This window comes from Parasegetibacter sp. NRK P23 (assembly GCF_023721715.1).
In the GTDB taxonomy this organism is placed as follows: domain Bacteria; phylum Bacteroidota; class Bacteroidia; order Chitinophagales; family Chitinophagaceae; genus Parasegetibacter.
This window is the reverse complement of the sequence record NZ_JAMDLG010000001.1, coordinates 1289783-1520468: the sequence shown is the minus strand read 5'-3', so window position 1 is coordinate 1520468 and position 230686 is coordinate 1289783. Positions and strand designations below refer to the sequence as shown.

Below are 230686 nucleotides of genomic sequence, written 5' to 3'. Positions count from 1 at the left end.
ACCGGAAGGGGAATGGGTGAATTTCTGGACAGGCTCCCGGCACAAAGGAAAGCAATACCTGCATGTGGTAACACCAATCGATGAAATGCCCATGTTTGTGAAAGCAGGCGCCATACTCCCCATGCAGCCCGCTATGCTTTATCACGGCGAAAGCGCCGTGGACACGCTTACATTGCAGGTGTATGATGGCAGTTCCGGTACCTGTAAAATGTACCAGGATGATGGGAAAAGCCTGGATTACCAAAAAGGCGGATTCGCCTTTACCAGTGTTCAACTGCTGAAGGAAAAGAACACAACAAAGATAACGGTGAACAAACCATCAGGGGATTTTGAAGTGCCGCCAACACAATATGCACTCCGTTTTTATACAACGGTAAAGCCGGTGAAAATCACGATCAACGGCAAGGCACTTACAGATACTGAATGGCGTTATGATACCACAAAGCAATTGCTTACTGTAGAAAACGCCGGCGATAATAGCAGGGAAATAAATATCTTGGTGCAGTAAAAACCAACCATGAACACTTCCTCTTTGAATTGGAACGCCTCGCTCTATGATACGAAGCATGATTTTGTTTCTAAATACGGGGAGGCCCTGCTCGATATCCTGGATGCCAGGCCCGGCGAAACCATTCTGGACGTGGGCTGCGGCACCGGCGACCTTGCCGGGCAGATAGCTGCTTCCGGTGCTCAGGTAACAGGCTTCGACTTCTCCCCGGACATGATCGATGCCGCAAAAACCAAGTTCCCCGATATCGAATTCCATGTCGCTTCCGCCAGTAACTTCCAGTTTCCGGGCACCTTCGATGCTGTGTTCTCCAATGCAACCCTTCACTGGGTTTTGGATTACAAAGGCGCGGCGCAGTGTATGTACAGGGCGCTCCGCAAAGGCGGCAGGCTGGTACTGGAAATGGGCGGAAAAGGAAACGTAGGCTCCATCGTTTCCACCCTGCGCGCTGAATTGCGCGACAAAGGATTTGAAAAGAATGCAACCGCGCAATGCTGGTATTTTCCCTCACTGGCGGAATACGCCACCGTACTGGAGAATGCCGGGTTCAGGGTCCGGTTCGCCACGCATTTCGACCGTCCCACCCCATTAAAGGAGGAAGGTATCGTGAACTGGCTGCGCATGTTTGGATCCGCATTCTTCCATGGAATGACCGAAAATGACATTACTGAAGTGCTGCAACAGGTTCAGGAAAAACTCAAGCCCACCAACTTCATCGACGGTGTATGGACAGCCGATTATAAACGTTTGCGCGTGGTGGCCGTGAAAGAATAAGCTTATTGCGGCTTGTAAGTCACGATATCAATACCGATACCGTTCGGGTCCAGGATCGCGAAATGCCGGTCGCCCCAGGGTTCATCGCGTAAAGAGATGGCTATGGGAATATGCTTTGCGCTAATCTCTTTGTACACCTCATCCACGTTGTCCACTTCTATCGTCAGGAACATCCCTTTTCCCGGAAAAGCCGGTTGAAAAATCGGTTGCTGACTGGGGTGATCCGGCAGCAGAAAAGCAAGTTCAGCCTGCTTTCCAGGCGTGTGCATCAACAAGTAGAATTCATTTTCAAAGGTGACCCCGAAATGCAATACTTCCTGGTAAAAAGCTTTCGTTGCTTCGAGTTTACTGGTAACTATGCCGGCGTTCATTTTCATGGTGGTCGTTTTAATATTGGCATGCCCTGCCGGGGTAAACCAACAAACCAGGGCAAGCATTGCGGTGAAAAAATTGATGCGCATTGCGTTAAATTGATGACACAAAGTTGCGCGTCAAAACACCGGGAACATAGTAAAAAACGGACATAATCAGAACGCTTGGGAAGGAGTGGTCCCGAACATGGTTTTGAAGTCTTTGATGAAATGCGCCTGGTCGTAATAACCCAGGTCGAAAAAGAGTTTTTCCTTTTTGAGACTAATCACGGAAGGTTTCGCCGCAAGTAACTGCTGGAACCTCACCACCTTCCCGAAAGTTTTTGGTGATTCGCCAATATAATGTCCGAACAACCGGCGCAACTGTCTGGAGCTGATACCTGTTTCCCGGTTGTGTTCCAGGGGAATATTGCCGGCGTTTCCGATCAGTAACGCAAGTGCATTCAAAACCCTTGGATCGGCAGCGAGTAAGGCGTGATGCGCCTTGGGGAGGAAAAACGCGTCGGCTTTTTGTTTGAATATTGCAGCATCCTGAAACGCGTCGGCCATCGTTTCCAGGAAAATGCAACATGCTTTATTGACCATATCCAACTGAACGGACCGGTTGGCAAGGTCGGCTGCGTTCACCGGGAAAAAAAGCGGGAATGCACCCGGTAAAAAACGTATGCCTGCATAGTGAAAAAAACGGGGCAATGGGAACTCGGTATAGCCCGAACAAAAGCCCATCACAAAATTTTCTTGCGGTTGCAATACATCAGCAAATACATCCACACAACCATCAGCCACTACCCTATAGTTGAAGGGATTTTGCAGTGGACTTTCCGTTTTCAGTTCCCAATAACAATGTATAAATCCCGATAACGCAGGATGGGGACGCAACTCTGTGTAGGATACATGCTCCTCCTTCCCTGATACTGTGGGCTGTACAGGACCGAAATTCCTGAACACCTCCCGTAATGCTTCGCCGGAAATCCCCGTTCTACTATCAAGATAATAATTGGCCATAAATCCTTACTAAAAAACACCTGTGTTCATCCTAAAGAAAACGCAAAGAAACAACGCCTTGCCTCTGCGAGGCACGAAGCAGTGCTTCTTTGCGCTGCGAACTGCGAGGTATAAAGCAGGAAGCAGTTGCGTGAAATATTCCTCAAATCTTGTCTATCCGATAAAACTCACATCGAGCGAAATAGGCACAGCCGACAGTGCTTTAGACACCGGGCAACCCGCTTTTGCACCATTGGCGAATTCGGTGAATTTCTCCGCGTCTATACCAGGCACCTTACCCGTAAGTTTCAGCGCAATTGCTGTGATCGCGAATCCTCCATCCACCTGGTCGAGTGTAACGGTTGCTTCTGTAGTAAGTTCCTCAGCCACAAAACCGGCTTGTGTAAGCGCGAAACTCAGGGCCATGTTAAAGCAACCTGAGTGTGCGGCTGCGATCAGTTCTTCCGGGTTAGTGCCGGCTTTGCCGTCTTCGTTCTGGAAACGGGTTTTCGCGGAATAAGGTGTGTCGTTGAAAAAACCGCTTGGCGCATTCAGGCTGCCGGAACCATCGGGACCGTTCCCTTTCCATACTGCGGTTGCTCTTCTTTTCATCATTGGTATTCTTTTTTAAGTTATAGATGAAGGTGATTGAAATGAATCAAGGGTATATTTTTTCATGAAGGTTACGGAGAGCTATGGAAGGTAAGAAAAAAGTCCGGACCAAAGTCCGGACTTTAAAAGATGTTTTTGTTACGCTAACCCCGTTTTTTCACCGTGATCATAGCTCCTCAATCACGGATACGCCCCTGGTTTTATCACCACTGGTCCATTCCCATACTTCGTGAAGGCGTATCTTTCCATTGGGAAGTATTTCCGGCGTCGAACTGCACCTGCCTGTCATCAGTTTACCTTCATCGTTTACCTGGTGATAACACATTTCGATGCGGCCCTCTTCATCAACAATCCCAAGAAGGTGGCCCTTGCGGATTTTTCCCCCTGCGTACGCCGCGCTGAGTACTTCTCCATCCTGTTTGTAGTGGAAAATCGTCTCTGCCGAGGTTTCTCCATTTTCCGTATTGGACACAGGCCTGAATTTCTTTCCGTTGTACGATATCATTTCGGAAAGATAGGAAACAAACGCATGCTGCTCGTTTATCCAGGCAGAGGTTTTGCCGGCGATGGTCCGTAAAAATAATTCCCAGGAAAGTTGCATGATCGTGGATGAGATAGGTAATGCGTATTCGATTGATCAGAACGACATATCATCCGCGCTCGGGCCATAACTTCCGGGGATGGGAATGTCCAGCAAACGCAGGAACACACCCAGTTGTGCACGGTGGTGTATGGTCTGGCTCAGGCTGACCCTCATCATGCCTGCCTTCGTTGTGTTCACGTAAATATCATTACCGCTGCGCAGTACCCATTTTTCGTCCAGTTTTTCTTCATTGGATTTGGAAAGAAGTTCCAGTCCGCTTTCCAGGTTTTTCTCAAAATAGGCCAGCAACTCCTCGTTGTTATGAATCTGCACGGGGGTGTAAGGCGATGTGGCGAAATCCAACTCGTCCGTAGTAACGGCCATGGATACCCAGGAAGGAAGTTCCGCGATATGCGTGGCGAGTTGTCGCATACTCATGCTTTTGGGATGCGGCTTCCAATCGTATTTATCTTCAGGAACAATAGACAGCATTTTCCTGGTGGTAACCGCTTCGTCCTGCATTTCTTTTAATAGTGTGTTGATGGTCTTTGACATTGTTGTAGGTTTTTATTGTTTGATAACACAAAGAAAGCCACACCCACTGACAGCCCTATGGCAGTGGTGTTTTGAAAAATGAAAAAAGATTTGATCGGTGAAAAAACGGTGAATGAGGATAGAAAAACACCAATTGGTTTTTATAGCCGGAAAATCAGTATAAATTTGTGTTGCATTATTCCGGAACGCCCCACCTCCACCACCTGGCGTTCTTATTTCAAAAACAAAAGAATGAAAAAAGATCAAACCATCTGGTTATCCTATGACCTTGGATTGAAAGGGGATTATCCAGGCCTATATGCTTTTCTTGATGCACAGGAGGCCCGTGAATGTGGAGAAGGGCTCGCTTTCTTCAAAAGAAAAGCTGAGGAGGATATGGCAGAATCCATCCGACAGGAATTGAATAAATATATGAAAGCCGCAGCCACTGACAGGGTGTACATTGTTTTTCTTGATGAGAAAAACGGGAAGCTGAAAGGAAAATTTCTTTTTGGAAAAAGAAAGCGTGCATTGTGGGAAGGATATGCGCTGAAAGAAGGATTGAATGAAGAAGATTTTTAGCATGAGAAATGTAATACTGACTGATACAGGATTTTGGCTGGGATTATTAGACCCGGGAGATTAGTTCCATGAGCATAGTCTTGCCATTATGGAACTAATCTCCGCCGGAAAAATCGTGATGCCCTGGCCTTGCGTATATGAAACCATGTCGACAAGATTAGTGCGGCGTAAAAGACAGTTGATCTTATTAAAAGAGCAGATGAGAATCAATGAAGTAATGGTGATTGATGATTCAGGTTATCGTGAAGGGGCATTGAAAGAGGTCTTTTCTGATCAGTTCGGCAAAACAAAATCCCTGAGTCTTGCCGATATAGTTATCCGGAAAATGATGGAAGATGTTTCGCTCCGGATCAATTTTCTGGCAACATTCAATCAGCCGGATTTCGAAGATGTGTGCAGAAAGCGAATGGTGGAAATATTGTGTTAGTATAGCTAATACTTTACGGGCAACTGCTTCATGTATTCGCCTACTTCTATATGGTCCTTTTTACGGAACGGAAGCTCCGTATACCTGATGTGCTGTATTCTGGAAACACGAAAGTCGCGGTATTCAACGCGTTTATGGCACCAGCCGATAAGGTGCCAGCTGAAGGCGTAAAAAATCAGGCCAATAGGTTCCACCTCACGGAGACTCGTTTCCTGGTTGTTGTTCCTGTACCCTATCTCGATGATATGGGAATTGGAAATAGCATTCTGTATAACTGACAGGTGCTCGTAGTTGTTGCTGACGGAGTCCGGGAACTGGTGACGAATATTGTTGGTAAGGAGTTCGAGTTTTTCCTTCTGGCTACCCCTTAGTACGTTCTTTACTTTGCTCAGGGCGCTGGAATAATTTCTTTGAATGGAGCGATCGGCTACACCGTTAACAAGTCCTTCCATCAGGAGTAGCGCGTTTGCTTCCTCATTGCTGAAGGAGATGGGCGGCAGGAAATAACCCTGCACCACGAAGTAGCCGCGGTGCTGTTCAAAGCTGACGGGAATACCCTGTTCGCAAAGCGCCTTGATATCGCGGTATACGGTACGGATACTGATGTTGAATTTTTCGGCGATCTTTTCCGCAGGTACAAATTTCTTCGACTGCAGGAAGGTGAGTATCCCGAAAAGCCTGTCTATGCGGTTCATGTTAAGATGTGGTCTGTCAAAGATAGGGTTTTCCATGACGGTAAATTTCAGGCGATGCGCGCTCTCAGGATGGTGCGGAGTTTCTCCGGAGCGGTCCGGCGGAAATCCGAAAGGTATATTTCATGGTGGGTACCAATCAACTGAAGTTGTTTGCTTTGTATGAAAGCTTCCAGTGTGCGGAGTGTTGTATGTTCCTCCTCAAAAGGGCCTGTATGAAGGATTTGAACAAAGCTGCCGCCTTCCTGCTCGAAGAAGCGGATGTTGCGTGCCTCTGGCAGTTGCTTGCGGAAATGAACGATTTCAATGGCAGTCATCATTTCATCCTCGGTAACAAATGGAGGCATCCGCAGCAGTAAGCGGTATGCCCACTCACTGCGTGGTATGAGCAAGGGTGCTTCAGCCATAGAAGTGATCCTGAACTTTTTTTGATCGAACCACCAGAGACATTCAAGTTTGGGAACCTTAAAATCCCGGCCCCTCGCCTTGAAAATATACTTGATGGCATACGCGGTGCTGTGAAGGGCCTGTATCTTTTCAGCAAATGTATTCTCGGAAGGATCGCCTTCTCCCGGGAGTGAAATGTATTGCGCATCGTCCTGGAAAACAATTTCGGGACGACGGGATGCTTTATAATAGGCCTGTTCCTGATTGCGGGGAGATAATGTTGTCATAGCTTTTAAGGTGTTGGTAAAACAAAATAAAAGCACGGCAGTGTCAACCCTATGGCAGTCTGAAAAGGGGGAAATAAAAAATCCCGCCGGAGCGGGATTGGGAGTAACATTCTTTACATAGATGGTTCTTTTTTCTTCGTTTCCTCTTCGTTCATGGCCAGCTTCAGTTCCTGCTTCAGGTTCTTGTCCCAGCTCAGGCTCTGGATCTGCCACCTGGTTCCTGGATTGTACAACACAAAATTGAAGCGTACCGGCTGGCGCTCATATTTCACCAGGAAACTTTTCATCACATAACTGGTACCGATACTTTTTTCAGAAAGTAATTCATACCCCATGTATTTTCCCAGGCCCTGCGTGAGTTCGCGCAGGTGAATCTTATTCTGGTTCATTACTTCCTGGTGCCCCTTCATCCAGCGGTTATGCTGGAAAAGCTGCGTGTAAGCTTTTGTGGGGTATTGCTCATAGAGGTAAAAGAATTCTTCGGTGATGCGTTCCCGTGGTTGTTGCTGTGAGAAGGCGGATGTACAGAAAAGCGTACCTACGAACAATGGCAATAACATTCGTTTCATGTGTATTCAGTTTAGAAAATGAAGGAATGAAAAACGGCGTAGAAGAGTTTGCAATCAACTTAAAGTTATCACAATCCCCGCTTTTTTTCAAGGAACGGGCGGAATAATTTTAACGGTTGTTTCGTTTGCGGCTCCCTAACTTTGCGCCATGAAACCGAGGTTATATTATTGTTACGATGCCTATTGCGGCTGGTGTTACGGATTCAGTCCGGTGATCAAAAAGCTCGCGGCCGAACATGCCGCACAACTGGATTTCGAAGTGCTTTCAGGAGGAATGATTCTTTCCGATAAACCTGCGCATATCGGGGGAATGGCTGAATACATCAAGGGCGCGTACAAAACAGTGGAAGAATACAGTGGCATCCGTTTTGGAGACGATTACCTGTGGCATATCCTCAATCCTGATCAGAGCGACTGGTTCCCGGATTCACTTAAACCGGCCATTGCGCTCTGTATTTTCAAGGAGTATTTTCCTTCCATGCAAATAGTGTTTGCTTCTGATCTTCAATATGCATTACATTTTGAAGGAAGAGACCTTTGTGATGATGAGGCTTACCGGCATTTATTAGAGAAATATTTGATCAACGCGGAAGATTTTTACAAAAAACTCCACGATCCCATATATGAAGAAAAAGCACGTTATGAATTCGCGCTGGTAAAACAACTACAGGTGACGGGGTATCCAACGGTACTTATTCAAACGGCACCATCAAAGTTTTACCTGGTAAGCCGTGGTTTCACGGATTATGAAACCCTAAGCGCCAGGGTGGAAGCCGTGCTGAAAGAGTTGGAAACTCAGGCTACTTCGTAAAATTCGAGGTCCTTCAGAAAACGTGGATCAACGGTTGCCCCGAGCCCCGGTGTTTCAGGCAGGTGAATTTCATGTCCTTTGTATACCATTCCTCCTTCCACAGGATCCGCTTTCATGGTAAAAACCATGTCGAGATCACAATAAAAGATATTGGTCCGGGCCGCCGCGAAATGGGCGCTGGCCGTAAGGCCAAGCCTCGACTCGCACATACTGCCCATCATACAGCGGATGCCGGCCGCTTCCGCGATTCCGTTGATCTTATCGGCAATCCATAGCCCGCCGCTTTTGGCCAATTTGATATTGATATAGTCGCAGGCGCCCATTGCGGTGATCCGTTGCGCATCGTGGTGGTCGAATACGGATTCATCGGCCATAATCGGGATCGGGGAGGCGTCGCAGACGGCTTTTAAGCCTGTATTGTTCCAACGCGGAACAGGTTCTTCGCAATATTCCACGTAATAAGGCGCAATGTTTTGCAGGATCGCTACCGCGGAAACCACATCCCAGCCCTGGTTTGCGTCTACCCGGAGCGGGGTTTCCGGTCCGATCGCCTCCCGGATCATACGGATGCGTTTCGTATCATCCGCAACATTGGTTCCCAGTTTAACCTTGATGGCCGGCGCGTTTTTTCCTTGGAGTTGCAACGCTTTTTTCACCATGTTCTCAGGAGTGGAAAGGCCGATCGTTTCATCGGTGAGCATCACCCTTCCGGTGCCGCCCAGGTACTGGTAAAGCGGAAGTCCCGCCATCTGGGCCCGCAGGTCATACAAAGCCATGTCGAAAGCGCTTTTCAGGGTAGGATGAAAAGCCATATACCTGTTCAGTTCCTGCATTCTGCGTTCATGTTCCAGCGGATTTTTGCCCAGCCATAGCGTGGCGAAATCGCGCGCAAGTGTATACCCCGTGTTTTGTGTTTCGCCTACCAGCATCGGGAACGGAGAACCTTCGCCCCAGCCGGAAAGTCCGTTATCAAGACCGATCTCTATTAATATATTGTGTGCGGCATGAATGGTGCCTAAAGAAATGGTGAATGGCTCCATCGGGATATCGTACTTATAAACGCGGACAAACCGGATACGTGGCATTTTAACTGATTGATTCGTTGAAAAGGGAAATTACAAAATCTCCCGGCTTACGGTGTTTTTACAATCGATTGATCCGTGTTATTCCGTAGTTGTCGGATTTTTGAAAGAATTCCCCCTAAATTTGCCCCCTAATCTTTAAGAACTGACCATGAAATCAACACCGTTCACAGAAAAACACATCGCGCTGGGTGCGAAAATGGCCCCTTTCGCAGGTTATAACATGCCAATTTCCTACTCAGGGATCAACGACGAGCACCATACCGTACGGACCAACGCCGGTGTATTCGATGTGAGCCACATGGGAGAGTTCATCCTGAAAGGACCCGATGCACTCGACCTTATCCAGCGCATCACGACCAACGACGCCTCCAAACTAACTGCCGGAAAAGCACAGTATTCCTGCCTTCCGAACGAAAACGGCGGCATCATCGACGATCTGATTGTCTATTGTATAGAAGAGAACAAGGTTTATATGATCGTGGTGAACGCCTCCAATATTGAAAAAGACTGGAACTGGTTCGTGCAACACAATACGAAAAATGTGGAGATGCACAATGTTTCAGAAAAGACCTGTCTGCTGGCCATCCAAGGACCCAACGCCACCAAGATATTGCAGCCGCTCACCGAAATGGATATTCTCAACCTGAAGTATTACACGTTTGTAAAAGGCACCTTCGCCGGAGTTAAAAATGTCCTGGTCAGCGCTACAGGATATACTGGCGCCGGGGGAGTGGAGATTTATTTTGAAGACGAAGGCGACAACGCCTCCAGGATCTGGGATGCCATATTTGCGGCCGGAACACCACAGGGACTGAAACCCATTGGTTTGGGTGCCCGTGATACCCTTCGCCTCGAAATGGGTTATTGCCTTTATGGCAACGATATTGACGATACTACCTCGCCGCTGGAAGCAGGCCTGGGATGGATCACCAAGTTCACCAAAGATTTCACCGCCCGACCAATACTTGAAAAGCAAAAGGCTGAAGGGATTACCCGAAAACTGGTGGGCTTTCAAATGGTGGACAAAGGCATTCCCCGCCATGGTTATGAGATTGTGGACGAAGCGGGTGATAATATTGGTGTGGTTACTTCCGGCACCCAATCGCCAAGCCTGGGCAAAGCCATTGGGATAGGATATGTAGCCCTCTCACATGCTTCCGGAGAAAACCCCGTTTTTATTAAAGTACGTGATAAACAACTGGCCGCTAAGGTGACCAAGATGCCTTTCGCCTAACTGATTTGAAAAAAATGGAATTGAATAAACCGACTTTATATACCTGCTTCTCACCCGCACTGCTGGACCTGTATACCGTAAACGATGCGGTGGTCGTGATTATTGATGTGCTGCGGGCAACGTCCACGATTACCACGGCGCTTTACAACGGGGCTAAGTGCGTTATTCCTGTGGACAGTGTGGCCCGTTGTATAGAACTGGGCAAACAGATTGATGGCATAACCGCGGGGGAGAGAGATGGGAAGATTGCTGAAGGACTATCTTACGGAAATTCACCCTTTGAATATCCAAGGGAATTCGTGCAGGGAAAAACGCTGGTGCTTACCACCACCAACGGCACAAAACTCCTGCACATGGCGCTCGAAAGGGGAGCGAAGGAAATCATAACAGGATCCTTTCCTAACCTCTCCGCCGTATGCGATTACCTGGTGGAAAAAAAGTTGCCGGTAATATTGGGTTGCGCCGCCTGGAAAGACCGCGTGAACATGGAGGATATGCTGTTCGCGGGCGCGGTGATCAACAGGATCAAGGAAAATTTCTCCATCAACTGCGATTCTTCCCAGGTTGCTGAAACGATGTACCAGACTGCCATAGACGATCTCTTCGGATTCATGCAACAAAAAGGAGCATCACATTACCATCGCCTGATGGGCTTTGGACTGGAAAAAGATATACGGTATTGCCTGGAAGCGGATGGTGCTAATGTGCTCCCGCTCTACCAGGAGGGGAAGCTGATTGTTTACTGATCCGGTTTTCGTGGAACCGTGAGCGGTAGTTAAAAAATATTTGTAGGATTGATTGCATACAATCTGAAAATCTTCCTATCTTTATGGTGTCAATCCGCCGGTGGACAGCATGTGTGGTGGCTGGTGTCTCGCCAGTGCGGATTGACCTTTTTCTAAGAGGTTGTTCTCATGTGTGCGTATAGCTGTGGCGATCAGGGAAATGAAATTTTTATGAATGGATGATCCCTGAACAACGCCGGAAAAGGGGCAGCGATCGATGCCCTTGCTTCCGGTAATGGTGCAGGTTTTCTGTAACTTCAAAATAAAAAATGAGTGAAGCGAAAACCAAACCAACACAAGCGTCAGCAAAAGAGTTTCTTGCGCTGATCCAGGAGGAAGACAAAAGAAAAGACTGTTTGAAGATTTGTGCATGGATGGAAGAATGGACAGGCTTACCCCCGGTGATGTGGGGCGATGCCATGGTGGGTTTTGGAAAATACCATTATAAATATGCCAGCGGTCATGAAGGTGATTGTTTCAGGTGCGGCTTTTCGCCACGGAAACAGAACATCTCGTTATATGTGACAATGGGCTTTGAGCATATCCAGGACCTTTTGAAGCAACTAGGGAAAGTTAAAACCGGTAAGGCCTGTATTTATATAAAGAAACTGGAAGACATTAACGGTGAGGTATTGAAAGCCATCATTGCGAGGAACTTTGAGCGGATGAAACAATACGATTGGGTTACGGAACTGGAGTAGACCGCTGTCAGCGGGCATCCGGGCGTTCAAAAGAGAACAGGAAGGCGGGCTCTACCTCCAGCGCTCCTGCCAACGCCAGCAACATCGTGAAGCTGGGATTGCTTTCTCCCTTCTCAATACGGTGGATCTGGCTGAAATCAACATCAGCTTTATCGGCCAGTTTCCGAAGACTCATCTCCCGGCTTTCCCTGATTTTTTTGAGGTGGCTGCCAAGTGCCTGCAACAAGGCTTCGTTCCTGGTACTGTTCATGAGGTAAAAGTGTGAATATTAAACGCCCCCGTAAATATAGGCAATTACTCTTTTTGATGTAGGTTTGCCACATGCCTTCATTGCTCCCATATTACCAGGACCGGCTGCTGGAAGCCGGATGCGACGAAGCGGGAAGAGGCTGCTTTGCCGGACCGGTGTGCGCAGCTGCCGTGGTGCTGCCACGAGACTTCCACCACCCTTTATTGAACGACTCCAAACAGCTGAAAGCCGCACAACGTGACCTGCTGAGGACTGTAATCGAAAAAGAGGCGATCTCCTTTGGCGTGGCTATGGTGAGCAACGAGGAAATCGACAGGATCAATATTCTGAAAGCGTCTTTCCTGGCCATGCACAACGCCATCGCAAAACTGGCCGTCATCCCTGAGTTATTGCTGATAGACGGAAACAGGTTCACGCCCTATACCGGTATTCCGCATGTATGTCATGTAAAAGGAGATGGTAAGTTCACTTCCATCGCAGCGGCAAGTATTCTCGCCAAAACTTATCGTGACGAGTGGATGGAAAAAGCCCACTTCGAATACCCTTCCTACGGTTGGAACCAGAACAAGGGGTATGGAACGGTGGTACACAGGAAAGCGATTGCGGAGGTGGGGTTGAGCCCCTATCACCGGCTCAGTTTCCGTTTGCTGCAGGAAACACCCGAGCTTTTCGCGGAAGAAACCGAATAACCTACTCCTCTTCCCACGGACCGAGGCCCTGCCGGGTTACAACGGGCTCAGGGCCTGTGCAATCCACAATTGTAGAAGGCGTCATTCCCCCGGGACCAGCATCAATTACAATGTCTACCCGGTCCTTGAAGTTTCGGTAAATAAGTTCCGGATCACAATAATCTTCCACCATCTCTCCGGGAAGTGAGGCGCTGAGGATGGGATGCTGTAATTCGCGCAGCAATGTGCGGACGATTTCATGGTCAGGCACCCGTAACCCGATCGTGTCTTTCCGGCTCTTAAGGATACGCGGCACCTCTTTGCTGGCGGGGAGGATGAAGGTATAAGGACCCGGAAGGTAATGCTTCAACATCCGGTACAAGGGGGTGGAAATGCTTTTCGTGTACTTACTGAGATCGCTGAGGTCGGAGCATACAAAGGAAAGTTGCGCCTTCGCGGGATCCACCTGTTTCAGCCGGGCCACTTTTTCAATGGCTTTCTGTTGGAAAATATCGCAACCCAAACCGTAAATCGTATCTGTTGGGTAAACGATCACGCCTCCGTCCAGCAAACATTCCACCACAGTTTTTATCTGCCGGGCAGGTGGGTTATCGGGATGTATGTGTAGCAACATATTGATGTAAGTTAATCATTTAAGTACTAATTTTAAGTTTGTGTAAACTGCATTGCATGGATTTGAAGCCAGTAGATACGTTTGATCAGATCAGCCCATCCGACTTCCGGAACAACTACTACCTGCCAGGGAAACCTGTCGTGATAAAACAACTTGCCCAGCAATGGCCCGCCTACCATAAATGGAACTGGGACTATTTTAAGCAAATGGTGGGCGACAAACGAGTAGGCCTTTACAACAACGTCAAAAGTGATGCCTATACCCCGATTAATACGGCGGACGACTATAAAACATTCGGAGAATACATTGATATGATCCGGAGAGGTCCGGCGGGCTGGCGCATCTTCCTTTTCAACATATTCGATCACGCACCGGAACTGGTAAAAGATTTCACGTGGCCAGAGGAGTACATGAAGGGATTCGTGAAAAAATACCCCATGCTTTTTACGGGTGGCGCATCCTCTATTACCCACATGCACTTCGATATTGACCTCTCTCATATCCTCCATACGCAGTTCGCGGGTAAAAAACGTGTTTTACTTTTTCCCTTCGAAGAGCAACATAAGTTATACAGAAAACCTTTCGAAGTGCTTAGTCTTGCCGATTTCTCCAACTACTACAAGGGAAACGGCACGCCCGATTATGAAAAATTTCCTGCCCTTAAACTGGCGAAAGGGTACGAAGTAATACTGGATCATGGCGATACTTTGTTCATGCCTGCCGGATACTGGCACCACATGGAGTACCTGGAGAGCGGTTTCGCGATGAGCCTGCGCGCCCTGCAACCATCCATCTCCGGAAAGCTGAAAGGCATCTGGAACCTGTTTGGAATGCGTACAATCGATACCGTTATGAAAAAGACGGCCCCGGTCTGGTGGTACAAACAAAAAGAAAGGCGCCTGCTGGACAATGCCGCAAGGGTAATGGGCTGAGCCGTTAAAAAAAATCAAAAAAAATAGCGGTCGCCTATTGCAGATCACAGAAACACTTACTACCTTTAAACCCGCTTACTGATTCATCCCATAAAGGTAAGCTGAACCCATCATCCCTAAGAACCATCCAATTTCCAGCTTACCGAACCATCCAATTTCCGCCCGTATTTCCAATTCCATCCTACTATTTTTTAGAATTTTTATTGCTGCAGCATTGCTGTGAATATATACAGGACCTACCGGGGTTCTTAAAGCTTACCTATTGGCAGGCCACATCCGGTATGAAAGTATGACCACAAAAGAACCGAATTTTTAATGATCTGCTGTTAAACAGCATACTGCTTTCTTTTTGTGGTTTCAGAGGTAAGCACAGGCCGGCGATTTCAATCGCTGGCTCTATTTTTATAGGATGGTCCTGATTTCCAGATTTGTCAATCAGGCAGATAGCGTGTTTCATAAAAAGAAGAAAGCCCAATCATAGGGTACGATTGAGCTTCTTTTTGTCCAAACCATCGATCTACGTCCAAGTCAGGTATTGATAATCTTCGATTGCTGCAAATAGTTCTTGCTGGGGTGATAGATAAAAAGACAGCTGCCACCCTTTATGGTATTGATCACATTTTTGTGGTCCTTAAAAGAGACGGCGGGGCATCCGAAACTTCTCCCCATGAATTTGTTGGCCCTGATGAATTGTTCATTCACATAATCAGACCCATGGATCACGATGGCCCGGTTCCAGGCATTGTCGTTAAATCCTTTTTCCAAACCGCGTATTTTCAGTGCAAGACCATGTTCACCACTGTATGTTCTGTCGGTAACATAAAAACCAAGGCTGCTTTTGTGGGACTCAGGTTTGTTAGAGAAGGAATTCGCGAATTCACTACCGGAATTCCTGCCGTGCGCCACATAAGTATTGATCAGCACTTCTTTGGTTTCCAGGTTGATCACGTAAAGCCGCTTTTTCCTGGACGACTGGCTGAAGTCACATATTGAAAGTATTTCATCGTTGCGCACCAACCCTTTCTCCACTAACTTTCTGTGCCCGTTAAAGGCATATTCAAAAACCTCTTCATTCATCCCCCTTTCTTCCAGCTTAAGACTGTCAAAAAGGACTGCCGCAGCTGAAACATTGGCATCAGCGGGCATCATCAATTCAGCGGGATTCCGACGGATACTGTCGGTATAAGAAGTTTTATCTGAAGAGAAAGACCGGTGAACCGAGGAGAATACAGGCCCGAAGATACCTGCCACCATAATGGTTCCGGTAAGAAGGGCTGGATTTAAAAAGGATCGGATCATCAAATTTCGGTTTTTCATTTTCATCACATTTTCCTAAACGGCAACCTTACCGAAAATAGTATGCCGAAATCGGATTCCAGCCTTTTTTTAACGACTTTTCAACACTACTAAGTGTTTTCACTGATGTTTTTCTGCGGACCTGATTTCCATTTCACATGAAATTCTTTTAAATATATTCTGACCAGCAGGATAAAGAGTGATATGAGCAGGGGGCCGAAAATTAACCCTATAAAGCCGAACAGGTCAATCCCTATGATCACACCAAAGATGGTGATAAGCGGGTGGATATCCCCTATCTTCTTGGCGAGGGTAAATCTGAATACATTGTCCACGGTTCCTATTACGCCAAATCCATACGCTACCATGAAAACGCCTTTCCATGTTTCACCCTGCGCAAAGAAAATAATGGCGAGGGGAACATAAGCGATCGCGGCGCCTACCACAGGCAGCATGGCGGTTATACAGGTAATGGTGAACCAGAGCATGGGTTCTTTTACCCCGATGATCAGGTACCCGATCAGGCCAACAATACCTTGCAGGATAGCAATAAGCGGAATACCCACCGCATTGGAAACCACAATGTTATTCATCTCCTTGTTTACCCGGTCCATATCGTCGTCCTCTATGGGCGTAAGCTGGTATACAATGGATTGCATTTTTTTTCCGCTTGTAAGCATGAAAAAAAGCATGAAATACATCATGATAAGCGTGGTCAGCGTATTAAACGTGGCGCCAACAACAGAAGGCAACATCCCGGCTACCTGCCCGCCCACTTTCTGGATGTTGTCCCCGCTCACGAGGTCCATGCCCACCTGCTGCTCGATTTTTTTCAGGAATACTTTCACGGCCTCCATTACTTCTCCGGAATGTTCTACCGCGAATCCAACTTTCGAAGAAAGCAGGTTAATCACCAACATAATCGGGATAAGAATGATCAGGAAAGACAGCAGCATGAGAATGCCCGCGGCGGCCGCGGGCTTCCATTTTCGTTTTTGTACCAGGCTTACCTGGTACTTCTGCATCAGTACATACAGTGTAAAAGCACCCAGGAACGCAGGGATAAAAACCTGCAGTTCCCGGAAAAGAATGTACCCCAATGCGAGGATAATACCTATGAATGCTGATTGACGTACCTTATCGGTATCGAAGTAACTCATCGGTTAAGATTATTAGGGTAAGATACAGGTTATACTTTAGAAAGTATAACGTACGCCAAGACCACCCCAGCTTCCTACGAAGCCACGTCCGTCGCCGAACTCAAAAGAGGGTTGCCAGTCGATCGACATGTTGATGGGCGCCCTGTTGAATTTGAAATCCAAACCAAGTACGCCATCAAGTCCCGCATAAGAACCGCCGCCATACTTATTGTTGTAAAATCCGATGTGCGCACCTGGTCCGATGTACCACTTCAATCCTGGCGCTCCTGAGATATCCCCATGTATTTCATACAAACCGGTGATCCTTGCGCCGCGGTTCCAGAAATAACCGATAAACTCCACCGCGTTTTCACTCACGAAATGTTTGAGGGAAATACCGCCCCCGTCCCACACTTTCACACCCAGCGCGGTTTTGTAATCTGTACCCATCGCCTGAGCATTTACTTTTTCTGTTGCGGCGAGCGCGATCAGCAGGCCCGCCATCATCATCATCTTTTTCATGTTGATTCTTTTTTGGTTCATGGTACACTTTCAAAAAATGATGCCAGCCAATGGGGAAATGCGCAGATTACTCCCCATCATATCCACGATGCTACACAGCATTTTGCAGATACCGCACAGATTTCAGCGGAACGGATTTTTTATGAATGAGGAAAACAGATTTTAAAACCACAAAAACTTGTTACAATGAAAAACGATAACCTGATCGAAGTACTGAACGACCTTATCCGCATCAACAATGACCGGATTGAAGGCTACGACAAAGCAATGAGTAACGCGGAAAACATTGACGTGGACCTGAAGGCGATCTTCTCCCGCATGGCCGACCAAAGTCGCAACAACGTAAACGAACTTACCCAGGAAGTAATGCGCCAGGGCGGAGAACCCGCCACCGGTACTACCGCTTCAGGCGCCATCTACCGCACATGGATGGATGTGAAAAATGTGTTTACAGGAAAAGACCGCACTTCACTCCTTGAATCCTGCGAATTCGGAGAAGATGCCGCCCAGAAAGCTTACGAGTCAGCTTTGGCATCCGATGCTGAAATGACCGCTGAAGTAAGGCAACTGATCACTGATCAGAAAAGCAGTCTCCGTACTTCACATGACATGATCAAAAAATACAGAGACATGCACAAAGCAGTGAATTCATAACTGTTCTTAATTTTTAAAACGATTCCCAGATGAAAAAGATATTCATAAAAGCAGGGCTCTTAATGGCGATTGTATTTTCACTCGCGGCCTGCAACAATACGGAAACAGATAGCAAGGAGTTGGCGGAAGACAGCAATGAGGCCAAATTCGATACAAAGGCTGGGGAAAACCAGGCTGAATTTGTGGTGGATGCGGTGGCTTCCAACAGCGCTGAAGTAAACCTCGCTCAACTTGCCATACAACGCAGTGGCAACGCGGAAGTAAAGGAGTTCGCAGCTATGTTGGAAAAGGAGCACACCACACTAACCAACGAGTTGAAAACACTCGCGGAATCGAAAGCGATCACAGTGCCGGTGGAGCTATCCGAAGATGCAAAAGAAGATTATAAAGCGCTTTCTGATACCAAGCCCGAGAACTTCGATAAGAAATGGGCAAAAGAAATGGTGGATAAACACGAGAGCACCATTGATAAGTATGAAAAAGAATGGAAGCAAACAACCGATCCTGAATTAAAGCAATGGATCGAAACCACGCTTCCTAAAATAAAGGCGCATCATGAAAAGGCGAAAGCCTTGCACGATAAGCTGAAATAAGGGGTGTTCCGGGGTACATCACACTACCCCGGCCCCATTTTTCTGAAAGTTGCGGAAAACTTTCCACACAAGAATCCGGTTCCGCCTTAAAAGATTCCGGCATGAAATTTACACTTCACTAAGTATAAAACGCTCCCTATCAAGTAAAATCAGCAGTCATGGAAAGCAATATTAACACCGCTTACGAAGCGCCGTATATGAAAAGCCTTGCAGCATGTCTGAACAAAATGGTGCAGGATGGATATGTGGAAGATTTTAAAGCAACTGATCGCGGATTAACTTCCGTTCATACATCAAAGCATTACTTCCCCGAAGAGATTCACGTGGTGAACTTCTTCAGGTTTGAAGGAAATTCAGATCCTGAAGACAACGCCATCATGTATGTGATAGAAACTGACGACGGCGCCAAAGGAACTATTGTAGACGCTTATGGCGCGTATGCTGATGAAAACATCAGCAAGATCATCAAGCAGGTGGAAGACATCAAGAAAAAAGCACACACAGACTAAACATATTAAAAGGACGGGTTTAAGGGTAAAACGGCCAGCCTCTTCAGGGGCGGCCTTTTTTTATTCCCGCCAATTGTCAATCTTCAATAATCTAAAGAATTCCTCCTCTGCGTATTCTTTTACGCCCCCCGGAGGAAGGGTTCCTAATTCAAGGTCTTCAATAGAAGTGCGGATCAGCCGCAGGCAACGGTGCCGCAAACAGTCTACCATCTTTCTTACCTGGTGGAACTTCCCTTCGGTAAGCGTCATTTCAATCCAGGAATGCGGCATCGCCTCCCACTCATTGTAACGGGGCCTCGGTGCAATATGCGCTGGCCTCTCCGTTAAAATAACCTTACAGGGCAGTGTTTTGTACCAGGTTCCGTGACTCGCGGAAATGAGCACACCATTCCGGAGTTGTTCCAGCGATTCCTCCGTAATCACATTTTTAACCTTAACAAGGTATGTCCGTTCATGTGGTTTTTCCCCCTGGAACAATAAACGCGTCACCCGTTTGTTCGTTGTAAGGAGCAGTAAGCCTTCCGAATGATTGTCCAGTCTTCCGATCGCATGTGTGCCTTCGGGAAAGGGGAAATCGATTTCCCCGAGCAGGTGCACATTGTCCGGACTGATAAACTGCGAAACCATATTAAAGGGCTTGTGCAGCACAAAATACCTGTGAGGGGATGTTTCCATTGATCAGTGTTCGTATTGCAAAGTGATATTTGTCAGGGCATACCCGGTGCAGGTGAGCCGCAATCCGTTTCGAATATCTTTGTCCGTTAGTACCTCATTGTTGTTCATGATGAGCGTTCCTTCAATACACCTGGCCACGCAGGAGGAACACCTTCCGTTCCTGCAACTGTAGGGAAGGGAGATGCCCTGTTGAAGCGCGGATTCCAATATGGTAGACGGGTATTGGGTCTGGAAGGTGAACCGGTTGCCGTTGGTGAGGATGGTCACATTTTTGGGCGTGGTATCTTTTACCAATGGCGGTGGCGGTAATGCTTCCGTGGTAAAAAACTCCCGTTTCACCTGTTCGGAACTGAAGCCTATGGTGAGGATACAAAAGCGGCACATATTCATGAACAGCGGCGGGCCGCAGGTGTAGAAACGGGCATCCGCCTTGTTATAACGCAACTCCCGTTCAACCAACTTTTCCAGGACTTCATTGTTCAGGTGTTCAGGTCGTACAATATCTATCCATGTAAATCGGTCCCCGTGCTTTTGTTGTAATATTTCCAATTCATTGCGAAAGATCGTATCCCTTACTGAGTGGTTCTGGTACACCAGTACAATATGGATTTTCTTATCCAGGTGAAGCAGGTATTTTAACAGGGAGAAGAGGGGTACGATCCCACTTCCTGCCGCCAGTAAAAAAACGTCTCTGCGTGCGGTGTTTTCATCATCATATACAAACATGCCCGCAGGTGGCAGGGCTTCTACCATATCTCCCTTTTTCAGGTGATCCAGCAGGTACCTGGAAACTTCTCCATTTTCCACGCGCTTTACCGTAATGCGGAGCGCATGATCGGTACCGGGAGAAGAGGAAAGAGAATAGGACCGCCGCACGGCTCTCCCATGCACGGTGAGCAACAGCGTGAGGAACTGACCCGCTTTATAAGGAATGTGTTCACCGTTTACAGGGGAAAGCTGGAAACTCGCTGCATCCGGCGTTTCAGGAATAATATCAGTTATGACAAAAGAAAGTGGCACCCGGCAAAGTAAAGGGAAGAAAACCAAAAAGCAGGACCTTCGCCCTGCTTTTATCATTCGGTTAACCGGCAATGGTTAATCGGTTAGATCTTTTCGGAAAGCTCTTTACCGGGTTTGAAGCGGGCAACTTTTTTGGCTTTGATCTTCAGGGTTTCACCTGTTTGCGGGTTGCGGCCGGTGCGGGCGGCTCTCTTTGAAACAGAGAAAGTACCGAAGCCAACCAGGGTTACTTTATCTCCTTTTTTCAGCGCTTTGGTCACTGTATCGGTAAAAGAATCCAGTACCGCGGCGGCTTCTTTTTTGGAAAGGTCTGCGTCGGCAGCAAGCTTTTCGATTAATTCTGCTTTGTTCATAGAAGTGTTGTTTTACGGCGGCTAAAGTAAGGAATCCTGTTAGAATGAAACGCACATTTTATACCCGTTTTTCTATCCGTGAAAATACGGGTCAAAGAAATTTTTGTGTGCTAAAAAAATTAGTAATTTTACAGGAGTTCCATTCCCCACCATGGAAAACAGGCACGATACAACAGTCAGGAAAATCATTCATATTGATATGGATGCTTATTACGCGTCCATTGAGCAACGTGATTTTCCTGAATACCGCGGTAAGCCTATAGCGGTGGGCGGATCACCTGACGGTCGGGGCGGCGTAGTGGCAACGGCGAGTTATGAAGCGCGGAAATTCGGGGTAAAATCGGCCATGCCCTCGAAGATGGCGCTTCAATTGTGTCCGCAACTGGTTTTTGTGAAGCCGCGGTTTGATGTGTACAAATCAGTATCGCAGCACATCAGGAGTATTTTTCACCGGTACACGGATCTGGTGGAACCCTTGTCGTTGGATGAGGCCTACCTTGATGTAACGGAAGATAAATTAGGCGTAGGCTCCGCCATTACGATCGCAGAAGCCATCAGGAAGGCGATCTGGGAGGAACTGGGGCTCACGGCTTCGGCAGGGGTTTCCGTGAACAAATTCGTGGCGAAGGTTGCTTCGGACCTGAATAAACCCAATGGTATGTCCTTTATTGGCCCCTCTAAGATAGAGGCGTTTATGGAGGGATTGAAAGTGGAGAAGTTTTTCGGAGTGGGAAAAGTGACCGCCGCCCGGATGAACAAGATGGGGATTTTTACGGGGGCCGACCTGAAGAAAATGGAGGAACAGGCGCTGCTGAAAAGTTTTGGGAAAGCAGGCGCTTTTTATTACCGCATCGTAAGGGGGATTGATGACCGTCCCGTTCAGCCACACCGGGAAACCAAATCGGTGGGGGCCGAAGATACTTTTCCGTATGACCTTACTTTGCCTGAAGAAATGTATGATGAACTGGGGAGAATCGCGCGAATCGTAAAGGACCGGTTGATGAAACACGGATTAAAGGGAAGAACACTTACGCTGAAAATTAAATACGGTGATTTCACCCAAATCACAAGGAGCCGTTCTCTGCCTTTTGCTTTAACAGAACTGGAAACCATCCGGGAAACCGCGATCCGTCTGTTACAAGCGATCACACCGGGAGAAAAAGGCATTCGCCTGCTGGGCATATCCGTATCAAACTTTGAGGGACGGAATGAACAGGAGACCCTGCGGTCCATGGCTGGGAGCGGGCAGTTGAGCTTGTCGTTTTGAACGGAAAGAAAACGGCAAACAAGCTACCTTTGCCACATGAATGATCTTCCTGCGTTCTTGCTCCGGAAAGCAGACGAATACAACGCGCCCTCGTTTATACCCGCTGACCCGATCTGTGTGCCGCACAGCTTCTCCAAAAAACAGGACATCGAAATCGCGGGCTTCTTCGCCGCTATCTTCGCCTGGGGAAACCGTACCACGATCATCGGGAAAACAAAGGAGTTGATGGCCTTGATGGGGAACAGCCCGCACAACTTCATCCTCCACCATAAAGAAAAGGAAAGGGAAAGGCTGCTTGGATTTAAACACCGTACCTTTACAGCCACGGATTTGCTTTGGTTCGTGCAGGTTTTACAACAGCATTACCAGCGATACGATTCCCTGGAAACAGCTTTTTTCCCCACCCCCGTGAAAGCACAGGAGCATGCGGTGAAACACGGCCTGATCCGTTTGCAGCAAACATTTTTCAGTACTCCCGGGGCGCCCATGCGTACGAGGAAACATTTGTCGAGCCCTGAAAGAAATTCAGGCTGCAAAAGATTAAATATGTTCCTCAGGTGGATGGTAAGGCACGATAATAGCGGGGTTGATTTCGGACTCTGGAAGAACATCGCACCAGCCGACTTGATTATGCCCATCGACCTTCATGTAGCAAGGGTTGCAAAAAGATTCGGACTAATGGAAAGAAAGCTACCCGACTGGCAGGCCGCCGAAGAACTGACCGCCTATTTCCGCACCATTGATCCGGAAGATCCGGTGCGGTTCGATTTTGCCCTGTTCGGGCTTGGCGTATTGGAAAAATTCTGATTCCTCACCATAAAAACCGCGGTTATGGAAGCAATGATCACAACCACCATCTGGCAGGAGGCCGCCAACGGCGTTAGGCTGCACCTGGAACTGGAGATCGCCAGCTACAGGCACTACGATCAGTTCATGGAAGCGCTCCGCCACTACGTGAACAAACTCGTAAACGAAGATTTTACGAAACTGGTACGCATACTCTACCGGATGGACATCAGCGAAAACAAACTCCGCAGCCTGCTCGCAGATCATCCCAACGCAGATGCCTCGGTCATCATTTCTGAAATGATGATGGAAAGGGAAATCAAAAAAGTGGAAACGCGCCAGCGGTATAAATCCTCAGGAGACAGTGAAGAAGAAAAATGGTAAGGCTCAGAACATGAGTTCTTTCACCTTCTCTTTGTCTTCCTTCTCTTTCTTCAGATCGAACATGGTGCCGAAAACATGGTCCCAGATCGTGGTGCTCACCCCGAATCCGTTGTGTTCGTTCTTGTAATGGTGCAGGTGGTGGTTCCTCCACAACGGTTTCATCCATTTGAAAGGCGGGTTCCACGCGTGAATGGCATAGTGCATGGTGCCATACATCAGGTAACCCAGCATAAAGCCCGGGAAAAAGATATAGGTGTATTCGCGGAGCATCAGGTACTGCAGCCCGAAAATCGCTGATGCCAGGATCAGGCTTGGAATTGGTGGCATGAACAGGCGCTGCCGGTCGCGGGGAAAATGGTGGTGGTTGCCGTGCAAAATGTAGGCGAACTTTTGCATTCTTGGGTTCTCACTCACAAGGTGGAAAACAAAACGATGCGCCACGTATTCGAAAAGCGTCCAGGAGAATCCCCCAACAAGGAAAATGCCCGCGATGAACAGTACACTGAAGCCCAGGTGCGTATTGGCATGGTACAGCATGTACCCTATGATGGGAATATACATCCCCCAGATCACCAGGGGGTGCGTTTTGGTAAGCATTTCCAGGTACTCACTTTCAAACAACCTTGCCTGACCTTTATTATGAATCTTATCAAACTTCATCGAACAGGTTTTTTACAAATTTACTGGTTCGTCTAACAACTTTGACCAGCTGCCGGAAACCTCCGCGCAGGAAAAAGTTACTCAAATGATGCGGTTATAAGGGGGGTTGGTATATTCGTGCTGAATATTCTGCTGCAAATTTATAGTTTTAATGATTGTTTGAATAGTAATTAGTTACAAACGGAAATTTTACTCAATAAAAAACCGGTTTTATACAATGGGCTTCGTTCCGGAACCCGCCTGCCGGTAAAACAAAGAACTGATGAAACTTGTCACTTTCCTGAAAGACGGCCACGAGCAACTGGGCATCGTACACAACAACCTTATTTTCGACCTGGAGGCCCTCCATTCGGACCTGCCCAATTCCATGAGCATGCTGCTCGGTTTCTGGGATTCTTATTTCCCGATGGTCCTCACTTTCGATAAAATGCTGAAAGAAGGGAAGATCGCGCCTGAAAAGGGCTTTCCTTATTCCGAAGAAAAATTACTGGCCCCCGTGCCGCACCCTACTTCCTGCCGCGATGGTTATGCTTTCCGGCAACACGTGGCCGCCGCAAGGCGGAACCGGAAAGTGGAGATGATCCCCGAATTCGACCAGTACCCGATTTTCTATTTTACCAACCACAATGCAATTCAGGGACCCGGTCCCATTCAGTGTATGCCCGATCATTTCGAAAAGCTGGATTTTGAACTGGAAGTGGCCATCGTAATATGTAAGCAGGGGAAGAACATCCGGGCGGAAGATGCGGATGACTACATCGGCGGCTATATGATTATGAACGATATGAGCGCCAGGCGCCTGCAAATGGAAGAAATGCTCCTGAACCTGGGTCCCGCCAAAGGAAAGGATTTCACCACCGTGATCGGGCCGATGCTGGTTACGCCCGATGAACTGGAACACCTGAAAGTGCCTGCTAAAGAAGGGCATACGGGCAACAGCTACAACCTGGCCATGAAATGCAGGGTGAACGGCATCCAGGTAAGCGAAGGAAATATGGCCGATATGGACTGGACCTTCGCGGAAATCATTGAACGCTGCGCCTACGGCGTGAACATCTACCCCGGTGATGTGATCGGAAGTGGAACCGTTGGAACCGGTTGCTTCCTGGAACTGAACGGCACTGGAAAGCTGAACGACCCCAACTACCAGGAACAATGGCTGCAACCGGGCGACGTGGTGGAAATGGAAATTGATGGACTGGGCATTCTGACCAATACCATTGTAAAAGAAGAAACTGACTTTTCCATACTGGCCCTGAAAAAAAACCAATAACCATTGGCCGCTCCATCCATACCAAAAACTGAAAAAACCTGGATCACCGCACTGGGCGGCATTTCCATCCTTTTCATCCTGGGAAGGCTTTTCCTATCTGGTGATGGCACCCTTGATATCCAGATGATGGATACATATTTTGTAATAGAAGGGGGGAAATGGGTGTTTTTATTGTTGCTTTGGGGATTGTATTTTTTCCACCTCGGGCTCCAAACCATGTCCGGATGGGGCAGCGGGTGGAAAAAAGCCGTGATCGCCATGATCATCCTTTCGATGATCGTGAATGTTTTGGCATATAAATATTTCTACAATACCTACATGCTTCCCGGCGCATTCGACTGGCCTTTAAATGATGAGGAAGCCCGGAAAATCCTGTTGAAGCAACAGGAAGTATTAAAGCAGGCATTCTTGCCAATCGCGGTGCCCATCGTTCTTTTTTTCCTGATGCAGTGCGTCAGACTCGTTCAATTGATCATTTCAAAAACTGCTCATGCCGATCCTGGACAGCCAACAACTTAAGCCCGCGGAACTTCAGCATTACCTGCAACACTGCATTGCGCCCCGCCCCATCTGCTTTGCCAGTACCATTAGCAAAAGCGGACAGGTAAACCTGAGCCCATTCAGTTTCTTCAATCTTTTTTCCAGTAATCCCCCGGTGGTGGTATTCAGTCCCGCCCGGAGGGTACGCGATAATACCACCAAGCATACTTTACAGAATGTGGAAGAAGTGCCCGAAGTGGTAATAAATATTGTAACCTACGACATGGTGCAGCAAACAAGCCTCGCCAGTTGTGAGTTCCCAAAGGACGTGAACGAATTCACCAAGGCCGGTTTCACCATGGAACCAGCCACGCTAGTCGCCCCCCCGATGGTGAGGGAAAGTAAAGTGAAACTGGAATGCAGGGTCACTGAAATTAAAGCATTGGGTACGGAAGGCGGCGCGGGCAATCTCGTATTCGCGGAAATATTGCGCCTCCACATTAGCGATGATATCCTTGATGCCGAAGGAAAGATCGATCAGCGGAAACTGGACCTGGTTGCAAGACTCGGCGGAGACTGGTATTGCCGGGTTACGCCGGAAAGTCTATTTAAGGTACCCAAGCCCAACACCCAACTGGGCATCGGGATCGATGCCCTGCCAGACGCAATCCGGAACAGTAAAATACTGACCGGCAACGACCTGGGCATGCTGGCTAACGTCAATGTGATCCCCAACGTGGATCCCGCTTTCACCGACGATCGGCTGAAACAGATTTTTCAATACTATAGTGTAAGTCCCGATGAGATGGAAAGAGAACTGCACCGTTACGCCCATGAACTCCTGGAACAACGCAACGAAGCATCGGCCTGGCAGGTGCTGCTCTCATTAAATACCTGATATTCACATTCATTGAAGTGTAAATTGTGTATCTTGGGTACAATCATTGCACTGTTCACCTGTATTGCTAAAATAAAATGATCCTTCGATGTTATTAGAATTGCTCAGGGTTAAAGTACAGGAACTGATCGTTACCGAAAGCGTGGAAAGTTACCCCGGCAGCATTGGGCTGCCCCAGGAAATTATTGACGCGGCCGGATTGAAAAAGTTTGAGTTGGTGCATGTGAACAATAAAACAAATGGAAGCCGCATACTCACTTATGTGGTACCTTCCAAAGATAGGGGGCTGGTTACCGTGAACGGTGCCGCTTCCAAACACTTCAACGCGGGCGACCACATTCATGTGCTTTCCTTCGCTTATGTAAAAAGAAAAGAGGCGGATACCCACGTGCCGCGCATCGTGTACACCGATGAACAGAATTTTGTAAAGGAAGTAAAGGATTACATCTTCTGACTACATCCAGTCGCTCCCCGAAATTTCACCTTTAAATAAAGCGTAGTTCATGAGTTGAACCGCTTCCTGCTTTTTAATATAGGGTAGCGTTACCACGCCTCCTGCGGTATGCAGTACCAGGGTGGCAAGGTGCTTTTTCTGCTGGTACATGCTTTCCCGGAGCGATACTTTCTGTATTTTATCCCATCTCAACAAGGCATTGTGTGTACCCCATACCCCTTTGCGGAGTTGAATGGCTTCTGCTTCGAGGAAAAAACGGAATCTGCTGGTGAAAACACGGGTATGCGCATAGACCACCGGAACCAACAGCAACCACCAGATCGCATGTAAACCCCACCAGTAAACAGATGCGCCACACAATACAATGGCGGGAAGCAGCCCGGTAAAAAGGGTTCTTCTGATGGCGTACAACCGTGATATTCCATTCCCGTTCACCGTGTTCTGATCCAGTTCAGGATGGTATTTTTCGAGGAGCGCGGGAAGAAAAGAATCTTGCGTTACGGGTGTTTTCACCTGCTGGTTTTCTTTCACGGCATCACTGCCAATGGAATGAAACTGGAGCATCCAGATACCGATCTTTCGGCGCACGAAGTTCGCTTTCCAGGAGATGTACTGGATTTTACGGTAAGGCACCAGTTTTTCCCTTACCTGTATTAGTCCGCCATAAATCCGGAACCCTTTCTCCCGTGAACTGATGAAAAAATTGAAGTAGGTGAGAAAAGTGCGCAGCACGGAAAAAACGATGGACACAATAAGCGTGAGCAGGAAAAGGAATACGAACAGGGAAACTGAGCCTGCCACCAGGTAACCGGAAGCCTCCGTTGCCAACGCTTCAATCTGGTCCTCCACCACATCACGCGCCTGCTGCAACAGCGAAAAAAGAAAGCCCAGGAGGATAAAGAACGCCTCTATGTGATTGGCCGAGAAACTGAGTTTCAGCAAATCGGCAAACCCGAGTTGGATGATCTTTTTCTCATCATATTCGTAGGGGGCCGCAATGTTTCCGGAAGCTGTTTGTTCTTCCTCCGTGGCGGCCCGTTCCAGTATAAATGCTTTTAAAGCGGCAGCTTTTTCCAGCCCGATCGCGTCAATTTTTACCTCTGTTTTTTCAGTTCCGGCACTGTCAAACCCCATTCTGGTAATACCCAGCGCTTTGTGGTAGATATTCTGTTCCAACTGCACCCCCTGGATTTTTTCCAGTGGAAGAGATACGGTTTGCTTCCGAAGTATACCGCTTTTGATCACCAGTTCACCATCAGCGATATGGAACCGGTAAAAAAGAAATTCCAGGATGGCCCTTATCAGTACAAAAACACCCAGACCCGCAAAGGCCCATTCATAGGCATCGGAGGCTCTTCCTTTTTTAAAGAAATAGACCACGATAAGTGGCAGGAAAACATTAAAGAAGCCTTTCAGCACCTTAAAGAACATCAACCCCAATCCTGCGGGCGACTGCCGCTGGGGCTTCGACCAGTCATACGTTTGCGGGCTCATCGGCATTGATTTTTCCGGTGATGTACGCTTTCATCGAAAAGGCATCGGCTTCTTTTAAGCCGGGTATCGCGATGTCACCATCGCTACCGGCCGTGTACACACGTAAAGTGGCCAGTCCGAATTTCCTGTCTATGAGGCCGGAAGAAACGGAGCAGTGTTGTACGCGGCTGAAAGGACAAACGGAAACACTTTGCACCAGCCAGCCTGAGCGGTATAGAATATCTCTTTCCCGCAACGCGTAAGCCTTTCTCCTGAACGAAAGCATGGCAAGGTACCAGCCAATAAAATGCGCCAACGATATAATAGAAAAAGAAATGATCAGGTAAAGATCGGAACGGATTTTTTTGACACCGATGTATAAGCCAGCGGCCACGGCGATAAACAACAAAGCTGAAAGCAGCCACTGCCAGGAAAGGGAGCGGGCATAAGGTTTTTCAAGAGGGGTGAACGGTACGCCTGAAGCATCGGGCAACTGCGACGGGTCCACGGAAGCATTACTGAATTCCATGGTACTAATATAGTGATCCTAATTGAAATTCAATTCCGGTGCCCAATCCGCCAAAGGAACGGCACCAAAAGGATAGGTATGGAACACCTGTTCCACCACGGAAGCCGTGCGCATCGAATAGTCTACGCTTGCAGTTTGTTTGGTTTGAAGCCATTGTTGAATGATACCCGGGAACTTTTCATCTAATTTCATAACAACGGGAATGCCAATTTTTTCGAGCGCCGCGCCATTGCAATATTGTTCATACTGACCGCGGATGGGAACGGTAAGCAATTTCTTGCCGAGGAAAAGGGCTTCCGCCGGCGTTTCAAACCCTGCTCCGGTAATTACGCCGTTACAGGTAGCGAGGCTCTTGTCGAAACCTTCTTTCTGAACGGGGAACAGGGTCACATTCTGTTTCCGGGTGGTTTGCCTTACATCTTTGGAGAAGAGATGAAAATGCGCTTCAGGTACCAGGTTCAGGAGCGGAACCAATGATGCCGAAGGGAAGGCGGAGAGATAAACGGTGATATGTCCGTGATTTTCCGGTTCGGTATCCCGTATTTCTCTTTTGATGACCGGGGTGAAAATCTGTTCATCGTAACGGTCAAAATGCAGACCGATATAATGACTGGCGCGGGCATAGTTTTTCAGTATCCATTCTCCGAAAACATCTTTCTTTTGTGGCCGAGGGGTATTAACCGACTGAAAGCTGGCCTGGTGGCCGAATTGAACGGAAGGTGCTTTTTTGAGGGCACAGGCCAGGGCGGTGATGGCTTCGAAATCGTTGATCACCATATCGTATTTTTCCACGGGCAGGTCGCGGGCCTCCCGGAAACAGCGGGTAAAACTGGTTTGGCGGAGCATTTTGAGGTAATCAAGACCGCCGCCATTGTTGTAATACAGGCTCAGCCCCTTGCTGCGGTAAGCGATGGGTGCATTCAGTTCCAGGGAGCAGTTGTCACCGCTTAGGAAAAGGTCCACTTTCCCGTAATTTTCCAGGTAAGGCAGCAGTTCCATGGCCCTGCTGATGTGTCCGTTCCCGGTAGCCTGCACCGCATATAATATTTTCATAATCAGATGGCGAGGGATTTAATGAACAGGTTGATCTCGTCTGTTACCACGGTAAGCGTTTGCTGAGGCTTTTCTTCAGGCTTATGGGCGAACTGCGTGGCATCGTAGTGGTACACGTGCCAGTCGTTCTGATAGTATTCCAGCGAAGTGAGGTTCTCCACCCAATCTCCGGAGTTCAGGTACATGACCGAGCCATTCTTGTTGGAGATCACTCGTTTTTCGGGTTGATGGATATGTCCGCAGATCACGTAGTCGTACTTCTTCTCAATCGCCAGTTCGGCGGCGGTCATTTCGAATTTGTTGATCTTTACCACGGCCTTGTTCACACCGTCCATGACCGCTTTGGAAAGAGAAATCCGTTCCTTGCCGATCAGCTTCATGAAACCATTGATGAACCGGTTCAGCAAAATCAGGAACCCATACCCGCTGCTGCCCAGTTTGGCCCAGAACCTGGCCGCGCCTTTGGTGGTATTATCGAACACATCTCCGTGAAAAACCCAGGTCATCTTACCGTTAATTTCTATCACCAGTTTGTCGGTAAGCTGGAAGTTGCCCAGTTCTATATCAGAATATTTGCGCAGCATCTCATCGTGGTTCCCGGTAATGTAAATTACCCGCGTTCCGTTCGACATCATACTCACCACTTCTTTCAGCACCTGTAAATGCGCCTGGGGGAAATATCTTCTACTGAACTGCCAGCCGTCGATAATGTCTCCGTTCAGGATGAGAATCTGGGGAGCAATGCTGCGGAGGTATTGTACCACTTCTTTCGCTCTGGAACCGTAGGTTCCCAGGTGAACATCCGAAATCACAGCTACATCCATGAGACGTTTTTCCATATCTGGCGTTTTTCAAAATTCATCATTCTGTATTACCGGGATATGAATGAACGGTTAACTTAATATGAAGCTATCGGTGAGGCATCAGAAGATAGCGTCGCCGCCTCCGCTATTGAAGCCGTACCCCCAAGCAGTTACCGTTAAAACACGGTACCCGGTGGCACCGCTATAGCGGTGCCACCGGGTACCCGTAAAAACACCTAAAGTAGGGTAGTTAACCGGGGGAGCTACACCTAACAAGCTATTCTGGTAACAACGCATTCTAACATCGCTCATTCTTGAGTTAGAGGAAAACCGTGCTGGAAAATTATGGGTGTATAATCTACCCGCCTTCGCTTTAGCTTCGAATTCAGTCTCAGAAAAACACCTAAAAATCAGCGGATGGAACCCCTTAACTCCCCCAGGAAAACAACGTCGGTGGCACCGGTTCTTCCTTCCCCCCCACGCTTCACCTTCTCTCCAAACCCTTCCCAGCCGTGGAACACAGCTAGTTTTCCCTACAAAAAGCTGCTGTAAAAGATTTTAACGGTAACCCCGGTGTTCAAAACACCAGCTAACCTCCTGTATTAACCTATCCCAGGCTAACAATGGAAATGCCATCACTTCAACGCCAAAACCGTAACTTTGCTGCCCGTTTAAAGGCGTTTTATGCAATTATCAGAACAGGAAATCATCAGAAGGGACAAGCTGAACGAATTACAGCAACTGGGCATCGATCCCTATCCCGCAGCGTTATACCCCCTTAGTCATTATTCCGAAGCCATCAAAACCGGCTTCTCCGAAGAGAAGAAGGAGGAGTTCGCAAATGTTACCGTGGCCGGCAGAATCATGACCATCAACGATAAGGGAAAGGTGTTCTTCATCAAAATCCAGGATATGCAGGGCATCATCCAGGTGTATGTGAGAAAGGACGATATCTGCCCCGGAGAAGACAAAACACTGTTCGACCAGGTGGTGAAAAGACTGATTGACCTCGGTGATTTTATCGGTGTACAGGGATTTGTTTTCCTCACCCGTACCGGAGAGGTGACCGTTCACGCGCAAAATCTTACCTTACTCGCCAAATCGCTGAAACCCCTGCCGGTGGTTAAGCGCGACGAGGAAGGCAATGTTTTTGATGAAGTGACCGACCCCGAATTCAAATACCGCCAGCGGTATGCCGACCTCGTGGTAAATCCCGATGTGAAGGATGTATTCGTAAAAAGAACCAAACTGGTAAATACCATCCGCGAATTCCTCAACGAAAAAGGAGCACTGGAAGTAGATACACCCGTGCTCCAGGTGATCCCCGGCGGCGCGGCCGCACGCCCGTTCGAAACACACCACAATGCGCTGGACGTGCCCATGTACATGCGGATCGCCAACGAATTGTACCTGAAACGACTGATTGTTGGCGGTTTCGACTGGGTATATGAATTCAGCCGGAACTTCCGGAACGAAGGCATGGACAGGACCCATAACCCCGAGTTCACCGTACTCGAATGGTACACCGCTTACAAAGACTATTTCTGGATGATGGACATTACCGAACAACTCTTCGAAAAAATAGCCATCGCCCTGCATGGCACCACCGAAGTGAAACTCGGCGACAAAATCATCAACTACAAAGCGCCATTCAAGCGCATCAGCATTTTCGACGCGATCAAAGAAAATACGGGTATTGATATCAGTGAGATGGACGAAGCCGGTCTGCGCGATGTTTGCAAACAACTAGACATCTCCGTTGCCCCAAGCATCGGCAAAGGAAAGCTGATCGACGAAATATTCGGCGCCACCAGCGAACACACCTACATTCAACCCACCTTCATCATCGATTATCCGGTGGAAATGAGTCCGCTCACCAAGAAACACCGCAGCAAACCCGGACTGGTAGAGCGTTTCGAGTTGATGGTGAATGGAAAGGAACTGGCCAACGCCTACAGCGAACTGAATGATCCCATCGACCAGCGCGAACGCTTCGAGGACCAGATCAAACTGATGGAACGCGGCGACGACGAAGCCATGTTCATCGACCACGATTTCCTCCGTGCCCTGGAATACGGGATGCCCCCCACTTCCGGCATCGGCATCGGGATCGATCGCCTCTGTATGTTCATGATGAACCAGCCCAGCATCCAGGATGTGCTGCTGTTCCCCATGATGCGCCCGGAAAAATTATAGGAAAAGATCGGGCATCAGTTGCTGATCCCGGTTTACCGCATATTTTTCAAAATCTGTTACGCCCTCTTCTGAAAGTACCTGTTCATCAATAAAAAAGTTGCCGGTACACTCAGTAGAAGGGCGTTTCAGTATGTAATAAGCCGCATCGGCCACGATTTCCGGGGTGCGGCTGCGCTGGATGAGAAAATCGCCGCCCAGCAGGTTTTGTACGGCCGCCGTGGCAATAGTGGTTTTCGGCCACAGTGCATTCGCCGCGATCCGGTCGGAGCGCAGTTCTTCCGCCAATCCCAGCGCTACCATACTCATTCCATATTTGCTCATCGTATAGGCAAGGTGTTTACCGAACCATTTGGGATCCATATTAAGCGGGGGAGAAAGGTTGAGGATATGCGGATTGTCCGCTTTTTTCAGGTAAGGAATGCATGCACGGCTCATAAGAAAGGTGCCGCGTACATTGATATCGTGCATCAGGTCGTAACGTTTCGGCTCAGTTTCCAATGTGGAACTCAGGTTAATGGCGCTCGCGTTGTTCACCAGGACATCAATCCCTCCCAGTTCTGAAGCGATTTTATCCACTACTTCAGCGATGTTTTTTTCATCGCGGATATCGAGTTGAACGGGCAGCACCTTGCCTGCTCCCTGTGCCTTTATTTCTTCCGCGGCGCTGAAAATGGTGCCTTCCAGTTTTGGGTGCGGCTCAACGGTTTTGGCGGCTATCACAATATTCGCGTGCTCTTTGGCCAGCCGTAAAGCAATGGCTTTCCCGATACCCCTGCTGCCTCCGGTGATCAATACAGTTTTGTTGGCGAAGCTCATAATGGTGAAATTTATCGTGTGTCTGTACAATTTACTTATTTCCCAACACATTGTAAAGGAATCATTTCCGGCACCTGGACCGTTTTTTAACCGATGCCATTTATCAAAAAATACCGGGAGGAAGGGGAGAAAATACTATTTTTCAGGTTCTATTCTTCATAACCTATATGTATTCAACCATGCAACAATTGAACAGGAGAAACACCCTGTGGATGGGAATGGCGCTGGCGGGAATGAGCATCGCTTTTTCCGCTGCCGCGCAACAAAAAGAACTCACGCGCCAGCAGATGCTGCTTTACGGACTTCCGGAAACCATTTCCAAACCCTTGCCAAGAATCAGCCAATGGACCGACGACACACATTATGTGGTGAACAAAGGAAACCCGCAACGCCCCGACCTTTATGAAGTGGATGCCAAAACAGGCAAAGAAACACCGTATACATTCCAACGCCCCGCTTCAGACGGCATGGTTCGGGTGAAAAACAATGACCTCTATTATACAGGTCCGGACAAAGTTGAAAAAAGACTCACCAACGACCCTGCACTGGAAGTGAATCCTGAAATGTCGCCCGACAACAGGTTCGTGGCTTTCACCAAAGAAAATAATCTTTACACGATAGACCTTCAATCCGGAAAAGAAACAAAACTCACTTCTGATGGAAGTGATGTAATCCTGAACGGTTATTCCAGCTGGGTATATATGGAAGAGATTCTCGGTCGCCCTACGCGGCACCGCGCCTTCTGGTGGAGCCCTGATAGTAAGTCCCTCGCTTTTTTTCGTTCCGATGATACCAAAGTTCCCGTATTCACTATGACGGATGGTAATGGCACCCGCGGCTACGTGGAAACGCTGCGTTATCCCAAACCGGGAGACGCCAACCCCGAAGTGAAAGTAGGAATTGTTGCCGCCACCGGTGGTGCTGTTACCTGGGCCGATTTTAACGCCGCCGAGGACCAGTATTTCGGTATGCCCATCTGGATGAACGATTCTAAAACCCTCTGGCAGTCGTGGATGAACCGCGGCCAGGATCAATTAAAAATTTATGCGGTTTCAACAGAGAACGGCTCCAAAAAGCTGATCTACGAAGAAACTCAAAAAACCTGGATCGACCTGGATAACGCTAACCGCTTCACTTTCCTGGAAAGCGGAAAAGGTTTTATCCTTCAGAGCGATAAATCGGGCTGGAACATGATGTACCTCCACGATATGACCGGCAAACAACTGAACCCCATCACCAACGGGGAGTTCACGGTAACCGATATCCTTCTCGTGGACGAAAAGAAAAGCACCGTTTTTTTCACCGCCCGGAAAGAGAACACCGCACGGGTAGACCTGTACAGTGTTAAGCTCAATGGAAAGGACCTGAAAAGACTGACTTTCGGCGACTACAACCACCAGGTATCGCTTTCGCCCAATGCCTCTTATTTTGTAACTACTTACCAGAACGCCGCCACTGCTCCTAAAATAGCGCTCGTGGATGGCAAAGGAAAGCTCATTCGTGAAATCGCCGACAGCAAAGGCACGGAAGCCGATCAGTACCGTTTGGCCAAAACCGAGCTCATCCGCGTGAAAAGTGATGATGGTCTCTATGAACTTCCCGCCCTGGTAACCTGGCCGCTGGATTATGATCCGGCCAAAAAATATCCCGTACTCATCTCTATTTACGGGGGCCCTAACGCCGGTACAGTAATGGACAGGTTCTCGCTGGGCGCACAACAACAATGGTACGCGAAAGAAGGGATGATCCAGGTAGCGATGGACCACCGTGCCTCAGGTCATTTTGGAAAGAAAGGACAGAATTTCATCCATCGTAACCTGGGTTACTGGGAAACAAAAGATTACAGCACCATCGTAAAACACCTCATCTCCAAAGGCGCCGATCCCGCGCGTATCTGCATCACCGGTTTCAGCTACGGCGGTTACATGAGTTGCTACGCGCTCACCTATGGCGCCGATGTGTTCACCCATGGCATGGCCGGTGGCAGCGTAACCGACTGGCGCCTGTACGATACGCATTATACGGAACGCTTTATGGATACGCCTGAAGAGAATCCTGAAGGCTATAAATCCAGTTCTGTACTTACCCACGCAGACAAATACAAAGGTAAATTGCAGATCGTGCACGGCATCATTGATGAGAACGTGCACATGCAGAATTCCATTCAACTTATCTCCAGACTTCAGGACCTGAAGAAAGACTTCGAAATGATGATTTATTCCGGCGGAAGGCATGGATGGGGCGGGAATAAGGGCCTGCATTTCCAGAATCTGAAAACGGAGTTCGTGTATAAGAATTTGTTGCAGAAAGAGATGCCGGCGGAGTTGAGGCGTTAGTAGTTTCAAGTGCTACGTTCCAGCTTCGTGCATCGCAGTTCGTACCACGCAGGCGCGGAAACGAAATGCTGGTATTAAATAAGAAGAGGGTGTATCAAAGTTGAAATGATACACCCTTTTCTTATTATAGTCTCCGGATGGAGAGGGAATTCCTTTTATGTAATCCTCAAACGCTTTGATTTATACTTCAGGTCATCTTCTATCATGCGCTATCATACTGGTGTTACTGTGCAGTTACGAAAAATAAGCTATTTGCTTCACGAACTTATTTATATTTCATAAAAACTGCAGGCTGAAATTATTTCAGCACATCTTTAAAGAAGGTCCTCATATCCTGCCAGGAAGCGCTATCCGCCTTTGCGTTGTAGGCGATGGGCAATTTGAATTGTTTCCCTTTCTCTGTAGCCGCAGGATTGGTAAAAGCATGCGTGGCGCTATCATACACTTTGAATGTATACGGAATACTCAAAGAATCGAGTTGCTTTTTGAAAGTAACCACTTCTGCTTCCGGCACAAAGGGATCAGCGCCGCCGTGGCAAACCAGGATGGCTGCTTTTGTAAGTTCCTTTGAAGGCGCTGGTCCTGCCAGGCCGCCATGGAAGCTCACTACTCCGTTCACGGGTAATCCAAGCTTAGCGCTGTTCAGTACCATAGCGCCGCCGAAGCAATAACCGATGGCGGCGGTACGTGTGGTATCGGCCTGCGGATATGTTTTTGCTTTAGCGAGTGCGGCTTCCAGTCTGGCTTTCGCCATCTGCGGATTGGCATAAAACGGACCAGCCATGGCACCAGCGGCGGCAGGATCAGCGGCGGTTTTTCCTTCACCGTACATATCCACCCCTACGGCGAAATAGCCGAGTTCTGCCAATTGTTTGGCGCGTCCTTTCACGTATTCGTCCAGTCCCCACCATTCAGGTACAATGAGTACGATGGGCTTTTTAACGGAAGAATCACTTCCATAAGCAACTATACTGTTCATAGTTACCGAATCGGCCTGGATGGCAACGGACGCTTCAAGTATGGTTTCCTGTTGGGTGGAGTCGGCGCTTGCTTCTTCCGGGTTCGCCTGATTGTTACAGGCGGCGAGAATTAGCGTGGCGAAAACGGCGATGCCGGTAAGGCAATGTTTCATGGTCGTATTTTTATAGATTGGTTTGTAGAACGTAATAACAACAATGGTGGCAAAAAGATCAGAACAGCGCTGCTTTTTATTTGAGGCTTAACCTTCCCATTCCGAAGTGTTGGTTATACCCAGCTCTTTCGGTTTGAACACCGGATCTTTGCCTGCTCTTTTTTGCGTTGCATAATCTTTCAGGGCTTTCAATGCGGGTTTCTGCAACAGGAATATCGCTATGATGTTGAGCCATGCCATTACCCCAACGCCGATATCACCAAGCGTCCAGGCCGTGGCGGCTGTTTTAACGGAACCATAAAATGTGGCGGCGAGAATAAGCAGGCGAAGCGCGTTTGTTTTCCAGGCCGCGGAGCCTTTTTTATTCAGGTAACTGAGGTTGGTTTCCGCGATGTAATAATAGGCCATAATGGTGGTGAAAGCGAAGAAGAGCAATGCGAACGCCACGAATCCGCCGCCGATGGCGGGAAAATGTTTGGCAATGGCGTATTGCGTAAATGCGGGACCCGTTTCCACGCCAGGCATGTTTTCTACCAGAAAACCTCCTTCGGGATTCACCACATTGTACTGCCCGGTAAATAAGATCATCAATGCCGTGGCCGTACATACAAAAAGTGTATCCACGTACACGGAGAAGCCTTGTACCAGTCCCTGCTTTACCGGGTGACTCACTTCCGCCGCCGCGGCGGCGTGGGGCGCGGTTCCCTGCCCGGCTTCGTTAGAGTAAATTCCCCTTTTGATTCCCCAGGCGATCGCGGAACCGAATACACCGGAGAAAGCCGATTCAAGGTTGAACGCCGACTTTACGATAAGAGAAAATACCGCGGGAACTTCTCCGATATTGAGCCCTATCACGATAAGCGCCATTAAAATATAGGCGCCCGCCATAAAGGGGACCACAAACTCCGCTACTTTTCCGATCCGTTTCACCCCGCCAAAAATGATCAGCGCCAGCAGCAATGTAACCGCACCTCCCGTAACCGCGACCGGAGTGCCGAACGCGTTGTTCATGCTTTGCGCGATACTATTGCTTTGCACGCCAGGGAGAAATACCGCACAACTCAATACCGTTGCGATGGCGAAAACAAGCGCGTACCACTTAATTCCCAATCCCTTCTCTATATAAAAAGCCGGCCCTCCTCGGTACTGACCATCCTTAACTTCTTTATAAATCTGTCCCAGTGTCGCTTCTATGAAGGCGGAAGCCGCACCCAGAAAAGCGATGACCCACATCCAGAAAACAGCGCCGGGACCTCCCATCGCTATGGCGGTAGCAACGCCTGAAATATTCCCCGTACCTACTCTTCCCGCAATGGCCATGGCAAAAGCCTGAAAGGAAGAAACCCCTTTGTCGGATGATCCGCCGCCAAAAAGCAGTCTGACCATATCTTTCAGGTAACGCACCTGCAAAAACCGCGTAACAATAGAGAAATAAATACCGGCACCCAGACAAAGAATAATGAGCGCGTTGCTCCAGATGATGTCGTTGATAAACGCTAAAACTTTTTCCAAAATTTAATGCTTTGCGAAAGTGATCGTAAAAAATGAAATATAAGAGGCCTCAAGTTAACTTTTCCTGCTCTTAGTTCTCTCTATTATGTACAAACCTTGCCTTTTTTCATATAATTAGCATTTCTTTTTATATGTTCCATCCTGAACCGGGGCTAAGGGAAATATGTAAAAAGCCCATGTTCAAATGCAGAATACGCAAATGGGTGTAAAAGTCTCAGGCTGCTTTTCAGATCGCCCTACTTTAGAACTCTAAAGCAGTGTAAGATGAAAAAACAAAAAAGCAATCTGCTGAAATTTGAGAATAAGGTGTTGTTTGTATTCAGAGAAAAGAAGTCCCGGCAACTAAATTACACTGGTGACATTATGGATACCACCACCACGGTTACCACTACCCACCCAACCACCAGCCTCGCAGGAGGACGTCCTTTTTAAGACTTTTAAGCTACTTCATATACTTATCCGTTAGATCTTATCCACCACTTCTAACCTTATCGCGCCAGTAAACGGGGCACCTGTGGTTTCATAGTTCTCAACCGGCGGCGGAAAATGAAACCGGAAAAGCAGGAAGTCTCAATTGGCACAGGCATATACAACACGTTGCCGGCTTGTTGTTCAAACAATAACTTGTGAGTTGTATATGCCATTTTAACTTTAGTTTCATTAGCCGGCCATATATCTTTTTGAGAATTTGCCGCATTGTCCTTAATTTAAATAAGTGTTGTACAGAAACTTAGCTTACTTTAAGTCTGTTCAACACTTATTTTTCATTTAAGCGGAAGGATATATGGCGGTTCAGCGTCTGGAGAAGGATATTCTGAAAAAGGCAAGAGGAAAGCTACTCCTTTACCATGCCGTTGCATGGTCGGTATTCATTGCGTATGAGGTGGGGATGGTTTATGTGCAGGGCGGCTATCATTTAAACTATAATATCACCTGGGGATTTATTATTCCATATATCATTAATATTTCCTTTTTCTACATCAACGCGGCGCTTTTGGGTTGGTCCGTTAAGAAAGGTAAATGGTGGGCCGCCTTTTATCTCATCACCCTACTGCTGCAATGGGTGGTCTATTCCGGTTTTATGACTGCAAACAACTGGTTTTTTCTTTCAAAAAAAGGAGAAAGCTACGTCACGTATTTAAGAGGGGCTGACCCAACTATTATAATAAGGCACTCCTGGCGGTTCATTTACTTCACGCTTTTCAGCTGTGCCTTCTGGTATACCCGACGTTTCTTTCAAAACCTCCAACGGCTCCGGGAAACAGAAGCAAGGGCTTTCCTGCAGGAGCAGGCGAAAGCCGAAATGGAGGTGCAACTGGTAAAAACACAGAATGCCTTCCTTCAATCGCAGGTAAACCCGCACCTCATTTTCAACGCACTCAACTTTATTCAGAATGAAGTTCGGGAGGCCTCTCCAGAAGCGGCGGAATCGGTGATCACCCTGGCCGATATCATGCGCTATTCGCTCAACGGAACAAAAGAGGACGGCAGCGTGTTACTGGAAGAGGAACTGGAGCAAATCGGAAACCTGATCCGCATCAACCAGGCCAGGTTCAGCAACCGGCTGCACCTTCAGCTGAAAATAACAGGGGATATCACCGGGGTACATATCATGCCGCTCATACTCATTCCATTGGTTGAAAATATGTTCAAATACGCGGAGTTGATGGATGCGGATGACCCGGCACGAATCCTGATTAAAATGGAGCACGGAAAGATTATTTTTGAAACCAGGAACCGGAAGAAAACCACGATTCAGTACAAAACACCCGGGATTGGCATCAGCAATCTCAGGGAACGACTGGAAGCCCGCTACTCCGGAAAGTTTACGCTTGAAAGCATGGATATGGACGATCATTTCCAGGTAAAACTGGAAATCACACTTTAAACGAACAAAATGGCCACCACCTGCTATATTATTGACGATGAACTACACGCCATTGAAACTTTAAAAGCTTATATCGAGAAAACACCGGGCCTGGAGCTCATCGGATCCAGTACCAACCCCCTCGAAGCGCTGGCGCTCTTCAGGGATAGCGGCAAATACGCAGATATTACTTTTCTTGATGTGGATATGCCCCAACTACAGGGAACGGAAGTGGCCGTGCTATTGGGCAACAATACGCAGATTATCTTTACCACAGCTTATCAGGATTACGCGATAAACGGATTTGAACTTGGCGTGAGCGATTTTTTACTGAAGCCGTTTCCTTATGAACGTTTTTTGAAAAGCCTGCACAAAGTGCAGGGATCACTGAAATTGAAACAACCTGAAGTACCACGCAACAGCACACTTTTCATTCAGACGGAAGGCAAGGGAAAGATCGTAAAGCTATTCCATGACCATATCCTTTACATGGAGAGCAAAAAAAACTACCTCTCCGTTGTAACGCAGGAGAAGGCGTACCTGACTTACCTGAGTCTCTCTGAAATGGAATCAGAACTACCAGGTCATTTTTTTCGCATACACAAGTCGTTTATACTGAATACGGACTTCATCAGTCACATTGAAGGCAATGATGTATTCCTGGAAGGTATCCCGGAACCATTGCCCATCGGCGCGAGCTACCGGGATCACTTTTTCAGTTTTGTAAAAGAACGGCTGGTAAAAACGAAACGCAATTCATGATGGCCGCTGCCTGAAAGCCCTTACGGTGAGGTGCCGGTACAGCATAAAGTAAACCAGCATTTCATAATAACGCTGGTTGCTGCTGAACAACCTGTTGATGTGCATGTGGACAATATCCGCCGCAAGGCTGTTGATATCAGGCCCCCCGGGTGGAGAGAAGCTCAGCTTAACCAGAAGAAAATGTACATTCTGCCCCACACGGTCAAAATCACGCATGGTCTCGTTCAGTACCAGGGCTTCTTCCAGCGCGGGCTGCATGGTCCGGTAGAGTTTTTCCGCTTCCGTCCTGAATCCTTTAACACCACCATGTTCCTGGTAAAAAGCCTCAAAGTTCTTTTTACAGAAATCTGTTTCTTTTTCCGTAGAGAAGCCGAAATAACCCAATAACCGGTTGGCAAAACTGACGCCTTCCACTACCGTCTCTTCTTCCCTGTATCCCGCGACGGCAGCTTTCTGAAGATACCTTACCACAATGTTGCTGCTACAATGGAACAGCGCTTCCACATATACGATCAGCGCTGCTGAATAGCGCTCCAGTTCCCGCTTGTACACATCCGTTTGGAAACGGTGCACCAGCTTGGAAAGGTAAAGCTTGTGCAAACAATGATTGAACAATTCAAATACCTTTCCCTGGTTCCGTCTTTCTGTTTTAAGACGGATGCGCAGGTGGTGCTCAGGATCATTGTAACGCAACCAGAACCACTGCTGAACGAGTCCGGTCCTTATACTTTTCTCTACGATCGGCAGCAGGTGCTGCAGCAAAATACCATCAGCGGAAAGCGGGTGGCAGTAGACTTTAAAATAGAGCCAGTTGCCCGTATCTTTTGGGGTAACGGGCTGCTTTCTGTTTTCGGTTAACGGAATCTCCTTGTAGGAAGGTTCATCCAGGATAAGTGTGGCGATATACTGCCCGATCAGTTCGGTTCCGTCCTCCGTTTTGATCAGCGATTCCTGTGGGTAGATGAATTCCTTTAACGCAACTTTCCGCATGGGTTTTATTTCAATTAACAAAGCGCTGACTTCCGCATCAAGGTTCAAATCATACACAATAAAATTATCATGGATGGTAAGCGCGACATACCTTGGAAGATGAATTTCGGCACAGAGCTGACGGAACAATCGAATCCTGTTTGATGGATCAGCATTGGCAAGGGGTGCCAGCTCTTCTTCGTACAGGTGCCACTCCGCAAGGTGGATGATGCATGACCTGTAACGCACACGCGGGTAGAACTTCAAACCCGGAACAGCCGATGAAAGGGACAAACTGAAGCTGGTGGTCAACTGTTGCGATTGAACATCGCAGAGAAACCGGAAGATAGGAAGTGAGTTTTTCGTATAATTATATGCTGATGCAAGTCTTGGTATTACGGGCTTCCCCAGTTTCCTGGAACGCAGTACAACAGTGTTGTCCACTACGGAAATCATAAGGTCAGCAAGCGGTATTTGCCGGTTACCCGGAAGGGTGGAATTGGTAAGCACCGGTATTTCATACCTGCGCAGGTGTTGCCGCCTGTTGATGTTGGCGGCATGTACGTTACAGAAATGCGCGATCTCCGCGAATACCACCCCCGGGTTCATCTCCTGTTCATGGCGGGCCACTTCTTGCGCAAATGCTTCTATGGAAGGAATACAGGAAAATCTTCCGGTCATTTGCAAGGCTGATGCACCTCCGGCGCTTTCGATGATAACCTGACCATCTACTACGCGGAACATGACGGCAATACTGGGTGGCAAGGGATGTGAATTATTTTCGGAGGAAATCTCTTTAAGATGGTCATTCGTTATTGCTACTTCTCCCAGGCCGGTCAGCTTTCTTTGCTGCATCCACTCATTCATCAGCAACGCCGCCAGGTTCTTTGGCTGGTTCTTCTTCGCTGTACGTGCGGCGGCAATATCCAATCCGAGGGAAGAAATAAGGACCTGGTTGCCCATTTCTCCAAAACTGCCATAACCTATGCCCAACTGCGGATCAAGCGCTTCCAGCAACGGTACTTCTTCCCGCTCGTATTGCGCGAGGAAAGCCTTGCGGAACTGCTCCAGGTCAGGTGAGGGCGTGTAGGATGAAAGCAGTTGCAGGCAATGCAATCCTTCCTTGATCTGCTGCTGGTACTTCATTGGGAGCCCGCCGGCAATTGCCTTCCGTTCAGCCACGCAATAAAAACTGGATTTTGGCTTTTGACCGGTATACGCTGAAAGTTTCGCGGCCGTCGCGCTCAGGAAAGCCAGTGAAGGGTGCCGGTTTTCCGTCAGCTCCCGCAATATTTTTTTTAACACAGGCTGTTGTTGCTCCAAAAGCGGTAATAGTTCCTGCGTATAATCATTACCAGTAATATTAGGGGCGGAAGCGCTTACCAGCAATTGCTCCGCTTCCAACTCCTTTATATAGTCGCTCACTTCTTCAGCGGAAGCACCGGTTTCAGACCTGATGGCAGCAGCCAGTGCAAGCCTTGAAATACCACGCTTCGCCAAACGCATAAGGGTTCGAAGCAAGCTGTTCCTGGGGGCGGCAACCAGCGCGAAACGCGCATCCAGCTCCGAAAACTCGCGCCGGATAAACCGGATATCGTTCCTGCCTGTAAATGCGCTCTGATTGATACGCAATTCCATAGCCTTGTTGGTATACCCCAGGGACGCCGCAATACCAGGTAATATCGAAAAATCAGGTTTCACATATAGAGAAGGGGAACGCGCTACAACAATTGAAGCAGTTGAAGCCGGTTGCCAGGAGGTAAGCGATACGGCCGCGAACATACCGAAGGGCGTGGAGCGGAACGATGCCCTGTTCGCATACTTCTGTACGGTGTGCCGCTCTTTTTCGGATAGTGTATCATACGCAAAACCTTTCTTGTGCAGCGCTTCAAAAAGAAGCTCGCTCGAAAGAAAAATCGCCTTCCTGAAAACCTCCGTATGCAGTAATGCGGCATAATCCATGTTTCCACGCTCCTTAAAACCATACAATGGCGTCCGGAGCACTAGCGACGGTAAAAATCTGTAGCTCATAACGGTTCTATTTAAAGGGAAACACCTTTAAAGTTAAAGCTGATACGGGAGTAGGTTCCAACTATTGATGCTGATCATGGTAAGCTTTCACAAACTATTTTCTGTTATCTGAAAAAAAATTCTACTCCCTATTTAACTACATTTGTTTCCTGACACCAATGAAAAGAAGTTTAAACATCCGCCTCCTCCCGGCAATTATTATTATCCTATGTATTTATTCCAAAGCATTCACGCAGGATACGGCAAAGTCAGGCAGGTGGCTGCAACGCCTTATTCAACGCTCCATTGCAGATACCACGCCTCCTGGTAAAGCCAGCATCCGCTTCTACCCAACCCTGGCTTACGCGCCCGAAACAAGTTTTGAATTCGGTATTTCTTCTTTGCTGTTGTACCAGGCAAAAAATGATACCCTGAACCGTTTGAGTGAAGTGAACGCCTTCGCGTTTTTTACATTGGAAAATCAATATGGGCTTTGGATAGACAACGCTTTGTACGGCGATAAGGACAACTGGTTCTTTCTGGGCAGAACACGTTTGCAGAAGTTCCCGCTTTTGTATTATGGTACCGGTCCGGAAACAGCAGGCGCACATCCCGCAATTGTGGATGGCAATTATATTTTACTGCGGCAGCGTGTATTGCGCAAGTTGCGCCGGAATTTATTTTTTGGTCCCGAAGTGGATTTTCAGCGCCTGAGCCGCTCGCGGTTTCGTCAGCCTGAAGCCGGACCACCGTATCCACTGCCGCAAGGCGCAGGCGGAAGCGCCAATCTGGGTCTCGGGCTTGCGTTGGTGTACGACAACAGACACAATGTGCTGAATGTACGCGAAGGTCTTTTTACTGAACTTTCGTTCCTGGAATACAATTCCGGATTCGGTAGCGATTTCGATTTCAGAAGCGTGAACCTCGACCTGCGTTCTTTTCACCCCATGGGCAACCAACAGGTGCTGGCCTGGCAGGTGAACGGTAATTTTATTACGGGAGATGCGCCGTTCAATCAGTTGGCGCTCCTGGGCGGAGATATGATGATGCGCGGCTACTACCAGGGCAGGTACCGTGACAAGAACCTGCTGGCCGCGCAGGCGGAATACCGCTGGTTGCCATTTCCATTCAGCAGGAAGTTCGGTGGTGTCGTATTTGGCGGATTGGCATCCGTTGCGCCCTATATTGATCAGTTTCGTTTCAGCCAGATCAGGCCCTCGGGCGGCGCAGGCATCCGTTACCTTCTTTTTCCGAAGAAAGATATTTTCCTGCGGCTCGATGTGGGTTTCACCAAAGAAGGACCCGGTTTTTACCTGTACACCGGCGAGGCCTTTTAAGCACCTCTGGCACTCCTGCAGCGGCCACGTGTCCGGTTCAGCCCCTGGTTTGGCCGTTTTATAGGAGCGCACTTCTTTCAACTGGAGATTCCTCCTAATTTGGGCGGATAAATCTCTTCCGATGAAGCATTTCCTTTTGTCCCTATTTATATTATTGAGCGCCCTTTTCAGTGTGGGTCAATCCGGTCCCGAGCAGAAACGCCTTTCCATCAACGGTACTGAACGCAGTTACCTGGTCAGGAAGCCCGTTGCGTTCACGGCCGGGAAACGTTATCCCCTAGTGCTCACCCTGCACGGCGGGGGTGGCAGCGCGCAACAGTTCGACAATAGCTACGGCTTTAACCAGGCGGCCGCCGAAGCGGGCTTTTTAGTGGCCTGCGCCGATGGCGTACCGGGAGAAGGACGACTTGCCGTGCGCACCTGGAACGCGGGAGGATGTTGCGCGGGCGCCATGGAAAAAAATGTAGATGATGTGGCTTTTCTCTCCGCCCTCATCGATAGTATGGTGAAAAACTTTAGTGCCGATCCCGGAAATGTATTCGTTACCGGGATGTCGAACGGGGCAATGATGAGCTATCGGCTGGCGGCGGATTTACCGGGAAAGATCAGCGCCATCGCGCCCGTTGCCGGGAGCATGTATTATAACGAAGCGAAGGATCCGGGGAACAGCGTACCAGTACTGCATTTTCATTCTGAACTGGATACCCGTGTGCCTTATAAAGGAGGAACGGGTATTGGGAAAAACTGGTTCCCTCCGGTGGAAGATGGATTGAAACGATGGGCTGGCTGGAACGAAGCCACTCAATCGAACGTGGAAACAGGAAAGAATTACACCTGCACCACGTGGACCGATGCCAAAGGAAAAACAATGGTGCAGCTCTACCTCACCAAAGATGGCGGCCACAGCTGGCCAGGCGCGAAAAAAACAAGGATACTGGGCGATGCTTCCTCCATGTCGCTGAACGCGAATGAGTTGATTATCGCTTTCTTCCGATCTAATCTGAAATAATACCGCAAACAATCTCTTATTGATAACAACACGTTTACGTCGGCAGACCAGGACGTTTTCAAAAACAAAAACCATGAAAAAAATCCTCACGGCACTGTTTATTCTAATTTCCGCAGCAGCCTTTTCTCAGGGCAAAATGAATGAACAGCAAAAAGAAGAATTGAAAGCAAAAATGCAGGAATACCGCACCTCGCTGAACCTTACGGAGGAGCAAACGCCTAAAGTGGAGGCCATCAACAAAAAATATTTTGAGGGGCTTGCCGCACTCCGCGATTCCGATGCGGGCAAACTGGCCAAATACCGCAAACTAAAAGAGCTGGGCAAAGAAAAGGACAAGGAGATGAAAGCGGTATTGAACGCGGACCAATACAAAAAGTACCTTGCTTTCCAGCAGGAAATGAAAGAAGAGATGAAGGAAAAACGAAAGGGCTGATTTATTGCGCCGCCTTTACTGCAGGCGCCACTTCTTTGGCGAACAGTTCTATCGAGCGCAGTTGTTTTTCGTGCGGCACCGCGCCGGAAATGGTTTGCGCGAGGAACCGCGTATTGTTGAACATTTTATACTGCACAATCAGTTTAGAGGCGATCTCTTCCGGGCTGCCCACCAGTAACGGTCCATCCGGTGACCGCAGGTATTCGAATTGCTGGCGGCTCATGGGCTGCCAGCCTCTTTCCCTTCCGATCCTGTTCATCAGTTGCTGGTAAGTGGGCCAGAATTCATTGGCCGCCTGTTCGGAAGAATCGGCCAGGTGCATGTGCGCGTTCAGACAAAGCGGAAGCGCAGCCACATCGTGACCGGCTTTCTCCGCCGACTTACGGTATAGGTTTACCAATGGCAGAAATTGTTGCGGCATACCACCCAACATCGCGATGGTGATGGGAATATTGAGCGTACCGGCCCTTACTACCGAAGCGGGCGTTCCACCCACGGCGATCCATATGGGCAGTTTGGGTTGCAGGGGCCTCGGGTAAATGCCCTGCTGCCGCAGGCCGCTGCGGTGTTTCCCGCTCCAGTTTACGGTTTCGTTGTTGTTGATGGCCAGCAGCAGTTCCAGTTTCTCCGTAAAAAGTTCATCGTAATCTTCCAGCGAATACCCGAACAAAGGAAACGATTCTATGAAAGAACCTCTTCCGGCCATGATCTCGGCCCTTCCGCCCGACAACAGATCGAGGGTAGCGAAATTCTGGTAAGTACGAACGGGATCAGCGGAACTCAGCACGGTAACGGCACTGGACAACCGTATATTTTTCGTAACGGTGGCCACGCCCGCCAGCGCCACTTCAGGTGCGGAAATCATATAATCCGGGCGGTGGTGCTCGCCGAGGGCGAATACATCCAGCCCCAGCTCATCGGCCAGCTTTGCCTCGGCCAGGAGTTCCTGCATCCGAAGATGTGCGTTACGGGCCGAACCTGTTCCCTGATCTCCTGGTGTTTCACCGAAAGTGCTGATGCCGAATTCCATGCGCTGTAGCTTATACGATTGATAGAAAATGAACTAAACCGGACATTTTTCGTGGTAGTTGATGATTTCGATGGGGGTGCGTTCGAAAACGAATCCATCGTAGGCTACGATGATCTCGTCCAGCACGGCATCTATCTCTTCCGCAGTATTCAGCACCACCAACCTGGCCCTGAACTCCTTGATATTGGGAAGTCCTTTCAGGTAGTTCGCGTAGTGGCGGCGCATTTCGAAGATTCCGGTGTGCGGCCCCTTCCATTCCACCGATTTGTGCAGGTGCTTGCGGCAGAGTTCCACCCTTTCTTTTAAAGTGGGGGAGGGCAGCAGTTCACCGGTAGCAAAATAGTGTTTGATCTCCCGGAATATCCAGGGGTAGCCGATGGCGGCCCTGCCGATCATCATGCCATCGAGGCCGTAAGTATTTTTATAATGAAGGGCTTTTTCGGGACTGTCGATGTCGCCGTTGCCGAAGATGGGCATCGTAATCCGTGGATTGTCCTTTATTTTGGCGATCCAGCTCCAGTCGGAATGCCCTTTGTACAACTGGCAGCGGGTACGGCCATGTACGGTGAGGGCCTGTACACCAATATCCTGGAGTCTTTCGGCCACTTCGAGAATATTAATGGAATCGTGGTCCCAACCCAGTCTTGTTTTCACCGTAACGGGCAGGGAGGTGGATTTGATGACGGCGGTGGTGAGCCTTACCATCAGGTCGATGTCTTTCAGTACGCCGGCGCCGGCGCCTTTGGTCACCACTTTTTTCACGGGGCAGCCGAAATTAATATCCAGCAGATCGGGCTGAACGGTTTCCACGATTTTGGCGCTCAGGGCCATTGCTTCTTCGTCGCCCCCGAATATCTGGATGCCCACGGGGCGTTCGTAGTCGAAAATATCCAGTTTTTTACGGCTTTTGATGGCGTCGCGGATCAGTCCTTCTGAAGAAATAAATTCCGAATACATCAAATCTGCGCCATTGTCTTTGCATACCGCACGGAAAGGCGGATCGCTCACATCTTCCATGGGCGCCAGCAGCAAAGGAAAATCAGGCAGGGAAAGTGGTCCAATATTCACCATAACAACTCATTACACAGCTTAAAGCGGGTACAAATAACCGGGTTAGCGTATATTGCACCGGTACCGACCCGGGAACTGCGTGCAAAGATACGGCATCCCCGTGGCAGCAAACACAGATTCATGCGATACCTCCGATTTTATACCCCCATGTTCCAGTTCTCGGCGTTCATGGGCATTTTCCTGGGGCTTTACCTGATATTCATGGCCGGACTGATGCTGTTTGGCGGGGATATCAGCCAGATCACGGAACTGAAGCCCGAAACCGCCACGCCGGCACTGGTGCAGAAGTTCAAGATCATCCAGTTCGCCAGCGCGGTATGTACTTTTATTGTACCGGCTTTTCTTTTCAACTACCTCTCCGACGCACGTCCTTTTCAGTATGCGGGATTCCGTAAGAATACCCATCCCGCGCTTCTGTTGTTCACGGTGCTGATCCTGGTGGCCTCCCTTCCCATGGTAGGACTGATCGGCGAATGGAACAGCCAGTTCACCTGGGGGATGGCGCAGAAAGAAATTGAGGCCATTGAAGAACGCTACAACAACTCCATGGCCATCATCCTGAAAATGAACGGTATCGGCGACCTGGTGGTGAACCTCCTGCTCACCGCCGCACTGCCCGCGCTTGCGGAAGAATTCTTTTTCAGGGGTACCCTTCAGCAATGTTTGTTCCGGTGGTGGAAAAGCCCGGTAGGAGCGGTGCTGGGTTCCAGTATCTTCTTCGCCCTCATGCACGCCACTTTCTATAAATTAATTCCCATCCTGTGCATGGGCATTGTGCTGGGCACACTGTTCATGGTTACGCGGAATATCTGGTGCAGCATCCTGTTCCATTTCCTTTTTAACGGCATGCAGATCGTGGTATTGTACCTCGCGCAACACAATAAGATCAAAGGATTTGACCCTGAAAAGCAGGAAATATCCTTCCCGGTATGGGCGGGTATTACCGGACTGGCGGCGGTAGTATTGCTTTTCGCCTATCTTCAGAAAGAAAAACGGAGATGGATACCCGCATCCGTTTTCAGAGAACAGCAAACGCCCGCTGAATAACCAAAGCATTCCACATGGCGCTCAACCTTCAGACATTTAAAACGCGTACTTTATCGGCCATCATCTTCGCGGTGATCATGCTGGCCGGACTGCTCCTGAATTACTGGAGTTTTTTCCTGCTGTTCTCGGTGGTGCATTTCGGCTGCTGGTTCGAATACCACAAGCTAATGGAGAGGATTCATCCCGCTTACAAACAAATTTCTTCTTTTCACCGGTACATCGTGCCCCTGATCGGCTTCGCGCTGATGCTTTTTTCCGCGGGGGAAACACTCGCCATCGGCACATTCAGCCTGCATTCACTGGGTTGGTGGCTGCTGTTGTTACTGGTATTGATGCTGCCGCTGGGTGAACTGCTTTTTGCAAAGCAAACTTCATTGAAATGCTACGGGATTTCGTTGCTGGGACTGGTTTATATTTCCATGAGTTGGTCCATGCTGGTGTTGCTGCGCGATCAGTTCACGGTACAGTTCCCCGGTTTTGAAACGCTGGACTACGGCAAATGGGTGGTATGCATCCTGGTGTTTTCCATCTGGATCAACGACACGATGGCTTATATAGTAGGATCACTGATCGGGAAAACGCCTTTCTCGCCCATTTCTCCCAAAAAAACCTGGGAGGGCACTATTGGCGGGGCCGTGCTGGCCATTGTGGTGATTACGACCGTCGCTTATTTCATCGGCCTCAACTACATGGAATGTGGCATTATCGCGGCCATTGCGGCTGTATTCGGCACCCTGGGCGATCTGCTCGAAAGCAAGCTGAAACGCATGGCGGGCATCAAAGACAGCGGTAACATACTTCCCGGCCACGGCGGTTTCCTCGACCGGTTCGACTCCCTATTGATCGCCACGCCCGTGGTATGGCTGTATTTCTTCCTGTTCCAATAATTCCGCTTCCATAATATTTGCGCTAACTTCGCCCCACAATTTCCGTATATGACCATACACAAAGAAGGGTACGCTTCCATTGCCATTGCGGCCCTCGTATTAGGACTCCTTAACCTGGTCCTTTTTTATTCTATTCCCGAATCATTCTCCTGGATCACCTGGCTGATCCTGGTGCTGAGCATAGGTTTCTGGCTTTTCATCGTCTCATTTTTCCGCATTCCAAACCGTCCGCTCACCATTCACAACGATCAGATTATTTGTCCGGCCGATGGAAAAGTAGTGGTGATAGAAGAGGTTTTTGATGAAGAATATTTTAAAGCGAAGCGTTTGCAGGTCTCTATTTTTATGAGTCCCGCCAACGTACACGTGAACCGTCACCCGGTTACGGGAAAAGTAGTGTACAGCCAGTACCACAAAGGCAAATACCTGGTGGCCTGGGACCCGAAATCCTCCACCGACAACGAGCGCCACTCCATTGTAATTGATAAGAACGGCAAAGAAGTGCTGGTGAAACAAATTGCCGGAGCCGTTGCCCGCCGCATCGTGAACTACTGTAAAGCCGGAGATCCCGCAGAGCAGGGGCAGGAACTGGGCTTCATCAAATTCGGCAGCCGGGTTGACCTGTTGCTCCCGCTGGGAACCAAAGTTTCCGTGGGCCTGAACCAGCACGTGAAAGGCGGGGTTACGGTATTGGGTGAATGGTAGAAAACGCTTCGCGCTTAGGAAAGTAGCACGGATTTCGCTATCTTCTGTGCATGAACTTCCTCGCACATGCTTACCTTTCTTTCAACGATCCCGGTATCCTCGCCGGGAACATGATCAGCGATTTTGTAAAAGGAAAAAAGAAATTCGATTACCCGGACCCAATACGCCAGGGCATTGAGTTGCACCGTGAAATAGACGCGTTCACCGATGCGCATCCCGCCACCAGGGCCGCTGCCACGTTTTTCAGGAAAGATTACCGGCTCTACGCGCCCGCGTTCATCGATATCGTATACGATCATTTCCTCGCGAACGACGCGGCCGTGTTCCATACGGAACAACACCTTCACCGATTTTCAGGCGATACCTACCAACTGCTGGAACCGGCATCCCCTTATTTCCCCCAACATTTCCAGCGCATGTTTCCCTATATGAAAGCCCAGAACTGGTTGTACAACTACCGCTTTGAAGAAGGCATCCGCAACAGTTTTGAAGGACTGGTGCGCCGGGCCGCCCACCTCGAAGATGCGCGCCCCGCATTTGAAGTACTGATGCGCCATTATGAAGCGCTGTCCGCCTGTTACCAGGAATTCTTTCCCCAACTTCAACAATATGTGCAGCAGCGGTTTGAACTGATGAATAAGCGCTTTTAACGCTTATCTTTGTTGCAAACCACATTTCATGAAGCGCCTTCTTATTGTTGCGTTGGCCGGTTTTCTTACAGTAACGGCATCAGCTCAAAATGGCAAAGGTCCGTCAGTTGACAAATCCACGATGGACATGAGTTATTACCCTTTCAACTATCCGGTATTAAAAATACAGGGAAAGGCGACTGAACCATTGGTGGCGCGCGTCATCTACAGCCGCCCGCAGCGCAATGGACGCAAGGTATTCGGTGAACTGGTAGAATTCAATAAAGTATGGCGGCTGGGCGCGAACGAAGCTACCGAAGTGGAATTCTACAAAGATGTGAGCTTTAACGGAAAGCCCGTGAAAAAAGGCAGGTACACCCTGTATGCCATTCCGCTGGCCGACAAATGGACGCTGATCCTGAACAAAGACCTCGACACCTGGGGCGCATTCAAATACGATCCTTCCAAAGATGTGCTGCGCACCGATGTGAAGCCCGAGAAGCTCAACGACCCCTCTGAAACATTCACCATCTTTTTCGATAAAATGAACAGGACCACCGCCGCCATGTACATTTCATGGGACGACACCCGGGTGACCGTTCCCATTGGTTACTGATTCCAAACCCCATGAATATTACCATGAAGGCATCCTACAGCTTACTTTACACCGCCATATTGTTCCTTGCGGCCTGCAACAGCAGCACACCAACACCCGCCACCGATTCCAGCGCGGCCAGGAAAACAAACGGCGGTTCCGCATCTCAGATTATCGTGAACCCCAAACCGGTTTCGGGCATATTCGACCAGTCGCCGATGGACATGATTTATTTCCCCACCGAATTTCCCAAACTCAAGAGCCAGCGGCAGGCCTCCGGCGATCCCAAAGTAAGGGTCATCTACAGCAGACCCCAACGCCACAACAGAGCCATATTCGGCGGATTACAGAAATACGGGCAACCCTGGAGAATGGGCGCCAACGAAGCCACCGAAATCCAGTTGTTTGCCCCGGCTTCCGTAAACGGCAAAAAGATCGCCAAAGGAACTTATATCCTCTATTGTATCCCGGAAGAAAAAGAATGGACTATAGTTTTCAATAGCGCCAGCTACACCTGGGGACTTCAATTCGATCCAGCCAACGATGTGCTGCGCACCACGATTCCCGTAGAAGCCGTGGAAGAACCAGTGGAAGCGCTCACCATGTTCTTCACGGAAGAAAACGGGAAGGCGATGCTGCATATTGAATGGGATCATGTAAAGGCGAAGTTGCCCTTCAGCTTCTAACATAGCAACCTATGTGTGGCATAGCAGGCATCATTCACAAAGAAGCCGGACAAATCTCCCTTCAGACGCTTCAGGCCATGGGAAACGCACTGCGACACCGGGGCCCCGACGATAGCGGCACCTGGATAGACCCTACAGGAAAAGTCGGTTTCGCACATCAAAGACTTAGTATCATCGACATCTCCGGTGCCGGAGCGCAACCTTTCCATTATATGGGCAGGTATTCTATCGTCTTCAACGGAGAAATTTATAATTACAGGGAGCTAAAACAGACTCTCCTGAAAAAAGGGTACACTTTCCACTCTGAAACTGATACGGAAGTCATCCCCGCCGCACTGGATCATTACGGCAGAGATTTTCTCGACCAACTCAACGGCATGTTCGCTTTCGTACTATTGGATCACGTGGAACAGGTGCTTTGGCTTGCCAGAGACAGATTCGGCGAAAAGCCGCTGTACCTCCTGCGCGAAGAACGGGCCTTATATTTTGGCAGTGAGCCTGCAGCCATTGCCGCCGCGAAGCCGCTTGAACCCGACATGGAAATGTGGAGCTACTTCCTGGGTACCGGGTTGCCAAAATCATCAGGACAATCAAACAGAACATTTTACAGAAACCTGGTACAGGTTCCGCCTGCAACATGGATCAGCATAAAGCTCAACGACTTCACCGAAACTTCAGGCGTATACTGGACACCTCCTCAGGCAGATGAGCAGCTTCAATTGACCGACGATGAAGCGGTTGAAACATTCGCCGCTTTACTGAGCCAATCCGTTAAGCAGGCGCTAATCAGCGACGTTCCTTCAGGCAACAGCCTGAGCGGAGGAACCGACAGCAGTTCAATATGCGCCGTACAAAATGACCTCAAAGCAACAACGGACAGAAAAGTATTTTCAGCCGTTTTTCCCGGCTTCGCGAAAGATGAATCAAAAGCGATACTTGAGGTGTCGGAACGGTTCGGGCTAAATACCTGTCTGGTATATCCCGGAAAAGATGGAGCGGAAGATATATACAACTATCTTCAGCAGTTGCAGGAACCCGTTGCCCACTCCAGTTGCTACGCGCAGTACAAAGTATTTGAAGCCGCACAGCAACATGGCATTAAGGTGCTGCTCGACGGGCAGGGCGCGGATGAAATGTTGGGTGGCTACAACAGGTACCGGACATGGTACCTGCAGGAGTTATGGAAGCAAGGCAAAAAACAATTTAGGACAGAATGCAGTGAAATGGGTTACTCCTGGGGATTTAAGGACCAACTTACGGCGATGTTCCCGCATACGGCGACCTGGTTCCTGCGCAAAAAAACGCAACGCCTCGTTACCCACAACCGCTATTTACATCCTGAATTTGTCCGTTCCTTTTTTCAACCATCACTCATCAGAAAGCCCGTCATTACTTCCTTACGGCAAGCAATGGATTATGATGCAAGAAGTTTCGGTCTTGAAGAACTATTGTATTACGCCGACAGAAACGCAATGGCACATGGCGTAGAAGTAAGGCTGCCCTTTCTGAACCGGCCACTCGTTGATTGGTTATACAAGATAACTTCCAACCTTAAAATCAGGCATGGATACGGTAAATGGCTGTTAAGAAAGGCCATGGATAAAAAACTTCCCGCGAATGTATGCTGGAACAGGATCAAAACCGGCTTCGAAACGCCCCATAACGAGTGGATGAATACAGTGTTCATGAAGGAAAGAACCGCTGAAGCCATTGCACATCTGAAGAAAGAAAGAATACTTTCCCCTGGAACGCCAGGTAATACAAACGACACCATATTCAACTGGCGGGTCATCCAGATGGCCATGCACCTCTAAGCCAATACTTCAGAAAATAAAAGAGGATGCTCCTTTCAGATACATCCTCTTACAAACACTATACGCGACCAAACTAACTTAGCTCATCTCTGTTCCGCGGCTCTTTTGTATTTCTCCGTGATGCCCATTGTGCCCGCGGCGGAAACTTTTACGGTGTACCAGTTCTTTTCATCGGTCATCTTCACATGGTATTCCATGTCTTCCCCTTCAGCCAGTTCGGTTACCCCGAATATTTCTTTCCCGGGATATTTCTTTTTTAATTTATTCAGGATAAAAATCGGCAGGTGCTCCTCTTTGTAGTAACGTGTGCTGCCTACAAACTTTCCGCCCTTATCGTACCGTGCCTTCACGAGTATGTCTTCCTGCTTGAATACCGCGATAAAGTGATCGGTGGATTCGAACCATTTCAATTCGGAAACCGCCTTGTAATCCGATTCAAAACTGCGGGTTACTTTTTCATTGGCTTTGTCAACGGGATCGTTGGGATCATTGGCGAGGGCTGCGCCTGTTGCGGTGAACAGGGCGATCATCAGGAATAATGTTATCTTTTTCATGGCTTTTGTTTTATGGTTCAAATGTAGCGCCGGATAAGCTCGGGGATAAGTGGTTACACATAACCGGTATATTTATTTTTCTTCTTGATAAGAACAATTGGAAGAGTACTATTATTCTTATCAAGAAAGAAAGCTGAAACCCTTAACTGTAAAGCATTTCAGCTATGTTACACTTCAAGTTGTCAGGTCAGGTTAATCCATTGTTAAAAGTTATTTCCGGCTATGCATGGTAAGTTTGATTCATGAAGCGGGAGCGGCTTTTTTACCACGAACCGCAAACGCAAAAAAAGAGGCGCATCTATTGGATGCGCCTCAACCCATTGGGTTAAACACTCGGAATAAGTAAGCTTATAGCTTATTGTATTTTTCTACCAGTTCATTTTCACCGGCGGGAGTTACTTTTACAGTGTACCAATGTTTTGCGTCCTGCATTTTCACGAAGTACGCGGTTGATTCTCCCACAGTAACTTCAGTAACGCCGAATACTTCTTTTCCTTTGTAGCTCCTGCTTAGTCCTTTGCGCAGGTTGGTGGGCAATCCGTCTTCTTTGTAGTACCGGATAGAATGTTTGAATTCGCCTTCAGCGGTAAAACTTGCTACAACTTTTACGTCCCTGTTGTAAAATACAGCGGTGAAGTTCCCTTTGTCTTCGCTCCATTGTACATTATGTACGGCTCCGAAAAGTTCTTTGAAACTTGTTTTTACTTCGTCTGTAATGGGGAGATCAGCGGCTTTGGCTGTGGCGAAGGAGATCACTACGGCGAGTGACAGGATGAGCTTTTTCATGATAATTTGTTTTTTGTTTTAAATGGCTTTGTAATACGATGTAAAAGTAGCATCCTGTTGCACGGGTGTTTTTGCAATTGGGAGGAACGGAAAGAAAAAGATTTATTCCTAAGGAAAGTATGCTGACATTTAACGTGAACACTGCCGTTCATCACAACGAAACCCTTGCAGATCGTGCATTTACACCGCCCGTGGATTGTTACACCTTCCAAGGTTAAGTGATCGTTAAAATAGAGCGATGCGTTCACTAGATAATTTTATCAGGCCGGAGGAAATCTCCATATTTGTGGAACATTAAAACGAACGGTATGCAACAGGCCACAAAGTTCATTCATGCGGGTGTGGAACCCGATCCATCCACCGGAGCAATTATGACGCCCATCTTCCAGACTTCTACTTATGTGCAGGAAGCCCCGGGCAAACACAAGGGATATGAATATGCCAGAACACAGAACCCAACGCGTGATCAGTTGCAGAAAGCATTGGCGGCGGCGGAGAACGGGGCCTACGGTATTTCCTTCGGCAGCGGACTCGCGGCGATCGATACGCTGTTGAAATTGTTTAATCCCGGAGATGAAATTATCTGCACCAACGATCTTTATGGCGGCACTTACCGCCTTATGACCAAAGTGTGGGAAAGGTATGGCCTGAAGTTCCACTTCGTTGACCTTACGGAACCATCCAATATTGAACCGTTCCTCAATGAAAGGACCCGCATGATCTGGCTCGAAACACCTACCAACCCGCTGCTGCGTATTCTCGACATCAAAGAGATCTGCCATATCAGCAAGGAAAGAAACGTACTGATCGCGGTAGACAACACTTTCGCTTCCCCCTATCTCCAGAACCCGCTTGATCTTGGCGCCGATATCGTGATGCACAGCGCCACGAAATACCTGGGCGGTCATAGCGACGTGGTGCACGGCTGCCTTATCGTAAACAAGGAAGAACTGGCGCAGCAATTGTATTTCCTCCAGAACAGCTGCGGGGCGGTGCCCGGTCCGCAAGACTGTTTCCTGATCCTCCGCGGTTTAAAAACACTGCATGTAAGAATGCAGCGCCATTGCGAGAACGGTGCCGTAATTGCCAAATACCTGCGGGAACATCCGAAAGTGGAAACCGTCCACTGGTGTGGTTTTGAGGACCATCCCAATTATGAAGTGGCCAAGGCGCAGATGCGCGGCTTCGGGGGCATGATGAGTTTTACTTTAAAGAATGACAGTCTGGAAGCCGCATATGCCGTGCTCTCTTCCACGAAACTGTTTTCCCTGGCGGAGAGCCTCGGCGGTGTGGAATCATTGATCGGGCATCCCGCTTCCATGACGCACGCTTCCATCCCCCGGGAGGAGCGGCTCCGCAACGGGCTGGCCGATTCCCTCATAAGACTGAGTGTAGGCATCGAAGATGCCAACGACCTGGTGCGGGATCTGGAAAAAGCACTGGCGTAGGTGTAAACACTGTACCCGGTGGCACCGCTATAGCGGTGCCACCGGGTACAGTGTTTTAACGGAGAGGTTACTGCGCTTTCGGGAAGTCGGCGCCAACACTTACGGCTTCCCAGGCATCATAATCTTTTTTCAGTTCATCGAGTTTGCGGCGGGCGCCTTTCACGGCGGCGGCGCCGAGCAATAAGCGCAGCGGAGGATGTTCCGTTTCTGTGACCTGTATCATAGCTTTCGCGGCCCTTACCGGGTCGCCGGGCTGGTTGCCGCTGTAGCCGCGGATCGTGTTGCGGTTGGTGCCGGCGGTGGAGGCATAATCGTCAATGGTGTTCACCGCTTCGTTGGCGGAACGTCCCGCCCAGTCGGTGCGGAAACCGCTGGGGCAGATGATGGTCACCTTAATACCGAGTGGCGCCACTTCTTTCGATAACGATTCCGACATACCATCCACCGCAAATTTAGTGGCGTGGTAAAAACTGAGCGCCGGGTAAGCGGTTAGTCCGCCGATGGAGGAGATATTCAGTATATGACCGCTTCGTTGCGCGCGCATCACCGGGAGTACGGCTTTCGTCATGTTCGCGAGGCCGAATACGTTTATCTCGAACATCCTCCTGATCTCGGCTTCATCGCTTTCTTCCAGTGCGCCGAAGTAACCGATACCGGCGTTGTTCACCAGCACATCTATCCTTCCCCAGGTGTCCATAACCGTTTGAACGGCGGCGTCAATTTCTTCCTGTTTGGTAACATCCAGTTGAATGGTGAGCGCCCTGTCTTCTTTGCCATAAACAATATCCGCCACCTGCGCCGTGTTGCGCGCGGTAACCACCACCCTGTAGCCCTGTTCCAGTAATTCGGTAGCCAGCGCACGGCCAAAGCCTGTGGAGCAGCCCGTAACGAACCATATTTTGCTCATAACATCAATTTTTGAGGAATGAATAACAGTGCAAAAGAAGGGAAAGTTCAGCAGAAATATCCGCCACACGGTATTGAAGCGGCGCTCCCGCACAAATACCTTTACCCCGTTCAAACCCAACAAAAAAATGAAAAAAAATCTTGTACTTCCTCTTTTCCTGGCCATGGCAATGAGCGCCGTGGCTCAACCAGACCCTGATGCCCTTAAAGTACAGGGCGGTGGTTCGATGGGTAAGAAGACCATCGTACCCAAACTTGAAAAGCTGGCCGTTGCACAAAGCACCATCATCTTTAAAACCGCCACCACCCGCGAAATGCTGAAGAATGAAAAAGGCGCCTTTGGCGGAAGAAAATCATTGGGAGGAAGTGTAACCGGAAGAGTTACCGCTTACCTCGAAACCACCGATGGAGATCTTACCAAAGAAGATTTCCAGGGCCTGGCCGATCATTTCTACACCTACCTGAACCAGCAACTGGAAGCGGCGGGCATTGGTACCGTAGACTGGGGAACCGTTACCAAAGCGGATTTCTATACCGCCGAAAATGAGGCGGGAGACGAAAAGAAAGTAAAGGAAGAAACCCAACGCAAGGGCCAGGTTTATGAGGTGGTTAACGCCAACAATGGCAATACCCTGATTTCTTATGACCCTACCAAAACCATGAACATCGGCTTTGCGTTCGGCAAAATGAAGAGGGCCGGTAAATTCAGTGATGAACTTGGTGCTCCGGTCGCGTACATGCACACCGTAGTGGATTTCGCCGACATCATGATGGATGGCGATGCTAAAACCGGCACCGCCGTTAGTTACGAAGTGGGCGGCATCACTAAAATCACCAAAACAAAAGCGTTCAATTTTAACTCATCGGTAGGCGCGAACCTTAAAGTAGCCGGCGGCACTACATGGGACGGAAAGCCGGTGGGCGGAAGGATCATGTTCTACAACCAGAAAATGGCCACCGATATGATCCAGTTTGAAAAAGACATTTCTTCCGGCATGAAGTTCGCGAACGAGGTAACCCAGGATCCGAACAGGAAAGTCCTCAACAAAAAGGAGAACATCTTCGCCAAAGATTTCAACGCGGTTCCCGTAGTGGTCTCCACCACGAAGGCGCAATACATTGCCGCTGCGAAAAAGGCACTGGAAAATTATGCGGTTTCGCTGGCCACGAAGCTGAAGGAAAAGTAGTAAGATGGGAAGGGAATAAAAAGAAAAGCCGCCCGTAAAGGCGGCTTTATCTTTATAAGAGGTCTATCTCTTAAAGCTTCAATTAGTAACGGCTGAAGCTCTTGTTCCTGTTGAAACCACCACCACCGTTGCGGTTGCCACCACCACCGGCGGGACGATCTTCGCGGGGACGGGCTTCGGAAACGCGGATCGCTCTTCCTTCTACCATTCCACCATCCAGCTCAGCGATTGCTTTGCGGGCTTGTTCGTCATCAGACATTTCCACGAATCCGAATCCACGGCTCTGGCCTGTGAATTTGTCCATGATTACTTTAGCGGAAGAAATTTCACCGTACTCAGCAAAAAAATCGTTCAGGTCTTCATCAGTTACGTTGAAGCTCAGGTTTGAAACAAAAATGTTCATACTAAAAATTAAAAAAAGAATAAATACTGAGAAAAGCTGGGGTAATAAAGACTTATACTGACCTATTAGCAGAAAAGACTATTAGCAGAAAATCATCAACTTACTTGGCTGTTGCTCAATTAACGATGCGAAGATACGCCTTTTATTGTTACCGCAAGCTAATTTAATGTTAAGCAATAAGATATATTCATCAACCCTTGAATGGTTCAAATATTACTTCAAAATCTGCTCATTTTTCCTTTACTTTTGCAAATTGGCCTTTCCGGTACCGGACCGGAAGCGGGGTGAGGGCCATCATTAAACCTAATTCACTTACATGGCTTTACCGCACCTTATTAAATACGTTTACAACAGCGGCACGGATGAGGTTATAAGAAGAGGAAAGAAAATCCACGCCATTGGGTACGTGGAACTGATGGAATACGATGAACTGATGGGTTCAGCGCTTTTCCGCGTAAAAGATGACAGCTACGCCACTTACTACAAGGTGCAGGTGCAAAAGTTCCGTGACCCGAAAACCCTTTCCGTGCGTTGCAGTTGTCCCTATAACCTGGGAGACATCTGCCGCCACGAATCCGCCGCGCTTTTCCAACTCCAGGAATTGCTGGACCGGAATATGCTCGGTAACCGGGAAATCGCTTACAATCAGAAGCATACGGTGGTGAAGATGAAGCAGATCGATCTGAAAACGATCAAGATGCTCTCCGCCCCGGTCGATTTTGAGGAAGCCGAAAAACTGCTTCGTACCCAGAAGGTGAACATTCTTTCGGCCAAAGAAGAGAAAGTGACCGCCTCCCTGGATATTGACGGAGAAACGTTTCCCGTAGTGATTCAGAAGAACGAAGAAAGAAACTTTGATACCAGTTGCACCTGTAATGAAACCGCGCACCCGTTGTGTTTTCACAAAACAATGCTATTGCTGCAACTGCTGCACGCTTATGGGGCACACTATTTTGATACCATCCGGAACTGGGATAAAGAAAAAAACAAGCTACTGGAAGCCTACGGCTACTCTTTGAGTGATGACCTGAAAGGGAAATTTGAATTCACTTATAAAGATGGCAAGCCCTTCCTCCGTGTACTGGATACTTCTATAAAAAGACTGGCACCCGCCGCCAACGCGCGTTTACCCAAACCCGAACCGGAGCCCGTGGTGGTGGAGCAGGTCGTGGAACAGGAGACGGAAATGCCGGAGCAGGAAACCGCGAAAGCCAGTTCCGCCCTGGGCGTGGTCATTAATCTGCAGCAGAAATCTTACCCTTATTTCCTGGTGGAAGCCGTGAAAGGAGAGTCGGGAGAGAACGGCAACCTGTTCGCGGGAAAAGCTGAAAAGCTGGACCTCAGCAAATTTGTGGACGGCCAGGAACTGAATGACGCCGACAAACAGCTTTTACCCCAACTCCGTCGCTTCCAGGAAACGGAAATCACCAAATACCTCAACAGGAACTCTCCTTTTTCGGGGTTCTGGGAGAACATCGTACACCATGAAGACGATGACCTTCCCGAAGAAACGAAGTCGCTGATGGTGGAATACCTCCATCCTAAACTGAGTAAGTTGCTGAATGAAGTGGCGGGCAGCGAAAAGCTTTTCCTTCTTCCCAAAGGCAAACCTTACCTCACCAAAAATCTCGAAAACATCGAGGTGGCGGAAGAACCGATCCTTCCGGAATTCTCCATCGAAAAGAACGGGAACGGTTTTGAAATGAATGCTTTCGCCAGGCTCAACGGGCAACGGATTCCACTCACGGAGAACGAGACCAGCAGCAGCCTGATCTTTTTATACAATGGGGTGCTGTACACCTGGAAACGTCCGGAAGATGTGATGCAGGCCGAAGGATTTCTACAGCAGAAAAAGAAAGGCATCAGCAAGGCCGACTGGCCCGCGTACCTGCGCAATACCATTCTGCCGCTCACCCGCGAATACCACGTACAATTCGATTCCTCCCTCGTGGAGGAGGTGAAAGACGGGGAACCCGAAGTACGCCTGTTGTTGCAGGAAAAAGGCGATTACCTTGTGTTTCAGCCTGTATTCAATTACAAAGGATACGATACCCGCGCCGGCGACAAAGAAGAGATCGTGGTGCCCACCGGCGAGAAAGTGTGGATCATCCACCGCAACAGAGCGGCGGAAAATAAATTCATGCAGAAACTGGAGAACCTGCATTCGCAGTTCATCCGGCCGGAAGGTGGTCAGCAACTGGTGCTGAAAGGTGCCGACGTGCTGAAGAACAACTGGTTCTTTCTTTTCGTAGATGCCATGCGCGACATGAAAGTGCCCGTTCTCGGCTTCGACGCGCTCAAAAATTTCCGCTTCAATACAGCCAAGCCCTCCACCCGCATCCATATTTCCAGCAATACTGATTGGTTCGATGCCCGCGTGGAAATCGAATTCGGTGACCTCAAAGTAACCATCGCCGAGGTGAAACGCGCTTTGGCCAACAAGCAACAATTTGTGCATCTTTCAGACGGAACACTCGGTGTGCTGCCCGAAGAATGGATCAAAAAATATTCGCTGCTCTTCCGGGTAGGCGAAGGAAAAACCAACCAGCTCCGCCTTTCCAAATACCACCTCAGCGTGATCGACGAGTTGTACGACAACCGCGATGAAGAAGAGTTGATGATACAATTGGAAGAAAAATACGAGCGGCTCCGCGATTCCGATCACCGTATAGCGGAAGTGCCTCCGCCCGCGCACCTGGCGCCGATATTAAGGCCCTACCAGACTTCAGGTTTCCAATGGCTCAATTACCTGAACGAAGTAGGCTGGGGCGGGATACTGGCCGATGATATGGGTCTGGGTAAAACCATTCAGGCGCTTTCGTTCCTGCACCATATCCAGGCTACGCAGGGAAAAATGCAGGCGCTGGTGGTATGCCCTACCACCCTGATGTACAACTGGGAGAACGAGATTAAAAAGTTCACGCCCAACCTCACCTATATCATCCACCATTCGAGTATGCGTACCCGTTCCTCCGATATACTGGGAGGATACGATGTGATCATCACCACTTATGGCACGTTGAGAAGTGACATCAAAGTATTGTCTGAAATAGCCTTCGATTACGTGGTACTGGATGAATCGCAGGCCATCAAGAACCCGGCGAGCAAAGTGACCAAAGCGGCATCCGTATTGAAAGCGAAGAACCGTCTTTGTCTTAGTGGTACCCCATTGCAGAACAATACCTTCGACATCTTCGCCCAGATGAACTTCCTTAACCCGGGCATGTTGGGCAGCATCGAGTTTTTCCGCCAGGAATTCGCCATTCCCATTGATAAATTCGGGGAGCAGGAACGCAAGGAACACCTCCGGAAAATATTGTACCCTTTCATCCTGAGAAGAACGAAGGAACAGGTGGCGCGTGACCTGCCGGAGAAAATGGAAACCATTCTTTATTGTGAAATGGAGGATGAACAAAGGAAAATTTACGACGCCTACCGCAACGATTTCCGTGACCGCATCCTCGGTATCATCGATGAACAGGGCATTCAGAAATCGCAGCTCACCATCCTGCAGGGGTTGATGAAACTCCGCCAGATCTGTGATTCTCCGGCCATCCTGAATGAACAGGAAAAGTTCCCCAACCACTCCATCAAACTTGATGAAATCGCGCGGGAGATTACCGAGAACATCAGCAACCACAAAGCGCTCATTTTCTCGCAGTTCCTGGGTATGCTGGGACTGATCCGCGAAAAAATGAAGGAACTGGGCGTGGAATTCGAATACTTTGACGGAAGCACCACCGCCACCGAAAGGGAACGGGCCATCCAGCATTTCCAGAACGACGACAAATGCCGTGTATTCCTTATATCCCTTAAAGCGGGTGGTGTGGGTCTGAACCTGACCGCCGCCGATTACGTGTACATCGTGGACCCATGGTGGAACCCCGCCGTAGAGCAACAGGCCATTGACCGGACCCACCGTATCGGGCAAACCAAGAATATTTTCGCTTACCGCATGATCTGTAAGGATACCATAGAAGATAAAATTCTGCAACTGCAGGAGAAGAAGCGCCTACTCGCGAAAGACCTTATTTCCGATGATACGGGTTTTGTGAAGAGCCTGAGCAAGGCGGATGTGGAGTATCTTTTCTCATAGCGCGCAGGTATATGATTCACGCGATAGCTTCCTGTTTCGTAGATCGCAGGAAGCTATCACGTGAACCTACTGCTTCTTCAGCTTATACACGTCCACCCACCCGTTTCCATAGCTTTTCGTAAAAACAAGACTATCTCCTTCGGCCCGTTCAATATAAGTTCCGTCCAGGATCAATGTCCAGTCGAAGTCCGCTGTCCAGGCGGCGGTGTTGGTGAAGCGGATCACTTCTCCATCAGAAGAGAACCTTCCTTGTGCCAGGGCCGGATACTTATCGATATCGCTGGTGCCGCTCCAGTTGGGGGAATTGAAATTAATGCTCACATTGGCTTCTTCCGCCCCGGGTTCGTTGTAGCGTTTAAAGGTGCCTTTGTAAGTTCCTTTCAGGTAGCTTCCGTAATGATTCTTTTTGCAGGACACGAATCCCAGCCCCGCAAGCGCTGCGAGTAAAAATAATTTCTTCATGGCTATACTTTGGCGGGATTGACAACGCCAATGCATGAACCATTGCAGGAATGGCTGTTAATTTTTTTACAAGGAAGGTTTAGTTTGCCGCAAAACCCTATACCAATGGAAAATACCTTTCGCGCACTATACGTACATGATGTTCCTGGTGCCCGGCCAGCACAAAGCCCAATGCGAGTACACTCATTTCTTTTCCAAAACAAATTCCCTTCCGTAAAAGCATTTCTTCCGTAAAACTGCTGAACAATAAAATGTTGGAGCGGCGGGTTACTTCAAATTCTTCCAGCAATTCTTCCAGGCTCCTTCTTTCGGCACGCGCCTCTTTTGCATACGGTTCCTCATCATAACCGGGCAACAGCGAAGCATCGTTGCGCGCAAAACGTAATGCCCTGTACGCCTGTATGCGTTCGTTGTCGATGATGTGCTGCACCACATCTTTAATGGTCCATTTGCCGGGTGCGTACACTTTATCGCCCAGCGCATAAATCTTTGGCATATCGGCAACCGGGAATACCTGGGCGCTTGCTGTTAACGCCTCAACAACAGGAACATCTTCCACGAGATTGATGTACCGGTCAAAAAATTCCGGCATCGGAACGATAGCACTTCTTTTCATTGCGGTCTTTTGCTAAAGCTACACGATTCCTGGTAACAGTCCATGTTGTTGGGCGAACACCTCTGCTTCGGGCGTGTCCCTGAAAATGCAATAGGGAATATTGAGATCCTTTACCACTTTGAGTTGTGCTTCAGTTACCCGTTTTTTTCCCGGCAATACCATACGGATAAAAACGGCCTTCACCCGCTGGGGAAAATACGCCGCTACCGCCGCGTAAATCTCAGGGTCCTGCTGGGTGTTATCACCGATGAGCAGGAAGGATTGTTTGGGAAAAGCTTCCATAATACGGATGATGCGGACGAATTTTCCGCTGTGTTTGGTTTGTCCTGAAGCCAGGAGGTTATACCAGCGCTTCAACTGGTTGAGCAGGAAAACACCTCTCGGAAATTTGTGTACATCGAAGAACACCTGCAGGTAGGGGTATAGGTTCCATTCGCTGCTGGACACATAAAAGAAGGGATTGGGATTCTCCTTATCGGTATCTGTGTATTGAAGTTTGCGGTAGAAATCAGCCACGCCTTCAAATGCCCTGCGCGAGCCCGCGTGGTGCCTGAAAAGCGTGAGCAGTCTTTTAATGATGGTGGAAGAATGAGAGATCAGTAGCGTATCATCGATATCGGAGATAATGCCCAATTGCGTAACGTGCGGTACAATTACCGAGCCTTCCCCTGAAAGGACCTGTTTACCGTTCTTATACCTCACCTGCACCTTGTGTTCGCCCGCAGGCACGGATTCCTCAGACTCCCATTCCAACCGGAAAAAACCATCTTCCTCTGTTAATGTGCTCACCTGTTTCCCTTCCCATTCCAATACCACTTCTGCTTTAGAGACTGGTTTCACGAAAAAAAGGTCCAGCAGGGCCTTCATGTTTCCGAGCAACCTTTTCTTCTTTCTTTTGCGCTCTTTGCGGGAAAACAACACATGGCCGAACACCTGCATCCGGTTCTTATGACCGAATCCCCGGTACACTCTTACAACGAGTCCCCTTTTTATAAACCCTTTCCGGTTGGTGTTGTTTTGCATACTAGTGTTGCTGGTACGATCTTTTCTTTTAAAAAATCATACCTGATTCAGTAAAACCGATATATGCGCCTATTGTTCATTATAAATCCCGCTTCCGGAGCCAACAATAAGAATTGGGAATCCATTGTTCGGGACTGGTTCGGGGGGAAGGAGCATGTGCTCGCCTTCCACACCATTGATACTTCAACGGACAATGAGCCTGCTATCCTACAGCAAATAAAGGATTTCGCACCTGAACGGATTGTGGCCGCCGGAGGCGATGGTACCATCAAAATGATGGCGGGATTGCTGAAACAGGAACATATTACAACCCCGCTGGCCATTCTTCCCACTGGATCGGCTAACGGAATGGCCACTGAACTGGGTATTCCTTCCAATATTAACGATGCACTGGAACTGGTTGTTTCCGGCGATGCCCGTCCGCTGGACCTGGTTTGTGTAAACGGCGAATGGTGCATTCACCTCAGCGATATGGGTTGGAATGCCACAATACTCCGGCATTTTGAGCAGATACCACAACGGGGCATGCTCGGGTATGCAAGGGCGTTGTTCAAAATGATCGGTACGCGTATTTACATGCCGCTCACCATTCGTGCAGACGGCCGTTTATTGCAACGGAAAGCACTGATGATTGTAGTGGCAAATGCAGCACGCTATGGAACGGGAGCCGTTATAAATCCCCAGGGCAAACCGGATGATGGGCTATTTGAACTGGTGATTGTAAGAAGAATGGCTTTCCGGGAACTGATATCGATGATGATCACCCGCAAACCCTTTGACCCCTCGGCCATCGAAATCATCTCTTGCAGGAACGCGAAGATTGAGGCGAAGAAAGCCTATCCTTTCCAGGTGGACGGAGAATACCTGGGAAAACAGAAGCGCATTTCAGCGGAAATACATCCCGCTTCAGTGATGGTGGTGCGGCCTTAGTTGTTGAGCATGGGCGGGAAACGCGTGTCTTTGTTGCGAAGATCAATGCCGCCTTCATAAACAGATTTCAGGTTCACCAGGTAAAAACTCCAGCCATCGTGGCAACCCAGGCGGATGTTCTTTTTGGAAGCATCATCGGTAGGAATGTTGGATTGCGTGAGCGTTACCACGGTGTATTCGTATTCTTCCCGCAGGGCAATCTCCACAATACAGGGGCCGGCAAAAGAAAATTTCAGGTTGTTTACACCATTCGCTTCCAGGAAATGTCCTTTCTCCACTTCATCATAAACGAACCAGGTCCATTGATAAGTATCTCCTGCCCTGGCTGGTAGCGATGCATCAAGTAGTATTCCTTCTGCGGATGTATTGCTGGCTGTTTCCAGAAACCATTTTGTGATTGCTGAAGGTTGGGCCCACGCATTGTACAATTGCTGCATGGGCGCCTTGATAGCGATGCGAAGCGTGAAACTGGTCCAGTTGAAATTTTCCATACTTAAAAAAATGGCAGACAATAAAGGTATAGATTTTTATTGCCTGCCGGGGAGCATGGATAGGAAAGAAAGGGTTAACTTATCATGTAGGTCAGTTGGAAACAACGAATCTCCTCCGGGCATTCAGAATATCATTCATGAAGCCATTGGGAAACGCCGGAGATGTGAGTTCAATGCCATTATAAATTCCGGTTGGAAACTGATCGGGTATCTTCACGGTTATTTTTCCTTCTTCCACCAATACCAGTTCCAGTTCATGGAGCGTACTATCGGTAGCGGAACGAAGCCGTACTTTTTCTATTTTGGTAGGGCCTTCAGCATACATACCAATTTTAGTGTTAAAGGTTACCGTGGCACGTGTTTTCAATTCGGTTGTATAGGGCCAGCTTATCCCTGGTTCGTGGTAATAGATGTAAAGTTTTTCTTCCGGCTCGAATGCAACTTTACCGGAAACCACCCTGATATTGTACAAGCCGGTATCAACTGAAGTCGGGATGTTAAATGTCAAACGAATCTGAGCAAGACTTGTAATAAACGGAGTCATATTGATTTCCCCAACTTTTGAATTAGAGATATATACCTTTGTTTTTGTGGTATCAGGAATGATATAGTAGCCTCTGATATATGGGAAATCTTGTTCGTACCGAATAGTATAAACCCCGTTTGTAGCCGGGTTGTTAAAGTAGAAACCAGGATCAGGAACATTGGCCGATATTTTCAATGTAAAAGACTGAACGCTACCGTTCTGAGCGGTAACATGGTAAGTAAATCCATCAGTAAAAGGAATTTTTTCTCCACTTGCGGGACTGATTTTCGCACGGTCAGAAACGCTTATTTCCGGTGCAATCGAATCCGGCTCAGCTTGGAACGGCGGCCAGTATAAAATTATTTCGTTCCCTTCCAACGCGGCCTTCAGCGCATTATCCTCGTCTATTTTAACTTCGAAGGATGTGATTTCGTTGTAAGGATAATCAGGATTCTCTTTCTTGCAGGAAGAAAGAAAAAAGTAAGTGATTATTACAGGCAATACTATTCCTGCTTTCAAAAATGTATTTTGTATGTTCATCTCAGTGCTGTTCAGGTTCAATAGATAATCATGGCTTCACCAACCGTTGGGTTAATGAAAGCTCTTCGGTTTAAATTTCGTTGATCGTGAATGTTAACAGGCCCTGGAACTGACCGATGCTGCAACTACCAGCCTGGTAGCCGATGTTGTCCAGTTTCAGGACATATACTTCTGATGCTGAACTGATACCGGAAGCGGAACTGGCATCGGTAATCACGACCACTCTGTTAGGCGTTGGCGTGGGGGACATTAAGGAGTAATTGTACCATCCTGTTCCTGTGTTGTTGTATCCAACCAGCCCGCTGGATACCAAAATGGCTCCTGATACGATCGTTGATCTTGTTAATGAACAGGCATCTACATCTGCCTCATCATATATATAAGCGTAATAGCCACTGGTAACCTGGATCGTTGCGTTGAAACGATCCACAAATTGGATCTGTCCAGCGCCTCTTCCCGGCGAACTCAAATCAAAATCTATAGCACCCCAACTGCCTCCGGAAGGTGTGGCGCAATTTCCGATAATACTGTCTGATGCACAGGTTACAGCCAATGCGGTAACGCTTTCAGATTGAATGGAAGGCTCTTTTTCCAGACCGGCTCCGGAAAGCTGGTCTTTCTTTGAACAGGATATGGCGAACACCGCGCAAAGCGCCAGTGTGGAAAAGGTTCTTGCTAAGTTTTTCATTTTTGTAATTTTTGGAATGTATGTGGTGGCCGGTTAAGCCATGATTATTGCTATTTGGCGTGCACGGTAATCGTATTGTAAGCGATCACTATTTCAGGGGAATCTTCAAAACGCAAGCGGGTTTCCGTATAATTTCCCGGTGGGAAATCATCGGGTAATTTCACTTGCGCTTCATATACTGTGTAAGATTGTATTGGCAGGTTCACATATTCGCCGTTCACCTTAATTTCAAACGATTTCAGGTTTCTGAAAATACTGGTGGCGGCAGCCGTGATCGTGAAAACCTCGCCCTGTGTGAATGTTTTATTGTATAGAAACAACATGCCATTCGGCGGATAATTGATCCGGATCGGATATTGTGTTTCGGCGGTTTTGTTGAATATCTTCACTTTCAATTTAAAAAGTCCGGTATCCATCGTGGCGGGGATCGTTGCATTGCTGATGACATATTTCGCTTCCCCTGTTTCAGTATTCTGTATTTCTTCTCTTACAGTAAGTGCCTCTACCGGAATAGGGAATTCTTTGCCAGTTGAAATGGAAACGAGTGAAGGTTTTATAACAGAAAGATCTTTGGTGTTGAAGTTCCCGGCAATTGACATTCCTCCACGCACATTATAAGCTGTTACAGTTGTTTCTGTTGAATGTTCGTTCACCACGAAATCCGGTTGCTGAATAACGATCGTCAGTTTATAAGTAGCGGTTGATCCATCGGCGCCAATCACGGTATAAGTGGTGGTAGAATCATCAAAGGGAACCGGGAGCACCTCGTCCTGTAACTTCGCTCCTTCGGAAACGGTGATCGCCGGATCAATTACGCCGAGGTTATAATAGAAAGGAATGTATACGGTGATGGATTTTTCAATATCGTTCACCACACCTGAAATAGAACCGTTGTAAACGTTGGTTACTTTATAGGAAAGAATCCTGTTCATAGGTTGTGCGGGCAGGTCCATGGTTTTGGTACAGGAAGCCAGTGCTGCGGAGAGGAATAGTAGTACAAATATTGCGGAGCGCATGAGAATGATTTATTTGATCTGGAAATTTTTGTTGCCGTCTTTCATGAGTACATATTGAAAACTGAAGTAGGGGTGCGGGGTGTTCCTTCTCCACTTCGTTGGGTCCAGTTCATCTTTGTACAGACTCAGCATTTTTATTTTGGCGTAATTACCGCGGGCGGTACGCACAATGATGGTGCGTGGCTGAATAGGATATACCACGTGTTGCAGGTCGTAGCTTCCATCGCCTTTGATGGTGCCGCCGAAATCGTAGAGGTACCAGCCAAAGCCCGCGCCGAAATCACCGGAATCATCGGTGCCGTAAACGCCTTTTCCGGTGTGGAACTTTGTATCATCAGGCGCGGTTAGCACATTTTCAAAGGGTTCTTCCACCATGTAAATTCCTCCTTTCCCCGGGCCGCCGCTTCCAAGATTGGCCGTGTTTCCGCCATTGTTTCCGCCCAGGAAACTATTGTAGATTTCTGTGAAGGAAATATCCCAGCGGGCGGTTTTCACATAAGCCGCGGGCACCGCTTTGTTTTCTTCCAAACTAAAATACATCGGCGGCCGGTTGGTAGAAGTGGGGTCGTTGTCGTCTGTTACTTCCGGCGCGAGGTTGGAAACCGTGATGAGTTTTCCATAAATGGTATCGCTCACGGGAGGAGTTTCCGGATCGCCTCCATTATCATCTTTATTACAGGAGACCATTGCCAGCAGCAGGAATACCGGTAGTGTTCTTAACAGCAGTTGCATACTTGTTTTGCGCATCATTGTTGAGATTTCTTTAACAGCCGCAAAACTCAGCACAACGGATATTCATTCCGGGAGAAAAACTTATTCGTGGGGGAAAACACGGTACCCGGTGGCACCGCTATAGCGGCGCCACCGGGTACCGTGTTTTTCTTTCTTCGCGAACGGTGTTTTTCTCATGATAAGTTTATGCGCGTTTCCGCAGAGCGGGAAGAAAAGCGGTGCCACCGACGTTGTTTTCCCCTGCGCCACTCCGTTATTTCCTTCCTGGATAACTGTTATTCCCCCGGGGATACCTGACACTCCGGTGACAATTCTATTTTTGACCCTCAATTAAATCATCAGCAAATGAAAAAGAATTTCGTAGCCATTAACTACATCGATTGCACCGAAGCATACCGCCCTCGTTTCGAAGAACTGTTCGGCTCCCGCGCCAAAGCCATAGACACGATGCCCGGATTCATCAACATGCACGTGTTGCGCCCTGCAAAGGAAGGAGACTCCTATCTCATCGTAAGTTATTGGGAAACAGAAAACGCATTCAAAGACTGGACAAAATCCGAAGCCTTCATTAAAGGCCACCAACGCGGGTTTGAGGACCTCGCCAAAGCAAAGGCAGAAGGAAGGCCCGCGCCCATGAGCAGTTCTTTCAGAACGTATGAGGTGATTGCGGAGTAAGGTTTGGAAATTTCTCGCAAAGGTGCACTGCTTCCTGCTTCGTTCCTCGCAGTTCGCAGACGCGAGGCGCTAATTGGTTGGCGGAGCTTCTTTTTGGATGAAGTTTTTTCATTTCACGCAACGACGCCACGACGCAACGTGAATGGCAGGCTTGGCCCTGCTAAAAATGAACGAGCTGCGCTCGCTGCATCAAAATTCTCTCAACAAGATCCACACGTTGCGTCGTGGCGTCGTTGCGAGAAAAAAACAAAAGCCATCCCGAACTCAAACAACGCTTCGCGCCCTTGCGCCTTTGCGAGAAAAAGCAAAAAATATTTCAGACAAAAAAACGCCTTGTGTCTGCGAGGCACGAAGCAGTGCGTGAAAAGTATACCCCATTGTTCCGGAAAAAACCAGCCCTGTGCCCCAAGATCAAAATCACCTAATCTAAAGCAACCCACCCTGCAACACCACGCGAAAAAAATCTTAACTTGTAACTACTGAAACATGAACACCACCAACACATCCCGCAAAGCAAAAATCATCCGCTGGGTAAAAAAACTCGGCTTCTGGGGATTTCTTTTTTTCCTCGTGAAGGGCCTGATATGGCTCGCACTCGGTTATTGGGTATTTAAATAATCACTCACCCTTTTAACCGGGTGGGGGCCACGCCGAAATATTTTTTAAAAGCCTTTGTAAAATTGGGAATGTACTTGTAGCCTGTTATGTACGCCACTTCGGACACATTTTTTCCGTTCAGCAGCAGTTCCCGCGCCTGTTCCATTTTAAGCTGGTGCACAAAACCGAATACCGTAGTGCCGAATAGCTTTTTAAAATGACTTTTCAGGTAAGCCTCATTCGTGCCTACCTGGTGTGCGAGGTCAATGAGTGAGCACGGACTGTTGAGGTTGGTCAATATGATCTCCCGCGCGAGGTACATGCGCTCCACTTCTTCTTTTTTCAGCTCTTTCGTTTGCGAAGATGCGGCTTCACTGAAGTTTTCGTATTGCTCCAATTGGAAAAGCAACAACTCCGTGGCTTTGGAACGAACATACAATTGTTTGTACCGGTTCTCCAACGGACAATTCAGCATATCATACAGAATAGCGCTGAACCGGGGAAGCAAAGGGAGGTTCGTCTGACTGATAGATGCAGGAATCATGTTTTTCATGCTACCCATATATCCTTCGTACAACGGATGATTTTCAGGCAACATGCGCGAGAACACTTCAGGGCTCATGCCCAGTTCGAATAGTTCTACCTGCTCGTTGGAGGGCCAATTCAGTTGGAAGGCATCCTGAGGGAGAAAAAGATAATTGTATTGTTGTTGTGCCATGCGTGCGAGCAAGGTATTATTACTGCCGGTGCCGTAGGTCTTACTGCCGCGCACCACGTAACTGATCTGGAAGAAGGGATGCCGGTTCTCTATCTGTACCTTACCGGATTCCTTTGAAAACACATTGTAATAACCAAAGTTGATGCCATCGGGCGTACCCAGTTCATAAGAGAATCCTTTGTGCATCGGCCCATCCATCACTTTCTTCCGTTCACGGATCTCTTCGCTACCGTTGCCGTAAATATCAAAGGAACAAGAAATAGTATCGCCGGAATAAGGTTTCAATAGCTGTTCGTTTTGTCATGGAATTGTAATAAGCCAGCAACAATATTAGTCCATTCGTGTACCTGTTGCTTCCGTGTTTGGGAATTTGATTTTCGAGATCGGGAAAATCACCGTTCTATCAAGGTTTCATGAAAATGAATTTCCGTTTAGGATAAGTTATTCTCCCCGGCGCATCTGGAACAGGGGACAATTTTGCTGGTTAAAATGAGGATGTGAAGTATATACACCCACATATAAGCCCCGTGTTTTTCCTGTTGCTTTTTGCGCTGAAAGGCATGGCGCAGGAAAAAGAGCAGTCGCTGGATTCTGTGACCGTTTTTGCAAAAACCTGGCGCCCAACCGAAAACCTGGTAGATACCAGGAAGATACCCATGCCCGTTACCGTGATCGGGAAAGAAAAGATCAGGCTGATGGGCAGCAGGCGCCTCGATGAGGTGCTGCGTGAACAGGCGGGATTGGCCATTGTGAGTGATCTCGGGGCCGGAAACCGTGCAACGGGTTTACAAATGCAGGGTTTTTCTTCCGAATACATCAGTGTTTTACTCAACGGTGTTCCGTTGGCGGGAAGGAACAACGGGAACCTCGATCTGTCACGGATCAGTGTGGCTGATATTGAACGGATAGAAATCATTAAGGGCGCTTCATCCAGTTTATTTGGAAGCGAAGCGTTGGGTGGCGTCATCAATATCATCACAAGGCAAAGTGCCGTTGATCCCTACATTTCCACTACGGTATTACACGGTACTTACAATACATGGGATGCCACAGTGGAAAGCGCAACGGGTTTTCTGCAGCAAAAAGGAAACATCCACGCCTCCGGGAATTTTTACCGCACCAATGGCTTCAATGTGAACCCCTATCTCGAAAAAGGAAGCCAAACTGCGCCACCTTACAACAATGCGTCTTTCCAATTGCGTGCAGGGTATCATTTTTCTGAAAGAACAGAACTGATCTTCTCCGGAAGATATGCGGGAAGACAATCGGAAATGACCCGTAATTATGGGCTTTCACCTTACCGGGATAGGTTGGATGAACAGGACTGGAACGCTTTGCTGGCGCTGAACCATACTTTCAATAAGCAAACCAGGATGGCCGTAAAATATTATGCTACAACTTATCAATCAAAACAGGACATCACGTTGCTTCAACAGGGGCATTCCGTTTCCAACACCAGATTTAACGAGCAAGTGCATCGGCTGGAACTGCAATCGGCGTGGAGAAGCAGTAACCATGCGCTGGAAGGAGTGGCGGGGGCAGGTGGGGAATACAATGCCACCAGGACGAACACCGCCGGAACAGATGGGAACATGTACAACTATTTTGTATATGCGCAGTTGAATGGGCGATTGAAACCGAACCTGTCGTGGATAGCGGGTGCACGTTACGATGGGAATAACCTGTTCGGCGGAAGTATGAACCCCAGCGCAGCGATAAAGTATGAACCTCTTGCGTGGATGAGCATCCGTCCATCCGTGGGTTGGGGATACCGGTCCCCGGTTTACAGACAGATGTACCAGGTTTTTACCAACATCATCCGAGGGTATACCGTTGTGGGCGCTCATGTTTTTGAAGAAGGAATACATACATTAAAAGATGCCGGGATGGTACAACAGGTATGGCCCCTTGCTGGAAAAGTAGCGCCACTGAAACCCGAGACTTCCGTTTCCTGGAACCTTGGTATTGAACTGCGTCCTTTGGCCACACTGGAACTGAACATAAACGGGTTTTACAATAATATACGCAACCTCATCAGCGAACAGCAGGTGGGGGTGAAAACCAACGGCGCACAACTATTTTCTTACCTGAACATCGCCAGGGCATATACAGCGGGAACAGAAATGGGGTTTACCTGGAAGCCACATTCCAACCTCCAGGTTTCAGGAGGATACCAATTGTTGTACGCGAAGGACAGAACCATATTACGCGACTCTATAAAAAACGGCAACGCTACGGTACGCGATGTGCCACCAAGAAAAGCGGTGCCCTCCGATTATATTGGGCTTCCAAACCGCAGCAGGCACACCGCGAGCCTTCAGTTTTTCTACACCTTCCAACCATGGAAAATCACCGCTTCGCTGCGTGGCATGTACCGTAGTCGTGCCGGGTTTCTCGACAGGGACGTGAATGGCTTCATCGATCCCTATGACGTATTCATCAACGGATATGCTTTATTCAACGCCTCTTTTCAAAAAGAACTCGGTAAAAAACTGACCCTGAAACTGGTGGTGGACAACATCACCGACCACACGGATTATTTAATGCCCGCTCAACCCGGAAGAATGATACTAGCGGGATTTTCACTGAACCTTTCAAAAGAAAAACACCCATGAACAAACTTATTTTCCCCTTGCTATGCTGTTCTTTTACACTGTTCTCCTGCAAAAAAGAAACGGTAACCAACCAGGATGACCTGCACAGTGTTTTTATAAAAGACCTTGCAGGGGATACGTCCGCTTCCATGCAAAATGGTGCCGCATCCTTCAGAAACCTGTATTTCAGTTTTCAAACCAATACAGCAGTTTCTATTGCGGATGGCGAAAAAAAATCGGTGAAATGGGATATCGCCTTCACGGGCCCGTACAATTCAGAAGTATATGTAAACAATGGATCAAACCCCAATAATCCCGGCTTTGAAGGACCCGGCCTCGGTGCCGTTATAGCGATAGAACAACCCTACAATGATGTACATGAGGCTCCGGATGATGCCGCCTTCCAGGCTGCCAATCTCTCTAAAATAGGATGGGATGCGGGGAACGGCCGAGGTTGGTTCTATTATTCGCTGGACAACCATATTATGGTACCCATCAAGAACAGGACTTTTGTATTGCGCACGGCAACGGGTAAATACGCCAAACTGGAGCTGATCAACGCCTACAAAGGAAATCCTCCCGTGGTAACCGATATGTTCTGGCCCGCACCCTATTTTACTTTCAGGTATTTTGTGCAGGAAGATGGGGGAAGGGATTTACGGACGGGGAGTTGAGTTCACGCTGCGGAATGTTTTCACGCCAAGACGCAAGGGAGCAAGGACGCAAGGAGCGGTTGAGGTGGTGAAGGCTGCGTGAAAAAATCACTTCACCGCCACCAACGCATACTTCTTCCCTTTCTCCGCCTTAAAACGCACCACATAATAATCTTTCTCCTTCTTACTTTTAAGCATCGTTCCTTTCACCTGCACCGGAACACTGGTTTTCACCACGCAGTTCCCGTTTTGCGAAGCAATGATCACAGCGTTTGCCAACTGCTTATCTTTCCATTGCAACGCCACCTCGTACCCTCCCCTGGCTTTCAGCCCTTTTATCTCTCCTTCAGACCAGGCCTCGGGCAGCGCTGGCAAAAGGTGCAGTTCTCCCAGGTGACTTTGCAGCAGCATTTCAGCCATACCAGCCGTTCCCGCGAAGTTGCCATCGATCTGGAAGGGGGGGTGCGCATCAAAGAAGTTGGGGTATGTTCCGCCTCCGCCTTTCCCGTCGGGACCGGAATAGTTGAGCAGGTTACGGATCAGCTTGTAGGCATGGTCGCCATCCAGGAGCCTGGCCCACCAGTTGATTTTCCAGCCCCGGGCCCATCCGGTGCCTTCATCACCCCGTAGTTCCAGGGATCTTTTGGCGGCATTAAAAAATTCGGGATTGTTGTTCAGGGAAAGTTGTCTGCCGGGGTGCAGGCCGAACAAATGCGAAGCGTGACGGTGTTCGGGTTCAGTTTCTTCAAAATCTTTGTACCATTCCAACAATTGCCCTTTACTGCCGATTTGCAGCGGGAACAGTTTTTTCCTGGCGGCGGTAATTTTATTCCTGAATTCAACGTCCGTTCCCAAAGCTTCGGATGCTTCGATCACATTGGTGAAGAGGTCCCAGATAATGGACATATCCATTGTTGTGGCCACAGAAACGGATTGTCCCTTCCCGTTCTTATCCCTGAAGTTATTTTCCGGCGAAGTGGAGGGCGCGGTTACCAGGTAGCCGTTCTTGTCTTCCACGAGCCAGTCGAGGGTGAACACCGCCGCTTGTTTCATGATGGGATAGGCATGTTGCGCAAGAAATTTTTTATCCCTGGTAAACGCGTAGCGCTCCCAAAGGTGCTGGCTGAGCCAGTTGCCGCCCATGTACCAATTGGCCCAAACGGGATCTCCGTCGCCTACATCGCCCACAGCGGTTGAGTGTCCCCATATATCCGAGTTGTGGTGCGCCACCCATCCGTTGGCCCGGTAAAATTCTTTTGCGGTAACGGCGCCTGTTTTGGAAAGATCTTTCAGCCAGTCCAGCAGTGGCTGGTGCATTTCAGATAAATTGGTGACCTCCGCGGGCCAGTAGTTCATCTGTGTGTTGATGTTGATGGTGTAATTGGAACTCCAGGGCGCACGGAGTTCTTTGTTCCAAAGTCCTTGCAGGTTTGCGGGCGGACCTCCCGGGCGACTGGAAGAAATGAGCAGGTAGCGGCCATACTGAAAATAGAGCATTTCCACACCGGGGTCGTATGCTCCTTTGGAATAACGTTCCAGCCGTTGATCGGAAGGAATAGTGCTTTGTGTGGTATTTCCGCTGGTATCTTTCAGGTTGAAATGAACACGATCGAAATATTTTTTGTAATCTGCCCGATGGGCTTGCAACAACTGCGTATAAGGCTTCAGCATTGCTTTCTGCAATGCGGCATTGGCCAGGGCTTTTTCATCCTTTCCTTCTTTGTCGGGGCATTTATCGAACCCGTTGAAACTGGTGGCCGCGGATACCAGCAATACAATTTCAGTGGCGTTTTTAATATGAATACCGGAGGTGTCTGTTGAAACGGAACCATCTTTCGTTAAAGCGTTCACCTGGCAATGGAAGCGCATGCCGTTGCAACCCGTCGTGTCTTCATAGATGACGTGCTCCCTGCCCTTTGGATTATAATAATTAGGGTCAACATGCGCGGGTGCCTTTCCGGATAGGGCAAGTCCGTTGGTGCCAACCGGAGCCAGTTTAAAACGAAGCAAACTTTTAGCGGAAACATCTATCGTTAACGCAGCTTTCTTATTGGCGCGGAGACGCACCACCAGCACCTTATCCGGAGCCGAGGCGAACACTTCACGGGTATATTCCGTTCCATCCACCGTGAACTTTGTGGTGGCCACAGCGCTGGTAAGATCAAGGTCCCTGTAATAAGAAGAAGGCTTTGCACCATCCAGTTGCTGCCGGAGCACCAGGTCGCCAAGGGGCATGTAAGATTGCGTATAATACCCCTGCATCTTCTTGGTGAGCTGCGCCGCTTTGCCATAATCCTCCTCTTCCAGCAATGCCTTTCTTATCTGTGCAAGATAGGTGTGCGCCTGCGGGTTCACATTCGTTTTAACGGGGCCGCCGCTGTACAACGTGCTTTCGTTCAGTTGCAGCAACTCTTCTTCCACACCACCGAATACCATTCCACCCATACGGCCGTTTCCTACGGGGAGCGCTTCCACCCACTTGTTCGCGGGTTTATCGTACCATAGCGTGAGTGTATTTCGTTGCTGCGCAACCAGGGAAGTTGCAAATAGAAATGAAATATTTGCTAAAATAAAACAATGTTTCAGCGGTGATTTTTTGCTCATTTTTTCAGAATTAATATGGTCAAACTGGCAATCTCTGGCAATGGGCACTGTGTTTTCGCTTGTTTTAGGGCGATAAGTGCCATTGGTGCATTTTAAATATACGTTTGAATAAGAACAATTCATGCTGTAGGGAATTGGGGTTTTCACGCGATTGCTTCCTGCTTCGTTCCTCGCAGCCTCGCAGCCTCGCAACTCGCAAAGGAGCAAGGACGCAAGGCGTTGGTTTGGGCAGGTTTTGTATAATGGAATTTTTGTCTCTCGCACTGCTTCGTTCCTCGCAGGCGCGGAGGCGCAACGTTAGCGCTTGGTTTGCATTCTTCTTTTTTAATTGCAGTCAGCGGCCCTGCATTTTGGCAGCGCAAATAAACATTTTAGAGGAGAAGAATTAATTAGCCGCAACCTTTAAAAAAAGTTTTACAACGCCTACCAGCTATTTCAGAATACAATAGTCCTTCGCTCCTGCGAGGAACGAAGCAGTGCGAGAGCGAAATATCTTTTTCTTAACTTCTACAAGAAAAGCGGGCCTATAAAATAAGCCTCCCGCCCATAAACAGCCACGTTGCGCCTTTGCGCCGTCGCGAGAAAATATTCCCCAGCGAGCTACATCTACAACCGCTCTGCGAGGCTGCGAGGCTGCGAGGAACGAAGCAGGAAGCAGGAAGCAATCGCGTGAAACCATCTTCCACAGAAAATACCACTAAATGTACCACCCCCACCTCTTTTTTCTATCCATAAAACGTCTACCTTCATCCTCCCCAAACGAAAATTCTCTGAACCGTGCAGGTTAATTTTTCTGATGTGCCATTGAAAGCCCGGAATCCTCTTCCGGTGCCGTGTTCCAGGTGTAGCATTTAAAAACCTTATTCCCTCACAGGCAATAAGAACGTGTTGGAAACAACCTTCCATCGCGCAGTAAACCCGTATGCTCATTAAAACATCAACGTGCTATGACACAGGACCAACTCACACGGTTACTCGAGAACATCACCCTGCAGATCGCACCCGGAAAACCGGGGCAGGAGGAGCTGCTGCAAAAGGCGCAACGGGCCATCGCCGCCTCCGTCGTAAAAGGGGATATCCCCTATTCGGGTGAGCGGTTTCTTTTCTCAGGCTCCGATATGTATGCCAGAAAACAGGCTGGAACGGAGACCCTGAAACAGATTTCTTCCATTTCAAAAAAAATCCTGGAAGAAAACAAGGATCCCGAAACCCGCTTCTTCATCCGAAGCGTTCCGGTAAGGCAATATGAAGTGGCCGGCAGTATTCCCGACTGGGCCGTGGGCGCCAAACCCACGGAAACATTGGGGCCATTCCTGAACCAGGAAGGAAGAGAAATATGGATAGATGTGTACCGGATCGAAAAGCTGGTAACACTGTATATGAGCGGTATTCCCGTGCTGCTCTTCAAAACCACTGTACGGGGAAGACTGGTGCCGATAGGTGGAGGAACCCCACCATTGCTGAATGAATATGTATTGAATCCCGGCAGTTTGTGGATCAACGCGCGGTTACTTTCTCCTTCAGCACCCACAGACAAATTCGTTGGACTGAAAATAAAATCGGGCAGCATCAAAACCTCTATACTGCCCGTATTACAAAATAACCAGGCAACCCTGAACCCCGCTTCGGTACTCACGTTCACCCTTACCATCGACCATACGCAGGAATCCTTTCCAGGAGATGGTTCCCCTTACGGAGAAGATGCCAGGAACGCGACCTACCAGCTTCCCGCAACACTCAGTTTCGTTTACCAGAACGCGAAGGTGGACATTACCGGCCTGGGGGCGGCAAAATGCACCCTCTACGGACAAGCCATCTCTTTTACCAATACCACACAAGCCGCGATAACACTGGAATACAACGCAGGCATCAGCAAAATACTGGTGCCCTGGAAAGCGGATGTCTCCACCTTTGAAGTGAAGTCCTGTAAAAGTAATTTCGCGCAAATTTCAGGTTCGGCGCCCATTGAAAAAACGTACTGGGGACTTCCCGTAGCCACCTTGGAAGTGGCCAATCCCGTTGCGGCAGAGAGTGGCGGTTCGGTGATCCTGCAGTTGGGAAAAGGGTTGCGCGCAAAATGGAATGGATTGCAATACGAAGAGCTCCGTTTACAGCAACCGCTCCTCAATGCGGAGCCTTCTATGATCTCCCTGCTCGACCTGAAAGCCGAAGCACAGGGCGCCAGGCACGAACTTGTTTTGTGGCAGGAAAAAGAAAAGCCCGCTTCCACGGCAGAACTTTCTTTCCTCAACGCATCACCGTTCATGCTCGCGGTCTCCGCGGAACAAAACCAGGAAATGCTCACCGTTTTCTGCGACGCAGACATCCAGGCCGACCGGCCATTGAAGGTAGATAGTACACCTTTCCCCGTGCGTTCCCGCGCTTCCGCGCTGGTGCTGGGCGCCAACAAAACAAGAAGACTGTTTTACCTCTTCGATGATAATTTACTCTGGGACAACAAAAAACCGGAAGACAAAGAACCCAAAATTACCTGGCACGCCATTGCGCTTGAAAACGCCGTTTTTACCGTTTCACCCGTTACCGGTTTCATGCTCTTCGGCGAACTGGATAATACATATAAAAAAGTGCAGCGTGCCAACTTCTTCCTGCTCTTCGGCCTGCAAAGTTATCTCCCCATTCTACCGGATCCTTACGTGGGCGACCTGCTGCGCTGGCGCAGACTCTTCGCTGGAAGAACAGCCGGTACGGCCGCTGGCGCCACGATGATGCAAAGCATGTCGCAGGTGCATACCACACTCATCTGTACCGTTCGCTACGCGGCCGGATCCGAAGGTGATGTGGTGGATACCGATTTTTATTTCGGTACACCACCCGCGCACGGCTGGCTGGAATTGCCAGCCGCTGAAACGGATACCCCAACGCCGGTGCCGGAGCCCGTTCAGCCCGCACCGCCTGTGCAACCTGCACAACCGGATCGCCCCTTCCGGCCCGTATTCACGGGAAGGCCTGTACGCATTAATCCAGCGGTGCTCCGTCCCGCCGCGGTTACCGTGAACCCGTTGCTGAAAACGGTAAAACTGAATACCGGTGGAAGACTGGCGCAGTTTAAAAATGTTTCCAAACTGAACGTGGCCGATCTCATCAAGGATAAGATCACGGAACATCCCATCGGAGATGTTTTCAAACCGCTGGACCCGGAAATAATCAATAAACCCAAAGAAAACATCACACTGCAAACCGCCACCTCCGGCGATGTGTTTAATGGTGCCCGGTTGCGCACGCAAAAGGACAATTCCTACGAATCGTTCTGGGACGACCATGTAATTGGGAACCGGCTCGAAGCAGATGCATTCTCCTTACTTGACGTGAGTAGTAATGCCCACCAGATGGGCATCAGTCTGAACGCCAATTTGCTTTTCGTGAAAACGGGCAACATCCGTGGCGTGGCCGAAGGAGAACAGGCCGTTACCAACGTCAACCCCTCTTTCCCGTTTGTAGTGGAAGGTATGCAGGTGAAATCGCCGGGCACACTTGTGAAATCGTTCACCCTTCCGCAAATGGCCTGGGAGCCCGTTATTAATTTAACACCCCCGGACAGAGACGATCCCAACAACCCCAATTCCCCCAAACTGGCCATGGATCCCGAAGCCGGTGCCCTGTACTTCCCTGACGATGGCGGCGCTACCCGCATCTGGAACAACAGCACCGACCTCGTTGCGCTGGCTCCCATCCCCGTTATCGATGCGCTGATAAAGGATTTTAAAGAGAATCCGAAGAACTTTACCGTGGCCGCCATTACGCTTCCATTCGGCTTAAAAGCCATCAGTTTCATTTCTAAAAATTTTGTTGAACCCGTTAAACCGGATATCGAAAACCTGCGCCCGCTCTTCCGCAGCAACGGCGATGGCACATACAAACTGGAAGGCGGTATCCAGCTCAAAATGAAAGCGGGCGATTTCGGGAAACCCGTGCCCACGCCACAAGAGAAGGACGAACCCATGTTCCCCGGTTATACCATTCAACTCAATAACCTGCTTACACCACTGGGGCAACCTTCCGGCGCCAGCAACCTCGGGCACAGGGTGTCGGAAATTTTCAACAACGAATTCCTCATCGCACCAATTGGTGTGCCCGGACTTGAAAACTCCCGCGGCGTACCGGTAAGCAGGATGGACCTCACCGGCTACGGCGCCAGTATCTTCAGTAAATGGATCAGTCCTACCGCTGCCATGGCACAAACCAGTCAGGCCCGGTTCGATGTGATGCTCGGCAGAACGGGCCACGAAGTGATCCAGGTGAAAAGTATTCTCTACCCCTGGGGCATCCGTGTGGTACGCACCATTACCGTTTTCAGAACAAGTACCGGTTATGTGTACCGGACCGACAGCGGCTGGAAAGCCGAAAGCGACGGGCTCTTCGATTTCTCTTACCGCTACCTCAAACTGGGTGTTGATCCTTATTCACCTCCACCGCAACCCGGCGATTTTAAAACGGAGAACGAACCCTTCGAGTTCCACCCCGGCGTCATCAAAGGATTGTTCAACATCCGCAACATCAAAGACGCGCCTTCCGTAGCCGAATACATCGCGGTGAACAATATTCAGGGTGGCACCACTTATGTGAATGGTGTGAAAGGCATGGAAATGACCGCCCCGGCCGCGGGTATTGAAGAACCCGTAAAATGCGGCGCGGTATATTTTGATGCCGATGTTGAAATTGAAAACGTGGTGCAGGGACACGTGAACAAACGTGTGGTGTCTAAAAAAATTCTCGGTTACGTGCAGGTGGCTCCGGCAGGTAAACCACTTACCGCAAATCAACTCCGGGACCTGATGAACCTGCACGGTGGCGTGATTGGCGGTGATATCGACTGTGTGATCGACATCAACAACAGCGACCAGCAGATGAAAGCCACCCGCTTCGATGCCAACGTTTCCATCAACGAAAATGGCGATCCCGCCTTTGTGCTGGCGGTGCGCGGCCAGGTATTACTCCCCAAAGACGGCAGTTGGGCGATGGTGCAACACAACACGGGTACCGGCGATGTAACCCCACTTCCTTCCAATACTTCCGTTCCGCTGATCCGCAAAGGCAAATGGAAAAAGAATGTGGTGATCGATCCCGCCGTGGTTACGGGACAACTCCTCCGCATCGCGCATCCATTGGAAATCATCCGCGAAGCCACCAACAACACCATCAACTTCGGCTACCTCCAAACTACCGGAACGCAAAAAGCGCTGTTTCTCACACCGGCGTATGGCCTGGGTAAAAAAATGCTCCTCAGCAAAACGCCGCCCATCTTTGCCGACGCTTACCGCCTGATGACGGGCAACGGCATCTTCCCCAATATCGGCAATGCCATCAGCAATTTCGGAAAGGCCATGCCTTTGTTCCATGGAAAGAACCCGGATAAAAGTCTGTTCGAAGCCTTCACTACCAGCAATCTCCAGGATGGCGCCACCAATGTACTGGAGCTCATGAAAGTGGAAGCCGTAAAAGCAGGAGAAGCCGTGATAGAACAGGGCATGAGCCTGTTGCAGAAAGGCGCCAACGGCGTGCTGGACAAAGCCATGAAGTTTGATGTGCCCTCCTTTGAAGTACCACTGGTGGATACCGAAGCGCTCCGGATTTACATTGAATACAAAACAGGAGGCAAGGACGTACCGCCCGCAGACTATGTGGACAGCCGCCTGAACTTCGATGTGGAATCTTTCGCCTCTGATATGGGGAACCAATGGAAAAGCCGACTCAACAACCTCGCCATGGTAGTGGACCTCGGCGATATGGATCGCCTCATGACCATCAAAGGAAATTTCGATTCCAAAAAAGGAAAAGAAACCGGTTATGAAGGTGGTCCCGGAGACATCACCGAAGGACTACCCACGCCCGAAATTGAATTCAGCGACGCGCTCCAACCCGTGATCGATATCCTGCAAGTACTCGCCAGCCTAAGTTCCGGCAACTATGCCGATGCCATGAAAAAAGGACTGAAAATAGCCATGGGCAACAGCGGCGAAATATGGGAATACAAATTTGAAGCGACCAAAGAAATCCCGCTGGTGCGTTTCCCGCCAACAGATGAATTGTACAACAGCGCCCAAACGCCGCTGAAGCTGGAAGCCTCGCTGGCGCTGGGTGTGTACTTCAATGCCGCACTCAAAGTAACCACCGATCCCACGCAGTTACTACCCACCGCTGGCGCTTTCCTCCAGTTCAAAGGCGGACTGAAAGTGATGTGCGTTTCGGTTGGCGTCGGCTCCATCTTCGCCATCGGAAATGTAGGTGTGAAGATCGCCTGCGATACCAAAGTAGGCCCCAGCCTCACCCTCGATTTCGGCTTCGGCATCGAGATCGTGGTGAGCCTCCCCGTGGTTGGAAACGCCAGCGTGAGCTACATGGTGGGCGTGCAGATGTATGCCGATAAAGATAAAGTGGTGGTGGCCGCCATGATGCGCTTCAGGGGCCACGCCTCACTGCTCGGCGGCATCGTGGCCGTAACCATCACCATCGAAGCCAAAGGCATCATCGTAAGGCAAAACGATGTGACCGATTGTTCGGCACAGGTCACTTTCGCCATCGACATCAGCATCTTCCTCATCATCGACATCAGTTTCTCCAAAACATGGGGGGAAGACAGGCAAATAGCTTAGTAATGAACAAATTTTTGCGTAATACCGGCTTTTGTATTGCATGGCGGCTTCGTTGCGTCGCAAGCACTTCATCGCCTGTGCCAATGGCAGCAGCAATCGTTTTCAAAAGCAGTATCCACCATACCCTTCAATCATACATTTAAAAAACAAATCGCATGGAAGCGAAAAGAAGATATTCAACAATGGTGTTCCCCCAGGGATTCGACGGGAACATACTCTCCCTCAACATCGTACTGATCCCGCGCAACCAGGACCCGTTCGTTCCTTACAATACCGGGCTGGCGGCACATCCCACGGCAACCGCTTTCGCCAACCTGGTACCGCAGTTTGAAATAGCCGTGGCCAACGGTCTTGATGAATGGCCCATCGGCAACGCCACCGCTGCCGGACAGGTGCCCGTTAAAATACCGGTGACCGTTACCGATGCCACCAACAAGTTCCAGTTGTTGCAAGGCATCGCAACTGAACTCGGCGCCAAAATAAATATGGACGGCAGCTCCGCCGACAAAACAGACAAAGCGCCCGATACACCCCTGCCGGAAAACCAGAGCGTACAAAAATACCTGCCGGAAACCTACAGGAACGCCTTCAACTTCACTTCCCCACGGCATCCCAATGCAAAGCTGGACGACAGCTACCATTGCGCGTTAAAAAAAGATACCTCCAAAGATCCCACCTGGAAAAACAACGATGACCTGAGTTGGGGACAGGTGTTCGCCCACATCCTTCGCCAGCCCATGCTGGCCCGCGCCTGCGGGATGATCTATTCCGTTTCTATAGATATCAGTCAGCAACCGGGTTTACTCTCCAAAGGCGGCTTCGTTTACGTGAACATCATTAACGATGAATACCTCCAGATACAAAACCAGTTATTAAACGACCCGCAGGGGCCCTTCATCAAGAGATATGCAGCCAGGATACCAGCGCTCACTACAGGTGAGCCGCGCCCTGTTTTTGCTCCTCTACTCTTCCCCGTGCTGCACCGCATGGAGGGCTCCCTGGTTGACCCGGAACCCCCGAAAGCGGAATGGGACAAGATCTTCGCCGAACTGAACGAATACAACGACGGGTTCGCGAAGATCGTCCATGCCGGCCAGCAGGTAAGCAACAACATCCTCAGCGAAACACAGGACGGTCCCGCACCACAGTCCGACACCGGCATCCGCCTCGCCTGGGACGATGAACAGATCATGATATGGTACCTCCGCCAGCTCAGCGCTAACCCCCTCGATCCCGGAAAGCGCCTCGATGTGCCCATGGGTGTTTACGGCTACCGGATAGATGTAGCCGAAGATGAAGAAGGTGCCGGATGGGGAAGCCTGAACCTGGTGCAAAGCAACCAACCACTCGCCATTGGAGGAGCAAACCTGGGCAACGATGCCAACCAGCCCATCGAACTGCCCTACCAGGTGTTTCCTTCCCAACTCGACAACAACACCAACGCACCCTACTGGCTGCCCATGTACTTCACCAACTGGATCGGCAAAAGCCTGGTATTGAAAGATGTGGATGCCGTGCGCATCAACCGCCACGCCGAAGCAATGAAGTCGCTGAAAGAGCAAACTCCTAAAAGCGTGGACGAGGCTACGCCTTACACGGAAATTCCTGCGGGTATCGACCTCCGCTACGGCAACCGCTACCGCTTCCGGGTAAGGATGATGGACATCAGTGGTGGCGGCCCTTCTATCGGAGAAGATGTATTCAACAATGCGCCTGCTCCTTCCGCGAAGCACCATTTCAAAAGATTTCTCGAACCCGATCTCTGCCGGATCGAACAACCGGAGCCGCTGCGCACCGCGCTTTCTTCCTACTTCAACAAAACCGGTATGGAAGAAGATGCGCCTTCTATACCCAACCCTGTGCTTCGCATCCGCCGACCCCTGCTCAATTACCCCGCTGTATTGTTCACCGGTAAATACCAGGCCGCGGGACTCAACCCCGTTGACCTGTTGATCGCTTCCACACAAACCGCCGACGAAAGCAAAGTACCCGGCATAGCCGATCCCGATGTTACCAAAGTGGAAATAAAAGTGGAGATTGAAACGCTGAAACTCGACAACCTGCTCAGCGAATCGGGACGGGAAAACTACATCACCCTGTATACCACCACCCGAAATTTCCCCGAAGGCTTCGACGACCAGCTGGAACTGCCCGTGGTGTTCCACGATACACCCGTTCTGCTCGCGGGAAATCCGGATGATCCCTTCAACCGGCCCGATCTCGATAAAGCGGCCATCGATGCCATGACCGACATTCCGCTGCCCACCGCCAGAAGGATACGCGTTACCGTTAGAGGCGTTTGTGAAGGCGATGGCAACTATTTCGGCTTCATCCATCCCGGTGATCCGGAACGGGATACACGCTTCGGTAAAACTGCACAATTCTGGTTCCACCAGGCATCCACCAACGAAGAAGACCTGCTGTTGCCCCAGCCCAACGTACCTGAACTGCAGGGCATCTATCTTCAGCCCGATCCGCCCTACCTCAATACGGGCAAGTTCTCCAGCTTCTTCCTCCTCCGCGAGGTGGACGGCGGCATGCCCGATATTGTACAGCGTTTCGCCCAGAAACTGGGCCTGCGCTCCAACGGACTCACCCTGATGGGTAAAAAAGGACAGCGCGTGGTATTCGGGTGCAGTCCCAGAATCAGGCACCATCTCTCTCCCGATCACGGCAGCATCACCTTCTCTTCCAAAGGTGATCTTTGCAACCACTGGCTCGGCTGTGTGGTGCACCGCCTCAACCGGGACTGGACCTGGAACGGCCTGGAAGACGTGGCCTTCACGATCAGCCGCCGGAAAAAATTCGCCCGTGACGCGGATGGCGAAGCTGAAAACCTCGCCGTACTGGGTGATATTGAAATGAAAAGATCGGCTTCGTTCGAAAGCCTTCAAACAGATGAATTCGGAGACATCAACCGGGAACATACTTTGCTGGTGTTCATTGATGCGATTGAACCGAAATCCTCCTTGCAACGTACCGGAGGCGGCTTGCGTTACCCTGATGAAATAGAAGTTCAATATACGCTTACCCCGAGGTTCCGTCCGCTGCATGGCGCACCGCAGGAACATCCTTCCGAAGCGCTGCGTTTACCCACCACCATCGCACCATCCCAGGTGCCGGAGATCGCCAGCGTGGGCATCGCCTTCTCACCCTATCGTGCCAACGAAAAATACAGCACCACCGAGCCGCGGCAGAAATACCTTTGGGTGGAACTGAAGGAACCCGTGAAAGATCCGCACGATACCTTGTTCTGCCGCGTATTGGCGTATGCGCCTGACCAACTCATCAGCAACAACCAGGGCGGCATTATAACGGAAGTGCCGGAAGAACCGCCATTGCCCATCGATCCCGAATACATCCGCGCCATTACACCCGGCCAAACCGATGATATGGCCGGCCTCAGCGCCATGCAACCCATGGAAAAGGCCGCTGACGACGATGATATCCATTACCTGCTGCCACTCCCTCCCGGACTACATGCTGAAAGTCCTGAGCTGTTCGGCTTCTTTACCTACGAGTTCCGCATCGGCCACGGCCACTGGAGCGCGCAGGAAGATGAGCAGGGTCACCTGTGGAGCACCGCCCAGGGCCGTTTCGGACGACCACTCCGCGTTACGGGCATGCAACATCCGGCACCGAACCTGTTGTGCAACGTGAACCGCGATAAAGACAGGCTCTACCTTACCGCGCCTTATGCCAAAGCCGTATGGAAAGGCCGTAATGTAACCGCCAACCCGCCGCGCACACAATTACACGGTCTGCTGTACGCACAGGTAAGGCAAGCCGATGGAAACGGCTACCGGAATATTCTCCTCGATGAAAAAATGATGGTCCTCAACAAACCCGTTATTGACCCGATAAGGCCGGGCAGAACCGGCGGACTCTCCGCCGCCAACCTCACCATGGCGGCCTGGACCGTAGACCAGGTGGATACCGCCGAAAAAGCGAACGTACTGGTAAGTAACCTCTCCCTTATGGACGATGATGCCATCGCCTCCCTGCAACTGGATGCCGAGGTTACTAAAAAAGTGTCGCATATTCTCAGTGCCCGTCGCCAGGGCCGCATCAACCGGCTCGACGCCGCCACATCCGCGAAATTGGTGAACGCATTCAACCAACTGAAAGATAAGATTGACCTGGCACCGGTGGTGGAAGCCAACGTGGTGAATGCCGGACAAAAGTTCACCCAGGCATCCCTCGCCGCAGGCGCGAAGATCGCCGCTTACAAGGATATTCCGAAAACAGCCACAGTGGTATGGGACAACAAAGAAATCTCGATGTTACTCGCGCAACTTGGTTTACCGCAGGATTCACCACTCAGTGTATTGGCAGTGGAAGTGTTCGGGAACATTACGAGTATTTTTGAACACCTCGGTATGCCCATGAACCAGGTGGAACAACTCACCCAAAAGCAACCACAGGTGTATCAAACACTGGTGCAACGTGCGCAGCGTCAGCAACAGGCGCTGGGGAACGAATTGGGGAACTACAGGATTCTGCGGACATCGCCGCTGACGGAAGTGCCGTTTGTGTGTTGCACGACTTGCGGATGAGGTGATTTTTTTCACGCGATTGCTCCTTTGCGTTGCGAACTGCGAGGAACGAAGCAGGAAGCAATCGCGTGAAAATCAACGAAACATCCTCAAAACCAACTATCCCATACTCCGAAACGTCAGGTTCACCCGGGCCTCCGCCACCTTCTTCGTTTTCGGTACGCAATGCAGCCAGTGGGTTTGCGTGGTGCCTTTCATTTCCAGCAAGCTACCGGGAGCCAGCATCAGCGAAACCTGTTCGTTGGTGCGGCGGTGCTTCATGCTGAACTTCCTTTCCGCCCCCAGGCTCAGTGAAGCGATGCTGGAACCCGCTACCAGCGTTTTTTCATCATCGCTGTGCCAGGCCATGCCCTCGTCTCCGGAATGGTAGAGGTTGAGCAGGCAGGAGTTGAACCTGTTGCCCGAAACGGTTTCCACCCGTTGTTTCAGCTCCAGGAGCTCCTTCGTCCAGGGAAGGGCTTCTTTGGTGGTGTTGGAATAAGTATAGGAAAAACGTTCATCGCCATACCAGGCCACTTTGCGTTTGGTCACAATGTGTTTGCCGAATATGACCGCCTCATCATTTCGCCATTCAATATCGTGGAGCATTTTGCGGAGGAAGAAATTACATTGCTCCGGGGTTAGGATGATGCCGTGGTAAACGGTCTCGCCATCGTAGGGCAGGAGGTTGGGAATGGTATGTTGGGTGAAAAGATTCATTGGTGTCCGGTATTTGTGCTGACTTTATAGTTGCTATGTCTTCGCATTAAAATATCAGTTAATATACATTGCATGTGTAGGTGTTTATCTTTTTGGGCAGAATTTCCTGTTTTTAGGTGGAAAATCGGTTGTAAGCTGCGAGCCTGTTGTATTGCAGCGGTTCGGTGCGGAGGAACCAGCGGTGCCACCGACGTTGTTTTCCCCGGGTGCCTTTGGTGTTTTGCACTTGTCGTGTTCCGTGTTTTTCTTCTTTAATTTATTTGCGAACCAACTTATGGCGTTTCCTCTTCTTCCCGCGCATGCTGTGCGGCCTCCCAGCCAATCATACTGGCTTTGCGCACGCTGCCCCAATGGTATTGCCCGATAATACCAGAAGACTGGATCACCCGGTGGCAGGGGATAATATAAGCAACCGGGTTATCACCGACCGCGGATCCCACCGCGCGGGATGCTTTGTGGTGGGCGATCTGCTGCGCCAGCAAATTGTAGCTGGATAATTGCCCCGGTGGGATTTTCAGGAGCGCTTCCCATACTTTCAGTTGAAAGGGTGTTCCTTTCAGGTGGAGTTTCACTTGTGCGGGAGCGCCGGAAAAAACTTTCAATGCTTCCTGCTGGTGCACGTCTGTTGCTTTAGAGAGTGCGGCTCCGGGGAATTTCCGTTTCAGTTCTTCCAACGCGGCCGCTTCTTCAACATAAAAAGCCATGTAGCAAACGCCCCTGTGCGTGGAGGCAATGATCACCGGACCGAACTGTGTTTCAGCGAAGGAATACTGCATGGAAAGCGCTGCACCCCCGTTCTTGTATTCCCCGGGCGTCATGCCTTCGATGTGGATGAACAGGTCGTGTAAACGTCCCGTGCCGGAAAGGCCCGTTTCGAAAGCAGTATCCATCAGCGTGGCACGTTCCCGGAGCATAGCTTTAGCGTGTTCCAGACTAAGGTATTGCAGGAATTTTTTCGGACTCACGCCGGCCCATTCGGAGAACATCCGCTGAAAATGGAAGGAACTGAGGTGCATTTTAGAAGCCAGCTCCTCCAGGTCGGGTTGGGAACGGAAATTTTCCCCCAAATAATGGATGGCTTCAGCGATGCGGTTATAGTGATGCGATTGGTCTTGTGGCATGAAATGGAATTACCCTGCAAAGATGGGGTAAGAAGGGGAGATGGAATACCCGGAACTTGCGGAATAAGGCAAAAACATGCTTCAATGGAAGTTCATGTTGCCGCAAACGGCGAAGCCGATCAGGAGTTCAATACCCAGCAGAATGGCCGCGATGAGAAATATCCTTTTGACGCTTTTCCGCTTCTGAGGCGAAAAAATAAGCACCAACCCGCTAATAATGGTGACTATCGGGGGAAGAAACAATATCAGCAGAAGAATAGCTATTTCATTCATGGTCAGCTATTAATCAGTTTTTTCAAATATACTTCCTTTTCATCCCTGTAAAACAGGTTCATCGTTTCAAAGGGGATAATGCGCCCGTCTTTATGAACGATGTGCACGCAGCTTTTTTTGATGGCGCGCACATCGAAATCGTAGGCGTCGATGAAGCGCATGATAATGATACGAAACAGGTTGTCGTAACTCAACCCCGGCGCCTGTATCTGCGGAAGGCAACACAGGAGCGACTGCATATCTTCTGTTACGGCATCCACGCTTACACCGGTGCTGAAAATGCGGATCACCTGCTCATGCAGGTTTTCGTCCTGTTCATACACGATCGTGTTCCTGGCGCTGTTGAGCAGGATACTCGGATCAATGTAACGGGTGAGGGGGAATACTTCACCACCGAGTTTTAAGGCATAACCCATTGCCAGGGCATCGGGGTTACAGGGAACGGGCACAATATCGTTGGGTTGAAAAACGGGGCTTTGTTCCAGTATTTTTCTCCGCACATCGGTGAGGGTAATACGGTGTTTGGCCGGGTCAAAATCTTCATTTCTTCCCGCTACCTGCACGGGTTGAAACGTGACACCACGCACACATTTCTGTTTTAACGCGAAATCAATGATCTCGCCCACTTCATCGTCGTTCAGCCCTTGTTGCAGGGTCACCACCAGTGTGGTGGAGAGGTTGAGGGCGTTGAGTTTTTCCAGTGCTTTCTTCCGGGTATCCGTAAGGTCTTTGCCACGGAGCTGGATAAGCGCTTCGGATTTGAAAGAATCAAATTGCAGGTACAGTTCAAAATCGGGCATGTAGGTGGCTAGTCGCTCTGCGAAGCCTTCATCGTTGGCGATGCGGATGCCGTTGGTATTCACCATCAGGTGCCGGATGGGTTTTGTTTTGGCGATGTCGAGAATGCGGAAGAAGTCTGGATGCAAAGTGGGTTCACCGCCACTCAGTTGCACCACATCCGGGGTGCCTTCATTGGCCACAATGGTGTCCAGCATGGCTTCCACTTCTTCCACAGTACGGTGCCTTCCGTAATGTGGACTGCTCATGGCGTAGCAGGTGGGGCAGGTGAGGTTGCAACGGTCGGTGATCTCTATTACGGTAAGGCAACTGTGCTGTTCGTGGTCCTGGCACAACCCGCAATCGTAGGGGCATCCATAATGGGTGTTGGTATTCGTTTTCAGCGGCGCTTCGCTCGGTTTGTTGTAGTTGCGGGTGTTTTTATAATACTGGATATCCGTGGCGATCAATACTTTTTCCATGCCATGTTCAGGACATCTTTTCACCATAAACACCTGTTCGTTTTCGAAGATGATCTTGGCGTCCACTCTCTTCAGGCACTTCGTACAAAGCGATATCGTGAAATCGTAGTAGGTATAATCTTTTTCAGGCATAAGGGACCCGGTGTTTTCGGAAGAAGGAAAATAGGTGTTTTTCTGTGAAGAACAGCGTGGTATAATAAATTATTCCCGCGAGTGATGCCCATTGAATGGTCGACAATCCCGCCCAACTGTAATGTGGTTTGATGAAGTCCAGCAGGAAACGGAAAATACAGTAGCTGATGAGGAAGATTTTGAAAAGAAGTCCTTCTGCAAGTACATAATGTTTGGACCATCTTGCCAACAGTACCCATAAACAGATGAGGAACACAATCTCGTACAAGGTAACCGGGTGCCGGAGGAGGCCGTCACCCAGGTACATACCGGTAAAAAAACGGGTAGGGATTCCGTAGGTTTCCTCGTGGATGCCCATGGAAAAACACCCGATCCTGCCGATGATCAACCCGAGCAGGATCGGGAATACGAAAAGATCGCCGCTGCTTCTTTTTTCACCAATCGCTTTTTTGATGGCTTCCGTTCCCAGCAATCCACCTAGAAATCCGCCCAGCACGGTTTTGTTCTGGTAGAAATACAGGAGTTTGTTGGGAGCGGCCAGCATGGCGGGAACATTTTCCAGTCCGCCAATGATCCTGCTGCCCAACACTGCGCCGAAAGTGGCGCCCACCAGTATCCAGAGCCGGTGTTCACTTTCAATGGCATCGCCTTTTTTCTTTTTGAGGTAGAGATAATACCTGAACGCGATAAAAAAAGCGAGCGGTTCCAGCACCACATGCCAGGGGATGGTCTTGTTAAAAAGGTGGATGGAAAAAGGGAACTGCATGAAGCGGGTAGATTTTAATAAAGGTATGTGATGGAGCAATAAAAAATTTGCGCAACCGAAAAGTTGCGTATATTCGCAACCGAATGGTTTCCTAAATAAATTCCGATATGAGAAGAGATGTTTTCCAGGCCATTGCCGACCCCACCCGCCGCGCCATCATTGTGCTGATCGCCACACAGGCCATGACGCCGAACGCGTTGGCCCAACATTTTGATATCACCAGGCAGGCCGTCTCCAAACACCTGGGCATCCTGGCTGAATGTGAACTGGTAAAGCAGGAAACCCGGGGCCGCGAAATTTATTACCAGCTGGAACTGCGTAAAATGAAGGAGGTAGACAAATGGCTGGAGCAATTCAGAAAACTATGGGAAACAAAGTTCAACCAGCTCGACGATGTATTAAAAACCATCAAAAACAATAAAAAATGAACAGCAATCTTTTATTCGATTTCACCGTTGACAAAGCCACCAACACCATCAACGTAAGAAGGGAGTTTGACGCGGATACCGACCTGGTCTGGAAAGCGTGGACCACCTCGGAACTGCTTGATCAGTGGTGGGCGCCAAAACCATATCGCTCCCTTACCAAAAGAATGGACTTCCGCGAAGGTGGTCACTGGCTGTACGCGATGGTGAGCCCGGAAGATGAAAAACACTGGTGCCGTGCGGACTACAAAACCATCGAGCCTTTAAGAAGTTTTTCCTGCCTCGATGCGTTCTGCGATGAAAACGGCAACCTCAACACATCCTTCCCGCAAACCGAATGGCTCAACACTTTCATCGACAATACCGGAACCACCACCGTTGACATCCTGTTGAAATACGCTTCCCTCGAAGACCTGGAAAAGATCGTGTCCATGGGCTTCAAAGAAGGCTTCACCATGGGACTCTCCAACCTCGACCAATTGCTGATTCAACTGAAAAAATAAACGCAGGCGTTACCTTTGCGCCATGGATTATTTCAAACAGCTTCAGGAATTATTACAGATCGAAAAAAACGAGGACAGGAAACAATACGAATTCATCTCCGCCCAAACATCCGTTGCACAACGGAGAGCGAACGGCATCGCCTGGTACCCCATCGCCATCCGTGGATCAGAGATGGGGCGGGGCGACTACCTGGTGCTGGAACTGGAAAGGACCACGCATACCGATGTGGCGCACCAGTTCCGCTTTGGCGTGCCGGCCGTACTGTTTTCCCAGCACGATCCCAAAAACTGCAGGCTGGAAGGCGTGGTGAATTACCAGAGCGGCAATAAAATGAAGCTGTCGCTCCGAACCGATGAACTCCCCGATTGGGCCGATGATGGGAAACTGGGTGTAGATATCCTGTTCGATAACAATAGTTACGAAGAAATGGAAGCCGCGCTGAAGAGGGCTGCTTCCCTGGCAGGTGAACCTAAAGAAGGACGGCTGGTGCAGGTGCTTACGGGTGCCGCAAAGCCTGTTTTTCACGAAATGCCTTTCCAGTCCTTTCCTTCACTCAATACTTTCCAGAACAACGCTGTTCAGAAGATCCTTTCCGCCGCGGACCTTGCCATCGTACATGGCCCGCCGGGAACAGGTAAAACAACCACGCTGGTACGGGCCATCAAAGCGTTAACGGAACAGGGGAACAAAAAGATACTGGTAGTGGCGCCCAGCAATACCGCCGTGGACCTGTTGAGTGAAAAGCTGTCCGATGAAGGATTAAATGTATTGCGCGTGGGCAACCCCGCCCGGGTTTCTGAAAAATTGATTTCGCTTACACTGGACAGTAAGGTGGCGCAGCACCAATCGGTGAAAGAGATTAAAAAACTCCGCAAACAGGCCAACGAATTCCGCGATATGGCCCATAAGTACAAACGCAGTTTCGGCAGGGCCGAAAGGGAACAACGGAAATTACTGTTCGCCGAAGCGCGCAACATTATGAAACAGGTGGAGCAAACCGAACAGTATATTGTAGATGATCTCCTGAACCGGGCGCAGGTAATTACCGCAACACCAGTCGGCGCCAATCATTATACCGTGCGCCATTTACAATATGATGTAGCCGTTATCGATGAAGCGGGTCAGGCGCTGGAACCCTCCTGCTGGATTCCTGTATTAAAGGCACGTAAACTGGTGATGGCCGGAGACCATTGTCAATTGCCGCCCACCATTATTTCGGAGGAGGCCGCGAAAAAAGGATTGAGCAAAACTTTGATGGAGAAGAATGTTGAGTTGCATCCCGAAGCGGTGGTATTGCTGGAAGAACAATACCGGATGCACGAAAGTATCATGGAGTACGCATCCGCTATTTTCTACGATAATAAGTTAAAAGCAAACAGTGCTGTTGCCGGGCATTTATTGTTTGACGAGGATGAGCCCCTGCTTTTTATTGATACAGCGGGTTGCGGTTTTGAAGAAAAGCTGGAAGGCACCAGCACAAGTAATCCGGAAGAAGCGGCCTTTTTATTAAGGCATCTTTCCGGGATGGTGGAAACTTTGAAAGAAAAGAAGGGAAAAGAAAAATTTCCTTCCGTGGCGGTGATTTCACCTTACCGCGAACAGGTTCGCATATTGAAGGACTTGTTGCAACACAATGCTTTGTTAATGCAGGTGAAAGAACACATTTCCGTTAATACTATTGATGGGTTCCAGGGACAGGAAAGAGATATCGTATACATCTCCTTAACGCGCAGTAATCCTGATAACAGGATCGGATTTCTTTCTGATATCAGAAGGATGAATGTAGCGATGACGCGTGCGCGTAAGAAACTGGTAGTGGTGGGCGATAGCGGAACATTGTCCCAGTTTCCTTTCTACGCGGGCTTCATTGCCCACGCAGAAAGGAAAGACGGCTACAAAAGCGCCTGGGAATTTATGGAGGTGTGATTGTTTTCGTCACGCTCTCCGGATCACGCCCAGCAACAGGCTTACGATGGCGAGAACGATCAGGAGGTGGATCAGGCCGGTGGCGCTGTATACAAACACGCCCAGTAACCAACCTATAATCAGTACCACTGCTATCAGATAAAGTATGCTTCTCATAAAAATTTATTTATTGGTGAATTAAAAAGGGTCTCGTAGCAGTATTTAAAAATACCTTGCCATCGTGCCGTGCATCGTGTGCGCTATGGCAAGACCGTAGAAATCATCTTTTCCTGGGGTGGATTTTCCCCAACAAAGGGTGGAGCGTATTTTTTACAGTAGTGGAAAACGTTCTATGGACCTTCGTTCAGCATACCCCTACTGGCTGTTGCGGCACGGCATCGTCAACAGCTACCCTTCTCTTCAGAAAAACAGCACGGCCGACGTGGCCATTATTGGCGCCGGCATTACAGGCGCTTTGGTGGGCTGGCATTTGGCAAAGGCCGGTAAAAAAGTGATCGTTGTTGATAAGCGGCACGTGGGCATGGGCAGTACCGCGGCTTCTACGGCATTGTTGCAATACGAAATAGATACACCGTTGCGTGAATTGATGGAGAAGGTGGGAAAGAAGAATGCTGAAAGAAGTTACCTCCTGTGCAGAAAATCTATTTACGACTTGCAACAGATCTGCAAAGGGTTGCCAGAGGAATGTGGTTTTGAACTGCGCCCCAGTTTCCAGTTCGCTTCTTATAAAAAGGATGTGAAAGAACAGGAAGAAGAATACGCTTTGCGGAAACAGATCGGCATACCGTTGAAAAAACTGAATGGGGAGCAGGTGAAAAAAACTTTCGGCATGAATGCGCCTTCCGGATTGCTGTCGGCGGATGGCGCTGTGGTAGATGCGTACCGGCTCACCCATGCATTGCTGGAGCAGTCCGCAAAAAAAGGACTGAAGGTATTTGATGGCACCGCCGTTACGGACATCAGGCACAAAAGAAACGGGGTGGAACTTGAAACCGATACCGGTGCTATTATAAAGGCGAAGCACCTTGTGATCGCCTGCGGATACGAATCACAACAATACCTTGAGCAGCAGGTGGAGTTGCTTCATTCCACCTATGCCATCGTGAGCGAACCTTTCCGGGAGAAAAAATTATGGTATAAAGATGCCCTGATCTGGGAAACCGCAGACCCATATATCTACTTGCGCACCACACCCGACAACCGGATTCTCATCGGCGGTATGGACGATGATTTTTCCGATCCACAGAAAAGAGATGAACGGCTGCCGCAGAAAGCCAAAGCCCTGGAAGCAAAATTCAAATCTCTTTTTCCACACCTTCCTTTTAAAACCGATTTTAAATGGGCGGGCACCTTCGCAGGTACCAAAGACGGGTTACCGTATATCGGGAAGCATAAAAGCCGCCCACACACCTACTTCGCCCTGGGATTCGGGGGGAACGGCATCACCTTCAGCATCATCGCCGCGCAATTAATCAGGGATGAACTGATGGGAAAAGAAAATCCTGACCTCGGCATATTCTCTTTCAACCGTTAATGGCACGGATTTTTTAAAACGTAAGCCACAAATCACTACAAACTCATTTTCAGATGAAAACGAATACAGGTATTACAGAACAAAGCGCGAAAAGTATTGCAGCGGTCCTCAACACCCTGCTTTCCGATGAATATGTATTGCTCACCAAAACCAGGAATTACCACTGGCACGTAACGGGCGTCAGTTTCATGGAAATGCACCGGCTGTACGAAGGGCAATACGATACCATCCGCGAAGTAATTGATGAGATTGCAGAAAGGGTTACCCAACTGGGGCAAAAAGCCACGGCCACCATGAAGGAATTCCTGGGACGAACCCGTTTGAAAGAAGGGCCTTACCATACCGAACAGGATAAGCAGGTGAAACAGTTGCTTGCCGACCACGAGGCCATTTCCCGCCATCTTAGGGAAGACATCAGCAAAATTGAAGAAGAACACGACGATCCTGTAACAGTGGATATGCTCACCAATTTCCTGGGCACCCACGAAAAGACCGCCTGGATGCTTAGATCCTATCTGGCATAACAATTGAATATAAGCAATTCACAATCAGCACTTATAAATTAAAGATTGATCATTTAAAAATCCGCAACATGAAAAAGTTAGTAGCAGTATTATCCGTAGCGTTTTTAGGAACAGCCGCAATGGCACAGGAGCAGCAAACTTCATCCGAGTCTTCACTTTCCCCCAAATTCGGGTTGAAACTTGGGGCCAACCTCTCCAATTTATATGTGGACGAAGTGGACGACAACAACATGAAACTGGGGCCAAACGTAGGTTTCTTCGCAAAACTACCCATCGCCAGGGGCTTCTCCATCCAGCCTGAACTTACTTATTCCAACAAAGGAGCAAAACTCCGTTATGATAACTTTTTTCAGGGATCAGGAGAATACCGTTTTAACCTGCACTACGTTGAATTGCCCGTAATGGCGGTGATCAACCTGGGCAGCAACTTCAACATCCATGGTGGTCCGTACATCAGCTACCTGGCTGCGGCAAACATTAAAGATATGGATGACAATGGCACCATTAACGGCGCCACCGAACTGAATGCGGAAAACTTCAACCGGTTTGATGCTGGTCTGGCCGCAGGTATCGGCGTGGATATTTCTAACGTAACCATCGGTGCCCGTTACAGTTATGGTATGAGCGAGATCGGAAAATCCGGCAGCCTTTCAGGAAACCTCACCGGCGATTCCAAGAACAGCGTGGTGGGTATTTACATCGGCATCGGGTTCTAACCACGGCATCAGCATTTATAAATAGTAAGAGGCGGTCACAGGCGCTCCCGATACGGGAGCGCTTTTTTTAGCAGTTAGCAATCGTAATGCAACACGGTATCACCTTGAAGGGAAACACCCATAGGTTCCCGTTATTTCGACGCGTTTTCGGGTGGAAAGTACCAGCGGTGGCACCGGGTACCCCGTATTTTCACCGAACATGTCTGTTTCCACAAAACTGGCATACCCCGTGTAAACACTTTACCTCCGTATGTTTTTTCACCGTATTTGACCCCTTGGCTCCACTGCACTAACTTGCAAGGGTTAAAGCGCTGGTTTGACTGCTCCCTCTTTTCATACCGATCCCGACCTGTTGCGGAAGATCGCCGCAGGCGATTCCGCCGCGTTTGAAGTGTTCTTCCTTCAGGCATGGGACTATGTATATGGTATCGCGATCCGGCTCACCAAATCCCCTGAAATAGCGGATGACCTTGCGCAAGAGATATTTATCCGTTTATGGAACAACCGCGCCCGGCTGGTTGATCTCGATAATTTCCCTGCCTTTCTCTACACGGTTTCCCGAAACCTGGTGTACGACCATCTCCGGAACAAAGTGTTCCGCGAGGAGAACATGGAAGAACTGCGCCGCTACTTTTCTACGGATGCGGAGGCGCCCGATTTCATGGAACGCAAAGAGCAAAGGGAACAATTGAATGACGCGATTGGCCGCCTTTCTCCCCAACTTAAGGCCGTTTTTACCCTGAGTTACCTGGAAGGGTTGAACCATACACAGATCGCTGAAAGACTGGGCATTACACCGGTTTCGTCCCGGGTTTTTCTGGCCAGGGCAGTATCCAGACTCCGGAAAATGCTGCTGCCGCTCTGGTGGCTTTTCACCGCCCTGAAATTTTTTTTCACGGCCATGTTAACGTTTTGATTCTACAGCCGTCATCCAGGTAACCACTTTGTACCAACTACGTTATGGAAAAACAATCCTTCCAGGAACTGGCGGATCGTTACCTGAACGATCGTATTACGCCGGAGGAACTCGATAAACTTCACGAGGCCATGCGCTCCGGAGAGATGCCCACCGATGCATGGGACCCCGCGATGTTGAAGGCATTCGCTGAAACTGAACCAGCGTTTCCTGCCGGAGAGAGCCATAAGCAGCAGGTACTGAACAATGTAAAGCAACATATTGCGGAAGAAAGCAGGCCGAAGGTGATAGGCTTCCGCCGAAGCTGGGTCAGGACCACTGTCGCTGCCGCCGCGGTGGCCGCATTTGTGATTACAGGATTCTATCTTTTCTCTCCCGATAAAAATACTTTTCAGCAAGCTGATGCCGCACCAGGCGGCAACCATGCCACGCTGGTGCTGGCTGATGGGAAGGTGATCGTACTGGACCAGCAAGGCGTAGGCGCATTGGCGGAACAACCGGGGATGAAACCCGTTAAGTCCGGTGATGATCTCCTTGTTTACGCGGGAGAAAACAACGGCGAGGTACCTGTTGAAAACACCCTGCAAACACCTGAAGGCGGACAATACAGCGTGGTGCTTCCGGATGGCACACGGGTATGGTTAAACGCTGCCAGCGCATTAAAATACCCCAGCGCTTTTACAGGAAAAGAACGCCGGGTGGAGCTTTCGGGGGAAGCATATTTCGAAGTGAAAAAGAATACGGAAATGCCTTTCCGCGTATATGCCCGTGGTATGGAACTGGAAGTGCTTGGAACGCACTTTAATGTAATGGCGTATGCGAACGAACAGGATATTCGGACAACACTCACGGAAGGGGCCGTAAAACTCAAACACGGCAACGCTTCCATTCAATTAGAGCCGGGATCCGTAGCCAGTATCTCACCCGGAGATGCAGATTTTGAAAAGCATGCCGCCAACGAAGCACATGAACTGGCGTGGAAAAACGGGTTGTTCAGTTTTCACAAAGCGGATATCCCCACGATTATGCGGCAGATGGAAAGATGGTACAAGGTAAAAGTGGTGTACACGGGCGATGTTCCTGAAAAGCACCTCGTGGGAGAGATCAGCCGCAACAGCTCATTGTCGAAAGTTTTGCGCGTACTGGAGTTGTCTGGCGTGCACTGTAAACTGGAAGGAAATATACTAACTGTATCACCATAAAAAGGAGTGAACAAGAACCAGGAGCGATTAGGCCCGCCCCTGGTGAAATTGTTCGTTCCCCGATAAAAATCGTCTCACGGATCTAGATCAGAAAACCAAAACAATGTTTCGTATGAAGTTACAACTTTGTGGCAACTTCCTGCAAAACAGGGCGTTGCTGCGGCAAACACTCCTGTTTATGAGGATGCTTATCGTGTTCATGACCATCACCTGTTTGCAGGTTTCCGCAACAGGCTTCTCGCAAAAGATCAATCTCAATGGGAGGTTCAATTCCATGGAGAAAGTTTTTTCTTCCCTTAAACAACAGACCGGGTACAATTTCTGGTACGATTACGATCTGTTGAAAAACACCGGTCCTTTTAATGTGCGTGCTAAAGACGCTTCGCTGGAAACGGTCCTGCGTGAACTTCTTGATGAACGTGGCCTCACTTTCACGATAGAAGACAAGATCGTGGTGATCCGCCGGAAGGAAGACGCGGCCAATAAAGATTTGCCCGTTCCGCCCCGCGAAATCCGCGGACATGTGTACAACGATATGGGCGATCCGCTCAGTGGCGCGGTGATCCTGTTGAAGGGAACGAAAAAAGCTTCAGTCACCAACGAAAGGGGAGAATTTACCATGCAACTCAACGCTGAGGAGGCCGTTGGTGGTACGCTGGTATTCACGTATGTGGGTTACCACAAAAAGGAATACAGGGTAAGTGGGCATAGCAGTATAGATATTACGCTTGAGAAAAACGTACAGGAACTTTCCGCCTTCGTCGTTACAAATGGATACAGCAAGCCAAAACGTAAAGAAGAAGTGGTGGGAAGTGTGGCCACTGTTTCCGCGCAGCAACTGCAAACCACGCGCCCTATTGAAAGTTTCGATAAAATGCTGGAAGGGCTGGTACCCGGTATGCAGGTCGTGACCAATACTGAACTGGGTACACCCGTAAAGATCAATATCCGCGGGCAGAATTCCCTTTCAGGGTTGAATGGTGCAAACTCCACCGACCTCACCACATCGGCGCAGCCTTTGTTCGTGGTGGACGGTGTGCCTATTACGGAGCAACGGAAAAAGGATGAACCTGTTGCTTTTCTCAACAATGAGGAACTCCTGAACGCGATGGCCGGTATTAACCCGGATGATATCGAAAGCATATCCGTGTTGAAAGATGCCGCGGCGGCCGCCATCTATGGCGCGAATGCCAGCAACGGGGTGATCATCATCACCACCAAAAAAGGCAGGGCCGGAAGAGCAAGGCTGAACATCAATTACAGCAACGGCTGGAGCCAGTCCATCAACAGGTTAAAATGGCTCTCGGGACCGGAGTACCACCAATTGTTGAAAGAAACTTACCTCAATGATGGCCGTACCGAATTTGATGCCGACCAACTGGCAGGCTCACCCGATATTAATACGAACTGGTTTGAATTACTGAACAGGTTCGGCACTTTCAGGAACCTGGACATCGATCTTTCCGGTGGCACGGAGTCTACACAATTCAGGATATCCGGCTCCTACCTTGACCAGCAATCCATTCAGAAAGGAAACGATTTCCAGAAGCTGTACATCAGGATGCGCATCGATCACCGCATCAACAAAAAGCTGGGTTTCAGCATGTCGCTGGCACCGAGCATCACCAACAAAACAGCGCAAAACGCTTATGCGATAGTACCCATTGCGCCGAATATCCCGGTTTACAACGCTGATGGTTCCTTCTATAAATTGTCAAGCCTGGGTGTGCCGAACCCGCTCGCGGTGCTGGCGCAGAACAGGAACAAACACTCCGGTGGTACCATGAACGGTGTTTTCAGGATGGAATATGAGCCTTTGAAGAACCTGCGTTTGTCCTCCAGCTTTGGTGTGGATGGACTGATCAATAAACTGGATCTTTTCAAAAGTCCGAAGAATGCCACCGGTGAGAACCTGAATGGCTTCGCCGAAATTTATGACCGTACCGATTTCAGCTGGATCAGTTCTTCCCAGGTGAACTGGTCGGGCAAACTGGCTGCCCGCCACAAACTCGATGTTACGGCTGGCTTCGAAGCCCGCGGCGAGCAAACCAAATTGCTGCGCGGATCGGGAAGTGGCTTCACCTACTCGGGCATAACAGAACTGAGTGTGGCGCAAAACCGCCAGTCGGCCTCTTCAAGACAAACCGCATCTACAGTATCGGGCTATGGGCAGGCGATCTATAATTTTTCTGAGAAATATTTTCTTTCCCTCAGTGGTCGTTATGATGCGTCATCGATCTTCGGCACCGATGTGAACGCCACCGTGAACTCCGCTGCCGGTCTGGGCTGGCTCATCAACAGGGAGAACTTCCTGCGGGAACAAAACTGGATAGACATGCTCCGGTTAAGAGTGAGTTACGGAACAACCGGCAACTCGCGTATCGGCAGCTACCAGGCCCGTGGCATCTATACTTTCAGCAGTACAGGGTACAACGACCAGACTTCTTCCTATATCTCTACCGCACCCAATCCCGGTCTTGGCTGGGAGAAAGGGTACAAAACGAATATCGGTCTTGACTTCAGTTTCCTGAAACGCTTTAACATCAGCGCTGATGTATACAATAATATCACCGATGATGCTATTTCCACCATCACCACGCCCATCGAAAACGGGTTCAGCTCAGTATTGGCCAACGTAGCCAAAATGCGGAACCGGGGTTTTGACGCAGGTATCACCGCCCAGATTTTCACCGGAGATTTCAGGTGGACCTCTACGCTGAACGTAGGTTACAACGAAAACAAAGTGCTGGAAGTGAAAAACGATTATACGCGTTACGCTTCCCAGAATTATCTGGCGGCTCTGCTGAAATCATCCGTGAGCACCACTGCGATATGGGGCTTTGAATTCGCGGGTGTGGACCCGGCCACAGGAAGAGAAATGTATTACGACAACACCGGCAAGATCGTTAACGCCACTGACCTTGACCGAAACCTGCAGAACGCCTATTACCTCGGTGATCGTTTGCCGAAGGCTCAAGGTGGTTTCATCAACGCGTTCGGTTACAAAGGCATCTCGCTTACCGTGAATATACTGTACTCCTTTGGGGCGAAAACACTGATCGATTACATCAACGAGAACAATGGCCGGAACCTGCCGGAGCGCAACATGAGTGTGAACCTGCTCGACCGCTGGCAAAAGCCGGGTGATATCACGAATATCCCGAAACTGTCTACGGGTGTGAGCGGCCAGGGTAACCCGATTGTGAGCAACTCCTCAAAATATGTTTACGACGATACGTTCATTAAACTGAGCAATGTGGGTATCTCTTATCAGCTGCCTAAAAAAGTGACCGAGAAACTGAAAGGTGTTTCCGTAACGGTTTATGGAAACGGCACCAACCTGCTGTACTGGTACAAACAGGATTCACCCAGGGGCCGCAACGGCGTTCGTGAATACAAATACAGTTTCCCGGAGGCGCAGAGCTTCACCTGGGGTGTTCGCCTCGGTTTATAAACGTTCCAAAATTTAATTGCAATGCGTAAAAATAGCATCATATTATTACTGGCGGTTACAACGCTTTTCACCGTCACATCCTGCAAAAAGTTCCTGGAGCAGGAATCGCCCAACAACGTGCCCGTTTCAGAAATCTTCACCAATTTTGAAGGTGCACGCACCACGCTCGTGGGCTGCTACGAAAACCTGAAGGCGAATGATTATTACCTGAAGTTCTTTTATGCTTTCCCTGAAGTTACGGGTGGCAACATTAAATATACACGTGCCGCGAACCAGTCGCTGGGACTGAGTTTCAACTTCACCAACAACAATATCGACAACGACATGCGCGGTTTCTACAATACCGCTTACCGCATCATTTTCAATGCCAACAATATTCTTGCTTATATCGGAAATGTAAAGGATGCGAGCCTGATCCAGAAGAACAGGATGCTGGCCGATGCTTACACTATTCGTGCGCTGGTACATTTTGATCTCGTGCGTGTGTTTGCGCAGTCGTATGCTTATACGCCTGATGCTTCCCACCCGGGCATCATCCTGAAAACGGTGAATGGCCCGGTAATAGAACCCGCGGGCAACCGTGCTTCCGTGAAAGAAGTGTACGACCAGGTGGTGAAGGACCTGGATTCCGCTATCGCTTTGTATGCCAACAGCACCGCTATTTACGCCGGTGGTAACGATAAAACCTGGCTCTCCGGGGATGCCGCGAAAGCATTATTGAGCAGGGTGCATTTGTACAAGGGCGATTGGGAAGAAGTGATCGCGCTGGCAACGGATATCATCACACCGAATAATTACCGTCTGCTTACCAGGGCGCAATACGTGAACTCCTGGAGCAGGAAGAATATTTCGAATGAAAGTATTTTTGAACTGGCCTATGGAACCAGGACAGGCGGTAGTCTTGGGGAAAACTACAACCCGCTTGTCACCAGTCAGGTGCAGTGGGCGGCAACCAATGATGTGCTGAATCTCTACCTGCCCGCTGATATCCGTTCTTCGGCCACCATGTTCGTGAAAGCTACCATCTCCGGGACGGAGTATTTCTTCCCTAAAAAATACCAGGGCACATCAGACAGCGCCAACAACATTAAACTGATCCGCACTTCGGAACTGATCCTCAACCGTGCTGAGGCTTATGCCGAAAGCAATATGCTGACCGAAGCGCTGGCCGACCTGAATACCATCCGCAAACGCGCCAATACTTCAGCTACCAACTTTTCTTCCACCGACCAGCAGGAAATCATCAACGAGATTTTAACGGAGCGGAGAAGGGAACTTTGCTTTGAAGGACACACATTTTTTGACGTAAGCAGGAAACGGAAAAACCTCGTTCGCATCGATTGTGTGAGCGCCAACGCCAACATCAGTTACCCCGATGACAAATTCGCCTGCCCCATTCCTATTTCACAATAAAACTGCAAACAATGAAACTTCAGATATTAACCACCGCACTCATCGTTCTCCTGTCTGCCGGCTGTAAGCGAGAATACGACGCACAACCCACTTACGCGAAACCCGCATTGGCCGCCACCTGGGCAAAGCCGGAACAGTACTATTCTCCAGGCCCCCAGATATACCAGGAGGCGACGGGGACATGGAGGAATTTTTCGAGTTTCTCTGTAACTACGGAAGGAGAGCCCGATAAACTCGGTTTTGCGAACCCTTATGTTCCGGGAAAAGGAACGAATGTATTATACATGAATAACCTTTATGGAACTAATCCTGGCTATACAGGTGATTCCGGCTACTACAATTTCACTGCCATTAAATTATTCCAGTTCATCCCAAAAAGTCCTGATTCCATTGAAACGGGAACAGTGATTGTGCTGCCGCAGAAAATTACCATCTATACGAAAGCGAAGGAGAAGCTTCACATTGGCGTTGGTCCTTCAGACCAGCCCGGCACTTACGATACCCGTTCCGGTGTATTTGAAATTGAAGTGAAATTCGATGATACCGAAATCGGAGGTCCTTCGGAAATAAAAAGAAGATACAGGTTCAACGCAAATTAAATTCCATGAAGAAAATACATATAGCATTGTTACTGGCGGTAACGTCCGGGGCCGCGGTTTGTCTTTCCTTTAAAGGTGTGCATGAAGATCCCGATATCGCCCTGCTCCGGAAACTGTACAGCAGCGGCGATCCTGCTCAATGGCCGAAGGCCATCGTGGACCCCAATGTGAAAAACTTTAAAGACATCGGCGCTTTACCCGAAGTAGTGCATCCGAAAGACAACCCGTTTAATGCGGCTAAAAAGGAATTGGGCAAAACACTTTTCTTTGACCCCCGGCTTTCCGTTTCAGGACAGATCGCCTGCGCCTCCTGCCACGATCCCCAACTCGGTTGGGGTGATGGAAAAAGAGTATCCTTCGGCCACGACAGGCAACTCGGGAAACGAAATGCCATGTCCCTGTTCAATACCGCCTACTTCGAAAAACTTTTCTGGGACGGCCGGGCAAACAGTTTGGAGGACCAGGCCCGATTCCCCATCGCCGATCATGTGGAAATGAACATGAACGTGAACGATATGGAAAAGAAAGTAAAAACTTTCAGCGGCTACAAACCCATGTTCAAAGCAGCCTTCGGCAGCGATAGCATCAGTATGGACAAAATCTTCAAAGCGATCGCCTGTTTTGAAAGAACCATCGTGAGTCCCGAAAGCAGGTTCGATCTGTTCATCAAAGGACGGAGCCAGGCGCTGAAAGATGAAGAAGTACTGGGCCTTCACCTCTTCCGAACCAAAGCTGGTTGCGTGAACTGCCACAACAGCGGCGTATTCAGCGACGATCAGTTCCACAACGACGGACAAACGCTTTTCGCCAGCGCCAGCGAAGACCTCGGACTGTATAATGTTACCAAAAACAGAAGCGATGTGGGTAAGTTCAGGACACCGTCCTTGCGTGAAACCGCTAACACCGGCCCCTGGTTCCACCATGGCAACTTCCCGACGCTAAAAGATGTCGTTTTCTTTTATAACCTCGGCAATCCGTCTCCTATCCAGCGTGTATACAAAGGCGACCGCGATTCGCTGCTCCCGAAAACTTCACCCATCCTGAAGAAACTCTCGCTCAACGACCGGGAAATCGACGCCCTGATCGCATTCCTGCATTCCATCACCACCACGCCACAGCGGCTGAAGCCTATAACAGATTTTCCTAAGTAGAACCGTTAAAGTTTTAATACGTGTCCGCATCGGTGTAAAACACCGATGCGGACACGTCCATTTCAACAGGTGCATCGGCAGAAAACAACGTCGGTGGCACCGGGTAACCCGTATTTTCACCGAACGCGAACTTCTACCGAAAAACCGGCACACCCCGTTTAAAAACGCTCATCTCCGGCTTTTTTCACCGTAACCTTTTAGGGAAGTCACCTATACCTTTGTGAAGTAGCCCATACCTTCGTAAAGCCTCCTACTCCTTAGTGAAGTCTTCCATACACTTTTCGTGAAGTCACCCATTCTCTTCAATCGTTAGAATCCTCTTCCGATTTCCTGCTATGCGCGAATCGCCTATTTTTGTTCCAAACGATTCACTTGCGCATGAGAACTACTGCTTTTTTGCTGACGGCGCTCTTCTTCTTTACACTCCGTGCCGGTGCGCAGAATACCATCGGTATTCCCAATATCACCAACTACCTGAAACAGGATTACAATGCCGGCAGGCAGAACTGGGCCATCGCACAGGACAAACACGGCATCATGTATTTCGGCAACAACAATGGCCTGCTCTCTTTCGACGGGGCTTTCTGGAGAACTTATCCCCTGCCCAACGCCACCATAGTGCGCTCAATAGCCATTGACGCGGATGAAAGAATTTATGTGGGCGGACAGGGTGAATTCGGTTATTTCTTCCCGGGAAAAAACGGGGAACTCGAATATACTTCCCTCAAAAAAATGTTGCCGCCCGCGGAATTTGATTTCGCGGATGTATGGAACGTATGCCTTTTCAATAAAGAAGTCTTTTTCCGCGCCAACAGGAAAATCATTCGCTTCGCGAAGGACAAACTCACTACCTGGAACGGGGTGAATTTTAACTTCATGGGCAATAGCACCAGGCACCTCCTCGCATACGACAATGAGCAAGGATTGCTTTCTTACATAAATGGTAAATGGACGGGAAAGATCAGTACCGGCGCTCTTCCCGCAGGCATTCAATTCAAAAATGCCATCGACTTCGGAAAGGACAGTACACTGGTTACTTCCATCTCCCACGGGCTTTTCATCATCCACAACGATTCCCTCCACCGCTACGAAACGCCCGATATCAAAACAATAGCGGCCATGAACATATTCGGCGCGGTATGGCTCTCTCCCGATAAACTCGCGCTGCCCACCAATCTCGGCGGCTGCGTGGTGATCACCAAGTCCGGCAATTTTATCCAGCGGTTCACCAAAAAAGAAGGGATACAGAACAACAATGTGCTCAGTATTTTCCTCGACAAGGACGAAAACCTATGGCTGGGGCTTGACAACGGCATTGATCTCCTGACCTACAGCAACTCCATCAAAAACATCTTCCCAGAAACCGACGACCGGAATTCAGGCTATACTTCGTATATACATAACGGGTACCTCTACCTGGGTCTGGCCTCGGGACTTTTTTCCGTTCCCCTCTCCAACCAGGGCGAGGACCTCAGTTACACGAAGGGGGCTTTTTCACTGGTGGATAAAACAAAGGGCCAGGTGTGGAATCTTTCCGAAGTGAATGGGCAACTTTTGATGGGGCACAACAAAGGGGCTTTTCATATCCTCAACAATACCGCTTCCGTAATTGACAGCAAAAGCGGTTTCTGGTTGTTCAAACCCGTTTACGACAGCGTCCCCTCTGCCCTGATCATGGCGGGATCGTATAATGGGATCAGCTTTTACGACTACCGGAACGGCCAATTTTCAAACCCCGGGAAAAGCGTGCATTTCGAATCGGCACGCCTTATCGAAAAACACGGGGATCATGTATGGGCCATCCACCCCTACAAAGGCTTGTACAAAATCACTATCGGGAAAGATGGCGCCGCTTCCGTAACCGATTATGTAAACAGGAAGAAACTGCTTTCGGAAAACCACAACCATATCTATAGTATAGGTGGCAAGTTGATCCTTACCAGCGATAACGGCATTTTTGAATACGATGATAGAGAAGGTGATTTTGTAGCATCTGCCCGGTTCAGGAGCCTGTTCGGCAATACAGTGGTCGATTACCTGAAGGAGGACCGCTATGGCAATATCTGGTTTTGTGCCAACCGGAAACTGGGTGTGGTGGACCGCTCTGCGGGAAAACCTTCGCTGATGTATATCCCGGAAATGGATGATAAGATTTTGGCGAACGGGTTTGAACACATCAATGTCGTGGACAGCAACAACGTGTTTATCGCGGCGGAAAAAGGGTTCTTTCACCTCAACTATGCCCGGTATAAAAAGAGTAAGTACCCGTTGAAAACACTGATCCGGAAAGTAAGCGCGGGCGGCAATGCCGACACCGTGATTTTTGGCGGATACCAGCCTGAAGCCGGAGCGGATGCACCCGCTGTGAAGTATGACAATAATTCCATTCGCTTCGAGTGCACCTCCATTCTGTATGGCCAGAAACACAACACAGAATACAGCTATTTCCTGGAGGGCTTCGACCGGAACTGGGGGGAATGGACCAAAAGAACGGAAAAAGAATACACCAACCTTCCCGCAGGATACTACACGTTCAAAGTGAAAAGCAGGAACAATTTCGACAACGAGTCGCCGATCGCTTCCTACCAGTTCACGATTTTGCCACCCTGGTACCAGACCTGGTGGGCATGGCTGCTTTACAGTGCGGCCTTCTTCGGAGTGCTGTACATTTTCTATAAACGCCAGCAGGAAAAATACAAGCGCCGGGAAAGAAAAAAACTGGAAGAGCAACAACGGCGCTACGCAGAAGAACAGCAACAACTGCGCATCCTCCACGAACTGGAAATCGGGAAAAGCGAAAAACAGATCATTGAACTGAAAAATGAAAAGCTTCAGGCTGAACTGGAACACAAAAACGCGGAACTGGCCTCGTCCGCGATGAACCTCGTGCGGAAAAAGGAGTTCCTCACTAAAGTGAAGACCGATCTTTCTGATTACAGGAGCAATGCCGATCCTCAGAAGGCTGGTAAAGAATTCCAGAAAATCGTGAAAATGATCGAAAACGAACTGGACCACGACCAGGAATGGGAGCAGTTCGCCCGCCATTTCGACAGCGTGCATACCAACTACCTGGGTCGCCTGAAGGAGTATTGCCCCGACCTCACCTCTTCCGAACTGAAACTCGCCGCTTATTTACGCCTTAATCTTTCTACCAAAGAGATCGCCCAACTCATGAACATCTCCATCCGCGGCGTGGAAACCAGCCGTTACCGCCTCCGGAAAAAGCTCAACCTCACCACGAACGATACCAGCTTGTTTGACTTTCTCATCAATATCACCAAACCGAACGAGCATTCTGGACAATAATGCTGTGGTGGAATATAAAATAATGATTGCGCCGCGTAAGCATTCCGGGGCAACAACCATAGGGTGGGAAACAACTCATTTCATACATGCATGAGTACCTCAATTTCTTTTGAAGTAACAATAAGTATTTGATTTTCAATTAAAAATATAAATCATGTAGAGGTTTTGACGTAGTGGAATATTTGGTTTTAGCGGCATCCGAATGCAACTTTGTTCCATCACCAAAATGCTGCTATAATGATAAAACGATTGCAAAGCAGCCTGGGATTATTGTTGGTTTCAGGCCTCTCCATGGCTCAGTCACCGGTGGATACCTCCACCCTGGAGAACCCGCCCGGCACCGTTCAACTACTCTACCAGGCCGTGCCAAAGAAGAAAACCACCGCCGCCGTTTCGGAAATCTACGGGCAGGAACTCCGCAAAACGGTCTCCACCACTTTCGGGGGATGGCTCACCGGAAGAATGGCGGGATTGTTCACCACCCAAACCATCGGCGAACCCGGCTTTGATGATGTGAATGTCTTTCTCCGCGGTCAGCAGCCGCTGGTGTTGATTGACGGAACACCGCAGAGCTTTCCTTCCCTGAACCCGGAACAGATCGAATCCATCACACTACTTAAAGATGCCGTGGCCACCGCCATGCTGGGATTGAGGGGTTCTAACGGCGCTATCCTGATCACCACTAAAAAAGGCTCCAGTGTTCCTGGTCAGCATATTGAGTTTACCGCAAGGCACGGGGTGCAACGGCCCACACAACTTCCGAAGTTCGTGGATGCCGCCACTTATGCCACTTTATACAACGAGGCGCTCGCGAATGAAGGGCAGGCGCCCGTCTACTCCGCCGAAGCGATCGCCGCTTACAGGGACGGAACCGATCCCATCGCCCGCCCAAATGTGGATTGGCAACGTGAAATACTCGAAAATCAGGCCCCGCTCAGCCGCTACGATCTCTCCGTTTCCGGTGGAAACAAGACCACAAGGTATTTCGTGAACCTGGATTACCTCCACCAGGCAGGACTCCTGAAAACAGAAGACTTCAATACTTACAATACCAATTCAGATTACAAAAGGTATATCATCCGCTCCAATATCGAGATAGACCTCAGTAACTCGGTGACCACTTCGGTTAACCTCATAGGCAGGATACAAAACTCCAACCAGCCAGGGGCCACCACCGGCACCATCTTCGACAATATCGCCAACACGCCGAACAACGCGTATCCCCTTCGAAACTCCGACAGCTCCCTGGGCGGCAACCTGGATTACCGCCAGAACCTGTACGGGCAAACGGTGCTCTCAGGATACCGCCCTGTATATGAGCGCGACTTTAAAGCCGATGTGAGCCTGAAAGGAAAACTGGACGTGATCGTCAAAGGATTGTGGGTGAAAGGGCTCGCCGCCATCAACGGCTACCAGCGGGAAACCATCAACCGGAGTAAAAACTTCGCGGTGTTCCGTGAAAATACCGACGCGGGCGGCGGGAAATCCTACGATGTGTACGGTGTTACAACGGATCAGTCTAACTCCATTGCCGTGAACAGTCAGAACAGGTTATTTTACACCGAACTCTCGCTCGGTTACTCCAAACAACTTTCTTCCAATGATAACCTGGACATCATCGCCCTGTACAACAACGACAACAGGATGGTGAACTCCGAACTGCCTTTCAACTATTCAGGCGCCGCCGCTAAAATCTCTTACGACAGGAACGATAAATACTTCATTGACCTGGCCATGAGCTACAACGGAACGGAGCGACTGCCCAAAGAAAACAGGTATGGTTTCTTTCCCGCCATCGGCCTGGGCTGGAACCTCACCAAAGAAAATTTTCTTCAAAACAAGGCTGGCTGGCTCAACGACCTGAAACTCCGTGCATCTTTCGGCAGAACAGGCAATGCCAATGTGGGTTACTATGATTATTACCAGTACTACACTACTGGCTCCGGATACGGATTCGGCAACACGGTTCCTTCCTCCACCACTACCTTGCAACAGGGCACACTCGCCAACCCTTTCATCAGTTTTGAAAAAGCGGATAAGCTGAATGTGGGTGTGGATGCGGTTTTGCTGAAAAACAAGTTGAACATCACCGTGGATTATTTCCGCGATAAATACTTCGACCTCGTACAATCTCGCCAGAATGGTTCGGATATGCTGGGAACAGAATATGTACGGGAGAACTTCGGTTCCAACCGGTATTCCGGACTTGAAGTAACAGCGGGCTGGCAGGAAAAGAAAGGCGCTTTCAGTTATTTCATCGCCCCAAACCTTACCCTCCTGCAAACGGAAGTTTTGAAGCTGGCTGAACCCAACCGGATGTATGCCTACATGCTGCAAACAGGCAAACCTGTTGGCGCGGCCTATGGTTATGTGGCCGATGGACTGTTCGCTTCCCAGGCTGAAATTGACGCGCATGCCTTCCAGGGCGCAGGCATTTTGCCCGGCGATATCCGTTACCGTGACCTGAATGAAGATGGTTTGATAGATGCCGCCGACCGGCAGGTGATCGGCAATACCGCACCGCAAATCTATTATGGACTGAACACCGGTGTAGAAGTAAAGGGCTTCGACCTTCATGTGCTTTTCCAGGGCGCGGCCAATATCAATAAGCAACTTGGTGGTTTTATGGCGTTCCAAAACAATGGACGGGCCCAGGTATATGAATACCAGACCAACCGGTGGACACCGCAAAATACAACGGATGCCGCTTACCCGCGCCTTTGGCTGGGCAACAATATAAACAACCAGCTCACGTCTTCCTATTGGCTACATAAAGGAGATTATGCCCGGATACGCAGTGTGGAACTGGGTTATACGCTGCCATCAGCGATGGCCGGAAAGGCCCGGTTACAACTGGTACGTGTATTCGTAAACGCCACCAATCCCGTTACGTTCTCTTCCCTCAACAAATGGAACATAGACCCCGAAGGGCTTGCGGGCGCATATCCCATTATGAAAACGTTCAACGCGGGCCTTACCATCAAACTTTAATTATGAGAACATTTTATTGTATAGCGCTGCTGGCCGCATTGTCGGTGGCCGGGTGCAAAAAATATGAGAACGGTCCCCTCGAGAATTTTACCGAAGAGATCATCTTCGATCCGCTGGATCAGAACGGATTGAACGCGCAACAGTTTCTCGCTAATATTTACGCGGAAATGCCCACGGGTTTTAATCGTATTGGCGGCGACCTGCTGGATGCGGCTACCGATGATGCTATGCCTTCCCGTTTCGGAACGTCAATACAGTCTATCATCCAGGGCAATCTTACCAACGCGTCCCATCCGGATGGCGCGTGGAGCAAATACTATGGCGGTATCCGGAAAGTGAATCTTTTCCTTTCCAAAATAGATATCGTGCCGAAGCCGGATGAAGTGAAGCGCTGGAAAGCCGAAGCGCGTTTCCTGCGGGCCTTCTTCTACTTTGAACTGCTGAAACGTTACGGTGGCGTGCCTTTGGTAGGCGACCGGGTTTTCTCTCCGGAAGATGATATCCAGTTGCCGCGCAACAGCTTCGCGGAATGCGTGGATTACATCGTATCCGAATGTGATGCCGTTAAAACCCAGGTGTTCATTGAACCCGTGCCCGCACCCGATTTCGGGAAGGCTTCAAGGGGTTCCGCCATCGCTTTGAAAGCCCGTGTACTGTTGTATGCCGCCAGTCCATTGTACAATGGTGGTGTTCCCGCCGCGGCTTCCGCTGCGCAAAAAGCCGTGATGGGTTATCCCGGATACGATCTGAACCGCTGGGACCTGGCCGCGAAAGCAGCGAACGAACTGCTGACGCTGAATGTGTATACCCTGGAAGGTACCTACAATAACGTTTTCCTGAACAGGCGCAACAATGAAGTGATCCTTTCTTTCTTACGTGGCACCACCACCGATGTGGAAACCAACAATGGCCCCGTAGGATATACGCTGAATGGGGTAAGCAACGGCGCTACAAGTCCTACCCAACAACTGGTGGATGCGTTTCCCATGGCCAACGGCAAAGCCATTACCGATCCCGCTTCCGGTTACGATGCCGCCAATCCGTACAACAGCCGTGATCCGCGTTTGGCGAATACGGTACTCCGCAATGGAAGCCAGTGGCTGAACCGTGGTGTGCAGACTTTTGAAGGTGGCCTGGATAAACCCAACAGAGGAGGCGTACAGACCCAAACGGGTTACTATATGCGAAAATTCATGGGCAACTTCGCTACTTCCGCGCAGTATTCCGGGCAGAACCACAATTTCGTATTGTTCCGTATCGCAGAGGTAATGCTGAACTATGCCGAAGCCCTCAACGAATTTTCCGGTCCTTCTACAGCAGCGGTTTCCACCCAACTCATCAATATCCGGAAGAGAGCGGGTATCGCCGCCGGATCCGATAACAGGTATGGTGTTCCCACAGGACTAACCCAGGAACAAATGCGGGCTTTCATCCGCAACGAACGCAGGATAGAAATGGCTTTTGAAGAACAGCGCTACTGGGACCTCCGCCGCTGGAAGACCGCTGAAACGGAACTCAACAAACCACTGGAAGGAATGAAAACCACGCTGGACAATGCGGGTAATCCGCTGTATGAAAGAGTGGTGGCCGGTAAAATCACCTTCCTTCCCCGGATGTATTACTACGCGATCCCCTTCGGTGAAATATCCAACAACAGAATGCTCATCCAGAACCATGGCTGGTAAACCAAAATGAATGCTGTATGAAAAAACTATTTTTATTATTGACGATATGCCTGGGCGCGCTGGCCACTTATGCGCAGCAAACCGTTTCAGGTACCGTGAAGAACGCCGCCGGGCCGGTGGAAGGCGCTTCCGTTTTTGAAAAAGATGTACCCAACAACGGTACGGTAACCGATGCGGCCGGGAATTTCTCCCTTACCCTGCGGGGAAAAGGAACCCTTGTGGTGCAAAGTATTGGTTACCTCAGTAAAGAACTAAACGTTTCGGGCAGGAACAATGTCCAGATCACCCTGGAGATAGACGCCAAGGGTCTTGAAGATGTAGTGGTGATCGGCTATGGAAAAACCACCAAAGTGGCCAATACCGCGGCCGTAAGCTCCATCAGCGGCGATGAGATCAGGCAAACACCTACGGCCAGTTTCCAGAACGCGCTCGTAGGTCGTGTACCAGGTATCGTTTCCCAGCAACGGTCCGGAAGGCCGGGAGGCGACGGCAGCCGCATCCTGATCCGAGGACTCAGTTCCATGGGCTCTGGCGACAATGCCGGCGCGCCGTTGATTATCCTGGACGACCTCGAATACCAGGGTAACCTCAGCGATATTGATGCCGACCAGATCGAAAATTTCACCATCCTCAAAGATGCCGCTTCCACCGCGGTATTCGGTATCAAAGGCGCCAACGGCGTAATTGTGATCACTACAAGAAGAGGAAAGACCGGTCGTGCAAGGGTGACCTTCCGTTCCGAAAACGCGGCCCAGCAACCAACTTACCTGCCCAAATACCTTGACTCGTATAACGTGGCACTCATCAGGAACAGAGCGCTGGAAAGCGATGGCCTGCCCCCGTTCTACACCGAACAGGACCTCGAACATTTTAAAAACGGTACTGCACCTTATACCCACCCGAATATCGACTGGGCCGATCTGCTGCTGCGCGACTTCTCCGTTCAATCCTATAACAACATGAACATCTCCGGCGGTACTGAAAAAGCGAAGTATTTCGTTTCAGCGGGCTATCTCTGGCAGAACGGGATGATCAAAGATTTCACTACGGATAAAGACCTCAACAGCAATTACTATTACAAACGGTACAACTTCCGCTCCAACCTGGATTTTACGGCCACAAAAACCTTAACGCTGAATATGGACCTTTCCGGAACTTTTTCTGAAAGGAACGAGCCCAATATCGGCGGAAGGAACAACCGGAACAACATCTTTTTCGAAATAAGCGATTACAACCAGTTGCCGCCTTTTGCCTACAATCCGTACAACCCGGATGGCTCTTACGGTTCCAATCCCGCGGTGGGCAACTATTCCAACAACGTCATCGGAAGGATAGCGCTGGGTGGTTACAACCGTTCTTACGACAACAACATTACGGTGAACGCGCGCGCCATCCAGAAACTGGATATGGTTACAAAAGGCCTTTCCGCGCGTTTTGTAACGGGCTACAACGCGCAGTTCCGCTTCTGGCGCAGCCTTACGCGCACCGAGTTTCCTTCTTTCGGGTATGATCCGGCAACTGAAACCTACGCCGCCTGGAACCCCAATATTTACCGGGTGGAAAAACTGAACCTCGGTTATTACGCCGATGGTCCCAACTCCCTTAAAATCCTCAACCTGCAGGGCGCGTTGAACTACGACCGCAATTTCGGCGGACAAAGAGTGTACGCGCTGGCCCTCTTCAATCAAACCTCCAGGATCGCCGGAACGGCGCTTCCTTATTACCTCCGCGGGTATTCCTTCCGCGCGGGATACGATTATGAAAAGAAATACCTCCTGGAACTGAATGCCGGTTACAACGGCAGCAGCCGCTTCTCCGAACAGAAGCGCTACTCCTGGTTCCCGGCGGTATCCGTGGGCTGGAACGTTGCTGAAGAAGGATTCTTCAAAAACAACATCAGCTTCGTGGACCTGTTTAAAATCCGTGGTTCCATCGGGGTTACCGGTACGGATGAACTGGCCATTTCAGGCGCGCAATCCGTGTACCTGCCGCGTTACATCAATTCGGGGTCGTATTCTATCGGGGAAATCAGCAACAATATCGGCGGTATCGTGGAAGACATCCTCGGCAATGATGTGACCTGGGAAAAAGAAAGGCAATGGAACATTGGTGTTGACCTGAAAATGTTCCAGGGTAAACTCGGCATCACCGCGGATTATTTCGATAAGTACCGTTACGATATCCTCATCCAGCGCAACAGTGTATCCACTTTGCTGGGGGTTAACCTGCCACCCGTGAACCTGGGAGAAGTGCAGAACCGCGGGTTTGAAATTGAACTCTCTTATGCTGATCAGATCAACAACAACCTGCAGTACTCCATCCGTACCAATATTTCAGTCGCGAAGAACAAAGTGTTGTACATGGATGAGGCGCAACCCGCTTTCCCCTGGCTGAACAGAACGGGTAACCCGCTGGGCACCATCCCCGGCTACACTTTCATCGGCTTCTACCAGGATGCAGACGATATCGCGAAAAGTCCCGTGTTCTCGGGCCCGGTCGCAAAACCAGGTGACCTCAAATACGCGGACCTGAACGGCGACAATATCATTGATGTGAACGACCAGCGTATTCTGAAATATCCCAACCTTCCCAATACCATCCTCGGGTTCACAGGTAATATCGGGTACAAGAGTCTGAGCTTCTCTTTCACCATGCAGAGCGCGCTCAACTTCGCGAACCGGAAAGTGGCAGAATCCATCAACCCGTTCTCCAATAACCTGCGCGAAATTCATGCCCAGGCCTGGACACCGGAAAATTCGGCCAACCCCGCGTTCCCGCGCATCTCCACCGTGGGCACCATCAGCAACGCCACCGCTTATCCCTCCGATTACTGGTTCCGGAGAACCGATTACCTCCGCGTGAAAACCATGCAGCTTTCTTATGATCTTCCTAAAAAGCTCATGAACAAACTCACGTTGCAGGGTACACGCATTTATGTAAGCGGCTATAATCTGCTGACCTGGATGCTGAAGGAAAAGAATATTTATGAAGTGGACCCCGAAACACCTTCCGGTACCGAAGGGGGCGATTATCCCGTGCAGAAAGTGATCAACCTCGGATTGCAGATCACGTTCTAAACCACTTCATTCACCAGACTTCAAAATGATTCCGATATGAAAAAATTACTTTCCATCACCATTGTCGCGGCACTCGTGGTATTGAGCGCCTGCGAGAAGAAGGACCTGCTGGATGTGAAGCCGAATACCGACCTGAACGCCGCCACTACCTTCAACGACAGTGCGCGTACCATCCAGTTCCTGATCGGCACCTACAGCGATATCGCTTTCTCTTTCGGCTACCGCCGCTATACCTATGCAAGCAACATCAGCGCGGGTACCGCGGAAGGATGCGACGAGGCCGTGCACCGGTTAAGTGGGGCCACACAGCCTTTTGTGTTCCTGTTCAACGGTACCATGAACGCCGCCCAGACACAACCATACGAATACATGTGGTGGCGGCCCTGGACCAATATCCGGCGCGCGAATGTATTCCTCGCCAACGTGGAAAATTCCCCGCTTTCACCTGGGTTAAAAACACAGGTGAAAGCCGAGGCCCGTTTCCTCCGCGCCTGGTACTATTCTATCCTGCTCAAAAATTTCGCCGGCATACCGCTGATTGGCGACAGGGTATTTGATGCTTCTGACCAGATCGATATGCCACGGAATACCTACGAAGAATGCGTGGATTATATCACCGGAGAAATGGATGCCATCGCCAACGATCTTCCGCTGGAACACGATGCGCTTAATTATGGAAGGATTACCCGCGGCGCCTGTCTGGCCCTGAAGGCAAGGGTGTTGTTGTACGCCGCGAGTCCGCTTTTTAACGGAGGCAGCGTGGCTGAAAATGAGGAACTGAAAAAAATCACCGCATACCCAGCCTTCGACCAGCAACGCTGGAAGAAAGCCGCGGATGCCGCCAAAGCAGTGATTGACCTGAACCACTACGCATTGTACGAAGACAATACCACCGCCCCGGGCTATGGATTCTCACGGGTTTTCCTGCTGCGGAAAAACACGGAATACATTCTTCCCGGCATGCAAACACCCAATAAAACCATGGAAGGATTTGCGTTGCCCAGGTCCAGAACGAACGGCACCACGCAAACCGCGCCTTCTCAGAACCTGGCCGAAGCATTCGGTATGAAAAACGGAAAACCCATTACCGACCCCACTTCGGGATATAACCCCAACAATCCTTTCGTGGACCGCGATCCCAGGTTCAATTACACTTTTATCTATAACGGCACACTCTGGTATTCTTCCGGCACGGGCAACAAAGCGCCGCTCTACACCTACGATGGCGCACCCAACGACGGGTACAGAACCGTGGCCTGGTCTACCGGTTACTGGTGGCGGAAAATGATGGACGACAATACCGCAGGCAACGCCGGCCCCAATACAGAACGGTGTTTGCCGCTGATCCGCTTCGCGGAAATACTGCTCAACTACGCCGAAGCGAGCAATGAAATGGACAATACCGCCGAAGCGTATGAACAACTGAAGCTGATCCGCAAACGCGCGGGTATTATACCTGGCGCTGACGGACTTTACGGGCTGAAACCCAACATGACAAAAGCTGAAATGCGCACTGTGCTCCAGAACGAACGTATGGTGGAACTGGCGTATGAGGACCACCGTTACTGGGACGTGCGCCGCTGGAAAATTGCCCATGAAACACAAAACGTGACCATGAAGGCCATGAAAGTGACAAGGGTAAACGCTACCACATATACTTATGAAGTAGTGCCCATCAATGTGAACGCGCAACACGTTTTCAAAGACGCCAATTACCTGTTCCCGATTATGCAGACTGAACTGGGTAAGAACAAGAACCTTGTACAAAACCCAGGTTATTGAGTGTTCATGAAGAAAAGTACCCTACAGTACCAGCTTTCTTTTGCCCTGGTATTGCTCGTTTCCGGCCTTCGCGGCCAACCGGGAATTACAAAAGGATTGAATGAAGGCTGGCTGTTCTCCAATGATACCCTTGCAGCACCCATTCCGTCCAACGCCACGATGAAATGGGCAACCATTAACCTGCCGCACACCTGGAACACAACAGACGTGCTGGATGATGCGGCAGGTTACCATCGTGGTACCGGATGGTATAAAAAATACATTCCAGTAGATCCTTCCTGGCGCGATAAAGCAGTCTTCCTTTTTTTTGAAGGTGCCAACCAGGTAACGGACGTATATATTAACCGTCAGTATGCGGGAAAACACACCGGGGGATATACCCGTTTTTTCATGCCCGTATCCCGGTTTTTGGACGGAAAAAAAGCGGAACTGCTGGTGAAGGTGAACAATGCCCATGATGAGACGGTTCCGCCTTTATCTGCAGACTTCACATTTTACGGCGGACTCTACCGTGATGTTTGGTTGCTGGCACTGAACAAAGTTCATTTTACCGTGGATACGCTGCTGGGGTCCAGGACGTTTTTTGTGGAAACACCCGAAGTGGACAGCAATCGCGCGACTTTGCGCATCCGTTCGGCCATTTCCAATACAACTGCACGGGCGCAGCAACTGCGCCTTGTAACAACACTTTTTGATGCGCAGGGGAAAAAAGTATCCTCCTATGCGAAGCGTATACAACTCCCGCCTGGAAAGCAAATTGGATTAGTAACCGATCTTCCTGCCTTGAAGGAACCGCACCTCTGGAGTACAGATGATCCTTACTTGTACAGGGTAGAATCCGTTGTACAAACGGAGCAGGGGGAAATCCTGGATAGGTTATCCGCGCCGGTTGGTTTCCGGTGGTTCCGTTTCGATGCGGCGCAAGGGTTCTTCCTGAACGGGAAGCCTTTAAAGCTCATCGGTACCAGCAGGCACCAGGACTATGCCGGAATGGGCAATGCGGTTCCGGCAGCGCTCGCCCGTAAAGATGTGGCCTTGCTCAAAGCAATGGGGGGCAACTTTTTGCGCGTGGCGCATTACCCGCAACATGCAGCGGTGCTGGAAACCTGCGACCGCCTGGGCATTCTGGCTTCAGTGGAAATCCCCATCGTGAACGAAATCAGTGAAACCGAAGCGTTCAGCAAAAATTCGATACACATGCTGAAGGAAATGATGGCGCAAAACACCAACCATCCCAGCGTGATCATCTGGGCCTCTATGAATGAGGTTTTGCTGAAGCCACGCTTCAATAACGATACCGCCAGAAAAAGGATTTATGTCTCCCATATTACACAGCTCGCCAAAAAACTGGACAGCACGCTCCGGAAAAATGATCCCTATCGTTACACCATGCTGGCCCACCACGGTGATTTTGAGGGATACAAACGTGCAGGATTAACCGAAATTCCGATGTTGGTGGGCTGGAACCTTTATTCCGGCTGGTATGGTGGTAACCTCACCGCTTTCCCGGCCTTCCTGGAGAGGCACAGGAAGGAACTGCCCGACAAACCCTTGCTGGTAACCGAATATGGAGCTGATGCTGACCCCCGCATCAGGAGCCTGGAGCCTGTCCGTTTCGACAAAAGCGTGGAATATACCACCGCATTCCACCAGTATTACCTGCGCGAAATGATGAATCGTCCCTATGTGGCCGCGGCCATGATATGGAATCTGGCCGATTTTAATTCTGAAACACGCGGGGAAACGATGCCGCACATCAACAACAAAGGATTGCTGCAAACGGACCGTACACCAAAAGATCCTTATTTCTTTTACAAAGCGGCGCTGGAAAAAACGCCTTACCTGAAAATCATGTCCGGTACCTGGAAATACCGTACGGGCATAACCGATAGCGCCACAGCAATAAGTATGCAGCCGCTGGAAGTGGCGAGCAACCTCGATTCCCTGGAGCTCGTCTGGAATGGGAAAAAAATGGGCAAAAAGAAAGTGACGGATTTCACCTGCTCCTGGAACCTGCCCTTCCGGAACGGAATAAATGAAGCACTGGTGTACGGAGAAAAGAACGGCACACGCTTCAGCGACCAGGAGCGTATCGTTTTCAACGCGGTCCCGTTCAATTTAGATCATGCTGACCTTCCTTTTAGCGAAGTAAACCTCTTATTGGGTGGTAATCGTTATTACATTGACGAAACCAATAAAACCAATTGGATTCCGGCAAAACCTTATGCTAAAGGCAGCTTCGGTTACATTGGCGGAACACCTTATAAGATGCCCGGGAACAATCGTCTGCCTTATGGAACAGATAAAAACATATCAGGTACCGAAGATGATCCCGTTTACCAGACCCAGTTAACGGGCATTCAATCGTTCCGGCTCGATGTGCCGCCGGGGAAATATGAGGTCGCGCTTCATTTTGCGGACTTCACCGGTGTTCAAACGCTTGATCTTGTTTACAACCTGCAATATTCACCCGTTGCGGAGCAACGATCCCCCCGTATTTTTGATGTATTGGTCAATAACGTGCTTTTTCTTCCTTCCCTCGATATAGTGGCGGAAGTGGGAATTGGCGCGGCCCTTGTTAAAACGACCACTTGCGAGGTGAGCGGGAATGAAGGCATACATATTGTCTTCCGCGCCATAAAAGGCGATCCCATACTCAATGCCCTCCGGGTCACAAAATTATATTGATGAAGAGATTGCTTTGCCTGCTGTTCCTTTTACCCGTTTTCTTTTTCACTGAAGCACAGGTTTCCACCCGTTTGAATTCCGGATGGGAATTCCTCCGCCAGGACCTGGGCGGCATTTGGGAAGCCGTTCGCCCGGTGGCGAAAGGTAGTCCCGAAAGTGTACCGTTGTGGAAAAATGTCGGGTTGCCACATTGTTCTTCCGAAGGAAATGAAGTGGACCCAGACAACAATTATTACCAGGGTCCGGCATGGTACAGAACACAACTTGCTATCAGTAATCCCTATTCGAAAGGAAGGACCTTACTGCATTTTGAAGGCGCCGGACAAAAAACCGAAGTATATGTGTACACCACAAAAGTGGGTGCGCATGTGGGGGGATACGATGAGTTCACAGTCGATATTACCGATGCGGTGCAGGCATTTTCTTCCACTGAAATATGCAGGAAACAATTTGGGGGCAAGATACCCGTGAGCATCCGCACGGACAATTCCAGAGACCTGGAAATGATTCCTTCCTCTATGTCGGATTTTATGGTGTACGGCGGTATTTACCGGTACCTGAACCTGGTTTATGTACCGGAAGTTTCAATAGAAAGAATTTTCGCGAAACCCGTATTGGATGCGAAGTTGAATAAAGCAACAGTACAGTTGGAGGGTCGGTTTTATGCTCCCGGCATTTCAGGGAATGCAAAAGTGGAGGTGCTGCTGCGTTCCCCGGAAGGAAAGGTTCTGCAACAGCAAGCACTTGAGGTGCCTGTAAAAGAAGGGAGCGTAGCGCTCACGGGGTTTACCGTTTCAAAACCTTTGCTTTGGAGCACCGATGCGCCGGCTTTGTATGAAGTGGAAGTTTCGGTGAGTTATAACGGATCGAAACATGCGCTGAAAGAGAAGATCGGTTTCCGGAAAGCGGAATTTGTTCCGAAAGGTCCGTTCCTCCTGAATGGGAAAAGATTGTTGCTGCGTGGAACACACCGCCATGAAGATGGCGCGGGTGTTGGCGCGGCGCTTACTGAATCTATGATAAGGCAGGAAATGCTGCTGATGAAAGCAATGGGCGTGAACTTCATCCGCCTGGGGCATTACCAGCAATCCAGGATCGTACTGGACCTTTGTGATAGCCTGGGCATATTGGTCTGGGAAGAAATTCCCTGGTGCCGTGGCGGGCTGGGCGGCGAAGTGTACCAAACGCAGGCGAAACGTATGCTTACCAATATGGTGGAACAACATTTCAACCACCCGGCCATCATCATCTGGGGTATGGGCAATGAGAACGACTGGCCCGGCGATTTTCCCGAATTCAGCGAATCTAAAATCCGTGCTTTCATGAAGGAACTGCACGATCTTGCTCACCAACTGGATCCTTCACGACTAACGGCCATCCGCAGGTGTGATTTCTGCAAAGATATCGTGGATGTATATTCTCCTTCGATATGGGCGGGATGGTACCGTGGTATTTATACTGAATATAAAGCCACTTCCGAAAAAGAGTTCAACCGCGTGAACCGCTTTCTGCACGTGGAATGGGGCGGTGATAGTCACCAGGGCAGGCACGCGGAAAACCCCGACAATGCTTTGCAACAGATCAAACCGGGTCAGGGTAACGATGAAAGAACAGGAGACGCTTCGCTGTATGGCGGCGGGGCCCGCGTTTCAAAAGATGGGGACTGGAGCGAAAGTTATATCGCCAACCTTTTCGACTGGCACCTGAAGGAACAGGAAACCATGCCCTGGCTCACGGGCACCGCGCAGTGGGTGTTCAAAGATTTCGCCACGCCGCTCCGACCCGAGAACCCGGTACCATACGTAAACCAGAAAGGCGTATTGGGAAGGGATATGTCGAAGAAAGAAAGTTATTATATCTTTCAATCGTATTGGACCGAAAAACCCATGGCGCATATTTACGGTCATTCGTGGCCGGTACGCTGGGGAAACGAAGAAGAACTGAAAATGCTGAAAGTTTACTCCAATTGCGAGGCCGCGGAATTGTTCCTGAATGGAAAGAGTCTGGGAAAAAAGAAAAGAAACAGCAGTGACTTTCCCGCAGCCGGTTTGCGTTGGTCCGCACAGTTTCAGCCCGGAAAAAATGAAGTGAAAGTAATTGCTGTCAAAGGAAAAGAAACCGTAACGGATAGCATCAGTTTCATTTACCAAACGGAAACCTGGGGCAAGCCCGCGCACCTGCAACTGACAAAAATTGCAGAAACGGAAGACAGCGCCACCGTAGAGGTAAAACTGCTGGACGCCAACGGGATACTTTGTCTGGATGCCGCTGATTACATACGGTTTTCCCTGGCGGGCAACGGAAAGCTGGCCGATAACCTTGGTACGGCCACCGGCGCACGATTGGTACAGGCGTATAACGGGCGGGCAGTCATCTCTATTCAGAAAAACAAAGGGAAGAACGTAGTAGCCGCCCACAACACACAATTGGGGACCGTGTTTCTTTCCCTGTAAATCGGATCGTACATGAAAACGTTTTGCGCTATACTATTGCTCCTTTTTTGCTGCAACCAGGCTTTCCCGCAATCCTGGAGCAGCAAACATGTTTACTTCAATAAAGAAGGATACTTAAAATACACGCCCGATCAATATGGGAATACGATTCCTGTTTTTAGTGCCGTCGGTTATTCGGGCAATAGAAAAGATATTCCCGTTGTGCCAACGGTAAAAACAATTACACCGGTAAAAGGAGACAATACCGCGCATATTCAGCGGGCCCTGAATGAAATAGCCTCTATGCCACTGGATACACATGGGTTTCGTGGAGCGCTTTTGCTGAAGAAAGGAACTTATCCCATTGCCGGAACGGTCCGCATTGCCGCAAGCGGTGTAGTGTTGCGGGGGGAAGGGGAAGAAACGATCCTGCTGGCCACGGGAAAGGAGCAACGCAACCTCGTTTCCATCAACGGTTCGGGTGCGCGCAAAGAAATTAATGGTTCGCGGAGGCGCATCCTGGACAAATACCTGCCAACGGGCACATTTACTTTCCGGGTTTCATCAACGGAAGGCTGGAAGGTGAACGATAAGATCGTCGTGTTCCGTCCGGGAACAAAAGCATGGATATCTGCTTTGAAGATGGACCAGATCGCGGTACGGGACAGCACCTCCAAACAATGGGCACCCGCGGAATATGACCTCCATTTTGAAAGAACGATCACGGCCATCGAAGGAGACAGGATCACCATTGATGCACCATTGATGATGCCGTTGGAAGAAAAATTCGGCGGCGGCGAAGTATACCAATACAGTTTTGAAGGGAGGATCAGCCAGGTTGGGGTGGAGCATTTGTCATGTGTATCTGAATTTGCCCATGCTACCGATGAGGAACATGCGCGCACTGCTGTGTATGTGAACCGTGCTGAACAGGGCTGGGTGCAATATGTAACCGCGAAACATTTTGTGTTTTCGTGTGTGGACCTCGGTCATCTCTCCAAAAACTTCACGGTACAATACTGTCGCTCACTGGAGCCGAAATCACCAATCACAGGGGGCAGAAGGTATTCCTTCAACAACGACGGACAGTACCACCTTGTGCAACATTGTTACGCCTCCGAAGGACGTCATGATTTTGTGACCGGTGCCCGTGTTTGCGGTCCCAACGTGTTTTTCCATTGCAAGGCGGAAAACACCCATGCCGATATTGGTCCTCACCACCGCTGGGCCGTGGGTACTTTGTACGACAACATTGTTACCGATGGCGAAATAAATATCCAGGACCGGGGCAACTGGGGAACGGGGCACGGATGGGCCGGAGTTACGCAGGTATTGTGGCATTGCACGGCCCCCAAAGCAGCGGTGCAGAACCCCTGGGTGTCGGGGTACAATTACAGCATCGGGTTAAAAGGTACACGGTATGAAGGAAGATTAAAGGGCCGCCTGAACGGCGAATGGGAAGGATTGAATAAAACCGGACTTACACCAGCCTCCTTATACAGGGCGCAGCTGGAAGAGGAAGAAAGAAGGGAAGATTCTGTTTATAAAGCGGCGCGCGAAACACTGCAAAAGCAGGTCTTAAAAGATGCGGCGGCGGCCCTGCAACTGGAGCCCGTTACCATTACGGCCCACAGCTCCGTGCGAAGCGCCGGTGGCCCCCATGATTTTTTCTCCGAAGGGGATTACTGGTGGCCGGATCCGGCTTCGCCTGATAGCCCGTACATTCAGAAGGATGGTCTTTCCAACCCGGATAATTTTACAAAGCACCGGGAAGTAATGATCCGCTTCAGCAAGGTACTGGGATCGCTGGCTTCGGCGTACAGAATTGCGCCGCGAACGGAATATGTGGTCCATGCCGTGAAACACGCGCGGGCCTGGTTCTCCGATTCGGCAACATACATGTATCCTTCGTTACTGTATGCCCAGGCCATCAAAGGACGGGTTACAGGAAGGGGCATAGGCATCATTGATGCCATTCAGCTCATGGAAGTGGCGCAGGCGCTGTACGTGATGCGCGATGATCCCGCAATGGATGAAGAGACTTACTACGGTTTTCAGCAATGGTTCTCCCGGTACCTTCAGTGGCTCCGCACACACCCTTACGGGATCGATGAAATGAATGCGAAGAACAACCATGGCACCTGCTGGGTGATGCAGGCGGCCGTATTCGCGAAATTCACGGGCAACAACGAAGTGATGCGTTTCTGCATGGACCGGTACAAAAATGTATTGCTGCCCGCTCAAATGGAGCAGGATGGCAGCTTTCCGCTGGAACTGAAAAGAACCAAACCTTACGGCTATTCTATTTTTAACCTGGATGCCATGGCCACCATCTGCCAGGTGCTTTCGACGCCGGAGGATGAGCTCTGGAACCATCATACAGCGGACGGAAAGAACATCAGGAAAGGCATCAGTTTTCTGTATCCCTTTATGGCCGATAAAAGCAAATGGCCCTATCCGCAGGATGTGATGTATTGGAACCAATGGCCGGTGGCGCAGCCCTTCCTGCTTTTTGGCGCCAACGCTTTCGGTGAAAAAAACTGGCTGAACACCTGGAAAAAACTGGAACATAATCCGTCTGAAAAAGAAGTGATCAGAAATTTACCTGTTCGTCACCCGCTGATATGGCTTTAATCATTCATACCATTCAAATGAAAAAAATACTTACGGTAGCCTCAGTTGTACTAACATTTTCCGCTGCCGCGCAAAAGATCAATACAAAGCAAATCATCCGCGAAGCGGAACAACAAACATTGTTATTGCTGAAAGAAACGGAAGCGATACGTGTCGCAAAGCCCAATCTCGTCGCGCCCCGCACCTACGAACACGGCGAATTGAAACTGGTGCCTTCCCGCGACTGGACCAGCGGCTTCTTCGCCGGGGAACTCTGGATGTTGTACGCGTTCACCAAAAATAAAATTTGGCAACAACAGGCTGAAAAATACACAGCGCTCCTGGAGCAGGAAAAATGGAACGCGGGCACCCACGATATGGGGTTCAAAATGTATTGCAGTTACGGTACCGGGTATGCGCTTACAAAGGATACCGCTTATAAAAATGTGCTCATCCGGTCCGCGAAAACACTCGCATCCCGCTTCCATCCGAAGGTGGGCGCCATCCGCTCCTGGGATCATCACAAGGAAGTATGGCAGTTTCCCGTGATCATCGACAACATGATGAACCTTGAACTGCTTTTCGCCGCCACCCGCTTAACCGGGGATTCTTCTTTCTATAACATCGCGGTAAGCCACGCGAACACCACGCTTAAAAATCATTTCCGTTCCGATAACAGTTCCTTCCACGTCATAGATTACGATACCCTTACCGGCGCCGTTCTCCAGAAGAATACCCACCAGGGCCACGCGCATACTTCCGCCTGGGCCCGCGGACAGGCCTGGGGATTGTACGGCTATACCATGTGTTACCGTGAAACAAAGGATCCAACGTATTTACAGCAGGCTGAAAAAATAGCGGCTTTCTTCTTTTCGCATCCCAACCTGCCCGAAGATGCCGTTCCTTACTGGGACTTTAACGCGCCCGATATTCCCAATGCCCCAAGAGATGCTTCCGCCGCCGCCGTAATGGCTTCCGGTTTATATGAACTTTCCGGGTACAGCAAAAATGGAAAGCAGTACAGGAAGTACGCGGATAAAATAATGAGCAGTCTTATGAAATATTACCGTTCACCAATAGGCGAAAACAAAGGATTTATTTTGGTGCACAGCACGGGCAATCTTCCTTCTAACGGAGAAATAGATGTGCCGATCAATTATGCTGATTATTATTTTTTGGAAGCGTTGGGGCGCCGGGAGAAGTAAACAGCCCCGCGAAAAACACCCAGCGATTATGCCAAATCTATATTGCTAACTTGACATGGTCTAAATTGGAAAATAATCTTTCGAAGATATTTTGGTACATTGACTATAATTTATATTTTAACGTATTACTTTGATGCACTTTCTGCACCGATCAGCTGAAGGTCTTAAGGTAACTTGTTTCATTTAGCCCTTACCATATAAACCTTATTTATGAAGCAAAACATACCCGTTTTTGTCTTTTTTTCTAGTTTATTTTTATTTCTAGCTTGCAAAAAAATAGCCGATCCAGGTAATTCAATTAAAATTCAAAATCATAATCTTTCAATTGAGGAAGCTAAAAAGCATTTCGAGTCCGTTATTTCTTCATCAAATCAGAATTCATCCGCGCTTTATACCGCACGTTTTTCAAGTCACAAAATACCACGTTGGAATTCAGCCAGGAAAAAAATTATGCATCAAGGCAGCGTTGCGGTCATTGTTCCATTACAAAAGAGCGGAAGCTATATCCAGGTGAGCAATAAGAAAATGATGCATTTCGGTTTTCTAAATTACATGTTGATGTATAAGGACACTTTGAATGCTATTGTTACGGAATGGGTTCAGTTGAAACCATCCGAAAACTGGATATTCTCAAGAAAGTCTAGAAAATATGATGGTAACATACTTGTTAAAAATTGGGATGGGAAACTAAAAAAAGTATATAGCTACGATGATGGGCAACTATTGGCAACTAATAAAAGAAAATCGCCAATTCTGAATGCACCATTAACTAGGATGAATAATGAAGATGATCCTTGGGAAGAGGACGATGATCCTGAAGAGAACGAAGACGACCTTTGTTTCGTTACACAAACGATAACTGTTGTCAAAACACCTAAAAAGTGTCCTTGTATGGAGCATACTTATGAGCAATATGATGCATGTAATTGCTATCAAAAACCTGAGCCAGGAGAAAACATCTCATATACTTTAACGTACGAAATCGACTGTCCTGAAATTCCAGAAGATCCGCCATCTGGAGGAGGAGGTGGAAATAATGGCGGGGGAGAAACACCTGCCCCAGGCGAAACAGGTGGTGGTGGTGGCGCCGGAGGGGAAGATTATCCACCGCTTAGTTGCAACCCTGATCCAAACTATGAAGTGCCCACGGATCCGCCACCACCGGGAACCGAGTATATTCTTCCTTGTAGTGAACTTGAACTTCCGGTTGACGATCTTCCGCAAGATTGGGGAGTAGATTTTTCAACTGATGCCGATAGGTTAATCGCCTTTTATAATCAGGATTCCGATCCTTCGATGCATCTAGGTACAGAAGAATCAAATTGGATTTATGAACATCCAGCAGAAGTAGCCCAACTACTGCAATACATGAGTACAGAAGATGAAAGTGTGAAAGAATTTGGTCGTTGGGCTATATTGTTCCTGACGCAAAATGAAGAACTAAATTTTGAGATTTTTAGAAATAAATACCTGACGCCATTTGTTGTGGGCTTCGACGGGGCCGGGGAATATCTTGATAACGAATTCTGGAATGATCCCACTTTAAGCTTTCCTCCTCAGCAACTACCAACTCTTGCACAATTTGATGCAGCTTATCCAAGGAGTAACGGGGGACCAATGTTAAGTACAGATGTCTATATCCAGATTGGAGGGCAGGTTCTTGCTAATCATCAAGCAGACCCCATAAGCTTTAGTAACGCTTGCGCGCTGCGAGTTTCACGGGCTTTAAACAATTCCGGAATAACAATACCCGCAATCAGTAACAAGACCCTAACTGGAGCCGATGGTAAAAATTACTTTTATCGTGCGCATGATTTAGCTGCATGGATGAGGAAAACCTTTACTACATACCTAACAGTAACAGGTACTCAGGGCGGGGAATTTGGTCAGAATTTTGATTCATACCTTGCCGGCAAAAAAGGAATTTATATCATGATCCCAAATTATCCTGCAAAATTTGGTGCAAGCGGTCACGCTGATTTCTGGGATGGAATAAAGTGTGTAAATGGATGTTACTTTAACCTAAGTAAATATGGAGGCGTATATAGGGTTTATTTTTGGGAACTAAATTAATTTAGTATGCGATATATATTATTAGCATTGTCTTTTACAATAATTGGCTGTTCGGTTCAGAAAAAGCAGCCGCTAAAGGACTATTGGATTTCAACGTACAAAAATATAGCATTCATCGCTGCCATAAAAATGGCACATCCAAACTTAGAAAAAAGCGACATTTCTCCAGGTGTAAATTTCAGTCTGATTGGAAGTGACGCTTTTGCAAGCGAGGCAGACAGCTTGGGCAAAGCATTTTATAATTCCATCATTCCACCCATGTTGTATAAAGAGCAAAATCTGAAGGCGGCTCTGAATGAGTCTTTAGCTTTTTATAAGAGTAAACGTCTTGACAAACTGGCAAGATCTGCCTTCAAAAGGTTTAAGGATAAGGAGAAAGCGTTTCGTTAAAGTAGGAGCGCTTGGATGGAACCAATAACAGAACAGAAATGCAGCGTGTTACCCTTATCGCATAAGCTATTTCTTTCGTGGTTCCACAGCGCTGGGGTGGTTGTACGAGCTACTCCATCCCACTCACCCAAACCTCCCCGAAAGCCTCCTTCACCGGTTCCTCTGAAACCGTGATCTCCAGTTCTCCGCCCTTTAAAATCTCTTCATGCAAAAGATAATTTCGCTTCAGCCGTTTTCCATTCAGTACTACTGAAGCGATATACTTATTGGATGCGGAAAAATTCTTTACCTTAATATGGAAGGGTTTTTTCCCGCCCCAGGTAAAACGTACCGAAGGAAACAACGGCGCATGCAGGTAATATACCGGTTCTCCCACGCAGGCCGGTGAAATGCCCGATGCGGCGAAGATGAACCAGGCCGATAGGGCGCCGGCATCATCGTCCATAGTGCGGATATAGGCTTTGGGTTCATTCTTATAAATTCGGTCTACAAAGGGATCAATGCCGCGGCTGTTGTCGTTAAAATAGTACTGCACCACGGTATCAATGGCATAGGCGTGTACCAGTGCCTGCGATTTCCAGGGTTGTGTGGTGGCGTTGTAAAGGAACGGCACCTGGATATCGGGTTCGTTCGCATGGTTGTAGAGGTCGCGTTCAAAGAAGGTGTCTAGTTGTTGGATGAATGTTGTTTCGCCGCCCGCCAGTTCTATCAGCCCTTTCACATCGAAAGGAACGAACCAGCGGTATTGCCAGATGGTGCCCTGGTAGAGCCCGCGGGCCTGCATGCGGTCCACGTCGGGTTTCGAAATGTCTTTAAAATCCTTCTCCCAATAAGTTTTGTACGTCCACGCCTTGTCGCGGAACAGCAGGGCTTCTTCTTTTCTGCCTAGTGTATCCAGTATTTTGGAAAGCGCCCAAGCGTCATAGCAGGATTCCAGCGCTTTATCGGGACGGGAATAATCGAGGTTGGACACTTCTTTCACAATAGAGTCCACGATAGCGTTGAAGGGAAGTGAAACCCCTTTGCGCAAAGCATCCAGCAATACTACTACGGCGTGTTCGGTGCGTACCGTATTGGAAGGTTCATGTTGCGTGGCGTAGTCTTTTTTCCCGAAGCGGTACAGGTTGGCGATGGAGTTGGCCATGCCCCGGAACTGTTGTGGCCACGCGATGGAGACCAGGGGCAGTTGTGTGCGGTAATTGTCCCAGATGGCCCATCCGTTGTACATGGTGTCTTTTGAGTTTTGCAGCGTGCCATCGTTGCCCCGGAAGCTGCCGTCTTTTTCTGAAATAATGTAGGGCGATTGAATGGTGCGGTACAACAATGAATAGAACAATTTCTTCCTTTCAGGATCACCTTCCACTTTTATGGCACCCAGCATATTGTTCCACGCAGTAAACGCAGCGGAGCGGAGTTGGGAGAAGGTTTGTGCGGGCAACGCCTGTTTCGCGTGTTCAACATCCACGGAAGAGAAAGCTACTTTTACATACACTTCTTTGCTGTCGGTTTTCGGCAATACGGTATACCGGTGTTCCGATACTTTGTTCCAGGCTACCGCTTCTGAAAATGACATGGCGAAATACACCCTGTATTTACCCGCGTTACATGTAGTGGTGGATTCTATCCATCCGTTGATAGAATTGCCATCAATATTATGTTCCTCGGCTACGAACCGGTTGGAAAGGGTATGGTCGAGGTTCAGTTCAAATCCTTTGTGGTGGTCGGGAAAAGTATAGTGGTGCATGCCTGATTTTTCCACTACCGTCATTTCGGCGGAGATGCCATTGGTGAACTGCACATTGTAGTAACCTGGCGCTGCTTTTTCTGTTTGCTTCCACAGGATATGCTCTTTGTTTGGAATGAATGGTTTGATCAGCATATTGCCGCCACTTCCCGTGCAGCCCACGCCTTCAAATCGGTTGTGCGTAAAGCCGAGGAACTTTTTAGCGTTGTATTCATAACCCGTATGGGTATTCGGATAAGTTTGTGGTCCTATACTCATCATGCTGAAGGGATAGGATGCGGCAGGAGAAAGCTGTCCGTGGTCGCCGGAGGTGCCGAGGAACACATTCACGAACTGGGCTACATTATCAGAAGCCATGTTTTGAGCCGTTGAACAAATGGCGGAACAAAGGCATAGAAAGAAAAGAATGCGTTTCATTGTTGATAGGTGTGGCTGTAAAGAAAGCATGAATACTATTTCCGATCGGATGGATTTAGGATGTATTAACAATGTTAAAGCTATGCAAAATGGATGACCGGCTATGTTATCTATATTTGAATTTTTTTTGTTAAAGCCTTGTTACCAAAGGGTTTTATTTAAAGCGTACCCCTTCGTTCACCGGGATATTAGGCCCAACTACCGATACTGTATTCCCGCTTTTTCTGAATGGTTGTTCTTTCGTACAAACAACACGCTTTACCATGAACAAACGAACAACCATACTTTGCGCGGTTCTCCTGCAGGCAGGATTGCTGTTCAGTTCCTGCAATAAGGATGATTCGCAAGAAAACGAAGAAACAACCGTTACCCTTCCGGGAAGTAACGTGGAAGAAGATGATGATTATACGCTGAATACATCCGGTGCCACAGTGATTACATTGAATCAGACATCCATTTCCATTTCAGGAACGGGGGCCACCGCCAGTGGTACCACGGCCACCATTACGGAAGCGGGTACCTACCGGGTGGTGGGCACATTGTTGTCGGGGCAACTGGTCGTGAACGCGGACACATCCGATAAGGTGAAGATTATGTTGGATGGCGCGTCTGTTACCGGATCCGGCGACGCGCCAATCAGGGTGAAAAGCGCTTCGAAAACCATCCTCTACCTGATGCCGGGAACCATATCTTCGCTTACAGATGCCAGTGGGAACGCTTCGGAGGCCGTCGTTTACAGTGCCTCCAACCTGTCGGTATTCGGAACGGGAACACTTTCGGTGAACGCGAAGGAGGATGCTGGCATCGACGCGGAAGGCGGCATTATTCTGAAAGAAGGAACGTTCTCCATTACCTCAGCGGGTTCAGCCATTAAAAGCAGCGACAATGTTACTGTTGATGGCGGCACCTATACCCTTGCCGCAGGCAACGATGGACTGCATGCGGATGCCGCGCTGAACATTAATGGCGGGAATATAACCATCACGAAAAGTGAGGAAGGACTGGAAGGCGAAGTGATCACCATCACGGGCGGCGAGGCGCGCCTTGTTTCCACAGACGATGGACTGAACGGTTCGTCCGACACCGATGCCACCTGCTACCTCTACATGAAAGGCGGGTACCTTTATATCAATGCGGGTGGCGATGGCGTGGATGTGAACGGTTCCATCGAAATGAGCGGGGGAACCATTATCGTGGATGGCCCTACTTCCAATGCGGATGGCCCGATTGACTATGACAATTCATTCAAGATGACTGGCGGCTACCTGTTGGCGGTGGGTAGTTCGGGTATGGCGCAACTGCCTGGCGCTACTTCCACACAACCATCGGTGCTGGTTACATTCGGCAGCAGTTTGCAAGCGGGCACATTGGTAAACATCAGCAATGCGGCGGGTACTAACATTCTTACTTATGCGCCCGCCAAAGCATACCAGTCTGTGGTGTTGTCTTCTCCCGCGCTGGTTGCCGGAACTTCTTATTCGGTGTATACAGGAGGAACGGCAACAGGTTCCCTGCTGGATGGATTGTACAGCAGCGCCATTTATACCGGGGGCACGTTGAGAACAGGTTTTACAATAAGCAGTGTGGTAACGAAGATTGGTGCGAATTGAGTGAGGGTTTGAAGAAGAAAGCGGCCGCCTGATGGTGGCCGTTTTTCTTTGGTACATTTGGGTGTTAACAATCTGTTTAAGGTTGATTAACAATTGAGCATAGATTTCGGCAATACATTTATGGTTCAACTTAAACCTTATGCCGCATTCAGTATCTTTCAACAGGGCCTCCTTACTTTTATCCATTGTTTTACTGTTTTGTTTCCATCTGATCTGTGGGTGTACCGATAACTCCTGTGAAACTACAGAAGCGCGTGGAGAAGCCGCCCGCGCTTCCATCCTCAAATACGATTCGCTGGCACCCAACACATTTATCGTTGTACCGGATTCGCTCCTGTTGTCCAGTACCAGGGCCGTGGAATCGGAGCTAAACGAATTAAAAAACGAGGGATGGCTCACCTACGCGCTGGTGGATAGCGGAATAGAACGGCGGGTGCTCTCCCGGCCAGACCTTAAGCAGCTGCCGGATTCATTGGTATTCTACCATTACCTCCTTCATTGGAACAAGCAGCTGGACGCTTTCCATATACCAACAGCAAAGCCCGTACAGGTGTGGGATTTGAGTCTATTCGGGAAACAGTACAACACGGAGTTTCGTTTTACGGCCCGCCACCTTCGTGCGGGCGTGATGACTTTTCCAGATGTAAGCAAGTTGTACTTCAGGCAAACCTGCGACAGTATGTTTTTTGAATATGCCTACGAAATTCACCAGGTGCATCCGTTGGCGCGTATGGTGGGAATGCCCGCGTTTATAAAGGGGGAAAGAAGAGCGGGTATGCCTTTTAAACAATAGTGTTTCGTGATTAATTGGCGGTGGTCAGGGTTGCTTTTTTTCCCACCATAAAATCTTCCTTTTTCGTAAAATATTCCACCCACAACACCAGAATCATAGAGCAGATGAGCGATACTTTCTGCATAATAGCCAGCATGATCCAATCGCCGGAACCATATAGAAACAGGGTGTAATAAAACATCAACATGAAAAGTATACAGGCGACTTTCAACAGGTGCAGCTTCGTTCTTAAAATGAATACGGTAATGTAAAACAGGCCCAGCAGCGAAAGCGTGCTGGAGATCGTTACCATACTATCGTGCCATGGCGTGACAATCAGGAAGCTGAACAGCATATTGGTGTAACCCACAATCTTCAGGACCAAAGCCGCGTGGCGGGAAGGCATTTTCTGCGCCGTATGCAGAAAAAAGATGCCATTACCTATGGCGTGAAACGCCATCCCGATGATGGCCCATATCCTCGAAGCATTATCCGCTCCGTTCAGCGCTTTCTCTCCGAAGAGATTGCTGATGAAGTTCCTGTTCCAGATAAATCCAATGGAGTTTTTATCCTGGATGGAACCGCCGGGGTAAAGATAGGCCGCAATGAAGAGCAGTGCCATAGAGATGATGGTGCACAGTAGTACAATGTATTTTTTTGCCATGTTGCCTGGTGTTGGGTGGACGAGGAACAAAATAGCAAATATCCTGTAAAGATGAAATGGTCTCGCCCCCTGAAACTCCTTCCCCGTTTACCCATCCCTCCTTTTGATTTCCCTTTTCCCGAACTTCCTGGGGAAATAAGAGAACGTAACCAGGAAGTATTGCTGTAACCCGTTTGTAACGCTGGTGGTGGTGCCAAACTGGTTGGCGTAGTTTGAAATGTTCCGGTATTGTTTCAGCAGGTCCATGCCCGATAGTTTCAATTCGCCCTGCTGGTTCAGGAAACGGTAGGAAGCGAAGGCGTTCCAGAGTACGGTTGCTTTTTCAAGACTGGAGTTCTCTATGTTGTCTACCGTGCTGCTGAACGTGAAATTTTTGGGATGGTTCAGGGTAAGGCTCACCCGGGTGGTGTGGTTGCTGTTCTTGAACGGGGTGAGGCCCGCGGCCGTTTGTTTGGTTTGGTTCTGCTGCATGTTCCGGGACAGGTTCAGTACCAGCAACGAACGATAGGTATATTGCAGGGTAACGCGGTTGTTCAGGCTGTTGTTCTGGCTGATGGTGTAAAGCCCGTCTACATAACTGGGGTTCCTGCTCTGGTTAACTGAGCCGTTGTACGAGAGTTGTATGGAACTCTTCTGTATCCTCCTCGTGATGTTGAAATTATAGTTTGTATAAAATTGAGTACTATGGCCCGCATTGGTATAGTAGTAGATTCTTTTTCCGGAAGCATCATTGATCACGCTGTCGATGACCGGGTTCCGCGACTGCAGGTACATGGCGTTGAGAAAACTGTTTATACTGTATTTTGATTTTGGCGACTGGGTATTGAAGTTGGCGTTTAAATTCAACCGGTCGTTTACCGTATTTTTCAGGCCGGGGTTACCTACCCTGATCTGGTAAGCGTTGATGTCGTCTACAATAGTGTACAACTGGTCGATGGAAGCGTAGCTGAAATCCCTGCTGAAATTCAGGGAAGAATAATACAGGAATCGCTGCATTTTATAATACTGGTAGTTCACGGTGCCTTCATACCGAAAGAACTGAAAGTTCCGGTCGAGGTTTCTTTTGGCGATGGATGAAGTATTTCTGTCTGCATTAAAATCCTGGTACACGTGGGCGTTCAGGGAGATGGAGCGGTTGAATTTGTCCGACCATTTGTTGAAGCCTTTGGATGCCCATATGGAGGGCGTATACTTCAATACTTCGTTCCGGTTGAAGTTGGAGAGCGCTCCGTTTGCGATATAGTCGCCGCTTGTACTGTCGAAATCACTTACCCTTGTGTTGCCGGCTGAACGGCTAAAGTTGAAATACTGGGATAAGTCGAGGCTGATGCCCCAAAGGTCGAACCTGCCGAACAGCAATCGTTTCAATCCGGGGTAAGTCAGCGATCCGCCCAGGTTCAGGGTCTGGTGGTCCGTATTGTACCGGCGCACAAAAGAGGTGTCGGTACTATTATCGGTGAAGGAGTTGAATACGCTCTGTGTCTCGGTCTGGCCCCGGGCGTTGCCCTGTTGGAGATTCAACTGTAGATTGATCGCTTTCAGCGGATCATACTCGTCCGATTTGGAGAAGGAAAATTCCATTCCGCTGTTGTCTGTTCTGCTGTTCCGGAAGGACCGGTTGGTATTGGTGCTTTGCAGTGCGCCGCCCGCGTCCATCACGGTGGTGGTTCTGTTGGTGTTGCCCGCTCCTTTGTTAAAAGCCGCGGTGCCGGTCAGTTTCAGGTTGTTGTCGTAACCGGTGGTTTTTTCATAGTTCAGGGAGAGGTCGTGCCGGTCTGTGTTAAGAAATTGCACGCCTTCTTCCCGTATCATTTGGGGGTTGGCCGCGGTGGTCCTGTTCTGCAGCAAAAGATCCGTGGTATAGTTGTCCGTTCCTGATTTGTTGTAGGTGAACACGGCGCTGTTGCGTTCCCGGCTGTTTTGGGATTCGATGAAATTATGGGTGAGCAAACCGCCAATGGAGTGGTTTTTGTTGATGCCCTGCCCGCCAAAATAGCTGACGTTGTAGAGGTTTGGATTGAAATTCCTGTAGGTATTGGTCATCAGCATGTCCATCAGGTTGCCGATGCCTTTGTTGGTATTGTTGTATCCGCCACCCAGCGCCAGGCTGCTCCTTTTATTGTACACCTGGAAGCTGAGGTCCGATTCGAACCGGTCGCTGGTGCCATAACCCGCGCCCATTTTTCCGAAGTAGCCTTTCTTGCTGCTCTCCTTGAGTTTCACGTTCATGTTGAGTATGGAGTCCTGCGGTTGCTTCTGCCTGCCGATATTCGCCCTGTCGTATTCCTGGTACACCTGAATCTTTTCGATGGCGTTCTTGGGGAGGTTCTGCGTGGCGAAGCGGGGATCAGAAACGCCCAGGAAGGGTTTTCCATCCACATAAAAGTTCTGCACTTTTCTTCCGTTCACCGTAATGGTACCGTCGGACCAGATGGTAATGCCCGGCACTTCATTCAGCAATTCTTCCACAACGGCATCGGGCCTCATTTTAAACGCAGCGGGGTTGATCTCGAGCGTATCGCCGTTCATGCGGATAGGCGCCGCGGCCGTAACAATTACGGCGTTGGAGTCATCTACGTTAATGCTGAGGAAGATATTCAGCGTATCGCCGGATGGTTTTTCCAGTGTTACCGTAGTGAAGAATTCTTTGTAACCCGCATAGGAAACAGTGAGCTTCATCGGTTTGTTCAAAGGAAGTTTATCGAAAGAGAAAACGCCATCTTTATCGGAAAGTTTGTATCCGATGAGTGTGGAGTCATTTTGGAACAGACTTACCGTAGCCAGTTCCATAGATGTTTTGGTGAGTGAGTCGAGTACGGAGCCCGTCAGTTTTCCCGTTTGGGCTAATGTCGTTGCGACCCAGAACAACAGGAGCAGCGCGATGTGTATGCGTTTCATAGGATCAGCTTTTCAGTTTAAAGGATACGACAACAGGGCTTTCCGGGGAAGGATTGCTTTGGAGGTACGCTTTCAGTTCAGGTGGCGGTACCGCTTCTTTGTGTTTTTCAAAGAAAGCCTGTAAATCGCCTGCTTTGATCAGGTTGAAAAATGCGCCATCGCGCAGGGCACTGCCGTATCCGCCCATCAGATTCAGGTTATAATGGGTGCTGTCTCCTTTGATGTTCGCGGTTTTGTACGTGGTGTTGTTGGCTTTGTTGTAGATATAGGTCCCGAAGTTAGAGAGGTACCTGATGCCGAAGAAGATCAGCCTGGGTGTTTCATAAAAACTGAAGGGCTGGTGGAGCAGCATGGCGTTGTTCTGGTTGAAGTTGGTCCGTTCTGAATTATTTTTGAAGGTCCTGGAATAAAAATCGGGGGGCAGTTTGTTTTCCAGGGGCAGCACCAGTTGATATATGGGGGCAAGGCTATCCCGCACCAGTTTATAAATCGTATCACAGAATGGCCGGGTTACGTAGCGGACGTAAGGCGTATCGGTTTCAGAGAAATAAGCGCTTTCTTCCGTAAACGAGAACCTGGGTTCATTGATGTGGTTGTACGGGAAAAAGCTTTTGATCACCTTATCGTGACGGATGAGCTGCACTTCGTAACTCAGGCTGTCTTTGTAAAGGTTGCTGGTGGTGATTTTTCCTTTCAGGAAGTGGTCGTCGTAAAAATGAACCGTTCTGGCCACTTCGTGGAGTTCCGGCAACATCTTTTTCAGGGTGAAGGTAGTGTCGTTCAGATCGATGACATACTTTCTATAGTATTTACGGTTCCTGGGGTTGTTCCAGTTTATTTCGATGCTGATGGCATCTTTAGGCGTGAGGTTGAAATTCTTGTTGCCGCCGAAGAAAACGACCTGGTTGGTTTCTTCCCTGTATTGCGGGTAGAAGTTATTGCCCAGCCGCTTGAACTGAATGGTGCTCACCAGTTTTCCCTGCTTGTTGTAAACGAAGATGTTCTTTTTGGGATAATCGGTGAGCAGGAAATAATCAGGGGTTACCTGGATGTTCATGTTCAATCCCATGGCAACTTTCGACAAAGGCTCCAGCGGAACGAACTTCACGGAATCGATAAAGTTCGATTGCTTCTCGTTGCCCACCGCTTTGGGGTTAATGTAAAGTTTTTGCAGCTGGGGCCATACCGTAGAGGATAACAACAACAGACATGCTGATAAGGACAGGTTTAACAGGTTCTTGCGCATAAAAGGGGTTAACGGGCCGAAAATAAGGAGAAAAACTTCATAAGATGCGATGGGGATTGAAATTTCCGATGATTGAAATGAGTTTATTCCATTTTTATAATGACATATCTTCCGCGATGCTTTTAAGGTATGATTCTGTAAGTGAGACGTTTGACTTATCCGGAAAGTGAACATCTTGAATAGTACGGCTACGCGGATCATAAATGAAAAAATAGGAGTGATGCTGCGTTTCAGGATAAATGTTTATCGCATGTAAAGAATGATACACTTTTTTAAGTTCCGGAAAATTTTCCCGCCATACCACCACATCTTTTAGGGTGGGGTAATTTGAAAGGACAAAAACTTTATTAAGGAGACCATTGTCTTTGAATTTTGTAACCAACAAATGGTATACACTATCTGTACACATTTCACATCCATAGTAATTATGTCTGAATATCAGCATCGGGTACCTGGATTCATGCAACGTAAATGTATTAACCTTGCTTGTGGGCAGCGCCTCCTCGCATGTGATGTTGATGTCTTTGTAAGATAAAGGAAGGCTGGGTGTTTCTTTATTATTTGCAGTATTTGTATTTGAAATGGGGGTGTTCCTGTTGTTGGAGGAGCATTTCAAAAAAACAAAAGACAGGATGATAAGCGGTAAAATCTTCACGGCAATGAAGGTTATTTCTTTAGAATTGTAAGGGAGTCGCCCTGCAGCATTAGCGTGTATTGGGTTTGGTTGTCGCAATCAACCACCTGGCAGGTTATTTGTTTCGACCCATTCACACGCTCACAGAGGTAGGCATAGTTCCCGTTGTTTTGAAATGACAAACTAAATTCAATATTTGTACTGTCTCCCTTCTTTTTGAGTAACTTGTAGTTTTTTGTTTCTTCAAATGTACATCTTACCTGTGTTCTCTTTAGTCCGGCATGAATTTCTCCTTCTTTTACAGGGCCTTTATCAACGCGTTTCTGTGCGCAGCAAACTGCGGAAAAAGTGACGAGACCCAAGGCGATTAGTTTAATAAAATCTTGCATAAAATTGGATTACTTAAGCTGTTGATATTTGAAAATACAGGAGAGATTTTTTCTAGAGCATTTCTGTAGGAGCTGTCGGTTATCAGCCGGTTAGTATTAAGATAACTGATGACTGTATTGTCGTCGTTATTGTCGTAAAACCAGTCGTAAGGCAGTTGGAAGGAAGCTTTTTCAAGAACAAATGCACGAGTGTTGTAAATTACTTTACTTTTTGCCCTGTCGTACAAAACAAAGAAATCGTCAGCCCCTTCATTGATATAACTAAAGAATAAATATTTTTTGTTTGCATATAGAATATCCGCTTTAGCAGATTCTTTTTTGTTTTGTAGGTACTCTATTCCATTGGAAAGGAAGTGTCGATCGCTGAACCTGTTGCCGGAAGGTTCCCGCTGGTATTTTATTTTATAGCGAATTACATTAGCGCCGTTTGGCTTGTCAAACACATTGATTTCGTCATTGGCAAATTCGTTCACCAGCACTTCGCTCCCGTTGTCTGTGAAAATATTTGAGGGAAGAATGGGTACGTAATCTTCAATCATAGATTCATTGTAAGGCATTTCGGTGTGGCACCTTATAAGTTTATCTGAATCTATTCTATAGAAGCATGTTCTGCCAAAATTTCCCGTCCGATCTCCAGCGTAATTGTTGTATCCGATAATTGTATTGTTGGAGACGAAAGCGATTGCCCTGGGAAAGATATCCGGGAATTGGTATGTTTTCTCAAGGGTTCCGTCTAAGGAGAATTTTTGTAGCGCACCATTTGCATTTGAGAGCAGGTAAATCCTTTTTTCGTGGTATAATACATCATCGATCTGTCCGGTTCTGATTCTCTTTCTGAATTCACCCTTGTCGTCAAATATGAAAACTGACCGGGCTATTCGTTTATCAAGAATAATAAAGGTTGAATCTTTGTGTATTATTTTATCTATGTGTGAAATTAGGAAATCAGAATTCGTTTCCAGTGGAACAAATTCGATTTTTTTCACAATAGAGTCGGCGTATTCAAAAGTCTTGTTGCTGAACGGTACATAAATCTGTTGATCACTTCTTTCCGTCTTGCAGGAAAGAAGTAATATCGGTGCGTATAAGAAAAAAAATGTCAGCGCGCTGTTTCTTTTGTTCTTCATCTGATAGAATGCCGGCAGGATGAACTGCCGGCATTTTTTGTTTTAAGGAAGTGTATTAAGAAGTGTCATCATTGTCTGTCCCTGACAGTTTATCAATTGACAGGTTACGTTACTGCCGCCAAGAGCACATTCAGTTCTGCTCTGCGTACCCCCTCCGAATGATATGGTAAATGCTCCAACTTGTGTACCTCCTCCGTTTTGGTGTGATATACCGGAAACGGATATTGTACGCACTTCGTCCGTACACTTATATTGTGCTTTCTTGAAGTGCGTTTCGTATGAAGTCGAAATTAAAGTAGTATTAGGCGGTACAGGATTTTGAGCCATAACAGATAGTGAAACGGCTATGACGGGAAGCGCAATTAAACTTCCTACAAGAATTTTTTCTCTTTTCATATTTGTGTTTTTTGGTTAAATGGTTGTTGTACAAGATATAGGGTACGCAATTCACTGATTTGTTTGCCTTAGTCAGGAATGCACATCAGTATAAATAATACATCACCATTGCAATCAATTACTTCACACCGGTTTTGATTACCGCCTACTGCGCATTCATAATGGTAGCTTGTCTCGAATGTTGTAATTATATGAGATGCATTAGCGGCCAATGATGTACATCTGTACCTTGCATGTTTCCATTGGCAGGGCGCTGGCGGTGTGGGTGGTTGAGCAAGGCAAAAAACAGAGAGGTGTACAAAAAGTACAAAAAGAAAAAACTTACTTGCCAAATGAAAATAGCTGTAATTTGAAGAAGTGCCGGCTGAGACGCAGGACAACATAGAATAAGATTTAAGGTTTCTAAACGAAGTCAAGTTAATTAAAAGGTGAGAAATATAAATACCCATGCAAAAAATGTAAAACCATGGATAAAATATTGCCACAACCTACCCCGTTTAATGGGTTGATCTAAAACTTTAGGTAGTGCCAATGCTTAGGTTCATAAAATTGCCTTCCAGGCACAATCCAGAACTTATAATAAGACTCAGGCATTCCTGGCTTTCTCCTTCATAACAGCTCCGGTCTTTGCTCACCTTGGGCACCAAACCTGCCTCAAAGTAGAATTCCGCATGTTTAAAAATCCTTTATACGAAAGCGTTAGTTCAAACGCGTTCTTAATCCTGGAAGCTACCGCAAGCTGACTGATATTCGCATCATAGCTAAAGCCCATAACAAGGTTATAATACTCCAGTTTAATCACCGGCACCACAGCATCGGCCCATCGGTGGATAATACCGACTGTAATGCCTGTTTTAAGGTCCTGGTCCAGGTCGTGCTGATAAAAATCGTGGGTAAACAAGGCACCTATCTGGAACAACGAATTGCCGGTTTGCTTAAAATAGTCGGCGTAAAAAGTGAACCTGTCTTCCGCGCTGGTGGGTATAACGGACCCGGCATTCGCGCTGATTTTTTTATTGTATTTCATGCTGATGGTATCCTGGAAATAGGGCACCGCTTCTTTTTGAGCAATATTAAAAATGGCTGCTCCTATATAGTATCGGCTGTCTGTAGCATCCAGCCCGCCATAATTGTACGAAAGGCCCAACGATACGCCGTTAAAATAACTGCGGTTGCTGAAATTGAATTTCTGGCCGGAACTGCCCGTAACCGTACCGTTAACAAACTGGTCATCGAAAGTAAGGCCCGATCTGTCGAAGCTATGGTGTACCGCTGAACCCGCGAACGCGACCGATACATACGAGTTCGCATCGTGTTGAATGGGCAGGTGAAGATTTACAACAGGCATGAGCTGCGTTTTACTGAGTTTTGAATCTCCGGCCACATCCCGGTCTACCTGTAGTCCTGTACTTAAACGTACCGCTCTGTTTTCATCGGAAGGCAACTTGAATTCCGCGCCTACCGATACTGTTTTGTAAGGCGTGGTGATGCCGTTCCATTGTGTTCTGAAAGCGGTAGCTACTTTGATATCGCCCAGGAACATGCCCGTGAGGGCGGGGTTGCGCAACATGGGCATTTCATAAAACTGGGAATAGTGGAAGTCCTGGGCGAAGCCCGCGTTGCTGCCGGAGCAGCAGATGATCACCAGTAATAACCGTAAAAATATTTTCATGTTCCTTGTTTTAGCGTAACAGTGTGACGTTGCCATGATAAGCATACGTAGTGCCGTTTTCACAAACCACCTCAGCCGTATACACGTATACCGCCGGTATGCCTCTTTGCCCTTTAATGGTGCCGTTCCATCCAAAAGCTGGGTTGTTGGGCGTGAAATTGTATTTCTCAAAAACGACTTCTCCATACCGGTTGAAGATGCGGAACGATTTCACGGAGGCGATGCCGGTGGCCCTTACCATGAAAATATCATTCTGCCCGTCGCCATCCGGTGTAAACGCGTTGGGTATGAACACCTGGGCATTCTGGCAGAACGCTTTGATACAGATGCTGGCGGTATCGCTGCAACCATAAATGTTGGTGGCTTTTACCTGGTAGCAAACGTCTCTTTTCACCGTAGCCACGGCACTGTCGCAACCATTGCCGTAGCAGGTAAGATCGGTGGCGGGCGTCCATGAATAGGACTGCATGGGCAATACATTCGGCGCGCTGCTGTTGAGTATGATAGGCTTGAGGGGCATTAACGTGCCTGTTTGCGCGGTAACCAGTCCGGGACGTAATACGATCTCAGGGTAATTTCCGATACGAATTAAAGTGTCTGTTTGTGCGCTGCAGCCTGTTACCGGTGAAGTGGCTGTAATGGTATACAGGCCGCCATCATTTACGGTAACGCTGCTGATGCCTGTGTTCTGCACATTTATCGGCGTGCTGAAACCCGGTCCTGTCCAGGTATAGTTAAGCTGCGGGCTGTTCCCCGGCATACTGCTGTTGGCGCGGAGCGGCAACTCATCTCCTACGCAGAGTGGGGTCCTAGTGACAACAACAGGTTTGGAAGGCGCCTGCTTTACGGTAACGATGAAAGATGTTTCAACGGACCGGCAATTCCCTTGCAAGGCATACACCACATAGAAGCCGGCTTTTTGCTCCAAAGGCGGCGCCAGCGCGATCGTACTGCCTGAAGTTGTATGGTTGCTGTTGCCAAATGCAGGACCGGCCCAAACATAGCTAACGGGAACACTGCCATTGGGATCGCCGCTGCCTAAAACACCGGGTACCGACAAAGCCGTTAGCCTGAGCGTATCATTACTGCACAGGTTGGTATTATATCCCGCGGCTGGTATCCCCGGTGGAGTGGGATCCTTTAACACATAGGGGCCTGCGAGTGTATTGGAAATGCAGCCGTTCAGCACCACCCTTATATTGCTGTAAGTACCCGCGGTGAGGGCTATGCGCAGTTCGCCCGCGGCATTGGTGCTGCCGGTAACCGGGCCTGTTGTGTTGCCGGAGTAGTCTTTGTTGTAATAAATTTCGAAAGCCGCATTGGCAATGGGTATCGTACTATTCAAACTGGTAACGGTAAGTATAACCGCTCCTGATGGAATGCCGCAATCCGTAGGATCTTTAAGGGCGTTAAAGCTGATCACCGGGGTTGGCTTCACCACTACCACTACCTTCTTTTTAGGGCTTTCACAATTGTATGCGTTCACCTGACTCACGAAATAAATGAATTGGGCGGGTATTGCCGTTGACGGTGTGGGTGCGGCAGGCAGTAATTGCCCGTTGTCATCATACCATATCAGCCAGTGGCCCGGCGCGGTACCTGCGGTAAGCGGTACTACGGGAGCAGCCTGGCAATATTTAATTGTATCATCAACAACCGGTAACGGCGATATCGGATTCACCGTAAGCTGCATCACCACGGGTGGTCCTGCACAGGGATTCTGTGCGGGATTAACAGGAACGACTTGTATACTTAAGGTCTGACTGGTGCTGCCTGTGTTGGTAAAACGCAGGGATACAGCCGTGGCCGGCGCCGCAATATTTCCCGACGAAATGCCCGCTACGCCCGGGGGTAATGCCCCTGTTACCGACCAGTTTACACTGATATTGGCCAAAGAAGGCGTGATCCCGAAAACCGCTGTTTCCCCTGAACAAATAGTTTGCGCGGGATTAACCACGCTTATGGCAGGAGCTTCCGTGATGGTCACGCTGGTTGAAGTCCTAAGCACAAAGCAAGGAGGAGCAGGGGTGATTGTATAAGTTACAGTATAAGTGCCGGGCATGCTTAAAGAAGGATTGATGGCGCCTGTAACACGATCTAAAGACAATCCGGGGCCTGCGGTGTACACGCCTCCCGTATTGCCTGTTCGGGTAACGGGTTGTACCTGTGTAATGCCATTGCAGTAAGGAGAACCCGGATAGCTAATACTAGCCGTGGGGGAACTGTTCACCACCACGGTGGCCGAAGTGGTAAACGCGGGGCATCCTCCCGCGCCGGTAATGGTGTAGGTAATGGTATAGGTGCCTGCCGTGGCGTTTGAAGGCGTTATCGTGCCGGTATTGGCATCAATACTTAACCCCGAAGCTGGTTGTATGGAATACGTGCCACCAGTGGTGCCCGTTTGTACAACGGCAACAGGATTATTGGGTGTAGCGGATGTGTTGGCCACATTACACAGTACAGCCGGATAAGTGATGTTGGCTGAAGGCGCCTGCGTGATTTGAACAGTAGTCTTAGTCTCAAAGCCGGGACATGGTGCCGAAGGCGCAATGGTGTAAGTAACCTCATACGTGCCGGGTGTACTTTGCAGGGTGTTGATGGCGCCGGTAGCAGCATCAATCACTAAGCCCGTGGGTGTGGCTGTATACGTACCCCCGGCATTGCCTGTTCTGGTGACCGCGGCAATACCGGCGGAAGAACATAACGGAGAGGTGTACCATATGGTAGCTGTAGGCGTACCATTCACATTTACGGTGGCCGACGTGGTAAAGGTGTTGCATCCGCCCGCCGCCGCAACGGTGTAAGTAATAATGTAGGTGCCGGGCGCAGCGCCCGAGGGGTCCAGCGTTCCTGTAACGGCATCAATTTTTAAACCCGTGGCAGGCGCTATTGAATATATTCCTCCTGTAGTACCGGTGTGCGTTACCGGCACGGGTAAGTTGGGCGTGGAAGGAGTGTTGGCTACATTACACAACGTGGCCGGGTAATTTATACTGGCGGAAGGCGGCCGCGTAATTATAATATTGGCGGTGGCTGAAGTGCCGGGGCATGCAGCCGAAGGCGCAACGGTATAGGTTATGGTATAAGTGCCTGGCGTACTTAAAGAAGGGTTGATGGTGCCCGTGGTGGCATTGATGGCTAGGCCCGCGGCGGCGCTATAGGTGCCGCCCGTAGTGCCGGAAAGCGATACGGGTACTGCGGTCACGGATGCGCATACCGGACCTGCATAGCTGATTTGCGCAGTAGGCGCGGGCTGTATGGTTACATTGGCGGTAACTTTATAATCAGCACATCCGGCGGTGTTCGCGATGGTATAGGTAATGGTATAAGTACCAGGCGTTGCGCCCGCAGGGTTGATGGTGCCCGAAGCGGCATCAATGGTCAGACCAGTAACCGGTGCAATAGAATAGGTGCCTCCGGGTGTGCCGGTGCGTACAACGGCAACAGGCGGATTGGGCGTAGCGGCGGTGTTGGCTACATTACAAAGTTCCGCCGGGTAACTGATGCCTGCGGAAGCCGCGTTCCCCTGGTTGATGGTAACCGTGGTGGTGGTGCTGAACGCAACGCAGGGAGGCGATGCAGCAACCGCGTAGGTTACCGTGTACGTGCCGGGTGTACTTGCCGTGGGCGAAATAGTGCCTGTAACGGCATCTATTACGAGCCCGCCAGGGCTGGCCGTAAAAGTTCCTCCCGTTGTACCGGTGAGTTTAACCGGTGATGTAGCGAGGGTGTTGCAAATAGGGGATCCTTCATATTTTATTTCCGCGTTGGCCGAAGGCGTAACAGCAACAACATATTGTTTGGCAGGACCCGTGCAGCCATTCACCGTAGCAGCCATGGTATAGGTGATGGAACCGGGGGAAGCGCCGGTCACCTCATAAATACGTGAAGGAATATTGGTGGTCCCTGATGCAGGACCGATAGGCGTTACACCTGAATATACGGCCTGCCAGCTGAAGCTGGCGCCCGGCATGTTCGATGTTAAGTTAATGGCGGGAGCTGTTCCTTTTGAACAGATGGTAGCAGATAGCGGCGTTGTGGTAATCTCCGGAGATTGTTTGAAGCAGAGCTGCAGCGTCTTTGAATTGGGGGGATTACAATTCCCGTTCACAGTAACGGTTATATTATAGCACCGGAATGTTTTGAACCTTATGCTGGGATAATCAATATTGCTCGCGGTTATAAATTCATAATCAGCGGCGGGCCCGTCTACCGTCCACGACCAGGAGGTGATGGCGGGCGTGGCGGAGGAGGTGCTGTAAGTGGGTTTAAAAGGCGCCTGTGAAAAATCAATGGTCTCATTAAGTGGTCCGGTTCTACACAGGCTGGTGTTGGCCGGTGAAAAACTTACGAACGGAGCGCCATTCACGGTTACCGTGCGCGCAGCGGAAGAATATGTTCCGCAACTGTTGGTGATGTTTTGTACAATCGTGTAAACGCCCGCGTCAATAAATGTAATGGTTGGATTGGGCGTATTTGGTCCGTTGATGGTGAAGCCTGTGGAGGGAGAAATGGTCCAGGAATAGACCGGGCGCTGACAGCCGCCCGCATTGGCATTCGACTGGTCGGTAACCGACACGCTTTGATTGCTGCAAATGGTGGTGGCACTAACGTTGAATGCCGCCGTTAGCGGTATTTCCACGCCTACCGTTTTCTCCTTCGTTGAAACAGTGGGACAGCCTTCAGGGTTTTGTACCTGTAATCTTAACGACCAGCAGCCGCGTTCGGTTACAACATTGGCCGGTATAGATAAATTTCCGGTTACACTATTAACCCAGGCGGCAGGCGCGTTTTGGTAAGTAGACGAAGAGGGCTTTTTGTACTGCCAGGTACTCACAAATGATCTTACGCAAACAGCACCGCTTCCGTAATACCCGCCAATGGAAGTGTTCGTGGCGTTGATGCCCGAACTGTTACATACGGCCTGCGGCACAATAAAATCAGCTTCCGGAGGTGTGCTCGCGTTCACAAAAGATTTCTTCTGCGAATTGGTGGTGTAATCCGCGCAATTATTCGCAAGCCCTTTGTTGAATAATTGCAGGTCCACCGCGAATGCCCTGTTGTTATTGTTGTTGGGGTCAGGTATGGAAAACGAAGAGTTACAGGTGGGACTGGTAAAAATATGCGACAACAAAGGATTGACCATCAGCGAATCTTGCGTGTAGGTTTCAGTCGCGCTTCCATCACCATAAGCGATCGTGTATTTGGAACCCGGGTAGTTGTCGTTGATGCCATCGATCCTGAACTGTACCGGAGAGCCGGTACATACCTGCTCGGAAGACAGGTTGGTGAGTCCGGTACCATTCCGCGCAACCAATACCACATAGGAAAATACCGACGTGACACCGTTCTGGGTTTTAACCAGTTCCACCATGTAGTAACCAATAGGCAGGCTGCCAATCTCCACGTTCCCCGCATTAACGGGCAATACCGACCTTACGGTTCCTGTACTGTTAATGAGGTTCACGGTCCAGGAAACAGCGGGATCATAATCCTTGATGTCAAAACTCATGACAAGGGAACTGGCGCCGCTTTGCATGTTCAGGTAACCGAAAAAATTGCTGTTGCCGAGGCATTTCACGGGCATCGTTACCGGGGCCACGGCTTCTATGGAAGGCCTGGCAAGTTGTGGCCCCGCTATGATCCTGAATGGACTGGTGGGAGCGGAAATTATATTTCCTGCGCTTCCAACAATCCTCAACCTGTAATTATTGCCCGCCGGTGTACCCGCAGGTATTACACCGTTGATGACGGGTACAAAAAAATCTGCCACCGTGCCTATGTCTACAGGAGCCGCGAAACTGCCTGCCGCATTGGACAATTGCAGCGTAAACGTATTACCAATCTTGAACAGGTTAGGAATAAAATGTAACGACACCCCTGAACCTGGCGCGTAAGATGGTGTATTGTCAAATCTGACGAGTTGAATGGTTTGTCCGGAAGAAACAGCAAAAAGAAAGATAAGGGGAATTAAAGTATAAATCCTTTTCAACATTACTCATAAGTATTTAGGGTGGTACTTAATAAGTATTGGAGTTTAAAGGGAGTAGTAAATTAGTGCGAATACTGCCGTTGCGCCTAAACTAAGCATAGTTTCCGGGAAGTACAAGTGATATATGGTGTTTTTTTGTTTGTATTGATTTTATCTTATCCTGCTATTTTGTTTTTCTTACCCACGAGCCATTTACTTTCATATATTTTTCTATTCCATCTTCTTTTGTTCCGGAATCCGTACCGTATCCGTTTACACCCACTTCCCGCAGGATATCGATTTCTTCGTTGCTGATCCATGTAGCGTTGGCGGGCCCCCAGGATTTTTCCGGGAACATTTTATCGGCGGTATTCAGCGCCAATGTTAACTTCCAGCTATTGCCCCGGTTCTCCCATATTTCAAACCGGTTGGCGTCCATTAATGTGGCCTGGTCGCTGGAGAAACTCGCGAAACTTTTTTTATCGGGGGAGAAAATAAGCGGCATATTGGTGACCTCATACCGCTCACCATTTTCCCTTTCAATCAGGAGATAGTTTTCCCATTCCCATCCTGATTTCCTTACAACATAAAGGCCGCCTTCTTCATAATACCCCGCGAAAGTGTAAATTATCGTTTGGGTTTCATCTATTTTCGATTGCAGCGCCACTTCTTTTCCCTGAGCGGTTTTAATAACGAGGTTCAGGCTGTCTTTCCTGATTACTTCACCCCGCCCACAACTTGCGATCAGCAAGGCTTCCTTTTCGGCCGGTAACATGTCACGGTTATTCAGCAGGCTGTCCATGAGGGGCCTGCAACCATTTCCATTGGAATTGCAGGATTGGAGCGCCGCGATAAAAAGGGACAGGTAAATGATACGGAGGAAGCATGTTTTTTTCATCTGAACGATTGTTTTAACAGGACTTGATTATTGCAGGGAAGGCTTTTTCATTTCGTCCCACTTCATTTCTTTGGCGAGTTTATTGTAGGCTTCGATGTTGCTGTTCAGACCATAATATCCGTTTGATACTAAACTCTGCAGGTTTTCCAGCGTAGACTTTACTCTATAGCCTTCGTAATAATCATTTTTTGAATACTCCTGTACCATTGGTCCGGTTTTCTGTATGAAGGCGTTAAGTGATTTAAGCAGTCCGGAGGCTTGGTCCAAGCCGGTGGGCTGCGTTTCGATCATGCTTTTCCTTAAATCTGCCAACTCCTTTATCTGCGCGTTGTCCGGCGATTTTTTCTGAATGAATGCTATTATGGATGAAACACCATCGGTTACGGACTTGTGAAAGCGTGATAGTTCTGATGTGAGTTCTTTTTCAATTGCTTTTTTCTTCAAATCGTACACTTCCTCTTTATTATCATAATCATACTTTCTGAAGATCACAGTATCGTGGCCGTTCATGAAACTGAAATCCGTCACGATCTCCATCTTATCGTTATCCAGGGAGACGATTTTCATGGAACCGCCGGCTCTTCCACCTTCCTGTACAACAACGGATTTGCCGTCGGAGGCCAGCGTATATTCAGCGCTGCCTTTGATAACGTCATCCCTGTAAACATTGAATTTGCCACCTTCCAGAAACTCTATGGCTTCTTTTCTATCGTATGCCATGATGGTGAACGCGGTTTTTTCTTCTTCAGAGCCGTACTTGTCCACGGGCTTCCATTTGCCGAGGATGGCTTTGTCGGGGTCGCTACCACAGGAGCTAAGCGTAGCTATGGCGGCGAATAAAAAAAATCTTTTCATATCTCATGAATTTTAAAACTTATGAAGGGTAAAGGGCCGATAACATGGATGCACCTCGGAGCGGCTGCAAACGGCCCCGTTCCGCCTTAAAGCCTATCTGCCGCATGATCGTTGTTGGCTGTAGATTTTCTTGTTGTGGGTGCAACAAGGTGAGAAGGCTTTGATGTCGGTGGAAATCAGCCTTCACTCAGTATACAGGAGCAGGCTTCTTTGTATTTTTCCTGTTGCTTTTCCGTAAAAACATCATGGTATTCCGCGCTTTTTTCTCCATATACCCGTATGGCGGTCGGCGCTTTTGTAGTCAGTATTTGCCTTTCTTCCGCCGTGGTGATCAGGCCGAATTTTACGTTGATCAAATCCGGTTTCAAAGCCACTTTATTGTTGTCGACGGTACCTGAACCCACCGCTTTGAACACATGTTTTGAGCCGTCGTTGAAACCTATCAGCACGCTGTCGATATTCAGATAGACAACATTTGTGTTACTATTGTCCAGCAACGCCATTACGCTTTTCCGGGCGTAAGATACCACAAGGCTGTCTCCATCTTTTGCCAGAAAGAAATTGCCTATCCGGCCCGGGGCCGCCACCATTTGTAACACCTTTCCGGTTTGCTTATCGGTGGATTTTTGGAATTTGCAATTTTTCTTTTGGGCGGAAGTAAAGAGGGGGAGGAGGAGCAGACAAAAATAAACAAGGGATTTCATGTTGATTCGGGGTTTAATTGAAAAATGGTTTTATAATGACGGTTGAGAGATTTACATGTATGTTAAGGTTCGCTTGAGGATGTTGAATACGTGAAGCTGTGGACTAAATCAATTCATCTATTTTGGATATCAACGCCTTAGCGGTTTGTTCAGTAAGGTGCCTGGCGAGCACAACTTCGCGTTCACCATACTGAATGCATACTTTAAAACTCCGATTGCGTATATTGCCGCGAATGGCTTTATGGGCGGCGCCACTTACTGCCGACATTCCCTGTCCTAAATTATGCATGGTACCTGCTACGCCAAATCCGTGTACCGTAGTATGCACACGAATGCTTTCCCTTTCTCCCTTTGGTGTTTTAATGTAAAGCCCTTTGATGTCTTTCACATCATAGTTGATTCCGTTCAACTCAAACCCCTCTTTTGTGAAGCTGAATTGTCCACCTTTCCTGATTACGCGGTTTTGCAGCAGCATAAAACCAACAATCAGCGCGGCCGTCCAGAGTATAAAACTCGAAAGGAAAGAAGATAAATTGTTTTCGCTGGTAAAATTGGCGATGAGCAAACCGAGTGCCATAGTGGGGACCAGGAGCGGGAAGATGATGATGAGCGTTAATCTTGCCGCTTTCCAGTTAATGGTATACTTTCCGTTGTCCTGGATAACGTTAAAGCTGTAGTTGGGGTTGGCGGTTGGCATGTCTTTTGAATTTTCGTACGTTATTATTGCATGATTGCAGGCAAATATATTGTTGTGAAATGCCAGGGGTTGTACCCCCATCGTGTACAAATAATAGATTTTTCTCTTCTGTCCTTTTTCAGCCAGGCCGCTGATTTTACTGATGAGATGTACGCAAAAAGGCCGTTTCCCATGTTGTTCGCCTTTGTTCTGAAGCTACGCGGTTTCAAAAAAATGGGAGCGTCTCAAATTTTCCTTAGCGTTTTTCTGAAGTTGACCTAAAAACGAAGCCCCCGGTAGACACCGGGGGCTTGAATGACTTTGGGTCATTAAACCATTAAACCTTATCCTATGAGCTTGCAAGATACTACCTGTTTGAAAAAAGTCCAAGTTAAGCGGTGGTTAATGTGGCAGGATGCGTTTTGCGGCTCCTTGTAATTTTTAATAGTGAGCCCAAAATGAGAAGTTTTTCCAAAGAGTAAAAATTTGTATGCGCTATCTCGAAGTCCTGGCATATGATAGTGGATTTGAACTGCCTGGTAGAATTTGGGGAGCTTCAATATGCTGCCGGATCGGTCAGGACATAAGCGGAAACATGGGTATCAACATGTGCGGATATCTTTGCTGCGGGGGAAGAAATGCGGTAATACGCTGCCGGGGAAAGCCCCGAACGATGAAGGGAGTGACACAACGAAAGCCGAAGCTTGCCCCAAAGTTCGCTGACCAAAAATACTAACCAGAAAGCCGGTTTTGATATTTCAGAAAATCTTTATATTTTTCTAATCTACTTCAACCCGCCTTATCCTTGCCGCTCATCGTGTAGGACTGAGGTGGCGAAGCATCACAAAAAACATCAATAAGGCGCTGAACTTTAATCAACATCGTTAACGTACGAGGGGGAAATATTTTCGTTGTTGTGAGTTGAAGGTCAGCATATTGATGAATCTACTATTCCAGCATTCGATCGTATGAAAGCAATGGAATTTCCAACACTAATGACTGACAGGCTTTTGCTTAGGCAATTTGTTGACTGCGATTTACATAAAGTATTCGAGGGACTTTCTGATCCTGAGGTCATCGAATATTATGGGGTTAGTTATAAAACCCTGGAAAGTGCAAAAGAGCAAATGAAGTTCTTTTCAAAATTGGAAACAGATGGCAGTGGTATTTGGTGGGCCATTTGCTCGCTGGACAACAAAGCTTTTTATGGTGGTGTAGGATTTAATAACCTAAGCAAAGAACATAGAAAGGCTGAAATCGGATGTTGGTTGTTGAAAGACTTTTGGCGGAGAGGAGTAATGACAGAGGTCATGCCCATCGTTTGTGGCTATGGGTTTGAAATATTGAGATTGCACAGAATTGAGGGGTTTGTAGAGACAGGCAACATAAGTTGCAAAAATGCAATGAAAAAGCTTGATTTTAACTATGAGGGCACTATGAGGGATTGTGAAATTAAAAATGGAAAATTTATTAGCATAGACATCTATGCGAAGCTTAGTACAACGGACCTGGCATGAGGGTAATCGTGATGTTCATTTTTATAAGGGAATTCATTTACGGAAAGAAATTCCTGCCATCGCAAAGCCCTACCGTTGTACTGGATGCTATCTAAAAAAAATCATTATGCCTAAGAAGTTTATTGACAGATTTACAAGAATTGACCAGCTGATTGCCAGAAAAGCAACCGGAACGCCACAGGAGCTTGCAGAAAGATTAGACATTTCGGAGAGCACATTATATGAATACTTTGCAGTTATGAAAGATTTAGGTGCCCCCATTAAGTACGACAAAATAAAATGCACTTATTACTATGAAATAAACGGAAGGTTCAAAATAAAGTTTTTCGAAGAAAATTTTTGACTCCAATATTATCGGAGTGACAGTTTCTATTTTTGTTTTCCTAAAAAACAGAAACTATGAAAAATTTTTTAATTGCCGTTCTAGCTATTTCATTGGTCTCCTGTAAGAAAGAACAAAAGGGGATCGCCACCTTCGACAATGAAAAAGATGCTCAATTAATTAGCTCATTGAAGGTGGCTTATGGATTATCCGCCTTCGATGTTGCCCCAAGCCAATCGCAAAGTGATGTAATATTTTCTTCTCTTTCGGGTTATACCGGGGTCTACAGTAGAATTGCTTCCAAAATTCAAAAAAAATCTATCAGGCTTTTTGAAAATAAAAATGAAGGAATAACAGTTGCCATGATGCGTTTCGAAGAAACCCCTGAAAAATATTATGCTGTAAAAGGCTATTTTTCAAAAGGAGCTTTTCAGATAACGAATGAATTCCTTTTTGGACGAAAAATTACTGATCAGAACAGCGGACAAATCGTAATCACCAATAATAGCGATGCGATTTTAATTGATGTTGAAAATGGTATTCAATTCTTTACACAACTTGGTTATAATGACGCTGAATATAGAATCATCCAGGTGAAGGACTGCCAGGGAAATCATGGCGGAACTGGCTTTTGCCAAAGAGAACCTGGTGAAAGTTTTTCGAATTGTTACAAAGCGGAAAAAGATGAATTTTGCGATGGCTTTTGGTCTTGCTTAGCTGTTGATACACAACCACAAGTGATGCTTCTCATAGCAGCTGCTTGCGGTTGTAATGCAACTCAATGTTCTAAGTGAAATACTTAAAAAAAGAACAATGAAAAATATAAAGTCTATTTATATAGCCCTGACTTGGCTGATAGTTTCAGTTGTTGCTACAGTTTTAAAATTCACACACAGTGTAAATTGGTTGACGGAAATTTTATTTGCAATTGTATTTGTGTTATCGATAATTCTTTTGGTGAAATTGTGGAATCGAATGGGTACGAAAAGGGCTTAAAATAAAAAAGGAGGCCGTCTCAAAAGTATTTGAGGCGGCTTTTCGATTATGTAGGATTGTCACATGTCGGCATTTTAATACGCTATTGTTCTCCTCTTGCTTCTACTGAAGCTGCGCATTGGGGTGTTGCTTTAAAAAAGCATATTCCTTTATTTGCTCAGGAAAAAATATAGAAGAATACAACTTCTCCATTCTTTCTTTACTCGCTGAACTTAAGGATAGTCAAGGCGTACTGTGCGCTTGTGAATAGGAACGGCGTGTTGCTGGATAAAATTATACCGTACAATAAAAGAGAATTTACAAGCGGGCATGATCTCGTACTGAAAGCCGCAATAGAAATGGCGAAATACAGATATGAAAGATGATAGATTCTGGTTAACTTCGACTATCGGTAACAGTGTGTTCAGGTATTATGAAACAAGCAAATAAACAGGTTTGATCAATGAAAAAGGATTTAAAATTTCCTGGGTTGCTGCTCTTCTTTTCTGTGCTCGGTTTCTGTTGCTACGCCCAACGCGTTCGTGTGGTATCAGTGCCCAAAGATTCGGTAAAAGGACTGGTTGATGGGCTGCACCTGCTTTATGCCGTTCATAATTTCAAGGACAAAATGAAAATACAGGAACTGGAGCTGAGAACGATGAGAGGTCTTGATACCGTTGATAGTTTGCAGTTCGGCAAAGATTCTTTGATCGTTAATTTTTATAACCCGGAAAGAAAGTTATTGAAGAAGATCGTTCAAAAGTACAGGGTGCCGAAAAGAAAATACGACGACTCTACGGTATATTTCTATAATACCATGATTGATCATTTCCGCGAAGAGTGAAATGGTTGAAAAACATGCGGCCATTCAGCTTGGTTCGTTTAGCGATTCTTTTTAACTTCACACCTATGACCATGACAGTGATGTTATAATTTCTCTTTCAAGCTTAGTTCTTAAGCTACACGCTTTATTCATACAAAGCGCAACTTTCTATATTCATTTTATTGGTAAACGAAAACCAGGTTCACGGCCGGGCAAAATTTGTTGCTGTGTAGGACTGGTTTATAACAAAAAAATCATGTCAGCTATATTAGGAGAAAAGGAAATAGAGCAGTTTATTCATAACGGCTATGTACGCATCGATAATGCGTTTTCACAGGAAATTACCGGCGCGGCTTTGGACATTTTATGGAAAGACCTGCCCTGCGACAGGTTGAACCCATCTACCTGGACAAAACCTGTTATTCGTTTGGGGATGTACACCCAACAGCCTTTTATTGATTCGCTCAACACGGACAAGCTGCATTCAGCTTTTAACCAATTAATTGGTGAAAATAGATGGATTCCCTGTAGAAATGTAGGCACGTTCCCCGTCAGGTTTCCCGCTGATAAGCAGCCGAATGACACAGGTAAGCATGTAGATGTAAGTTTTCCAGGAAAAGATCCTGAGAATTATTTTGAATGGCGTGCGAATGTAAAATCCAGGGGGCGGGCCTTATTGATGCTGGTATTGTATTCTGATGTCAGCGAAAAAGATGCCCCGACAATAATTTATGAAGGCTCACACATTGATATTGCACGGATATTGTCTCAGGAGGACGATTTTGGTCTCTCCTTTATGGAACTGACGGGAAAGGCGGAGGCGCTACCCGAAAGAAAAGAAGTATATGCTACGGGTAAGGCTGGTACGGTTTACCTGTGTCATCCCTTCTTGGTGCATGCCGCTCAACCGCACCGGGCCAAAACGCCAAAATTCATGGCGCAACCGCCTTTGCTGTTAAAGGGGGAATTGAATATTTCCGGTGCTGCCACTGGCTATACGCCCGTTGAACGGGCCATTCGTTTAGGGATAGATTAATTGGGAAAGATCATAGAAAGAGGTTGTTTTTTACAGCCTCTTTCTATTTAGTAAAACCTGAAATTTCTAATGACGCTCGCCCTACGCCATACTGTCCCCTATCTGCAGCTGTGTACTTAGTACAATCCTGTTCCAGAGATTGATGGTAACAACCGCCATTATCATATCCGCAATTTGTGTTTCATCAAAAAACCGCAAGGCGCTGGTGTACGTTTCATCAGACAATCCATGCTCGTGGATCAAAGTTATTTCTTCTGTTATGGCCAACACTACTTTCTCTTCCTCCGTAAAAATATTTCCTGCTTCTCTCCAGGCATTCAGCAAAAAAATGCGCTGCTGGGTTTCGCCATTTTTGATGGCGTCACGGGTATGCATGTTGATGCAGAACGCGCAACCATTAATTTGTGAGGCACGGATCTTTATAAGTTCCCTCGTTGTTTTGGATATGGCGCACTGTGAGAGATAGGTTTCTAAACCAATCATTGCTTTTAGCGCATTTGGGGCTACCGCTTTCATGTTAAATCTTTTTTGCATGGTGTTCTTATTTGAATTGTTCAATGCAAAATTGAAAAATGAAAAAACGTTAAAACTTAAGCTGGTTTAAGAAATTCGCAGGAATAGCCGCGGATATAGCGCAGGCCTAAAATTTCCTGGAGCGTGCATTTTTCTTCGGGTTTTTGAACTTTTTTTTGCTCAGTTCGGAGCGGACGAAGTACACTCTGCCTCCTTGTTTGTAAAAGGGCAGTCCTTCATGCGTTCGTGCAGGGTGACCAGTGAGATGTGGAGCAGCCCCGCCGTCTGCTTGCGGTTGAGCAGGATTTCCTCTCCGGGTGGTGCCGGACCTGTTGTTGCCCCCGCCGTTTTTTCCAGGCATTCCATCACCACTTCCCGCACCCACCGCCGGAACTCCTGTTCTTCAGGAATAAAGAGCGTTTGCATACAGATTCGTTTTATCCGTGCAAGTTGGGGTAAACGGACACGCCAGTCAATGCACGATGAATCGGGGATTCTTACGCCTTCTAACTGAATAGGTTAAACGAAGTACGGGAAGGGTGCGGCAGGCAAATGCAGGCCAGTTATTCGTAGAAAAACTCCCGGAGCGCCTCGGTGAGTTTACGGACTTTGGGATGGTTCGGCCTGATTTGTCCGTTCAGTTGCCCGATGGTTTTCTGGATGGTCGGGATTTTTTTGTCCCGGAAATGCTCGACATGGAGGTGGAGGATGGTCGCTATATCAATGTCGGATATGCGCTTGAACAGTTGTTCTGATTTTGCAACATGGGCGGGTGCGGTCACTTCCTTGAGCAGGATCAGGCACTGGATGAGTTTGTCCTCATGGCTGCGGTTGTTGAGTTCGATGCTGCCGGTGGGCAGGCGACCGGCGGCGAGGTGGAGCTTTTCTTCCGCCTGTTGGAAGAGGGCTTCCATGCGCTCGTGCAGGGTATGGGACGGTGCGGCGACGATGGGCTGCGCCTGGTTAGCGCCCTCGGCTTCGGTGACCCAATGCAGGGCGGTGAGCAGTTTATCCCGGTAGGCTCTCGGAAGTTTTTGCCGGAGCCGGTCGGTGAGCTCATAGTGGAGGAAACGGGTAAAATCAGTTTTATCCGGGTAGCGCTCGTAATGAAACCCGATGAATCGGTAGATATCGGAGCCGCTGAGCGCGGCGATGCGGTTGAAACACTCGTTGTAATACCTGCGCGCGAAAGGCTCCCGGCGGAAATACAAATGCCAGTCGTTTTGGCTTTTACCGATGCGGTACCGGAAATAGGGCGTGAAGTTTCCGGGGGTGCGGATGCCAGTACCAGCTTGGAACATGCGCCGGAGCAGTGCGCCGATCCGGGCGGGCAGAGGTGTTGTCGCTTTGCGGTTCATGCGTGAAAATTTTGCCGTTAAGGATGGCGGGAATGTCGGGAAAAGGGTCGGAAAGGGATATGCGAAAACCTATTATTAATATGCGGAAAGCAAATTTTATCTTGTGCATTACCGGGGCTGTGGTTATTGGCGGCTTGTTTTCTGGTGGCGATTGTGAAAGGAAGAAGAGATTAATGTTGTTGAATAGCGCAACGAAAGAACAGCATCTAATGGATCGGAATAAGTGTATAACGGCACCGATACTTTAAACAAGGTGCTTTCTTTGAAGCGGGCCGAATCGGTTGCCGCCTATCTCATTTCCGAACTGCCACAGTTAAAAGAGCATGTTGTTACCATTGGCTACGGCAATAAATTACCGGCGGCATTGAATGACACTCCGGAAAACAGAGCAAAAAACAGAAGGGTCGAAATAGTGGTCAGCTATGTGGAGTTGGGAGGGCTTCGGAGGAATGAAATAAAAAAACGGTAATCAGGAACGCAAGCAAAAACATCACGGTATGGACGGGGGTCGTGGGGGTAAATATCATTTATGTACCTTACCTGATTTTTACGACTTCCGGAGGTGAGCAGCGTGCGCTGAATTTTATCGTATGGTCAATGATATGAAAGCTAAAACTAGTTCAATATTATACACAGTTCAAATTTTATATCTATAAAGAGGACTATAACCGAAAACAATTACTCAAAACCGTTAGAAACGTTCAAACAATACCCATTTAGTAGTATTTTTTACTCGCGAAAAAAAAAATCTAGAAAAAAATAAAATCTAATGCTTCTCGTATAATTTTTCATTTTAACTTTCAGCCACATTAAACCAAATTTTGTTTTATGAAAAAAACAGTTAAGTTGAATTCCTTTGCATCGAGCCTTACAAGAAGTGAGATGAAAACAATTAAAGGCGGCGATGGTCTTACCCCCGGAAGAGATGAAGATTTCGGCTGCATGGGATGCACTGCCGACTGGGAGTGTCAACAAGTAAACAAAGGAAAGTGTACTAAGCAATGCAAGAACGGTAACACCGGATGTAGCGCTTGGTAAACTCCTTTTCTGCAGGACAGAGATTCTGTCCTGCAGATACCAGAAACATCGCTGAGATACTGTTGTCTTAATCAAAATGTGGTAAAATAATGATTAGGATCGCGTCATTTGACAACAAAAGAAATAGATACAAAGAAATACGTCAAGCCATATTCTTTACTTTAATACTTATTCTTCTTCTTAACACCCCTACTATCGCCCAAAAATATCAGAAATTCACGCTCCGAGTTTCAAATAAATCTCTGCTTAAAATAGATCTCCGCCTGGGGGAATCATTTTTCTTAGAAGGATACAAAGCTGCTAAGAAAGAAATTTCAAAATCTACTTTTGGTGACACCATATTTGTTTTCTCTGGAGAAATATTATACCCAACTGCGTTTAGGATATTTGGTGGAGTTGACACACTCAGCATTAATGAATTACTGTTCATTGAGCCAGGATCGCAAAGTTTAGAAATTTCCCTTGTTAATAATGAACTTATAATCAATAATAGGCCATCAACGAGAATTGAAAATGAGTATCGCGAATTCCTTAAAGGTATAAAGGAAAAAAATGCGGATGTCGAAATAGACAAAGAGCTATTTTCTAATTATGTTAGTCATCACAAGCAATCATTTGTTGCACTATACCTTATTATTAATCAAGTGTTTAATTACGATTTAAAGCCATCTTCAAAAACAATCTTAGCGCACTTTGATAAGATGATTCAAAAAACTAAAGCTTATAGATATTTCCAAAGTCAATATTTTCCTTCGCATAAATTTATTCCGCTCACTTTAAAGGATTCTGCCAGCAACCAAATAAACATTGATCCAAAGAAACAAAAAAAAAACCTGCTAATAGAATTTTGGTTTACAGGGTGCAAACCCTGTTATGCCAAAATGAAAGAAATTAAAGAAACCCAGTTCACCGACCTATCAAATATTGTGGACTTTCTGAGTATCAATACGGACGAAGAAGGAGTAACGGAAGAAGCTTGTGCAGTGTTAAATAGCATGGATTTACCGTGGATAAACTTATGGGATGCCAATGCCGAGAGCTTTAGGAAATATGGAATAATTTATAAATACCCGAGTAATATTTTAATTGATGCTAAAGGTGAAATTATTGGTCGCGATGTTGATATTAAAAAGTTGAAGGAATTTTTGGATTAATAATCTTTATCGATTTAACCTTACTTATGAATTTGAAACAAACCGGTACAGATTCTGTACTGTCATTTCTATCTCATGCTGGCATGAAAGTTGACGAGATCGAATTTAGAAATCAAGTCATCGGACACCCTAACTACCCGAGTATTTTGTGTTTTAGCGATGCATTAACTTTCTTTGGTATTCTTCACTCCACCCTGCGCTTAGAAAAAAAGTTTGTCTTAGAGCTCCCTCCTGAATTTATCGCACTTATTCAAGTGGACGGAGATTCAAAACTCTGTTCAGTGAAAAGAACTGACAAAATCTTTCAAATAGAAAATGAAAAACTTTCGGAAGAAACGTTTAAAAAGGTCTTCGAAGAAGTCGTTTTAATTATTGAAGAGGATAAAGCAACGACAAAAGGCGCTGGTCTTAATTGGTCTATTAAAAGAATAAGTACTTTACTAATTGCAATAGTATCAATTTATTTGTTAGCGATTGGCAGCTATAGTGCAAGTGCATATATATTAATTGTTACTTCTTCAATAGGCCTTATTTTGGCAATTGAAACCTTCAGACAAACAATAGGAAAATCTGGAATTGTATCTAGCCTCTGCAAAATAAGTATAACATCAGACTGCTCATCTGTAGTAAAATCTCAGAAATGGAAAGTATTTGAGATACTTCCATTCTCTGATTTAGCGATTGTCTTTTTTACAGCACAACTAATACTACTTTTTTATTCACTAGAAACACCAATAACAACACTAATTTCATATTATAGGGCCTTTATTTGGCTATCAATACCAATTAGCACTCTTTCAATATACTATCAATGGAAGGTTGAAAAGAAATGGTGTACACTATGCCTATCAATTATCATAATTCTATATATTCAAACATATGTATTTTACTCCCTTTCTAGAAGTTTAAGCTTTTATATCTCCATCTATCAGTTTTTAGCTTTCAGTTTGGTAAACGTTCTAATTCTCTTTACTTGGATAGAGGTCAAAAAGCATATCCTTGCTTCACTTAACACTGAGAAGAAGCTTAGACGAAAGATAAAACAATCAAGAAGCATCAAACTATTTGATTATGCTTTAAAGTCCAATGAGCGGGCTCCTGTCCCTATAACGGAAAAATCAATTATTTATAAAAGCTCAAAATCCAAACACCGGCTGACAATAGTAACCAGTCCATTTTGCGGTCACTGTTATCAGGTACACAAAGATATAAACAAAGTGTATGAGTTAGTAAAAGAAGACCTGGACATACATATCATCTTCAACAATGATATAAACTCTCGTCAATCAGACATTGCAAGATACTTTCATCAATTCTTCCACAAGAATGGTTTTGAGGTTTTTCATGATGAATACCTTCGATTTATGAGTTTAAAGAAAAGTGAATTAGATAAAAAGCTCATTGAAATTACCCGAAGTTCCAAAGACTATACGTCTGATGATATACTGATTGAGCAACGTGATTTCTGTTTAGAGCAAGACATCTTTTTTACTCCAACGTTAATAATTGACGGTCACCCGTTTCCTACTGAGTTTGATAGAGACGATCTCATGTTCTTTCTTCTCGAACTTTGTGAAGGGGAAAGTACTCCCGAATATGCTATTGATAACGAGATAAGAAATACCACTTTTTAGATGCGCTTCCCTTTTTATAAGCAAGCCAATGAAATGGATTGCGGGGCTACATGTTTAAAAATGGTAGCCAAATTTTACGGAAAAGAAATCTCTATCGAAAGTCTGAGAAATGCGACTCAAACAACAAGAGAAGGAACCTCTTTTCTCGGACTTGCCGATGCGGCGGAAATGAATGGTATCCGAACTTCAGGGGTTAAATTATCATTCAATGATTTAATTGAAAAAGCTCCTTTGCCAGCTATTATTCATTGGGAGCAGAAGCATTTTGTAGTTGTAATACCTGCTTCTACACGTCATAAAATATATGTAGCAGACCCTGCTCAAGGCATTATAAAATATGAAAAAAACGAGTTTACTTCAAAGTGGATAGGTCATGACAATCATAACTCGGATGGGCTTGTTCTTTTGCTAGAGCCTTCTCATGATTTTCGATTATACGGAGAAGAAGAAAATACACAAAAAAAAATTGGATGGAAATTTTTATCTAGTCATCTCATAAAGCACAAGCGATTTTTTCTGCAATTATTCATAAGTCTAATACTAATCTCATTATTTCAAGTTATACTCCCATTTCTTACACAAAGTATTGTTGACGTAGGCATAGCAACGAAAGATCTCTCATATGTAGCAATGATTTTGTTTGCCCAATTATTCTTACTTGCAGGGAAAGCTACTACAGAGTTTATTAGAGGTCATATTCTACTATTCATAGGAAGTAGGATAAATATCTCGATTCTTTCGGATTTTTGGATAAAATTAATGAATCTTCCTTTATCATATTTTGATACAAAAAAAACAGGAGATATTCTTCAACGCATACATGATCACGGTAGAATTCAGCAGTTCCTTACGACGGGCTCATTAAATATTATATTCTCTATCATCAATTTAGTATTATTTTCATTTGTTCTTCTTTTTTATTCCTCTTCCGTATTTGCTGTTTTCTTTATTGGGACATTAGCATATTTTTTTTGGGTTAGATTGTTTTTAAGCCAACGAAGAAAAATTGATTACAAAAAGTTTTCCCTTCAAAGTCGAGAGAATACTTCAACTATACAGCTAATTCAAGGGATGCAGGAAATACGGATTTACGACAGCGCCAAATATAGGAGATGGGAGTGGGAAAAGTTACAGGTTTCAATATTCAAGCTTGATTTTAAGAGCCTATCAATAAACCAATATCAACAAGCCGGTGCATTTTTTATAAATCAAACTAAAAACATCATCATCCTGTTTTTGTCTGCAAGAGCCGTAATAAACGGTGAGTTGACTTTAGGATCTATGCTTGCGATAGAATATATTATAGGGCAGCTTTCAGGCCCGGTTGAACAGCTGATTTCATTCGTTCAACAAGCTCAGGATACAAAGCTTTCTTTAGAAAGATTAAATGAAGTTCATGTGCTGGAACCAGAAGAGAATAAAGGCTTCAAACATTTTGATGTTCAGACATCGAAAGACATTTGTTTACGTAAGTTTACATTTACGTACCCTGGTGCAGGAAATACACCAGTACTTTCCGATATTGATCTCATTATTCCAGAAAAGAAAACTACAGCCATTGTCGGAATGAGCGGTAGCGGAAAAACAACGCTATTAAAAATTTTGCTCAAATTCTATACCGACTACTCAGGTGAGATAAAGGTAGCCAATACGGATTTCAATGCAGTTAGCCCAGCGCAATGGCGAGCGTCATGTAGTTGTGTTTTACAAGACGGATTTATTTTTAATGATACTATTGCCAATAATATTGCGATGCAGCCAATACAGATGGATGAGCAGAAAGTAATGGATGCCTGTAGAATAGCAAATATTTTAGACTTCGTTGAATCGCTTCCGTTGGGTTTAAAGACAAAAATAGGGGCGGAGGGCGTTGGTTTAAGCCAAGGACAAAAGCAGCGGATTTTAATTGCCAGAGCTATTTATAAAAATCCTGATTTTTTATTTTTTGATGAGGCAACAAATGCTTTAGATGCAAAGAATGAAAAAATGATAATGGAGAACCTTCAATCATTTTTTCAAAACAGAACTGTGCTTGTTGTCGCACATCGGCTAAGTACAGTAAAAAATGCCGACTACATTGTGGTGCTTCATCAAGGGCGCCTGGTGGAATATGGAACTCACACAGACCTTTCTTTGAGGAAAGGCTACTATTATAACCTTGTCAAAAATCAGCTTGAACTTGGAAATTAAAAATATTTTATCGACAAATGATAAGAAGGATTTATTTGACGTGTACAGCGAGAGAAGTGAAGATGTAAATACATTTCTACATAGCAGTCCATCGTTTCTAATCAAAAAGGGAATTTATATCATTATCGGGTTAGTCTTATGTTTAGTTGCTATGTCTTGGTGGATAAGATATCCAGAGATCATAGTTGCCAAAGCTCGGCTTTCAAGCGCCAACAGCGAAAAGGTAATCATTGCAAGAAAATCAGGAAAAGTTAACAGGTTATATTTTAGTCATTTAGATCAGGTTGGGCAGGGAGATGTGTTAGCGCATATCGAAAGTGTTGCTAGTCCCACCGCAGTGAACTTGATTAAAGCGCAACTTGACACAATCACCAAACTTTTGGCTTCTGGCGATTATAGAGATGTTTTACAATACTTTGATAAATACAATAACATTGAGTTTATTGGCGGTCTAGGGGAGCTGCAAGCTTCCTTTCAAACATTTATGCAAGTTTTTCTCGAGTTTAAAGATTTTATAGGTAAAGGATATTATCAACAAAAGAGAAAGATGTTAACGCAAGATTTGGTAATTCTAAAACATCTATCGAGAAACTTGGCCGTACAAGAAAATTTAATCGAAAAAGATATCGCATTAAACAACAAAACATTTGAATCCAAATTATCCCTTTTAAAGGACAAAGTTCTGTCTCCAGAGGAGGTAAGGGCTGAGGAAAGCAAATTTATTAATAAGCAACTTTCACTTCCTCAAATTAAGTCTTCTCTTCTACTTAATGAAGCAAGGATAAATGATAAAACAAAGGAAATTTATGAACTCGACATTGCGCTAACGACTCAAAAAAGCCTATTTATTCAGGCAGTTCAGTCTATGCGCTCCGAAGTCGAAAAATGGGAATACTTATACTTATTGAAAGCCCCAATTAATGGCCGGCTAGCATATGCGAGCTTTTTTGAAGAGCAGCAAGAATTTGTTGCGGGGCAGAAGATTTTTTATGTTGAACCACAAAACGGCCCTAAGTTTATTGAAATGATACTTGCGCAATACAATTTTGGAAAAGTAAAAGTTGGGCAAAAGGTATTATTCAAGGTTGATGCTTATCCTTATCAGCAGTACGGGAAAATAGAAGGTGAGATTACATATGTAAGTAATGTGGCAACAGATTCAGGGTATCTTGCTAAAGTATCCTTAACAAACGGTTTAAAGACGAGTTTTGGATATTCAGTGCAATATAAGAGCGGCCTTTCACTAACTGGAGAGATTATTGCAGAAAATTCAAGGTTGTTAGAAAAAATAGCTCGACTTTTTCCATCACGTCAATAAATAACTGAATTCCTATGTCAATGTGTCAAACCTAATAGTTGGGGAATGATTATTTGAGAATGGGTGGCTAAATCGTCTAATAACGCTGAATAGAGACCCATTTCCCGATCTGGTCTTGATTATAATGAAAAGGAGACTTCCGATGTTGCAGACCATCCGGAAAAGAAGCCACTCCTGCTTTATTAGGGCAACAGGATGGAACCTATAAACTGGCAGCGAGAAACGTTGTTCTGTGCATTGATTGCGGTGGAATGATGGGAGACCCATATACCGGTATCGCTATCACGAAAGGATTTTTTTCAATTGAACACTACGGGGGCAGTGCCTGACGATGGACAAGACTCGTGACATTTAAATATTCTACCACTGACCTCGATTGGTTGCTGCATAAAGAAGGTGGGGAAAGTTTTGATGCGGTCGAACCGGCGAAAATCTATCCGGATATAAAGACGGAGGAGGATTTTGGAAGGGTCGTTTTTGAGCGTTTCGATATATATGCTAACCAATACAGCCTTATAAAGCCAGAATGTTGGCGTACTTTATCTACCCTCTGAAAATGGGCAGAAAATTCGGTAATTTCATCTCCGTAAACGCCTTCCGCTCAGGACATTCAACCAGCTCTTTTCCATTTTCGCAACACAAATAAGCAGACAGGTAAATAAAGCCGCTTTTTGAAATGTTAGGCAAATTTGCAAAACCCCACAAAAAAAGGGAATATACTATGTATAATCCCTTGATTTCCAGTGGATCTTGCCGGGCTCGAACCAGCGACCCTCTGATTATGAGTCAGATGCTCTAACCAACTGAGCTAAAGATCCCCGCACGGGATTTTCCCGGCAGGGTGCAAATGTAGCAAAATTCCTACGGCAATTCAATAATTTTTCGTGCAACAATTTGTAGCCGATATTTGTCTTTTCATAGCCGGTTGCATCCATGCCAATGAACCTCTCTGAACACGATATCAGGTATTTACAAACCCAGATCGCCAGGAACGACGATCAGTTGGCGTATAAGTCGTTGTTCAAAAACCTGCAACCCTGGCTCTATCAGTTCGCATACTCTTTTATCAAATCCCATGAGCTGGCGGAAGAGATTGTTTCCGATGTGTTCATCCGCATATGGGAGAAAAGAAAACAGTTAGAACAAATCGACAACCTGAAATTATACCTCTACGTTTCCACTAAAAATTTTTCCCTTAACTACCTTCAGAAATTACTCAAAAACAAAACCTTCGAACTCGACCAGCTTTCTGTAGAACTGAAGAGTCTTTACGCCGATCCCGAACAGGTGCTGATTACCCGTGAAATGGCCAATCGCGTACGACTGGCAGTGAACCAACTCCCGCCACGGTGTAAAATGATTTTCAAACTCGTGAAGGAAGACGGCCTTAAATACAAGGAAGTGGCCGAACTGCTCGACATCTCCATCAAAACAGTAGAGGCCCAGGTAACCCTGGCCGTAAAGAAACTGGGCAGCACCATCCGCTTCGACCTGCACCGTACCACACCTACCGCCCCCGGTTCTAAAAAATAATGCCGGATGGCTTAGGGGGATGAACGGAAAATTTTGTCCTCTACATACCAATCCGTTTTCATGTCAAAAGAAGCTATCTGGGAATTGTTGTCGAAAAAACTGGCGGGAGAAGCCACCGAGGCCGAACTCGCGGAACTGGAACAGTGGCTCCGGCAGGATCCCGATATGCACTATGCCGCTGATCATGTCACGGGTTTGTGGAAACAGCCTGTTAAGACCGCACCGCAGCAGGTTGATCATGCCTGGGAGGACCACCTCGCCCGCATGGAGCAACGCGGTGTTTCGATGGAAGAAGGTACGCTTGAAGACCGGAATGGTTCCGTTCCTTTCTATAAAAAATTGTCCACCTGGTTAAGCGCGGCCGCAATATTGATTCTTGTGGCAGGAACATGGTGGGCGATGAGAAACGGCACACCATTGCTGAGAAGTAATAGTTCGTTGCCTGAAGAAGTGGTGACCACCGCGAAAGGCACCCGCTCCAGGGTAGTGTTGCCCGATGGTTCCGTGGTGCTGCTGAATGCCGACAGCAAACTTATTTACGATTCCGCGTTCAATGGCCCGTTAAGGAACGTACAACTGGAAGGGGAGGCTTATTTTGATGTAACCCACGATAAAAAACGTCCCTTCATTATTCATACGGCACAGATGGATGTAAAAGTGCTGGGTACGGCTTTCAATGTGAAGGCCTACGCTTCCGATGGTTTTGCGGAAACGGCCCTGGTGCGCGGAAGCGTGGAAGTGAAGGTGTTGAATGCCGATATGAAACCAATCCTGCTCAAACCCAATGAAAAAATAGTGGTGAAAGGGGAAAAGCCTTCCGCAATGGAAGCCGAAACGGGTGAAAAAGGCACAGCTTCCACCAAAACGGTGCTGGTGCAACCTTTGCATTATACGCGTGCCGACAGTATACGCATCGAAACCGCATGGGTGGCCAATACACTTGTGTTTGAAGATGAGTCTTTCGCTGAACTTGCGGTGAAAATGGAGAGATGGTTCGGTGTGGATATCCGCTTCCTCGATGAAAAAATAGCAGGGCTTCGGTTTACCGGGAAATTCGACCGGGAAACCTGCGAAGAAGCGCTGAAAGCATTACAGATTACAGCAGACTTTACCTACGCCCACAACGGGAAAAGTATTTTGATAAACCATTAAAATCGACGCTGCCAAATGACTGAAGTAACGCCTAACACCTCCTGAATCGTCCTGAAATAATTACAAAGAAGGACGGAAAATGCTGCCACATTTCCCGCCTTTTGTTAACGCCCGGAGTTCGCAACTGCTTGTGAACAGGAACTCCTATTCATTAACTTGTCAATGGAAAATTATGAAAAAAATCCAACTCGTGTTGGGAATTCCGGAACCCCCGGTCATCCAAAAGCTAACGAGGATTATGAAACTAATGACTGTATTGCTCCTCGCCGCCTGTGTGCATGTTTCCGCCGGCGGATTCTCCCAAAAGAAGATCAGCATCAAATTCGAATCGGTGGATGTCCGTAAGGCATTGAGCCAGATCGAAAAAAAATCAGAACTCCGTTTCTTATACAACCAGGCCTTGCTGGATGGTTTTAATAAGGTAACCCTTGAAGCAAAAGATGAACTGGTGACCAACGTATTGAACAGGATGTTCAACGAGACCACGGTGAACTATCAATTGCTCGACAACGGTTTGGTGGTATTGAAAACCAGGGGCACGGCCATGAAGGACGTGCAGGTGCGGGGAAAAATCATGGACGAAAAAGGTGAACCCATTGCCGGAGCCTCCGTGCGGGTGAAAGGCACCAACCTCGGCACCGCTGCTGATTCCGAAGGCGCTTTCTCCCTGAATGTGCCTGATGATGCCACCCTGGTGGTCTCTTTCGTAGGATATACCGAACAGGAAGTGCAGGTGAATGGCAGAACGGAGATTAATGTGGTGCTGGTGCAGTCCACGCAATCACTCGACCAGGTGGTGGTGATCGGTTACGGTTCCGCCGCAAGGCGCGATCTTACCGGTTCCATCCAAACGATAAAAGGATCGGAAGTGGCCGATAAACCCGCGACCAACCCCATGGCTTCTTTGCAGGGAAAAGTGCCCGGTCTTACCATCGTGAACTCCGGTCGCCCGGGGCAGGAACCGGATATCCGCATCCGCGGAACAAATACCATCAATGGTGTGAAGCCGATCTACGTGGTGGACGGTATCATCAACGACAACATCAACTTTATCAACCCCGCGGATATCGAATCCATGGAGATCCTGAAAGATCCTTCATCACTCGCCATCTTCGGGGTGAGGGGCGCCAACGGTGTGATCATCGTGACCACTAAAAAAGCAAAGTCCGGTCAGCTTACCGTGAACTTCAACTCCACCGTGGGCATCAAAAAAGTGGTGGACCGCATCAAACTCACCAACGGGCCGGAATTTAAAATGCTCTACGATGAGCAACTCGCCAACCAGGGCAACCCCGCCTTCGATTATACGAACTGGCAAGCCAATACCGACTGGCAGGACCTGATATTCCAGGATGCCGTACTCAATTACAACAACATCAGCATCACCGGCGCTACGGATAAGAACCGGTTTTACCTCGGCGTGGGCTATGTTACGGAAGAAGGCCTGATCAAACACGAACAATTACAGAAGACCACACTTAATTTCAGCGACGAACTGCAGGTGTCGAAAGCGCTTAAATTCGGCATCAACTTCAATGGTTATCGTGCGAAATTGCCCGTAAACAAAGATGTGGGAACCGCCCTTACCGCGGCGCCCATTGCACCGGTGTACAACGAAGCTTACGGGTTGTACCATACCATGCCGGGCTTCCAGCGCGCGCAGGTGTTCAACCCGCTCAATAGTGTTGAAGTGCAGGCCAACAATGCCCGTAACTACGAATACAGGGCCGTGGGAAGTATTTTCGGCGAAGTGAAGTTCCTCAACGATTTTACGTTCAGAACATCGCTCTTCGCTGATTACGGGTTCAATTCCGGAAGGTCATACCAGCCGCAAACTGTCTTCTATAACCCGGAGATCAGCCCGGTGCCCGTTGACTCCGTTCAGCCCGAAACTTCAGTGAGTGAGTACAAGAACAATTTCATCAAAATACAAAGTGATTACCTGCTTACCTATAAGAAAAGGTTCGGCGACCACAACCTTACCGCGATGACGGGCTTCACCACTTATTTTGATTCTTATGAACAAACTACGGCCAGTGTAAGGCAGGGGACCGGAAGACCCATTCCCAATGATCCCAGGTTCTGGTATGCCAATGCCGACATTGGAGATGCTACCACTTTAAGGGGTAATTCAGATGCATGGGAAAGAGCCAACGCGTCTTATCTTTTCAGAGCGCTTTATAATTACAAAGGAAGGTATCTTTTAAATGCCTCTTACAGAAGAGATGGAAGTTCTGCATTCAATGGCCCCGCCGGAGGTGGACAAATATGGCAGAACTTTGGCGCGATAGGTGCGGCATGGGAAATTTCAGAAGAGAACTTTATGACAAATGTAGACGCGATAGATTTCCTGAAGTTGAAAGCCAGTTGGGGCGTACTCGGTAACCAGAACAGCGGAAGCAGGGTTTATCCTATGTTTCCAACACTTTCCGGCGCAAACTCCGCGGTTTTTGGAAATAATGTAGTGCAGGCATTGCAGCCTGAATATTTTGTAGATCCAAATCTGCATTGGGAAACGGTTCATTCATGGGAAACCGGTATCGAAATGAATACGTTCCGGAACCGCCTACATATCGAGGCGAACTATTATGACAAAATAACTAAAGATATCCTTGTTATCAAACCACCGTTTGGTTCTTCTGGTGGAAGTCCCGAACTGAGTAACGTAGGCGAAGTGTCCAACAATGGTTTCGAATTCCTCGCCACCTGGAACGATAAAATTTCAAAAGACTGGAACTACTCCATCAGCGGTAACATCACCACCATCAACAACAAAGTGAATTTCCTGGTACGTGATGGTTACGAAATCGTAAGTGATCCCAGCAGAACCCGTGCAGGTCTGCCCATCGGCTATTTCTTCGGATTTATTTCAGAAGGTATTTACCAGACACAGGAAGAGATCATCAAATCTCCCGCTAACCTGCTGAATGAAGTAAAACCCGGCGACATTAAATTCCGTGATGTGAATGGAGATGGACAGATTGATAACGACGACCGCACCATGATCGGAAACCCCACCCCCGATTTCACTTACGGCGTCGCCTTCAACATCAGCTACAAAGGCTTCGACCTGAACCTGGAAGGACAGGGTGTTTACGGCAACGAAATTTTCAGGAACTGGAACAAAGGAACGTTTACGCAATTCAATTTCGGCGCGTACCAACTGGGTCGCTGGAACGGCGTAGGAACTTCTAACTGGGAGCCTATCCTGCATACCGGCCGCGCGAACAATGTGCTGAATTCGACTTACTATATAGAAGACGGAAGTTATTTCAGGTTCAGGAACATTCAACTGGGCTATAGTTTCAGCACGGCAGCATTGGAAAAACTTCATATGAAATCGCTGCGCGTGTTCCTCAATGCACAGAACCTGAAAACTTTCAAGAACAATACAGGATACACACCGGAGTTCGGGGGCAGCTCCACGCAGTTCGGTGTTGACAACGGTTCTTATCCGTTGCCGGCCATCTATTCCTTTGGCGTAAACCTGAATTTCTAATTAACAAAACGATACTTCCATGAAAAATATATTGAGGATAAGCTTCAGCATCTCGTTTGCCGCTATGGCCATGCTGCTGTTGCCGGGATGTAAGAAATTCCTGGAAAGGGAACCACTGGGCAGGTACACGCTGGACGACCTGGGCGCAAGTTCTATTGAATCGCAGGTGTTCGCCATGTATGCCGGGTTAAGAACCGAAGGCATGTCGGGCATTAAGTTCATCGCGGTACACAGCATTCGTTCCGATGATGCCGATAAGGGAAGTATTCCCAGCGATAACCTCGCGGCGGAAACTTTCTTCGATGAATTCAACTACACCAAAGATTTCTGGCTGCTCAACGATTACTGGGGCGATCACTACCGGCTCATCAAACTCACCAATGATGTGATTGATGCCGTGGAAAAACTCGATAACCCCAATGCCGCGGAAATCGTCAACAGGGCGGAAGCGAAGTTCCTGCGCGCCTATGCTTATTTCAACCTGGTGCGCGCCTTCGGACAGGTACCCAAAATTGATTTCCTGGTAGAGAACGTGGAAGATGGGAACAAACCCAAAGCAACGGTTGACGAAATCTACGCCCTGATAGATGCCGACCTGCAGGAAGCGGCTGCCAACCTGCCGCCATCCTGGGAACCCCGGTTTATCGGCAGGACCACCAAATGGGCCGCCAAAGCGTTGCAGGCGAAAACCTTCATCACACGGAGCAACTGGTCCGGCGCCCTTGCGGCCGCCAAAGAAGTGATTGGCTCCAATGCTTATTCGCTGCATACGCCTTACGTGCAGTTGTTTTCAGAAACAGGGGAGAACAGCGCTGAATCCATCTTTGAGATTCAGGCTTTCTATTCCGCCACCCAGGACTTTGGTATCCAGTATGCCGAAGTGCAGGGCGTGCGCGGCTCCGGTGTATGGGATCTCGGCTTCGGATGGAACACGCCCACGCAGGACCTGGCCGATGCTTTCGAACCCAACGATCCCAGGAAGAACGCCACCATCATGCCCAACAACTCTCCCGATCCTTATGGGGTGAATGGTGTGATCACTTCCCAAAGCCAGTTCAATAAGTTGTATTATAACAGGAAGACTTATACGAACCCTAACGTCCGAAATACGATTGGTGGCGGAAACCCCCGCAAGGGCCGCTGGATGAACCTCCGCGTGATCCGTTACGCCGATGTGCTGCTCTGGGCCGCTGAAGCGGCCAACGAACTGGGGGGCACACAAAATGTGACCGATGCACTCACCTGGCTGGAACTGGTACGGAACCGCGCCAGGCAAGGTGCGCCCGCAGGCACATTGCCCGCAGTAACCACTACCGATAAGGATCAACTCAGGGCCGCCATCCGCCATGAAAGAAGGGTGGAGTTCGGCATGGAAAATGAACGTTTCTACGACCTCGTCCGCTGGGGAACCGCGCAGGAAGTATTCAACGCGCTCGGGAAAAATTACCAGCCCCGAAACAGGTACCTGCCCATTCCGCAGCCCGAAATCGACAAGTCGAATGGTGTACTCATTCAGAACCCGGATTACCAGTAAGTATTTTCTTACGCATTAAAATGAAGTGTTATGAACCGAAATAAAATCGCGCTTTGTAAGATATTGGCGCTGGCGCTTATCCTCGTCGCCGTGTTGCCTTCCTGCCAGAAAATGTACCGCCCCCCGTTGGTGATCATCCCCGATGATACGGCCAAACTGAATGGTCCGCTCCAAAGGATGTTCTGGTTCGAGGAAAGTCCGATTGACAGTATATATTACGAAAAAGGCGTAGCCTCCAATGTTACTTATGTGGATGGCATCAATGGCAAGGCTTACAAAGGCGCCTCCAACGCCATGATCGTATTGCCTGGTGGTGGCCCCAAAGTGTCCACCATGACGAGCTTTACGGTTTCTTTCTGGATCAATACCAACAAACATACCGGTGGGGCACAAACGGTGTTTGTATTGGGCAGGAACTCTGATTTCTGGGGTAACCTGTTCTGTATGATCGAAGGGAACGGTGATGCGAACGACAACTCCATGCTGGTGAAGTTCCACTTCGCAGGAAATTGGGTGGAGTTTACTGGATCGGGCTCTAATCCGGCCCGTATTCCCGATATGTATGGCAAGTGGAAACACCTTGCTTTCCGGTACGATGAAACCACCTCTAAATTTTCGGCTTTCGTGGATGGAGTGAAATATGCTTTGTCGCCCGCGGTGGAAGACAGGATGAGAAATGGCGCTCCGCTGGGCAAGCTGGCTTTCGTGGATCCTTCCAAACTGGTGATCGGCGGCTTCCAGCAGCATGCCGGCGTATTCAGCAACTCACCTGACAGTTGGATGCAACGTTATACCGGTATGCTCGACCAGTTGAGGATTTATACCACACCCATCAGTGATGTGGAGATAGCGGCTCTTTTTACCAACAAAAGATAAAACACCAATGTGTATGGCGGTGCGGTGCCATAAACACTGCACCGCCATTTTCATGCTGAAACATTATGAAAAGAAGTGTTGTTTGTGTGCTGATAGTTGCAGTGATGGCTCTGCTTGCCTGCGGAAAGAAGGAAGGCGGCGGAACCACTACTTATTTCGATTACCGTTCGGCCACCATAAACGGGTTGGGCAACGGTACCGTTTTTAACAATACATCGCTTACCCCTGAAATCAGGATGGCCTTTTCGGCTCCGGTGGCGGTTGCTTCGCTGCCTTCGGGCATTGTATTGCGTACTTCGGGCAACCAGTCTTTGGCCATTGATTTTGTGTCGTCAGGCCCGGGGGATGTGGTGACCGTAAAGCCTGAACAACCATTGCAGCCTTTCACACGCTACACATTGTCCGTGACCAATGCGCTGAAAGGAACCTCGGGTGCATTGCTGCGCAATCCCGTATTGATTCAGTTGGGAACAGGCATTGACTCTTCAGATAAATTCCCACGTATTTCTTCCGACCAACTGCTCACCCTTGTACAACAGCAGACCTTCAAATATTTCTGGGATTTCGGACACCCGGTTTCAGGCATGGCCAGGGAAAGAAACACTTCCGGCGACCTGGTTACTTCCGGCGGTTCCGGCTTCGGGGCCATGGCTATTGTTACGGGCGTGAGCCGGGGTTTTATCACCCGCCAACAGGGTGTGGAAAGACTACAGAAGATGGTGGGTTTCCTGAAAAATACCGTGGTAAAATACCACGGTGCATTTCCGCACTGGATCAACGGAAACACAGGCGCCACCATTCCCTTCAGCGCTAAAGATGATGGTGCCGATCTGGTGGAAACCGCTTTACTGATGCAAGGACTACTGACCGCCCGCCAGTTTTTTAACGGAGCCGATGCGGGGGAAACCACCCTCAGGAACGATATCAACACCATCTGGAACGGCATCGAATGGAATTGGTTCAGAAAGAACAATGAAGACGTGTTGTACTGGCATTGGAGTCCCAATTTCGGATGGGAGATGAACCTGCCCATCAAAGGATGGAACGAATCTTTGATCGTATATGCGCTGGCCGCGGCTTCCACTACGCATACCATTCCAAAATCGGTGTACGATGCGGGCTGGGCCGGGAATGGCGCCATGCGGAATGGACAAACCTACTTCGAAACGCAACTTCCCCTTGGGCCCGCCTTTGGAGGTCCACTGTTCTTCTCCCACTATTCATTCCTGGGGATCAATCCGAACGGGTTGAGCGATACATATGCGCGATACGATACACAAAATGTCCGCCACGCACGAATCAATTACCAATACTGCATTTCCAATCCCAAAAATTATTACGGCTACAGTGCCGATTGCTGGGGACTTACAGCCAGTGATATTCCTTCCGGCTATTCCGCCAGCTCACCCGCCAACGACCTTGGGGTGATCGCGCCCACCGCGGCATTGGCTTCTTTTCCTTACACGCCAGAAGCGTCGATGAAGGCGCTGGAGTTTTTCTACTATAAACTCGGAGATAAACTCTGGAAAGAATATGGTTTCGTAGATGCGTTCTCGCTCAACGAACCCTGGTTCGCCAACTCGTTCCTGGCCATCGATCAGGGGCCCATCATCATCATGATCGAAAATTACCGGACAGGATTGCTGTGGGATCTTTTCATGAGCGCACCTGAAGTAAAAGCAGGTTTGAAAAAACTAGGCTTCTCAGCACCCGGCCTTTAAATAAAACATACGACATGAAATATATTTATCGCGTTACTTTCCTTGCATTACTCGGCGCTATGTTTTTTCACCCGGCCATTGCCCAGAAAAAACGAAAGCAGCAGGAGAAAACCACGGTATTCGATCCGGCCAAAAGGCCTGTGGAACTTTCCGACTCCGCACTCTTCGACCTGGTACAACGCCAGACCTTTTCCTATTTCTGGGACTTTGCACATCCCGTGAGCGGTATGGCCCGGGAACGCAGTAACGTGGCATTTAATTACGGAAGTGAAGTAGTAACCGTTGGCGGAACCGGATTCGGGGTAATGGCTATTATCGTTGCGGCAGAAAGAAACTGGATTTCCCGTGATACCGCCGCGAAGCACCTGTTGAGAATGTTGAAATTCCTGGAAAAAGCCGATGCGTACCACGGTGTTTTCCCCCACTGGCTCAACGGAGAAACCGGGAAAACGATACCCTTCAGCCGTAAAGATGATGGCGCCGACCTCGTGGAATCTTCCTTCCTTTTCCAGGGACTCTTGTGTGTGCGGCAGTATTTTAACGGAGAAAACCCGGTGGAAAGAGAACTCCGCAACAGGATCAACGGACTATGGAACGACGTGGAATGGAACTGGTTCACCCGCGACGGGCAGGATGTATTGTACTGGCACTGGAGTCCCAACAACGGCTGGGCGATGGATTTTGCCGTGCGTGGTTTTAATGAAGCGTTGATCATGTATGTACTGGCGGCTTCATCGGAAAGGTATCCCGTCAGCAGTTCAGTGTACCACAAAGGCTGGGCGCAGAGCAATTTCTTTAAGAACGGAAAAGAATTCTATGGTATCAAATTGCCGCTGGGCTTTGATTACGGTGGTCCGCTTTTCTTCTCCCATTATTCTTTCCTCGGCCTTGATCCGCGTGGGTTGAAGGATCGCTACGCCGACTATTGGGAACAAAACCGCAACCATACGCTGATCAACAGGGAACATTGTGTGCGTAACCCGAATGGATTTAAGGGATATGGCCCGCAGGCATGGGGGCTTACGGCAAGTGATACGTACAACGGTTACAACGCGCATTCGCCCGACAACGATCACGGTACCATCACGCCCACGGCGGCTTTATCGGCTTTCCCTTATACCCCCGAATTTTCCATGCAGGCCATGAAGCATTTTTATTTCAGCCTCGGCGATAAGATATGGAGCCGGTATGGGTTCACCGACGCATTCAACGAAACACAGAACTGGTATGCTTCTTCACATCTTGCCATTGATCAGGGGCCTATTGTTGTGATGATGGAAAACCATCGCTCCGGTTTGTTGTGGAAACTTTTTATGAGTTGCCCTGAAGTGAAAACGGGTTTGAAAAAGCTGGGATTTGAAAGTCCGTGGATGAAGTAGTTCAACGTTGGAAACAGCATGTTCCGGACATAAAATGTATCTTGTTCCAGCTATTGCATTGATTTAAACTGTTTGCACATCATGAAAAATTTCATCGCTAAGAAAATCCTACCTGCCCTTTTACTTTTACTGATTGGAACAGGCGCTTTTGCGCAGAATGCTCCTTTCAGGAACGAGATTCTTCAATACAAAAAAATCGACAGCATCCAGGCCGTTCCGGCCAACCCCATCGTGTTCATCGGCAGCTCTTCTTTACGCCTCTGGAAAAATCTGCCTGGCGCCTTTCCGGGTTATCCGGTGGTGAACCGGGGCTTTGGGGGATCGGCCATTCCTCACGTGGATAGGTATGCGGAGGATATCCTTTTTCCTTATAAACCGGCGCAGATTGTATTTTACTGTGGCGAAAATGACCTTACAGAGAAAGGAGTTACCGGCGATTCTGTGTATTACCGCTTCAGAAACTTATTTCAGAAAATCAGGGAAAGATTGCCCGATGTGCCATTCGTATTCGTGGCCCTGAAACCCAGTCCCAGCAGGGAAGCCCTGATGCCCCAGGTTAAACGTGCCAACGGATTGATCGCTATGTTCCTTTCCGAACAACCGAATACCGCCTTCATAGATGTGTTCTCTAAAATGATCAATAGTGAAGGGAAGCCGATGCGCAACCTTTTTGGCCCCGATATGCTGCACATGAACAGCGACGGCTATCAGCTATGGAAGGACATGCTTGCACCCGTACTCCTCAAATAGACGGTAAAAAACACAGTTTATCAACAGATAAAAACGAAAGACATGCAGATGAAAAGAATGATGGTTCCGGCCATGTTACTACTGGGTTCCTTCGCGATGGCCCAGCCCAAAACAAATCCCGCGCAGGCGCGTATGAATACCTTTGTGCAGGCGCTGATGCAGAAGATGACGCTGGAAGAAAAGATTGGTCAGCTCAACCTGCCTTCTATTGGATTCGATGTAACGGGGCCTGTGGTGAGCCAGGGCGTGGAAGAAAAGATCAAAAAAGGTTTGGTGGGCGGTGTATTTAATACATTCACGCCGGTAGCGGTACGCAAACTACAGGAGATGGCGGTTACACAAACCCGTTTGAAAATACCGCTCCTGTTTGGTTACGATGTGATCCACGGCCACAGAACGATTTTCCCGATACCACTCGGTTTATCGGCAAGCTGGGATACCGCGATGATCAGGCTTACCGCACGTGCCGCCGCTGAAGAAGCCAGTGCCGATGGCCTGAACTGGACTTTCTCTCCGATGGTGGACATTGCCCGCGATCCCCGCTGGGGTCGCGTAAGTGAAGGCGCGGGTGAGGACCCCTTCCTCGGTTCCCAGATCGCGAAGGCCATGGTGAAAGGCTACCAGGGCGACGACCTGAAAAAAGACAATACCATCCTGGCCTGCGTGAAGCACTTCGCCCTCTATGGCGCTTCCGAAGCGGGACGTGATTACAATACCACGGACATGAGCCGCATCAGGATGTACAATGAATACTTCCCGCCCTATAAAGCCGCGATAGACGCTGGCGTGGCCACGGTAATGAGTTCGTTCAACGAAGTGGATGGGGTGCCGGCTTCCGCAAACAAATGGCTGATGACAGATGTACTCCGCAAACAATGGGGTTTCAAAGGATTTGTGGTAACCGATTATACCGCCATCAACGAAATGATCGCACATGGCATCGGAGACGGGAAAGAAGTGGCCCGTCGTGCCATCAAAGCACCCGTGGAAATGGATATGGTAGGCGAACTGTTCATCCAGCAACTGCCCGGGCTGGTGAAAGAAGGAAAAGTATCCGTTGCTGAAATTGACAACGCCTGCAGGCTGATACTGGAAGCCAAATACAAACTCGGATTGTTTGAAGATCCCTATAAATATGTAAGTGAGGAAAGGAACAGGCGCGAGATCATGAATGATCAGAAGAAAATGCTTGCGAAAGAAGCGGCCATCAAAAGTATGGTGCTCCTGAAGAACGAAAACAACGTTTTACCCCTGAGCGCCGAGAAAAAAATCGCCTTCATAGGACCGTTGGTAAAGAACCAGCGCGACCTGATCGGCAACTGGAGTGGCGCGGGCGATTACAAACAGGCCGTGAGCGTATGGCAGGCATTGGAAAGAAAGATCACCGCCGCGCCATTCTACTATGCGAAGGGCTGCAACCTGGTGGATGATGAAGCGCTGAAGAATAAATTGAATCCGCACGGCGCCATGCTGGAAGCTGATGTACAATCGCCGGAAGCGCTGATCAGGGAAGCCGTGGAAACCGCGAACAAATCAGATGTAGTGGTAGCCTTCCTGGGCGAACCCTTCGGCATGAGTGGGGAAGCAGCCAGCCGCAGCGATATTGGGCTGCTGCCCAACCAGCAACGTTTGCTGAAAGCATTGAAAGAAACAGGGAAGCCCATCGTGCTCGTATTGATGAATGGTCGTCCGCTCACACTCAGTTGGGAAGATGAAAACATGAGCGCTATCCTTGAAACCTGGTATGGCGGCACGATGGCGGGGCCCGCTATCGTAGATGTCTTGTACGGCGAAGCGAACCCTTCGGGTAAACTGAGCATGACCTTCCCCCGGAACGTAGGACAAATCCCTTTGTACTACAACCACAAGAATACCGGTCGTCCACTGGATGAGAACCAGAAATATACCAGTAAATACCTCGATGTTTCCAATGAGCCTTTGTATCCCTTCGGCCACGGACTCAGCTACACCAGTTTTTCTTACGGCGACATCATGCTCAGTGGAAAAACCCTCGGCGTAACCGGGAAACTTACCGCCACCGTTACCGTTACAAACACCGGGAAATACAAGGGGGAAGAAACGGTGCAATTGTATGTGCGCGACCTGGTGGGCACCGTAACACGTCCCGTAAAAGAATTGAAAGGCTTCAGCAAGGTAACGCTTGCGCCTGGTGAATCGAAGAAAGTAACCTTCACGATTACCCCCGACGACCTGAAGTTCTACAACGGCGACCTGCAACTGGTGCATGAACCCGGGGAATACCACGTTTTCATAGGCGGTTCCAGCGCCACATCTAACAAAGCAACTTTTACGCTCAGATAAAAAGCATCCCGGCCGGAAACGAGCCGGGATCTTTATTTTATTCCGTTAAAACAAAGGTTATGAACAGGAAAAAGACGGTATTGATTGCCTTCATGATGCTTAGCGCTTTTGCCAAAGTTTTCGCCCAGGATTTTTCCCTCTACCAGAAGAAAGTGCATATTTCCGGTAACGATACCCTTCCCTACCGGTTATTGCTACCCGAAAACTTTGATCCCGGAAAATCATATCCGCTGGTCTTTTTCATGCACGGCGCGGGGGAACGGGGTAACAACAATGAGGCACAACTCACCCACGGCGGAAAATTATTCATCCGGGAAGATATCCGAAAGGATTATCCGGCCATCGTGGTGTTCCCGCAGTGCCCGCGCACCAGCTATTGGAGCAACGTCAACATCCAATTGGATACTGCCGGAAAAAGAGTCTTCGTCTTCAAATCGGGCGGTGAGCCCTCTCTGGCCATGAAAATGGCGCAGGAGCTGCTTTACCATACACTAAGGAATATAAAATAAAAAACGACCAGGTATATGTGGCCGGTTTGAGCATGGGCGGCATGGGCACTTTCGAAATGGTGTACCGCAACCCGCACCTCTTCGCCGCGGCCATCCCGATCTGCGGAGGCTCCGATCCGGCCATCGCACCTGTTGTCAAAAACGTGGACTGGTGGGTTTTCCACGGCGCCAAAGATGATATCGTTCCTCCCGTAAATTCCGATATCATGGTCGATGCCCTGAAAAAAGCAGGCGCTTCCGTGAAGTACACCCTCTACCCCGAAGCCAACCACAACAGCTGGGACCCCACCTTCGCCGAAAAAGACCTGCTGCCCTGGCTCTTCTCCCGGAAAAAGAAAGATAACGCCAGGTAATTGTTGCTGGATATTATATTTGCCACGGAGAAGAAATTTTGAATTTTGAATGTTGAGTATTGAATTGGTGCTGCTTAACTTTACAGGAAAAATGAAGTGGATTACACCATTCATTTTTCCTCCGTGACGAACTTTCAGCGTTCCAAACGTTGCGCCTTTGCGCCGTTGCGAGAAAATAACCCAATACTCAAAATCCTTTTCCTCAGCAATTCACCATAAAACAGCGCCTTGCGTCCTTGCTCCTTTGCGCTGCGCTGTGCAAAGCACAAAGCAGTTGCGTGAAACGAAGCAGGAAGCAGCGAGGAACAAAGCAGAAACAACCGACCATGCTCGAAAACATAGATGCCATCGTATTCGACCTCGGAGGCGTACTCCTCAACCTCGATTTCGGAAAAACCGAACAAGCCTTCGTCAACGCCGGCCTCACCAACTTCAAACAGTACTTCGCCCTCGGCCACGCCGATGCCATCTTCCGCGACTATGAAACCGGCGCCATTACCGATGAACAATTCGTGCAAGGCATGGTAAAACTCACCAACGGAAAACTAACACCCGAATCCGCGCTTGCCGCCTGGAACGCCATGCTGCTCGATTTTCCCACGGAAAGAGTAGAACTGCTTGAAAAACTCTCCCGCCACAAAAGAATCTTCCTCTACAGCAATACCAACGCCATTCACCACGCGTTTTTCATTGCCGCCTTCCAGGAAGTGTACGGCAAAAGCATGGATGGACTCTTCGAAAAAGCCTATTACTCTCACCTGATAGGCCATAGAAAGCCCGATACCAGTGGATTTGAATACATTGCTGAAGATGCTCCCCTTGATCCGGCGCGTACCTTATTCATTGACGATGCGGCCGTGAATGTGGACGGAGCCCGTAAAGCGGGATGGCAGGCCTATTGGCTACAGCCGGGAGATACGGTGAACAGGTTGTTTGACCCGCTTATTTCTTGATTTCCTCAAATTCGATGTAGTCGCCGACTACATTTTTACTGCGGGTGGCCTGTTCCTGCTGTTGGCGGTATTGTTCCTGCTGTTGTTGCTGCGCGCGGAATTGCGCGTTCATTTTCGACTGCACATCACGGAACTGCCGGCGCACATTACGGGTGGTGCGGTAAACCGGCAACACGAATCCATAAATGAATTTGTATAAAAAGTAAAGGCCGATGGCCCAGAGTACTATTTTCAAAAACATGCCACGAAGGTAAGTATTTCTCCATTTTAAGCCGGCCCGCCGCTGCTTCTAAGAGAATTTTAACGTACCCGGTGGCCCCGCTGTACGGGTACTGGCCCGAAATGAATTTTTTTTCAAAAAAAAACATACATTTGCACTCGGAATATGAAACTGAAGAAGGGAACGAGCGCCGTTCCCTTCTTTATTTCCTACCAGTGGACAAACGGACGGTTTTTTTTATGGCAAACGAAGTACAGATTCAGGCAATTGAACAGATGGTGACGCAACTCCTGGCCGAAGACCCGGATTGCTTTCTCGTGGAAATCCGCATCAAACCCACCAATAATGTGAAGGTTTTCCTGGATGCCGACTCGGGCATTTCCATCGCAAAATGTGTTACCTACAACAGGGCGCTCTATAAAATGATGGAAGAATCCGCACTCTATCCTGATGGCGATTTTTCCCTGGAAGTATCCTCTCCGGGATTGAGTGAGCCGTTGAAACTGCTCCGTCAATACAGGAAGAATATCGGGCGACACGTGGAAGTGGTGCTGAAAGACGGTACACAGAAAGAAGGAAAACTCACGGAAGTTACCGAAGAAGGCATCGTGGTGGAGGAAGAAAAAGGAAAAAACAAGAAAAAAGAAGTGGTGAGCCACGCGCTCCTTTTCGAGCATATCAAACAAACAAAAATTCAAATCGTGTTCTAATACACTGGTTCTAAATGTAAAGTGCTATGGCAAGTATTAACCTGATCGAAGCATTCCAGGATTTTAAAGAGGCGGAAAACATCGACCGCCCTACGATGATGAAAGTGGTGGAGGATGTGTTCAAAACGCTGCTCCGGAAGAAGTATGGCAGTGACGAGAACTTCGACGTGATCGTGAACGCCGAAAAGGGCGACCTGGAAATTGTACGTCGCCGTATGATCGTGGACGACGGAGCCGTTGAAGACCCCCTGGCGGAAATCGCCTACAGCGATGCCGTGAAGATCGAACCCGACTTTGAAGTAGGGGAAGAACTTTACGAGGAGGTGGACATCATGGACTTCGGCCGCCGCGCCATCCTGGCCGCGAAACAAACCCTTGCCAGCCGCATCAGCGACCTGAAAAAGAATGTACTCGTTAAAAAATATGGTGACAGGGTGGGAGAAATCATCTCCGCCGAAGTGTACCAGGTTTGGAAAAAGGAAATCCTCCTGCTGGACGAGGAAGGCAACGAACTTATCCTGCCTAAATCAGAGCAGATTCCTTCCGATTATTTCAAAAAAGGAGAGAACGTTCGCGCCGTGGTAAAAAAGGTGGAACTGAAAAATAACTCGCCCGTAATCATTCTTTCCCGCACACATCCGTCTTTCCTTGCTAAATTGCTGGAAATTGAGGTGCCGGAAATCTTCGACGGTCTTATCGTGATCCGCAAAATCGTTCGTGAACCAGGTGAAAGGGCCAAAGTGGCCGTGGAATCCTTCGACGACAGGATCGATCCGGTGGGCGCCTGCGTAGGGATGAAAGGTAGTCGTATCCACGGTATCGTGCGCGAACTGAAGAACGAGAACATTGATGTGATCAACTGGACCGCCAATACACAACTGCTGATCCAACGCTCGCTCACGCCCGCCAAGATCAGTTATATGGACATCGACCAGGAGAAACACCATGCCGATGTTTACCTCAAACCCGACCAGGTTTCACTCGCCATCGGAAGAAAAGGCGTGAACATCAAACTGGCCTGTGAACTGACAGGACTTAATATAGATGTGTACCGCGATAACGAGGGAGAAGAAGAAGAATTCGACGTGAACCTGGATGAATTCAGCGATGAGATCGAAACATGGATCATCGACGAACTCAAACGTGTGGGTTGCGATACGGCAAGAAGCGTACTGCAACTTACAGCAGATGAACTGGAACGTCGTACCGACCTGGAAAGAGTGACCATTGATGATGTGCGTCGCGTGCTCCAGGAAGAAATGGACAAGGAATAATTGTTGCAGCCCTATTTTTGCGGAGATGCAGCACTCACGCAGGTGAGATACTCTATAACCGGAAACTAAAAAGAGGATCGCGCTACCGGTCGCGATCAGTGGAAAAATAAACGCGAATGTCAGAAGTTACAACACCACGCCTAATGGCTGCTGCCAAAGAGTTCAATGTTGGTAAAGATACCATAGTGGACTTTTTGGAAAGTAAAGGATTCAGCAGGGACGACCTGAAACCCACGTCGAAGTTAACGGAGGAAATGTACCGTTCTTTGCAACAGGAGTTTCAGGGCGATAAGGTCGCCAAATTGAAGAGCGACCAGATCGACCTGCCGAAGGGCGGCGCAGGTGATGCCAGGAAAAAGAAAGAAGAGGAAGAAGCCGCTGCCAAAGCGGCCGCAGATAAAAAAGCCGCTGCCAGGAAAGAGGAGGAAGCCGCTGAAGAAGCTGCCCAGGTTGCTGAAGTGGAAGAAGCGCCCGCCCCCGCTCCCGTATTTAAGGAGGAGCCGAAGGAGGAAGCGCCTGCCCCTGAAGTGGTGAAGATTGAAGCGCCCGAACTGGAAGGGCCTAAAGTGCTGGATAAAATAGACCTGTCTGCGATAGATTCTTCCACCCGCCCCAAAAAGGTGGTAAAGAAAGAAGAAGAGCCGAAAGAAGCTCCCGCTCCGGTGGAAGAAGTGCAGGAAGCTCCTGCGCCTGTTGTAGCCGAAGAGCCGGCGCCACAAATGCCCGCAGCGGAACCAGTAAGCGAGCCAGAACCAGCGCCCGTGCAGGAAACAACACCTGAACCCGTAGCTGAAGTGAAGGCAGAGGAACCTGTGGCACAGGCGCCTGCCGCCGCACAGGAAGAAGTGCAGGAAACAGGCGAACCCGTGATCGAAAATATCAGGGCGCAACGCCTGGAAGGACCTAAGATCCTGGGCAAAATTGAACTCCCCGTTGACAGTGATACCCGTCCGAAGCCGGCGGCCAAAGACGAAAAACGCAAACGCAAGCGTATTCCCATTGAGAAGAAAGGCGATGCGCCAAGCCGTCCTGCCGGACAACAGGGACAAGGCGGTCAGCAAGGTGGCCAGCAGCAGGGAAGAACGGGTCCGCGCCCAACCATCCAGCGTGCCGGACAAGGCGGAGGACAGAACAGAGGTCCGAATAACCGTCCCGGTCAGCAAGGTGGCGGACAAAACAGAAGAGGACCAGCCACACCGGCCGACCGCGAAATAGATCAAAAAGAAATTCAGGAAAAAATACGGCAAACCCAGGCCAAACTGGCCGGAGGAAGCCGCAGTGGAAAAGGTTCCAAAGCCAAATACCGCCGCGAAAAACGCGAGCACATGGCCGAACAGATGGGTGAACACGGTATGGAGGACAACAAGCTCCAGGTGACCGAATTCATCAGCGTAAGCGAACTCGCCAACCTGATGGATGTAAGCTTCGCCGAAGTGATCGGTAAATGTATGGGCCTCGGTATCATGGTGTCCATCAACCAGCGTCTCGATGCGGAAGTAATTGAACTCGTGGCCAGTGAATTCGGCTTCGAAGTGGAATTCATCGGCATGGACGAACAAATGGAAATGGAGGAAGAAGAAGAAGTGGACGACGCGGAAGACCTTCAGTCCCGCGCACCCATCGTGACCATCATGGGACACGTTGACCACGGTAAAACCTCCTTGCTCGATTATATCCGGAAAGCCAACGTAATTGCCGGTGAGGCCGGTGGTATCACGCAGCACATCGGTGCCTACGAGGTGACCCTGCCCAACGGAAAACACATCACTTTCCTGGATACGCCCGGTCACGAAGCCTTTACGGCCATGCGTGCCCGTGGTGCCAAAGTAACGGATATCGCGGTAATCGTAGTGGCCGCGGATGACGCGGTGATGCCCCAGACAAAAGAGGCCATCTCCCACGCACAGGCCGCCGGTGTTCCCATGATCTTCGCCATCAACAAGATCGATAAGGATGGCGCCAATCCGCAAAAAATATACGAACAACTGGCCGGTATGAACCTGCTGGTGGAAGAGTGGGGTGGTAAGTTCCAGTCGCAGGAACTCTCCGCGAAACAAGGTTTGAATGTGGACCTCCTCCTCGAAAAAATATTGCTGGAAGCCGAATTGCTGGAACTGAAGGCCAATCCTGAAAGAGAAGCCACCGGTACCATCATCGAAGCATCGCTGGATAAAGGACGTGGTTATGTTGCCACCGTGCTGGTACTGAATGGTACTCTGAACATGGGCGATACCGTTGTATCCGGTCAGTACTTTGGTAAGGTGAAAGCGATGTTCAACGAAAGGAACCAGCGCATCGAAAAAGCGCCGCCAGCCACACCGGTACTTGTGCTTGGTTTGAACGGCGCGCCTCAGGCTGGTGAGAAGTTTAAGGTGTACCAGGATGAAAGCGAAGCGAAAGAAGTGGCCACCCGCCGTGCTTCTATCCTCCGCGAACAGGGTATGCGTACCAAAAAACACATCACCCTCGATGAAATCGGTCGCCGTCTGGCACTCGGGAACTTCAAGGAACTTAACCTCATCATCAAAGGTGACGTGGATGGTTCCGTGGAAGCCCTTACCGATTCACTTCAGAAATTATCCACGGAAGAAATACAGGTGCGCGTGGTGCACAAGGGCGTAGGTCAGATCACCGAGTCCGACGTACTCCTGTCCGCCGCTTCCGACGCCATCCTGATCGGATTTAACGTACGTCCTTCTTCCCAGGCCAACAAACTGGCCGAAACAGAAGGCGTGGAAATCAAACTGTACTCTATCATCTACACCGCCATCGAAGAAATCAAATCCGCGATGGAAGGGATGCTGGAACCGAAAATACAGGAGAAAATCACCGCCAACGTGGAAGTGCGCGAAGTGTACAAGTTCGACAAAGCCACCGTTGCAGGTTGTTATGTACTCGAAGGGAAGATATTCCGGAACTCCAAAGTGCGCCTGATCCGAGATGGTATCGTGGTGTACCCGACGGGCGAAGGCGCTTCCGCGGAACTGGGATCACTCAAACGCTTCAAAGACGATGTGAAGGAAGTGTCCACGCACATGGAGTGCGGTCTTACATTCCGGAACTATAATGATATCCGCCCCGGCGATATCGTGGAAGTGTTCGAGATGGAAGAGGTGAAGCGTACGCTGTAAGTTATTTTACGCAAGGAACGCGAGTGCTTCGTTCCTCGCAGGAGCAAGGACGCAAGGAATGGTTGATATTCCGGCGTTTTTGCTCCTTTACTTTTGCACGCAACGCCGCTACGACTCAACGGAGCGATTCATTTTGAAAGACAACAACGCTTTGCGTCTGCGAGGAACGAAGCAGTGTGCTCTTTGCGTGACAAAAGGCAGTCACGCCCTTTGCGGGAACCTCCCCACAAAATTATTGTTAAAACAACCCCGCCTGCTTCCCCTATCAAATAACAAGGTATCTTTACACGATACAGAAACACTGTTTGAATGAAGAAATTGCTCACCCTGGCCCTCATGGCCGGCTCCTTTACCGCTTTTGCCCAACAGAAAATGGTGGCAGATAAAATCATCGGCATCGTGGGCGACAAGATCGTCCTCAATTCCGATATCATGAACGAGATCAACGACGCGAAACGCAGAGGTGTCGAGATACCGAAAGGTTCCGAATGCGGCATGCTTCAACAGGCGCTTGCTACCAAAGCGCTGGTGCTTCAGGCAGAAAAGGATTCGCTTCCCCTCACAGATGACGACGTGGAAGCCAGGCTCGACCTGAAAATCCGGGAATTTATCCGGATGTACGGCTCCAAAGACGCGCTGGAACAGGTGGCACAACGTACAGTTTACCAGATAAAGGAAGATTTCCGCCTGCCCATCCGGGAAGGATTGCTGGCGGAACAAATGCGCGATAAACTGATCAGCGGCGTGAAAGTTACGCCCGCTGAAGTGAAAGAATTCTTTGAGAAAATTCCAAAAGATAGCCTTCAGTTCTTCGAATCAGAGTACGAACTGGGTGAAATCATGGTGTATCCCAAGGCATCAAGGGACATTGAACTGCTCGCCATCGAAGAACTGAACGGTTTCAAAAAGCAGGTGGAATCGGGCTCCCGTAAGTTCGAGAACCTGGCCGATCTGTATTCAGATGATAAAGGCACCCAGCAACAGGGGGGTACTTTGTTGCTGAACAGAACCGAACAGATCTGGGACCCCACTTTTAAAGCAGCCGCTTTCCGCCTGAAGGAAGGGCAGATTTCTCCCGTAATCAAATCCAAGTTCGGGTTCCATATCATTCAACTGATCAGCCGTTCCGGAGACGACGCGCTGGTGCGCCACATCCTGAAAATTCCGCAGGTCACACAAACAGAAATTGATGAGGCCATCGTGAAGCTTGATTCGGTGCGCGCTAAACTTATCGCGGGTACCATCGATTTCGGCAGGGCCGTTGCCTTGTACAGCGACGATGAATTCGGTAAGTTCAATACCGGCGGTCTCCGCGTGGTGACCATCGATCAGATGGATAAGGACCTGGTAAAAAGATTGAGCCAGTTGAAGATCGGTGAGTTTTCCCAGCCACTTCCTTTTAAAGACGAACGTGAAAAGCAGGGTGTGCGTATCGTGTACATCCGCTCCAAAACGGAACCGCACCGCATGAACATGAAAGACGATTACAACAAGATCGCTGAAATGGCCAAGAAGGAGAAAGAATTTGAAGTGCTGGAAAAATGGTTCAATACCCGGATCCCGGATTTCTACATCATGATCGATGAAAGCTACAGCGGATGTCCCGAACTGGCACCCTGGATCAAAGAAGCCGTGATCAGCAAGGCGAATTGATACTAAAAGGAATACGAATTGTACAGGCGTTCCCCGGTGGAACGCTTTTTTTATTGGATGATAGCGTGTAAACTTGCGGTGTTCCGCTTCAGCTTAAAAAACATAATTATGAATATAGTACTCATTTCGGGCAGTCCACGGCAGCAAAGCGTTACCCAACGGGTAGCCATTCACCTGCTCAACAGGTTAAAAAATGAAACGGACCACAACATCACCTATATCGATATGCGCGAACACTGGTTGCCGCCTATTCAGCAGGTGTACAAAAATGCGGAAATGGCTCCGGAAGCGCAGCAGCCTATAGTTGATGCGGTTTTCAATGCAGACGCCTTTATCCTTGTTTCACCTGAATACAACGGCGGTTATTCGGCCACCATGAAAAACTTCCTCGATCATTTCCCTAAACACAGCCGGAAGGCATTCGGTATCGCCACGGCTTCTGATGGCGCGATGGGAGGAATGCGCGCCGCGCAGCAACTGCTTCAACTGGTGCCCGCACTTTTCGGGATCGCTTCTCCGAGAATGCTGGTGACGCCGCTGGTAGATAAAAAGTTCAATGCCGACGGCAGTTTGGCTGATCCTGACTTCGAAAAGAGCGTCTCGGTTTTCCTGCAAGAGTTCCTTTGGCTGGCCACTGCGCTCACTAAAAGCTAGTTCCCCTGCATCCAGCTAGAAGAAAACCCTTAACGGATGCTGAATTTTACGCTTAAATAAGGAAACGGTCTTACAGATTATGGTTTTTTATTATCTATTTGTATGACATTTACACGTGTAAAAATTTACGTTTCCAACAACAAGCGTTTCTAAACATACTGGATTCCTAGGAAGAACCCGGCCCTCTGCTTGCAGGGGGCTTTTTGCTGTGTTCAAAACCCGTATCTTACGCGCAAAATCTGGATCGCTTAAAATAAGCCCGGCTGATGAAAGATAGCATGAGCAACCCTTTGATAGAGCACAAAAATAACTTCATGCTCATTACTGATATTGATGGGAACATCCGCTTCATCGATCAGTATTCGCAAGATGAACTACAGTTGAAGGAAGGCGACTCTATTCCCGTGCGCCTTCACCCCGGTGACGCGGCACTTTTCCTGGCCATGCTTACAAGACTCGCCGGATCAAATGGTAACCGGGAAGCATGCCATCTTCATTTCTTACAGGGAAGTGTATTCGAAGATTATTTTTTTTCCATTGCCGGAAGAACCCGGAAAGATGGAGAAACGGAGTTTATTTTGAATGGACAGCGGCTATGGGGAAATGAAAAAAATGCTCCCGGGGGAGAACTGATCGTGATGAACAGCCTGGATGGTATTGTACTCGGTCACCCGGATGGCCGTGTACTCAAGGCCAATCCGGCTTTCTGTAAAATGTTGGGGTACACGGAAGCGGAAATAATTGCCCTGGGAAGGGATAAACTCCTTGATCCGGAGGACAGCCGGGTGCATTACGCCATAAGGATACGTGAAAAAACGGGGTATTACAAAGGTGAAATCACTTTCCTCCATAAGGATGGAACGAAAGTGGATACGGAAATTACCTCCCGGATATTTTCCGACCCTACCGGCCAGCGTTTCAGCAGTATGATCGTCAGGGACCAGAGCCTGCACAAGATTACCCAGAAAGCATTGCGTGAATCGGAGAACCTTTACAAGATGTTCTTTACCGACAACCCGATGCCCATGATGGTATACGACGCGGCTACGTTGAAAATACTGGAGGTGAACAAGAAGGCCGTGGAATATTATGGGTTCCCCGCCGATGTTTTTACCACGATGACCGCGCTGGACATCAGGCCGGAAGCAGACAGGAAAAGCTTCCAGAACTATATGAATAGCCTTGATCCCCAGGCGCCGGGCAGGAAAAGTCCTTCCCGTCACCAGAAAGCGTCAGGGGAAATCCGTGAGGTGGAGGTCTATTCTTATCCCTTCAACTACCATTCGCGCGAAACAAGGCTGATACTGGTGAACGACATTACCGAACAGCGCGCCGCCTCAGAGATCATCGCCAACAATGAAAAGCGTTTCCGCGCCATGATATCCGATTCATTGGATGTGATGATGCTGATCGACAGCGCTGCGGCTATCCGTTTTGTTACGCCTTCTGCCATGTCGCTTTTCGGGTACGATGAACAGGCGTTGATGGGCATGAGTTGCTTTGATTTTATTCATCCCGACGAACTGCACCTCGCGAAACGCGCGTTTGAAACGGATGTGTTGCAAACCCCCGAACTGCGTTCCATTGAAATAAGAATCCGACACGCCAACGGCCACTGGCTCTGGTGCTTTGTGCGCGCGCACAATATGCTGGATAACCCTCACGTAGGCGCCATCAAACTGGTGATCAGCGATGTTACGCACCGTAAAATCACGGAAGACGCCTTGCGTGAAAGTGAAGAAAGGTATAAGACCTTCATCAGGCAAACTTCCGAAGGCACCTGGCGCTTTGAAATGCTGCAGCCCGTGTTCATCGGATGGCCGGAAATGCGCATCATCGAACAAGGCATCGCCTCCGGCTACCTGGCCGAATGCAACGACGCCATGGCCCGCATGTACGGCTTTGAAAAAGCGGAAGACGTACTGGGCGCCAGCATCGGCGATATGGTGAACCTGGACCAGCCCGAGAACATCGAATATTTTAGAAACTTCATCCGCGCCGGATTCCAGTTGAACAGCGTGGAATCCGTGGAAACGGACCGCCACGGCAACAGGAAGTACTTCCTGAATTCCCTTGTAGGCATTGTGGAAAATGGCTATCTGAAACGAATATGGGGTACACAGCGCGATGTTACGGAACAGAAAAAAGCGGAAGAAGCGCTGGTGATGAGCGAACGCAAGTTCCGCGGGCTGATGCAGAGCGGCGGCGATGTGATCGCGATCATCAACAGCGAAGGAGTAGTGCTGTATTCCAGTCCCACGGCGCTCACCGTATTGGGCAACGACCCGGAAGAGAATATCGGGAAGAACGTTTTCGAACACATCCATCCCGGCGACAGGAAATGGACACGCGAGATGTTTGATGCCATGATCAGCGAAGGAAGAACGAAAACCACGATTTCGCCCTACCGTTACCCGCATGCCACCAAAGGATACCGCTGGCTGGAAACGGTAGTAACCGACCTGCGTTCTGATCCTTCCATCGACGGATTCGTACTCAATTCAAGGGATATCACCGAAAGGATTAAACTGGAAACCGCGCTCCGGCAATACACCGAACAACTGGAGACAGCCCAGCGCATCGCGAAGCTGGCTTACCTGGAATATGATTTTAAGGAGAACAGGTACAACGGCTCACAGGAAGCTTATCAACTCGCTGAAATTACCGATCCCACCACGGAACTCACCCTTGAATACATCGTCTCTTTCATCCATCCTTCCCAACGGGAAGAAATATACGAAAGCATCAGCCGGGTACTTAGAGAAGGCTCAGGTATACAAAACGAATACCGCATTGTGCTGCCAAGCGGGAAGCAGAAAATCATCGCGGCCATGGGCACCATCACCAAAGGGGTGAACGGAGAATACGAAAAGTTCAACCTCGTGCTCCAGGACATTACCGATATGCGTGCGGCACTGGTGGCCCTGCAATCCAGTGAAAACAGGTTCCGGAATCTTTTTGACAACAGTGCCGACGGTATTTTACTTACTATTCCCGGAGGAGCCGTTCAGAACGCCAACGATGCCGTTTGCCAGTTGCTCGGGTATACCAGGGAGGAAATTCTTAAGAAAAAGCGGAAAGACATATTCGATTTTACGGATGAATCGTTCCACGACGCCATCCGTTCCCGCGATATGAATGGCAGGTACAAAGGGGAGCTCAGACTCTTGCACAAGAAGGGCCATACGATTGACGCCGAAATTACCAGCGTGCATTTTAAGGATGTCGAAGGCCGGTCTTTCCACAGTACCATCATCCGCGATATCACGGAAAAGAAGAAGCAGCAGCGGCTGGTGATTGAAAGTAAGATGGAGTTGCAGAAAGCCTTGCTGGAACTGAATAAATTACTTTGGGAGAAGGAAGAAACAGAAAAACGTTTGCGCATTTCCGAGAGAAACCTCCGCGCCATCTTCTCCTCCACCAATGAGTCTTTTGTGTTGCTGGACGCGGACTTCCGTGTAGTTACATTCAACAGTAAGGCCATCAATTATTTCCAGACTTACCTGAAAGCGGAAATGAAAGAGGGCGTATCGTATGCGCTCAGCTTACCGCCCGACCGCAGGTCCATGTTCATGGAACGCATGAATTATGTACTCGGGGGAAGAGAGTTGGTATATGAGATCAGTTATGAACAGCCCGAAGAAACATGGTTCAATGTTTACGCCAATCCCGTGTACAACAAGCGGGGGATGGTAGAAGAAATATGCCTTACCATTGCTGATATCACCCACCAGAAAATGGCGGAAAAGCGGATCAGAGAAACGGCGGAAAACCTTTCCAGCATTATGGAAACCATTTCCGACGGGATGATTATCCTCGACCACGACTGGCTCATCACCTACGTAAACCCCGCTGCCGAGCGTATACTTGGTATTCCACGTGCGGATATGATCGGCAAAAAGCAATGGGATGTGTTCCGGTCGGCGATTGATACCCCGTTCTTCCACCATTACCAACGGGTGATGAAGGAAAAAGTGGCCGTACAGTTTGAGGAATTGTATGAAGACATGAATACCTGGTTTGAAGTAAGCGCTTATCCCATCGGGGAAGGCGTGACCATTTATTTCAGGGATGTTTCAGAAAGAAGACAGCAACAAATGATCCTGGGGCTTGAAAAACAGGTGCTGGAGATCAACGCGGTGGAGCAGGTGACGCTTCAGACAACGATTCACTATTTCGTAAAGGGATTGGAAGAAATTCTTTTCGGGGCTTCCTGTATGGTACTGGGGCTGGATACCTCGGGAAGAAATACGCGCCTGTTATCAGCGCCTTCGTTCCCAGAATCCTTCAGAAAAGGAATCGCGGGATTGCCGGTGCATAAGGCGCAAACCTCCGCTTGCCTGGCCATGCACCAGAAGAAATATGCGGTTTCTCCTGATATTGGCTTCGATCCGGTTTGGAAAGAACACAAACAACTTGCGCTTTCTCATGGTTACAGGGCCTGCCGCAGCGTGCCCGTAATCAGTTCGCAGGACCAGGTACTCGGTTGCCTGGATGTGTACTACAAACAACCGTCAACGCCCGCGGAGAATGAGTTGTCGCTCATGGAACGGGCCGCGAATTTCCTGCGCATCATCATCGAAAACAAAACGGCCGATGAAAGATTACGCCTCAGCAGCGAGCGGTTTAATTACGTGCTGAAAGCCACCAATGAAGCGATTTACGACTGGGACCTGAATACGGATTATATCTATTGGGGAGAAGGGTTCACGACCTTGTTCGGCTACGAGATCACTGCTGAACAGCAACACATCAGCTTCTGGGAGAAATGTATTCACCCGGAGGACTCGGAAGAAGTGCTGACCAGCCTGAAGCGTTTCCTCCAGTTCGAGGAAACGGCGCATTGGGAAAAGGAATACCGCTTTCTGAAGGCGGACAACCAGTATGCTTACGTGATGGAAAAGGGGTTCGTGCTCAAGGATTCGGAAGGAAAACCTTTCCGGATGGTGGGTTCCATTCAGGACCTCACCTTGCGGAAACAACTGGAAAAAGAACTGCTGAGCCAGGAACTGGGAAAACAAAAGCTGGTGGCCCAGGCCGCGATAGACGCACAGGAAAAAGAACGCGGGCAGATAGGGAAAGAATTGCACGACAACATCAACCAGATACTCACCACCACCAAGCTCTACCTTGAACTGGCCCGCAGCGATGAAAAGAACAGGATGAACCTGATCAGCCGCAGCGCGCAGAACATCGTGGATACCATCCAGGAAATCAGGCAGCTCTCCCGTTCGCTTGTGCCACCAAGCATTGGCGATCTCGGTCTGGTAGCTTCTATTACTGATCTGATCGAGAACGTGCGCATCACGAATATGATCAATATTGAATTTTATCCCATCAATATTGAAGAAGAAGACATTGAGGATAACTTGAAACTGATGTTGTTCCGGGTTGTTCAGGAACAAATAAATAACGTATTGAAGCACGCAAAAGCAAAAAACCTTATTATTGAACTTACTTTCGACGATGAATACGTTGAGCTGAACATCAGTGATGATGGCGTCGGGTTTGAAATGCAGAAGATAAAAAGAGGGCTTGGCCTTTCAAACATCACCAGCCGGGCAGATTTATTCAACGGAAGAGTACAAATATTGACCAGTCCGGGAAAAGGTTGTAAATTGAATGTAACAGTTCCCAGAGAAAAAAAATAAAAGCTATGTCAGCCGAAAAAATTTCCATCCTGATTGCAGATGACCATAAGCTGATCCGGGAAACCTGGACCTTTATCCTGAATAGTGATGCACGATTCAAAGTGATCGCCGAATGCAGCAACGGCGATGACGCGATTGAAATTGCCAAAGCCCAGCGTCCCAACATCGTTCTGATGGACATCAATATGTCGCCCACTACCGGTATCGAAGCCACGCAGCAGATCCGAAAGGTCTCTCCGGCCACTAAGATTATCGGGGTTTCCATGCACTCCCAGCCCGCTTACGCCAAAAAGATGCTCAGTATCGGCGCAAGAGGGTACGTTACCAAGAACTCTTCCCGTGAAGAAATGATCAAGGCCATCCTGGAAGTGCACGGTGGAAACAAGTACATCTGCGATGAAGTGAAGAACATCATTTCTGAGCAGTTGCTGGAAGAAAACCAGGCGCCCAGTATTAACCTGCTCTCCGAAAGGGAGATACAGATCATCCGGTTGATCAAGCAGGGCAGTTCTTCCAAAGAAATCTCCACTGAGCTCAATATCTCGCTGAAAACCGTGGAGGTGCACAGGCACAATATCCTGAAAAAGCTGAACCTGAAGAATACCGCTTCGCTGGTGAACTTCATCAACAATTCGGCTATCGACCTTGTATAGCGCACTATGAAAGCCAGTACAGCAGGTAATCGTAAACACTTAATTCCTTGAAAATAGTGTATTAACCATCTCTTATCCATTGGTGTCCAGCCCCTGAAAGCGTACTTTTAAAACCTTCATTGTTATGGTTACCTATGGATATGAACCGCCATACACGTGCAAAAAAAACAGCTACCAACCTGTACGACGGGGGCAATGCCGCTTCCGAAAGCGCCTATATAGGTGAGGCCAGTGTGAAAACAAGACAGTTGGAAATGCTGGTTGACCTGGAGAGGAAAGTGCTGGAACACAATGCGATTTTCACCCATGCCTTAAAAGATACAATTGACCTGATGCTTGCCGGGCTGGAGCAAATCATGCCAGGAACAAAAGGTTCCGTGTTGTTACTTGACCACGAGACCAACGCTATCGCCGGACTTTCGGCGCCTAATTTACCGCCTGCCTATTGCGCCACGATCGAAGGCCTGAAGATTGGCCCATCTGTTGGTTCCTGCGGTACCGCCATGTTTACAAGGCAAGTGGTAATTGTGGAGGATATCGCCACAAGTCCGTTATGGGCTCACTATAAGGATGCAGCGCTTTCCCATAACCTGCGCGCCTGCTGGTCGGTCCCGCTTTTGGGCGTTGGTAACCGGGTGATCGGGAGTTTTGCCATATATTACTCGGAGCCAAAATCGCCTACCGGAGAAGAAATGGAAATCGTTGGCCGGATAGCGCGGATCGTCAGGATTATAATAGACAACAAACTCGCCGAAGAAAAGATACATTGGTCGAACACCCGGTACGACCTTATTACAAGCGCCACCAATGATATGATCTGGGACTGGGATCTGGAGAAGAATACAGTTTACAGGAATAGAAAAGGACTTGAAAAAGTGTTCGGCATTACAGATAACAACATGCTTACCTCCGAAAAATGGTTCAAAAGAGTACACAAAGAAGATGTTTCTGCCGTAAAGGAACAAATGGATATTATTTTCAGGGACAAGTCGATTGACAGTTTTGATATGCAATACCGGTTCAAAACGGATGACGGAACATACAATCACGTGCACGACAGGGGGTATGTGATCCGAGATGAGGAAGGTAAAGTGGTGCGTTTTATCGGGGCCGCGCAAAATATTAATGAGCGGAAAAGGCTGGAGCAGGAATTGTTGGAACAGGAGGTAAACAAGCAACGGCTTATCGCGAAAGCGACCATTGAAGGGCAGGAAAACGAGCGCCTGGAAATAGGGCGGGAGTTGCACGACAACATCAACCAGGTACTTACTACTTCAAAACTGTTGCTGGATCTTGCCATATCTGATCCATCAAATGCCACGGCAATGATGGAGAAAAGCAGGCAGAACATCGTTCAGGCCATCAACGAGATCAGGAAAATATCAAAGGCGCTGGTGCCGCCGTCCATCAGCGACCTGGGGTTAAAGGCCTCTATCCTGGAGCTCACGGATACGATAAGCCTGAGCACGGGGTTACTGATCGACTTCAAATGCAAGGGAAGGTCCGAGGTGCTTTCGCCGGGGCAGAAACTCACTTTTTTCCGCATCATACAGGAGCAGCTCAATAACGTTGTACGGCATGCCGACGCATCTAATGTAACTATCCTTCTTCACGTAAAACCCTCCCTGGCGGAACTGGAAGTTACGGACGACGGAAAGGGCTTTCACCTGAAAAAGACCGCTAGGGGACTGGGACTTAAAAACATGAGCAACCGCGCGGAAATTTTCGGCGGCAAAGTAACTATTGACAGCGCACCCGGAAAGGGATGTCGCCTTTATGTAAGTTTACCTTTACTTAAACCCGGGAAAAAACAATAATATGTAGGGGTTAATACTTATTGAACCATCAGTTTAACAACTAGCACCGCGAAAATTCGTAAAAGCCCCTTTCTTTTAAGGTATATTCATTAGATTTTAGAGGGGTAATCCAGCGAACAATAACCAATATACCTTTGTAAAACCCTTATTCCCCAACTGTGAACAAAATTCAGATACAAATTGCCGACGATCATAAACTGATCCGCGAAACATGGTCGTACGTGCTTGGTCTTGACGACCGCCTTGAAGTGGTGGCCCAAAGCCGCGAAGGCGGAGAGGCCATTAAAGACGCCGTGCGGGTGAAACCGGACGTGATCCTGATGGACATCAATATGGCGCCCGTTTCAGGACTGGATGCCACACGAGACATTCTTCAGCAACTTCCCGATGTGAAGATCATCGGCGTGTCCATGCACTCCCAACCCGCCTACGCCAAACAAATGATGAAGATTGGCGCGAAAGGCTATGTTACCAAGAACTCTTCCCGCGAGGAAATGATTGAAGCTATCCTGGCCGTTTACAACGGGCAGAAATTCGTTTGTGACGAGATCAAGAACATTATTTCACAGCAGATACTCGGGGAGGAAGACGAGGCGCCCGGCATCTCTTCACTTTCTGAAAGAGAAATCCAGATCATCAAACACATCAAAGAAGGTATGTCTTCCAAAGAGATTGCCGTCATCCTCGATATCTCCATAAAAACAGTGGAGGCGCACCGCCATAATATCCTCAAAAAACTGAACCTGAAGAACACGGCGGCGCTCATCAATTTTATCAATAACGCTACGCTTCCCGTATAGAAGTAAACCCTTATTGAGCCATCAGTTATACGCTTAACCCCCTGAATTTAAGGGCAAAATATAGTGTGAACAGAAATGTAATGCGCATCTTTGTACAACAATAACGTATTTCAATCCGTAACCTATAGGAACAAAAGAAATCCTAATCCTGACCGAAAAACAGAATTACAACCTACAAGGTCCAATGCCTTTTGAGAAATTGCCCCTCCTATGAAAACAGAGGGGTTTTTCTTTTTTACTTTCCCGCCGCTTTCATTCTCTTAACAAAATCACTGCACCTTTTTGCAGAAAATCACCGTACCTTTGCGGCCTATTTCCCCATCATGAGTGACGCTATAAAACACGAATGTGGACTCGCCTACATTCGTTTACGTAAGCCATTTTCGTATTACCAGGAAAAGTATGGTACAGTTCTGTATGGATTAAATAAGTTGTACCTGCTTATGGAAAAGCAGCACAACCGGGGCCAGGACGGGGCGGGCATCGCCACCGTAAAGCTGGATACCACACCCGGAACGCCGTTTCTCCACAGGATGAGAAGCAACGCCAACCAGCCTATCGCTGATATCTTCGCCAGAATAGGCGCGGAAATGAAAGAGCTGGAACGCTATCAGCCCGATATCAGGCAGCACACGGAGATTATGAAAGGCCACGTGGATTCGCTCGGTGAACTGATGATCGGCCACCTCCGCTACGGCACACAGGGAAAGAACAACATTGAATTTTGCCATCCCTTTATCAAAAGACATACGATTCCCGCACGCAACCTCGCGTTGGCCGGGAATTTTAATTTGGTGAACACCGAAGAACTTTTCTCACTCGTGAACATCGATCCGGGAGAGTTCCAACGCCAGAGTGACCTCGCGGCCATGATGGAAGTGATCCACCATTTTCTGGAGCAGGCTGATGAACAAAGTCCTAATGCGCCTGATGTGATAGGCGCGCTCAAAAAAGCGGTGCCGCTTTTCGATGGCGGATTTACCGTGGGCGGACTAATCGGCAACGGAGAATCCTTCGTGTTCCGCGACGCGAACGGCATTCGCCCGGCTTATTATTACATCAGTGAAGACCTGGTGGTGGCCGCTTCTGAAAGAGCCGCTATCCGCACCGCATTCAATGTGGGAGAAAATGAAGTGCAGGAACTGATGCCCGGACAGGCGCTCCACGTGAACAACAAAGGCGATATCGTGATCGACCAGGTGGTGGCGCCCAAAGAAAGAAAGGCTTGCAGTTTCGAAAGGATTTACTTTTCACGCGGCAACGACGAAAAAATTTATAAAGAAAGGTCCACGCTGGGTTACAACCTCCGGAAACCGATCCTGGAACTGATCCAGTATGACCTGAAAAATACCATCTTCTCCTTCATTCCCAATACCGCGGAAGTAGCCTTCTATGGCCTCCTCAAGGGAATGGAAGATTACCTGAACGAAATCAAGATCCAGCGGATCCTTGCCTGGGGTAAGGATTTTACCGAAGAGCAACTCGCTGAAATGGTGAACCGCCGTGTGCGCATCGAGAAACTCGCCATCAAGGACGTGAAAATGCGCACCTTCATTACCGAAGACAGCAGCAGGAACGAAATGGTGCAGCACGTGTACGACATTACTTACGGCACCGTGCGCAAAGGCGTGGATACCCTGGTGGTGATCGATGATTCCATCGTAAGGGGAACCACACTGAAAGAAAGCATCATCCGCATGCTCTCCCGGTTGGAACCGAAAAAGATCATCGTGGTGTCCTCCGCCCCGCAGATCAGGTATCCCGATTGCTATGGCATCGATATGAGTAAGCTTGGAGATTTCGTGGCTTTCCAGGCCGCTATTCAATTGCTCCGCGAAACAGGACAGGAAGAATTGTTACAGGATATTTATAAAAGATGTAAGGAACTGCAGCGCAACAACCAGCTCCACCTGGAGAACGTGGTGCAGCAGGTGTACAAGCCTTTCACGCCTGAACAGGTGTCGAAGAAAGTGGCGCAACTCATTACACCTCAGGGGCTGAACCTTCCCGTGGAAGTGGTGTTCCAGACCATCGAAAGCCTGCACGAGGCTTGTCCCACCAATACCGGCGACTGGTATTTTACCGGCAATTACCCGACAGAAGGAGGGAACAGAGTGGTGAACAAAGCTTTCCTGAATTATATGGAAGGAAGGAATGTTCGTGGTTACTAAAATGTTTCTTTGACATAGATCAAGAGGAAAGTTCATTTGTGGCAGGCATTTTGTTGCACTTGCGAAGGAAACCAGCATACAGATATAATTTTCCTATGTCAGACCGCCATCTTACAAACTTAGGGAGAAGTTGACCGCTTCTCCCTTTTTCATGCAAAGCCGTTATTATGGAGAAATTTGTGGAGGACCAGGTGTTCACCGACATTGATTTCACAACAAGCCCGCTGGCCGCAGCCACTTTTGATGGCTGCACCTTTACCAAGTGTGATTTCTCCAGCCTGATACTGGGGTCACGTACATTTTCTTCCTGCGTATTCACCGATTGCAACTTCAGCCTTGTACAGCCCGGCAATACTTCTTTCCAGGAGGCGGTATTCAAAGGATGCAAGATGCTGGGGATGCGGTTCGATCAGTGTAATGACTTCGGCCTCTCTTTCAGTTTCGAACAATGTCAGTTAAACCACAGCACTTTCCATGGTAAAAAACTGAAGAAGATGGTCTTCAGGGAATGCCAGTTACAGGAGGCTGATTTCTCCGGTTGCGACCTTACGGCTGCCGTATTTGAGCAATGTGACCTTCATCTGGCGCTGTTTGAGCAAACGTTGTTGGAGAAGGCCGATCTTCGCACCGCTTACAATTACGCCATTGATCCCACCGTGAATCGGATCAAAAAAGCAAAATTCTCCCTCACTGGCGTACCCGGTTTGCTGCATAAGTTCGATATTGTTATCGAAAACAAATGAGAGGCAACCCCGGAGGAATATAGTTTCCGCCGCCGCAAATTTCAATCACACATCCCATGGAGCGCACCATCATCCTTATACGACACGCCAAAAGCAGTTGGGCCGACCCGGACACGAGCGATTTCGACCGTCCGCTCAACGAGCGCGGTAAGCGCGATGTTCCCATGATGGCCGCCCGTTTACTCAACAGGGGCATTCATCCCGAGCTCCTCGTAAGCAGTACCGCGAAACGTGCAGCTACTACAGCCAAAGGGTTCGCTGCCGTGCTGAATTATCCTGAAAAAGCCATCGCGTGGAAGCCTGAACTCTATCTTCCCGAACCGGATATTTTCACGCAGGTGCTCACACAACTTCCCGACACCGCAACCACCATCGCGCTCTTCTCCCATAATCCCGGCATCACTTATTTCGCCAACAGGTTTTCAGGCGTGAACATCGACAATATGCCCACCTGTAGCATGGTTGCCGCCAAAACAAACATACTTTCCTGGAAGGATTTTGAAGAACGCTCCACGAAGTTCTGGTTTTTTGATGCGCCTAAGCATCCGTTTTTTTCCTGAAAGTCGCCAGAAAAACACCGGTAAATATGAGTAAAGCGGACAGTATCTTGTAAGGAGTAAGCGCCTCTCCCATAAAGATCATGGCGATGAGGGCGGCAAATACCGGTTGAGAATAAATGTATGATCCGGTAACGGAGGCGCCGAGGTACCGCACGCCGTACATATTAAAAAGATATGCCAGGAAAGTTGCGCCCACCACGATGAACGACAATGCGGCCCAGGCTTTCGGGGTCAGCGCGGTCCAATCGGTATGCGAGAAATCGTTCCATCCGATGGGGATGATGAACAAGGCGCCGAACGTGAATATCCAACGGATGATCTTTACCGGGGAATAGGCTTCCATTAAGGGCTTCACCAACACAAGATAGAACGCGTACGACGCGGCGTTCAGGAACACGAGCAGGTCGCCGAGCAATATGTCTGAGCCGGAGGCGGAATTGTCTTTCTGCAACACCAGCACCACCGCGCCCGAAATACCCAATGCCAGCCCAAGTAGTTTCAGGAATGTAACGCGCTCCTTCAGCAGCCAGGCGGCGATCACGGTAATGAGGATCGGGGTGCTGAGCATCAGCAAAGAAGCGTGGATAGGACTGGTTAGCGATACCCCTTTAATATAGAAGATCTGGTTGATGGCCACGCCCGTCAGTGCGCAGGTGATGAAGCGTGGGATATGTTTTTTCTGAATGCCGGGATCGGTTGGTTTAAAGAGAAAAAGCAGCCAGAAAAGGAGCAGGCTCACCGCGATTCTTACCACATTCAGCGAAAGTGGCTGGATGAATGCGGGCGTAATGATCTTTACGATGCTGAAAGTAGCGCCGAAAATGAGGTTCGCCGCTATAACAGCCAGGTGCGCCATCAGGGTTCCCTTCTCTTTTTGCAACATGGCGCAAATATACGGCACGATCAATTCAGCATCAGACTATTCACCCATTGTTGCAATATCGTTTCCCATCTGGAAGATAAATGGATGGAACCGGTGTTTTCACGATAAAATGTTTCCGCTTTTTGAACCGCGTCCTGCAAGTGAAAATCTTTCTGTGAGGTGCTGTAAAACAACCCTTGTTCCGAAAGGTGTCTGGCGAGGTATTCCTGTTCGGTTTGGCCGGGTGTGGGAACGAATAGTGCTTTCTTTCCGAGCGAAGCGAGGTCCATCACTGTAGTATAGCCGCTGCGCGCCACCACCATTTCCGATGCGGCAAGGAAGGAAGAAAGTGCGGTACTGTCGGCGAAATCCACCACATGCAGTTGTCCTTCTTTTACGATATGGTCACTCCCGTTTGCAATACCTCTTACCAGGAGCATTTCCCCCTGCAGCCGGGCAGATTGCCGCCTCACCATTTCTTCGAATATACTTCGCTGTGGTTCCGGACCGGAGAGGAGGAAAAGAAACCTGTATAATGGTTGATTTGTATTTAATTGTTTCAACCGTGTTAGAGGACCACCATATATTGCGGGTACAGGTAACTTCCGTTCCGGATGAGCAAGTGTTCCGGCAAGCGATGGCGCCTCTTCGTTATCGGGTATCCATATCTGTTGGAACCGGCTGATCAGGTGTAAGTTCATCCTGGTGGCCAGTGCATCCACCGGTCCACCAAAAAGTGTTTTCAACGAGAGCTGATGGGTGATAAAAACGGAAGGTATTTTGGAATGATAACATCCAAAGCGGTTGTCGGAGATGATGCCATGCACCTGCCGCTTTTCCGCAAAAGCGCGAATGATTTCCCTTTCTTCTTTGATTTTTGTCAATATTTTCGGCATTCGCCCCAAAAATCGCCACCCCATAGCGTTGTTTCCATGCCCGTAACGGATACCATAAGAAGGCAGCAACAGGTGCTCGGTGCCGGGAAATTCCCGTTGAAAAACCTTTTCCGTTTCAGTTGTTCCGGCGGTAATTACTTCACAACCAATACTTTTGAGTATGGTAATCAGGGGGATGCACCTGGTGGTATGCCCTAAACCCCAGTCCATTGGCGCCACAAGGATTACGGGTTTGTAAGCGGAAACATGTAAAGAAGAAATATTTGGCAATTCTAACGAAATATATATCTTAGAAAATAGTTTACTTTGAAAAACCGAATTTATGACTAAAATGAACCGGTTGCTCCTTGGGGTGTTATTGATTAGTAGCATATCTGTAATGTCCTCCTGTTCCGCGAGCAAAAAGAGCAGCTGCGGTTGTAATGTCAGAAAGGGCATGGTTGGATATTAAATTCTAATGGTGTATGAGAGCTCCGAACCGAGATTTGCTTGTTCTAGTGAAAGATGAATACATGAACGAACAGGCCATCGAACATGAGGTGGAAAAACTGAATGAGATGCTGTATGATGCAGAATCCATTGACAGTTTTTGTGTCGCGCATGAAGTGATCGACATGAACAGGTATAAGATTGTGGAGAAGCCGCACCAGATCAGGAACATTATTCAGAAAAGAGACTTCAAGGCATTTGAGTTCATCTTCAATAAAAATTAAAAAGTAAGGGCCGTGAGAACGGCCCTTTTTTATTACTTCAGTTTTTGCAGCGCTTGTTTCAGCTTTTCCAGCATCGCTGGTATTTCTTCTTTTTTACAGGTGCCCACACTTAGCCTGTACCAGGGCGCACTTCCGGTACCGAAGAACTGGAACGGCACCAAAGCCAGTTTCGCCTCGTTCAATATATAAGCCGTAACATCCTGTTGGGTGTTCAGTTCAAGGCCATCGGCGGTGGTTTTACCCACGAGGTTGATTTGAACCGTAAGGTATATGGCGGCTTGCGGTGCGATGGCATCTACGGGAAAACCTTGTTGTTTAAGATCAGCGAATCCTTTATAGATACCTGTAAGCCGTTCTTCCAACTCTTTTTTAAAGTGTTCTAGGTAAGCGTCCACTGCTTCCGGTTGGTTCAGGAAAGCCGCGGTGGCTTTCTGCTCCGCCATCGGGCTCCACGCGCCTACGTGCGAAAGGATGGATTTCATTTTTGCGATCACAGGTGCGGGTCCCAGCGACCAGCCCACCCTTACGCCTGTGGCCGCGAATGCCTTGGAGACGCCGTCCACGAATATGGTGCAGTCTTTCAGTTCGGGGCGCAGGGAAACTGGGTTGTAATGTTGGGTATCACCGTAAGTAAGTGTCCAGTACATCTGGTCGAACATGATGTACAATTTTTTATCGGATGGGCCCCTGCGTTTGTTTTCCGCTATCACGAGGTCGCATATTTTTTCAAGCGCATCTTTAGAGAACGTGGTGCCGGTAGGGTTTTGCGGAGAACAAAGCGCGATCAGCGTGGCGCCTTCAATATGTGGCGCGATATCTTCCGCTGTGGGCATGAAGTTGTTTTCCGGCTTCGCCTGGATAATGCAATGCACGCCTTCATTGAAGTGCACGTAGTGGTTATTGTTCCAGGACGGTACGGCGTAAATGATCTTGTCGCCCTTATCTACAATGGCCCGGTAAAGCGTATAGATCAGCGGACGGCCGCCGGCCGCAACGAGAATTTCATTGTCTGCGTAATCAATTCCTTCTTTCCTTCGTATGAAATCACCGATGGCACGACGCAGGTCGGCTTCACCATCCGCCGCGGGGTAATTGGTGAGGTGCTTTTTGTAGGCGTTATGAATTTCTTCTTCCAGGACCTGTGGTATCGGGAAGATATTCGGGTCAAAATCACCGATGGTGAAATTGTAGATGTTCTCGCCCTGTTTCATTTTTTCCCGGATATCTCCGGCCAGCTTCACAATTTCTGATCCGATCAGTGTTTCAGCCAGATGGCTCAAAGTAGGTTGCATCAAAGTGTTTTTAGTTCGGTTAGGCGCAAAAAAGCGCGCCGGGCAATTTACATATTACCGGCGCGCTTCAAAAGAAAAAATGGATGTATAGGCTGTTTCGCTGGATGATCCCGGTTATCGGAAGAACCTGGGTTTACCGCTTTCCACCAGTGCCTGGTAAGCTTTTAATGGTCCGCTGGCCCATGCGTTAACTTTCTTTACCCATGCCGCTATTTTCAGTTCCGCTTCTACCACTTGTTGTTCTTCGTAAGCGCCGGGTGCCAATGGCCGGGCGGTGATCGCCTGGTTGGCTTCTGAAAGTTCGCTCATAATGGTTACCTGCGGCACATTGCCGTAGCCTTGTCGTTCACGTTGCACGCCATTCAGTTCTTCCCGGAAGGCTTTGATGTCGGCCGCCAGTTTCTTTCCTGCCGCAACGATAGAGTCAGCTACCGCGGTACGTTGTCCTGCGAAGGCCGCTTCCACTTTTTTCATGCTTTCTTCAGCGGCGGTCAGTTTTTCCATACCCGCCGAAAGGGAGTCGCCAGATTTCCGCAGCCTCGTGAGCATGGCGCGTTGTGCGAGTTTCACTTCGTTCCTGTTTCCTAACCGTGGATCGTCCAACAGGTTAATGGTGGTGGAATCTTTTGATCCGGCATATTCCAAAACGAGTTTGTAGGTTCCCGGAAGTGCTTGCCAGCCGCCGGGTTCAGCATTTCTTCCGCCACCCATTGCTCCTCCACGTCCGCCACCTCTGCCGGCAAATCCGCCGGGTGCACGGAATCCACGCTCTTCCATGCCCCAGTACCGCCTGTTCAGTCCGGAATCGGCGTCCCAGCTCAGGCTGCGGATGCGTTCGTTCTGCGCATTGTAAATGCTTACACGCACCATCGAATCTGCTTTTTCTTTCTTCGGAATATAATAGGAGATGGCCGCTCCGCGGGGACGGTTCTCGGCATCGTACAATCCCATCGTGCTCCATTCGTAGCCCGGCGCGTTTCTGAACTGCGCCTGTATGGCATCAGGTGCCGCGAATACTTTGAGGGCGGAAGCCGGGGACTTTCCTTTGCCCTGTGCCAGTCCACGCAAGGGCCTGATGTCATCAAGTACCCATAAAGCCCTTCCGAAGGTAGCGATCACCAGGTCGGCCTCTCTTTCCTGGATCGCAAGGTCGTAGGTAGATACAGAAGGATAGCCGTTCTTCCATTGGGAGAAAGTAGCGCCGCCATCCAGGCTCACCCAAAGCCCCTGTTCCGTACCCACGAAAACCAGGTTGGGTTCCACAGGATCCTGCAAGACCGTGAGCGCGTATCCGGTAACTTTTTTCTCATCTACAATGCGTGTCCATGTTTTGCCGTAATCCGTGGTGCGGAAAACATAGGGCTTCATGTCGCCGCGGCGGTAATCGTTGGCCACCACCCATGCTTCGCCCGCATTGTGCCTGGAGGCTCTGATCTGCGGTATCCAGCTTCCTGTGGGCATACCCGCTATTTTGTTTCTGAAATTCGTCCAGGTTTTACCACCATCGCGCGTAAGTTGAACATTGCCATCATCGGTACCCACCCACAACACCTCTTTCTCTTTGAAAGAAGGGGCGATGCAGATGATGGTATTGTAGTTTTCAGCGCTGGTGATGTCGAGGGAAAGACCACCGTTCTCACTCTGGTCCTGTTGTTGTTTATTGTTGGTGGTGAGGTCCGGAGAAATCACGGTCCAGGTGGCACCTTTGTTGGTGCTTTTATGGAGCAGCTGGCTTCCGAAATAAATTGTTTTGGGATCGAACGGATCCTGTGCTATGGCGGCGTTCCAGTTGAAACGCAGCACGGTGTTGGTATCCGGGGAAAGGGGTTTGATGTTCCAGCGTTCGCCTGTGGGGATATGGTACCTGCCCACGCTGCCGCCCTGGCTCATGGCGTACACCCAGTTGGGATCTTCCGCGTCGGGCATCATATCGAACCCGTCGCCACCCCATATACTTTGCCAATAGTAGTTTTTAATGCCGCCATTGATCCAGGTATAGGCCGGGCCGTGCCAGGAGCCATTGTCCTGCATGCCGCCCATTACATTGTAGGGCATTTGATTGTCTACTGCGATATGGTAGAATTGTCCTACGGGAAGTTTTTCATCGAACTGCCAGGATTTTCCGCGGTCGCGGGAAATGCCGATGCCCCCGTCGTTGCCGTCCAGTACGAAGTTTCCGTTATTGGGATTGATCCAGAAAGCGTGGTGATCGGGGTGAATTCCGCTGTAGGGCAGCACCGTACTGAAGGATTTGCCCCCGTCTTCGCTCACGGCTACCTGTTGGTAGATGAGCCAGAGCCTGTTCTCGTTCTGCGGATCACAGAATATTTCCTGGAAGTAAAATGGGCGGTTGGTGACCCATTGCGGGTCGCTGTTCACGAGGGTCCAGTGTTTTCCGCCGTCATCGGTCTGGTACAAACCATTTTTTGTGGCTTCCACCAGGGCGTAAATGCGGTTGGGGTTGCTCCGTGAAATGGTAAGGCCAATCCTGCCGTAATCTCCTTCGGGTAATCCGTGTTCTTTTCCCAGTTTCTCCCATGTTTTTCCACCGTCGAAGGTGAGGTAAAGACCACTGCCTTTACCGCCGCTTTTAAAACTGTAGGGCGTACGGAAATGTTGCCACATGGCCACCAGTAACTTATTGGGGTTGGATGGGTCCATCACCATATCGCCTACGCCTGAGCTGTCGTTGGTATAGAGGATTTTATTCCAGGTGGTACCGCCGTCGGTTGTTTTGAATACGCCCCGTTCGGGGTGCGCTGCAAACGGGTTGCCGATGGCGCCCGCATACACGGTATTGGGCGACTGCGGATCAATCAGTACCCGGTGGATGTTCCTGGTTTTTTCCAGGCCCATACACTTCCAGGTATTGCCCCCGTCAAGGGTTTTGTAGATGCCTTCTCCCAGGCTCACGGAATTCCGGGGGTTACCCTCGCCCGTGCCCACCCATACTACCGAAGGATTGTTTTGCTGAATGGCTAAGGAGCCGATGTTGAGGATGGGCTGATCGTCGAAGACCGGCGTCCAGGCCGCACCACCGGAGGTGGTTTTCCAAACCCCGCCCGAAGCGGCGCCCACATAAATGGTGTTGGGGTCGGAAGCGAGTGCATCGATGGTGGTGATACGACCACTCATTCCTGCCGGGCCGATGTTTCTCGGTTTCCAGCTTTTCATGGCCGCAGGTGAAACCTGTTGCGCCTGCGCGCCGGCAAATAGGAAAACAAGGGCCACAGAATGGCGCAAATTTCTCATGTGTTTGGTTTTTGATCTGAAAGAAGGTACAATTTAAATTAAATTCATCCATCCCGCAAAGGTTCCCATCGATTAACGTCTAAACACCAACATCTTAGTTTTTATAGTAATTTGCCCACAAATCAACAATTGAACATGAACAAACACCTTAAAGTAGCTACTTCACTGCTGATCGCAGGGGTTGCCGTTTCCTCTTTCGTGGCCGGTCCCGTTGTTCCCGCAAAAAAAGTTCAGACAACAGCATCTGCCCAGACACCTATCGTTTGGAAACTGGACAAGTCCCATTCCGGCGTGAAATTCACCGTTACCCACCTGCTGGTTTCAGAAGTGGATGGTAACTTCAAAACGTTCGACGGCACTTTCGAACACACCAAAGAAGATTTCTCCGACGCGAAGATCACCTTCACCATCGACGCGGCTTCCGCCAACACCAACAATGAAGGACGCGACAACCACCTCAAAAAAGCTGATTTCTTCGACGTGGAAAAATACCCCACCATCAAATTTGTAAGTACTTCCTTCAAGCCCGCCGGTGGAAAGAAGTACACGCTGACCGGTCAACTGACTGTTAAAGACGTTACCAAAACAGTAACGTTCGATGTTACCTACAATGGACAAAACAGTACCGCCCGCGGCGTAAAAGCCGGCTTCAAAGCGACTACCACCATCGACCGCACTGAATACAACATCAAAGGCGGCGGTGCCGCTGTAGGAGATGATGTGGATGTGACCGTGAACATCGCGCTCGCAAAAGCTTAATCGCTGACGACATAAAACAAAAATGGGGCATACCGGAAGGCGTGCCCCATTTTTATTTGTAATTATCTTATCAGAACCTGAAGTTTCTTACCTGTAATCCGCCAGAACCTTCTATTTCCAGTACTTTCGGCGAGGCATATCCTTTTTGCCCGATACTTAATTTGTTGGGGCCTTTCTGCAAAGGAATCCTGGTGTATTCAATAAATGCGGGGAGGCTTTGCCAGTTACGGGTGTCGGCTTTTTCCGAGGCAAGGGCCAGCGCCTGGAAAAGCAAGCCTACTGCGGCGCCCACGGCTTCGGCGTTCTCTTCTTTTTTGTTTTCATCTTTTTTCTTGCTGTTGCTTTTGGCGATGGATTCACTAGCGGCCCGTGCACCACTTTCCGCGAGTTTCTTAATGGCCAGTCGTGTGAGCGCGGCAGTTATATCCTTTAACCTGCGTTCTTTCATCGTTTCTATAGCCACGGCATTGATGTTCTGCACCATTTCCGGCTGATAACCCTGCTCGTTCAGAGAGATGACTCCATTCGATGGCGTGGAACTGGTTACCATGTATTTCGGCAGTGCCACACGGAAAGTGCGCAGGTCGCCGATGTCAGTGCTGTTGTTGTTGTAACGCGCCACATCAAAAGGAATATTGAACGCACCTGTCGGATCCGTAAAAAAGAAAGCGCCTCCCGCTCCTTTCACGAGGGAAAAGAACAGGTTCTCTTCTTCTTTCACGGGAGCCCGGCCACTTTCCATGAACACCACCAATGCGCCGCCTTCCGGAGCTTTGGAGGGATCATATGTCATGCCGAACATTTTTTCAAAACGTTCCTGCTCAGTGGTGAAACCATTGGCGTGCGCGGTTCTTAGTAAATCTTCCTTTAGTTGCTGCGGGATGGTGACGCCGTACCAGGTGCTGTCTTTCTGCGTGAGGTAAGTTTCCACGGCATTCCGGTAGGAGATGAACGCGTTGTTCATGTCTCCGGCTGATTCATAGATGATACCCTGGAGGTTCAGTGAAAAAGCGTCTCTGCTGTAGCGGTTCTCTTTTTCATTGGTCTGATCCATCTGGTCGTTGGTGGCCAGCGAAATACGGCGGGCTTCCACCAGCGCTTCTTCGGTTCTGCCAAGATAGGTGTAGTTCAGGGCCTTGTAATAATGCAGCATGAAACGTTCGAAAGGTTCGCCGCGATAAGTTTGCATCATCGGGTTAAGGATCGTTCCTTTGGTAACATCGGCGGCATCTTTGTACCGGATTTCCGCGATGCGGTCCGCTTCATTGAGGAAGCGGTTGCTACTGTCGTAGAGTCCCATCAGGTGGGCCATACGGCCTTTTTCGGCATAATACAGGAACAGGTTCCTGGGTTTTTGCAGAAACTTAATATCATCCAGTGTTCGGAAGGCGTTGTTGAAACGGCCGGCTTCCATCTGTGAATAATACTTTTGTATTTTCTGGTTGTAACTCCCGCAGGAAAACAAGAAAGGTACCAACACCAGGAGTGCCGGTACCCTTGCTATCGTAAATAACAATCGCATGGGAAATGCTTTTGCGGGCGTTAATTTTTCACGTATTTGGCGATCTTCTTATCGCCAATCCACACTACTTCGTTGGTTTCAATATTGGTGAGCTCAAGGTTCACCTGGTAGTACACCACTTTCTTTCTTTTGTGGGAATCCACGATGGAGTTGATGGAGCCTTGCAGGATATAATCCGCACCGTTCTCCAGGCCGAATTTCTTCATGGTAGAAGCTGACGCGTTGGTTTGCTGGTCGGCTTTTTCAGCGCGCAGTTCTTCCCTTTTCTTTCCGCCCTGCACCAGGCCCACTTTATTGCTGCTGATGAAACTTCTTTCCACATCTTTCACGAAGGTTTCGGCTTCAATATGTTCGTGGCTCTTGTTCTGTACCATACCTACAATCACAACGGGTTTCTTTCCTTTGGCCTGCATGTGGTTGGTGACCCAATCGGCACGGAGTACATCTCCGGTCATTTCTTCTGCGGTGAGCCTTGAATCGGTATTGTTCCAGCGGCCGCTGAGGTCAATCTGTTCTGAACTGTCGATACGGGTTACGTTCCTGCTGCAGGAAACGAAAGAGAGTGCTGAAGTAGCGAGCAATGTTGCGTAAAGAAAATTTTTCATGAGCTGTACAATTAAGGATCTGGGTTCAATTAACTGAACGTATAATTAAATGTTGATTTGAAATTTAGCTTATCTGAACATCCAATGCCAGAAGAATGGGGATCCGATGGTGCCCCAGGTTACCGGGTTGTTCCAGGAGTTACGGTAAGGCCGGTAGTAGTAATTGTTGAAACGGTTTCCACGGAAATAGTAATCATCGTAGTAACGGTTGTTCCAATTGTCGTAATTGTTCCACCTTATTCTTTCCAGCCTTCTTTGTTGCCGGAACTCACGGCGTTCTTCCCGCGCTTCTGCTTTATCAGCGAGGAAATCAATCGCCTTATAGGTATTTTGAGCCGTAGTAGACTGGTAACTATTCAACGAGTCGGCCAGCTTCATGTATTTATCACGACTTTGAGCGAAGTTGGGATTCTGATCGGGCGCAAGGTTTTGGGCCATTGTCAGGGCGCCGGAACAAACCAGGAGTGCAGTGAGTAAAATACGGTTCATGATGAATGTATTTTGGTGATTAAGGATAGGACCAAAATTAATTCAAAGGTTACAATAGTTTCGTTAAATAAAGGCTTTTAAAGGTTAGTGAAGCGTTTTTAACAATGCCTTTCATTTGTTTGCCTGGTTTCCTGGGGAAACCTTTATGTTGTAAGAACGGGTTTTGCGGGGCATATTAAAATCCTGTATTACATTGTGGAAGGGGTTGCTCGTATCCTTTGCATTCATATAAATTACCATCTGGTCAATAACGCCAATATCACTTTGTCTTTGAAGCATTAATGCTTCTCTTTTAGTAGAATAATAAAAAACATCATAAAACTCAGGGAGAATATCATCTTCATAAACGCCTACCAGTGCAAAATCGAGGTAGTTGGCCGGTAACTTACGCCGGGCTTCAAGGTTTTTATCCTGACTAATTCTCTTACAGGTGTATATCAGATTTTTATTTCTATTTGGAGAACACAGGAGTATTAAACTGTCATTTTTGACTTGTTGTAAACACTGTAGTTTTTTTCCATTTCGTGCGCGCGCACCCATGTTTTTTCATCAGTATCCATGAAATAATACCCTCGAACATATTGGAACCGATATTCTCCGTGGGGCATTATTGGCTCAGATTTTTTAGCACCACATGTAACAAATAGAAGAGCAAGAATAAGGTTACAGAGGATTTTCATAGAATCGCCTTTGAAGTTGAGCAACGTTTGATGCCCTTCTTTTAATTTTATTGAGCTTGAAAAATTAATTCCTCATGATCCCGTGCGCAACGCCCTGAACGTAAAGCTCAGCGTTTGGAAATGGTAAATTTAATTGCATCCAATATCCTGCTAAACTTGGATCGGACAAGTCTACATTAATATTTGAAGGGGAGGATAAGATCGCATTCATATTAATTGTATAATCAGTTGGAGAATTTGCGACATAACTTATAGTCCAACCTCCTGATGCAGTACCTCCTACATTAACACCAGCCGCATCGAATCCTGCTGAAAACTCCATATCCACAGTTGCCGATTTGGCCATTGTCCTTTCTTCCATAAAATGAGCATAGGCTCCAGCTTCACAGGTGCCTGATGTTGTTCCCTGAGAAAATCCCGTATAAGCACAAACATAGTTGCTTATGGTGCCCAGCTTAGTATACATAGATACTGGGGTTAATGTTGCGGTTAAAAGGTGAAGGTGTACCAGCCTTTATTTCGGCTAAAGTTCTTTTGTCAGTAGTGATACTTATAATTTGGGGAGAAGTCTCAGAAAGATTTTGTTCAGGGGCACGTTGAGCACCAGACTGTTTTTTACATGCTGAAAAGATGTAGAATAAACCGATAAGATAGAGGTATACGCTTTTTTGCATAAGAAAGGTTTAAGGTTAAATATCGAGTGAATGCTAATTCTAAATTAGCCAAGCACAAGCTTACTTATTTATTTGATAAGAAGCAAATAAAAAGCCTATTACAGGGAGTAATAAGCTTTTATTTAAACATGAACTATTTCTTCTTTTCAAAATCCAATATCACACCGTTAATACAATAACGCAAACCCGTAGGCGGGGGACCATCTTCAAATACATGCCCCAGGTGAGCCTTGCAACGTCCGCATTGTACTTCCGTCCGCACCATTCCGTGAGAATGATCCGGGGTGTAAATGATAGAACCTTTGCTCACCGGCTCATAAAAACTTGGCCAGCCGCAGCCGCTTTCAAATTTGGTATCGCTTTTAAAAAGCGCGTTTCCGCAGGCGCGGCAATAATATGTGCCAATCTCTTTGGAGGTTTCGTATTTACTGGTAAAGGGCCTTTCCGTTCCCTTCATCCTGGCGATCTGGAACACATCGGTTGGAAGGACTTTTTTCCATTCTTCTTCGGTCATTTCAACTTTTGAGGAATCTGTGCGGGAATAGGACGCTATCTTTTTTTCTTCTGATTGCATGGTGGAATCTTTTTTGGGCTTTTGCTGGGAATACGAACATTGTGCGAACAACAAAGGTACCAGCATTAAGGTGGTGAATTTCATTCCTGTAAATTTAAACAATGATAACAAACATACGGAAGGGTGGTTCGGAGAGATGTTGCAAAGAAACTTCTTTAACAGAACCTTGAAATCAGCAGTTGAATTTGAAAAATATCAAACAAATCCAGTGATTTTTAGAGTAATGAGCAAGGCCGTTTGATTTTCTGATGGTTTATGCAACTATAAAACTAAAAATGTAACCTTTTTTTAATCAAGTTCGGGTATATTTGTCCACTCAATCTGCAAGTTAAAAACATGTTCAATTTAATTCTATTCGGCCCTCCGGGCAGTGGCAAGGGAACGCAGTCTGAAAACCTGATAAAGAAGTACGGGTTAAAACACCTGTCTACAGGGGATATCCTGCGCAGTGAAATTGCGGGACAAACGGCGCTTGGACTGGAAGCGAAAAGTTTCATGGACAAAGGACAACTCGTTCCGGACGAAGTGGTGATCGGTATGATCAGTTCCGCCCTGGAAGCGAATCCTGAAGCAGCCGGCTTTTTATTTGATGGTTTCCCCCGCACCACAGCACAGGCTGAAGCGCTGGATAAGTTGCTTTCGCTCAAAAAAACAGAGATCGCCGTGGTGCTCGCCCTGGAAGTGTCTGAGGAAGAACTCGTGAAACGCCTGCTGAACAGGGGAAAAACCTCTGGAAGAAGCGACGATACCAGTGAAGAAATCGTACGTGCGAGAATTGTGGAATACCACGCGAAAACTTCCGCCGTAGCCGACTACTACCGCCAATTTGATAAGGTGGAATCCATTAAAGGTGAAGGCTCTGTGGACGAAATCTTCGATGCACTTTGCAAACAAATAGATGTCAGAATGGAAGAGGCCATCTGATCATTTTATACATTACTTAAAAAGCGTATCGTTACCGATGCGTTTTTTTTATGCCTGTATTCTCCCGATAGCCAACTCCTATTCCCTTAAAAAGTGCTTCCTTTCTAATCAAGGGGCTGCGTCGTAGCGCCGTCGCGAGCAATAAATCACAAGCCACACAACATGCGCTTTCCAGAAAAGCCTCCGTGAAATCACCCTTAATTCAACGGGGAAAAAACCGAACACCGCGTAAAATATTACGGCGTACCACACCGGAAAACAACGTCGGTGGCACCGACCACCCGGAATTTCTCCCCATTCCTCCGGTTTAACAAAATCCGGCATACACCGTTTTAACACCCCCTTCCCCACCGAAAAACACCCTCCTGTATTTTGTCATTCCGGGAAATGCTACTTTCGGGTTGGTGAAGAAAGTCGCGGGGTTGATGGAACAGATATCACCATCAAACCCGGGAAGGAGTATATTTAAGAAGAAAATTTGCCGTATGATTATTCAGAATTATGTTTCAGGGAAATGGATACCCGGTGAAGACCAGGGCCAGCCACTTTTTAATGCTGTGGATGGAACCTTGATAGGGCACGCCTCTACAAAAGGAGTGGATATGAATGCCGTTTTACAATATGCCCGTTCAAAAGGAAATACCGTGCTCCGCAAAATGAGTTTCCAGGAGCGGGGCAGAATGTTGAAAGCGCTTGCGGTCCATCTTCAGGAAAAAAAGGAGAAGTTTTACGAAGTAAGTTACAAAACAGGCGCTACCCGCGCCGATAGCTGGATCGATATCGAAGGTGGAATCGGGAACCTTTTCTCTTATGCTTCTTTAAGGAGAAAGTTGCCTGATCTTCCCTATTGTACCGATGGCGAAACCCATATGCTGGGTAAGGCCGGACAATTTTCCGCGCAGCACCTGCTTATTCCCAAAACCGGTGTGGCGGTGCACATCAATGCATTCAACTTCCCCGTGTGGGGCATGCTTGAAAAGATCGCCGTAAACCTGCTGGCCGGAATGCCCGCTGTTGTGAAACCCGCCACTGTTACCTGTTACCTCACCGAGGTGGTGGTTAAAGAGATCATTGCTTCGGGTATATTGCCTGATGGCGCCCTGCAATTGTTGTGTGGCAGCGCCGGTGACCTGCTCGATCACCTGGAGGCGCAGGATGTGGTCACCTTCACCGGATCCGCGGTTACAGGAGTGAAATTAAAATCGCATCCGCGCATACTTGCTGAGAATGTCCCCTTTAATATGGAAGCGGATTCCTTAAACTGTCTGGTACTTGGTGCTGATGCTACGCCCGGAACCCCGGAATGGGAACTCTTTGTAAAGGAGGTGCGGAAAGAAATGACGGCGAAGGCGGGTCAGAAATGTACGGCCATCCGAAGAATATTCGTTCCTGAAGCGCTGATGGAAGCCGCGTGGAAAGACATTGGCACCGCTTTACAGCAAACCACTATCGGCAACCCGTTGAATGAAAAAGTACGCATGGGTGCACTTGCCGGACAGGCGCAACGGGAGGAACTCAAACAGCAGGTACAAAAACTTTTGAAGCAGGCTGAACTGGTTTATGGAAACATGGAGGAAGTTACCGTGGTAGATGCTGATCCGCAAACTGGCGCTTTTGTAAGTCCTTTGTTATTAATGAACAGGACACCATTCCAGTCTCAAGCAATACATGAGGTGGAGGCTTTTGGACCGGTAAGTACCATTATGCCCTACAAAGCATTGCCCGATGCTATTGAACTGGCAAGGATGGGAAAGGGATCACTGGTCTGCTCTGTGGTCACGAATGACCCAGGGATCGCAACGGATTTTGTGGTGGGGGCGGGAACACACCATGGGAGGATATTGGTATTGAACCGGACCTGTGCCAAAGAAAGTACCGGTCATGGATCGCCATTACCGCTGCTGGTGCATGGAGGTCCGGGGCGTGCCGGGGGAGGAGAGGAAATGGGAGGATTGCGCGGTATCAGGCATTATATGCAGCGGGTGGCCGTGCAGGGCGCGCCGGAAATGCTGACGGCCATAACAGGAACTTATCAGCCCGGCAGTCCTGGTAAAGAAGATGAAAAGCACCCGTTCAGAAAATATTTCGAAGAACTGGAAATCGGAGACACACTGGTTACACACAAAAGAACAGTAACAGAAGCGGATATCGTGAACTTCGCGAATGTTAGCTGGGATCATTTTTATGCCCATACCGATCATACATCCCTGGAAGGAACTTTGTTTGAAAGGCCGGTGGCGCACGGCTATTTTATCCTGAGTGCCGCGGCCGGGTTATTTGTGGATGCGAAGAAAGGCCCGGTGATGTTGAATTATGGCTTAGAGGAATGCCGTTTTCTGAAGCCGGTTTATGCAGGAAGCACGATCGGTGTAAAACTAACCTGTAAAGAAAAACTAAGGCAGGAAAAAAAGGAACCTGGCGACACCGCCAGGGGCATCGTAAAATGGCTGGTGGAGGTGAATGATGAACTGAATGAGCCTGTGGCCATCGCAACCATTTTGACCATGGTAATGTTAAAAAATCAGGAAAGCTGGTAAATGATCCGGCGAATTTGTAAATTATTATCAAAATGGCAACCTATGATACAGACAATTCAGGACGGACATGTTAAGGTGGAAACCGAACACGGCATCACCACCATAGAATTTTATCATCCACAGGGAAACGCACTTCCTTCCAAAATTCTGCATGAACTGGCTGTGGCAGTTTCGGCTGCGGGAAGTGATGCCGGTACGAAAGTGATTATCCTCCGTTCGGAGGGAGAATCGGTATTCTGTTCCGGCGCTTCTTTTGACGAACTGGCGAATATCAGAAATGAAGAAGAGGGAAGAAGGTTTTTCACAGGGTTTGCGGAAGTGATCAATGCCATGCGCAAATGCCCCAAGTTCATCATTGGCCGCATACAGGGTAAGTGTGTGGGCGGAGGCGTAGGACTTGCGGCAGCCACCGACTATTGTATCGCCTGGAACAACGTGGATGTGAAACTGAGCGAACTGGCCGTAGGTATTGGCCCCTTCGTGGTGGGACCTGCGGTGGAAAGAAAAATAGGAACATCCGCCTTCAGCCAACTCGCGATTGATGCCACCCACTGGCGCAATGCAGAGTGGGCCAAACGAAAAGGCCTCTTCGCTGAAGTGCATGAAAGCATCGAAAATATGGATGAGTCAATTGCACGTTTGGCGAACACCTTATCCCATTCTTATCCGGAGGCTATGCGGGAGATGAAGAAAATCTTCTGGAAAGGAACCGAGCATTGGGATGAACTGCTGAAGGAGCGGGCGGCGATCAGCGGCAGACTTATCCTGAGCGAGTATAGTAAAATTGCTATTGAGAAGTTTAAAACTGCCGTCAAGGCAAGTTGATAAGCCTTTTTCTTAGATGAATTGCAAAGGAAACGCAAAAATTTTGAGATGAACGGAAAACTATTTCTTGATTTCCGATAAATATCTAATTTCATGACTCAATTAAGCAGTCATTTATAGGTTTTATAATCACGGAGCGGGGTTTCTACCCCGTTCTTCATTTGAAGCCTTTGGTTCTAATATTGAGTTTAAGAAAAACACTTTGTCCCGGATAGCCCTACAATGTGTACAAGTTGATTTTGATGGGTAGAGGTACGGCGTTTGTATTTCGGTATGCTGTTTAATAACCTTCTTCTTCTTAGAACAGCGAAATGCCTTTTACATAACTCAGCAAAACGCCGTTTTAAATAATCAGAGCAACAGCACTTCACATAAAATTTTCCCGATCTCGTAAAGGCATTTTCCCGATTCTGTAAAGCTTCCGGTAGAACTATGCGCAACTTCGCAGCCTGAAATGCTCCCCTGAATGAAAAAGCTGCTGCTTTCCCTGCTCACATCTTTGTTTTTTATAGACGTATCCGCGCAGAAAAAAGTGGATTCCGCCCAAACCAACGACCTCGTGGAAGTTGTTGTTCGTAGCGTAATCGACCTTGATGCGCGTAAAAATGCCGGTTCATCCAAACTCGTTTATACCAGTAAAGATTTTGAACGTTTCGAATTGACCACAATCGGGGATTATCTCCGCTCGCTGCCGGGTGTGGTAATGGACAAAGGAAACGAAGCTAAAGATGTAAAATTCAGAGGATTAGATAAAGAGTACACCCAAATACTCATAGATGAAGAAAGGATTCCGGACGGCGGCGAAAAAAGAGAGTTCCAGGTGGATCGGATTCCCCTGAACATGGTTGAGCGGATCGAAATTCTTCGCACACCCACCGCCAATATGGATGCGCAGGGGATGGCAGGCAGTATTAACATCGTTTTGAAGAAGGCCATGCCTCACCCGACCCTCCGCCTGAACGCCAGCCTGGGAAAAGTAGAAGAACATGGAACGGTTTACGACAGCTACCTGCAATATGGCAACGCAATCGGCAAAAACGCCAGCTTCCTGCTGAATGGCGGCTACCAGACCCGCGAGGCGCCAAAGGCAAAAACAAAGGAATCTTTCAAGAACGGTGTGCTGCAATCCGGTGAAGATGAAATGGAATTGAAAAAGTACAAAGAAGCCAACTTTGCTCCCCGGCTCAACTGGAACATCGCTCCGAAACACAGTTTCAACTTCGACCCCATGTTATTGTATTCACAGGAAGACAAAGGAGTTACAAAACCCGCCTATAAATATTCCGCGAATAAAATAGATACTACTTCCCAGGCCGACAACGAAGTAAAGGACCGCACCGGCTGGGCACTGCGGGCAACTTATACTTTCCGGCCTTCTGAAAAACATGTCTTCACTTTCCGCCCCATCTATCAGGCTTACGAAGAACAAAAAGATAAGACAGCCTTCAAATATAACAACAAAGGTGTGGAAACCGAGGCCACTACTGAAACAGAAGATAAATCGGACCGCGAATTCATCAACCGTGTTACCTACCAGTTTTTAGGGAACAAACACAGTGTCCAGGCCGCTATCGAAGCGGGTCAAAAGAAAAGGGAGCGTTCGAAAGCTAAAACAAAGAACGGCGCACCGGATAAAATTGGGGTAAAGGATTTGTATTTCGCCGAAGAGAACCGTGTAAACGCTTACCTGATGGATGAATTCTGGATCGCCCCGAAACATTTTATCACTCCGGCCATTCGTTGGGAGTACACCAATGGAAGCAACACTTCTTACTTCAAAGCTGATTCCGGAAACGATACCGCGGTTGCCAGAAGCAATAACTACAATACCCTGAATCCCTCGCTCAATTACCTCTACAACATTTCCAACAGCCTCAATTTCAGGTTGGGCATGGCCAGAACGGTACGCCGTCCCCAGTTCGACCAGCTTACACCTTTCCTTGAAGAAAAGAAGGGAACCATTGCTGAACCCGATAATGCCGGTAACCCCCTGCTGGAGCCGGAAACTTCTTTGGGTGGTGATGCCGGACTTGATTTCTTCTTCGGAAAAGAACAGAAACTGGGCGTATTTGGCGTGAATGCTTTTTATCGCGACGTGAACGACTATATGGAATCGCAGGTGAACCTGGATGCCGCAACGAACAGGTTTGTGTCTAAAACCATAAACGCGGGAGATGGAAAAGTATGGGGTTTTGAATTTGATGCGCGTTACGCCATCACTGTAAAAGGTGTGGGGCAGTTCATCCCGAAAGCGAATTACTCCATCCTCCGCTCGGAAGTGCTGGACAACAAAACAGGACAACTCCGGAAATTCAAGAACCAACCGGATTATGTTTACAACATCGGACTTGAATATGTGATGAACAACCGCCGTTTCAGTATCGGGGCCAATTTCAACAAAGTACCCATCAACCAGGAACCCACCACCAAAGATGATGGCAGCTACGAAGTAAAGGAGAATACGGATATCCAACGGCTCGATGTGTTCCTCAATTACACGGTGAACAGAAAATTAGCCGTGCGGCTTGCCGGGCAAAACCTGCTTACCCAAACCAAAGAAGTAAGGAAATCAGTATACAATACCGCCGGAGTACTCACCAGTTACGATGTGGAAAGAGAAAATTACGCTTCAACGCTGATGTTAAGTTTACAATGGAACTTCAGATAATAGGCGCATACCCATGAGCAATAAAAAGAAGAAAGGGCCCACGCCCGCGAAAATAATTTCTGGCAAGCTTCACCTTTGGTTGGGGCTTGCCAGTGGTCTTATTGTATTTATCGTGAGCATTACCGGGTGTATTTATGTTTTTGAAGAAGAAATCCGGGAGAAGATGCACAGGGAGGTTTTATTTGTAGAACCCCAGGCGGGAAAATCATTCATAACAGCGGATGCGGCACTTGCAGCGGTAACCACTGCTTTCCCTGGCGAAAAACTGAAGCAGCTCCGGGTGTACAGCGAGCCCGACAGGGCCTGGCAGGTACACCTTGAAAAAGAGATGGCGGTAGCCATCAATCCTTATTCAGGGGCAGTGATCAGTAGGTTCAGTCGCCACGACTGGCTGCATACCGTTGAAAAGATACATACCTCGTTGCTGCTCGGTGAAGTAGGGAAATGGATCATCCGGGTTAATATCCTGATTTTCCTCGTGCTGCTTATTTCAGGTATTGTGCTCTGGTTCCCGGGCAATAAGGCGCGGCGGAAGCAATCGTTTAAAGTGAAATGGAATGCCTCCGCTAAACGCGTGAACTATGATTTTCACAATGTGTTCGGCTTTTACAGTTCGCTTTTTTTGCTGGTGATAGTATTCACAGGCATGTGGTGGTCGTTCGATTGGGTGAAGCGTACCGTTTATTTTGTTACGGGCTCTCCTTATGAAAAGAAAAAGGAAGATGAGAAAAAAAGAATGGAACCCGGAATGATGATGGCTGGAAACAATGTGTTCTATTCACCTGTTCTGGCTTATCAGGAAGCTTCCGCAAAATATCCGGGAGCCACTGAGACGCATATTAATTTTCCCCAGAAGAAGGGGGAGCCCATCAAATTAAAACTGCACTACCCCTACAAATGGTACCGCAAAACAAATGATATCCAGGTAGATGCTGTTTCAGGAAAAGTGGTTCGTGAAAACCTGTATGCGAATTATTCTGCCGGCGATAAGTTCAAACACAGTAATTATGATTTGCATACCGGTCGCTTCTTTGGCATGGGGGGAAAAATATTCGCCTTCCTGCTGAGTTTACTTGCCGCAAGTATGCCCGTAACCGGTTTCGCGATCTGGTGGGTCAGGAAAAAGAAGAAGTCTCCGGCTAAAAAGCCTGTTCCTGCAAATAGCGCTATTCCTGCATTTCAACCTGCAGGCGCATAAAAAATCCCCGCCCAATACGGGCAGGGATGCTTATCTTATTTTTCAATTATATATTCAGTCCGCCGCAGGCGCTCAGTACCTGCCCGGTGATGTACGAACTCATATCGGAGGCGAGAAACAGGGTAGTATTGGCAATCTCTTCTGTTTTGCCAAATCTGCCCAGCGGGATTTTTTTCAGAAAATCATCAGCCGCCGCGCCTTCTTTCAGGTAGTGGGTCATATCGGTTTCGATAAAGCCCGGGGCGATGGCGTTGCAACGGATGTTGCGGCTACCCAGTTCATGCGCCACACTTTTGGTGAAGCCGATGATACCTGCTTTACTGGCCGCGTAGCTCGCTTGTCCAGCGTTTCCGCGTATGCCGATGATGGAGCTCATGTTGATGATGCTGCCGCTTTTGGCTTTCATCATGGGGCGGATCACCTGCTTGGTCATGTTGAAAACACTGTTCAGGTTGGTGGCGATCACGTCGTTCCACTGGTCAACGCTCATACGGAGGAGGAGGTTGTCTTTGGAGATACCCGCATTGTTCACGCATACATCTACGGTGCCGAATTCCTTCATTACATCATTCACGAAGGTTTCACATTCTTCAAATACGCCTGCATTGCTGCGGTAGGCTTTTGCTTTTACGCCCATGCCTTTCAGTTTTTCTTCGAGCGCTGCCGCTTTTTCGGCGCTGCCTTCACTCACATAGGTAAAGGCGATGCTGGCGCCATGTTCGGCGAGTTTGAGGGCTATTCCTTCTCCGATGCCACGGGCGGCACCGGTTACAATGGCAACTTTGTTGTCGAGTAATTTCATCCGTTTTTGTTTTTGGTTCAGTTCATGACCGTGTGGATGCACGGTTTTAAATATCGGAATCCGGGGCCGAAAGTATGAAATATCTGAAGATGATCGGCAGGTGGAAACAGGTGAATTGGTATCCGCCGCCACTAAGCCTGTGCATGCAGCGCCATGATTTCGTCTATGTAGCACCTGTCGTTGGAGAGACGGGGTACCTTGTGCTGACCACCCAACTTGCCTTTTTCCTTCAGCCAACGGGTGAACAATCCTTTCGGAATGTTGTGCAGGATGGGCATACGCAGGGCCATATCTTTATGCCGCTTCGCTTCGTAATCCGAATTCAGGTTCTTTAAAGCGTTGTCCAGTTCGTAGGCGAAACGCTGAATGTCCTGCGGGGCCGCTTCAAATTCGATCAGCCATTCGTGGGCGCCATTTTCCGCATTGGAGAAATAAACGGGTGCCGCGGTATAGTCGTTCACTACCGCTCCGGTTCTTTCGCAGGCCATTGCGATGGCGCGATCGGTATTGTCCACCATAAGTTCCTCTCCGAAGGCGTTGATGTAATGTTTGAGGCGACCGCTTACTTTTATCCGGTAAGGATTTTTAGACACGAACTGAATAGTGTCGCCCAGCAGGTAGCGCCACAACCCGCCGTTGGTGGAAATCACCGGTGCATAGTGTTTGTTGAGTTCAACTTCGGGTAAGCCGATGGTTTGCGGGTGCTCCTTTCCATATTCTTCGATGGGCATGAATTCATAAAAAATGCCGTGCCGGGTGTAGAGCAACATGCCGTCATCATCCGGATGTGCCTGTGCCGCGAAGAAGCCTTCGCTGGCATTGTACATTTCGAGGTAGCGGATGGGCGCACCGATCAGTTTCCGGAACTGCTCACGGTAAGGCGTGAACGAAACGCCGCCGTGCATATACAGTTCAAGGTTTGGCCACACTTCTTTTACGGTAGACTTGCCGGAAAGTTCCAGTATCCTCCGGAAAAGCACCAATGTCCATGTGGGAACGCCGGAAATAGAGGTTACATTTTCGTTTAGAGTGCTCTGGGCCAGCATTTCGATCTTCGATTCCCATTCATCCATCAGGGCGATGGAAAGATCGGGCGTACGGAGCCAGTGCCCCCAGAAAGGAGTGTTCTGCAATAATACGGCGCTCAGGTCGCCATACGATATCGTATCGTTGAACTGGTTCACCTGGTGGCTTCCGCCCAGCACCAGTCCTTTTCCCGTTAACAGATCGGAATCGGGATGTGTGCTGTAATACATAGTAAGCACATCTTTCGCGCCCTGAAAATGTGTTTCTTCCAGGCTTTCCTTACTGATGGGGATGAATTTGCTTTTGTCGCTGGTAGTACCGCTGCTCTTCGCGAACCATTCCACCGGTGTATTCCAGAGCACATTTTCTTCTCCCGCCATCATCTTTTCGATGTAGGGTTTCAGGTCGTCATAGTCGTGAATGGGAACGGCCTGTTTGAAAGCTTTAACGGAGAAGAGTTTGTTGAAACCGTATTTCCTGCCGAATGTAGTGTACTGCGCGGCTGTAACAAGTTCCTGAAGTACTTCGCGCTGGGCGGCCTCAGGATATTGCATCCACTGTTCAATTTGCCACAAACGGAGCCTGGCAAGTCGTGATATGGCAGGACTTAAAATCCTCATACGGCAAAATAAATTTTAAATTCCGAATTCTGAATTTAAAATAGGGAATTGATGGAAATCTGCGCTGTGCGGATTAGTCGGGTATTTTAACCACATCGGGCATGGGCTCGTTGTTTTCGGGGGAAAGCAGGTAATCTTTCCGTTTCAGTTCGAAATTCCTTCCGAGGTAGAGGCGTTTCACCTGTTCGTCTTCGGCCAGTTCTTCGGCGGTCCCGTGTTTAAATATTTTTCCATCGATCAGGAGGTAAGCCCGGTCG

At 48.5% G+C, this 230686-nt stretch carries 191 protein-coding genes and 1 tRNA gene (2 of these 192 cut by a window edge); 111 read left to right on the top strand and 81 right to left on the bottom strand.

The window, feature by feature from the left end:
* On the top strand, positions 1–508 hold the end of the coding sequence (locus M4J38_RS06130; protein WP_251758657.1) for a glycoside hydrolase family 31 protein. Its footprint begins 1925 nt before the window's first position; the window shows 508 of its 2433 coding nt (coding positions 1926–2433); its start codon lies off the left edge, out of view; the stop codon is at positions 506–508.
* A 9-nt stretch (positions 509–517) separates the two neighbouring features.
* Complete coding sequence (locus tag M4J38_RS06125) at positions 518–1282, top strand: trans-aconitate 2-methyltransferase (protein ID WP_251758656.1); 765 nt, start codon at positions 518–520, stop codon at positions 1280–1282.
* Between the two features lie 2 nt (positions 1283–1284).
* On the opposite strand, the gene M4J38_RS06120 is transcribed toward M4J38_RS06125, so the two are convergent.
* The 5 genes from M4J38_RS06120 to M4J38_RS06100 form a co-directional block, all read right to left on the bottom strand.
* Entirely contained in the window at positions 1285–1743 is a 459-nt protein-coding gene (locus tag M4J38_RS06120) for a VOC family protein (RefSeq protein WP_251758655.1), read from the bottom strand.
* A 66-nt stretch (positions 1744–1809) separates the two neighbouring features.
* Entirely contained in the window at positions 1810–2658 is an 849-nt protein-coding gene (locus M4J38_RS06115) for a helix-turn-helix domain-containing protein (protein ID WP_251758654.1), read from the bottom strand.
* Between the two features lie 153 nt (positions 2659–2811).
* Positions 2812–3249, bottom strand: coding sequence for an OsmC family protein (locus M4J38_RS06110; RefSeq protein ID WP_251760861.1), 438 nt, complete (start codon positions 3247–3249; stop codon positions 2812–2814).
* Positions 3250–3415: 166 nt separating this feature from the next.
* Positions 3416–3850, bottom strand: coding sequence for a hypothetical protein (locus tag M4J38_RS06105; protein WP_251758653.1), 435 nt, complete (start codon positions 3848–3850; stop codon positions 3416–3418).
* Between the two features lie 36 nt (positions 3851–3886).
* Positions 3887–4387: a DinB family protein gene (locus tag M4J38_RS06100; protein ID WP_251758652.1), complete on the bottom strand. Its 501-nt coding sequence runs from the start codon at positions 4385–4387 to the stop codon at positions 3887–3889.
* 231 nt (positions 4388–4618) lie between these two features.
* Between M4J38_RS06100 and M4J38_RS06095 the strand changes: the two genes are divergently transcribed.
* Together M4J38_RS06095 and M4J38_RS06090 are read left to right on the top strand one after the other, a co-directional pair.
* Positions 4619–4948 carry a hypothetical protein gene (locus M4J38_RS06095; protein WP_251758651.1) on the top strand — a complete coding sequence of 110 codons (330 nt, stop codon included), beginning with the start codon at positions 4619–4621 and terminating at the stop codon, positions 4946–4948.
* Between the two features lie 145 nt (positions 4949–5093).
* Entirely contained in the window at positions 5094–5375 is a 282-nt protein-coding gene (locus M4J38_RS06090) for a hypothetical protein (protein ID WP_251758650.1), read from the top strand.
* Positions 5376–5380: 5 nt separating this feature from the next.
* Here M4J38_RS06090 and M4J38_RS06085 read toward each other — a convergent pair whose 3' ends face one another.
* The 3 genes from M4J38_RS06085 to M4J38_RS06075 all read right to left on the bottom strand — a co-directional run bounded on the left by M4J38_RS06085 (position 5381) and on the right by M4J38_RS06075 (position 7310).
* The gene (locus M4J38_RS06085; protein WP_251758649.1) at positions 5381–6106 is read right to left on the bottom strand and encodes a YafY family protein; all 726 of its coding nucleotides are present in this window, start codon (positions 6104–6106) and stop codon (positions 5381–5383) included.
* Positions 6107–6117: 11 nt separating this feature from the next.
* Positions 6118–6741 (bottom strand): GyrI-like domain-containing protein, encoded by a 624-nt coding sequence (locus M4J38_RS06080; RefSeq protein WP_251758648.1) that lies wholly within the window; start codon positions 6739–6741, stop codon positions 6118–6120.
* A 113-nt stretch (positions 6742–6854) separates the two neighbouring features.
* Positions 6855–7310, bottom strand: coding sequence for a hypothetical protein (locus M4J38_RS06075; protein ID WP_251758647.1), 456 nt, complete (start codon positions 7308–7310; stop codon positions 6855–6857).
* Between the two features lie 148 nt (positions 7311–7458).
* On the opposite strand from M4J38_RS06075, the gene M4J38_RS06070 reads away from it, so the two are divergent.
* Positions 7459–8121 carry a DsbA family protein gene (locus M4J38_RS06070; protein WP_251758646.1) on the top strand — a complete coding sequence of 221 codons (663 nt, stop codon included), beginning with the start codon at positions 7459–7461 and terminating at the stop codon, positions 8119–8121.
* Here the strand turns inward: M4J38_RS06070 and M4J38_RS06065 are convergent.
* Positions 8106–9206 (bottom strand): mandelate racemase/muconate lactonizing enzyme family protein, encoded by a 1101-nt coding sequence (locus M4J38_RS06065; protein ID WP_251758645.1) that lies wholly within the window; start codon positions 9204–9206, stop codon positions 8106–8108. The two genes, M4J38_RS06070 and M4J38_RS06065, sit on opposite strands and share 16 nt — an antisense overlap.
* Before the next feature lie 148 nt (positions 9207–9354).
* Between M4J38_RS06065 and gcvT the strand changes: the two genes are divergently transcribed.
* Together gcvT and M4J38_RS06055 are read left to right on the top strand one after the other, a co-directional pair.
* Entirely contained in the window at positions 9355–10440 is a 1086-nt protein-coding gene (gcvT, locus tag M4J38_RS06060; protein ID WP_251758644.1) for a glycine cleavage system aminomethyltransferase GcvT, read from the top strand.
* 14 nt (positions 10441–10454) lie between these two features.
* Positions 10455–11186: a 2-phosphosulfolactate phosphatase gene (locus M4J38_RS06055; protein ID WP_251758643.1), complete on the top strand. Its 732-nt coding sequence runs from the start codon at positions 10455–10457 to the stop codon at positions 11184–11186.
* 81 nt (positions 11187–11267) lie between these two features.
* Here the strand turns inward: M4J38_RS06055 and M4J38_RS06050 are convergent, their stop codons facing one another.
* Positions 11268–11486, bottom strand: a complete 219-nt coding sequence (locus tag M4J38_RS06050) for a hypothetical protein (RefSeq protein ID WP_251758642.1) — start codon at positions 11484–11486, stop codon at positions 11268–11270.
* An 8-nt stretch (positions 11487–11494) separates the two neighbouring features.
* Here M4J38_RS06050 and M4J38_RS06045 point away from each other — a divergent pair, with 8 nt between their 5' ends.
* Complete coding sequence (locus tag M4J38_RS06045) at positions 11495–11926, top strand: DUF1801 domain-containing protein (protein ID WP_251758641.1); 432 nt, start codon at positions 11495–11497, stop codon at positions 11924–11926.
* A 7-nt stretch (positions 11927–11933) separates the two neighbouring features.
* On the opposite strand, the gene M4J38_RS06040 is transcribed toward M4J38_RS06045, so the two are convergent.
* Positions 11934–12176 (bottom strand): helix-turn-helix domain-containing protein, encoded by a 243-nt coding sequence (locus M4J38_RS06040; RefSeq protein ID WP_251758640.1) that lies wholly within the window; start codon positions 12174–12176, stop codon positions 11934–11936.
* A gap of 71 nt (positions 12177–12247) precedes the next feature.
* Here M4J38_RS06040 and M4J38_RS06035 point away from each other — a divergent pair, with 71 nt between their 5' ends.
* Positions 12248–12865: a ribonuclease HII gene (locus M4J38_RS06035; RefSeq protein ID WP_251758639.1), complete on the top strand. Its 618-nt coding sequence runs from the start codon at positions 12248–12250 to the stop codon at positions 12863–12865.
* Between the two features lies 1 nt (position 12866).
* On the opposite strand, the gene M4J38_RS06030 is transcribed toward M4J38_RS06035, so the two are convergent.
* Positions 12867–13478 carry an L-threonylcarbamoyladenylate synthase gene (locus tag M4J38_RS06030; protein ID WP_251758638.1) on the bottom strand — a complete coding sequence of 204 codons (612 nt, stop codon included), beginning with the start codon at positions 13476–13478 and terminating at the stop codon, positions 12867–12869.
* A gap of 56 nt (positions 13479–13534) precedes the next feature.
* Here M4J38_RS06030 and M4J38_RS06025 point away from each other — a divergent pair, with 56 nt between their 5' ends.
* On the top strand, positions 13535–14410 hold the full coding sequence (locus tag M4J38_RS06025; RefSeq protein ID WP_251758637.1) for a cupin-like domain-containing protein: 876 nt from the start codon (positions 13535–13537) through the stop codon (positions 14408–14410).
* A 528-nt stretch (positions 14411–14938) separates the two neighbouring features.
* On the opposite strand, the gene M4J38_RS06020 is transcribed toward M4J38_RS06025, so the two are convergent.
* The 3 genes from M4J38_RS06020 to M4J38_RS06010 form a co-directional block, all read right to left on the bottom strand.
* A complete protein-coding gene (locus M4J38_RS06020) occupies positions 14939–15709 on the bottom strand; it encodes a murein L,D-transpeptidase catalytic domain family protein (protein ID WP_251758636.1) in 771 nt (256 codons plus the stop codon).
* Between the two features lie 107 nt (positions 15710–15816).
* Complete coding sequence (locus M4J38_RS06015; RefSeq protein ID WP_251758635.1) at positions 15817–16866, bottom strand: AI-2E family transporter; 1050 nt, start codon at positions 16864–16866, stop codon at positions 15817–15819.
* Positions 16867–16902: 36 nt separating this feature from the next.
* A complete protein-coding gene (locus M4J38_RS06010; RefSeq protein ID WP_251758634.1) occupies positions 16903–17367 on the bottom strand; it encodes a hypothetical protein in 465 nt (154 codons plus the stop codon).
* Positions 17368–17553: 186 nt separating this feature from the next.
* On the opposite strand from M4J38_RS06010, the gene M4J38_RS06005 reads away from it, so the two are divergent.
* The 3 genes from M4J38_RS06005 (at position 17554) to M4J38_RS05995 (ending at position 19123) form a co-directional block, all read left to right on the top strand.
* A complete protein-coding gene (locus tag M4J38_RS06005) occupies positions 17554–18021 on the top strand; it encodes a PA2169 family four-helix-bundle protein (RefSeq protein ID WP_251758633.1) in 468 nt (155 codons plus the stop codon).
* Positions 18022–18050: 29 nt separating this feature from the next.
* Positions 18051–18614: a DUF4142 domain-containing protein gene (locus M4J38_RS06000; protein ID WP_251758632.1), complete on the top strand. Its 564-nt coding sequence runs from the start codon at positions 18051–18053 to the stop codon at positions 18612–18614.
* Between the two features lie 158 nt (positions 18615–18772).
* Positions 18773–19123 carry a hypothetical protein gene (locus M4J38_RS05995; RefSeq protein WP_251758631.1) on the top strand — a complete coding sequence of 117 codons (351 nt, stop codon included), beginning with the start codon at positions 18773–18775 and terminating at the stop codon, positions 19121–19123.
* Between the two features lie 60 nt (positions 19124–19183).
* Here the strand turns inward: M4J38_RS05995 and M4J38_RS05990 are convergent, their stop codons facing one another.
* The 3 genes from M4J38_RS05990 to M4J38_RS05980 all read right to left on the bottom strand — a co-directional run bounded on the left by M4J38_RS05990 (position 19184) and on the right by M4J38_RS05980 (position 21171).
* On the bottom strand, positions 19184–19798 hold the full coding sequence (locus tag M4J38_RS05990; RefSeq protein WP_251758630.1) for a pseudouridine synthase: 615 nt from the start codon (positions 19796–19798) through the stop codon (positions 19184–19186).
* A 3-nt stretch (positions 19799–19801) separates the two neighbouring features.
* Complete coding sequence (locus tag M4J38_RS05985; protein ID WP_251758629.1) at positions 19802–20818, bottom strand: 2Fe-2S iron-sulfur cluster-binding protein; 1017 nt, start codon at positions 20816–20818, stop codon at positions 19802–19804.
* 83 nt (positions 20819–20901) lie between these two features.
* Positions 20902–21171, bottom strand: a complete 270-nt coding sequence (locus tag M4J38_RS05980) for an HU family DNA-binding protein (protein ID WP_251758628.1) — start codon at positions 21169–21171, stop codon at positions 20902–20904.
* A gap of 151 nt (positions 21172–21322) precedes the next feature.
* Here M4J38_RS05980 and dinB point away from each other — a divergent pair, with 151 nt between their 5' ends.
* From dinB to M4J38_RS05965, 3 genes are read left to right on the top strand one after another with little or no spacing between them, the layout of a single operon-like run.
* Positions 21323–22438, top strand: coding sequence for a DNA polymerase IV (gene dinB, locus M4J38_RS05975; protein WP_251758627.1), 1116 nt, complete (start codon positions 21323–21325; stop codon positions 22436–22438).
* Between the two features lie 36 nt (positions 22439–22474).
* The gene (locus M4J38_RS05970) at positions 22475–23245 is read left to right on the top strand and encodes a TIGR02757 family protein (RefSeq protein WP_251758626.1); all 771 of its coding nucleotides are present in this window, start codon (positions 22475–22477) and stop codon (positions 23243–23245) included.
* A 24-nt stretch (positions 23246–23269) separates the two neighbouring features.
* Positions 23270–23608 carry a hypothetical protein gene (locus tag M4J38_RS05965; RefSeq protein WP_251758625.1) on the top strand — a complete coding sequence of 113 codons (339 nt, stop codon included), beginning with the start codon at positions 23270–23272 and terminating at the stop codon, positions 23606–23608.
* Between the two features lie 3 nt (positions 23609–23611).
* Here the strand turns inward: M4J38_RS05965 and M4J38_RS05960 are convergent, their stop codons facing one another.
* Positions 23612–24268 carry a sterol desaturase family protein gene (locus M4J38_RS05960; protein WP_251758624.1) on the bottom strand — a complete coding sequence of 219 codons (657 nt, stop codon included), beginning with the start codon at positions 24266–24268 and terminating at the stop codon, positions 23612–23614.
* Positions 24269–24530: 262 nt separating this feature from the next.
* Here M4J38_RS05960 and M4J38_RS05955 point away from each other — a divergent pair, with 262 nt between their 5' ends.
* The 4 genes from M4J38_RS05955 (at position 24531) to M4J38_RS05940 (ending at position 27373) form a co-directional block, all read left to right on the top strand.
* Positions 24531–25541, top strand: coding sequence for a fumarylacetoacetate hydrolase family protein (locus M4J38_RS05955; RefSeq protein ID WP_251758623.1), 1011 nt, complete (start codon positions 24531–24533; stop codon positions 25539–25541).
* A gap of 3 nt (positions 25542–25544) precedes the next feature.
* Complete coding sequence (locus tag M4J38_RS05950) at positions 25545–26060, top strand: hypothetical protein (protein WP_251758622.1); 516 nt, start codon at positions 25545–25547, stop codon at positions 26058–26060.
* Complete coding sequence (locus M4J38_RS05945) at positions 26032–26919, top strand: flavin reductase family protein (RefSeq protein ID WP_251758621.1); 888 nt, start codon at positions 26032–26034, stop codon at positions 26917–26919. Before M4J38_RS05950 ends, M4J38_RS05945 begins: the two co-directional genes overlap by 29 nt.
* A gap of 88 nt (positions 26920–27007) precedes the next feature.
* Positions 27008–27373 (top strand): aspartate 1-decarboxylase, encoded by a 366-nt coding sequence (locus tag M4J38_RS05940; RefSeq protein WP_251758620.1) that lies wholly within the window; start codon positions 27008–27010, stop codon positions 27371–27373.
* On the opposite strand, the gene M4J38_RS05935 is transcribed toward M4J38_RS05940, so the two are convergent.
* The 4 genes from M4J38_RS05935 to M4J38_RS05920 are packed head-to-tail and all read right to left on the bottom strand — an operon-like array spanning position 27374 to position 31267.
* On the bottom strand, positions 27374–28867 hold the full coding sequence (locus M4J38_RS05935) for a PH domain-containing protein (RefSeq protein WP_251758619.1): 1494 nt from the start codon (positions 28865–28867) through the stop codon (positions 27374–27376). It abuts the gene before it with no gap.
* A complete protein-coding gene (locus M4J38_RS05930) occupies positions 28848–29375 on the bottom strand; it encodes a PH domain-containing protein (RefSeq protein ID WP_251758618.1) in 528 nt (175 codons plus the stop codon). The genes M4J38_RS05935 and M4J38_RS05930 overlap by 20 nt, the downstream gene beginning before the upstream one ends.
* A gap of 18 nt (positions 29376–29393) precedes the next feature.
* The gene (locus tag M4J38_RS05925; protein WP_251758617.1) at positions 29394–30428 is read right to left on the bottom strand and encodes a glycosyltransferase family protein; all 1035 of its coding nucleotides are present in this window, start codon (positions 30426–30428) and stop codon (positions 29394–29396) included.
* Between the two features lie 2 nt (positions 30429–30430).
* Positions 30431–31267 carry a UDP-2,3-diacylglucosamine diphosphatase gene (locus M4J38_RS05920; protein WP_251758616.1) on the bottom strand — a complete coding sequence of 279 codons (837 nt, stop codon included), beginning with the start codon at positions 31265–31267 and terminating at the stop codon, positions 30431–30433.
* Positions 31268–31915: 648 nt separating this feature from the next.
* Between M4J38_RS05920 and lysS the strand changes: the two genes are divergently transcribed.
* Positions 31916–33427, top strand: a complete 1512-nt coding sequence (gene lysS, locus M4J38_RS05915) for a lysine--tRNA ligase (protein ID WP_251758615.1) — start codon at positions 31916–31918, stop codon at positions 33425–33427.
* Here the strand turns inward: lysS and M4J38_RS05910 are convergent.
* On the bottom strand, positions 33422–34243 hold the full coding sequence (locus tag M4J38_RS05910) for an NAD(P)-dependent oxidoreductase (RefSeq protein ID WP_251758614.1): 822 nt from the start codon (positions 34241–34243) through the stop codon (positions 33422–33424). The two genes, lysS and M4J38_RS05910, sit on opposite strands and share 6 nt — an antisense overlap.
* Before the next feature lie 179 nt (positions 34244–34422).
* Between M4J38_RS05910 and M4J38_RS05905 the strand changes: the two genes are divergently transcribed.
* Positions 34423–36579, top strand: coding sequence for a S9 family peptidase (locus tag M4J38_RS05905; protein ID WP_251758613.1), 2157 nt, complete (start codon positions 34423–34425; stop codon positions 36577–36579).
* A gap of 298 nt (positions 36580–36877) precedes the next feature.
* Here M4J38_RS05905 and M4J38_RS05900 read toward each other — a convergent pair whose 3' ends face one another.
* Both M4J38_RS05900 and M4J38_RS05895 read right to left on the bottom strand, forming a co-directional pair.
* The gene (locus M4J38_RS05900; RefSeq protein WP_251758612.1) at positions 36878–37711 is read right to left on the bottom strand and encodes a dienelactone hydrolase family protein; all 834 of its coding nucleotides are present in this window, start codon (positions 37709–37711) and stop codon (positions 36878–36880) included.
* 87 nt (positions 37712–37798) lie between these two features.
* A complete protein-coding gene (locus M4J38_RS05895; RefSeq protein WP_251758611.1) occupies positions 37799–39223 on the bottom strand; it encodes a sodium:alanine symporter family protein in 1425 nt (474 codons plus the stop codon).
* A gap of 264 nt (positions 39224–39487) precedes the next feature.
* Between M4J38_RS05895 and M4J38_RS05890 the strand changes: the two genes are divergently transcribed.
* The 3 genes from M4J38_RS05890 to M4J38_RS05880 all read left to right on the top strand — a co-directional run bounded on the left by M4J38_RS05890 (position 39488) and on the right by M4J38_RS05880 (position 41852).
* On the top strand, positions 39488–39655 hold the full coding sequence (locus tag M4J38_RS05890; RefSeq protein ID WP_251758610.1) for a hypothetical protein: 168 nt from the start codon (positions 39488–39490) through the stop codon (positions 39653–39655).
* 352 nt (positions 39656–40007) lie between these two features.
* Positions 40008–41111: a sensor histidine kinase gene (locus M4J38_RS05885; RefSeq protein WP_251758609.1), complete on the top strand. Its 1104-nt coding sequence runs from the start codon at positions 40008–40010 to the stop codon at positions 41109–41111.
* A gap of 9 nt (positions 41112–41120) precedes the next feature.
* On the top strand, positions 41121–41852 hold the full coding sequence (locus M4J38_RS05880; protein WP_251758608.1) for a LytTR family DNA-binding domain-containing protein: 732 nt from the start codon (positions 41121–41123) through the stop codon (positions 41850–41852).
* Here the strand turns inward: M4J38_RS05880 and M4J38_RS05875 are convergent.
* Positions 41847–44852, bottom strand: coding sequence for a lantibiotic dehydratase (locus tag M4J38_RS05875; protein ID WP_251758607.1), 3006 nt, complete (start codon positions 44850–44852; stop codon positions 41847–41849). The two genes, M4J38_RS05880 and M4J38_RS05875, sit on opposite strands and share 6 nt — an antisense overlap.
* 158 nt (positions 44853–45010) lie before the next feature.
* On the opposite strand from M4J38_RS05875, the gene M4J38_RS05870 reads away from it, so the two are divergent.
* The 3 genes from M4J38_RS05870 to M4J38_RS05860 all read left to right on the top strand — a co-directional run bounded on the left by M4J38_RS05870 (position 45011) and on the right by M4J38_RS05860 (position 47610).
* The gene (locus M4J38_RS05870) at positions 45011–46168 is read left to right on the top strand and encodes a BamA/TamA family outer membrane protein (RefSeq protein WP_251758606.1); all 1158 of its coding nucleotides are present in this window, start codon (positions 45011–45013) and stop codon (positions 46166–46168) included.
* 121 nt (positions 46169–46289) lie between these two features.
* Positions 46290–47177 carry a PHB depolymerase family esterase gene (locus tag M4J38_RS05865; RefSeq protein ID WP_251758605.1) on the top strand — a complete coding sequence of 296 codons (888 nt, stop codon included), beginning with the start codon at positions 46290–46292 and terminating at the stop codon, positions 47175–47177.
* Positions 47178–47250: 73 nt separating this feature from the next.
* Positions 47251–47610 (top strand): hypothetical protein, encoded by a 360-nt coding sequence (locus tag M4J38_RS05860; RefSeq protein WP_251758604.1) that lies wholly within the window; start codon positions 47251–47253, stop codon positions 47608–47610.
* A gap of 1 nt (position 47611) precedes the next feature.
* Here M4J38_RS05860 and M4J38_RS05855 read toward each other — a convergent pair whose 3' ends face one another.
* Positions 47612–48640: an LLM class flavin-dependent oxidoreductase gene (locus M4J38_RS05855; protein WP_251758603.1), complete on the bottom strand. Its 1029-nt coding sequence runs from the start codon at positions 48638–48640 to the stop codon at positions 47612–47614.
* 33 nt (positions 48641–48673) lie between these two features.
* Entirely contained in the window at positions 48674–49711 is a 1038-nt protein-coding gene (dusB, locus tag M4J38_RS05850) for a tRNA dihydrouridine synthase DusB (RefSeq protein ID WP_251758602.1), read from the bottom strand.
* A gap of 120 nt (positions 49712–49831) precedes the next feature.
* Here dusB and M4J38_RS05845 point away from each other — a divergent pair, with 120 nt between their 5' ends.
* From M4J38_RS05845 to asnB, 7 genes are read left to right on the top strand one after another with little or no spacing between them, the layout of a single operon-like run.
* On the top strand, positions 49832–50758 hold the full coding sequence (locus tag M4J38_RS05845; protein WP_251758601.1) for a CPBP family intramembrane glutamic endopeptidase: 927 nt from the start codon (positions 49832–49834) through the stop codon (positions 50756–50758).
* A 14-nt stretch (positions 50759–50772) separates the two neighbouring features.
* Entirely contained in the window at positions 50773–51645 is an 873-nt protein-coding gene (locus M4J38_RS05840; protein ID WP_251758600.1) for a phosphatidate cytidylyltransferase, read from the top strand.
* A 48-nt stretch (positions 51646–51693) separates the two neighbouring features.
* Positions 51694–52350 (top strand): phosphatidylserine decarboxylase family protein, encoded by a 657-nt coding sequence (locus M4J38_RS05835; RefSeq protein WP_251758599.1) that lies wholly within the window; start codon positions 51694–51696, stop codon positions 52348–52350.
* 50 nt (positions 52351–52400) lie between these two features.
* Entirely contained in the window at positions 52401–53000 is a 600-nt protein-coding gene (locus M4J38_RS05830) for an ACP phosphodiesterase (protein ID WP_251758598.1), read from the top strand.
* 28 nt (positions 53001–53028) lie between these two features.
* Entirely contained in the window at positions 53029–53595 is a 567-nt protein-coding gene (locus M4J38_RS05825; protein WP_251758597.1) for a DUF2911 domain-containing protein, read from the top strand.
* A 23-nt stretch (positions 53596–53618) separates the two neighbouring features.
* Positions 53619–54260: a DUF2911 domain-containing protein gene (locus M4J38_RS05820; protein WP_251758596.1), complete on the top strand. Its 642-nt coding sequence runs from the start codon at positions 53619–53621 to the stop codon at positions 54258–54260.
* An 11-nt stretch (positions 54261–54271) separates the two neighbouring features.
* Complete coding sequence (gene asnB, locus M4J38_RS05815) at positions 54272–56074, top strand: asparagine synthase (glutamine-hydrolyzing) (RefSeq protein WP_251758595.1); 1803 nt, start codon at positions 54272–54274, stop codon at positions 56072–56074.
* Positions 56075–56157: 83 nt separating this feature from the next.
* Here asnB and M4J38_RS05810 read toward each other — a convergent pair whose 3' ends face one another.
* Both M4J38_RS05810 and M4J38_RS05805 read right to left on the bottom strand, forming a co-directional pair.
* Positions 56158–56628, bottom strand: a complete 471-nt coding sequence (locus M4J38_RS05810) for a hypothetical protein (protein WP_251758594.1) — start codon at positions 56626–56628, stop codon at positions 56158–56160.
* 348 nt (positions 56629–56976) lie between these two features.
* A complete protein-coding gene (locus M4J38_RS05805) occupies positions 56977–57414 on the bottom strand; it encodes a hypothetical protein (protein ID WP_251758593.1) in 438 nt (145 codons plus the stop codon).
* A 308-nt stretch (positions 57415–57722) separates the two neighbouring features.
* On the opposite strand from M4J38_RS05805, the gene M4J38_RS05800 reads away from it, so the two are divergent.
* On the top strand, positions 57723–58862 hold the full coding sequence (locus M4J38_RS05800) for a cystathionine gamma-synthase (RefSeq protein WP_251758592.1): 1140 nt from the start codon (positions 57723–57725) through the stop codon (positions 58860–58862).
* Positions 58863–58929: 67 nt separating this feature from the next.
* On the opposite strand, the gene M4J38_RS05795 is transcribed toward M4J38_RS05800, so the two are convergent.
* On the bottom strand, positions 58930–59769 hold the full coding sequence (locus M4J38_RS05795) for an oxidoreductase (protein WP_251758591.1): 840 nt from the start codon (positions 59767–59769) through the stop codon (positions 58930–58932).
* 127 nt (positions 59770–59896) lie between these two features.
* Between M4J38_RS05795 and M4J38_RS05790 the strand changes: the two genes are divergently transcribed.
* On the top strand, positions 59897–60955 hold the full coding sequence (locus M4J38_RS05790; RefSeq protein ID WP_251758590.1) for a hypothetical protein: 1059 nt from the start codon (positions 59897–59899) through the stop codon (positions 60953–60955).
* An 82-nt stretch (positions 60956–61037) separates the two neighbouring features.
* On the opposite strand, the gene M4J38_RS05785 is transcribed toward M4J38_RS05790, so the two are convergent.
* Positions 61038–61358, bottom strand: a complete 321-nt coding sequence (locus M4J38_RS05785) for an RNA-binding protein (protein WP_251758589.1) — start codon at positions 61356–61358, stop codon at positions 61038–61040.
* Between the two features lie 316 nt (positions 61359–61674).
* Here M4J38_RS05785 and M4J38_RS05780 point away from each other — a divergent pair, with 316 nt between their 5' ends.
* Entirely contained in the window at positions 61675–65454 is a 3780-nt protein-coding gene (locus M4J38_RS05780) for a DEAD/DEAH box helicase (RefSeq protein WP_251758588.1), read from the top strand.
* A 66-nt stretch (positions 65455–65520) separates the two neighbouring features.
* Here the strand turns inward: M4J38_RS05780 and M4J38_RS05775 are convergent, their stop codons facing one another.
* The 3 genes from M4J38_RS05775 to M4J38_RS05765 form a co-directional block, all read right to left on the bottom strand.
* Entirely contained in the window at positions 65521–65916 is a 396-nt protein-coding gene (locus tag M4J38_RS05775) for a hypothetical protein (RefSeq protein WP_251758587.1), read from the bottom strand.
* 97 nt (positions 65917–66013) lie between these two features.
* Positions 66014–66532 carry a DinB family protein gene (locus M4J38_RS05770; RefSeq protein ID WP_251758586.1) on the bottom strand — a complete coding sequence of 173 codons (519 nt, stop codon included), beginning with the start codon at positions 66530–66532 and terminating at the stop codon, positions 66014–66016.
* Positions 66533–66550: 18 nt separating this feature from the next.
* On the bottom strand, positions 66551–67555 hold the full coding sequence (locus tag M4J38_RS05765) for an App1 family protein (protein ID WP_251758585.1): 1005 nt from the start codon (positions 67553–67555) through the stop codon (positions 66551–66553).
* Positions 67556–67618: 63 nt separating this feature from the next.
* Here M4J38_RS05765 and M4J38_RS05760 point away from each other — a divergent pair, with 63 nt between their 5' ends.
* Positions 67619–68485 carry a diacylglycerol kinase family protein gene (locus tag M4J38_RS05760; protein WP_251758584.1) on the top strand — a complete coding sequence of 289 codons (867 nt, stop codon included), beginning with the start codon at positions 67619–67621 and terminating at the stop codon, positions 68483–68485.
* Here the strand turns inward: M4J38_RS05760 and M4J38_RS05755 are convergent.
* The 6 genes from M4J38_RS05755 to M4J38_RS05730 all read right to left on the bottom strand — a co-directional run bounded on the left by M4J38_RS05755 (position 68482) and on the right by M4J38_RS05730 (position 72778).
* Entirely contained in the window at positions 68482–68976 is a 495-nt protein-coding gene (locus M4J38_RS05755; protein ID WP_251758583.1) for an SRPBCC domain-containing protein, read from the bottom strand. The genes M4J38_RS05760 and M4J38_RS05755 overlap by 4 nt on opposite strands.
* Before the next feature lie 91 nt (positions 68977–69067).
* Positions 69068–70021, bottom strand: a complete 954-nt coding sequence (locus M4J38_RS05750; RefSeq protein ID WP_251758582.1) for a DUF5018 domain-containing protein — start codon at positions 70019–70021, stop codon at positions 69068–69070.
* 91 nt (positions 70022–70112) lie between these two features.
* Positions 70113–70730, bottom strand: coding sequence for a hypothetical protein (locus M4J38_RS05745; protein ID WP_251758581.1), 618 nt, complete (start codon positions 70728–70730; stop codon positions 70113–70115).
* Positions 70731–70780: 50 nt separating this feature from the next.
* Entirely contained in the window at positions 70781–71746 is a 966-nt protein-coding gene (locus tag M4J38_RS05740; RefSeq protein ID WP_251758580.1) for a hypothetical protein, read from the bottom strand.
* 9 nt (positions 71747–71755) lie between these two features.
* Entirely contained in the window at positions 71756–72496 is a 741-nt protein-coding gene (locus M4J38_RS05735) for an HmuY family protein (RefSeq protein WP_251758579.1), read from the bottom strand.
* A gap of 63 nt (positions 72497–72559) precedes the next feature.
* On the bottom strand, positions 72560–72778 hold the full coding sequence (locus M4J38_RS05730; protein WP_251758578.1) for a hypothetical protein: 219 nt from the start codon (positions 72776–72778) through the stop codon (positions 72560–72562).
* 45 nt (positions 72779–72823) lie between these two features.
* Here M4J38_RS05730 and M4J38_RS05725 point away from each other — a divergent pair, with 45 nt between their 5' ends.
* Both M4J38_RS05725 and M4J38_RS05720 read left to right on the top strand, forming a co-directional pair.
* Positions 72824–73153: an antibiotic biosynthesis monooxygenase gene (locus M4J38_RS05725; protein ID WP_251758577.1), complete on the top strand. Its 330-nt coding sequence runs from the start codon at positions 72824–72826 to the stop codon at positions 73151–73153.
* A gap of 486 nt (positions 73154–73639) precedes the next feature.
* Positions 73640–73771 (top strand): alanyl-tRNA synthetase, encoded by a 132-nt coding sequence (locus M4J38_RS05720; RefSeq protein ID WP_251758576.1) that lies wholly within the window; start codon positions 73640–73642, stop codon positions 73769–73771.
* Between the two features lie 4 nt (positions 73772–73775).
* On the opposite strand, the gene M4J38_RS05715 is transcribed toward M4J38_RS05720, so the two are convergent.
* Entirely contained in the window at positions 73776–74753 is a 978-nt protein-coding gene (locus M4J38_RS05715) for an AraC family transcriptional regulator (RefSeq protein ID WP_251758575.1), read from the bottom strand.
* Between the two features lie 212 nt (positions 74754–74965).
* Between M4J38_RS05715 and M4J38_RS05710 the strand changes: the two genes are divergently transcribed.
* Together M4J38_RS05710 and M4J38_RS05705 are read left to right on the top strand one after the other, a co-directional pair.
* A complete protein-coding gene (locus tag M4J38_RS05710) occupies positions 74966–77083 on the top strand; it encodes a TonB-dependent siderophore receptor (RefSeq protein ID WP_251758574.1) in 2118 nt (705 codons plus the stop codon).
* Positions 77080–77736, top strand: a complete 657-nt coding sequence (locus tag M4J38_RS05705) for an HmuY family protein (RefSeq protein WP_251758573.1) — start codon at positions 77080–77082, stop codon at positions 77734–77736. The genes M4J38_RS05710 and M4J38_RS05705 overlap by 4 nt, the downstream gene beginning before the upstream one ends.
* A gap of 87 nt (positions 77737–77823) precedes the next feature.
* Here the strand turns inward: M4J38_RS05705 and M4J38_RS05700 are convergent, their stop codons facing one another.
* Positions 77824–80319, bottom strand: coding sequence for a glycoside hydrolase N-terminal domain-containing protein (locus M4J38_RS05700; protein WP_251758572.1), 2496 nt, complete (start codon positions 80317–80319; stop codon positions 77824–77826).
* 947 nt (positions 80320–81266) lie between these two features.
* Here M4J38_RS05700 and M4J38_RS05695 point away from each other — a divergent pair.
* Positions 81267–86930 carry a hypothetical protein gene (locus tag M4J38_RS05695; protein ID WP_251758571.1) on the top strand — a complete coding sequence of 1888 codons (5664 nt, stop codon included), beginning with the start codon at positions 81267–81269 and terminating at the stop codon, positions 86928–86930.
* A 155-nt stretch (positions 86931–87085) separates the two neighbouring features.
* Positions 87086–91486, top strand: coding sequence for a hypothetical protein (locus M4J38_RS05690; RefSeq protein WP_251758570.1), 4401 nt, complete (start codon positions 87086–87088; stop codon positions 91484–91486).
* A gap of 99 nt (positions 91487–91585) precedes the next feature.
* Here M4J38_RS05690 and M4J38_RS05685 read toward each other — a convergent pair whose 3' ends face one another.
* The 5 genes from M4J38_RS05685 to M4J38_RS05665 form a co-directional block, all read right to left on the bottom strand.
* The gene (locus tag M4J38_RS05685) at positions 91586–92185 is read right to left on the bottom strand and encodes an alpha-ketoglutarate-dependent dioxygenase AlkB (RefSeq protein WP_251758569.1); all 600 of its coding nucleotides are present in this window, start codon (positions 92183–92185) and stop codon (positions 91586–91588) included.
* Positions 92186–92457: 272 nt separating this feature from the next.
* A complete protein-coding gene (locus tag M4J38_RS05680) occupies positions 92458–93306 on the bottom strand; it encodes a methylated-DNA--[protein]-cysteine S-methyltransferase (protein ID WP_251758568.1) in 849 nt (282 codons plus the stop codon).
* An 81-nt stretch (positions 93307–93387) separates the two neighbouring features.
* Positions 93388–93579, bottom strand: a complete 192-nt coding sequence (locus tag M4J38_RS05675) for a hypothetical protein (protein ID WP_251758567.1) — start codon at positions 93577–93579, stop codon at positions 93388–93390.
* 2 nt (positions 93580–93581) lie between these two features.
* The gene (locus M4J38_RS05670) at positions 93582–94970 is read right to left on the bottom strand and encodes a radical SAM protein (RefSeq protein WP_251758566.1); all 1389 of its coding nucleotides are present in this window, start codon (positions 94968–94970) and stop codon (positions 93582–93584) included.
* The gene (locus M4J38_RS05665) at positions 94963–95736 is read right to left on the bottom strand and encodes a prolipoprotein diacylglyceryl transferase (protein WP_251758565.1); all 774 of its coding nucleotides are present in this window, start codon (positions 95734–95736) and stop codon (positions 94963–94965) included. The genes M4J38_RS05670 and M4J38_RS05665 overlap by 8 nt, the downstream gene beginning before the upstream one ends.
* A 107-nt stretch (positions 95737–95843) precedes the next feature.
* On the opposite strand from M4J38_RS05665, the gene M4J38_RS05660 reads away from it, so the two are divergent.
* Genes M4J38_RS05660 through M4J38_RS05650 form a run of 3 tightly spaced genes read left to right on the top strand, consistent with a single transcriptional unit; the run spans position 95844 to position 98591 of the window.
* Positions 95844–96164, top strand: coding sequence for a helix-turn-helix transcriptional regulator (locus tag M4J38_RS05660; RefSeq protein WP_251758564.1), 321 nt, complete (start codon positions 95844–95846; stop codon positions 96162–96164).
* Positions 96161–96664 (top strand): SRPBCC domain-containing protein, encoded by a 504-nt coding sequence (locus M4J38_RS05655; protein ID WP_251758563.1) that lies wholly within the window; start codon positions 96161–96163, stop codon positions 96662–96664. The genes M4J38_RS05660 and M4J38_RS05655 overlap by 4 nt, the downstream gene beginning before the upstream one ends.
* A 22-nt stretch (positions 96665–96686) precedes the next feature.
* Complete coding sequence (locus M4J38_RS05650) at positions 96687–98591, top strand: AAA domain-containing protein (protein WP_251758562.1); 1905 nt, start codon at positions 96687–96689, stop codon at positions 98589–98591.
* A 9-nt stretch (positions 98592–98600) separates the two neighbouring features.
* On the opposite strand, the gene M4J38_RS05645 is transcribed toward M4J38_RS05650, so the two are convergent.
* Positions 98601–98747, bottom strand: coding sequence for a lmo0937 family membrane protein (locus tag M4J38_RS05645; protein ID WP_251758561.1), 147 nt, complete (start codon positions 98745–98747; stop codon positions 98601–98603).
* Between the two features lie 175 nt (positions 98748–98922).
* Here M4J38_RS05645 and M4J38_RS05640 point away from each other — a divergent pair, with 175 nt between their 5' ends.
* The 20 genes from M4J38_RS05640 to M4J38_RS05545 all read left to right on the top strand — a co-directional run bounded on the left by M4J38_RS05640 (position 98923) and on the right by M4J38_RS05545 (position 134342).
* The gene (locus M4J38_RS05640; RefSeq protein WP_251758560.1) at positions 98923–100125 is read left to right on the top strand and encodes an FAD-binding oxidoreductase; all 1203 of its coding nucleotides are present in this window, start codon (positions 98923–98925) and stop codon (positions 100123–100125) included.
* Positions 100126–100178: 53 nt separating this feature from the next.
* Entirely contained in the window at positions 100179–100649 is a 471-nt protein-coding gene (locus M4J38_RS05635) for a Dps family protein (protein WP_251758559.1), read from the top strand.
* A 68-nt stretch (positions 100650–100717) separates the two neighbouring features.
* The gene (locus tag M4J38_RS05630; RefSeq protein WP_251758558.1) at positions 100718–101365 is read left to right on the top strand and encodes a porin family protein; all 648 of its coding nucleotides are present in this window, start codon (positions 100718–100720) and stop codon (positions 101363–101365) included.
* A 316-nt stretch (positions 101366–101681) separates the two neighbouring features.
* Positions 101682–102281 carry an RNA polymerase sigma factor gene (locus tag M4J38_RS05625; protein ID WP_251758557.1) on the top strand — a complete coding sequence of 200 codons (600 nt, stop codon included), beginning with the start codon at positions 101682–101684 and terminating at the stop codon, positions 102279–102281.
* Positions 102282–102325: 44 nt separating this feature from the next.
* A complete protein-coding gene (locus M4J38_RS05620; protein WP_251758556.1) occupies positions 102326–103483 on the top strand; it encodes a FecR family protein in 1158 nt (385 codons plus the stop codon).
* Positions 103484–103595: 112 nt separating this feature from the next.
* A complete protein-coding gene (locus tag M4J38_RS05615) occupies positions 103596–106937 on the top strand; it encodes a SusC/RagA family TonB-linked outer membrane protein (protein WP_251758555.1) in 3342 nt (1113 codons plus the stop codon).
* Positions 106938–106958: 21 nt separating this feature from the next.
* Complete coding sequence (locus M4J38_RS05610; protein ID WP_251758554.1) at positions 106959–108350, top strand: RagB/SusD family nutrient uptake outer membrane protein; 1392 nt, start codon at positions 106959–106961, stop codon at positions 108348–108350.
* An 11-nt stretch (positions 108351–108361) separates the two neighbouring features.
* Positions 108362–108949: a hypothetical protein gene (locus M4J38_RS05605; protein ID WP_251758553.1), complete on the top strand. Its 588-nt coding sequence runs from the start codon at positions 108362–108364 to the stop codon at positions 108947–108949.
* Positions 108950–108954: 5 nt separating this feature from the next.
* The gene (locus tag M4J38_RS05600; protein WP_251758552.1) at positions 108955–110100 is read left to right on the top strand and encodes a cytochrome-c peroxidase; all 1146 of its coding nucleotides are present in this window, start codon (positions 108955–108957) and stop codon (positions 110098–110100) included.
* 378 nt (positions 110101–110478) lie between these two features.
* Positions 110479–113406: a two-component regulator propeller domain-containing protein gene (locus M4J38_RS05595; protein WP_251758551.1), complete on the top strand. Its 2928-nt coding sequence runs from the start codon at positions 110479–110481 to the stop codon at positions 113404–113406.
* A 237-nt stretch (positions 113407–113643) separates the two neighbouring features.
* Positions 113644–116397, top strand: a complete 2754-nt coding sequence (locus M4J38_RS05590) for a SusC/RagA family TonB-linked outer membrane protein (protein ID WP_251758550.1) — start codon at positions 113644–113646, stop codon at positions 116395–116397.
* 2 nt (positions 116398–116399) lie between these two features.
* A complete protein-coding gene (locus tag M4J38_RS05585; RefSeq protein WP_251758549.1) occupies positions 116400–118082 on the top strand; it encodes a RagB/SusD family nutrient uptake outer membrane protein in 1683 nt (560 codons plus the stop codon).
* Positions 118083–118099: 17 nt separating this feature from the next.
* A complete protein-coding gene (locus tag M4J38_RS05580) occupies positions 118100–121159 on the top strand; it encodes a TonB-dependent receptor (protein WP_251758548.1) in 3060 nt (1019 codons plus the stop codon).
* 36 nt (positions 121160–121195) lie between these two features.
* On the top strand, positions 121196–122941 hold the full coding sequence (locus M4J38_RS05575) for a RagB/SusD family nutrient uptake outer membrane protein (RefSeq protein ID WP_251758547.1): 1746 nt from the start codon (positions 121196–121198) through the stop codon (positions 122939–122941).
* Positions 122942–122947: 6 nt separating this feature from the next.
* The gene (locus M4J38_RS05570) at positions 122948–125629 is read left to right on the top strand and encodes a glycoside hydrolase family 2 TIM barrel-domain containing protein (RefSeq protein WP_251758546.1); all 2682 of its coding nucleotides are present in this window, start codon (positions 122948–122950) and stop codon (positions 125627–125629) included.
* Positions 125629–128082 (top strand): glycoside hydrolase family 2 TIM barrel-domain containing protein, encoded by a 2454-nt coding sequence (locus M4J38_RS05565; protein ID WP_251758545.1) that lies wholly within the window; start codon positions 125629–125631, stop codon positions 128080–128082. Before M4J38_RS05570 ends, M4J38_RS05565 begins: the two co-directional genes overlap by 1 nt.
* 12 nt (positions 128083–128094) lie before the next feature.
* Positions 128095–130695 (top strand): alginate lyase family protein, encoded by a 2601-nt coding sequence (locus tag M4J38_RS05560; RefSeq protein ID WP_251758544.1) that lies wholly within the window; start codon positions 128095–128097, stop codon positions 130693–130695.
* A gap of 17 nt (positions 130696–130712) precedes the next feature.
* Positions 130713–131879 carry a glycoside hydrolase family 88 protein gene (locus M4J38_RS05555; RefSeq protein ID WP_251758543.1) on the top strand — a complete coding sequence of 389 codons (1167 nt, stop codon included), beginning with the start codon at positions 130713–130715 and terminating at the stop codon, positions 131877–131879.
* A 210-nt stretch (positions 131880–132089) separates the two neighbouring features.
* Complete coding sequence (locus M4J38_RS05550; protein ID WP_251758542.1) at positions 132090–133952, top strand: type VI secretion system amidase effector protein Tae4; 1863 nt, start codon at positions 132090–132092, stop codon at positions 133950–133952.
* A gap of 6 nt (positions 133953–133958) precedes the next feature.
* Positions 133959–134342, top strand: coding sequence for a hypothetical protein (locus tag M4J38_RS05545; RefSeq protein WP_251758541.1), 384 nt, complete (start codon positions 133959–133961; stop codon positions 134340–134342).
* 109 nt (positions 134343–134451) lie between these two features.
* Here M4J38_RS05545 and M4J38_RS05540 read toward each other — a convergent pair whose 3' ends face one another.
* Positions 134452–136443, bottom strand: coding sequence for a glycoside hydrolase domain-containing protein (locus M4J38_RS05540; protein ID WP_251758540.1), 1992 nt, complete (start codon positions 136441–136443; stop codon positions 134452–134454).
* A gap of 323 nt (positions 136444–136766) precedes the next feature.
* Here M4J38_RS05540 and M4J38_RS05535 point away from each other — a divergent pair, with 323 nt between their 5' ends.
* Together M4J38_RS05535 and M4J38_RS05530 are read left to right on the top strand one after the other, a co-directional pair.
* Positions 136767–138113 (top strand): carbohydrate-binding domain-containing protein, encoded by a 1347-nt coding sequence (locus M4J38_RS05535; protein WP_251758539.1) that lies wholly within the window; start codon positions 136767–136769, stop codon positions 138111–138113.
* Positions 138114–138252: 139 nt separating this feature from the next.
* Positions 138253–138906, top strand: a complete 654-nt coding sequence (locus tag M4J38_RS05530; protein WP_251758538.1) for a hypothetical protein — start codon at positions 138253–138255, stop codon at positions 138904–138906.
* 10 nt (positions 138907–138916) lie between these two features.
* Here the strand turns inward: M4J38_RS05530 and M4J38_RS05525 are convergent, their stop codons facing one another.
* The 12 genes from M4J38_RS05525 to M4J38_RS05470 all read right to left on the bottom strand — a co-directional run bounded on the left by M4J38_RS05525 (position 138917) and on the right by M4J38_RS05470 (position 157036).
* Positions 138917–139549 carry a hypothetical protein gene (locus tag M4J38_RS05525; protein WP_251758537.1) on the bottom strand — a complete coding sequence of 211 codons (633 nt, stop codon included), beginning with the start codon at positions 139547–139549 and terminating at the stop codon, positions 138917–138919.
* Between the two features lie 87 nt (positions 139550–139636).
* Entirely contained in the window at positions 139637–142447 is a 2811-nt protein-coding gene (locus M4J38_RS05520) for a TonB-dependent receptor (protein ID WP_251758536.1), read from the bottom strand.
* A 4-nt stretch (positions 142448–142451) separates the two neighbouring features.
* Positions 142452–143693, bottom strand: a complete 1242-nt coding sequence (locus M4J38_RS05515) for a 6-bladed beta-propeller (RefSeq protein ID WP_251758535.1) — start codon at positions 143691–143693, stop codon at positions 142452–142454.
* A 666-nt stretch (positions 143694–144359) separates the two neighbouring features.
* Positions 144360–144716, bottom strand: coding sequence for a hypothetical protein (locus M4J38_RS05510; protein ID WP_251758534.1), 357 nt, complete (start codon positions 144714–144716; stop codon positions 144360–144362).
* On the bottom strand, positions 144695–145843 hold the full coding sequence (locus tag M4J38_RS05505; RefSeq protein ID WP_254004471.1) for a 6-bladed beta-propeller: 1149 nt from the start codon (positions 145841–145843) through the stop codon (positions 144695–144697). Before M4J38_RS05505 ends, M4J38_RS05510 begins: the two co-directional genes overlap by 22 nt.
* A 42-nt stretch (positions 145844–145885) precedes the next feature.
* The gene (locus tag M4J38_RS05500; protein WP_251758532.1) at positions 145886–146239 is read right to left on the bottom strand and encodes a hypothetical protein; all 354 of its coding nucleotides are present in this window, start codon (positions 146237–146239) and stop codon (positions 145886–145888) included.
* A gap of 631 nt (positions 146240–146870) precedes the next feature.
* Positions 146871–147911 (bottom strand): PorP/SprF family type IX secretion system membrane protein, encoded by a 1041-nt coding sequence (locus M4J38_RS05495; RefSeq protein WP_251758531.1) that lies wholly within the window; start codon positions 147909–147911, stop codon positions 146871–146873.
* A 10-nt stretch (positions 147912–147921) separates the two neighbouring features.
* Complete coding sequence (locus M4J38_RS05490; RefSeq protein WP_251758530.1) at positions 147922–153906, bottom strand: gliding motility-associated C-terminal domain-containing protein; 5985 nt, start codon at positions 153904–153906, stop codon at positions 147922–147924.
* Positions 153907–154066: 160 nt separating this feature from the next.
* Positions 154067–154780, bottom strand: coding sequence for a hypothetical protein (locus M4J38_RS05485; protein ID WP_251758529.1), 714 nt, complete (start codon positions 154778–154780; stop codon positions 154067–154069).
* Between the two features lie 27 nt (positions 154781–154807).
* The gene (locus M4J38_RS05480; protein WP_251758528.1) at positions 154808–155635 is read right to left on the bottom strand and encodes a hypothetical protein; all 828 of its coding nucleotides are present in this window, start codon (positions 155633–155635) and stop codon (positions 154808–154810) included.
* A gap of 176 nt (positions 155636–155811) precedes the next feature.
* Entirely contained in the window at positions 155812–156339 is a 528-nt protein-coding gene (locus M4J38_RS05475) for a hypothetical protein (protein ID WP_251758527.1), read from the bottom strand.
* Positions 156340–156442: 103 nt separating this feature from the next.
* On the bottom strand, positions 156443–157036 hold the full coding sequence (locus tag M4J38_RS05470) for a hypothetical protein (RefSeq protein ID WP_251758526.1): 594 nt from the start codon (positions 157034–157036) through the stop codon (positions 156443–156445).
* A 947-nt stretch (positions 157037–157983) separates the two neighbouring features.
* Here M4J38_RS05470 and M4J38_RS05465 point away from each other — a divergent pair.
* The 5 genes from M4J38_RS05465 (at position 157984) to M4J38_RS05445 (ending at position 161688) form a co-directional block, all read left to right on the top strand.
* On the top strand, positions 157984–158532 hold the full coding sequence (locus M4J38_RS05465) for a GNAT family N-acetyltransferase (protein ID WP_251758525.1): 549 nt from the start codon (positions 157984–157986) through the stop codon (positions 158530–158532).
* A gap of 106 nt (positions 158533–158638) precedes the next feature.
* Complete coding sequence (locus M4J38_RS05460; RefSeq protein ID WP_251758524.1) at positions 158639–158875, top strand: HTH domain-containing protein; 237 nt, start codon at positions 158639–158641, stop codon at positions 158873–158875.
* A gap of 56 nt (positions 158876–158931) precedes the next feature.
* A complete protein-coding gene (locus M4J38_RS05455; protein ID WP_251758523.1) occupies positions 158932–159648 on the top strand; it encodes a hypothetical protein in 717 nt (238 codons plus the stop codon).
* A gap of 644 nt (positions 159649–160292) precedes the next feature.
* A complete protein-coding gene (locus M4J38_RS05450; RefSeq protein WP_251758522.1) occupies positions 160293–160673 on the top strand; it encodes a hypothetical protein in 381 nt (126 codons plus the stop codon).
* 235 nt (positions 160674–160908) lie between these two features.
* Entirely contained in the window at positions 160909–161688 is a 780-nt protein-coding gene (locus M4J38_RS05445) for a phytanoyl-CoA dioxygenase family protein (RefSeq protein ID WP_251758521.1), read from the top strand.
* A gap of 81 nt (positions 161689–161769) precedes the next feature.
* Here M4J38_RS05445 and M4J38_RS05440 read toward each other — a convergent pair whose 3' ends face one another.
* The 3 genes from M4J38_RS05440 to M4J38_RS05430 form a co-directional block, all read right to left on the bottom strand.
* Positions 161770–162222 (bottom strand): carboxymuconolactone decarboxylase family protein, encoded by a 453-nt coding sequence (locus tag M4J38_RS05440; protein ID WP_251758520.1) that lies wholly within the window; start codon positions 162220–162222, stop codon positions 161770–161772.
* 159 nt (positions 162223–162381) lie between these two features.
* Complete coding sequence (locus tag M4J38_RS05435; RefSeq protein ID WP_251758519.1) at positions 162382–162627, bottom strand: hypothetical protein; 246 nt, start codon at positions 162625–162627, stop codon at positions 162382–162384.
* Positions 162628–162764: 137 nt separating this feature from the next.
* Positions 162765–163559 (bottom strand): hypothetical protein, encoded by a 795-nt coding sequence (locus M4J38_RS05430; RefSeq protein ID WP_251758518.1) that lies wholly within the window; start codon positions 163557–163559, stop codon positions 162765–162767.
* 223 nt (positions 163560–163782) lie between these two features.
* Here M4J38_RS05430 and M4J38_RS05425 point away from each other — a divergent pair, with 223 nt between their 5' ends.
* The 5 genes from M4J38_RS05425 (at position 163783) to M4J38_RS05405 (ending at position 170893) form a co-directional block, all read left to right on the top strand.
* Positions 163783–164028, top strand: coding sequence for an OmpA family protein (locus tag M4J38_RS05425; RefSeq protein WP_251758517.1), 246 nt, complete (start codon positions 163783–163785; stop codon positions 164026–164028).
* Positions 164029–164686: 658 nt separating this feature from the next.
* The gene (locus M4J38_RS05420; RefSeq protein ID WP_251758516.1) at positions 164687–165751 is read left to right on the top strand and encodes a TlpA disulfide reductase family protein; all 1065 of its coding nucleotides are present in this window, start codon (positions 164687–164689) and stop codon (positions 165749–165751) included.
* Between the two features lie 26 nt (positions 165752–165777).
* Positions 165778–167385, top strand: a complete 1608-nt coding sequence (locus M4J38_RS05415) for a vitamin K epoxide reductase family protein (RefSeq protein WP_251758515.1) — start codon at positions 165778–165780, stop codon at positions 167383–167385.
* Positions 167386–169575: a peptidase domain-containing ABC transporter gene (locus M4J38_RS05410; protein WP_251758514.1), complete on the top strand. Its 2190-nt coding sequence runs from the start codon at positions 167386–167388 to the stop codon at positions 169573–169575.
* Positions 169565–170893 (top strand): HlyD family efflux transporter periplasmic adaptor subunit, encoded by a 1329-nt coding sequence (locus tag M4J38_RS05405; protein WP_251758513.1) that lies wholly within the window; start codon positions 169565–169567, stop codon positions 170891–170893. Before M4J38_RS05410 ends, M4J38_RS05405 begins: the two co-directional genes overlap by 11 nt.
* Positions 170894–171637: 744 nt before the next feature.
* Here the strand turns inward: M4J38_RS05405 and M4J38_RS05400 are convergent.
* Positions 171638–171711 (bottom strand) — tRNA-Ile (locus M4J38_RS05400).
* 121 nt (positions 171712–171832) lie between these two features.
* On the opposite strand from M4J38_RS05400, the gene M4J38_RS05395 reads away from it, so the two are divergent.
* The 12 genes from M4J38_RS05395 (at position 171833) to M4J38_RS05340 (ending at position 187474) form a co-directional block, all read left to right on the top strand.
* Positions 171833–172426: an RNA polymerase sigma-70 factor gene (locus M4J38_RS05395; RefSeq protein WP_251758512.1), complete on the top strand. Its 594-nt coding sequence runs from the start codon at positions 171833–171835 to the stop codon at positions 172424–172426.
* A gap of 60 nt (positions 172427–172486) precedes the next feature.
* On the top strand, positions 172487–173578 hold the full coding sequence (locus M4J38_RS05390) for a FecR family protein (protein WP_251758511.1): 1092 nt from the start codon (positions 172487–172489) through the stop codon (positions 173576–173578).
* Between the two features lie 238 nt (positions 173579–173816).
* Entirely contained in the window at positions 173817–177077 is a 3261-nt protein-coding gene (locus M4J38_RS05385) for a TonB-dependent receptor (RefSeq protein ID WP_251758510.1), read from the top strand.
* A gap of 19 nt (positions 177078–177096) precedes the next feature.
* Positions 177097–178611, top strand: a complete 1515-nt coding sequence (locus M4J38_RS05380; protein WP_251758509.1) for a RagB/SusD family nutrient uptake outer membrane protein — start codon at positions 177097–177099, stop codon at positions 178609–178611.
* Positions 178612–178641: 30 nt separating this feature from the next.
* The gene (locus tag M4J38_RS05375) at positions 178642–179487 is read left to right on the top strand and encodes a LamG domain-containing protein (RefSeq protein WP_251758508.1); all 846 of its coding nucleotides are present in this window, start codon (positions 178642–178644) and stop codon (positions 179485–179487) included.
* Positions 179488–179552: 65 nt separating this feature from the next.
* The gene (locus tag M4J38_RS05370; protein ID WP_251758507.1) at positions 179553–181208 is read left to right on the top strand and encodes a glucoamylase family protein; all 1656 of its coding nucleotides are present in this window, start codon (positions 179553–179555) and stop codon (positions 181206–181208) included.
* Between the two features lie 14 nt (positions 181209–181222).
* Positions 181223–182587 carry a glucoamylase family protein gene (locus tag M4J38_RS05365; protein WP_251758506.1) on the top strand — a complete coding sequence of 455 codons (1365 nt, stop codon included), beginning with the start codon at positions 181223–181225 and terminating at the stop codon, positions 182585–182587.
* A gap of 81 nt (positions 182588–182668) precedes the next feature.
* Positions 182669–183337 (top strand): GDSL-type esterase/lipase family protein, encoded by a 669-nt coding sequence (locus tag M4J38_RS05360; RefSeq protein WP_251758505.1) that lies wholly within the window; start codon positions 182669–182671, stop codon positions 183335–183337.
* A gap of 42 nt (positions 183338–183379) precedes the next feature.
* Positions 183380–185659 (top strand): beta-glucosidase BglX, encoded by a 2280-nt coding sequence (bglX, locus tag M4J38_RS05355; RefSeq protein ID WP_251758504.1) that lies wholly within the window; start codon positions 183380–183382, stop codon positions 185657–185659.
* Positions 185660–185718: 59 nt separating this feature from the next.
* Positions 185719–186168, top strand: a complete 450-nt coding sequence (locus tag M4J38_RS05350) for a hypothetical protein (RefSeq protein ID WP_251758503.1) — start codon at positions 185719–185721, stop codon at positions 186166–186168.
* A 17-nt stretch (positions 186169–186185) separates the two neighbouring features.
* The gene (locus M4J38_RS05345) at positions 186186–186521 is read left to right on the top strand and encodes a prolyl oligopeptidase family serine peptidase (RefSeq protein WP_251758502.1); all 336 of its coding nucleotides are present in this window, start codon (positions 186186–186188) and stop codon (positions 186519–186521) included.
* Positions 186522–186847: 326 nt separating this feature from the next.
* Entirely contained in the window at positions 186848–187474 is a 627-nt protein-coding gene (locus M4J38_RS05340; protein WP_251758501.1) for an HAD family phosphatase, read from the top strand.
* Here M4J38_RS05340 and M4J38_RS05335 read toward each other — a convergent pair.
* The gene (locus M4J38_RS05335) at positions 187464–187715 is read right to left on the bottom strand and encodes a hypothetical protein (RefSeq protein ID WP_251758500.1); all 252 of its coding nucleotides are present in this window, start codon (positions 187713–187715) and stop codon (positions 187464–187466) included. The two genes, M4J38_RS05340 and M4J38_RS05335, sit on opposite strands and share 11 nt — an antisense overlap.
* 218 nt (positions 187716–187933) lie before the next feature.
* Between M4J38_RS05335 and M4J38_RS05330 the strand changes: the two genes are divergently transcribed.
* The 12 genes from M4J38_RS05330 (at position 187934) to M4J38_RS05275 (ending at position 207511) form a co-directional block, all read left to right on the top strand.
* A complete protein-coding gene (locus M4J38_RS05330; protein WP_251758499.1) occupies positions 187934–188404 on the top strand; it encodes a ribosome maturation factor in 471 nt (156 codons plus the stop codon).
* A gap of 26 nt (positions 188405–188430) precedes the next feature.
* Positions 188431–189678 carry a transcription termination factor NusA gene (gene nusA / locus M4J38_RS05325; RefSeq protein WP_251758498.1) on the top strand — a complete coding sequence of 416 codons (1248 nt, stop codon included), beginning with the start codon at positions 188431–188433 and terminating at the stop codon, positions 189676–189678.
* A 116-nt stretch (positions 189679–189794) separates the two neighbouring features.
* Positions 189795–192809 (top strand): translation initiation factor IF-2, encoded by a 3015-nt coding sequence (gene infB, locus M4J38_RS05320; protein ID WP_251758497.1) that lies wholly within the window; start codon positions 189795–189797, stop codon positions 192807–192809.
* 309 nt (positions 192810–193118) lie between these two features.
* A complete protein-coding gene (locus tag M4J38_RS05315) occupies positions 193119–194462 on the top strand; it encodes a peptidylprolyl isomerase (protein ID WP_251758496.1) in 1344 nt (447 codons plus the stop codon).
* A gap of 108 nt (positions 194463–194570) precedes the next feature.
* Positions 194571–195116, top strand: a complete 546-nt coding sequence (locus tag M4J38_RS05310) for an NADPH-dependent FMN reductase (RefSeq protein WP_251758495.1) — start codon at positions 194571–194573, stop codon at positions 195114–195116.
* Positions 195117–195430: 314 nt separating this feature from the next.
* Positions 195431–200767: a PAS domain S-box protein gene (locus tag M4J38_RS05305; RefSeq protein ID WP_251758494.1), complete on the top strand. Its 5337-nt coding sequence runs from the start codon at positions 195431–195433 to the stop codon at positions 200765–200767.
* A gap of 5 nt (positions 200768–200772) precedes the next feature.
* Entirely contained in the window at positions 200773–201420 is a 648-nt protein-coding gene (locus M4J38_RS05300; protein WP_251758493.1) for a response regulator transcription factor, read from the top strand.
* Positions 201421–201560: 140 nt separating this feature from the next.
* Positions 201561–203237 carry a GAF domain-containing protein gene (locus tag M4J38_RS05295; RefSeq protein ID WP_251758492.1) on the top strand — a complete coding sequence of 559 codons (1677 nt, stop codon included), beginning with the start codon at positions 201561–201563 and terminating at the stop codon, positions 203235–203237.
* 158 nt (positions 203238–203395) lie between these two features.
* The gene (locus tag M4J38_RS19800; RefSeq protein WP_251758491.1) at positions 203396–204037 is read left to right on the top strand and encodes a response regulator transcription factor; all 642 of its coding nucleotides are present in this window, start codon (positions 203396–203398) and stop codon (positions 204035–204037) included.
* A 323-nt stretch (positions 204038–204360) separates the two neighbouring features.
* Entirely contained in the window at positions 204361–206208 is a 1848-nt protein-coding gene (locus M4J38_RS05285; protein WP_251758490.1) for an amidophosphoribosyltransferase, read from the top strand.
* 167 nt (positions 206209–206375) lie between these two features.
* A complete protein-coding gene (locus M4J38_RS05280) occupies positions 206376–206951 on the top strand; it encodes a pentapeptide repeat-containing protein (protein ID WP_251758489.1) in 576 nt (191 codons plus the stop codon).
* Positions 206952–207007: 56 nt separating this feature from the next.
* The gene (locus M4J38_RS05275) at positions 207008–207511 is read left to right on the top strand and encodes a histidine phosphatase family protein (protein ID WP_251758488.1); all 504 of its coding nucleotides are present in this window, start codon (positions 207008–207010) and stop codon (positions 207509–207511) included.
* On the opposite strand, the gene M4J38_RS05270 is transcribed toward M4J38_RS05275, so the two are convergent.
* Together M4J38_RS05270 and M4J38_RS05265 are read right to left on the bottom strand one after the other, a co-directional pair.
* Positions 207489–208394, bottom strand: a complete 906-nt coding sequence (locus tag M4J38_RS05270) for a DMT family transporter (protein ID WP_251758487.1) — start codon at positions 208392–208394, stop codon at positions 207489–207491. The genes M4J38_RS05275 and M4J38_RS05270 overlap by 23 nt on opposite strands.
* Before the next feature lie 20 nt (positions 208395–208414).
* Positions 208415–209479 (bottom strand): glycosyltransferase, encoded by a 1065-nt coding sequence (locus M4J38_RS05265; RefSeq protein WP_251758486.1) that lies wholly within the window; start codon positions 209477–209479, stop codon positions 208415–208417.
* 254 nt (positions 209480–209733) lie between these two features.
* Between M4J38_RS05265 and M4J38_RS05260 the strand changes: the two genes are divergently transcribed.
* On the top strand, positions 209734–209982 hold the full coding sequence (locus M4J38_RS05260; RefSeq protein WP_251758485.1) for a hypothetical protein: 249 nt from the start codon (positions 209734–209736) through the stop codon (positions 209980–209982).
* A 32-nt stretch (positions 209983–210014) separates the two neighbouring features.
* On the opposite strand, the gene M4J38_RS05255 is transcribed toward M4J38_RS05260, so the two are convergent.
* Positions 210015–211274 carry a pyridoxal phosphate-dependent aminotransferase gene (locus tag M4J38_RS05255; RefSeq protein ID WP_251758484.1) on the bottom strand — a complete coding sequence of 420 codons (1260 nt, stop codon included), beginning with the start codon at positions 211272–211274 and terminating at the stop codon, positions 210015–210017.
* 114 nt (positions 211275–211388) lie between these two features.
* A complete protein-coding gene (locus tag M4J38_RS05250; RefSeq protein ID WP_251758483.1) occupies positions 211389–214526 on the bottom strand; it encodes a hypothetical protein in 3138 nt (1045 codons plus the stop codon).
* Positions 214527–214661: 135 nt separating this feature from the next.
* Here M4J38_RS05250 and M4J38_RS05245 point away from each other — a divergent pair, with 135 nt between their 5' ends.
* The gene (locus M4J38_RS05245) at positions 214662–215285 is read left to right on the top strand and encodes a YceI family protein (protein ID WP_251758482.1); all 624 of its coding nucleotides are present in this window, start codon (positions 214662–214664) and stop codon (positions 215283–215285) included.
* A gap of 70 nt (positions 215286–215355) precedes the next feature.
* Here the strand turns inward: M4J38_RS05245 and M4J38_RS05240 are convergent, their stop codons facing one another.
* The 6 genes from M4J38_RS05240 to msrB all read right to left on the bottom strand — a co-directional run bounded on the left by M4J38_RS05240 (position 215356) and on the right by msrB (position 219913).
* The gene (locus M4J38_RS05240) at positions 215356–216807 is read right to left on the bottom strand and encodes a COG3014 family protein (RefSeq protein ID WP_251758481.1); all 1452 of its coding nucleotides are present in this window, start codon (positions 216805–216807) and stop codon (positions 215356–215358) included.
* Between the two features lie 20 nt (positions 216808–216827).
* Entirely contained in the window at positions 216828–217412 is a 585-nt protein-coding gene (locus M4J38_RS05235; RefSeq protein WP_251758480.1) for a penicillin-binding protein activator LpoB, read from the bottom strand.
* Positions 217413–217481: 69 nt separating this feature from the next.
* Complete coding sequence (locus tag M4J38_RS05230; protein WP_251758479.1) at positions 217482–217901, bottom strand: hypothetical protein; 420 nt, start codon at positions 217899–217901, stop codon at positions 217482–217484.
* A 111-nt stretch (positions 217902–218012) separates the two neighbouring features.
* Positions 218013–218441: a hypothetical protein gene (locus M4J38_RS05225; RefSeq protein WP_251758478.1), complete on the bottom strand. Its 429-nt coding sequence runs from the start codon at positions 218439–218441 to the stop codon at positions 218013–218015.
* Between the two features lie 204 nt (positions 218442–218645).
* The gene (locus M4J38_RS05220; protein ID WP_251758477.1) at positions 218646–219047 is read right to left on the bottom strand and encodes a hypothetical protein; all 402 of its coding nucleotides are present in this window, start codon (positions 219045–219047) and stop codon (positions 218646–218648) included.
* A gap of 341 nt (positions 219048–219388) precedes the next feature.
* On the bottom strand, positions 219389–219913 hold the full coding sequence (msrB, locus tag M4J38_RS05215) for a peptide-methionine (R)-S-oxide reductase MsrB (RefSeq protein WP_251758476.1): 525 nt from the start codon (positions 219911–219913) through the stop codon (positions 219389–219391).
* Between the two features lie 252 nt (positions 219914–220165).
* On the opposite strand from msrB, the gene M4J38_RS05210 reads away from it, so the two are divergent.
* From M4J38_RS05210 to M4J38_RS05190, 5 genes are all read left to right on the top strand, one after another.
* Positions 220166–220753, top strand: a complete 588-nt coding sequence (locus M4J38_RS05210) for an adenylate kinase (RefSeq protein WP_251758475.1) — start codon at positions 220166–220168, stop codon at positions 220751–220753.
* 485 nt (positions 220754–221238) lie between these two features.
* Positions 221239–223290 carry a phenylacetic acid degradation bifunctional protein PaaZ gene (gene paaZ / locus M4J38_RS05205; RefSeq protein WP_251758474.1) on the top strand — a complete coding sequence of 684 codons (2052 nt, stop codon included), beginning with the start codon at positions 221239–221241 and terminating at the stop codon, positions 223288–223290.
* Between the two features lie 42 nt (positions 223291–223332).
* Positions 223333–224115: an enoyl-CoA hydratase/isomerase family protein gene (locus M4J38_RS05200; protein ID WP_251758473.1), complete on the top strand. Its 783-nt coding sequence runs from the start codon at positions 223333–223335 to the stop codon at positions 224113–224115.
* 466 nt (positions 224116–224581) lie between these two features.
* Entirely contained in the window at positions 224582–226783 is a 2202-nt protein-coding gene (locus tag M4J38_RS05195) for a TonB-dependent siderophore receptor (RefSeq protein WP_251758472.1), read from the top strand.
* Between the two features lie 13 nt (positions 226784–226796).
* Positions 226797–227981 (top strand): PepSY domain-containing protein, encoded by a 1185-nt coding sequence (locus M4J38_RS05190; protein ID WP_251758471.1) that lies wholly within the window; start codon positions 226797–226799, stop codon positions 227979–227981.
* Positions 227982–228027: 46 nt separating this feature from the next.
* Here M4J38_RS05190 and fabG read toward each other — a convergent pair whose 3' ends face one another.
* The 3 genes from fabG to lptB all read right to left on the bottom strand — a co-directional run.
* Positions 228028–228783: a 3-oxoacyl-[acyl-carrier-protein] reductase gene (fabG, locus tag M4J38_RS05185; protein ID WP_251758470.1), complete on the bottom strand. Its 756-nt coding sequence runs from the start codon at positions 228781–228783 to the stop codon at positions 228028–228030.
* A 131-nt stretch (positions 228784–228914) separates the two neighbouring features.
* Positions 228915–230429 (bottom strand): GH3 auxin-responsive promoter family protein, encoded by a 1515-nt coding sequence (locus M4J38_RS05180; protein ID WP_251758469.1) that lies wholly within the window; start codon positions 230427–230429, stop codon positions 228915–228917.
* A 73-nt stretch (positions 230430–230502) separates the two neighbouring features.
* Positions 230503–230686, bottom strand: partial view of an LPS export ABC transporter ATP-binding protein gene (gene lptB / locus M4J38_RS05175; RefSeq protein WP_251758468.1) — the end only. Its footprint extends 611 nt past the window's final position; 184 of the gene's 795 nt are visible here — the last part of the coding sequence; its start codon lies beyond the right edge, outside the window; its stop codon occupies positions 230503–230505.

Coding starts and splice junctions, on each gene's coding strand:
- M4J38_RS05390 (WP_251758511.1), top strand. CDS start 172,487: ATGTCAAAAGAAGCTATCTGGGAATTGTTGTCGAAAAAACTGGCGGGA.
- M4J38_RS05735 (WP_251758579.1), bottom strand. CDS start 72,496: ATGATGCGCAAAACAAGTATGCAACTGCTGTTAAGAACACTACCGGTA.
- M4J38_RS05875 (WP_251758607.1), bottom strand. CDS start 44,852: ATGAGCTACAGATTTTTACCGTCGCTAGTGCTCCGGACGCCATTGTAT.
- M4J38_RS05925 (WP_251758617.1), bottom strand. CDS start 30,428: ATGAAAATATTATATGCGGTGCAGGCTACCGGGAACGGACACATCAGC.
- msrB (WP_251758476.1), bottom strand. CDS start 219,913: ATGAAATTCACCACCTTAATGCTGGTACCTTTGTTGTTCGCACAATGT.
- M4J38_RS06055 (WP_251758643.1), top strand. CDS start 10,455: ATGGAATTGAATAAACCGACTTTATATACCTGCTTCTCACCCGCACTG.
- M4J38_RS05930 (WP_251758618.1), bottom strand. CDS start 29,375: ATGGAATTCAGTAATGCTTCCGTGGACCCGTCGCAGTTGCCCGATGCT.
- M4J38_RS05855 (WP_251758603.1), bottom strand. CDS start 48,640: ATGGAATTCGGCATCAGCACTTTCGGTGAAACACCAGGAGATCAGGGA.
- M4J38_RS05775 (WP_251758587.1), bottom strand. CDS start 65,916: ATGAAGAAATTATTTTTACTCGCAGCGCTTGCGGGGCTGGGATTCGTG.
- M4J38_RS05430 (WP_251758518.1), bottom strand. CDS start 163,559: ATGAACCGCAAAGCGACAACACCTCTGCCCGCCCGGATCGGCGCACTG.
- M4J38_RS05585 (WP_251758549.1), top strand. CDS start 116,400: ATGAGAACATTTTATTGTATAGCGCTGCTGGCCGCATTGTCGGTGGCC.
- M4J38_RS05690 (WP_251758570.1), top strand. CDS start 87,086: ATGGAAGCGAAAAGAAGATATTCAACAATGGTGTTCCCCCAGGGATTC.
- M4J38_RS05830 (WP_251758598.1), top strand. CDS start 52,401: ATGAACTTCCTCGCACATGCTTACCTTTCTTTCAACGATCCCGGTATC.
- M4J38_RS05315 (WP_251758496.1), top strand. CDS start 193,119: ATGAAGAAATTGCTCACCCTGGCCCTCATGGCCGGCTCCTTTACCGCT.
- M4J38_RS05880 (WP_251758608.1), top strand. CDS start 41,121: ATGGCCACCACCTGCTATATTATTGACGATGAACTACACGCCATTGAA.
- M4J38_RS05420 (WP_251758516.1), top strand. CDS start 164,687: ATGATTAGGATCGCGTCATTTGACAACAAAAGAAATAGATACAAAGAA.
- M4J38_RS06080 (WP_251758648.1), bottom strand. CDS start 6,741: ATGACAACATTATCTCCCCGCAATCAGGAACAGGCCTATTATAAAGCA.
- M4J38_RS06105 (WP_251758653.1), bottom strand. CDS start 3,850: ATGCAACTTTCCTGGGAATTATTTTTACGGACCATCGCCGGCAAAACC.
- M4J38_RS05870 (WP_251758606.1), top strand. CDS start 45,011: ATGAAAAGAAGTTTAAACATCCGCCTCCTCCCGGCAATTATTATTATC.
- M4J38_RS05795 (WP_251758591.1), bottom strand. CDS start 59,769: ATGAGCAAAATATGGTTCGTTACGGGCTGCTCCACAGGCTTTGGCCGT.
- M4J38_RS05520 (WP_251758536.1), bottom strand. CDS start 142,447: ATGAAACGCATACACATCGCGCTGCTCCTGTTGTTCTGGGTCGCAACG.
- M4J38_RS05595 (WP_251758551.1), top strand. CDS start 110,479: ATGAGAACTACTGCTTTTTTGCTGACGGCGCTCTTCTTCTTTACACTC.
- M4J38_RS05525 (WP_251758537.1), bottom strand. CDS start 139,549: ATGGCAAAAAAATACATTGTACTACTGTGCACCATCATCTCTATGGCA.
- M4J38_RS06015 (WP_251758635.1), bottom strand. CDS start 16,866: ATGAGTTACTTCGATACCGATAAGGTACGTCAATCAGCATTCATAGGT.
- M4J38_RS06020 (WP_251758636.1), bottom strand. CDS start 15,709: ATGATCCGATCCTTTTTAAATCCAGCCCTTCTTACCGGAACCATTATG.
- M4J38_RS05475 (WP_251758527.1), bottom strand. CDS start 156,339: ATGAAATCCCTTGTTTATTTTTGTCTGCTCCTCCTCCCCCTCTTTACT.
- M4J38_RS05615 (WP_251758555.1), top strand. CDS start 103,596: ATGAAGTTACAACTTTGTGGCAACTTCCTGCAAAACAGGGCGTTGCTG.
- M4J38_RS05760 (WP_251758584.1), top strand. CDS start 67,619: ATGCGCCTATTGTTCATTATAAATCCCGCTTCCGGAGCCAACAATAAG.
- M4J38_RS06000 (WP_251758632.1), top strand. CDS start 18,051: ATGAAAAAGATATTCATAAAAGCAGGGCTCTTAATGGCGATTGTATTT.
- M4J38_RS05740 (WP_251758580.1), bottom strand. CDS start 71,746: ATGCGCTCCGCAATATTTGTACTACTATTCCTCTCCGCAGCACTGGCT.
- M4J38_RS05535 (WP_251758539.1), top strand. CDS start 136,767: ATGAACAAACGAACAACCATACTTTGCGCGGTTCTCCTGCAGGCAGGA.
- dusB (WP_251758602.1), bottom strand. CDS start 49,711: ATGGTGAATATTGGACCACTTTCCCTGCCTGATTTTCCTTTGCTGCTG.
- M4J38_RS06095 (WP_251758651.1), top strand. CDS start 4,619: ATGAAAAAAGATCAAACCATCTGGTTATCCTATGACCTTGGATTGAAA.
- M4J38_RS05385 (WP_251758510.1), top strand. CDS start 173,817: ATGAAACTAATGACTGTATTGCTCCTCGCCGCCTGTGTGCATGTTTCC.
- M4J38_RS05445 (WP_251758521.1), top strand. CDS start 160,909: ATGTCAGCTATATTAGGAGAAAAGGAAATAGAGCAGTTTATTCATAAC.
- M4J38_RS05935 (WP_251758619.1), bottom strand. CDS start 28,867: ATGAGCCCGCAAACGTATGACTGGTCGAAGCCCCAGCGGCAGTCGCCC.
- M4J38_RS05755 (WP_251758583.1), bottom strand. CDS start 68,976: ATGGAAAATTTCAACTGGACCAGTTTCACGCTTCGCATCGCTATCAAG.
- M4J38_RS05275 (WP_251758488.1), top strand. CDS start 207,008: ATGGAGCGCACCATCATCCTTATACGACACGCCAAAAGCAGTTGGGCC.
- M4J38_RS05560 (WP_251758544.1), top strand. CDS start 128,095: ATGAAAACGTTTTGCGCTATACTATTGCTCCTTTTTTGCTGCAACCAG.
- M4J38_RS06090 (WP_251758650.1), top strand. CDS start 5,094: ATGTCGACAAGATTAGTGCGGCGTAAAAGACAGTTGATCTTATTAAAA.
- M4J38_RS05270 (WP_251758487.1), bottom strand. CDS start 208,394: ATGTTGCAAAAAGAGAAGGGAACCCTGATGGCGCACCTGGCTGTTATA.
- M4J38_RS05955 (WP_251758623.1), top strand. CDS start 24,531: ATGAAACTTGTCACTTTCCTGAAAGACGGCCACGAGCAACTGGGCATC.
- M4J38_RS05820 (WP_251758596.1), top strand. CDS start 53,619: ATGAAGGCATCCTACAGCTTACTTTACACCGCCATATTGTTCCTTGCG.
- M4J38_RS05860 (WP_251758604.1), top strand. CDS start 47,251: ATGAAAAAAATCCTCACGGCACTGTTTATTCTAATTTCCGCAGCAGCC.
- M4J38_RS05970 (WP_251758626.1), top strand. CDS start 22,475: ATGAATGATCTTCCTGCGTTCTTGCTCCGGAAAGCAGACGAATACAAC.
- M4J38_RS06045 (WP_251758641.1), top strand. CDS start 11,495: ATGAGTGAAGCGAAAACCAAACCAACACAAGCGTCAGCAAAAGAGTTT.
- M4J38_RS05745 (WP_251758581.1), bottom strand. CDS start 70,730: ATGAAAAACTTAGCAAGAACCTTTTCCACACTGGCGCTTTGCGCGGTG.
- bglX (WP_251758504.1), top strand. CDS start 183,380: ATGCAGATGAAAAGAATGATGGTTCCGGCCATGTTACTACTGGGTTCC.
- M4J38_RS05910 (WP_251758614.1), bottom strand. CDS start 34,243: ATGAGCTTCGCCAACAAAACTGTATTGATCACCGGAGGCAGCAGGGGT.
- M4J38_RS05310 (WP_251758495.1), top strand. CDS start 194,571: ATGAATATAGTACTCATTTCGGGCAGTCCACGGCAGCAAAGCGTTACC.
- M4J38_RS05620 (WP_251758556.1), top strand. CDS start 102,326: ATGGAAAAACAATCCTTCCAGGAACTGGCGGATCGTTACCTGAACGAT.
- M4J38_RS05700 (WP_251758572.1), bottom strand. CDS start 80,319: ATGAGCAAAAAATCACCGCTGAAACATTGTTTTATTTTAGCAAATATT.
- M4J38_RS05265 (WP_251758486.1), bottom strand. CDS start 209,479: ATGGACTGGGGTTTAGGGCATACCACCAGGTGCATCCCCCTGATTACC.
- M4J38_RS06110 (WP_251760861.1), bottom strand. CDS start 3,249: ATGAAAAGAAGAGCAACCGCAGTATGGAAAGGGAACGGTCCCGATGGT.
- M4J38_RS05995 (WP_251758631.1), top strand. CDS start 18,773: ATGGAAAGCAATATTAACACCGCTTACGAAGCGCCGTATATGAAAAGC.
- M4J38_RS05440 (WP_251758520.1), bottom strand. CDS start 162,222: ATGCAAAAAAGATTTAACATGAAAGCGGTAGCCCCAAATGCGCTAAAA.
- M4J38_RS05550 (WP_251758542.1), top strand. CDS start 132,090: ATGAAGCAAAACATACCCGTTTTTGTCTTTTTTTCTAGTTTATTTTTA.
- M4J38_RS05640 (WP_251758560.1), top strand. CDS start 98,923: ATGGACCTTCGTTCAGCATACCCCTACTGGCTGTTGCGGCACGGCATC.
- M4J38_RS05305 (WP_251758494.1), top strand. CDS start 195,431: ATGCTCATTACTGATATTGATGGGAACATCCGCTTCATCGATCAGTAT.
- M4J38_RS05670 (WP_251758566.1), bottom strand. CDS start 94,970: ATGCCTGAAAAAGATTATACCTACTACGATTTCACGATATCGCTTTGT.
- M4J38_RS05365 (WP_251758506.1), top strand. CDS start 181,223: ATGAAATATATTTATCGCGTTACTTTCCTTGCATTACTCGGCGCTATG.
- asnB (WP_251758595.1), top strand. CDS start 54,272: ATGTGTGGCATAGCAGGCATCATTCACAAAGAAGCCGGACAAATCTCC.
- M4J38_RS06070 (WP_251758646.1), top strand. CDS start 7,459: ATGAAACCGAGGTTATATTATTGTTACGATGCCTATTGCGGCTGGTGT.
- M4J38_RS05410 (WP_251758514.1), top strand. CDS start 167,386: ATGCGCTTCCCTTTTTATAAGCAAGCCAATGAAATGGATTGCGGGGCT.
- M4J38_RS06065 (WP_251758645.1), bottom strand. CDS start 9,206: ATGCCACGTATCCGGTTTGTCCGCGTTTATAAGTACGATATCCCGATG.
- M4J38_RS06025 (WP_251758637.1), top strand. CDS start 13,535: ATGGATTTGAAGCCAGTAGATACGTTTGATCAGATCAGCCCATCCGAC.
- M4J38_RS06085 (WP_251758649.1), bottom strand. CDS start 6,106: ATGGAAAACCCTATCTTTGACAGACCACATCTTAACATGAACCGCATA.
- M4J38_RS05370 (WP_251758507.1), top strand. CDS start 179,553: ATGAAAAGAAGTGTTGTTTGTGTGCTGATAGTTGCAGTGATGGCTCTG.
- infB (WP_251758497.1), top strand. CDS start 189,795: ATGTCAGAAGTTACAACACCACGCCTAATGGCTGCTGCCAAAGAGTTC.
- M4J38_RS05545 (WP_251758541.1), top strand. CDS start 133,959: ATGCGATATATATTATTAGCATTGTCTTTTACAATAATTGGCTGTTCG.
- M4J38_RS05960 (WP_251758624.1), bottom strand. CDS start 24,268: ATGAAGTTTGATAAGATTCATAATAAAGGTCAGGCAAGGTTGTTTGAA.
- M4J38_RS05480 (WP_251758528.1), bottom strand. CDS start 155,635: ATGAAAAGATTTTTTTTATTCGCCGCCATAGCTACGCTTAGCTCCTGT.
- M4J38_RS05565 (WP_251758545.1), top strand. CDS start 125,629: ATGAAGAGATTGCTTTGCCTGCTGTTCCTTTTACCCGTTTTCTTTTTC.
- M4J38_RS05460 (WP_251758524.1), top strand. CDS start 158,639: ATGCCTAAGAAGTTTATTGACAGATTTACAAGAATTGACCAGCTGATT.
- M4J38_RS05655 (WP_251758563.1), top strand. CDS start 96,161: ATGAACAGCAATCTTTTATTCGATTTCACCGTTGACAAAGCCACCAAC.
- M4J38_RS05510 (WP_251758534.1), bottom strand. CDS start 144,716: ATGCAAGATTTTATTAAACTAATCGCCTTGGGTCTCGTCACTTTTTCC.
- M4J38_RS05660 (WP_251758564.1), top strand. CDS start 95,844: ATGAGAAGAGATGTTTTCCAGGCCATTGCCGACCCCACCCGCCGCGCC.
- M4J38_RS05195 (WP_251758472.1), top strand. CDS start 224,582: ATGAAAAAGCTGCTGCTTTCCCTGCTCACATCTTTGTTTTTTATAGAC.
- M4J38_RS05415 (WP_251758515.1), top strand. CDS start 165,778: ATGAATTTGAAACAAACCGGTACAGATTCTGTACTGTCATTTCTATCT.
- M4J38_RS05515 (WP_251758535.1), bottom strand. CDS start 143,693: ATGCGCAAGAACCTGTTAAACCTGTCCTTATCAGCATGTCTGTTGTTG.
- M4J38_RS05990 (WP_251758630.1), bottom strand. CDS start 19,798: ATGGAAACATCCCCTCACAGGTATTTTGTGCTGCACAAGCCCTTTAAT.
- M4J38_RS05450 (WP_251758522.1), top strand. CDS start 160,293: ATGAAAAAGGATTTAAAATTTCCTGGGTTGCTGCTCTTCTTTTCTGTG.
- M4J38_RS05810 (WP_251758594.1), bottom strand. CDS start 56,628: ATGAAAAAGATAACATTATTCCTGATGATCGCCCTGTTCACCGCAACA.
- M4J38_RS05765 (WP_251758585.1), bottom strand. CDS start 67,555: ATGCAAAACAACACCAACCGGAAAGGGTTTATAAAAAGGGGACTCGTT.
- gcvT (WP_251758644.1), top strand. CDS start 9,355: ATGAAATCAACACCGTTCACAGAAAAACACATCGCGCTGGGTGCGAAA.
- M4J38_RS05340 (WP_251758501.1), top strand. CDS start 186,848: ATGCTCGAAAACATAGATGCCATCGTATTCGACCTCGGAGGCGTACTC.
- M4J38_RS05500 (WP_251758532.1), bottom strand. CDS start 146,239: ATGAAAAGAGAAAAAATTCTTGTAGGAAGTTTAATTGCGCTTCCCGTC.
- M4J38_RS05940 (WP_251758620.1), top strand. CDS start 27,008: ATGTTATTAGAATTGCTCAGGGTTAAAGTACAGGAACTGATCGTTACC.
- M4J38_RS05825 (WP_251758597.1), top strand. CDS start 53,029: ATGAAGCGCCTTCTTATTGTTGCGTTGGCCGGTTTTCTTACAGTAACG.
- M4J38_RS05885 (WP_251758609.1), top strand. CDS start 40,008: ATGGCGGTTCAGCGTCTGGAGAAGGATATTCTGAAAAAGGCAAGAGGA.
- fabG (WP_251758470.1), bottom strand. CDS start 228,783: ATGAAATTACTCGACAACAAAGTTGCCATTGTAACCGGTGCCGCCCGT.
- M4J38_RS05805 (WP_251758593.1), bottom strand. CDS start 57,414: ATGAAAAAGCTCATCCTGTCACTCGCCGTAGTGATCTCCTTCGCCACA.
- M4J38_RS06120 (WP_251758655.1), bottom strand. CDS start 1,743: ATGCGCATCAATTTTTTCACCGCAATGCTTGCCCTGGTTTGTTGGTTT.
- M4J38_RS05685 (WP_251758569.1), bottom strand. CDS start 92,185: ATGAATCTTTTCACCCAACATACCATTCCCAACCTCCTGCCCTACGAT.
- M4J38_RS05240 (WP_251758481.1), bottom strand. CDS start 216,807: ATGCGATTGTTATTTACGATAGCAAGGGTACCGGCACTCCTGGTGTTG.
- M4J38_RS05360 (WP_251758505.1), top strand. CDS start 182,669: ATGAAAAATTTCATCGCTAAGAAAATCCTACCTGCCCTTTTACTTTTA.
- M4J38_RS05295 (WP_251758492.1), top strand. CDS start 201,561: ATGAACCGCCATACACGTGCAAAAAAAACAGCTACCAACCTGTACGAC.
- M4J38_RS05720 (WP_251758576.1), top strand. CDS start 73,640: ATGAACACCACCAACACATCCCGCAAAGCAAAAATCATCCGCTGGGTA.
- M4J38_RS05575 (WP_251758547.1), top strand. CDS start 121,196: ATGAAAAAATTACTTTCCATCACCATTGTCGCGGCACTCGTGGTATTG.
- M4J38_RS05465 (WP_251758525.1), top strand. CDS start 157,984: ATGAAAGCAATGGAATTTCCAACACTAATGACTGACAGGCTTTTGCTT.
- M4J38_RS05610 (WP_251758554.1), top strand. CDS start 106,959: ATGCGTAAAAATAGCATCATATTATTACTGGCGGTTACAACGCTTTTC.
- M4J38_RS05280 (WP_251758489.1), top strand. CDS start 206,376: ATGGAGAAATTTGTGGAGGACCAGGTGTTCACCGACATTGATTTCACA.
- M4J38_RS05435 (WP_251758519.1), bottom strand. CDS start 162,627: ATGCAAACGCTCTTTATTCCTGAAGAACAGGAGTTCCGGCGGTGGGTG.
- M4J38_RS05635 (WP_251758559.1), top strand. CDS start 100,179: ATGAAAACGAATACAGGTATTACAGAACAAAGCGCGAAAAGTATTGCA.
- M4J38_RS05235 (WP_251758480.1), bottom strand. CDS start 217,412: ATGAAAAATTTTCTTTACGCAACATTGCTCGCTACTTCAGCACTCTCT.
- M4J38_RS05210 (WP_251758475.1), top strand. CDS start 220,166: ATGTTCAATTTAATTCTATTCGGCCCTCCGGGCAGTGGCAAGGGAACG.
- M4J38_RS06115 (WP_251758654.1), bottom strand. CDS start 2,658: ATGGCCAATTATTATCTTGATAGTAGAACGGGGATTTCCGGCGAAGCA.
- M4J38_RS05630 (WP_251758558.1), top strand. CDS start 100,718: ATGAAAAAGTTAGTAGCAGTATTATCCGTAGCGTTTTTAGGAACAGCC.
- M4J38_RS05890 (WP_251758610.1), top strand. CDS start 39,488: ATGAAAAAACAAAAAAGCAATCTGCTGAAATTTGAGAATAAGGTGTTG.
- M4J38_RS05225 (WP_251758478.1), bottom strand. CDS start 218,441: ATGGGTGCGCGCGCACGAAATGGAAAAAAACTACAGTGTTTACAACAA.
- M4J38_RS05255 (WP_251758484.1), bottom strand. CDS start 211,274: ATGCAACCTACTTTGAGCCATCTGGCTGAAACACTGATCGGATCAGAA.
- M4J38_RS05920 (WP_251758616.1), bottom strand. CDS start 31,267: ATGGAAAAACGTCTCATGGATGTAGCTGTGATTTCGGATGTTCACCTG.
- M4J38_RS05645 (WP_251758561.1), bottom strand. CDS start 98,747: ATGAGAAGCATACTTTATCTGATAGCAGTGGTACTGATTATAGGTTGG.
- M4J38_RS06030 (WP_251758638.1), bottom strand. CDS start 13,478: ATGTTGCTACACATACATCCCGATAACCCACCTGCCCGGCAGATAAAA.
- M4J38_RS05800 (WP_251758592.1), top strand. CDS start 57,723: ATGCAACAGGCCACAAAGTTCATTCATGCGGGTGTGGAACCCGATCCA.
- M4J38_RS06005 (WP_251758633.1), top strand. CDS start 17,554: ATGAAAAACGATAACCTGATCGAAGTACTGAACGACCTTATCCGCATC.
- M4J38_RS06035 (WP_251758639.1), top strand. CDS start 12,248: ATGCCTTCATTGCTCCCATATTACCAGGACCGGCTGCTGGAAGCCGGA.
- M4J38_RS05905 (WP_251758613.1), top strand. CDS start 34,423: ATGCAACAATTGAACAGGAGAAACACCCTGTGGATGGGAATGGCGCTG.
- M4J38_RS05570 (WP_251758546.1), top strand. CDS start 122,948: ATGAAGAAAAGTACCCTACAGTACCAGCTTTCTTTTGCCCTGGTATTG.
- M4J38_RS05485 (WP_251758529.1), bottom strand. CDS start 154,780: ATGAAAAAAACATGCTTCCTCCGTATCATTTACCTGTCCCTTTTTATC.
- M4J38_RS05770 (WP_251758586.1), bottom strand. CDS start 66,532: ATGAAAAGAAGTGCTATCGTTCCGATGCCGGAATTTTTTGACCGGTAC.
- M4J38_RS05665 (WP_251758565.1), bottom strand. CDS start 95,736: ATGCAGTTCCCTTTTTCCATCCACCTTTTTAACAAGACCATCCCCTGG.
- M4J38_RS06075 (WP_251758647.1), bottom strand. CDS start 7,310: ATGAAACGAATGTTATTGCCATTGTTCGTAGGTACGCTTTTCTGTACA.
- M4J38_RS05350 (WP_251758503.1), top strand. CDS start 185,719: ATGAACAGGAAAAAGACGGTATTGATTGCCTTCATGATGCTTAGCGCT.
- M4J38_RS05980 (WP_251758628.1), bottom strand. CDS start 21,171: ATGAACAAAGCAGAATTAATCGAAAAGCTTGCTGCCGACGCAGACCTT.
- M4J38_RS05285 (WP_251758490.1), top strand. CDS start 204,361: ATGAGTGACGCTATAAAACACGAATGTGGACTCGCCTACATTCGTTTA.
- M4J38_RS05580 (WP_251758548.1), top strand. CDS start 118,100: ATGAAAAAACTATTTTTATTATTGACGATATGCCTGGGCGCGCTGGCC.
- M4J38_RS05335 (WP_251758500.1), bottom strand. CDS start 187,715: ATGTTTTTGAAAATAGTACTCTGGGCCATCGGCCTTTACTTTTTATAC.
- M4J38_RS06100 (WP_251758652.1), bottom strand. CDS start 4,387: ATGTCAAAGACCATCAACACACTATTAAAAGAAATGCAGGACGAAGCG.
- M4J38_RS05375 (WP_251758508.1), top strand. CDS start 178,642: ATGAACCGAAATAAAATCGCGCTTTGTAAGATATTGGCGCTGGCGCTT.
- M4J38_RS05250 (WP_251758483.1), bottom strand. CDS start 214,526: ATGAGAAATTTGCGCCATTCTGTGGCCCTTGTTTTCCTATTTGCCGGC.
- M4J38_RS05380 (WP_251758509.1), top strand. CDS start 177,097: ATGAAAAATATATTGAGGATAAGCTTCAGCATCTCGTTTGCCGCTATG.
- M4J38_RS05190 (WP_251758471.1), top strand. CDS start 226,797: ATGAGCAATAAAAAGAAGAAAGGGCCCACGCCCGCGAAAATAATTTCT.
- dinB (WP_251758627.1), top strand. CDS start 21,323: ATGGAAAACAGGCACGATACAACAGTCAGGAAAATCATTCATATTGAT.
- M4J38_RS06125 (WP_251758656.1), top strand. CDS start 518: ATGAACACTTCCTCTTTGAATTGGAACGCCTCGCTCTATGATACGAAG.
- M4J38_RS05230 (WP_251758479.1), bottom strand. CDS start 217,901: ATGAACCGTATTTTACTCACTGCACTCCTGGTTTGTTCCGGCGCCCTG.
- M4J38_RS05490 (WP_251758530.1), bottom strand. CDS start 153,906: ATGTTGAAAAGGATTTATACTTTAATTCCCCTTATCTTTCTTTTTGCT.
- M4J38_RS05695 (WP_251758571.1), top strand. CDS start 81,267: ATGACACAGGACCAACTCACACGGTTACTCGAGAACATCACCCTGCAG.
- M4J38_RS05780 (WP_251758588.1), top strand. CDS start 61,675: ATGGCTTTACCGCACCTTATTAAATACGTTTACAACAGCGGCACGGAT.
- M4J38_RS05220 (WP_251758477.1), bottom strand. CDS start 219,047: ATGTATACTAAGCTGGGCACCATAAGCAACTATGTTTGTGCTTATACG.
- M4J38_RS05470 (WP_251758526.1), bottom strand. CDS start 157,036: ATGCCAACCGCCAACCCCAACTACAGCTTTAACGTTATCCAGGACAAC.
- M4J38_RS05540 (WP_251758540.1), bottom strand. CDS start 136,443: ATGGCTTCTGATAATGTAGCCCAGTTCGTGAATGTGTTCCTCGGCACC.
- M4J38_RS05650 (WP_251758562.1), top strand. CDS start 96,687: ATGGATTATTTCAAACAGCTTCAGGAATTATTACAGATCGAAAAAAAC.
- M4J38_RS05330 (WP_251758499.1), top strand. CDS start 187,934: ATGGCAAACGAAGTACAGATTCAGGCAATTGAACAGATGGTGACGCAA.
- M4J38_RS05845 (WP_251758601.1), top strand. CDS start 49,832: ATGCGATACCTCCGATTTTATACCCCCATGTTCCAGTTCTCGGCGTTC.
- M4J38_RS05245 (WP_251758482.1), top strand. CDS start 214,662: ATGAACAAACACCTTAAAGTAGCTACTTCACTGCTGATCGCAGGGGTT.
- M4J38_RS05945 (WP_251758621.1), top strand. CDS start 26,032: ATGCCGATCCTGGACAGCCAACAACTTAAGCCCGCGGAACTTCAGCAT.
- M4J38_RS05590 (WP_251758550.1), top strand. CDS start 113,644: ATGATAAAACGATTGCAAAGCAGCCTGGGATTATTGTTGGTTTCAGGC.
- M4J38_RS05495 (WP_251758531.1), bottom strand. CDS start 147,911: ATGAAAATATTTTTACGGTTATTACTGGTGATCATCTGCTGCTCCGGC.
- M4J38_RS05965 (WP_251758625.1), top strand. CDS start 23,270: ATGGAAGCAATGATCACAACCACCATCTGGCAGGAGGCCGCCAACGGC.
- M4J38_RS05725 (WP_251758577.1), top strand. CDS start 72,824: ATGAAAAAGAATTTCGTAGCCATTAACTACATCGATTGCACCGAAGCA.
- M4J38_RS05600 (WP_251758552.1), top strand. CDS start 108,955: ATGAAGAAAATACATATAGCATTGTTACTGGCGGTAACGTCCGGGGCC.
- M4J38_RS05840 (WP_251758600.1), top strand. CDS start 50,773: ATGGCGCTCAACCTTCAGACATTTAAAACGCGTACTTTATCGGCCATC.
- M4J38_RS05395 (WP_251758512.1), top strand. CDS start 171,833: ATGAACCTCTCTGAACACGATATCAGGTATTTACAAACCCAGATCGCC.
- M4J38_RS05260 (WP_251758485.1), top strand. CDS start 209,734: ATGAGAGCTCCGAACCGAGATTTGCTTGTTCTAGTGAAAGATGAATAC.
- M4J38_RS05605 (WP_251758553.1), top strand. CDS start 108,362: ATGAAACTTCAGATATTAACCACCGCACTCATCGTTCTCCTGTCTGCC.
- M4J38_RS05180 (WP_251758469.1), bottom strand. CDS start 230,429: ATGAGGATTTTAAGTCCTGCCATATCACGACTTGCCAGGCTCCGTTTG.
- M4J38_RS05455 (WP_251758523.1), top strand. CDS start 158,932: ATGAAAAATTTTTTAATTGCCGTTCTAGCTATTTCATTGGTCTCCTGT.
- paaZ (WP_251758474.1), top strand. CDS start 221,239: ATGATTATTCAGAATTATGTTTCAGGGAAATGGATACCCGGTGAAGAC.
- M4J38_RS05785 (WP_251758589.1), bottom strand. CDS start 61,358: ATGAACATTTTTGTTTCAAACCTGAGCTTCAACGTAACTGATGAAGAC.
- M4J38_RS05835 (WP_251758599.1), top strand. CDS start 51,694: ATGACCATACACAAAGAAGGGTACGCTTCCATTGCCATTGCGGCCCTC.
- M4J38_RS05505 (WP_254004471.1), bottom strand. CDS start 145,843: ATGAAGAACAAAAGAAACAGCGCGCTGACATTTTTTTTCTTATACGCA.
- nusA (WP_251758498.1), top strand. CDS start 188,431: ATGGCAAGTATTAACCTGATCGAAGCATTCCAGGATTTTAAAGAGGCG.
- lysS (WP_251758615.1), top strand. CDS start 31,916: ATGCAATTATCAGAACAGGAAATCATCAGAAGGGACAAGCTGAACGAA.
- M4J38_RS05300 (WP_251758493.1), top strand. CDS start 200,773: ATGTCAGCCGAAAAAATTTCCATCCTGATTGCAGATGACCATAAGCTG.
- M4J38_RS06010 (WP_251758634.1), bottom strand. CDS start 17,367: ATGAAAAAGATGATGATGATGGCGGGCCTGCTGATCGCGCTCGCCGCA.
- M4J38_RS05555 (WP_251758543.1), top strand. CDS start 130,713: ATGAAAAAAATACTTACGGTAGCCTCAGTTGTACTAACATTTTCCGCT.
- M4J38_RS05530 (WP_251758538.1), top strand. CDS start 138,253: ATGCCGCATTCAGTATCTTTCAACAGGGCCTCCTTACTTTTATCCATT.
- M4J38_RS05900 (WP_251758612.1), bottom strand. CDS start 37,711: ATGAAACATTGCCTTACCGGCATCGCCGTTTTCGCCACGCTAATTCTC.
- M4J38_RS05865 (WP_251758605.1), top strand. CDS start 46,290: ATGAAGCATTTCCTTTTGTCCCTATTTATATTATTGAGCGCCCTTTTC.
- M4J38_RS05790 (WP_251758590.1), top strand. CDS start 59,897: ATGAAAAAAAATCTTGTACTTCCTCTTTTCCTGGCCATGGCAATGAGC.
- M4J38_RS05680 (WP_251758568.1), bottom strand. CDS start 93,306: ATGCCACAAGACCAATCGCATCACTATAACCGCATCGCTGAAGCCATC.
- M4J38_RS05705 (WP_251758573.1), top strand. CDS start 77,080: ATGAACAAACTTATTTTCCCCTTGCTATGCTGTTCTTTTACACTGTTC.
- M4J38_RS06040 (WP_251758640.1), bottom strand. CDS start 12,176: ATGAACAGTACCAGGAACGAAGCCTTGTTGCAGGCACTTGGCAGCCAC.
- M4J38_RS05675 (WP_251758567.1), bottom strand. CDS start 93,579: ATGAATGAAATAGCTATTCTTCTGCTGATATTGTTTCTTCCCCCGATA.
- M4J38_RS05200 (WP_251758473.1), top strand. CDS start 223,333: ATGATACAGACAATTCAGGACGGACATGTTAAGGTGGAAACCGAACAC.